Here is a 187874-nt window from a genome sequence, read left to right on the forward strand (position 1 = left end):
TTACCTCTAATAACTACATCTTCTTCAACTTTAGTGATTTTAATATTATTATCTTTAATTTTTAGTAACTTTAATATATCATTACACATAGGCGCAATATGTCTCCTTTATTTTTGGTTTAGTCACTTAAAATTATAGAGGCATTTGCGCTATTTTTGTACAAAAAAGCAGGATGACTTATGTCATCCCACCATAAAAAATGAAGAACCTTAAAATAACGAAAAATGCTCGAAATATGCATCGGTCTATATTCCGCTGTGCACAATTCGAGCGAGTCTATATGAGGCGGGGCAGAAATCAATTTCTGCCCCGCTAAATTTATGAACAGATGTTTTATTGTGAGTGGTTTCATATCGAGCACATATCATTATACCGCACTAAGAAATACGAGATTGACGATAACAACGAGCAGGTGCGCTTGCTTGGCAAATATCAATATGACGCGTTGCTAACGTAGCAATGAGTTGACAAAGCACTTCTGGCGTTGTTGTGACTTTCAGTTTGTCTTTTGCAAAGCTATAGTGAATACGTTTGTTTTGAAAGACATTTAAAATATCAATGACTTTATCTTTAATAAAAGGATCATTCAATCCATCAATGTGTAATTCAAATCGATTTTCTTCACGAGGTCGGAGTTGAAGGGGCTCCATTAATTCGAGTAATGATAGAGGCACGATTTGATAGATACGATAATGGTGAAAGCTGATAAAACTGATGACATAAGGAAGCGCACGCTTAGGAATTTGAATCTTAAGCATGTGCTTTTGTTGATGCTTAATCCATTCAGTATGAATGACGACTTGGAGGTTAGCTTGACGTAGTAACTTCAACAATTTACGTCGCGCCATACGATGGTGCATTTGATCTATATTTAAAATAAAAGTTTCTAGTTTATCAATAATCATTGCAATTCCTCATTTAAATTTTTCTCATATCTATTGTAGCATGATAAATTTTTGAAATCAGTAAGACTATAGATGTAAAAATAAAATGTATTGGACGATATTGATTCGTTATTTTAGTTGGATAAGTGTAAAAAAGAGGTTGTGAGCTATCTATAATTATGCTAATATTCAGATTATTATAACAATTAAGGAGTGAAGCCCATGTTACAACGTATTGGCCAATTTGCATCTCGAACATTTTTATTTTGGATGTTACTGGCAAGTCTACTCGCATTTTTTGTTCCCAGCATTTTTATAGGTTTTGGAGGCATCATTCCTTATTTATTAGGTGTTGTTATGTTAGGGATGGGATTGACCGTTAGTTTGGATGATTTTAAGCTCATTTTAAAAGAACCCATACCCGTGATTATCGGCGTATTTTTGCAATATACGATTATGCCATTTGCTGCATACGCCGTTGTAAAATGGTTTCATCTACCCGCTGATATCGCCATCGGTGTCTTACTCGTCGGCTGTTGTCCAGGCGGAACATCGAGCAATGTTGTCAGTTATCTCGCTAAAGGGAATGTGTCGTTATCCGTTACGATTACTTCAATCTCAACAATTTTAGCGGCTATTTTGACACCTGTTCTGATGTTTCTACTTGCTCGGGAATGGATGAATGTTTCATTACTTGCAATGTTTCTTTCAGTTGTAAAAGTTGTCTTATTTCCATTGCTTTTAGGTATTCTTATTCAAAAATATATGAAGCGTGTTGCACATGTAGGGACGGACATTTTACCTCTCATTTCTGTTGTTGCGATTTCTATTATTTTAGGTGCGGTGGTCGCTTCTAGTAAAGCTTTGATTGTGGAAACAGGGATACTCATCTTTGTTGTCGTCATCTTACATAATGTGCTCGGTTATACAATTGGTTATGCTTTAGCACATCTTTTTAAACTTAATTATAAAGATAAAAAGACAGTAGCAATCGAAGTCGGAATGCAAAATTCTGGATTAGCTGCCTCACTGGCAACGGTTCATTTTAATCCATTAGCTGCAGTACCAGGAGCGGTATTTAGTTTTATTCATTTAGTGACAGGCCCATTACTTGCACGTTATTGGGCGGCTAGAGCAAAGGAAGATTTGGAGTTATAAATCAAGGAGAAGCACTTGTCTCAACCATAAGAAAGATGTCCAACAATTGAACGAATCAGAACAAAACTTTTTTAGCTTAGCAATAACTTTAGTAAAGCATATTTTACTTTTTTGTTAGGTTGTGCGAAAATATGATTTGAATATATCGAAAAGTAGGCTAGGAAAGGTTGTGAAACGATGGTCAAAGTCCTTCAAAATTATTTTATAACGCTCACTGTATTATTAATGATGTTGTTATTATCTGTTGGGTTTATTGCTCAGTTTCAAAATGGCTTCGTGTTGGTCTTATCAATGACAGTGACATTAACAGTGATCAATTTTGCGATTGAGTCATGGTTACTGAGAGCAGCTTTGCCACCAGCAAAAGTCCATTTGATTCAGTCTCTTGTGTTTCCTTTGTCCATCGTTATCATGGGAATCATTTCTTTTATCATTTTACCTGCCGTCTCTTAAGAAAATAAGGGCGGCTCGTTTTTTTAGTTAAACGGTATAGGCTAAGATACAATGGCATGGTAAGATAAAAACGCACATGGATATCGTGCTAAAACGATAGCGATACAGGAGTGTAAATTATGAGTTTAGAGGCAATCTTGTTCTTTATAGTTGGACCACTCATTATTTTAGTAGGTAACTTGGTGCTTGCACCACGTTTTCAAAAACATATTCCGATACGTGTTCATGTACTTTCGGGCATTGTTGGTCTTATGATTTATGCGGTATTTGCCACTGTAATCTACTATTTCTTTTTACAAGGGAAAATTTAATAATGATTTTATAACAATCTGAGTCAAATGGCTCAGTTATAAGTGAACCCGAGTCTTTCGTGATTTGACGAAAAGCTCGGGTTTAATAATATACGATGATATTAAAAGCATTGTTGTTATCATTTTTTCTGTTTTGACGCGTTTCAAACAGTGTCCAACTGATGCATTAAGTCAACAAAATGGTAGCTGTAATAATTAATACTAATAGTATAGCGTCCACACCAACCATTAATTGGTAACGTATATTTTGATTACCTTCTTTAGATGTTTTGTAAAGCATGTAAACATTTGGTACAAAGCTCAATAGCAAAATGCCAATAATAATAAATCCAATCGTTTGTGTCGACATCTCAATCTCTCCTTTTCATACGATAACGAATCCATCCAACCGCAATACCCAGTACAATACCTATCAAACAGCCAATGAGCGGCTGATTAAAAAGCATGCCTGCTAAGAGTCCAATAATGAGACCAATCAGTAAAGGAGGGCCAAAAAGTTGTTTTCGTTCATCTGAACTTAAAATACTGAATGTCAAAATATATAAGACTGCAAATACGACAGCAACCATGATAGATTTAGTTGCTAATGCTACGGGCGAAATGCCATGTTGATTGACATTGATGACAAAGAAAAAAACACCTAAAAGTAAAGCGATAATCAGTCCTTTGATGATGCGTGCTTTGTCCATAATCTAACTCCTTGTGCAATGAATTGATACCATTATAACACGAAAAGTTTTGAACGTCGGCTCGCTTGAAAGACATTCAGTTTTGTTCGAGTCAAGGTGAACGGCTCGCTTTTTAAGAGATGAAACCAATATTAGTTTTGTGCTATACGACACGACTGAATCAAAATATTGAAATAAGTTTTGAGACTGAGTTTATAGCTGCCATTATTCGATATTGTCATTCACTTGTTGATTTTTAATCACTTTAAATTGACCATGATCATTTAAATAGGCATAGAAGAGTCCAATAATTAAACCACCGCCGATATAATTACCGATAAAGGCAGCAACTAAGTTTTTTAATACATGGAAAATATGAAATGCCTCTGTTTGATAAATAAAGCTAGCAACGAATAGACATGCATTATAAACAACGTGTTCGTAACCCATAAAAGCGAAAATCGTTACACCAAACATCATGACAAACATTTTAGCCATAACGTCTTCAATTTGCATTGCAATGACAAGTGAGATATTAATAAAAAAGTTGGCGAAAATAGCACGAACCAGTATGTTTTGAAAACTGTATTGAATGGATTTTACTTGAACCGTATGATTAAGCATTTCAAGCATTTCTACTGTCATGACATCTGTCAGTGAAATTAAGCCAAATAACACAATCGCTCCTAAAATATTTCCTAGGAAACAAAGGAAAAAGATTTTTAACACACGCGAAGGTCGAATAAGATGGTAATAGAGTCCAACTGTAAAATACATAAAATTACTCGTTAATAATTCTGAATTTGTAAATAGAATTAAAACAAGGGCGAAGCTAAAGGTAATGGCACCTGCCATATTGACCACACCAGGTGCGACATCAGGTGTAAAAGTTGTTTTTACCATTAAAACGAATACTGCAATAATGCTAATAATAAATCCTGCCATCATGGCTCTTAATAAATAGCGCCTCAGATAAAAGCTTTGTAAAATATCTTTCTTTTGAATCGTGTCAATGATGTTTGATACCCACTTGCGACCGTAGAAGATTGTATCCCATTTTATGTTTGTTTCTTTCATGTGTTAGAAATTCCTTTCTTCAATTTTCTACCATAGTATAAACATTTCATAACAAAATGCGAATACATTCACAATAAGGGGTTGTGTCAATATTTCAACAACTTTTGGCAATCCAAAAAGATGTGAACATATATGTTTAGAAATTGAGTTATATTTCAAACTTCAATTTGTTGCAATTTTTTTAAAGTATTATATTTCTTTAAAACAAAGATAAATAGGGTGATAATTTTTTCTCCACAGCAATCTCAATTGTAGTATAATAGCGACATGCACGGTGCAACATCATTTTATAAGTAGGGGTTAAAAGGAGATGGAAGCAATGGAAGAAAACCAGTTACACAGAGGTCTGAGTTCACGACAGATTCAAATGATTGCGCTAGGTGGTACAATTGGCGTCGGATTATTTATGGGCGCTTCGAGCACAATTGCTTGGACGGGGCCATCTGTTATTTTTGCATATTTACTTGCGGGATTATTTTTGTTTTTAATTATGCGTGCAATGGGTGAGATGGTCTATTTAGATCCATCTACCGGATCATTTGCGAATTATGCAACAGATTACATCCATCCAGTTGCAGGTTATGTCACTGCATGGGCGAATATCTTTCAATGGATAGTAGTAGGTATGTCTGAAGTAATTGCAGTCGGTGAATATATGAAGTTTTGGTGGCCAGAATTGCCATCATGGATTCCAGGTATTATTGTAATTGTTATTTTAACTGTAGCGAATGCCGTATCTGTAAAAGCATTTGGTGAGTTTGAATTTTGGTTTGCGATGATTAAAATCGTCACAATTATATTAATGATTATTGCCGGATTTGGATTGATTTTCTTCGGATTAGGGAACGGAGGACATCCAATCGGTTTAAGTAATTTAACTGCACACGGTGGCTTTATGCCAAATGGTTGGTTAGGTTTCTTCTTTGCTTTATCAATTGTTATCGGTTCTTATCAAGGGGTTGAATTAATCGGTATTACAGCAGGAGAAACGAAAGATCCACAAAAGAATATTAAAAAGGCTGTCAACGGCGTCATTTGGCGTATTTTAATTTTCTATATCGGTGCTATTTTTGTGATTGTCACTGTGTATCCTTGGGACGAGTTACATGATATTGGTAGTCCATTTGTCGCAACATTTGCAAAAGTTGGGATTACCATTGCAGCAGGGTTAATCAACTTTGTCGTTATTACAGCTGCGATGTCAGGATGTAATTCAGGTATTTTTAGCTCAAGCCGAATGATTTTTACACTTGCACAACATCGACAACTACCAGCGATTTTTACAAAAGTTATGAGAAATGGTGTGCCTTTCTATACGGTATTAGCCGTGTCTACAGGGATACTCATTGGTGTCATTTTAAATGTTGTATTACCTATGATTATTAAAGGATCAGAGGGTATTTTTGTATATGTTTACAGTGCTTCAATTTTACCAGGTATGATTCCATGGTTTATGATTTTATTGAGTCATATACAATTTAGAAAGAAATATCCGGAAAAAATCGAAAATCATCCTTTTAAAATGCCATTTGCGCCTGTAAGTAACTATTTAACAATCGCATTCTTATTAATGGTATTAGTAGGTATGGTAATTAATGATGAAACACGTGTATCTGTGATTATCGGTTTCTTATTCTTAGGATTTATGGCTGTATTTTTCTTTTTACGCGGTTATCATAAACGTGATAAAGAAGAATTGAAATTGTAAGAGTGAGACAAAATCGGTATAAAAAATCAAATATTCAACTCGGTATCAATACTGAGTTCTTGTTTAGAAGTGAGGTCCTTTGAAGAGGTCTCGCTTCTTTTTGTAATGGGGTTAGTAATCACAATGTGAAATATTAAAATGGGCTGCAGCTTGATTAATCACGTGAAGGTACCCGTTATTTACGCGTCTTTGACTGCCAAAATCGATGAGAACGAGTGGATTATGGTAGAGATTGTGTAAACATGCATAATATATCTCATAACTATATGTTGTCGGTAAGATAATATCATCAGGATGAGGGAGGCTTTCAAATAAGCGTGTCACTTTATTTTGAAGTGTTGTTAACAAGACGTTGGCTTCGTCTGGATCTTTTTGATAGATAAGATCAAAATTTAAAACTATTTTTTGCAAGGCTACAAGATTTTTGAACGCTTGCATACTATTGGGTATATCCCTTTGAATCATAGTTGCCTTCCTTTCATTAAATATTATATAGTATAACATGATGCTAATAATTTTATATGGCTTTTATAAAAATGTAATTTTAAAAATGGAATTGTCATATGAGTAAAGCAAAAATTTAAATGATTGCGGTAGAAAGGATTCAAAATGTCAAAATATAGTTGGAAAGCCATCGCATGGCGAGACTTATGGTTAATCCCTATTTTATTTGTGACAACACTCTTTTTTGGGTTTACAGTTTCATTGGCGATAATGTTGCTTTTTGGAATAAATAAAGATGAATTTTTCAATGATATTTATATAGATGTATCGGAAGTAATTTCTTCAATACTTGCATATCTTACAGTGATAATGAGTTTTTATTTATTACATCGAAAAGAGATGAAACAGCGATTCAGAAGAAGTGTTCAAGGCGTCAAACAGTACGGATTATGGATAGTGGGGACATATATTGTAACTTTGATATTATTATACGGCTACAATTATGTATTTCATTTTATACCCGAACGTTATCAATATGATACGACACAAAATGAACTAGCATTAGATGCATTAATGGATATTCCAGCACTTCTGCCCTTTAACTTTTTATTGATTGTAATAATAGGCCCTATTCTTGAAGAAATATTCTTTAGACATCTTTTAATTGGTGAGTTAGGTAAGAAGCTTAATTTTAATGTGATGGCGGTTGTTTCAGTAATTCTATTTGCAGCAATTCACGTGACTGGTGCAGCTTCTCCTTTTGAAATCGTGGATTACCTTATTATTTCAATCCCGCTTGTCTTTTTATATATGAAGAGTGGTCGTAATTTAGGTGTCTCTATTGCATTTCACATGTTAAACAATTTGATTAGCTTTTTCTAATAGAGACAGCTTCATTGTACATTGTTATTCGTAAATGAAGGGTATACATTGAGTCATGTTATGTCTCAATGTATACCAGTTATCGCCGACACACAAAAGTGAAATTCTAATATGACGACATCTTGTAAATTTATAAAAAACCAATGCTTCCAGTTAAGAAACATTGGTTTTTATTGTACGTTGTTTTTATTTAAATATTGATCATAATTTTTGAGTGTAATATCGTTTGTTTTAATCGATTTATGGAATGAATAAGAAATATCTTCAATCGTTGATAAATCAATATAACGTGTGTAGCCACCACCAATTTGATACACTACAGCTTGCCAGCGATGGCGTTGTGCGATTAAACCAATAAAGATGACATTTTCAAAATGATGTTGGCCATTTGTGTCGACTTTATAATCGACTCCCATCACTTTACGCTCTTGACAATAAATTAAAATGTCATCAAAGTGGGGCGGATTTTTATCTATTGGAGGGGCTTCATATAAAATATATTCATCAAGTTGGCGTAATGAACGTCGAATTGTTGTATTAGGTTGACGTAAAATCTTTTGGATGAGTGCTGATGTTTCTTTTGAATAAGGTAACATAGATTGTGACTGGCTTTCTCTTAAAATCATATAAAGCGCATGAAGTTCATGATCATTAATTTCTAACTGATGCTGTTGTTGTTTAGATTGTAATTGGTAGCCGCCGTGTTTACCTGCACGTGCTAAAATTTGAACTCCATTTTTTTCAAGTTCATGCATATCACGTAGAATCGTACGTTTCGAAACATTTAATGCTTGTGCGAGTTCTTGTGCAGTCATGTGTTGCTGTTGTTGTATTAATGCTATTAGTTTATTTTGTCGTGTTTCTTTATTCATAAAAAATCACTCCAATCAACTCACCATAGTTATTAATATTATATCATAATTATAAGATAAATATAGCGCAACGTATATTTTGTGCAATACGACTACAAAAGTGATATTTGTAAATAAAAATAATAAAAAACTTGTAGAAAACGCTTACATTTTATTGGTGGATATGTTATATTGTAATTAGCTACAGGGGGATGGTACACAGCATATTCAAAAAGGGGTAGCTATCGTGATTGATAGTAAAGTTTGAAAATGATAGGTTGTACTTATTCTAGTTTAACATCTTCAATATTTATTACTTACTTTCCTTTCTATGCCGGTTGGTTAAATCCAACCGGTTTTCTTTTCGTATTTAACTGTTTCATTAAAGCGACTTTATGTATAATGAAGATGACTTTGAAAAGGAGTGATTCATCATGTCGACGATAAAGACATTGCGAGAAATAGATCAGCAAGTACAGAGATGGATTTCTGAAATGCGGCGTGAACTTCCACAACTGATACAACATATGAAAACGGATACGAAATCCAACCGTTTTGATTTAGTGACGAATGTAGATCGCACAATCGAATCACGTTTCGAACAGTTTTTGAAATCTCAATTTCCGAATCATCAATTATATGGCGAAGAAGCCCACCATCAAACTGAACAATTAAAAGAAGGGCATACGTGGTTGATTGACCCTATTGATGGAACGGCCAACTTAGTCAAGCAACAAGATGATTTTTGTATGATTATAGGTTATTTTGTCGACGGTATACCACAATTATCTTATATATATGATTACCCTAGGGAAAAGCTGTATCGCGCTATCAAAGGGGAGGGTGCCTATTTAAATGAAGAAAAAATTGAGCCACCTACGTCAATGGCTATCGAAGACACAATCCTTTCATTTAATAACAAAGTTTTAAATGAACCCACGATTCAGCGACTATTAAATGAATCATTTGGCTATCGTCTTATTGGTTCTTGTGGTTTAGATTCAGCCCGAGTCATAATGGGACAATTCGGTGCTCACATACATACGAATGCCAAACCTTGGGATATTGGTGCACAGTTTTTATTTGCTGAAGTGTTAGGACTGAAAATGACAGATTTTAATCGTCAGCCGATTGATTTTACAACAGGTGGTCAATATATTATTAGTAATCCTGGATGCTACGATGCGGTTTTAAATATTTTGAATAGTGACGGCGGTTACAAAAAATCATAGTTGCGTCTAAAGCCCGATTGATAGTCACTCGATTTGAGATACAATGCTATATGATATTACTAAATTGAAAGCAGAATTGACCATTATAAACGAGAAAGAAGTGATTATTTGGAATATAGACGAGCTAAAAAACGCATGAACCCAATTATGAAGGGGGTGCTGTGGTTTGTTGGAATTCTCTTAGTATTAGCCATCATAGCCATTGCCTATCTTGCGTTTAAAATATTTGCAGTAGGTGGCGCCATTCACAATCCATTAGATAGAAATCATTCAGAGCTACGTTCAGGTAAAGTAGACTTAAGTAAGGGTGAGCCTTTCTCTATCGCATTATTTGGTGTAGACTCAGATGCTAAACGTGAAACCGAGGGAATTGGTAAAAGAAGCGATACGATTATGTTACTTTCCGTAAATCCGAGTAAGAAAACAACGCAATTGATTAGTATTCCTCGTGATACGCAAGCTGAAATTGTAGGAAGAGGAACCACTGAAAAGATTAATCACGCATACGCTTATGGTGGTCCCAATATGGCGGTTAAGTCTTTAGAAAAACTTATGAATGTGCCGATTGACCATTATGCGACAATTGATATGGACGGCTTGAAAGATATGATAGATACACTTGATGGTATTAATGTCGTTAGCAATGCCACTTTCAAAGCAGAAGGCCATTCTTTTACAAAAGGTCAGAAAGTTCATTTAGATGGAGAAACTGCGATGGCTTTCATACGTAGCCGTAAAGAAGAAGGTGCGGGTGGAGATTTCGGTCGACAAGAGCGCCAACAACTTGTTTTACAAGGTATTGCAGATAAACTGACAAGTGTTTCATCTATCACTAATTTTAATTCATTGATGGATCAAATAAGTAAAAATGTTAAAACAGATTTAACGATTGGAGAATTAAATCAAATTCGAAGTCAATATAGCGATGCCAATGACCATGTGAAACGTCATCAACTCGATGGTTCAGGTGGTATCCAAAGTGATGGACTTTATTACTTCGTGCCTGATGATGGTCAAAAACAATCATTAGCACAAATGTACAAAGAAAATCTAGGTTTATAGTTAAATATGAAAAGGTGGGAAAACGATTTAATATCGTTCTCCCGCCTTTTTATTGTGCATTTGACCTAATGGGCTATGAAAAAAGATGATGAGGAAAAATTGAAACGTGTAGATGACGCTCATGAATCGAAATGGAGATTTGTTCACTGTTGACAAGGTGTGTAGTTGGTTTCGCTAATTACATATCTATGTCAATTTTTAGCTGAAACAATAAAATCGACAATTTTAAGGAAAGTAGCGTTTCTAACAGAACGTTCATTGAAATAAAAAGGGGGCACGGAGTAAAATAAAAGACATATGCAAGAAAAATTTGATTTGAAGCCATGCGCTTCTTTCTTTATTCGGTTGACTGTGATTTAAAAGTAAACAGTGAACGACCTGTGTTACAACAACGAAAGAAATGTGCATCAGTGGCTTTATTGAAGGAGGTTTATTATGGAATGGCTTAAACTTATTGGTATTGTCATTATCGTATTAGGATTTTATTTTAAGTGGGATACAATCGGAACGGTGCTGATTGCTGCTGTTGCGACAGGTCTCGTCTCGAATATGGGCTTGATTGAAATCCTTGATACATTAGGAAAAGCATTCGTAGATAATCGTATGGTGTCGCTATTTATCCTTACTTTACCGATGGTGGGGATGGTAGAACGATTTGGTTTAAAGACACAAGCGACAAGACTTATTAATAAAGTACAAGGGGTGACCTCTGGCAGAATTATGTCCATCTATTTATTAATTCGAGAAATAGCGGGTCTCGCATCTATTCGTATTGGGGGGCATCCTCAATTTGTACGGCCACTGATGAATCCGATGGTACAAGCTGCAGCAAAAACGAAATATCAGCGAGATTTAGAGCCAGAAGATGAGGAAAAATTGAAAGCTCATATTTCTGCAATGGAAAATTATGGTAACTTTTTCGGTCAAAACCTATTCGTTGGTGCATCGGGTGTACTATTAATTGTAGCGACGTTTAAGTCTCTTGATATGCATGTGACCGCAATTCAAATTGCTTTATATTCCGCACCAATTGCGATAGCCACTTTAATTATAGGTGTCATTCAAAATAAGTTGTTTGATCGTAAATTAGAGCGTAAATATGGTGTGAAAGGGGAGACGCGTCATGAGTCAACACACGATTAACCAAATTTTAGAAATCTTTTATATTTTAATTGGACTACAGTTTATTTACACAGCGTGGCGTGTATATCGCAATCCACACAATCAAAAACGTATAGGGACAGCTTTATTTTGGTGTCTATTAGGTGCATTGTTTATGGTAGGGCCATACATACCCAACTGGTTAAATGGGAGTCTCGTTTTATTCATGGGATTGTTGACGATAACGAAAAATGTGCGTGTCGGTCAAGTTGTAGAAGTCGAACATCGAGAAGAAACAGAAGGTGCGACGCGCTTTGGTAATCGCTTATTTATCCCTGCACTTGTATTGGCAGTCGTAGCGATTGTGATATCTACTTGGACGCCGTTGGGTGGTGCTATTGGCATTGGGGCTTCTTCAGTGATTGCGATTATTGTTGCTTATCTGGTATTGCGGCCAAAAGCTAAAATTGGTTTATATGACAGTGATCGACTCGTGCAACAAATTGGAACTGTTGGGATTTTACCACAATTTCTTGCAGCACTAGGGATACTATTTACTGTCAGTGGTGTAGGTACGACGATTTCTAAAGGGATTTCTAGCTTTTTACCTGAAGGGAATCCATTGATTGGTGTGACAGCTTATATATTAGGAATGGTGTTATTTACTATGTTAATGGGGAATGCATTTGCGGCATTCACAGTCATTACTGCAAGTATTGGTGTGCCTTTCGTCATGGCAATTGGTGGAGATCCTGTAGTCGCGGGTGCGCTGGCAATGACAGGCGGTTTTTGTGGTACTTTAATTACACCGATGGCGGCGAACTTCAATACATTACCCGTCGCATTATTAGAAATGAAAGATGAGCTTGCGGTCATCAAAGCTCAAATACCGATGGCACTCATCTTAATTTTAGTTCATATCATTTTTATGTATACATTCGCATTTTAAAAGAGGAGGTTTTATCAATGAACGTTTTAGTTACTGCATTCGATCCATTTGGCGGAGAATCGATCAATCCGGCATTACAAGCGGTTCAAAAATTACCTGATACAATAGAAGGCCATCAAGTTGATAAGCTGGAAATTCCGACTGTTTTTCATAAAAGTATGGCTGTTATCAAAGAAAAGTTAGAACAAACACACTATGATGTTGTGATTGCAGTCGGTCAAGCAGGAGGACGTTTTGAAATTACGCCTGAACGTGTTGCGATTAACGTAGATGATGCGCGAATCGCGGATAATGAAGGGCAGCAACCGATTGATCAGCCGATTCAAGAAGATGGGGCACCTGCTTATTTTGCGACACTTCCTGTCAAACGCATAGTGGAAGCAATTCGCGCTGAAGGAATTCCGTCAAGTTTATCAAACAGTGCAGGTACATTTGTTTGTAACCACATTATGTATCAATTAGCTTATGCGGCAGAGCGTGATTATCCAGGCTTAAAAACAGGTTTTATTCATGTTCCTTTCACACCTAAGCAAGTCATTAATAAGCCAGGACAACCGTCTATGTCTGTTGATATGATGGTTCAAGGGTTAGAAGCGGCAATCAAAGTGTGTCTTAACTATGATTCAGATATTCAAACTGTACACGGGACAACACATTAAAATACAACGTTAAAGATAGGTTATGCGACGACAAGTGAGGATTATTTCAAAATTGTCAGTCGTTTTACCTATCTTTTTTATTTGTTGTAAAAAATGATGATAAAGATACATATTTAAGCACATAAATATTTTTTAGTGGCATTTTCATAAATAGTTAACATTTTCTTATGAAGGGTATAAAATAAAAGTAACTAAGTATGTGGGGGCATCTTAGGAAAGATAAAAATATAATGGAGGGGATATCATGCAAGAGCATCTGGTAGTCACTTTAGATGGTAAAGATTATCTTGTAGAACCGGGCAAAAACTTACTTGAGCTGATTAAAGAACAAGACACGTTTGTACCTTCGATTTGTTATAATCCATCGTTAGGCCCTATACAAACGTGTGACACATGTACTGTTGAAATTGATGGTGAAATTGCACGTGCATGTGGCACAACGATTAATCGCTCAATGGTCGTTAATACAACGAATCAATGTGTTCAAGACAGCCAAAAAGAAGCATTAGATCGTATTTTAGAGAAACACCAATTATACTGTACGGTATGTGATTATAATAATGGAAATTGTGAAATCCATAATACAATGGACGAATGGGGATTGGAACATCAATCTTACGAATATAAGCCGAAACCGTATGAAGTCGATTTCGGTCCTTTTTATAGATATGACCCAAACCAATGTATACTATGTGGTCGATGCGTAGAAGTCTGTCAAGACGTACAAGTAAATGAAACCCTTTCTATTGATTGGGAACGTGAACAACCTCGTGTTATTTGGGATAATGATGTTTCTATTAATGATTCATCATGTGTCGGTTGTGGTCAATGTGCCACTGTTTGTCCTTGTAATGCGATGATGGAAAATAACATGGTAGGCAATGCCGGTTATATGACGGACATTGAGCCAGGCACATTGGCATCCATGATTGATTTAACTAAAAAAGCTGAAACTGGGTACGGTCCATTATTCGCTGTATCCGACTCGGAAGCGGCAATGCGTGAAGAACGGATTAAAAAGACTAAAACCGTTTGTACATATTGTGGCGTAGGATGTAGTTTTGAAGTATGGACAAAAGACCGCGAAATCTTAAAAGTACAACCGTCTCACGATTCACCTGCGAATAAAATATCGTCATGTGTGAAAGGGAAGTTCGGTTGGGATTATGTGAATTCTGAAGAACGATTAACGAAACCGTTGATTCGTCGGAATAATCAATTTGAAGAAGTAGAGTGGGATGAAGCCATTGCTTATGTTGCTAAACGTATGCAAGAAGTTAAAGATAACTATGGTCCAGATGCACTCACATTTATTTCTTCTTCAAAAGCTACTAATGAAGAATCTTATTTAATGCAAAAATTAGCGCGCCAAGTCATTGGCACGAATAATATTGATAACTGTTCAAGATACTGCCAAGCACCTGCAACGAAAGGTTTATTCCGTACAGTAGGGCACGGTGGTGACTCTGGTTCAATAGAAGATATCGGTAATGCAGAAATGGTAATCACTGTTGGTACAAATACAGCTGAGGCCCACCCTGTCATTGCGTCACGCATTAAGCGTTCGCATAAACTGTTTGGTCAAAAATTGCACGTTTTCGATATTCGTAAGCATGAAATGGCCCAACGTGCGGATGAATTTTACCAACCTCATCCGGGTACAGATTTAGTTTGGCTTTCTGCGGTAACGAAATATATTATTGACCAAGGTTGGCATGATAAAGCCTTCATTACGCAATGGGTAGATCATTTTGATGATTATTATCAATCACTTGAGCCTTATACAATGGAATTTGCTGAAGAGACGACAGGTATTGCGAAAGAACGCTTAATTCAGCTTGCAAAAGAGATTGTCAGTGTCAATACTGTAGCGATTTGTTGGGCTATGGGTGTTACACAACAGGAAACAGGTTCTGATACAAGTACTGCGATTTCTAACTTGTTACTTGCAACAGGTAATTATATGAAACCAGGCGCAGGTTCTTATCCTTTAAGAGGACACAATAACGTCCAAGGTTGTTCTGACTTTGGTAGTATGCCGGATAAACTACCAGGCTATGAAGGTGTAAAAGACGATGCAGCACGACGCCGTTATGAAGCGCGATGGGGTGTCACTTTGCCAAGTGAACCAGGTTATGACAACCACCAAATGATGGATCATATTCATGCAGGTGACGTGCATAGCATGTTTATTTTAGGTGAAGATACAGGAATTGTAGATTCCAACATTAACTATGTTCAAGCTGCATTAGAAAAAGTAGATTTCTTAGTTGTACAGGATGAGTTTTTAACATTCACAGCTGAATATGCAGATGTTGTTTTACCGGCGAGTCCATCTTTAGAAAAAGAAGGTACCTTTACTAATACAGAGCGTCGTTTCCAACGTTTATACCAAGTACTTGAACCATTAGGTGATTCGAAACCAGACTGGCAAATTACGCAACTAATTGCGAAAGAAATGGGATTTGATTGGGGTTACCAACATCCTTCAGAAATTATGGATGAGGCGTCTGATTTAGCACCTATGTTTGCAGGTGTGAAATACCATCGCTTAGAAGGCTATAACAGTTTACAATGGCCAGTTGAAGCAGATGGTACAGATTCACCGTTATTATTTACGGAACGTTTTAATTTTGATAATGGTAAAGCTAAATTTTATCCACTTGATTTCAATAATTTCTATAAAACAAATGAACTTTATGATTTACATGTCAATAATGGTCGTTTATTAGAACACTTCCATGAAGGAAATATGACTTATAAAGTTCCGGGCTTACAATACAAAATGCCAACAACATTTGTTGAAATATCACCTCAATTAGCCGAAGAAAGAGACATTCATGAAGGCGCTGCGGTTAAATTGATTTCTGAAACAGGTGAAGCAACAGTTCACGTCCATGTGACAAATCGCGTGAAAGGTAAGCAAATTTATCTACCATTAAACGATAATAGTCGAGGTGCAATTAATTACTTAACAAGTAGTGTCACGGATCCTGAAACGCATACTCCTGCATATAAATCAACATGTTGTCGCATGGAAGTATTAAGTCAGCGCGGTAAATCACCACTTAATCCAACGAACTTCCGAAACCAAACACGACATCCACAATACAGTGTACGTGTCGATAAAAAATGGGCAAGACCTGACTATGTCTTCCCAGGGGATCAGGTGATGAAGTAATGGCTGAAAGAATATCTAAGATTAAACGTATACAAAAAAGTGAAGCAGAAATCAAAGCAGAGCGACTCACTGAAGTGACGGATGCCATTGCAGAAAATAAAGACAGCATTTTAAAAGCGATTGAGTTAGTCCGTGCATTAGATGAGGCGAAGATTTTAGATGCGGCAAAAGGTGCGGTTAAACAACGAGGTGTCATTGCTGAAAAATTGACAAATGAGTTAAACAAAGATCAATACAGCGGTGTCATTCATAATATGGGACAAATGGTACTCATGTTAGGCGCGTTAGATCCTGAAGCATTGCGTGTCTTATTAAACAAAGTGAACAAAGGCTTACACGTTGCCAATCAAGCAAGCCCGAATGCTCGAACTTCGATTGCAGGGTTTATGCGCGTGTTAAAAGACGATGAAATGAATCAAAGTTTAACGTATTTTTTAAATATGCTTAAAGGAATGTCACGCTAAGTCGCGTATCTCGTATTGCATGCATTGAAAAAGTGTCTATTCTATGTAGACTTAAGTCAATAGCATTACGTATTATGCGTCAAAGATGATATATTGGGGTCATATGGGTTGAGATGTGATGATGTCTCAACCCATTTTCTCTATTATCGTCAATATCGCATAATAGAATTTGAGTTTGTCTTAAAGTGATGAGTCGCGATGAAGGAGGTTTCATGATAAAATAAAGCGGTGCGAAGAGGTGAAGAGATGGATACAAGAAATATAAAAATACTAGGCATTATTTCAAATGTTTTACTCGTGCTTGGCGTTTTAATGTTGTTATTTGTAAGTGCTTGGCTTGCTTTAATTTGTTTTATTGTTTCTTTAGGGTTAAGCCTTGTATTATTTAATATGCTATTTCATGGAAATCGAACACTTAAAATTGTCGTCAATGCCTCCTATTTTATCGTGCTCGTTATCGTGATATGCGTTATTTTTGTGACGAGATAGTGTTAAAACAAAAAGGAGTCTTTCAAAAATATGAAGCGGTTCATTAAAGAAAAACCATCACGTGCATTGCTGATTTTAATATTAACCATTTTTGCGATTTTATTACTGATGAATGAGACCTCACTATTTAAAAATGACAAAACACATACATTTTCAGAAGCCTATGACAAGCAAGTAAAAGGTGAGGCGTTACATACAAAATCAGAAGGCCATCAATTTGTTAAAGCGTCTCATCAAGACGTTAAAAACGCAATGGAAATTAAACGGAAAGACTCAGATTTGATGTATATGGATTTATCAGAAGCTGTTCAAATGTCTGAAAAAGAAGTCAATCAAATGCTAAAAGGAAAGGGTATTCTTGAAGGACAAGGAAAAGCGTTTCTAGATGCGCAAAATAAGTATGATGTGAATGTGATTTATTTGATTAGTCATGCGCAACTAGAGACTGGAGAAGGCAAATCTGAACTCGCGCAAGGTATTAAATCTGGAAAGAAAAAATATTTTAATTTCTTTGGTATTGGCGCTTTTGATAGCAACGCAGTTAAAACAGGTTCGAGTTACGCGCAAAAAGCAAATTGGACAACACCCCGTCAGGCGATTATGGGTGGCGCCAAGTTTGTGAGGCAAAACTATTTTGAGAACGGCCAATTGAATTTGTATCAAATGCGTTGGAATCCCAAACAACCCGCAACCCATCAATATGCAAGTGATATTGACTGGGCGCGAAAAATTGCAGACCGCATGTCTTTTTATTATGAACATTATGGGATTAAAAAGGATGATATCCGAAAAGACTTTTACCAAAAAGGATAAAATAGAGTTGAACAAATACAAGCGTTTCTTTATCAATTAAGCATGAGATGTGCGATTTGATAGAAACATCAATGTATTTGTTCTTTTTTATTCCATCTATGCTATACATTGAGATACAGTATCGACATATAAGCTTTGGAGAAAAGTGAACAGAGGCGCAAATATTAAAAATTAAACAAAGTGAGATAGGTGTCTGAGGCATTTTATGATACACTGATATTTGACTGTAAAGAACGAGGTGAATCATTATGAAGATTGGGATTATAGGTGCAGGCATTGGAGGTTTAACGGCAGCTGTATTGTTAAAAGAACAAGGCCATGACGTTCACCTATTTGAAAAAGAAGATGCATTAAGAGAAATAGGCGCAGGCATTGGTATCGGCGACAACGTCCTTGCCAAATTAGGCCATCATGATTTAGCGAAGGGCCTGAAAAATGCCGGACAAGTACTCCAACAAATGCGCGTTTTAGATACAAAAGGGACAGTTTTAAGTCAAGTGACTTTGTCTCAAAAATCAACGAATATCACATTATTACGACAAGATTTAATGGATTTAATCGCATCCTATGTCGATAAAAAAATACTGCATCTTAATCATGATGTCACTGCGGTTGAACGTGTAGCGGAAGGTGTGCGTATTCAATTCGACAATCATGAAGCAGTGACGGTCGATTTATGTATAGGTGCAGATGGCATCCACTCAAAAGTGAGAGACGCAGTACAGCCTAATGTGAAAGTCAATTATCAAGGTTATACGTGTTTCCGTGGTGTTGTAGAGGATATGAGTCAATTCGATCATATTGCGGAAGAATACTGGGATAAAAAAGGACGTTTCGGTATCGTACCATTATTAAATGGGCGTGCGTATTGGTTTGCGACTATTAACGCCAAAGAAAATGATGTAGCATACAAACATTTTAATAAGCCTTATTTACAAGCTTATTTTAATCACTTTCCAAACGCTGTTCGTCAAGTGCTCGATCATCAACCAGAGACGGAGATATTACACCACGATATTTATGATTTGAAACCACTCTCAACTTTCGTTTATCAAGAACGTGTTGTATTACTTGGAGATGCTGCACATGCGACGACGCCGAATATGGGACAAGGTGCAGGTCAAGCGATGGAAGATGCGATTGTCTTGGCTAATGTATTAAAACGTTTTTCAACATTAAGTGAGGCGCTTAAGCGTTATGACCGTTTGCGTGTTAAACATACGAAAAAAGTAATTAAGCGTTCGCGTCGAATCGGGCGTATCGCACAATATCAAAATAGTGGACTTATAGTATTGAGAAATCGCTGTATGAAAATGACTCCGGATCGATTTGTCACTGCACAAACACGATTTTTATATAAAGCAAAAAGTGAATAACAAAATAAAAGTGCAACCTTAAGTCACATTTTAAGTGAGACTTGCGGTAGTTTTTATAAAAAGCGGGGCAGAAAACGTATTGATTTCTGTCCCGCTCAGTTATCTTTTACAATTGTCGTTTTAATGATATACGTGTCAATTTGTTTGAGACACATCCCTTTTATATCAACATGTCTAATATCATATAAAAGGGTAAAAGAATCGTAGGATGTTAGTTATTCGTTAACGATGTAATCAGGTTTTTCACCTTTTGCTTTCTTTATCAAGTTATTCGCAACAATTTCAGCCATCATATCTCTTGCTTCGTATGTGGCATTACCAATATGAGGCGTAATTACGATATTATCTAACGATTTGAGACCTTCCGTAATTTCAGGTTCAAATTCATAGACGTCTAAAGCAGCCCCTTCGATTGTTTTATTTTGTAAAGCTTCAAGTAAAGCTTGCTCATGTACAATTGGACCTCGTGACGCATTAATTAAATAACTTGTTGGCTTCATCAGTTCTAGCTGTGCTTTATCGATCATATGGCGCATTGAAGGATTGTAGGCCGCATTGATAGTGACAAAGTCAGCCGTTTTGAGTAACGTTTCTAAGTCCACATATTGTGCGCCTAATTCTTTCTCTTTTTCAGGTTTTTGATGTGGTCCTGTATATAGAATTTCCATATCAAATCCTTTTGCACGTTGCGCTACGGCTGAACCAATTTCACCTAAGCCGATGATACCGATTTTTTTACCACTCACTTCGCGACCACGGAAAAAGAGGGGTGCCCAGCCGTCAAATCCTTCATGGCGCATTAATTGGTCGCCTTCTGGAATACGACGCGCGACAGCAAGTAAAATACCAAATGTCAATTCAGCAGTTGAACGTGTAGAAGCTTTAGGTGTATTTGAAACCCCAATGTTTTTAGAACGTGCATAATCGACATCCACATTATTAAAACCTGCACCGTAGTTGGCAATAAATTCTAATTCTGAGCCACTATCGATGACCTCTTGATCCACTTCTGTAGAAAGCAGACTCACAAGACCAAAGGCATCTTTAACGCCTGCTTTAAGTGTTTCTTTATCTATGATACCTTCACCTTCATACATCTCTACGTCAAAATGTGATTTGAGTAATTTTAGTCCTTCTTCTGGGATCGGACCCGCAATAAATACTTTTTTCATGAAATACTCCCACCTTTCACTTCTAGTATATGAAACCCCTTTCTATAATACAAGGATAGCTGTTTAGGTCAGCATACGTAAGCCAATTGCAGAAACAATAATTAGAGTAATAAAACATATTCTTAAGGCGTCTTTCGATTCATGATAAATCCACATGCCTAAAATTGTGCCCCCTGCAGTGCCTATGCCAGTCCATATCGCATAAGCAGTGCCCATCGGTATCGATGTCATCGCTAAAGATAAGCTAAATAAACTTAATGCAAATGTAACGGCAAGTAGTAGAACAAAGCGTTTTTGATGTGTTTGGGCGAATTGGTTCAACCAAAGCACACCTAACACTTCAAGTAATCCTGCAATTATTAAAGCAATCCAACTCATGTTTGTTCGTTCTCCTTATCTGAAGTTAACTTTAGACCAATGACGCCAGTTAAAAGCAATGCTATCAATAAGATTTTAACAAAGCTGACGGTCTCATCGAAAAAGAGCATCCCTACAGTGACTGTTCCCATTGTACCGAGTCCTACAAACACGGCATAAACCGTGCCCACTGGAAGGTGGTTTGAAGCAGAAACCATCATCCAAAAACTTAAGCCTATTAAAGCAATCGTCAAGATCCATTGATAAAAGTGGTGAGAATGGTTTAATCCAATAACCCAAACCACTTCCATCAGGACGGCAATAACAACTTTTGCCCATTGCATTTCAAACAACCTCCCTTTTTGCATATAGCCCTATGATATAAGAAGAGCAAACAAACGACAACCTCAAAAATTAGCATGATGTTTTTTTGAGGTGTGAGTAGATGTTCTTCTATGATTTAAGTGCCAATGAATAGGATTTAAAGAGGTTACTGCATGTTAAAGTTTTGACATCAGTTTAAATATTCGAGTCATTAACACGATGTATTCGTGCTTTAATAAAATAACTTTATTTCTATAACACAGCTGACATATGTAAAAAGGTCTAAAAAACATAAAAACCATAAAAACCATTGTGGACGTTTGAAGTCTACAATGGTTTTTATCAATTTTATTATTAGATGTGGATATAGTTGTAAGATGCCGCTTCTGAAGCTGAGATTGTACGTGAGCTGACACTGAATGGCCCACCGTTATAGTTCATTTCAGAAACAGTTACTGAACCGTCGTTATTCACAGATTCAACGTAAGCAACATGACCAAAAGGTCCATCGTTAGATTGTAAAATAGCGCCTTTTTCTGGGTTATGATCTACTTTGAATCCTGCAGCTGATGCTGAGCTTGCCCAGTTATTTGCATTGCCCCAAGTTGAACCAATTTTTCCGCCAACTTTGTCATATACATACCAAGTACATTGACCTGCTGTATAAAGATTGCCTGCACTTGTTACACCAGTAGCGTGTGTTGAAGTAGAAGTTGTTGTTGTATTTTGTCCATTAGATGAAGTTTGATTACTACTAGATTGATAATCGTAATTTGTACCGTTTGTATTGTAATTATAATTGTAAGAATAACTGTAGCTGTTTTCTGCAGCATCTGCTTGGTTGTGTTGTATTCCGACTAAAGCAGCACCCAAGCCTGCCGTTAATGTAGTTGTCGTAGCGATTTTTTTTAACATAATAAAAAGTCCTCCTCAATATTTCTCGTCTATTTGAATTGGTAAAGTTAATTAAGTTTTAAGGTGTTATAAAGAATGAATCGTTCGTTCAACGACAATGAACACTTTATCAGAAAATGTAGGGTCTGTGTGGAATGTTACAGTTTTGTAATTGAATTAAAAAGGCTTTGGGAAAATATGTAATCTTGTCATTTTAAATGAAATATCTTATAAAAACTGTCACTGTCAGTGATGCAGTCCTCCAAATATAAATATCAAGCGTAGGACTATTACAGACCTTGTAATATTAAAAACGGTTTTGTGAAAATCATCTATCCATAATCCAACTAGAGAAGCAAAATGATGTTAGCCCCCTCATTAGAAGTTATCGATTTACATGGGATGTTACTTAAATAAAGAAGTTTAATCTATTGTAAATATTAACGATTCATTAAAGGTAAGTCGATTTTTATTGGGATAATGTACGATGAAGCCTTGATAATAAAGGGATTACAACCAATGAAGTGGAGAAGCGGTTTGAAATTTCAAACATAATCATGGGGAAGATAGGGTATGAAGAATAAAGTAGATAGAAAATAAGTGAAATCATTGATAAAACTGTTTTCTTTTTAGCGTTGTTCTGTTACGATGCTTGATGAGTCACAAATATGTTGCTCAATGCTATGGAATTAAAAAAACAGTCGAGAAAGAAGGGTAAACATATGAAAATAGCGGTAGTAGGTTCAGGAAATGGTGCAGTTACAGCAGCTGTAGACATGGTTGATCAAGGACACGATGTCAAACTTTATTGTCGGAACCAATCTATTAATAAATTTGATAAAGCGATAGAGCAAGGCGGCTTTAATTTTTACAATGAAGGTAAAGAAAGTTTTGTAAACTTTACAAATATCAGTGATGACATGGCGTATGTTTTAGAGGACGCTGAAATTGTAATGTTATGTATTCCGTCTTCATTTATTGAGTATTATGCTGAATTGATGGCGTCGTATACTAAAGATGATCAAATTATCTTCTTTAATATGGCTGCTGCAATGGGATCAGCGCGCTTTATGAAAGTATTAGAAGAATATCATTTAGATGTATCGCCAGTATTTGCAGAAGCGAATACGTTAACGTATGGGACACGTGTTGACTTTTCAACAGCCAGTGTCGATTTATCTTTAAATGTGCGTAAAGTTTATTTCTCTACTTTTGATAAAGATGACTTAGCTGAGACATTTAAAAAAGTGGAACAAATTTATCCATATATTGTTAAAGAAGAGAGCTTGTGGCGTACAAACTTAGAAAATGGGAATCCAGAAGTACACCCAGGTCCTACGTTATTAAATGTCGGACGTATTGACTACAGCGGTGATTTTGCCCTTTATAAAGAAGGAATCACAAATCATACTGTACGCTTGCTGCATGCGGTTGAAGTTGAAAGATTAACACTCGGTCGTAAACTGGGCTTTGAATTAGAAACAGCTAAAGAAGCACGTATAGAACGGGGTTATTTAGAGCGAGAAATGGAAGATGAGCCACTTAACAAGCTCTTTAACCACAGTCCTGTTTTTTCACGAATCCCAGGACCGAATAAAGTCAATAACCGTTATTTAACAGAAGATATCGCATATGGATTGGTGCTTTGGTCAAGTTTAGGTCGCGAAATCGGTGTCCCAACGCCAAACATAGACGCCATTATTGTGATTGCTTCTACTATTTTAGAACGTGATTTCTTTAATGAAGGGTTAACAATTGAATATTTAGGGAGAGAGAAAGTCGGTCTGATTTCTTACTAAGCGAACAAAGGGGAGCGTGTTGTGTATGAAAAGGAAACCAACTTTAATTGAGTCACTATCAACCATCGTCGTAATGATGATTGTCGTCTGTGTCGGTTTTATTGTGTTTAAAATACCGGTACAGCCTTTACTGATTATTTCAGCTGCGTATGCCTCATGGATTGCATGGCGTGTTGGTTTACGTTGGAAAGACCTTGAAGAAGGCATTACAGATCGTTTATCGACAGCAATGCCCGCAATTTTTATCATCCTATCTGTAGGGATTATTGTAGGGACGTGGATGTATTCTGGAACGGTACCTGCACTAATATACTATGGTTTGAAATTTTTAAGTCCGAGTTACTTTTTAGTCTCAGCATTTTTAATTTCAGCGATTTGTTCAGTTGCAACAGGAACAGCATGGGGTTCTGCATCTACGGCCGGTATTGCATTAATGGCAATTGCTTTAAACATGGATATTCCAGCTGGTATGGCAGCAGGTGCAATTATTTCAGGTGCTGTGTTCGGAGATAAAATGTCACCACTCTCAGACACAACAAATCTGGCTGCTTTAGTTACACGTGTTAACATATTCAGTCATATCAAACATATGATTTGGACGACAGTACCTGCTTCAATTATCGGGTTAATTGTTTGGCATTTTGCGTCGAGTGGCTTTGCTGCTCAAGCTAAGGAAAGTCAAGTCAATGGTCTACTTAAAGATATCGAAGCGATGTACCATATTAATTTCTTCGTCTGGTTACCTTTAATCGCAATTGTCATTTGTTTAGTGGCTAAAATTTCAACTGTACCATCGATGCTCATTTCAAGTGTTGTTGCGATATTGGTCGGTTGGCTCGATCATGGTTTTAAATTGCAAAATGGTTTTATCGCAACTTTTAAAGGTTTTAGTAAAGATATGTTAGTCACGCAATCTGATTTATCTAAAAAGGCGATTACCTTAATTGAACAAGGTGGCATGATGAGTATGACGCAAATCATCGTCACGATATTTTGTGGTTATGCCTTTGCGGGTATTGTTGAAAAAGCAGGTTGTTTAGATGTCTTATTACATCGTATTTCAAAAAATGTCAATACAGTGGGTCAGTTGATTCTTGTCACGGTCATCGGTGGATTAATGATGGTATTAGCAGCCGGTGTTGCATCAGTTGTTATTATTATGGTTGGCGTACTGATGATGCAACTTTATGACAAGATGGGATTAGATCGTGTTAACTTGTCTCGAACACTGGAAGATTCAGGTACAATGATTATTCCGCTTATCCCTTGGGGCACATCAGGTATTTATTATACACAGCAGTTAGGTGTTGGTGTCGGTGAGTTCTTTATTTGGGCAGTCCCTTGTTATTTATGTGTCATGATTGCTGTATTTTATGGCTTTACAGGGATTGGCATTAAAAAGAAAGCACAAGCTTAACGGCCTTGATTACAATGAAACGTTGCCATGATATAACATAAAAATAAAATATAACAGTTAGAATTTATTCGAGGAGTGAAACAATGAAATCAGAACGATGACATTGTCGCTCCTTTTTTTGTAAATATATGGAAAGGGGACGTTAAAAAGAATGTGTTGCCTTTTTATAAAATGCAGTGTATATGTTATAAAAAATGAGCATGAAATATGTTTTAACTCTTGCAAAAAAGGAAATATATTAAATATAAATGAGGTGATTCCATGTTTTACTTAATAGTTCTTGTAGCGATGTTACTATTATGGTTTGGGATTCACCGATACATCAACCATGATGAACAACAATTAAAAAGTCCTTCAGTATTATTTTGGGTTATCAGCCTTATATTGTATTTTGTAGCGATTGTACTTTATAAGGCAGGTACCCTTAATTTGTATGAACGTCTCCATGAAGCCATTTTAATCACGCTATTTGGCTTGATTGTGGCATGGACGTATTCACATTTGTATCGGTCGATTGACACAATCGTATATACCATTATGATCGTCGTTTTGACGCTACTAATGGCATTTTCACGTATCCCAAGCCTTTTTGTCACTGGCTCCATATCATTAATGCTCATTGTTCGATTGTTATTAACAGCGGTGTTTGTAGGCATTGGTATTCACGTTGTTTACAAACAAATCAAAGCTAAAAACATGGAAAACTTTCCGCTGTTATATTTGTTTGCATTTGGATATTGGATTACGATTGCATATTGGTTATAAAAAAAGGTTTGGGCGATTGCACCCAAACCTTTTTTATAAATAATATTGTAATTAGTGAATGAAGTTGTAACCAGCAGCTTGGCTAGCTGAAATTGTACGTGAAGTTACAACACCAGGTCCGTGACCGTAGTTCATTTCAGAAACTGTAACTGAACCGTTGCTGTTTACTGATTCAACGTATGCAACGTGACCAAATGCACCTGAAGTTGATTGCATGATAGCACCAGCTGATGGACGGTTATTTACAGTGTAACCAGCGGCAGCAGCAGCGCTTGCCCAGTTATTTGCATTACCCCATGTAGAACCGATTTTACCACCTACACGATCAAATACGTAGTAAGTACATTGACCAGCAGTGTATAAGTTTGTACCAGCTGAACCGTTTGAGATTGAACGTGTTGATGTGCTTGTAGTTTGGTAAGAACGTGAAGCATTGTTTGATGTTTGGTAAGAACGTGATGTTGATTCTGAGTAGTTGTATGATGCTCTAGGTGCACTGTATGTTTGACGTGGCACAGCATAAGTTGCACCAGTGTAGTGATGGTTTGTAGTATCTTCTGCTGTGTAGTACTCTGCAGATGCATTTCCACCGTTGAATTGATCTGGTGACCAGTTACCTTCCCATTGGAAGTGGTAGTTACCTTGTTGGTCGATTGTGTAGCTGTAGCTATATGAAGTTGGGTCGTTCGGGTTGTACCCACCATTATATTCTGCAGCGTCTGCATCTTGACCGTGTGCTAAAGTGAAAGCAGCAACACCTGCTGTAGCGATTGTAGTTGTAGCGATTAATTTTTTCATGTTAAAAAATCCTCCTGAAAAATGTTTAAGATATAAGTTAAATTCACTAAGTTGTGAAGTGTAAGTTTAATAATTTGTAAATTCCATTGGCGTTTGCTTATCAACGATATTTACTGTAACAGAAAATAAAACGCTTGTGTAGCGCTTATTTAATTTGTAATGTTTAAGAAAACAGGCGAATCTGCTTGTAATAAATCCGAACGTTGAGAACCTTGTCACTAAAGGGTTTTAGACATGCTTAACAAATCCTTAACAAATTTCATAAAGGTTCTGTCATAAAACTGTAATATGATTACAAAAATATTGCGATATAAACGTTTTTTAAGTAGTGAACAAGGATAATATTTAGTAAAAATCTACACATTTGAAATTTGAACCTATTTTTAGAAAGATGAATTAAAAAAACGAGCGCTAAAAATAGCGGAGATGTCATTTTAAAAAGTGGGCACATAAAAATTGAAGATAAGCAGTTGGAAAAACGACATGAAAAAAATTTGAATTTAAAAATTTAACAAAATATCCAAAAACTTCCTATTATATTGTTTGTATTAAAATGAATTGCTAACTTATTACGCGATTATCTCATTATCACGTTAGCGAGGTATACACCAACCGAAGTGGTTGAATCTGTTATTTTAATAAAAAATCCTATACAGATAGAGAGGGAAACAGTCAGCATACAGTATTTAACTTTCGTGCTTATTTTGAAGCTTTTGATAAGGATTAAAGGAATAGAAAATCATTGTTGTTGACAATAATGAAAGACTAAGCTATGATACAAGTATAAATTTTATACTTGAAAGGTGGTGCCTGTATTGAAAATAGAATTAGGATTAACGTCATTTGCTGATAACCAAGAAATGCATACAGAAAATGGTGTCATTCCGGCAATTTCAAATGCAGAGCGTATACGAAATATTGTCGAAGAAATCAAATTAGCAGATGAGGTAGGCTTAGATGTATATGGTCTAGGCGAACATCATCGACCTGATTATGCGGTATCAAGTCCAACAACAGTTTTGGCTGCCGCTGCACCGCTTACGAAAAAAATCAAATTAGCTTCAGCTGTGACCGTCTTATCGTCAGATGATCCTGTAAGAGTATATCAACAATTTGCGACGCTTGATGGATTATCAAATGGACGTGCTGAAATCATGGCCGGTCGTGGTTCATTTATTGAATCTTTCCCATTATTTGGTTACGATCTTAAAGATTATGAAGCATTGTTTGATGAAAAGCTAGATTTATTGCTTAACATTAATCGTAATGAAATTGTGCATTGGAAAGGCCATCTAAGACCAAGTATTGAAGTTTTAGGCGTCTATCCACGTGCAGTCCAAAAAGAATTACCGATTTGGTTAGCAACAGGAGGCACACCAGAATCATCACTCAAAGCGGGTGCCTTAAGTTTACCTATCACGTATGCGATTATTGGTGGTAGTCCAAGACGATTCAGACGTAATATTGCGATGTATAAAGCCATCGCTGAATCAAAAGGTTTTCAAGCAGATCAACTTCAAATTTCAACACACTCATGGGGTTATGTTGCTGATACGGATGAACAGGCACAACGCGAATTTTATCCTGCTGTAGAAGCACATCATAATGTGTTAGCGAAAGAGCGGGGTTGGCCGGCATTTTCAAATGAACACTTTTTATCTGAAATTGGTCCGGATGGTGCAATGTATGTGGGCAGCCCAGAAACTGTCGCACAAAAAATTATTGATACTGTAGAATCATTAGAATTAACAAGATTCATGTTGCATTTGCCTATAGGTTCTATGCCACATGAAAGAACGATGCATGCAATTCGACTTTTTGGGGAAAAGGTAAAACCTATCGTCGATGCATATTTTGAAAACAAATAAGGAGAATTTAAAATGATCTTAAGATATGTTACAAATTTAAAAACTGCAAAATCTTTATTCGATGCGGCACAACCTAAATTAAAAGGTGACGAAGGAATGAAAGAAGCGTTCAAAACATTCAAATTACCTGAAGGAATGGTAAAAGTAATCGGAACTGTAGAACTATTAGCTTCTGGTTTATTCGTCGCAAGCCTTTTCCATAAACGTATTTCACAAGCTGCGTCATTATTATCAATTGGTGTTTTAATCGGTGCTATTTACAAACACTTTGAAGCAGGTCAAGGAAAAGAAGGCGCGCAACATGCGATTGATGTAGCGACATTAGCTGGCTTAAGCCTTGTTGATACATTGACTTCTAAAAAGTAAGCATTCATGCATCCGATAGTAAAGCATTATTAAAAAAATAATGTTATAAATCATTTCTGATTGGTTAATAACATATTGCCTCAAATATTTATTTGCTATTTATTTAACCTACAAAGTATTTTACTTTGTAGGTTATTATTTTTCTTATATTTACGTTTATTTATTTTTGATGAGTAATAAGACATTTGCACAAAACTCAAATGTTAATTATTTAAACTAGAACATCAAAAATAATTTTTTGGCAATCTATAAATCGGTCGCAATAGGCTTTTTATATCTACTTTTATTTGGTAAAGAAAATATATCAAAATTTTTTTCAGAAAGCTAACTCATAAAGTAATTGAAAAATGTACTGATTCAGTTTAAAATATAAATGTTAAAATATTAAATTTCCAAGTTAATATAGTTGTGAGTAGAATTAGACATTGTACCTATACATCTTGGATTGCATCTATAGGGGGTAAGCGAATGGAAAAATATCGTATCAAAAATATGAAAGAACTTATGGCAATTAGTTTTACGACAAAAGGAATCTATGCACAAATTAAAAAGAAGTATGCGCTGACATACGAAGAATTATTTATTCTGACGTTTATATTAGAAAATAAGCATTCTGTTTATAATGTAAAAGACATCATTAAAGCTTCAAAGTTCAAACCATACTACATTACAAAGGCTATGCAAAAATTGAAAGATTATGGTTTTCTAACTAAGAAACGTAATGAGCATGATGAACGTACTGTAATCATTGAAGTGTCTGATGAACAGTATACAAAAATTGAAGCGTTATTTAATGAGATTGAAGCATTGTTGTAAATGTAAGTTCTTTATAAACGAATCATTTTGAATGGAAGCAATAACTTGTGGAAATGAAAGAGAGATATTAACTTGAGAATTTGAATATTTTAAACCATTTAAAATACGAAATTTCAGAGCAATTTTCATGGCATCTTACTTTTAAAAGATGACGTTTGAGATGGGCGCATCCAACTTTTCAGTATTATGTATGATTTGTGTGGTATGAGATGAAAGGGACTAGAAACATAGTCAACGACATGAAGCAAATTTAACGATTTGTTTCATGTCGTTTTTTATTTATATGATGTGCCATACAGGGGGATAGGCAACGAACGGGATTTGTACTATAATGTTGAGTAAGTAGCTAAGAAATAAAAAGATTGAGAGGTTTTGGTTATGAAATCTGTGTTAATTCAGTCTGAAATTCAAAAAGAATGGGTAGCTAAATTAGAAGCACATCGAGAGCAATTAGAAAAGAATGCACATCGCAATGATATCGAAAGCCGTTTTCCATACGAAAATATTCAATGGCTCGTGGATGAAGGTTACAGTCAATTGACTTTACCAGTTGCTTATGGCGGAAGAGGAGCAACATTAGAAGACATGGTCGTCATTCAAACTGTTTTGGGTTCAATTGATGGTGCTACAGCTTTATCAATCGGATGGCATGTCGGCTTAGTCGGTGAGCTATATGAAGGACGTCTATGGGATGATGCGATACTCGATCTTTTTGCAGAAGCGGTCAAACAAGGGGCGCTCGTTAACCGTGCAGTCAGCGAAGCAGAAACAGGGAGCCCTGCAAGAGGAGGTCGGCCTGCGACATTTGCACAATTTGATGGGACCCATTATGTTTTAAATGGTGTAAAGACATTTACATCTATGAGTCGAGCGCTCACTCATGTCGTCGTTGCAGCTTACATACCTGACCGAGAAAAAGTTGGATTTTTCTTAATAGAAAAAGATGTAGAAGGACTAGAAGTTGCAGATAATTGGAATATGGTCGGCATGCGTGCAACTGAAAGCCATGATCTAATCTTAAACGATGTAAAAGTAGAACCTAAATATTTAGTTGAAATTAAAGGTGAAGGTCCAAAATTTCAAAACGGATGGTTGCTCCATATTCCAGCGACATACCTTGGGATTGCGCAAGCAGCGCGAGATGAAGCATTAAAATTTGCTTTAACACACCAGCCTAATAGTATTGAAACGCCAATTTCTGAATTGCCTGTCGTACAACAAAATATTGGGAAAATGGAAACAAAATTATTGAGTGCGAGACACTTGTTATGGAGTACAGCAAAAGCATACACAGGATTAAGTGAAGAAGATGAAATCAGTAACGAAACCGCTGCGAGCAAAGTTGTAGTGATGAATGAAGGTTTAGAGGTCGTTGATCTTGCTATGCGGATTATAGGTGCTAAAAGTTTAGAGATGGATCGCCCGATTCAACGTTATTATCGCGATATGCGTGCAGGGCTACACAACCCGCCAATGGAAGATCTCGCATACACCCAAATTGCTAAAAAAGCGTTAAGTTTATTTCAAAGCGAATGACACTTCATATTGAATTCTAAAATATATGAACGTCTTGTTTGATCTCGATATGCCTAATAGAGTAATAGCTAAAAAAAGAAATTGCAGTGTGCAGACAGCGTGATACAGAGGTTCAATACGTAGATGTGCGTTGATTGAACACTCAAAGTCATAGATGCAATTTTGACTAAATTTTAAAAAAATTATGCTATAATTTATGTTGTAATTTATTCAATCAACTACAACGGAGGTTTACAAAATGGTAGACGAAAGTAAATTTGATCAAGCAAAAGGAAACATCAAAGAAACAGTAGGAAATATCTCTGGTAATAAAGAATTAGAACAAGAAGGTAAAGAAGATAAAGCGGCTGGAAAAATTAAAGAAGTCGCTGAAAATGCGAAAGATAAAGTGAACGATCTTGTAGATAAATTTAAAAAATAAGCCACTTAGTGATAAGCCAATTGAGCCTTTTCAATGAAGTTGGCTAAAATATAAATGAGAAATATATTTTTTTGAGAGTAAGACGGATCATCTATCGATTTAGATGACGTCTTACTCTTTTTAAATAGTTTTAAAAGGATACGTGATATTTGAAAGTAGCGTCAAAATTTAAAAGTTAGCGTATCACACTTTAATTGTCTATTGATACTTTTGTGAATACTTTATATAATATGAGGACATCAAATGGACAGAGGAGAATGCTAATATGCGATATCTTTTAGTGGGCATAGGGGGTATCTTTACATTACTTGGGTTTGCAGGGGCCGTGTTACCATTGTTACCTACAACACCTTTTTTATTAGTGGCTGTACTCTGTTTCGCAAAGAGCTCGGACCGTTTTCATGATTGGCTCATCCAAACGACCATTTATAAAGCGTATATTGAGGATTTTCGTCGCTATCGTGGCTACACGATGAAAAAGAAAATTCAATTGCTCGTGAGTTTATATATTGTCGTTGGTTTTTCAATATGGATGATTGACATGCCAATGATTCGGTTGGGGTTAATGGTGATGGTCATTCTTCAAACGATTGTACTTTTTACTTTTGTTAAGACATTGCCAAAGCAGCATTAAGTAGAGCGTAATCGTACGCTTAACGTAAATGAGATAGATTAATATGAATATGTCAAAAATAGAGTAAGTGAGAAATCTGGTGAGGTCAACTGAGATTTTTAGCTTACTTTTTTTGATGGTGTCATTGTATAGTGCACACGCTTTTTGGAAACTTTACATTTTAAAATCGGTAATTTTTATTAAGTTACAAAATTTTATTAAAAAAAGATTGCCTTAAAAATGTATCCACTATATAATAATGATAATCGTTATCAATTGGAGGGTAAATAAATGAAAAAATTATGGTTACCATTATTGGCAATCTTGCTTGTTTTATCTGCTTGTGGCCAAAATGGAGGGCAAAGCAGTAAAAATGATACAAAATCTTTTGCATTAAAAACAGCAAAAGGTGAAGATAAAGTGGATATTCCTAAAGATCCAAAACGCATCGTTGTACTTGCACCGACTTATGCAGGCGGTTTGAAGTACTTGGGAGGAAAGATTGTAGGGGTCTCTGATCAAATCAAACAAAGTCCTGTGCTGTCAAAAGAATTCAAAGATGTAGATAAAGTTGGCGCGGAAGATGTGGAAAAAGTTGCGACTTTGAAACCGGATTTAATCATCACATATAACACAGATAAAAATACAGACAAGTTGAAAAAGATTGCACCGACACTTGCTTTTGATTACGGACAATACGATTATTTAGAACAACAAAAAGCAATGGGTGAAATTTTAGGTAAATCAGATGAAGCAGAAAAATGGATTAAAGATTGGAAAGCGCAAACTGAAAAAGATGGTAAAGAAATTAAAAAACAATTAGGTGACGACACATCAGTTTCTATTTTCGAAGATTTTGATAAAAAACTTTATGCATATGGTAAAAACTGGGGAAGAGGCAGTGAAGTAATTTATCAAGCATTTGGTTTGAAAATGCCTGAAGCTTTAGAAAAAGCAACTGAAAAAGAAGGTTGGAAAGAGATTTCTAAAGAAGAAATTGACAAATACGCTGGTGACTATGTCATTACTGCAAAAGTAAAAGATGCTGCAAAACCAGAATTCCAAAACACGTCAATTTGGAATAACTTGCCAGCAGTTAAGCAACAACATGCATTCGATGTAGATTCACAAGTTTATTGGTATAACGATCCTTATTCATTAGATGTAATTCGAAAAGACTTAAAGAAACAATTATTAGCACATCAATAGAGCGAAGTTAAACTTAGAGCGTTAAAAGACAGGGAAATTCATCATAAAATAATAAGCACTAAGATGATTTGAAGGACAATAATCATCTTAGTGCTTTTTCATAGTGCGCCCGGCATGGGTAACAACTTGACGGTAAAAGTCCGTTACAGGCTTGGTAGTAGGAACTGTTAGCGAAAGACAAGGGTGTCCATTGTGAAGTGGAATCTGAAGGAAGTCGGACGCAAACACTCGCACTGACGAACAGAAATATCATACTGAGGCTATGTAGAATGGATGAATCTGCTATACAAGATAAAGTCCGACACTACCCGAGTTCTATATAGTAAATGATGCGGTGACATGAGTGGAAAGTGGTTACGCCTTACCCGGGGAGGTCTCATCAGCGGTAGTCCTACCGTAGTAACAACAAATGATGAGAAGTCAGCAAAAGTCATAGTAGGGAAAATGTACCGAAGGACTGAACAATATTCAATACAAAGTAAAGATTGGAGGTTACAGGTTTACGACGTGCAGAATACGGTTTTCAACCGGCAGCTTATGGAAGGATAAGTAGTGGAACGAAAAAGAATACATAAGTGTGTACAGTAAATCTTATACGAAGCATGATAATAAAAAAGGAAGCTCGAAGACGATTTTTATCAAAATCATCTTCGAGCTATTTATTTTGGTATTTATGTCCCAGGCTCATTCTCCTACTCGATTTTTGGATATTTATGACTGTATTAAATCATTATTTTACTTTTCTTTCATATGTGATTGCGCCGTGTTTATCGAAAATCGTGAGACCAGAGATGTCTTTGTTTGGCGCAGGAATAATGAGACTAGCGATATAAGCTGTCACAAAGGCTGTAATAAAAGCAATAATCGATACATAAAATGGGGAACCTGCACCGCCAACACCTTGTAAGAAGTAGCTGACAATGACAGCGACGATGATGCCAATAATGACACCAATGCCATGTGTACGTTTAGTGAAAATACCCACTGCAAAAATTCCAGCAATTGGTACCCCAAAAAGACCAGTAATTAATAAGAATAAATCCCATACATCATTAGAATTTGCGGCAATAAGGTATAAAGAAATCAACATGCCAAGCAGACCGACGACAATAGTGGCAAGACGTGCAAAACGTACTTCAGCTTCCTCGCTTTTTTTACCAAAGAAGCGTTGTTTAATATCAACAGATAAACAAGCCGCCATAGAATTTAAGCTCGATGAAATCGTTGATTGTGCAGCAGCGAAAATCGCAGCAATCATTAATCCAGCTACAAAAGGTGGCATTTCAGTTAAGATAAAATAAGGCACAATGGAAGAGGTATTAAAATCTTTTGGGAGTGTCGTATGATGCGTATAAAAAACAAATAAGACAGTCCCCATGCCATAGAATAACGGTGCTGAGATCATTGCTAGAAGACCATTTGTCCATAAAGAATGTGAAGTTTCTTTAAGTGACTCAGAGGCCTGATAACGTTGTACAACGTCTTGACTTGCTGTATATTGTTGTAAATTATTAAAAATACTTCCTAAAAAGATGATTGGAATGGCTGCTGATGCGGCGGTGAATTTCCAATTGTCTGCGCTAATGAGTTTTTGCTTGTCAACAGCTTCATTGACTACAGTGCCTAAACCACCATCAATATGAACGATACCGATAATAATAATAACCAGTGCGCCACCTAGTAAAATCACACCTTGAATAAAATCACTCCAGACGACGCCTTCAAAACCGCCTAAAAATGTATAGACAATACAAAGCACACCGACTAAACTCGCAACGAGATATGGATTAATATCGGATACAGCTGTAATGGCGAGTGTAGGTAAATAGATAACGATTGCGACACGTCCTAAATGGAAAAGTACAAATAATAAAGAACCTAAAACACGAACCGCTGGATTAAACCGTGCTTCTAAATATTCATAAGCAGACGTAATCTTTAACTTTTTGAAAAAAGGAATGTAGAAATAGATTAACAATGGAATAATTGCAACGATAGCCACATTACCTGCAATATAAGACCAATCAGTTAAATAAGATTTTTCCGGTGTAGACATAAAAGTAATGGCACTCAGTGTTGTCGCATAAATAGAGAATCCTACGACCCAAGAAGGCAGTCGACCACTTGCGGTGAAAAAGCTATTTGTATCTTTACCCGCTCGCTTAGTAAAGAAAGCGCCAATACCTAACATTAACAATAAATAGCAAAGTAATGCCGCCCAGTTCCAAAATCCAAATCCAATTGTATGCATATAAATGACACCTATCATTTTGTTTTAAAATTAATTAAATAATTAGTAAGCGCTTACATATAACGGTAAAAAAGAGAGTGAGTATGTAACATACATAGAGAAACGACATGACTCACTCCGTTTTTTCTACATAGGTGTATTACCTATGAATTAAAGTTGATAACGTTGAATCAATTGTTGAAGTGTTTCACGATTGGCTTCATTAAATGGATGGAAAGGTGCTTTTGGTACACCTGTATCCAAGCCTTTCTCAGCTAAAATGGCTTTAAGCGTTGGATAAAGACCTAATTTTAAGACAGTTTCGATAATGTCATTCGTTTCATGCTGAATTTGATAGGCGCTTTCGATCTGTCCTTGTTGTGCATGTTCAAAAATTTGACGTGCACGTATGCCATTGACATTGAAAGTCGAACCAATTGCCCCATCTACGCCTGAAATGGCTGCTTGGACAAGCATTTCATCAAAGCCAGAATAAATCAATTTATCAGGAAATGCTTTTCTTAAACGTTCAAGTAAGAAAAAGTCAGGTGCAGTATATTTCACGCCAATGATATGGTCGTTTTGGAATAATTCTTCAAATTGTTGTATTGAGATATTGACCCCTGTAAGTCCTGGAATAGAGTAAACAATCATTTTGTTGCCTGTTGCTTCAATAATTTTGAAGTAATAATCTCGAATTTCTTCGAATGTAAAAGGGTAGTAAAAAGGCGTAACTGCGGATAATGCGTCATAACCAAGTTCTGTCGCATATTGCCCTAATTCAATGGCTTCGTTTAAATCAAGTGCACCGATTTGAGCGATTAGCCGAATGGCATCTTTGGCTTCGTCTTTAGCGATGCGAAAAACTTCTTTCTTTTGAGCTGTGTTCATCAAGAAATTTTCCCCTGAGCTACCATTGACATACAAACCATCAAGTTTTTGCGTATCAATCGCATTTCGTACAATCTGACGTAAACCCGCTTCTTTGATTTCGCCTTTTTCATTAAATGGAACAAGTAAAGCTGCGTATAAGCCTTTGAGATGATCCTCCATCTTTTAAAACCTCCCAAAACAGATTTGTAATATTGGTCAGACCAATTTATAATTTAATTGTAAGCGTTATTATAAATGGGGTCAATATTAATTTTCATTTGAGAATGTTCAGATTGTGGTAAAATATAACAAATTAATAACAAGGAGATTGCTGTTGGATGGGCAAAGAAGTAGGACAATCAGGCACTAATTTAAAACAAATTGTGGTGAAAAAAATAAAAGATTATATTTTAGCCGAATCGCTTCAAGCGGGAGATAAACTTCCGACAGAACGCAAGCTCGCTGAAACGTATCAAGTGAGTCGCTCTGTCGTACGTGAAGCCTTGAGTTATTTGGAAAATACAGGGGTGACTGAAAGTGTTCAAGGTCGGGGGACTTTAGTGAAAGACCAAGATATTACCCCATTAATAGAGGGGTTTTTATTTAGTTTTCAAGTCTCGCAAGGGAATTTAAAAGACTTGATGATGTTGAGACTGACATTTGAACTTGCCGCTATTGATATTATTGAACGAAAAAATGTACCGCTCACGGCGATCAAAGAAGCGTTAGTGGATAACGTAGAAGATTTCAATGTTGAGGCAGATCAAGCTTTTCATGAAAGTTTATTAGCTGCTGTCGACTCATCATTATTTAAGCAAATGAGTGCTGTCGTACAGGCGTATTTTTATCAAATGGCAATCGAAACAACACAAACTGAAAATGAAAGGAGTTTGACGGAACACCGAAAAATATACGAAGATTTAATGAATGAAAATTATGTATTGGCTAAAGAACTATTGACACAACATCTGATGAGAGGGGCAGAGTTTTATGAATAAATTTGCTTTTGATATTGGGGGGACTTATATTAAATCAGCAGTTATCACTGAGGAGAATCAATTGTTAGATTATGATAAAGTTAAAACACCCATCAATGAAAATGAAGCGATTCTAAATGTTGTGGAGCAACGCTTAAAACAATATATTGAGCGTTATCGTACTTCAAAAGTATTAGTAGGGATATCTACAGCAGGAGCGGTCAATCGTGAAACAGCGTCTATTGCTTATGCAAATCCAAATATTAAAGATTACACGGGCACCCAATTTGGTAAAAGGCTAGCGCCGTTTGTAGATGATTTGCGTATTTATAACGACGTCGATGCCGCTATGTTAGGTGAGCTGAGTTTTAGAAATGAAACTTATCACAGCGCATTTTGTTTAACGTTAGGGACAGGCATAGGCGGTAGTTATTATCATCATGATATGGGATTACTGACTGGACAACGGCATCGGCCAAACCAAATCGGTGACTTACTTTATGATCCAGTAACACAAACCAATTATGAACAGCGCGGTTCAACACAAGCACTAAAAAAACAAATTCAAGCCACATACCCTGATTGTAATGTCCGACAATTATTTGAAGATGCGCAAGGTGGCAATATTACAGCAAGGCAATATCTTCAAAAATGGGCTTATGAAATCGCACGCGGGATAGCTGAAATCCAAGTGATTTATGATCCAGAAATCATCATTATTGGGGGTGGGGTGTCAGCACAAGGTGAACAACTGTTACAATATATCCAACCGCAGCTCACGAAATTTCTTCCTGATGGCTATGGACATGCACGAATTGAGGTCGCCATGTTACAAAATAATGCCGCACTGATTGGGGCAGTTTCTGAATTGTAAACTGATATAGAATTTTTATTTACATTAATGCTATAATACTGTAATGAAGTGGTCATATTCGTGTGACTTCAGTATTGAGGAGGAAATGAAGTGAATACAAAATTTCTAGTTTATACAGCATTAATGACAGCGATTATCGCGATTATGGGATTTGTTCCTGCGATTCCATTACCGTTTTTTCCGGTACCCATTGTTTTACAAAATGTAGGTATCTTTTTAGCGGGAATCTTGTTAGGACGTAAATATGGTGCATTAAGTGTCATCGTATTTTTATTACTCGTATTACTAGGTGCGCCATTATTATCAGGCGGACGTGGGGGATATGGTGTTTTCTTTGGACCGAGCGCAGGCTTTCTTATTATGTATCCGGTAGTTGCCTTTTTAATCGGTTGGGCAAGAGACCGTCAGTTTGATCAACTCGACTTTAAACGTATTTTTCTTATTTTATTGTTGGTTGGTGTTATTTTATTAGATGTTGTCGGTGCAATTGTAATGGGCTTGATTATACATATGCCAATTCCTAAAGCATTATGGCTGTCGCTATCATTTGTACCGGGTGATTTGATAAAGGCGATTGTTGCTACACTCATTGCGGTGGCATTGTTAAAAAATCCAATCGTATCCCGTGTGATGCGCCAAATGGCACGTTAAAAATTTGTCCAAGAGGGTGAGGAAGATGATGGAAATTCAAATGAATAGCATTTATACAGAAGGTGAAATCGTTGAATCCAACGAGCGATATACAATTTACGCTAAGCCTTCACGTCCACTCGCCTATGACGCAAATAAATGGATCTATCATCAAATGCCTGATCCACTTACATTGAAAGCGGATATGTTGCAACAGCAAGTGATGCATCAAAATATAGGTGCCGCTCACTTACAGTTTGAATTTCCTGAAAATGTAAAACCCAAACCTTCAATGATGCAGTTTCTGCGTGCGCAAGGGTTTCAATTGGGATGCTTAGAGCTCTATGTAATTGAAGCGAATATGTTGCGACAATTAAAAGGAAAGCCGATTCGAATGACACGTGTGACAACGAATCATGTGGAAGATTTTCTGCAAGTGGCTAGCCCGCTAAACCTTCCTTATGGAGAAGATTATGATGCAGAGTTTAGAGATGCTGTAAGAAAGTATATTGAATTAGGAGAGCGCCCTTTAAACTATTACGTTGCTTATTTGGATGACCAACCCGTTGGTATTTTGAACCTAATTGAGAAAGAAGGTACAGTTGAAATTGATGGGTTTGCTGTTGCAGAGCAATATCGCGGTCAAGGGATAGGTTCGAGTATGCAAGCTAAAGTAGGAGAAATTGCAGGAAAGCGACCCGTTATTTTAGTTGCGGACGCAGAGGATACGGCGAAAGAGATGTATATCAAACAAGGTTATACTTATGTAAGTTTTCAATATAGTGCGCTCAAAGAACACATTGACGCGCATCCATCAGGATCTGCCGATCTACATATTTAGTTTAAAGATAATGTTAAATTACGTGATTAAGCTATTTTGGGAAACTGAAGTAAAGATTGAAGGCTGTACATCTATAAAAAAGCAATTGCATATCAAATGAATCGAGCGCTAAGCTGATAGTTATTTAACGTCAACTTAGCGCTTTTTTTATTAGCGCTTTTCATTTAAAGGTTTTGAACGCGTTCTGGATGACTGTAAATGTTAAAGTGACCGTCTCGAACAAAGCCAATGGCCGTAATATTCAAGTCTTCAGCGAGTTGAACTGCAAGTGTCGTAGGAGCAGATTTAGAAATAATCATACCTACACCGATTTTAGCTGCTTTAATTAAGATTTCGGACGAGATACGACCGCTAAAAATGAGGATTTTATCTCGCACAATAATATGGCGTTCGATACAATAACCATAAAGTTTATCCAACGCATTATGCCGTCCGATATCTTGACGGTGAATGTAAAATTGAGCGCCATCACTAATAGCAGCATTATGAAGCCCACCAGTAGCGTGGAAGACTTCGCTTTGTTCTTGTAGCTCAGCCATCATCGTTAAGACTTGCTCGGGTGTGACTTGGATGGTGGTCATTGCTGTTTTAGCAATAGCGGCATCGTTTTGAAAATAAAATTCGCGACTTTTACCACAACATGAAGCGACTAAACGTTTGGTTGATAGTTGGATTCGGTCATGAAGCGGGACTGTCGTTTCGACATGTGCATAACCCCTTTGATCATCAATGTCTATAGATTTAAGTTCATCTCTTTTAAGTATCACACCTTCAGATGCAAGAAAGCCTAATACCAATTCTTCGATATAGTTTGGACTACATATGACGGTCGCAAACTCTTCTTGATTCACCATTATCGTGAGTGGGAATTCGGTGACGTAATCATCTGTCGTTGCATATAATTTTCCATTCTCATAACGTATAATGGACTGATTTAAACGAATATCTGAGTCCAATCGTCTATCGCCCCTTTCAATGTGAAAATTGTTAAATGTGTTTGACACAAAACTGACAGACTATATAGCTTTTATTTTAAGTGTTAATGCTGTCTATTAAAAGAAATATTACGAGTATGGTCATTGAAAACAGTCATTTAAGTTAGTAAAATGTAGTAAACAAACTAAGGAAGTGTAAATTACGATGGCAAGTATAAGAGAAATAGCGAAAGAGGCAGGCGTTAGTCCAGGTACAGTTTCTCGTGTTTTGAACGAAGACCCTTCATTATCCGTTGCAACCGCAACGAGAGAACGCATTATTGAAATTGCAAATAGATTACGTTATACAAAGCAAAAACGATTGACCCGTCAAATCCAAATTGTGACACATGCATCGAAGGAAAAGGAAATGATCGATCCTTATTATAGAGAGCTTCGTTTGGCAATTGAAAAGGAAGTTCAACATTTAAACCTTACTTTAAAAAAGACGATACGCACGCATGAAATCAAACACTATAACATGTTGGAGCGTATTCAAAAGGCAGGTTCAGTCATCGTCATTGGACCTTTTAAGCAGTCATTTATCGAACAGCTTTATCAATATAACGAGCGGCTTATTTTAATCAATCAGTTAGATGCACCGAGTGGTATTGATGCCGTTTCTTCTGATTTGTATCAAAGTATGACAGCATTATTGAGTTGTATTCAAAAGCGGCAAATAGAATCGATTGTCTATGTGGGTGGTGAAACTAAAATACGAGGCATAGGTTCAGATTATAGCCTTCAGTTGGATGCGAGACAACGTGCCTATATGGATTGGTGCGACTTAAATCAGAAAACACCTGTTGTTTACCCGTCTGGCTGGGATCGGGAAAGTGGCTTAGAAGTAGGACAGAAAATAGCGCAACAGTCGACCTTGCCTGAATTGGTTATTGCTGGTAATGATATGCTTGCGGTAGGTGTCATCCAAGGATTACAACAGTATGGCGTTCATATTCCAGAGGATACACAAATTGTGAGCTTTAATGATTCTGAAATGAGCCAATATACCGTACCTATGATATCAAGTGTTCGTATTCCGATAGAGGAGTTTGGGCGCCAAGCTGTGCGTTTGGCCCAAGATTTAATGAAAGGACAACGCGAAGTCGCCATTCATATGCAGCTTAATACAGCATTGCAATACCGAAGTAGTTTTCCTAAGCGCTAGCCTCTATTGACAGCCCTTTCACTAAACAGTAAAATGTAATTGATGTTTACTATAAATTTAACTTTGAGGTGTGACCTATGCAAAATCTAACGCAAAAATTTACTGACATTTTCCATGAAGCACCCACATTGACAGCTTTTGCACCTGGACGGATTAATTTAATTGGTGAGCATACGGATTATAATGGAGGATTTGTTTTCCCAGCTGCAATTGAATTAGGCACGTATGGTGCGATTTCTAAGAGATCCGACAGACTGATTCAACTATACTCTACAAATTTTGAAGAAGTCGGTGTGATTTCGTTTGATTTAGACCATTTGTATTATGAGAGTTCAGATCAATGGGGCAATTATCCTAAAGGTATTATTCGCTTTCTTGTTGAACGATATCCTCAGATTGAAACAGGCTTCAATATCATTTATGAAGGTAACATTCCGAATGGCGCCAGTTTATCTTCATCTGCTTCAATCGAGTTGCTTACTGGCCATTTAATTACGACTTTATTTCACATTAACATGAATCGATTAGAGCTTGTTAAAATGGGGCAGCGTGTTGAAAATGACTTTATTGGTGTGAATTCTGGAATTATGGACCAATTTATTATTGGGTTTGGTAAAAAGGATCATGCAATATTGTTAGATACAAACACTTTGGAATATCATTATGTCCCTACGGAATTTGGCACGTATAAAATTTCAATTATGAATACGAATAAGCGTCGTGAATTGGCAGAGTCTAAATATAATGAGCGTCGCGCTGAATGTGAACAAGCGCTAGCACAATTGCAACAACATCTTGATGTGCAGTCGCTTGGAGAAATAACGATGGCGCAATTTGAAGCTTATGCACATGTCATTAATGATGAAAAATTACGTCGTCGCGCCAAACATGCTATTTCTGAAAATGCACGTACGAAGCAAGCCTATGAAGCACTAAAGGCACATGACTTTGATACGTTTGGCCAGTTATTAAATGCTTCTCATGCTTCATTGAAAGATGATTACGAAGTGACAGGGATTGAACTAGACACTTTAGCAGAATCCGCACAAAAAGTAGAGGGTGTGTTAGGTGCGCGAATGACGGGGGCTGGCTTTGCAGGTTGTGCCATTGCCCTTGTGCACCAAGATAAGATTAAAGATTTAGAGCGTATTGTGACAGAAGAATATACACGCACGGTCGGTTATGCACCTTCGTTTTATCATGTTGATATTGCCAATGGCGTACGTACTTTAGAAGAAGTTTAAAGGAGTGGATCAAACATGTCATTACTTGTCTTAGGAGGCGCCGGTTATATAGGAAGTCACTGTGTTGATCAGTTAGTGGAAGCGGGCCATGAAGTTGTCGTTGTTGATAATTTAGTGAAGGGGCATCGCCAAGCTGTACATGAAGCAGCAAAATTTTATGAAGGAGACATACGTGACGCAAGTTTTCTCAATCAAGTATTTGAGCAAGAACAAATAGAGGGTGTTTTTCACTTTTGTGCCTTTTCGTTAGTTGGAGAATCTGTAACCATGCCGCTCGAATACTTTAATAACAACGTGTACGGCTTACAAGTGTTACTCGAAGTGATGCGTGCACATGATGTACAATATATTATCTTTAGTTCGACAGCAGCAGTATACGGTGAACCAGAAGTGATTCCAATCGAAGAGACTGCTAAAAAAGCGCCTACGAGTCCTTACGGTGAAAGTAAGTTAATGATGGAGAAAATGATGCGATGGTGTCACGAGGCATACGGTATCCGTTATGCTGCTTTACGTTACTTTAATGTAGTAGGTGCAAAAGCGGATGGTTCCATTGGTGAAGATCATCATCCGGAAACGCATTTAATCCCTGTCGTGCTTCAAGTGGCTTTAGGTCAACGAGATAAATTAAACGTGTTTGGCGATGATTATGATACACCAGATGGAACACCGATTAGAGACTATTTACATGTGACGGATTTGATCACTGCGCACATACTTGCTTTCAATTATTTAAAAGAAGGTGGAGAGAGTGGTGCGTTTAACTTGGGAACAAACCACGGTTACTCCGTTAAAGAAATTTTAAATGCTGCTCGTGAAGTGACGGGTTGTGAAATTCCAGCAGTTGTTGCACCACGACGTGCAGGCGATCCAAGCAAACTGGTTGCTTCTAGTGAGAAAGCAACGCAACGATTAGGTTGGACACCCCAGCATGACGACATTCATGAAATTATCGCAACGGCATGGCAGTGGCATCAAAGTCATCCGAATGGCTATGAGAACGTATAGAGGAGGCGCATTATGGCAAATGCATCACATGTCTATCAATTTGCAGATGCTGTTATTGAACAAGGTGATTTTGAAATAGAAGACCGAATTTATGTTGTGAACCAAATTTTAGCGCGCTTGAAAGCAAATGATGTTGCGTTACTGGATAATCAATTTGATGTACAACCCCAGTCGCCGATAGAAATGGTAAATGTTCTTATTGAAGATGCGATTCAACGCGGTGTATACGATGATATTTTGGCTGAACGCGAACAGTTGGAAGCGAGTTTAATGGATTTGCTCACGCCAAAACCCTCTACTGTGAATCGAATGTTTTACCTAAAATACCAACAATCACCCCAAGCGGCTACAGATTACTTTTATGAATTAAGTCATCTCAATCATTACATTAAGCAAGAGGCAGTTGCCAAAAACATTATGTATGATGTATCGACAGAATATGGTAACTTCGAGATTACAATTAATTTATCGAAACCTGAAAAAGATGCACGTCAGATTGAGCGAGAAAAGCTCGCGCCTGCTTCAAAATATCCGCAATGCGCAATTTGTATGGAGAACGAAGGGTTCTATGGCAGTATGACCCAAGCCGCACGTTCAAATCACAGAATTGTCCGGATGAACATTAATGGGGAAACATGGGGGTTTCAATATTCACCTTATGTTTATTTTAATGAGCATAGCATTTTACTATCTGAAGAACATACGCCGATGAAGATTAATCAACGGACGTTTGAAAATTTGCTTGATTTTGTAAGACAGTTTCCACATTACACAATCGGCTCTAATGCAGATATTCCGGTCGTAGGGGGTTCCATATTATCCCATAACCATTATCAAGCAGGACGCCATGAATTTCCAATGGCGCTCGCTCAGTTAGAACGTGACTTTACTTTAAAGTCCTATCCTGAAGTTACGGCAGGTATCGTTCAATGGCCAATGAGTGTGATTCGTCTCATTTCGAAAGATACGGAACAACTGATTGCAGCAAGTGAATGGATTAGACAAAAATGGGAAGATTATAGTGACCCTACAGTGCAAATTAAAGCTAGAAGTAGTTCAGGAGAGCGACACCATACAATAACACCGATCGCAAGGTATCGAAATCATTGTTACGAAATGGACTTAGTCTTACGTGATAACCAACGGACTGAAGCTCATCCAGATGGTCTATTTCATCCACATCAAGATGTCCAACATATCAAAAAAGAAAATATAGGTTTAATCGAAGTTATGGGCACTGCCATTTTACCCGGACGGTTAAAAGACGAGCTCCAAAATGTGATTGCCTATTTAGAAGGCGACAAAAATGTTTCATTAGGTGTACACGAAAAGTGGGCACATGAGATGAAACGTCAATATGACTTTAATAAACTAGATGCTTATGAAATTGTCCGAAAAGAAGTGGGTTATAAATTTGAAAGAGTGCTACATGATGCAGGGGTTTTTAAAAGAAACACAACAGGTCAAGCTGCTTTTAATCGCTTTATCACCACATTAAATGAAACATGACACATCAAAACGTTCGAAATTTGATATACTGATTTCGAACGTTTTTATTTGAGATAGCATTGATAAAAAGGAGCGGTTTAGGTGAAAAAGTTATTCGGATTACTAGTGTTAAGTTGTTTATTGTTAATGACAGCCTGCGGACAATCCTCATCCAATTCAAAAGAAGAACAGTCGAAAACGTTGACTGTGTCAGCGGCTGCAAGTTTGACAGATGTGACAAAAGATTTGGAGGAAGCCTTTCATAAAGACCATCCTAATGTTAAGGTAAACTTCAATTACGGAGGCTCCGGCGCTTTACGTCAACAAATTGATAAAGGGGCACCCGTAGATGTATTGATGTCGGCAAATACGAAAGATGTAGATTTACTAAAACAAAAAGGAAAAGTGAAAGAGACGTATGATTATGCACGCAATACACTCGTATTAATTCACAAAAAAGGAAGTCCTATCAAAAGTGTAAATCAATTAGGCGATGAAGATCACCTTGCAATGGGTGAAGTTGAATCTGTACCAGCTGGAAAATATGCGAAAACGTATCTCGAAAGCCAAAAATTATGGTCAAAAGTAGAACCAAAAGTCGTTTATGCAAAAGATGTGCGTGAAGTATTAAATTACGTGGATAAAGGGAACGCACAATTAGGATTTGTTTATAACACAGATTTATACGTCGGAAAACAACAACATAAAGGTGTCGAAAAAGTAGCTGAAGCGCCACTTAAAAAGCCTATTGTTTATCGTATGGGTAGAGTTACAGATACAAAAGAAGCAAAAGCTTGGTATAACTTTATGAAGAGTCACAAAGCACAACAAATTATGAAAGATTATCATTTTAAGAATTAGGTGAGTCGATATGCACGATTTAACGCCGCTTTGGATTTCAATACGTGTAGCAGTGGTAAGTACCATCATCGTTTTTATTTTGAGTATTTTACTCGCAAAATCGATGTATCATCGGAAACAAAAGTGGACGCATATGATTGAAAGCATTGTATTACTTCCTATCGTTTTACCACCGACAGTTCTCGGGTTTTTGTTACTGATGCTCTTTTCAGTGAACGGAGGTTTTGGTCATTTTTTGACGGATGTACTCGGTGTTAAAGTGGTCTTTACATGGATAGGGGCAACGGTTGCTTCAGTCATTGTGAGTTTTCCATTAATGTATCAACATGTCGTGCAAGGATTTAGAAATATCAATCCTAAAATGTTAAATACCGCACGTACGATGGGGGCATCTGAGCTGAAAATCTTTTTTAAAATTATTTTGCCATTATCTAAGCGGGCGTTAATCACTGGAACGATGTTAGCTTTTGCGCGTGCCATTGGTGAATTTGGCGCAACATTGATGGTGGCAGGCTATATTCCGGGTAAAACGAATACATTGCCTTTAGAGATTTACTTTCTCGTTCAACAAGGACGAGAGAACCAAGCTTGGCTATGGGTACTCGTGCTCGTCGCTTTTGCCATATCGGTCATCGGTACAATGAACATGTTGAACCGTGATCGTTATCGGGAGGTGGATTAATTGATTGAGATAAATATTCAAACAGCGATTAACCAACGTATGATTCATATTCATATTCGAAGTGATCGGCCACGTATTTATGCGATACAAGGTTTTTCTGGGATTGGTAAAACGACGTTACTAAATATGATTGCGGGCATTCGTATACCTGATAAAGGGTATATTCGTATGCATCATCGGACATTGACTGATACATCACAAGGCGTACATATCCCCATTCAACAAAGACGTATAGGCTATCTGTTTCAAGATTATCAGTTATTTCCACACATGACAGTATTTAAAAATATTACCTTTATGGCACAAAATAATGCGCACATTGAACGTTTAATTGACCAATTAAACATAAAGCACTTATTAGCTTCATATCCAGAGCGTTGTTCTGGTGGAGAAAAACAGCGGATTGCATTAGCGCGGGCATTAAGTATGAAACCTGATTTACTGCTGCTAGATGAACCCTTTTCAAGTTTAGATGATGAGGCAAAACAGCAAGGGATTGATTTAATCAAAGAAATATATCAACAATGGCAAATTCCTATTATTTTTGTCACGCACTCAAAATGGGAAGCCAATGCATTAGCGGATGAAACTATCGTGATTCAATAAAGACTTCTGTGCGCGTTCAAGTGCCGATTTACCTTAATAGTATGATGCGCGATGAGTGAAATCATCATTGAACTTCAGTCGTGTCATTAAAATGTAGGGAATCTACTGAGAGATTAATACGGTTTTACCTAATTGTGAAAAAATTAGAATTAAGTTTTAATCAATTGAGTAGATAAAATAGAGGCCGTATAATTAATAAAAAGAATCAATGGAAAGGCGTTTTAATATGGCAAAGGATCGCTATTCTAGACAAATACGATATAAAGGCATCGGTGAAAGTGGCCAACAAAAAATCAGTCAAAAGGCAGTGTTGATTGTAGGGATGGGTGCGCTTGGGACACACCTTGCTGAAGGGTTAGTGCGTGCAGGTATCCGAAAATTAATGATTGTCGACCGAGATTATATTGAGCATTCTAATTTGCAAAGACAAACACTCTTTACAGAACAAGATGCTGATGAAAGTGTACCTAAAGTGATTGCAGCCCAACAAATGCTACATGCGATACGACGGGATGTAGAAATCGAAACGTTTATCGAACATGTTGACAGTGCTTTTTTAGAACGAATTGTACCAGAAGTAGACTTAATTATGGATGCAACAGATAACTTTGAAACACGTCTGCTGATTAACGATGCCGCTTATTTATATCACACACCATGGATTTATGGGGGTGTGGTACAAAGTACTTATGTGGAAGCGCCATTTATTCCGGGTGAAACACCTTGCTTTCAATGTCTCGTGCCACAAATCCCATCGATGAATTTGACATGTGACACAGTAGGGGTGATTCAGCCTGCTGTAACAATGACAACAAGTCTTCAATTAGCTGATGCTTTGAAAATTTTAACTGAAACGCCAATAGAAGCAAAACTCACATATGGTGACATTTGGGAAGGGACACATTATCGATTTGGCATGCAACGCCTATATCGTTCAGATTGTCCAACATGTGGGACAACACCGACTTATCCTTATATGAATGCACAAGAGACACACTTTGCTGCATTGTGCGGAAGGGATACTGTACAATATCAACATCCTTCGTTGACACATGACGCACTCATTACATTTTTACAAGAACGTCAAATCTCTTATCAATCGAATGGATATTTAATTCGCTTCCACTTTGAAGCTTATCGTATTGTGGCATTTCAAGATGGTCGCTTACTCATCCATGGGTTAAAAGATTTACATCAAGCGCAAGTTTTAGTACATAAATTGTTTGGTTAGTCATAAAAGGAGGTTATTCGATGCATACAAATGTAAAGCTCGACCGTGATATACGTTGTGCTGTACTTACAGTTTCTGATACAAGAACTGTTGATACAGATAAAGGGGGGCAACTCGTCCAAACGTTGTTACAAACAACGAATTGTGTGGTTCAGCCCGAACACTATCAAATTGTTAAAGATGACCGCTCTGCGATTGAATCACAACTTAAGCAATGGTTAACAGAGTCGCTCGATGTCATTATAACGACAGGTGGGACAGGGATTGCACCTAGGGATGTGACTATTGAAGCGGTACGACCGTTATTGTCGAAAGAAATCGAAGGCTTTGGAGAACTATTTCGTTATTTAAGCTTTGTAGAAGACGTCGGAACACGGGCTTTATTATCAAGAGCTGTAGGTGGTTCGGCAGGTCAAACATTAATTTTTAGTTTGCCGGGTTCGACAGGCGCCGTTAAGTTGGGGATGAATCGATTGATCTTACCTGAAATCAATCATCTCGTTCATGAAATGAATCGTTAGCATTTTTGCAGAGTAAAAAGAAGAATGTTTTGAAGAGAAAATGTGGTTTTCAGACAGTTTTGTGATTTGCAGTGCACATATTGTAATTCAATCAAGCGGGCAACGCATAAATTAAGAAATGGGGATGACTTGAGTGACCCACTTGATTGAATAAGACCATTATCTACATTTGGAAATAGAGCTAGTGACGACTAAAATCTGATTTTCCGCCTGTTTTTTTGATTAAGTAAGTTTCGCCGATAATCATTCCTTTGTCGACAGCTTTACACATGTCGTAAATCGTAAGTGCTGTGACAGAAGCGGCAGTCAGTGCTTCCATTTCAACACCTGTTTTTCCAGTTGTTGAAACAGTAGCATCGATATGAAGTCGGTACGCATCATCCCTCATTTCCCAGTCAAAAACAATATCAATACCAGTCAGTGCGAGTGGATGACACATAGGAATAATGTTTGACGTGTTTTTAGCTGCCATTATTCCCGCAATTTGTGCAGTATTCAAGACATTCCCTTTTTTATTAGAATTATGAATGATTTGTTCATAAATTGTCGCATTTACTTGGATGCTTGCGTGGGCAATGGCAGTACGTTGGGTCGTATTTTTATCAGAAACATCGACCATTTTGGCGTTACCTTGTTCGTTTAGATGTGTAAATTCAGACATGCTATTCCTCCTTAATGATGCAAGGTTAGTATAGCATGAATCTTTTAATTTGTTAGGAGTGTATGCGGAATGCCAGTAGAAAAGAGACACCCCATTCCAGTGATGGGGGCTATTGAACGTGTTGTGAAACAAAATATTTTGATGTCTGCCACAAAGGTCAACATATATGAAAGTGAAGGCTTTATTTTAGCAGAAGATATTGTTGCCACTTATGCAATTCCACGCTTTGATAAATCGCCCTATGATGGATTTGCATTGCGCAGTGAAGATACGCAAGGAGCGAGTCATGACCATCGCATTGCATTTAAAGTGGTTGATCATATCGGTGCAGGTGCAGTCTCAACTCAAAAATTACAACAAGGTGAAGCTGTTCGTATTATGACCGGCGCAGAAATTCCTCAAGGTGCCGATGCAGTCGTTATGCTAGAACAAACTGTTGAAACCGAATCAGGTTTTACTATTCGTAAACCTTTCAATAAAAATGAGAATATCTCATTGATGGGTGAAGAGACGCGTGAAGGGGATGTTGTACTAACTAAAGGGCAACGTATTAATGCCGGTGTGGAAGCCGTATTAGCCACATTCGGTTATGTCGACGTTCCTGTCTTTCAAAAGCCAAGTGTTGCTATCATCGCCACTGGCAGTGAGCTACTTGATATTGATGCACCGTTAGAGCCTGGAAAGATTAGAAATTCTAATGGACCTATGATTCATGCGCTGTTACGCAAAGAGGGAATTGAAGGCACGTTATATCGGATTCAAGAAGACGATTTTGACAGCAGTTTAGCTGTTGTTAAAGAAGCGCATCAGAAACATGACATCGTAATTACTACTGGGGGTGTCTCAGTCGGTGATTATGATTATTTACCTGACATTTATCGTTCTTTAAACGCAGAGGTCCTGTTTAATAAGGTTGCAATGAGACCTGGGAGTGTAACAACTGTTGCTGTTGCAAATGAAAAATATTTATTCGGCTTATCAGGGAATCCATCTGCATGTTACTCAGGATTTGAGCTTTTCGTTAAACCAGCCATTTATCATATGATGCATGCACAACGCTATTATCCAGCAGTCATCCGTGCCACATTAATGGAAGACTTTAAAAAGGCCAATCCATTTACAAGATTTGTACGTGCCAACGCTGTGTTGACAGGGCGTGAAGCCACCGTTACACCATCAGGATTTAACAAATCTGGTGCTGTTGTCTCTATTGCACACAGTAATGCCATGATGGTATTGCCTGGCGGGACAAGAGGGTTCCAGAAAGGGCATCAAGTAAGTGTCGTGCTCACATCATCTGAAGCCTACCAACAGGAACTGTTTTTATGATTTTACAAGTAGTCGGCTATAAAGATGTTGGTAAAACAACTGTTGTGTCTCGAATCGTAGAACATTTTAAAAGATTAGGCTATCCTGTTGTTACGATTAAGCATCATGGCCATGCGCATGAAGAGATTACATTGCCACATGAGCATGTAGATCATATGCGTCATTTTAATGCGGGTGCAGATCAAAGTATTGTACAAGGGCATCAATATATAGAATCGATACAACGTTATGATGAAATGAGTTTACAGACTTTGATCCGTGAATGTGTTACCATTGATGACAGTATTATTCTAGTTGAAGGTTATAAAAATGCTGATTATGATAAAGTGATTTTATATCGTAATCAAGCGGAGTTCAAACAGTTAAATAGATTGAAAAATGTAAAATATGCACTGCATAGAGATAAAGTTGTCGATGAATTTGATCAATTTGAAAGATGGCTTGATACGTGGGTGCAAAATAATAAAGGATGAAGAGATTGAAACAGTTTGAAGTTACAACGGAACCACTCAATCCTGAACAATATCGCATGTATACTTTGAATGAAAAGCAAGGGGCGATTGTTGTCTTTACAGGGCATGTACGTGAGTGGACCAAAGGCATACGGACACAATATCTTGAATACGAAGCTTATGTTCCGATGGCTGAAAATAAATTGAAGCAAATTGGTGATGAGATTGCTGAGCGTTGGCCAGGCACAATCACTGCGATTGGTCACCGTATTGGTGCGTTAGAAATCTCGGACATTGCGGTTTGTATTAGTGTGTCATCGCCACATCGAAAAGACGCATACCAAGCAAATGAGTACGCGATAGAACGTATTAAAGAAATGGTTCCGATATGGAAAAAAGAAATATGGGAAGATGGTGCCGAATGGCAAGGACATCAAAAAGGGTACCATGAAGATGCCATTCAAAAGGGAGGACAGCAGTCGTGAAAGTATTGTACTTTGCCGAAATCAAAGAATTATTAGGTCAATCTGAAGAAACATTCCACTTTGATCATCCGATTGCGGTCACAGCTTTGAAACAACATTTATATCAAAATTATCCTGCCATTCAAGGAAAAAAATTCCAAGTGGCAATCAACGAAGATTTTGCTCAAGCGGATGATGTGATACAACCAAACGATGTGGTTGCGCTCATCCCGCCAGTCAGTGGAGGTTAAAAACAAATCATGAAAGCTATCATCTTAGCAGGTGGTCACTCTGAAAGGTTTGGTTCACCCAAAGCATTTGCAGAAATTCAAGGCACACCTTTTTATCATAAGTTAATCGATACGCTACAAGAAACAAATATGTTTAGCGATATTATTATTAGTACGAATGAACATTTGGCTATGCAATTCGAAGCGCAAAAAGCACAAGTGGTCATTGATGATGCGAACCATCGCGGTAAGGGACCTCTTGCAGGTATTTATAGTGCGATGGTCCAAGATGAAATGGAAGATGTATACTTCGTTATTTCGGTGGACACCCCTATGGTCACTAAAAAAGCGATTAGCCAGCTTTATCAATTTATGGTCTCTAATCTTATAGAAGAGCAATTAGATATTGCCGGGTTTGCAAGTGAAGGGAAACCGATACCTACGATTGCCTTTTATCATAAACGTGTATTTCCAATTATTGAACAAGTGCTTCAATCGGGTGATTTAAGTATGAAACATGTTTATGAACAAGTTTCTACCGATTGGTTGGATGCAGATTCAATTAACGGTCCAAGTTATTGGTTTAAAAATATTAACTACCAAGATGATTTGGCAACATTAGAAGCAGAAATGATAGAGTAATGGAAAAAAAGGGGGGCGCAAAATGGCTGAACAAATATTAGATAAGTTGGGAAGACCCATTCGTGATTTGCGCATTTCCGTCACAGATCGATGTAATTTTCGATGCGATTACTGTATGCCAAAAGAAATTTTCGGGGATGATTATGTCTTTTTACCTAAAGATCAATTATTGAGTTTTGAAGAGATTACGAGAATTACACGACTTTATGCACAATTAGGTGTGAAAAAGGTAAGGATTACCGGTGGGGAACCTTTACTGCGCCGTGATTTGCATCGATTAATCGCTCAAATTAATGCGATAGAAGGCATAGAAGATATCGGTGTGACAACGAATGGCTTGTTGCTCAAAAAGCACGGACAAAAGTTGTATGATGCAGGATTAAGAAGAATCAATGTCAGTTTAGATGCTATTGAAGATCCGGTTTTTCAGTCGATTAACAATCGTGGTATTAAAGCTTCAACAATACTTGAACAAATTGATTATGCAGTCGCTATTGGTTTACAAGTTAAAGTCAATGTCGTTATCCAAAAAGGCATCAATGATGATCAAATTATTCCAATGCTCCATTATTTTAAAGATAAAGATGTTACAATACGTTTCATTGAATTTATGGATGTAGGTAACGACAATGGATGGGATTTTAGTAAAGTTGTGACTAAAGATGAAATGTTAGAAATGATTCATAAAGAATTTGAGGTTGAAGCAGTGCCGCCTAAATACTTTGGAGAAGTAGCAAAGTATTATCGATACGTAGGGGCTCAGTCCAAATTCGGCTTAATTACAAGCGTTTCTGACTCATTTTGTTCAACGTGTACGCGCGCACGACTCTCATCCGATGGTAAATTTTATGGCTGTTTATTTAGCAGTGTCAATGGATTCGATGTACGACAACTTTTAAGAAGCCAGATGACAGATGAAGAAATCATAGCACAACTTAAACAGTTATGGCGTGTCCGTGATGACCGTTATTCTGATGAACGAACAGCACAAACCGTGGCGCGTCGCCGTAAAAATAAAATAAATATGAACTATATCGGAGGCTAATCGACAGCGCTAATAGAGTAAGATGTCAAGATTACCTCATAATCAAATAAAACCCTTCACAGTCGCATTTTTCATGTGACTGTGAAGGGTTTTTAGAGTTGTAGCATTATTTTGACTGTACACTTTATATGGTGGTTATGTGTCTATAATAATTAAGTCGCAAACTTCCGATTGCTTCTTCGAGTCTCGCTTTCCCAGGCGCCTTACCTCAACTAATTTTGGCTTTTATTGTAGCTCATAAGAAGCCAAAATGGATTTTCGGTTTCGGCTCTATGCCTCGGGAGTCTCGACTCGGTACGCAATCTATTTAAGCAATTTCACTATTGAAAAGTGGCATTGCTTACTTTATGAATCACACGTTTTACAGAAGATGCAGAAACGTTACAATCACTTGCGATATCAGTTTCTGAGCGAACTTGTGTTGCTTTATCTATAATGGCTTTCTGAACATGGTTTGAGATAAAACAGTTATCCTCAACAACATTTGTTTTAGAAGTAAAAGTCCGACCACAAACCATACATTTAAAACGTTGTTTTAACAGATTTAAATACACTGCTATCTCTTGGAATCTTAAAAAAGTAATTCGCGATAAACGTTTTCCGTGTTTGTGTATTCGGTTTGGATTCGTATGATAACAGTGAGGACAAGTCATAGGCTTGTATGAAAGGGTACCAAAGATGACGTTAGATTTCTTACCTCTAATAACTACATCTTCTTCAACTTTAGTGATTTTAATATTATTATCTTTAATTTTTAGTAACTTTAATATATCATTACACATAGGCGCAATATGTCTCCTTTATTTTTGGTTTAGTCACTTAAAATGATAGAGGCATTTGCGCTATTTTTGTACAAAAAAGCAGGATGACTTATGTCATCCCACCATAAAAAATGAAGAACCATTATTTTTTATGTTGTTTCTTTATATATTTTGAAAAGTCGATTTGCGCAAGTAATGGATCATGATCACTCGCACGGCCAGCCATTTCAGTGAAATCACTATTAACATGAATCATATCAAGACGTGTTTGTGGTGCCAAATGTTTAGACACTAAAACATGGTCTAATGTTTGTGTATTCCCTTGGTAAACGTAAGAATATCTTGTTTTCTTAGGCACTGTGTTGACCATATTTTTAAGGCCATAACTTTCAAATGTTTTCAATGAAGGTGTCCATTGAAAATCGTTATAATCTCCAACCGAAATCACATGCGCTTGAGGATTTTGTTGTTGAACTTGTGAGACGAATGCACCTACACGTTTCGCAATTTCAACACGTTGAGGTTCAGTGCGAACGTTGACAGGTTGTTGACGTCCGAATAAGCCGTCATCACCGCGTTTAGATTTCCAATGGTTCGCGATAGCAATAACTTGTTGACCTTTGAATTCAAATTGTGCAGCTAAAGATTTTCGCACTTCTTTGAAGGCTGGATCCTGTGGTGAAATACGTCCAGGGTTATGTGTTAATTGATTGTTTCGATATGCGACGGCTGTATCTGCATCACCCGGTTTAATTTGATTATCAAATTTAACACGATCTGGATTGTATAGGAAGCCGACGCGAATATTGGCATCCGGTTGACCCCCGTCTGCATTCATTTTAGGATCAATGTTCACATAGCGATAAGTTAGACCACCAGCCGCTTCTATTGCTTTAATGAGACGTTCATATGAAGCTTGGGCTTCGGGACCACCTTTGCCAGGACCATCGTTATCTTGCACTTCAGTAACACCGATAATATCAGGTTTTTTCATATCAGTAACAATGCCTTTAGCTAATTTTTGTGCCTTATCTTGACTTGACGTTTTCACATCATTTGAAAAGTTTTCAAGATTGTATGATGCAACAGTCAATTTATTTTCAGAAGGTTTAAGATAAGTACCTTGTTGTTGTGCTTTACCTTTTCGGTATGCGGCTTCCATGTCTTTTGAGTCAATATTGATTTTATAGTTTTGGAAACTGTAGTTAACATAACCGATGAGAGGTCCATTGAAGTGATCTCCAGTATTAACATTAAATTGATGAGCGCGATTTTCGCTATCATTCATTTTGAAAGCGATACGTTGCCCATTTTGATTGTCTTCTTTTAATAATACGCCACCATTTTTAGTTTCTTGGCGATTACGATTTAAAACAGTAAACACTTCTCCGTGAGATTGAGGGCCTACACTTCGAACATTTCCTATTTGCACACGCATACCTTCTAACGATTCCCAATAATCTATGGCGTATTTTTTAGGATTATATACTGAGAAATGTTGATCAGACGCGATAGTTTTAGGTATTTTTTTAATTTTAATCGGTTCTGGTAAAGGTTGATTATGTTTTAATGTCATGATATTTCCATTTTTAGAAGTACGTGCATCAATTTCTGTAAGAGGCAGATCCGTTTGTTGCTTCGTATCATAACCTTCGATCGCATACTCATCAACCATACCTGAAACTTGCACTAGATCACCGACTTTGACGGATGGTGCAGCGTGGCCTGCATAAACTATAATCCCCTCTGACGTATTAGGGTCTTTGTCTTTATATTTGTCTGGTGTTTGTAAATGGAAATAATGATTCCCTTTTACTTGATATTGATATGTAACGATGCCTTCAACATTGTGAACATGTTGACCCTTCAAAGGGGAGAAGTGTCCTGCACCTTGAATATCATGAATTTGAATAGAGTGTGTGGATTGTGCTTGTCCTTGTGCATTTGCGAATGAATTTTGCGCGTGAAAAACAGGGGGTGCCAGCAGTAAGCTTAAAACAACAGTTTTACCAATTAACTTCTTTTTCAATAGATTGCCTCCTAAAATATATATTTCATATTTAGTATATCAAAAGAGGAATATAAAGAATGTAAAAATTGAGTAAAATATAGAGTTGAAGTGGGGGCAATTTCTCACTACAAATAAGTTGATGATGCTAAAAGCGTTAAATTGCTATATTTGGGAAGAGCTATCGCCTATATAGGTTATTTTTGTAACTCGTATGCCTTCAAGTAATCATTTTTTATTTTCTTCATTGTGTTCTAAATGTTTAAGGAGTGTATGGTAAATTTCATCAATCAGTTTGGTTGCTGCTAAAACTTCTTGATCTGATAAATGAAGTTCGTTTAAAAGTGACATTTGCAGCTCAGTTATGCGCTGTGCTAGAGTATCGTGTAATTGTCGACCCGATGAAGAGAGATTTAACAATTTTTCTCTTTTGTCTTCGCCAGTATGGATAGTCAACCAGTTCTTTTCATTGAGTACTTTCAATATTTTTCGTGTCGTCGGTTTTTCAATCGAACGACGCTTTGAAATTTGGACAAGTGTTGTGTTGGGATGCGCAGCGATATCTTTTAATACAAGCCATTGTGCAGAGTGTAAATCATATTCGTCCAATAAAGGTTGGACATATTTAATATATGGGCGATGAAGTTTCATCAAATCATCAAACAATACTGAAGGTTTCATAATGACTCCCTTTCTGTTGTGTAATAGCTTGATTATATCACGTCATCTAAATAGACAAAAAGCAGAGCGTTTATGATAGCTTTAAATATCTGAATCATATCTATTTGATTTAATATAGAGGGTTCAAGCATCATTTAAAAGATTTTAAATAGATGCGTGATGAATGGGGTGACACAATATAAAAGGTATCAAACGTATCGCGCTAAATTAAGTGTATATCGAGATTTCATGAATGATATTTGTTAAAATGAAGCCAAGGCTTACGAAGTGGGAGGTAAGTAAATGTTAGATATAGAATTAGATCATATCATTCATTATATACATGGCTTAAATCGTTTTGAATTTCCTGGGAAATATTTAGAAATTCAAAATGGAGGCCAACATGAATCGCTAGGGACATTCAATCGCTTAGTTCAGATTGATTTATCCTATATTGAGTTGTTAGACATTTATAATCAAGGGAAAATGAAACAACAATCAAAAACGCAAAATGGTAAATATTCATTTGCCAAGACCATTGTGGAAAGTGATTATAAGCAAGGTTTTAAAAAGCTCTGCTTTAGAACGCATGATATTGTCAAACTTAAGAAAGCGTTCGAAGCACGTGGACTGGAAACAGTGGGTCCTATCACAATGACACGTGAAAATAAAAAGGGACATACCGTTCAATGGCAACTTTTATACGTCAACAACCATCATTTTGATATGATGATGCCGTTTTTTATCCAGTGGCAAAAAACAGATGAAGAACGTGAAGCGGAATTGGAAGAAAACTTTCAAACAAACTTTAAAATCGACATGGTGACGTTCCAGTCTCATCATCGTCAAACAATGGTAGAAAACTGGAAGCAATGGTTTGATATGGACACGGTAGAAACTGCTGATCGCTATACGATATTACATAGCCCTGCAAAAAAGGTGAAATTTAAAATTGTAGAGGGTAAAGATGATGCAATCGATACGGTACAGTTTGTCGATCAAACCATTGATTCTCCAGTCTTAATTCGGACACGGGGTGCAAATTATCAATTCGTACCACCTCAAGAATAAATCGCCTGAAACACGATACGTATGATAAGCAATATATGAATAAGTGAGATGAAAACGGCTATTAGTGCAATGATAAGTTGTTTCGTTGTTCGATAAAGTAAAATCATATAGACACTTGTAACTAATGTAAAAGCAACAAAAATAACGCGCAAACTTAAGTAATCTATTCCAGTATTAAAACTAAGTGTAATTTCTATAATAATTAAGTTTATAATAGATAAAAAAATAAGTATGGTATTGCGCATTTAAGTACCTCCAGTGATTGTATTAGGTGATTGCTTGTTACTTGCAATTCCTTTTAAATGAGAGAAAGTGTGTCATGACAATTTTGAACTTGAATCGGCTCCGTTTGGATGACAAGTTGGCTTCCTCATTTTAAAATTAAAATGTCTATCTCATTGATTATTCAATGATACGTATGATTGATTATACTAAAAAATAAATAAAGACCATAATTTAAAGGAGTATTAACGTCAAAATGAAATTAATGAATATTACTGATCAAGCACATGACGCCTTTGTTAAAAGTCATCCGAATGGCGATTTATTACAATTGACAAAATGGGGAGAAACTAAAAAACTGACAGGCTGGTATGCGAAGCGAATTGCAGTCGGAGAAAATGGCGAAATTAAAGGGGTTGCCCAATTGCTATTTAAAAAAATACCGAAACTTCCCTACACGCTATGCTACGCTTCACGAGGCTTTGTCGTTGATTATTCAGATCAACGGGCGGTCAAAACTTTACTGGTCGAGGCCATCAAAGTCGCGAAAGATGAAAAAGCATATACAATTAAAATCGATCCCGACGTTGAAGTCGAGCAAGGGATGACAGTAGTGCAAGATTTATTAGATTTAGGATTTAAGCATAAAGGATTTAAAGAAGGCCTCGCAAAAGACTATATTCAACCGCGTATGACGATGGTGACACCTATTGATAAAAGTGATGATGCACTTATCCAAAGCTTTGAGAACCGTAATCGTTCAAAAGTAAGACTTGCACTTAAACGCGGAACGAAAGTAGAACGCAAAGGACGCGAAGATTTAAAAATATTTGCCAATTTAATGAAAGAAACGGGCGAAAGAGATGGCTTCTTAACGCGTGATGTTTCATATTTTGAAACGATTTATGATGCGTTACATCCTGATGGTGACGCAGAACTTTTCTTAGTTAAACTTGAGCCTAAGCCTGTATTAAAAGATTTGCGTGAGGAGCAAGAAAAATTAGAACAAGAGATTCAGGGGCTGTCAGAAAAAGATCAAGCCAATAAAAAAGTACGTAATAAATTAAAAGATGCACAACAAAAGCGTGATAAGAATCTTGCATTGATTAAAGATATGGAATCGCTAGAACGTACGCATCCAGATGGAATATACCTTTCAGGTGCGCTATTGATGTTTGCCGGTCAGAAATCTTATTACTTATATGGGGCGTCTTCTAATCATTATCGTGACTTTTTACCAAATCATCATATGCAGTTTAGAATGATGCAATATGCACGTGAAAAAGGTGCAACGACTTATGACTTTGGTGGTACAGACAATCAACCCGATAAAGATTCAAGTCACTATGGCTTATGGGCATTTAAAAAAGCATGGGGCACACACTTGAGTGAAAAAATAGGGGAGTTTGATTATGTGTTGAACCCAATCGTTTATAAAGCAGTTGAGCAGTTCAAACCACAACTCACACATTTAAAAATCAAACTGGTTCGTCGTATTAAAGCACTCCGAAATAAAGAAAACTAAATTAAAGCAAGGCACTGCTCACTTTAACAATGATAAGACGCTATACGGTTATCATTGCTTATGTTTGAGCAGTATTTTTGCGTTACATAAGGCAATTGTGAAATGAAATTTTAAAAAATGATGAATCAACGCTACTTAAGAATGAATGCGGGAGAAAGGGCGCGTTAAACTTGGTCAAAAAATTGATAGATTTTTCATTGTCAAATAAGTTTGCAATCATGTTAATGGTGATACTCATCGTATTGGGTGGGGCTTATGCGAGTTTTAAAATGAAGTTAGAACTTTTACCAGATACTGAACCACCAACAATGACGTTAACTACAACAATGCCAGGTGCAACACCAGAAACGGTGATGAAAGAAGTCAGTAACCCTATTGACGAAGAAATACGAGGCATGGCAGGTGTGACAAGTGTAAAAACAGAATCACTCTCCAATGCTTCAATGGTAACTGTAAATTTTGATGAAAAAACGAATCTCGATAAAGCAGAACAAGATATCGAAAAAGCTTTGAAAAAAATCGATTTCCCAGATGGTGTGCAAGAACCAGAAATCCGAAGAAGTACAGTGAACGCTTTTCCGGTTGTCGCATACTCTATTTTGCATGATCATGATGTTAAAGTGAGCACGAAAGAAGTGGAATCGCAATTAATTCCAAAGCTTCAAACAATTGATGGCGTGCAACGTGCAACTGTCAACGGACAAACGGAACGAAAAGTGACTGTTAAATTTGATGAACAAAAGTTACAAAAGGCAGGTCTTAACGCCCAACAAGTTTCAGATTATATTGAAGGAGCGACCAAAAAATCACCTTTAGGATTGTTTCAATTTGGTGATACAGAAAAATCGATTGTCATTGATGGTCAATATGCCTCAGTCGATGCACTGAAAAATATGGAGATTCCTTTAGCCATCGCTTCTCAATCATCAAGTCGTCCTCAACAGCAAGGGGATGATAAAAAAGAGAGTCAGGCATTGCAGTCAACACCATCGTCATCAGCACAGCCTACATCAGGACAATCTGCAAATGCAGCGGAAGCAACGCAATCTGTGCCATTAAAAAAACTTGCAGATATAAAACTTGCAGATGAAAGAGAATCCATTTCAAGAACGAATGGTAAAGATGCTGTCGATGTACAAATTATTAAAGCACAAGATGCAAACACTGTGGCTGTCGCAAATGAAGTCGATAAAACGGTGAAGGATTTTATTAAACAACACAAAGATTTAAAATCCGTACAAATTATGGATACCGCAAAACCGATTAAAGACGCTTTAAATACTATGATTGAAAAAGCATTACTCGGCGCAATTGTGGCTATTATCGTTATTTTACTGTTCCTTAGAAATGTAAGAATGACGGCTATCTCCGTAGTTTCGATTCCATTGTCAATACTCATTGCTATGGTGGCATTAAAACTGACTGACGTCTCATTAAATATTTTGACGCTAGGTGCTTTAACTGTTGCTGTCGGTCGTGTCATTGATGACTCCATTGTTGTTATTGAAAATATTTATCGGAGACTTACAAGAAAAGAGGAGTCGCTTTCCGGTGATCATTTAATTATTTCTGCAACGAAAGAAGTCTTTATTCCGATTATGTCTTCAACACTTGTAACGATTGTCGTTTTTGCACCTTTAGCTTTCGTTACGGGCTCTGTTGGACAAATGTTTAGACCGTTTGCCTATGCTGTCACATTTAGTTTACTTGCGTCACTATTAGTTTCTATTACGATTGTTCCAGTACTAGGGTCTGTATTCTTTAAAAATGGGATTAAACGTCAACCGAAGTCAGAGCTCGGTGTCATCAGTCGTTACTACAAAAAGGTATTAAGCTGGAGCTTAGATCATAAATGGATTGTTATTATTTTAAGCACACTACTACTAGTGGGAAGCGTTGTCTTAGGTACGATGAAAGTAGGAACAAGTTTCATATCTACTGGTGAAGATAAATTTATGGCGCTGACATATTCACCGAAACCAGGTGAAACGGAGCAAGGTGTTTTACATCATGCCGAACAAGTCGAAAAATATTTATCTAAGCAGAAACATGTTCAACATGTACAATATTCAGTTGGAGGCGCGTCGCCTATCGATCCAACAGGTTCAACGAATAGTATGGCGATGATGGTAAAATATGATACACATACGCCTAATTTTAAAGAGGAGCCAGACCGTGTCTTGAATCATATTAAGACCTATCATCATCCGGGCGACTGGAAAAACCTTGATATGGGCACAGGAGGCAAATCCAATACTTTAGAAGTCCAAGTTACAGGTCCTTCTACGGAAGAAATTGAAGGCACTGTCAAAGCGGTTCAAAAGAAAATGGCCAAAGTATCTGGTTTAACGAATGTCAAATCAGATTTAACAGAAACATATGATCAATATGAAGTTCAAGTCGATCCAAATAAAGCAGGTAAAACAGGTATCACATCAGCACAACTCGCAATGATGCTCAATCAAAATATTCCTGACATGACCATTTCAAAAGTGAAAGAGAAAAATCATACGTACAATGTTGTTGTTAAACGTGATAAACAAACGAATTGGACAAAAGAAAAATTAGAACAAACCTCATTACCATCTCCAACAGGTGAGAAATTGAAATTGAGTGATATCGCAACGTTAAAAACATCCTCAATGCCGAATAAACTCGTTAAAGAAGGCGGTGATTACACTAGCACCGTATCGGCTACGATTTCTGGAAAAGATGTCGGTTCTATTGCGCAAGAGGTAAGCAAACAAGTCAACCAAGTTAAAACTCCAAGTGATGTGCATACTTCTGTAGGAGGAACAAATAAAGACATCGAAGACGCATTTTCACAACTCATGTTTGCGATGCTTGCTGCTATTATTATTGTTTATTTAGTGCTTGTCCTTACATTTAAAGGCGGTCTCGCACCATTTACAATTTTATTTGCACTGCCATATACCGTGATTGGTGTTGTTCTTGCACTTATCTTAACAGGAGAAACGCTTTCGGTACCAAGTATGATTGGTTTACTGATGTTAATCGGTATTGTCGTGACAAATGCGATTGTATTAATTGATAGAGTGATTAATAATGAAAAATCAGGTATGTCGATGAAAGAAGCATTGCTTGAAGCGGGAGGCACGCGGATTCGTCCGATTTTGATGACTGCAATCGCAACGATTGGTGCACTGATTCCATTATTGTTTGGTCAAGACAATTCAATTTTAATTTCGAAAGGACTTGCTGCTACGGTAATCGGTGGGCTATTGTCATCAACGATATTGACACTTGTCGTAGTCCCTGTTATTTATGAAATCTTATTCACTCTTAGAAATAAATTAACGAGACGTCAGCATCGTTCATAAGTCGTTGACGTTCAGTGAGAGCTTTTGTAAGATAGAATCATTATCAATTTTCTAAACATTTGATAGGGCCATCACGATGAAGCTTGAAATGATGATGGCGAGAGATAAAGAGCATTCCGAATTGAAGGTCGCTACAAGTATTGAGCGCTTCAATTCGGTTATCTTTACTTAGATGTTTAAAAAGAACGAAGCGTAATTTCGATCAGCCATAATAATAAGGGGGACGATAAGATGGCGTACACAACAATACTCAGTGAGATTCCAGATAGTTATTTTGGTAAAACGATGGGGAAGAAGGTTGAACACGGCCCTTTACCCTTAATTAATTTAGCAGTAGGAATACCTGATGCTGATACACCAGATGTGATTATTAAAGCTTTACAAGAGGCTATTGTGAAGCCGGAAAATCAGAAATATTGAGCGTTTCAAGGTAAAGCGACCTTTAAACAAGCTATTGTTGATTTTTATGAACGTCAGTTTAATGTCATTTTAGATCCAGAAAAGGAAGTTTGTCTGTTTTATGGTACGAAGAACGGTTTAGTAGCCTTGCCTACATGTGTCATTGAACCAGGAGATGAAGTGCTATTGCCAGATCCGGGGTATACGGATTACCTTGCAGGTGTGTTATTAGCAAAAGGACAGCCTAAACCATTGAAACTGTCTAGAGCACGCCATTACTTACCCGATTGGAATGCGGTAGACACGACAAATACACGCCTTATTTATTTGACGTATCCGAATAATCCAACAGGTTCGGTAGCTACAAAAGCCTTTTTCCAAGACACAATTGACCGTTTTAAACAAACGAAGACGAAAATTGTTCATGATTTTGCGTATCAAGCCTTTGGATTTGACCAACCCAATCCGAGTATTCTACAGGCTGAAGGTGCAAAGTCTTGTGCTGTTGAAGTATTTTCTTTTTCTAAAGGTTATAATATGTCTGGCTATCGCGTTGGGTTCGCCGTCGGAAACGCTGAAATGATTGAAAATTTACAAAAATATCATACCCATACACAAGCCGGTATGTATGGTGCATTGCAAGATGCTTGTACAGTGGCATTAAACGAATGTGATGATGTATTATATGAACAGAGTCGTGTGTTTGGCCATCGTCGTGATTTAATCGAAAAAACACTAAATGAAGCAGAGATTCCGCATGAACCTATCAAAGGGGCATTTTCCTCTGGTTGCAATGTCCAAATGGGTTTACTAGCGATGCGTTCATTGACTATTTGTTACAAGAAAAGTCAATACTTGCGGCGCCGGGTCATCCTTTTGGTGAAGAAGGGGAAGGTTACGTTCGAATTTCTTTTGCTATTGACGAAGCGCAATTAAATACCGCATTAGAAAGGTTAGTTTCTTTGAAAGCTTTATATCAAAACGATTCTACAAACTAAGAGGTTAAATTGATCGTTTTTTGACATATAAAAAGAGATGCGCGTTACAGAAACCGGAACTTGCGGAAAAGTTTGAAATAAATAAAACGTTTTATCATAAAAAAGAAGCGCTAAGACGATTTTCTATTAAAGATCATCTTAGCGCTATTTATTTTGGGATTGAAGTCCCAGCCTCTTTTTTGAATACTTTTAATAAAAGCTAAAATAGGTTGAGATGTGGTCATATCTCAACATGGACCTGCTTATTGGTTTAATGGTTAGACTTTACAGGTTCTTCATTTTTTATGGTGGGATGACATAAGTCATCCTGCTTTTTTTGTACAAAAATAGCGCAAATGCCTCTATAATTTTAAGTGACTAAACCAAAAATAAAGGAGACATATTGCGCCTATGTGTAATGATATATTAAAGTTACTAAAAATTAAAGATAATAATATTAAAATCACTAAAGTTGAAGAAGATGTAGTTATTAGAGGTAAGAAATCTAACGTCATCTTTGGTACCCTTTCATACAAGCCTATGACTTGTCCTCACTGTTATCATTCGAATCCAAACCGAATACACAAACACGGAAAACGTTTATCGCGAATTACTTTTTTAAGATTCCAAGAGATAGCAGTGTATTTAAATCTGTTAAAACAACGTTTTAAATGTAGGGTTTGTGATCGGACTTTTACTTCTAAAACAAATGTTGTTGAGGATAACTGTTTTATCTCAAACCATGTTCAGAAAGCCATTATAGATAAAACAACACAAGTTCGCTCAGAAACTGATATCGCAAGTGATTGTAACGTTTTTGCATCTTCTGTAAAACGTGTGATTCATAAAGTAAGCAATGCCACTTTTCAATAGTGAAATTGCTTAAATAGATTGCGTACCGAGTCGAGACTCCCGAGGCATAGAGCCGAAACCGAAAATCCATTTTGGCTTCTTATGAGCTACAATAAAAGCCAAAATTAGTTGAGGTAAGGCGCCTGGGAAAGCGAGACTCGAAGAAGCAATCGGAAGTTTGCGACTTAATTATTATAGACACATAACCACCATATAAAGTGTACAGCCACTTTACATCATCAAATGATAAGTATGCATGGATTTATACAAAAATAAAAGCGATGATAATATAAATAACGAGTATAAAAAGGGTCATCATATTTAAAATTTGAACCCCTTTTTCATCTCCTTTAGAATGTTTGAAGGCTGTTATTTCAACATTACCAATCAGTAGTAAGAGTACGACAAATAACCACCAAGTTTGTGCGGGGTAGTAAATGAGAGAAGTCGCAACAACGATAATTAATAAAATTCCCATAATCGCGCGTAATATTTTAGGCATCGCGATTTGTAATTTAAAGATACTGATATATCCTACGATTAAGTACATCAGTGGAAGTAAGATAAGATAAGCTAACATGAAGTACATCCTTTCTGTATCGTCCTATTAAGGCATTGTGGGACATTACTGCTGTTGTAGTTCAGCGCGAATGTCAGCAATTTGATGTTCGATGTGCTCAAGTTGTCTAACGAGTGGATCTACTTGCTGTGAAGTTGATTCGCGTTTCTCTATATCTCCTTGTATACGAATGTAATCCAGCTTAAGTTCTTGTAACTGATTTTCTAAATCCATAAGTTTCCTCCTTGAATGAATCTCTACTATTATAGCATGTTCACATTGCTTTATTAAAACGTTTTACAGTAACATAGAATTAAGTAATTTTTGAAAGGTATTTTCTAGGGGGTGTAGCATGACAGAGAATTTCTTGATGATTTTACTTCTCATTGCTGTAGGCTACGTACTTAAGCGAATCGGGTTTATTCAGGGACATGAGAGTCACGTTCTTTCTGTACTAGTTTTAAATGTGACACTTCCGGCAGTGGTCATTGTAAACTTAAATCATGTGACTTTAAATCCGTCACTCACCATACTTCCAATCATGATGTTGATATACGGGATTATCACTAAAATACTTATCGTTATTCTCTTTATTAAATATAATAACGAAATCAGAGGTACGGTAGCGATGATGATGGCGGCTTTAAATATTGGAATTTTTGCCTATCCACTCGTTCAACAAATTTGGCCAGAAAAGGGCTTGCTTTATTTTGGTATGGCAGATATTGGGGGAGCCATTGTCATGTTTGGTTTGACCTATTTTGCAGCGAGTTATTTTAAGCAAGTGGGTGGCGGCTTTAATCCTAAACAAGTCGGACTCAATATGCTCAAGTCAGTCCCATTAATGACGTATATTGTGATGTTGACACTTAATCTTTTGCAATTACACTTACCGAGTTTTGCAATTCACTTTTTCGAGATTTTAGGACACGCAAATTTACCATTGTCGATGATTTTATTAGGTGTTCTAATGGACTTTAAAATCGAACGTCAATTTTTACCATTGACTCTAAAATATCTCGTTATACACTATGGTTTCGGTATTTTGTTTGGTACGCTTGTGTATTATTTTCTACCTGTCCAAGATGAGATGGTTAAAACGACATTACAATTGACTTGGTTATTGCCTGTAGGTGTTGCAGCACTTTCGTATGCGGTTCAATTTAAATATAAAACGTTACCTGTCATTGCTATGGCCAGTAATGTGACCATTGTAATAAGTATTGTTATTTTTTACGTCTATCAATATCTGTTTGTCTGATTGGGGAAGGATAAGTTAAGCTCGAACATTAATTAAATATGCGAGATTGAATAGGTATATAAAAGAAGCGTTGGCAAATCATGTTGCCTACGCTTCTTTTGTAAATGCTTGCAAGTCGATTGAATCGTCTAAGATGGGCTGTTTACACTTTTATTGATATATCTTGAACTTTTGATATTCTGAAGTAATATTAAAACCGAGTTCATGAAAACGGGTAACTAAACGATGATTTTTACTGCGTATTTTAAAATAAACACGGTCTATTTGAGGACGAGATAAAGCACGATGTATTGCATGTTGGATCAAATCAAAAGCGATGCCTTTTAAACGATAGTCTGAATGACTAGAAAAATATTTAATTTCAGCATGGTGTTGTGCTTCGTCATAGATTAAATATAAGTAACCTTTTAAAAGACCCTCTGCCATATACAGGACGAGTTCATGCTGATCATCTAGTGATGCGATAATTTCTTTTGCTGTCATTGCATGATGTGTAAACGTATCTTCATGTAATTTTTGGAAATAACGATGATACGCTTTAGCATATGGAACAATGTGACGTAAGTTGTCGGTTTCGCCCAAATCTTGACTCGTTTCTAAATGATAATCTGTAAACGTGTAAGATGCGCCAATGTTTTTCATATAGTCTTTGATTAATTCATGATGAACTGAAAATGCAAAATAATAGGTAGATGGTTGCGTATGTTGTGCTGTCATTTGATCAAATAACTGCTTAAATACCTCTCCAGAAGATGTGTAATCTTTCTGTTTAATAGGACCGATTACTTTATAACGGTTTTCCGCGTAGCTCATACACAGTAAAACCAGTTTAATGTCTTGGGCTTCTTCAACGACAAATATGCCAGTTTCGCGATCAACTGTTTCTAAAAAGTTTTCTAAAGCATCAATATGGTCAAGTGGCAGTTTATTTGTATATGATTGTTTTTCAGTGGCATAAGTTTGTATAAATGACGCAATTTCTCGACTGGGAGTGACTTGACTAATCTTCATCGTGCGCCTCCTTAGTATGATACTTTACTTCATTATAAGTATTTTCGATTTGAAATGAAAGGCGTATGTCGACTGAAATAAACGTCTAAAAAGAATAGACTTCGATATGTTTGTAGGTGATGAGCTCAGCGATTCAGCGCTTATCATTTTGAGTATCGAGGTCTAATAGTTATGAAGGATGAGTGTGAGTCATTTGAAATGATTTCAACCTTTTCTATTAATTTTGATGGGGCGTGTTACAATAAAAATGAAGAAGTGTTATTTGATGGAGGAATGAACAATTAATGAAGTCACTCATTTTAGCAGAAAAACCCTCAGTAGGGCGTGATATTGCACAAGCGCTAAGTGTTAACTCAAAGAAAGAAGTCTACTTTGAGAACCAACGTTATATTGTGACTTGGGCATTAGGTCACTTGGTAACAAATGCAACACCAGAACAATATGATAAAAAATATGAACGCTGGCAATTGAATGATTTACCGATTATCCCGAAGCATATGAAAACAGTTGTCATTGGTAAAACGAGAAAACAGTTCAACACGGTTCAACATTTGATGAAAAGAAATGATGTCAATGAAATAATTATTGCCACAGATGCAGGACGCGAAGGGGAGCTAGTTGCACGCTTAATTATTGAAAAAGCACATGTTAAAAAACCCATCAAGCGTTTATGGATTAGTTCAGTAACAACAAAAGCCATCAAAGAGGGCTTTAAAAAATTGAAAGATGGTCGAGCATACAACGACCTTTATCAAGCCGCATTAGCAAGAAGTGAAGCCGACTGGATTGTCGGAATTAATGCGACACGTGCATTAACAACGAAGTATGATTCCCAACTCTCTCTAGGCCGTGTTCAGACGCCTACTATTCAGTTAGTAGCAATGAGACAAGAAGAGATTAAGCATTTTAAGCCGCAACATTATTATACGCTTGAAATCAATGTGAAAGGGTCAACGTTTGTCTATCAGCATGAGAAGCGGATATATGAACGTGCACAATTAGAAAAACTAGCTCAAAAAGTGAATCACGCGCAAGCGCTCGTGAAAAAAGTCGTGACGAAAGAAAAGAAAACATATCCTGCGCCGTTGTTTAATTTAACAGATTTACAACAAGCCGCTTATCAACGCTATCGTTTAGGCGCAAAGCAGACTTTGAACACACTACAACAACTTTATGAACGGCATAAACTTGTTACGTATCCGCGTACAGATTCTAGTTACTTAACAACAGACATGGTAGATACTTTGAAAGAGCGTATACAGGCGACAATGGGAACGGAATATCAGCCGCATGCACGTGGACTGATGAATCAACGTTTCACGAAACAGTTGCCTTTTGTAAATAATCAAAAAGTATCTGATCACCATGCCATTATCCCTACAGAAGTCCGCGCAAACATGGCAGATTTATCAATACAAGAAAAGAAAATTTATCTATTGATTGTTCAGCGCTTTTTGGAAGCTTTATCTGCCCCTTATCGCTATAGAGAAACACAAGTCGAAGTAGAGCTCTTGGGCAAAACGTTTGTGTATAAATCTAAAGAAACGATAGACATGGGCTTTAAGGCTTTACAAGAAAATGTAGATACGATCCATCCGACCATTCAGTTTCAGCAAGGTGAACGGTTATCCGTGAATGAATATGATATTAAAACGCATGAAACATCAGCGCCCCCTTATTTTAATGAAGGTTCTCTATTAAAAGCGATGGAACGACCAGAAAAATTTTTTGATTTAAAAGATAAAAAATCAGCACAAACACTTAAAGTGACTGGTGGTATCGGTACAGTGGCGACACGTGCAGATATTATAGATAAACTTTTTCATATGAACGCAATTGAAAGTCAGGACGGTAAAATTAAGGTTACGTCTAAAGGAAAGCAAATATTAGATTTAGCACCTGAATCACTTACATCGCCACTCTTAACGGCGCAATGGGAAGATAAACTGCTTCAAATTGAAAAGGGCCAGTATCAACGCAAACAGTTTATTCAAGAAATGAAAGATTTTACAAATGAAATCATTCATACGATTAAATCGAGTGAACAAAAATATAAACATGATAATTTAACATCTGCAGAATGTCCAACTTGTGGAAAGTTTATGTTAAAAGTAAAAACGAAAAACGGCTCAATGCTCGTCTGCCAAGATCCATCATGTAAAACTAAAAAAGATGTTAAAACCCAAACCAAAGCGCGTTGTCCACAATGTAAAAAACGTTTGACTAAATTTGGTACAGGTAAACAAGCGACGTATCGTTGTTCGTGTGGCTATACTGAAACACAAGTGCAAATGGATAAAAGATTTAAAAATAAAGGCAAAGATAAAGTAAATAGAAAAGATATGAAAAAGTATATGAAAGAGGATACGTTGGAAAACAATCCATTCAAAGATGCATTGAAAGGTTTAAACTTATAAGTAAGATGAAAATCGAACAAAAATCTATTTTTATCAATTAAAGTTCGTATCTCATATTGAAATTCGTGAGTAATCGTATTAAAATGTTAAAGTATTTCATTAAAAGGAGAAATTTAAAGTGAGAAATTATTTCCGTTTTGACGAGAATCAAACGAATTATAAACGAGAGATTCTAGGTGGCTTGACGACTTTCTTATCAATGGCATACATCTTAGCTGTTAACCCACAAGTTTTAAGTTTAGCAGGGGTGGATGGTGTTCCAGCTGATCAAAAAATGGATCAAGGTGCGGTATTCGTTGCGACTGCATTAGCAGCATTTGTAGGCTGTTTATTTATGGGACTCATCGCAAAATATCCGATCGCACTTGCACCGGGCATGGGATTGAACGCCTTTTTTGCCTTTACTGTCGTGTTAACAATGGGGATTCCATGGCAAACAGGTTTAACAGGGGTGTTCTTCTCTGGATTTATTTTTGCGATTTTAACAGCAACTGGATTGCGAGAAACCATTATTAATGCCATCCCATATGAAATGAAGATGGCAGTGTCGGCAGGGATTGGTCTTTTTATTACCTTTGTAGGATTACAAAGTTCAGGAATTATTAAAAATCAAGATGCGACACTTGTAACACTAGGAAAAATCACTGACCCTAACGTTTTACTTGCTATCGTGGGGATTATCGTTACCGTTGTACTTTATGCAAAGAAAGTGCCAGGCGCAATATTTATTGGTATGGTGGTCACAGCGATTGCTGGTTTAGTGACACAACAAATCGCACCACCGCATGCGATTTTAGGTAAGGTACCTAGCATTGCACCTACATTTGGTGCTGCTTTTGAATCGTTTCAAGATCCATCACAATTATTTACAATCCAGTTTTTAATTGTCATCCTGACATTTTTATTTATTGATTTCTTTGATACTGCGGGAACGATTGTTGCCGTCGCTTCACAAGCAGGTATCATGAAAGATAACAAGTTACCTCGTGCAGGGAGAGCACTATTTTCAGACTCACTTGCGACGATGACAGGTGCTATTTTTGGTACAACAACGACGACTTCTTATATTGAATCGACATCAGGCGTAGCAGTAGGGGCTCGAACAGGTTTTGCAAGTATTGTAACAGGTTTTTGTTTCCTTCTTGCATTATTCTTTAACCCGCTAATGGCTGTAGTCACACCAGCAGTAACGACACCTGCACTCGTTGTTGTAGGGGTATTGATGGCATCAAGTCTAGCGGAAATTAGTTGGAAACGATTTGAAGTTGCAGTGCCAGCTTTCGTCACAATTATTATGATGCCTTTATCTTATTCTATTGCGACAGGGATTGCGTGTGGCTTCATTTTCTATCCTATTACAATGTTATTAACAAAACGTCATAAAGAAGTCCATCCTATTATGTATGGTTTGTTGGTTATCTTCATTCTATATTTCGTATTTGTTCATGGATAAACTTATATATAAACATATAAAAAAGAAGTTAGAACGAACAGGCGTTGACTTGTTCATGTATCTAACTTCTTTTTTTAGGTTTTATTTTTAAAGTATGCAACTAATCATTGAACAGTTATAAATATGCTTACATACTTCAAATAATGACTTAGCTTACTTATTGTGTTGTGTTTTATTTTGATCTTCATCTGTGTAAATCACAGTAGCTTTAGCGTTACGAATATACACTGGAGAGACTAATACTATCATAAGAAAAAAGATAAGCAAAATTAACATAATCCAGTGTAAAACCATGCCGATGACAGGGATAATAGCGATACCATTCGCTACGATACCAAATGCTGGAATTAAAAGCATAGGACGTATCGTATTTTGTTGACCAAAGATAAAGATTAAAATCATCACCAAATAAATAAAAGCATTAAAAGCTAATGGCTGCCAGCCTAAAGCTAATACATACCAGCCTCCAAAAAATGGGAAACCAGCAATGAATTCAGAAACTAAAGCAATCAGCGCAAGAATAATTAAGGCTGTTTTAGAATTTTTAGTCACTCGATTCACCTCCTATCTTCAAAAAGAAGTGACAAATCTGGCTCACTCATCAAATAAAAAAATTTAAGCTTAAGCATTTTACATACACTGCACGAGTGATTCACCAGAAATAATAACTACATTTAAAAATGATGATCTATCAGCGACAATCATTTTCTTCTATTATAAACTGTAATCCAAAGACTCACAAAAACTATCTCTATGATAACGAAAAAAATTCTTTGAAACTATTGAACTTAAGCCGTATTTCAAGTAAAATAACATGGTATGTGAATTAGACATAAAAAACTTTAGGGAAATGGTTGCCAAGTCAATGGTTTTCATGTATCATGTCTAATGTTGGACTTTAAATGCGATGAAGCGAAAGGTTACTGACACACCCGGCCGCTTTGCCATGGCGTTGTGTGAGATAGTTTTCGTGGAGAAGTCTATCACTTTAATGAAGACGTATAAGGAGGGTAAATTATGGCAAAACAAAAAATCAGAATTAGATTAAAAGCTTATGATCACCGTGTGATTGATCAATCAGCTGAGAAAATTGTTGAAACTGCAAAACGTTCTGGAGCGGATGTTTCTGGTCCAATTCCATTACCAACAGAAAAATCAGTTTACACAATTATTCGTGCGGTTCATAAGTATAAAGATTCTCGTGAACAATTCGAACAACGTACACACAAACGTTTAATCGACATTGTTAACCCTACGCCAAAAACAGTTGACGCGCTTATGGGCTTAAACTTACCATCAGGTGTAGACATCGAAATTAAATTATAATAGAAAATTTTAGGAGGTGGACTTTCGATGACCAAAGGAATCTTAGGAAGAAAAATTGGGATGACTCAAGTATTCGGTGAAAACGGCGACTTAATCCCAGTAACTGTAGTAGAAGCAAAAGAAAACGTAGTATTACAAAAGAAAACCGTTGAGGTTGACGGTTATAACGCAATCCAAATCGGTTTTGAAAACAAAGAAGCATACAAAAAAGATAGAAAAACAAACAAATATGCGAATAAACCAGCTGAGGGTCACGCTAAAAAAGCTGACACAGCACCTAAGCGCTTCATTCGTGAATTCAGAAACGTTAATGTTGACGAATACGAAGTAGGTCAAGAAGTCTCAGTAGATACATTTGAAGTTGGAGACATCATTGATGTAACAGGAACTTCAAAAGGTAAAGGTTTCCAAGGTGCAATCAAACGTCATAATCAAGCACGCGGACCAATGTCACACGGTTCACACTTCCATAGAGCACCAGGTTCTATCGGTATGGCTTCAGATGCATCACGTGTATTTAAAGGGCAAAAATTACCAGGCCGCATGGGTGGTAATACAGTAACTGTTCAAAACTTAGAAGTTGTTCAAGTCGATACGGAAAACAACGTAATTTTAGTTAAAGGTAACGTACCTGGTCCTAAAAAAGGTTTTGTTCAAATCCAATCAGCAATTAAAGCTAATAAATAAATCGTAGCGAAAGGAGGAAATGCATAATGGCAAATTATGATGTATTCAAAGTTGATGGTTCAAAAGCAGGTTCAGTAGAACTTAGCGATGCAGTATTTGCAATCGAACCTAATAATGAAGTTTTATTTGAAGCAATTAACTTACAACGTGCTTCATTACGTCAAGGTACACATGCGGTAAAAAACCGCTCAGCAGTACGTGGCGGTGGACGTAAACCATGGAGACAAAAAGGTACAGGACGTGCGCGTCAAGGTACAATTCGTGCTCCTCAATGGCGTGGTGGTGGTGTCGTATTCGGTCCAACACCGAGAAGCTACGCATACAAAATGCCTAAGAAAATGCGTCGTTTAGCATTACGTTCTGCAATTTCTTACAAAGTTAAAGAAAATGAATTCAAAATTGTGGACAGCTTTAACTTAGAAGCACCGAAAACAAAAGAATTCAAAACAACTTTAACAAATTTAGAGCTACCTAAAAAAGTGTTGGTTGTAACAGTTGGAGAAGATGTGAATGTTGAATTATCAGCACGTAACATTCCTGGCGTACAAATCACAACACCAGAAGGTTTAAATGTTTTAGATTTAACACACGCTGATAGCGTATTAATCACTCAAGAAGCAGCTAAAAAAGTTGAGGAGGTGCTCGGATAATGGAAGCTAGAGATATTCTAAAGCGCCCCGTAATCACTGAGAAATCATCTGCAGCAATGGCTGAAGATAAATATACTTTTGATGTAGATGTTCGTGCGAACAAAACTCAAGTTAAAAAAGCAGTAGAAGAAATCTTTGAAGTTAAAGTTGCAAATGTTAACATCATCAACTATAAACCAAAGAAAAAACGTATGGGCCGTTACCAAGGCTATACAAACAAACGCCGTAAAGCGATTGTGACACTTAAAGAAGGTCAAATCGACTTATTCAACTAAAAACATACCAATAAGGAGGTAAGCGACAATGGCACTTAAACATTATAAGCCAATTACTAATGGTCGTCGTAATATGACTACATTAGATTTTGCTGAGATCACAAAATCTGAACCCGAAAAGTCATTATTACAACCGCTACCGAAAAAAGCGGGTCGTAACAACCAAGGTAAATTGACAGTACGTCACCATGGTGGCGGTCACAAACGTCAATACCGTGTTATTGATTTCAAACGTAACAAAGATGGAATTCCAGGTAAAGTGGATTCAATCCAATATGATCCAAACAGATCAGCAAACATTGCTTTAATCGTCTATGCAGATGGTGAAAAACGCTACATTATCGCACCTAAAGGCTTAGAAGTAGGTCAAGTCATTGAAAGTGGTTCAGAAGCTGACATCAAAGTTGGTAACGCACTTCAATTAAAAGACATTCCAGTCGGTACAGTTATTCACAATATCGAATTAAAACCAGGACGTGGCGGTCAACTTGCTCGTTCAGCAGGTGCAAGCGCACAAGTACTTGGTAAAGAAGGTAAATATGTACTTGTAAGACTTCGCTCTGGTGAAGTACGTATGATTCTTTCAACTTGCCGTGCTACAATCGGACAAGTTGGTAACTTACAACACGAACTTGTTAACGTTGGTAAAGCTGGTAAATCTAGATGGTTAGGTAAACGCCCAACAGTTCGTGGTTCTGTAATGAACCCTAACGATCACCCACACGGTGGTGGTGAAGGTCGCGCACCAATCGGTCGTCCATCACCAATGTCACCATGGGGTAAACCTACGCTTGGTAAGAAAACACGTCGTGGTAAAAAACGTTCTGATAAACTTATCGTACGTGGACGTAAGAGAAAATAAAAATAGCTTATTTGGGTGTGCGGCGTAATCGCTGCACGCACATAATAAGAAAGGAGGCGCCACTATGGCTCGTAGTATTAAAAAGGGACCTTTCGTCGATGATCACTTAATGAAAAAAGTGGAAGCTCAAGGCGATAGCGAGAAAAAGCAAGTAATTAAAACATGGTCACGTCGTTCAACAATTTTCCCAAACTTTATTGGGCACACATTTGCTGTATACGATGGACGTAAACATGTACCTGTATATGTAACTGAAGATATGGTTGGACACAAATTAGGTGAATTTGCTCCAACACGTACATTCAAAGGACATGCTGCAGACGATAAGAAAACAAGAAGATAAGCGATCTTTAATGAGTAGAGGAGGAAAAACGAATGGAAGCAAAAGCGGTTGCTAGAACGATCAGAATCGCACCTCGTAAAGTAAGATTAGTATTAGACCTAATCCGAGGAAAAGATGTTAGAGAAGCAGTAGCGATTTTAAAATTAACAAACAAAGCTTCTTCTCCAGTAGTAGAAAAATTATTAATGTCCGCTTTAGCTAATGCAGAGCACAACTATGGCATGAACACAGATGAATTAGTTGTTAAAGAAGCATATGCTAACGAAGGACCAACATTAAAACGTTTCCGTCCACGTGCGCAAGGACGTGCAAGCGCAATTAACAAAAGAACAAGCCACATCACAATCGTAGTGAGTGATGGTAAAGAGGAAGCTCAAGAAGCTTAATCAAATATTAAGGAGGGAATACCGTGGGTCAAAAAATTAATCCAATCGGTCTTCGTGTTGGTATTATCCGTGACTGGGAAGCGAAATGGTTCGCAGAGAAAGATTTCGCATCACTTTTACATGAAGATTTAAAAATTCGTAAATTTATTGATAACGCATTAAAAGACGCTTCAGTATCTCACGTTGAGATTGAGCGTGCTGCTAACCGCATTAACATCGCAATTCATACTGGTAAACCAGGTATGGTTATCGGTAAAGGCGGTTCTGAAATCGAAAAACTTCGTAACAAATTAAATCAATTAACTGATAAAAAAGTTCACATCAACGTTATTGAAATCAAGAAAGTTGATCTTGATGCACGTTTAGTTGCTGAAAACATTGCACGTCAATTAGAAAACCGTGCTTCATTCCGTCGTGTTCAAAAACAAGCTATCGGAAGAGCAATGAAATTAGGTGCTAAAGGTATCAAAACTCAAGTTTCAGGTCGTTTAGGCGGTGCAGACATCGCACGTGCTGAACAATACTCAGAAGGAACTGTACCACTTCATACTTTACGTGCAGACATCGATTATGCACATGCAGAAGCTGACACAACATATGGTAAGTTAGGTGTTAAAGTATGGATTTATCGTGGTGAAGTTCTTCCTACTAAGAAAAATAGTGAAGGAGGAAAATAATTATGTTACTACCAAAGCGTGTAAAATATCGTCGTCAACATCGTCCTGACACTAAAGGTCGTTCAAAAGGCGGTAACTTTGTAACATTCGGTGAGTTTGGTCTTCAAGCAACAACAACTTCATGGATCACATCTCGTCAAATCGAATCAGCTCGTATTGCTATGACACGTTACATGAAACGTGGCGGGAAAGTTTGGATTAAAATCTTCCCTCACACTCCATATACACAAAAACCTTTAGAAGTACGTATGGGTGCTGGTAAAGGTGCGGTTGAAGGCTGGATCGCAGTAGTAAAACCAGGTAGAATTTTATTTGAAGTTGCAGGCGTATCTGAAGAAGTTGCGCGTGAAGCATTACGTTTAGCGAGTCACAAACTTCCAGTTAAAACGAAGTTTGTAAAACGTGAAGAATTGGGTGGTGAAACAAATGAAAGCTAAGGAAATTAGAGACTTAACCACTTCAGAAATCGAAGAGCAAATCAAATCTTCAAAAGAAGAGCTTTTTAACCTACGCTTTCAATTAGCTACAGGTCAATTAGAAGAGACGGCACGCATTAAAACAGTAAGAAAAACAATTGCACGTCTAAAAACTGTTGCACGTGAAAGAGAATTAGAACAAGGTAAAGCAAACCAATAATGATTGAAAGAGGAGGTTACTAAAGTGAGCGAAAGAAATGATCGTAAAGTTTACGTTGGTAAAGTTGTTTCAGATAAAATGGACAAAACAATCACTGTTTTAGTTGAAACATATAAAACACACAAACTATATGGTAAACGTGTAAAATACTCTAAAAAATATAAAACACATGACGAAAACAATACAGCTAAAATCGGAGATATCGTTAGAATCCAAGAAACTCGTCCTTTATCAGCGACAAAACGTTTCCGTTTAGTAGAAATCGTCGAAGAATCAGTAATTATTTAATGACTATTTAAAAGATAAGGGAGGTTTAATCATGATACAACAAGAAACACGCTTAAAAGTAGCAGACAACTCTGGTGCTCGTGAAGTACTTACAATCAAAGTATTAGGTGGATCTGGCCGTAAAACTGCTAACATCGGTGACGTTATTGTAGCTACTGTTAAAAATGCTACACCTGGAGGCGTTGTTAAGAAAGGCGATGTTGTTAAAGCTGTTGTCGTACGTACTAAATCAGGTGTACGTCGTAAAGACGGTTCATACATCAAATTTGATGAAAATGCATGTGTTGTAATTCGTGATGACAAAGGACCACGTGGTACACGTATCTTTGGTCCAGTAGCACGTGAATTACGTGAAGGAAACTTTATGAAAATCGTTTCCCTTGCACCAGAAGTACTATAATTAATCGTAAATAATAATCATAAATCTTAAGGAGGTGCCCACATGCATATCAAAAAAGGTGACAACGTAATCGTTATCGCAGGTAAAGACAAAGGTAAAACTGGTAAAGTTGTAGCAACTGAACCTAAAAAAGACCGTGTCGTTGTGGAAGGTGTAAACATCGTTAAAAAACACCAAAAACCAACTCAATTTAATCCTGAAGGTGGAATCTTAGAAACTGAAGCAGCAATTCACGTTTCTAATGTACAAATATTAGACCCTAAAACAAACGAACCAACTCGTGTTGGATACAAATTTGTTGATGGTAAAAAAGTAAGAATCGCTAAAAAATCTGGCGAAGAAATCAAGTCTAATTCATAATAGTTGAAAGGAGGATCCACTTTGAACCGTTTAAAAGAAAAATTTAACTCAGAAGTTACTGAAAACTTAGTTAAGAAATTTAACTACAGTTCAGTAATGGAAGTACCAAAAATCGAAAAGATCGTTGTGAACATGGGTGTTGGTGACGCAGTACAAAACTCAAAAGTTTTAGATAACGCTGTTGAGGAATTAACTGCAATCACTGGTCAAAAACCATTAATCACTAAAGCGAAAAAATCAGTTGCAACATTCCGTTTACGTGAAGGTATGCCAATCGGTGCAAAAGTAACTTTACGTGGCGAAAGAATGTATGAATTCCTAGATAAATTAATCTCAGTATCACTTCCACGTGTACGTGACTTCCGTGGTGTTTCTAAAAACGCATTTGACGGTCGCGGTAACTACACTCTAGGTGTTAAAGAACAATTAATCTTCCCTGAGATTGACTACGATAAAGTATCAAAAGTACGTGGTATGGATATCGTTATCGTTACAACTGCTAATACAGACGAAGAAGCGCGCGAATTATTAACGCAATTCGGTATGCCGTTTCAAAAATAATTTCTGAAGGAGGCGAATTAAATGGCTAAAAAATCAATGGTTGCTAAACAACAACGTGAACAAAAGTTCCAAGTTCGTGAATATACACGTTGTGAACAATGTGGTCGTCCACATTCTGTATTTCGTAAATTTAAACTTTGCCGTATTTGTTTCCGTGAATTAGCTTACAAAGGTCAAATTCCTGGCGTACGTAAAGCTAGCTGGTAAAAATTTAACTCTTGAAAGGAGGCAACAAACTATGACATTGTCAGATCCAATTGCAGATATGCTTACTCGTGTAAGAAACGCAAACATGGTGCGTCACGAAAAATTAGAATTACCTGCATCAAATATTAAAAAAGAAATTGCTGAAATCCTTAAAAACGAAGGTTTCATCAAAAATGTAGAATATATCGAAGATGATAAACAAGGTGTTATCCGTTTATTCTTAAAATATGGTTCAAACAACGAGCGTGTTATTACAGGCTTAAAACGTATTTCTAAACCTGGTTTACGTGTATATGCGAAAGCAAACGAAGTACCTAAAGTATTAAACGGTTTAGGTATCGCATTAGTTTCTACTTCTGAAGGTGTAATCACTGATAAAGAAGCAAGAAAACGTAATGTTGGTGGAGAAGTATTAGCATACATTTGGTAAGATATAATAAATAAGGAGGTGCCATAGCATGAGCCGTGTTGGTAAAAAAATTATCGAAATCCCTAGCGACGTTACTGTAACTATCGAAGGTAATACAGTTTCAGTTAAAGGGCCTAAAGGTGAATTATCACGAACTTTAAATGAAGAAATGACTTACAAACAAGAAGAAAACACACTTGAAGTTGTTAGACCATCAGATTCTAAAGAACACAGAACTGTTCATGGTACAACTCGTGCGTTAATCAATAACATGGTACAAGGTGTATCTAAAGGATACGAAAAATCACTTGAACTTATCGGTGTAGGTTACCGTGCTCAAGTACAAGGTAAAAATCTTGTATTAAACGTTGGTTACTCTCACCCAGTTGAAATCGAAGCTGCTGAAGGCATTACTTTCTCAGTAGATAAAAACACAACTGTTAAGGTTGAAGGTATCGATAAAGAATTAGTAGGTGCAACAGCATCTAAAATTCGTGACGTTCGTCCACCAGAACCTTATAAAGGTAAAGGTATTCGTTACCAAGGCGAATATGTTCGTCGTAAAGAAGGTAAAACTGGTAAATAATAAATAAACTCTACAGAAAGGAGTATTGACATGATCAGCAAAATTGATAAAAACAAAGTACGTTTAAAAAGACATGCACGCGTTCGTACGAAATTGTCAGGTACTAGCGAAAAGCCACGTCTAAACGTATATCGTTCAAACAAACACATCTATGCACAAATCATTGATGATACTAAAGGCGTAACTTTAACACAAGCTTCTACTAAAGACGTTGATGCAGACGCTTCAGCTACAAAAGTTGAATTAGCATCTAAAGTCGGTGAAGCAATTGCTAAAAAAGCAAGCGAAAAAGGAATCGAAGCAGTTGTATTTGATCGTGGAGGATACTTATTCCACGGCCGTGTGAAAGCATTAGCAGATGCAGCTCGTGAAAATGGACTTCAATTTTAATTTAAAAGGAGGGACAATATATAATGGCTCGTAGAGAAGAAGAAGTTAAAGAATTTGAAGAACGCGTAGTTACGATTAACCGTGTTGCTAAAGTAGTAAAAGGTGGTCGTCGTTTCCGTTTTACTGCACTTGTAGTAGTAGGTGACAAAAATGGCCGCGTTGGATTCGGTACTGGTAAAGCACAAGAGGTACCTGAAGCAATCAAAAAAGCAGTTGAAGCAGCGAAGAAAAATCTTATCACTGTAACTCGTGTTGATGGTACAACACCACACACAATTACTGGACGTTTTGGTTCAGGAAGTGTTTTAATGAAACCAGCAGCACCTGGTACTGGTGTTATCGCAGGTGGCCCAGTTCGTGCCGTATTAGAACTTGCAGGTATTACTGACATTTTAAGTAAATCTTTAGGTTCAAACACACCAATCAACATGGTGCGCGCAACAATTGATGGTTTACAAAACTTAAAAAATGCTGAAGATGTTGCCCGTTTACGTGGTAAATCAGTAGAAGAATTATATAATTAAGGAGGGAAACATTTAAATGGCTAAAATACAAATCACCCTCACTCGAAGCGTTATCGGGCGTCCAGAAACACAACGTAAAACAGTTAAAGCTTTAGGTCTTAACAAGATCCATTCTTCTCTTATCGTTGAGGACAACCCAGCAATTCGTGGACAAATCAACAAAGTAAGTCACTTAGTATCAGTAGAAGAAAAATAATTAAGGAGGTGCCAAAATGAAATTACATGAATTAAAACCATCAGAAGGCTCACGTAAAGTACGTAACCGTGTAGGTCGTGGTGCGGCTACAGGTAACGGTAAAACGAGTGGTCGTGGTCAAAAAGGTCAAAAAGCACGTTCAGGTGGTGGCGTAAGACCAGGTTTCGAAGGTGGTCAATTACCATTATTCCGTCGTATTCCTAAACGTGGTTTCACAAACATTAATCGTAAAGAATATGCTATCGTTAACTTAGACCAACTTAACAAATTTGAAGATGGTACTGAGGTAACACCTGAATTATTAATCGAAACAGGCGTAGTTAAAAGTGAAAAATCTGGCATTAAAGTTTTAGGTAATGGTTCATTAGAAAAGAAATTATCTGTCAAAGCGCATAAATTCTCAGCATCAGCTAAGGACGCTATTGAAGCGAAAGGCGGAGCACACGAGGTGATCTAATGTTTCACACGCTTGTGAACTTTTTCAAAACAAAAGAAGTTCGTAACAAGATACTTTTTACTCTTGCAATGTTAGTCATTTTCAAAATAGGTACGTACATCCCAGCACCTGGTGTTAATCCAGAAGCTTTTGATAATCGACAAGGTTCTCAAGGCGTCACTGACTTGTTAAACACGTTTGGTGGCGGAGCCTTGAAGAACTTTTCCATTTTCGCAATGGGAATCATGCCCTACATCACTGCTTCTATCGTAGTACAATTGTTGCAGATGGACATTGTACCGAAATTTACTGAATGGGCAAAACAAGGTGAAACAGGACGTAAGAAGTTAACTAACTTTACGCGTTATTTTACAATTGTTTTAGCATTTATTCAGTCCATTGGTATGGCGTTTCAGTTCAATAACTATTTGAACGGAACTCTTATTAAAGAGCAAAGTGTAATGTCTTATTTGCTTATTGCAGTAGTGCTTACAGCAGGAACTGCGTTTTTAATGTGGTTGGGTGAACAAATCACACAATATGGTGTGGGTAACGGTATTTCTATCATTATCTTTGCAGGTATTTTATCTACACTTCCATCTGCCTTGATCCAATTCTATCAACAAGAATTTATCGGTCAAGACGATGTGACACTTGCTTGGTTAAAAGTAGGCGGTCTCGTATTAGGTATGATTTTACTTACTGTTGGGGCTGTATATGTTTTACAAGCCATTCGTAAAATACCGATTCAATATGCAAAAAAACAATCCAACATGCGACTTGGTTCACAAGCAACGTACTTACCATTAAAAGTGAACTCTGCAGGGGTTATTCCAGTTATCTTTTCTATGGCATTCTTCTTATTGCCAAGAACGTTAACATTGATTTTCCCAAAAGCAGATTGGGCACAAAAAGTGGGGAACTATGCAGACCCATCTAATAATATGGGTATGGTTGTCTATGTGATCTTGATCATTGCATTTACTTATTTTTATGCATTTGTCCAAGTTAACCCAGAAAAAATGGCAGAAAATCTTAAGAAGCAAGGCAGTTATGTTCCAGGAATTCGTCCTGGTGAACAAACTAAAAAATATATTACGAAAGTCCTTTATCGCTTAACTTTTGTAGGTTCAATTTTCTTAGCGGTCATTGCAATCTTGCCAATTATTGCGACTAAAGTAATGAACTTACCTCAAGCCATTCAGTTAGGTGGAACAAGCTTACTCATCGTTATCGGTGTAGCGATTGAGACAATGAAAAGCTTAGAAGCACAAGTGAATGAAAAAGAATATAAAGGCTTTGGTAGACGATAATATGTAGGAGGGCACTCATGAACATTATCTTAATGGGATTACCTGGTGCTGGTAAAGGAACTCAAGCGACTGAGATTACCAAAAAGTACCCTATTCCTCATATTTCAACGGGGGATATGTTTAGAAAAGCGATTAAAGATGAAACTGAGCTTGGTAAAGAGGCAAAATCATTTATGGATCGTGGGGAACTCGTACCAGATGAAGTAACAGTAGGTATTGTCAAAGAACGTATCTCTGAAGACGATGCAAAAAAAGGTTTCTTATTAGATGGATTTCCTCGTACGATTGAGCAAGCAGAAGCTTTAAATTCTATTCTAGAAGAACTTGGTAGAACAATTGATGCAGTTGTGAATATCGAAGTGCCAGAAGAGGAATTAATGAATCGTCTTACAGGTCGTCGTATTTGCGAGATTTGTGGCACAACGTATCATCTTGTTTTCAACCCTCCAAAAGTTGAAGGTGTTTGTGATCTTGATGGTGGTAAGCTTTATCAACGTGAAGATGACAACCCAGAAACTGTTGCAAATCGTTTGAAAGTAAACGTAAAACAATCTAAACCTATATTAGATTTTTACAGCAAACAAGGTGTTCTGAAAAATATTGACGGTTCTAGAAATATTGATGAAGTTACAGCAGACGTCATAAATATTTTAGAATCATTAAAATAATAGCGACTTGGTTATCACTTCTTAAGTCGTTATCTTTAGTATCATAAATGTATTTGATTGTGATAAGGCTTTATAACGATATTTTGAAAGTGAAACGAGCCAAGCGATTATTGAGTTAATATTCAACATCCTTAGAACAAAAAGGAGGCGTTATTCCAATGGCAAAACAAGACGTTATCGAACTTGAAGGTACAGTATTAGATACTTTACCAAACGCAATGTTTAAAGTAGAATTAGAAAATGGTCATGAAATTCTAGCACATGTGAGTGGTAAAATTCGAATGAACTATATTCGTATTCTACCTGGCGATAAAGTAACAGTAGAAATGTCTCCGTATGATTTAACACGCGGAAGAATCACATATCGTTATAAATAATTGTCACTCCAACATTGAAGGAGGTTTAAAAATGAAAGTAAGACCATCAGTAAAACCAATTTGCGAAAAATGTAAAGTCATTAAACGTAAAGGTAAAGTAATGGTAATTTGTGAAAATCCTAAGCATAAACAAAAACAAGGTTAATTAAAAGAGAGGTGTAAAATATAATGGCACGTATTGCAGGAATTGATATCCCACGTGATAAACGCGTAGTAATCTCATTAACTTATATCTACGGTATCGGTAAAACTTCAGCACAAAAGATCCTTTCAGAAGCAAACGTTTCAGAAGATACACGTGTTAAAGACTTAACTGATGATGAATTAGGTCGTATCCGTGAAGTTGTTGACGGCTATAAAGTTGAAGGTGACTTACGTCGTGAAACAAACTTAAACATCAAACGTTTGATGGAAATCTCATCATACCGTGGTATCCGCCACCGTCGTGGTTTACCAGTAAATGGTCAAAAAACTAAAAACAATGCGCGTACGCGTAAAGGCCCAGTTAAAACTGTAGCTAACAAGAAAAAATAATAGGTAAAGGAGGCAAATTATACTATGGCACGTAAACAAGTATCACGTAAACGTAGAGTGAAAAAGAATATTGAAAACGGTGTGGCACACATCCGCTCAACATTCAACAATACAATTGTAACTATTACAGATGAATTCGGTAATGCTTTATCATGGTCATCTGCAGGTGCGCTTGGTTTCAAAGGTTCTAAAAAATCTACTCCATTCGCAGCCCAAATGGCATCTGAAACAGCTTCAAAAGCAGCAATGGAACATGGTTTAAAATCAGTAGAAGTAACTGTAAAAGGCCCTGGTCCAGGTCGTGAATCAGCGATCCGTGCATTACAATCAGCAGGTTTAGAAGTAACAGCGATTAAAGACGTTACTCCAGTACCACATAATGGTTGCCGTCCACCAAAACGTCGTCGCGTATAATTAAATTTTTGTTTTGTCACAAATCACTTGAATTTAAAGTTTATGCAAGTCGACGTACTTAAGGAGGATATGTAAATGATTGAAATTGAGAAACCTAGAATTGAGACAATTGAAGTTAGTGATGATGCTAAATTCGGTAAGTTCGTTGTTGAACCACTAGAACGTGGTTATGGTACTACACTAGGAAACTCCTTACGTCGTATCCTACTATCATCATTACCAGGTGCGGCTGTTAAATATATCGAAATTGAAGGTGTTTTACACGAATTCTCAGCAATTGATCATGTCGTTGAAGACGTATCAACAATTGTTATGAATATTAAAAAGTTAGCACTTAAAATATATTCAGAAGAAGATAAAACACTTGAAATCGATGTTAAAGAAGAAGGCGAAGTCACTGCAAAAGATATCACACATGACAGTGATGTTGAAATCTTAAACCCAGATCTTAAAATTGCAACAGTAGCGCAAGGTGGTCACCTTAAATTACGTTTAGTTGCAAGTACAGGGCGCGGGTATGCATTAGCTGATCAAAACAACTCAAGTGATCTACCAATCGGTGTTATTCCAGTTGATTCATTGTACTCACCAGTAGAACGTGTGAATTACACAGTGGAAAATACGCGTGTGGGTCAAAGTTCTGACTTTGATAAATTAACATTAGACGTATGGACTGATGGTTCAATCACACCACAAGAGTCTGTTTCATTAGCAGCAAAAATCATGACTGAGCATTTAAATATCTTTGTTGGTTTAACTGATGAAGCACAAAATGCTGAAATTATGATTGAAAAAGAAGAAGATCAAAAAGAAAAAGTATTAGAAATGTCTATCGAAGAATTAGACTTATCTGTACGTTCTTACAACTGTCTTAAACGTGCAGGTATCAACTCTGTACAAGAACTCGCTGATAAATCAGAGGCTGATATGATGAAAGTTCGTAACTTAGGTCGCAAGTCTCTTGAAGAAGTAAAATATAAATTAGAAGACTTAGGTTTAGGTCTAAGAAAAGAAGATTGATAAAGGAGGTTAACTCATGGGTTACAGAAAATTAGGTCGTACTTCAGATCAACGTAAAGCAATGTTACGTGATTTAGCTACATCATTAATCGTAAGTGAGCGCATCGAAACGACTGAAGCACGTGCGAAAGAACTTCGTAGCGTAGTTGAAAAACTGATCACTTTAGGTAAAAAAGGTGACTTGGCTTCTCGTCGTCAAGCAGCAAAAACTTTACGTAATGTTGAAATCTTAAACGAAGATGAAACAACACAAACAGCACTTCAAAAATTATTCGGTGAAATCGCTGAACGTTATGAAGAACGTCAAGGTGGTTACACTCGTATTCTTAAAGTTGCTCCACGTCACGGCGATGGCGCATTAAAAGTAATTATCGAATTAGTTTAATTAATACACTACTACTACATTAAAGCAAATGAGTGCAACGATAATGTTTGCCACATACAAATATTGTCTAGCTCAGAGTACCCCATCCAACTAAATATTGACGACAAAGCGTGAACTCAATGAGGATGGGGTGCGCGCTTTTTTAGTGTAATCGGTCATAAATCAAGATGACATCGCCAAATCTTATTGAATCACATTCAGCTTTTTTACACGTATGTGTCGCTGAATGATGCACTCATAATACTTGGTGATTCATTTTAACATCGAATATACCAAGTAGAGGTAGTACATACAGGGTTTATAACTGTGCCATGTACTATCAAAGATAAAAGATGAGTAAACGATGCTTTATGCATGTGAACTCTATTTTGTATAAAAACGCATCATCTCTGTTAAGGGCGGAACAACGAAATCCATTCGATTTCTGTTCCGCTCTTTTATTTATATGGCTTGATACATATACAAATCATGTCTTTTTTTGTAAAATAAGCGTATTAGTACAAATGGAGGGACGCTAAATGAAAGACGAAAACCTGATTGAATTTGAACATGTATCATTTCAATACGACGAACAACAACCGCGTGTTTTGAATGATGTTCAATTTAAAATTAAAAAAGGTGATTGGGTTTCGATTGTCGGTCACAATGGCTCGGGAAAATCAACTTTAGCGAAACTTCTAACAGGCATCGAGCAAGATTTCACTGGTGATATAAAGGTCAATGGTAACTCTATTAAAGGAAAAGATCGGCCCGCTTTTCACCATCATATTGGTATTGTATTTCAAAATCCTGAAAATCAGTTTGTGGGTTCAACTGTGAAATATGATGTTGCTTTCGGCTTAGAAAATAAAAATGTTTCTTATGATAAGATGCATCAAATTGTGCCAGCTGTTTTGAAAGACGTCGATATGTATGACAAGCAAAATCATGAGCCAACCGCATTGTCAGGGGGACAAAAACAACGTGTTGCGATTGCGGGTGTCCTTGCATTAGAGCCACAATTGATTATTTTAGATGAGGCGACAGCCATGTTGGATCCAGAGGGAAAGCGTGACATACTAGCCATGGTCAAACACTTGAACGAAACGAAAGGTATTACAGTTATCGCGATTACGCATGACCTTTCTGAAGTCGTCAGCTCAGATCAAGTAATCGTGATGAACCAAGGTGAAGTTTATTTAAATGGTTCAGTAGAATCGATATTTAAACACGGGCAGTCATTAATGACACTTGGCTTAGACTTGCCATTTGAAATGCGTGTCGCGAATCTATTAAATATGGAACCAGGTTTTATGACTTATGAAGGATTATTGGAGCGTTTAATATGATTAAATTTGAAGAAGTTTCATACACGTATCAGAAAAAGACGCCGTATGAATATCAAGCACTCAATCAAATATCAACTGAATTTTTACCTGGGCGTTATTATGCCATTATTGGAAAAACAGGTTCAGGGAAGTCAACTTTAATTCAGCATTTCAATGGGCTCTTAAAACCTACACAAGGCCATATGCAAGTATTAGACGTCGCTATCAATCCAAAGACAAAAGATAAAAAATTAAAGTCAATTAGAAAGCGAATTGGGATGGTGTTTCAATTTCCTGAGTCACAACTTTTTGAGGAGACAGTCGAAAAGGAAGTGCTATTTGGTCCTCAAAACTATGGACTGGATATTGAAGCAGCACGTGCCAAAGCGATGCGCTTATTAACAGAGCTAGGTTTTGATGCAGAAACAACAATGAAGCAATCTCCTTTCTTACTGTCAGGCGGTCAAATGAGAAAAGTCGCACTCACTGCAATTCTCACGATGGACCCTGATATTTTAATTTTAGATGAACCTACAGCAGGATTAGATCCACGCAGTCGAGAACAGGTTATGCAGTTATTTAAAAAATTACAACTGGAACAGCATAAAACGGTCATTTTAGTGACACATGATATGAATGATGTGGCACGATTTGCTGAAGAAGTTAAAATAATGCAAAAAGGGAGCCTTATTGAATCGACTACACCACAACAATTTTTTTCACGTACTGAAGATGTTCAAGCTTTGCACCTTTGTTTGCCCGATATCGTGCGTTTACAAAGAGATATTGAAGCGCGCTTAGGGATTCAATTTGAAAAGCTTGCAATGACAGAAGAGGCGTTTGCTACGATGTTCAAAGAATGGAGGCAACGTCATGAAAGATAAATTGATTATTGGGCGTTACTTACCATTAGACACTTTCGTTCATCGTTTAGACCCACGTGGTAAATTCATCTTTGTATTTATATTTATTATTGTTATTTTTTTGAGTCACCATCCGTATAGTTATTTGTGGCTTGCTTTCATATTGTTAATTATTTTAAAAGTCGCACGTATTCCACTGGGGTTTCTTTTAAAAGGCTTACTTCCAATTTTTATCTTTTTACTATTAACATTAGTGATGCATTTGTTTTTAACGAAAGGTGGAACACGATTATTTGAATGGGGTATTCTGTCCATTGATTCTAATGGAATTAGAGAAGGGATTTTAATTGTACTGCGCCTTGCTTACATTATGATTATTTCAACACTACTTACTTTGACGACAAGTCCTTTGAACCTTACAGAAGCCTTTGATCGTTTATTTAAACCGTTGAAATATATCAAAGTCCCTGTAGCTGCGTTAAGTATGATGATGTCTATTGCACTACGATTTATTCCTACTTTGATGGAAGAATTAGATAAAATCGTATTATCACAAAAATCACGGGGTTCAGATATTAGTTCTGGCTCTATTGTGGCACGTATTAAGGCGTTTATCCCTTTAATGATTCCATTGTTTATTTCTGCCTTTCAACGTGCAGAAGAATTGGCTATCGCTATGGAAGTGAGAGGCTATGATGCAAATCAGCAGAGAACAAGTTATCGTGTACTAGAATGGCACGTTAAAGATACGCTCGCCTTGCTGAGTATCATTCCAATTGCAGTCATTTCGATATGGTTAGGCCATCATTTTTAGATTGAGAAAAGGAGAATTTTATGCAACGTGTGTTAGTGAAAATCAGTTATAATGGGGCGCAATTTTTAGGCTTTCAAATTCAAAACCAAGGGCGTACAGTGCAAGGTTATTTTGAAAAAATATTGAAACGTATGCATCAAAAGCCTGTTCGAATTCACCCTACAAGTCGCACAGATCGTGGTGTGCACGCAAAAGAACAGTATTTCCATTTCGATACGGATTTGAATATTGCGCCTAATAAGTGGCAACATGCCATGAATAGTGCGTTACCAGATGATATTTATGTTCATGAAGTCTCTTTAATCGATTCAGATTTTCACTGTCGTTATGATTGTGTAGGTAAACGCTATCGATACGCTATTTATCAAGATGCGCATCGCAATCCATTTCTCGCGCATTTGAAAACACTCGAGGCCCATGCACTTAATATTGAAGCGATGCAAGTAGCTGCACGTCATTTTATTGGAACACATGATTTTACTAGTTTCTGTTCTCAAAAAACTGAAGTTGAGAGTAAAACACGCACGATTTATGAAAGTCGCATCGAAGTCACTGAAGATGGCTTAGATTTTATTATTACAGGGTCAGGTTTTTTATATAACATGGTACGTGTCATTATTGCTTACTTACTTGAAGTCGGAAAAGGCAAGCGACAAGGTGAGGATATTCCACATATTCTTAAAATGAAAGATCGAACGCTTGTACCACATACTGCACCAGCAGAAGGTCTCTATTTAGAAAAGGTATATTTATCGCCCGAACAGCTCAAAAAAGACTTCGGTGAAACAATTAAAATTCATACGAAAAAATCGTCACAAATTTAATGAAATACATTGACATTAAGGCGTAAAACTTATAAGATAGTTAACGGTATTGTTTTATATCACCCCACGATAAGCCCCGGAAACTTATTGTGTTACAAAGATATATAAGCAGGAAAGAACAACAGTTAACGGAATAAATATCTCGCTCTAGGTTGTGCTGTCACAACCAGCTGAAAGACAAATAGGAAAGATTTATTCACTAGGAGGACAATATTATGCGTCAAACATTTATGGCAAATGAATCAAACATTGAGCGCAAATGGTATGTTGTTGATGCTGAAGGACAAACTTTAGGACGTTTAGCTTCAGAAGTCGCAGCTATCTTACGCGGTAAAAATAAAGTCACTTACACACCACACGTTGACAGTGGTGATTACGTTATCATCATTAACGCTTCAAAAATCGAATTTACTGGTAAAAAAGAAAGCGATAAAATCTACTACCGTCACTCAAATCATCCAGGTGGTTTAAAATCAATCACTGCTGGTGAATTAAGACGTACAAACCCAGAACGTTTATTAGAAAACGCAATTAAAGGGATGTTACCAAGTTCACGTTTAGGTGAAAAACAAGGTAAAAAATTATTCGTTTATGGTGGCGCTGAACATCCACACGCTGCACAACAACCAGAAAACTACGAGTTACGTGGTTAATTAGAAGGAGGAAATTACATTGGCACAAGTTGAATATAAAGGCACAGGCCGTCGTAAAAACTCAGTAGCACGTGTACGTTTAGTACCAGGTGAAGGTAACATCAAAGTGAACGATCGCGATGTACGCGACTACTTACCATTCGAATCATTAATCTTAGACTTAAACCAACCATTCGATGTAACAGAAACTAAAGGTAACTATGACGTTTTAGTTAATGTACACGGTGGCGGTTTCACTGGTCAAGCACAAGCAATCCGTCACGGTATTGCACGTGCATTATTAGAAGCAGATCCTGAATACAGAGGTTCTTTAAAACGCGCTGGATTACTTACTCGTGACCCACGTATGAAAGAACGTAAAAAACCAGGTCTTAAAAAAGCACGTCGTTCACCACAATTCTCAAAACGTTAATATCGTTGTTATATCAACTTTTACAGCACTTTCCAACTTTTGTTGGAGAGTGCTTTTTGTGTTTTTTATGGTTGTATATTTGGTTGTATATTTTTAACGGTTGGCGAAATATTCACTGACCGTTATTTTAATTTTTGATATTAAAAAAGCACAAATATCTCTATAATTGTAAGTGACTAAACAAACCATTAAGGAGATATTGTGCCTATGTATAATGATATATCAGTCATACAGACTTTTTAAGTCTTGCCAGAGTCAATACAGTTTAGTTCATTATTTATTGGGCCTTGATGAGAGGCTCAAAGAGACATATGAAACGGCGCACCGTCTTTTAAGTGCTCTGAAATCAAACGATATCCAGCAATTACGGTTCATCTTACAGGATTCAAAGACAAAAGATATTTCACAAGGACTCAAGCGTGTCATTCAAACATTCATCAAATACTTGCCCTATATCTCAAATACGATGCGTTATCCACATTTAACGAATGGGCCAATTGAGGGCATTAATAATAAAATAAAACTGATTAAACGGGTTTCTTATGGTTATAGAAATTTCTGGAATTTTAGGAATAGAATCTTAATCATTTCCAAGTTATTTGTAAGTGAATATAAAAAACGCATTAAACAACAAAAAAACGTTGCTTAATGCGCTATCGTCTCGCCAACCGACACCCATTTTTATTAGGGGCAGGACAGAAAATCTAAATGGTTTCTGTTCTGCTCTTTTTTGATGGAGAACGTCGCAATAATTTTTCTTCCAAGAACAGAACTAAACCTTATTCAGTCAGTTAAATATAAAAAATAACGTTGAAAGTCTTGCGCGTCACGCTACGTTATCCATTATATTGAGGTTAAGGAGGGATAACAATGCCACCCATTCATATCATAAGATCTGATAAAATTTATTTGAAATTATTGGAATTAGACGTTGCACAGAGAGACGCTTATTTTCGAGAAAATTTATTAAAGCATTTTCGAGAAAAATTTGAAATTCAACAGATACCCTTTGAACCAACAGCAGCAGGTTTTGATGCCTTAATGATGTTGAATCAAACGCACGTTTCGCCTGCAGAATTTAATTCGAGCAATAAAAAACAAATGGATATGCTTGATGATGATTTTTGGGATAATTGTAAAAGTGCGATTGAAGATGTACTGAAGCGTTTTGAAAAGAAGGGGATGCGTTCAAAGGTAAGTCAGTATACATTTACGGTTTTATTAGGAGATGAACAAAAGCCGACTATGTTCCTTAATCAAAATTATGGAGGAGAAGGCGGTATACCTGGATATGTGTGGCTTTCATTAGTTCCAAATGCCTATACTTTGAAGCGAACAAAAAGTGCCATTGCACATGAGTTCAATCATAACTTGAGATACCAATATGTTCAATGGGACGGTGGCTCTCTAGCAGAATTAATTGTTTCTGAAGGTTTAGCTGAAAATTTTGTTGAGGCCATGTATGGGAAGTCATATTTAGGACCTTGGGTAACGGCGATAGATTGGAATCAATCACAAGCATTAATTAAAAATATCATAGGAAAACATCTAGACATTGATAACATGTTTGAAGCAATGCCTTATTTATACGGGGATGAGATTGCTCAATTATATAGCGGTAATCAAGTAGTGTTACCTCACTCAGCAGGTTATACTTGCGGGTATTATCTTGTTAAAACTTATTTAGAAAAGACAAATTGTGGGATTGAAGAAGCCACTATGAAGTCTGCACAAGAAATTTTAAACGAGGTGGAATCATTTTGGAATACGAATATCGTATAAAAGACATCATCAAAATCACTGGCGTAACGAAGCGGACTTTACATTATTATGATGAAATTGGTTTATTATCACCCGAAAAAAATGAAAATCATCATAGAGTCTATACACAACATCATTTAATGCAATTACAAAAAATTTTATTACTGAGATCGATGGATGTAAGCATTAAAAGAATTATTAAAATAATGGCAATGGACGAAACAAATTTAATGGCATCATTGAAAGCTGAAATGGTCATTTTGAATGAAAAAATTGAACGATTAGAAAAAACGAAAAAAGCAGTGGCCAAATGGATAGAGGGCGTGCCGGTTTTAGAAATTGATGAATTGAACAACAACTTACAAGCTCAATATCAAGAAGAAGCTAAAATAAAATATGGTAATACATCTGCTTATCGTAGTTTTATTGAACGTAATGGGGATTATCAATTAAATAGTGTTGAGTCTAAAAATAAAATGGTGACAATATTTAAAGCTTTTAATCATTTAATAGAGCGGAACGTAAGCGATAGTGAAGTGTATGAAGTAGTGAAAGCATGGAAGGATTTGATGAATAGCTATGCTGAATTTGATGATGAAACACTATGTTGCATTGCAATGACTTATAATGAAGATGAAAGATTTAAAGATTATTTTAAACAATTCGGTCATCCGCAGTTAACTGAGTTTATTGATAAAGCTGTTCATTATCATTTAGCTTAATAATATATGAAATAATAAACACAGTATTTAGAAGAGATAGTCTACAAAAACTTTAAAAGATTAAAAATGAAAACACTGACCCACTCTAGGCAACTTTGCGGAGGTAAATAAACGACGAGTCGTACATGATAGCATTGAATAGCTTTCAAAGTCTAATGTGGTTTCATTGAATCTAAACTTCAATGAAGCCACATTTAGGTGAGTCTTCAGCGTTATACGTACGAGGCAAAGTTTCTAAATAGGGTAAGACAATCAAAAATTTTATTTTCTTTCATGCTTCTAAATAGAACTTTACCATATTACTGTTGTTTACTTAAAAATTGATTAGTTGATTGAATTTCTGCGAAGTTACTTAAACTGGAGATAAAGGCATTTTGGACATCTTCTGGTGCGACAGTTTGATTATTTAGCGATAATCCACGTGTTGTCGTTGCATCATGAATTAAAGTGGATTGATAACCCAATTCTTTTGCAGCGCGTGTTGTTGAATCGACACATAAGTGGGTCATCATCCCAGTAATGACTAGATCCGTGACATCATTCTCATCAAGTAGAGTCGCAAGTTCTGTTTGAAAGAAACTATTTGGAGTTTGCTTTGTGATCACAGGATCTTGTTCATAACGTTTGAGCTGAGGGTTTAATTGAACGCCTTCAGTGTCATGTACGAAAAAAGCGGCATCATCGTTAGGAAAGATGTGTTGAATGTAAAACACCGGTAGGTCTTCTTCATGGAACCATCTTTCAAGTAAGTTAATGTGTGCTAATGCTTCGTCAGGATTATGGAGAGGCATTTTGCCGTTTTCAAAATAATCATTTTGAACGTCTATAATGAGTAAACCTTGTTTTGTCATTTCCGTATACGCTCCTTTTAAAAAGAATAATAAATAACTTTCATCGTGTGCCGAGACATCAAACATTAGTTTGAAAGTATAATACGAAGTTCAACTTAAGTATGGAAATGATGTCTCATCGCCGCTTATTCATCATGATAGCAATAAAATAAGGTTGGGGCTAAAATTCTGTTTGAGTTAAAATAGGTATAAGCGATTTGAAGCAAGAGAGTAACTAGACTATAATTAGATTTATCATTATATGAACGGAGGTGTCAGTATGTTTTTAGAAGATGTGAAGCGTGTAAGATTTGTCCTTATTATACGTGGAAAATTTGCGTTTTTTGCTAAAAATTGGTGGAGTCTGTCTAATTTTAAACAAATACATCTTCTAGAGGAATACTGACACAAATTCCTCTAGCGATATGGAGGAATAAAAAATGAATATCGTCAATGTGAGTCAACTCACGAAATCATATGCCGGAGATAAAGTTTTTGATCATATTAAATTTGAAGTGAATAAAAATGATCGAATTGGTTTAATAGGTCGAAATGGTGAAGGGAAAACGACTTTATTTAAATTATTAGCTAAAAAAGAGCAAGCAGATGAAGGCTTTATTAGTATTGCTAAGGGTGTCAAAGTAGGACTCCTAGCACAAATTCCAAATCTACCGCACGATGCTATTGTAATCAATCAGCTTTATCAAGCTTTCGACACTTTGAATGGTATCGAACAACGAATGAGACAGCTGGAAGTTAAGATGGTTGAAGAGTCGGATGACATCGATCAGATTTTAAAGCAATATGACCGATTACAAAATGAATTTGAGTCTTTAGGGGGTTACGACAGAGATTACAAAATTGATTTTGTGCTCAACGGTTTAAAAATTGCATATCTTAAAACGCAACAATGGTCCGATTTATCTGGAGGGGAGCAGACAAAAGTAGGTTTAGCGATGTTGTTACTCCAATCACCAGAATTGTTACTGCTTGATGAACCTACGAATCATTTAGACATAGAAAGTATTGAATGGCTAACAAAGTTTATCCAACAATATAACGGTGCCGTGATGGTAATTTCACATGATCGTTACTTTCTAGATGAAACGGTCACTCAAATATTAGAAGTTGATCAACATCAGTTATATGTATATCCCGGTCAGTATTCAAATTTCGTCATTGAAAAAGAGAAGCGTATTTTAAGCGAATTTAAAACATATCAAACTCAGCAGAAGAAAATTCAAAAAATGAAAGCCCAAATTAAGCAATTAAAAATATGGGCGAACCAAGCGAAGCCACCCAATGCGTCGATGCATCGTCGTGCAAAAAGCATGGAAAAAGCTCTAGCGCGGATTGAAGTCAAACCTAAGCCTCGATTAGAGCATAACAAAATGAAATTAGATATCGCCCAAACAGAAAGTGCTTCAAAAGATATCTTTGTCTTAAAAGATGTTGCTAAAATGTATGATGATATCTTATTTGAAGGGGTAAATATGAAAATTAGACACCATGATAGAGTGGCCATTGTAGGTGCAAATGGAACAGGTAAAAGCACGCTATTAAAATTGTTGTTAAAAGAGATTGTGCCTGACGAAGGTCATGTTCAAATTGCTGAAACAAACCGCATTGGTTATTTGGCCCAACATCAATTTAATACTGGAGAGATGTCAGTACTTGAAGCTTTTAGACAATATGCGCATGTGTCAGAAGGAGAAGCGAGAAACCATCTGGCAAAATATCTTTTTTATGGGTACGATGTCTATAAAAAAGTAAAAGATTTAAGTGGTGGCGAAAAGATGCGTTTAAGATGGGCGCAAATGATTTCTCAACAATTCAATGTGCTCATACTTGATGAGCCGACAAATCACTTAGATATTGATGCCAAAGAAGCATTGGAAGAAGCTTTAGAGGAGTTTGATGGCACGGTTATTGCAGTTTCACACGATCGATATTTTCTGGATAAGCATTTTTCAAAAACATACTGGATTGACAATAAACAGCTTCATTATTATCCGGGGCATTACAGTTATGCGAAACAAAAAAGAAATTAAGATGTGAGACAAAAATCTAATTGATGACACAGTTCTGACTCAATTTTCCAAGGTTAGAACGTATTTGATCATTAAAATAGATAACAACGGAAATCAACAAATCACTAAGAAATGAAAAAAGGTAATGTATTCATAAGCGATAAAAGCTTATCGCTATGAGCAGCATTACCTTTTTATTGATGTGTTAGACATGTTTTGCAATAAGTGCTAAAGAGTGTTTTCTATTCTCCTCACCATAGAGTTGGGGAAATAATAAAAGTTCATCAGCATCAAATGTACGTTGCAATTCGTGGAGTTTATGCGCTACGGTTTCTCCATCCCCACTGATGATACGAGGTTCGTTTTCGGCGCGTTTCTCAAGTTCACGTTCACTCCAATTTTTCTGTTGTATCGTTTCTGGACTTAATAGTGTTTTCGGTTGTTTTAAATAATGAATGCGTTGCAACCAGTAATGTAGACTGTCTTCTAATTGTGCACGGATCTGACTATCCTCATGTGCTAAGACGAAAGTAGAGACAATGACATAAGGTTGCTCTTCAGGGTGATAGTGTTGAAATTGTTTTCGATAATGTTGAACAATACGTTGTTTTTCTAAAGTTTTTTGTCCGAAAGCCCCAAATACAAAAACAGCCCCTAATTGTGCGGCGCGTTCTGCACTGTTTTCACTCGTACCTAAGATACAAAATTGCGGTTGGGTTTCAATGATAGGCATTGCTTTTAAATGCTGAAAACGATGTGGGGTCGAGGTGTCATTGTTAAAATACTTTGTTAAATCTATCAATTGTTGATCAAAGTCTGTTAAAGTTTGTTTGCCTTCATTCAATGCTTGAGACACATTTTGAAAACTAGGCGATTTTCCAAGTGCAATATCGACACGTCCAGGATGGCGTGCTTCTAGCATTTTAAAAGTTTCTGCTACTTTATATGGACTGTAATGTGGCAACATAATGCCCCCGGCGCCAACATGGATGCGTGACGTTTGTTCTAAAATCATCGTTGCTAAAATTTCAGGTGCTGTTGATGCGACGGAATGAACTTGATGGTGCTCAGCTAGCCAATAGCGGTGAAAGTTCAATTTTTCAGCATAACGCGCGAGATCAATACTATGATTGAGTGCTTCTTGCGGTGTGCGTCCTTCAAAAATAGGACTATAATCGAGAATGCTGAGTTGCATATAAGACTTCCTTTCCAAGCGTGTTATACTACAATTATCAAGCAAAATAAGCATAAACACGAGTACAATGCTTAAAAATAAAAAGAAAGTAGGGAATGAAATGGAAGCCATTATCGCAAAGAAAGCTTTTTCTATATCAGAAGGAAATTGTTTTGAAAAGGTAACACGTGAACGCCCCGAACCGACAGAACATGATATTTTAATCAAAGTGTATGCCACAGGAGTCAATCCTGTTGATACGAAAATGCTCAAACGCCGTTGAATCAGTCAGAGCGTGTATTAGGTTTTGATGCAGCAGGTGTGGTGGAACAAGTAGGCTCAGCGGTTAAAGGTTTTAAACCAGGAGATCAAGTTTTCTATTCGGGTTCAAATCAACGTGATGGCTCAAATCAGACCTATCAATTAATGGATGAACAATATGTTGCACATATGCCTAAAAATCTCTCTTACGAGGCATCAGCGGCACTACCTCTAACAGCGATTACCGCATATGAAACGTTATTTGATGTATTTGGAATTTCCACAGACGCTGAAAAAAACAAAGATCAAACGTTGTTAATTATTAATGGCGCAGGGGGTGTGGGGAGTATTGCAACACAAATTGCAAAAGCATACGGCCTAAACGTGATTACAACAGCTTCACGCGAAGAAACAATCGAATGGTCTCAAAAAATGGGTGCCGATGCTGTTTTAAATCATAAAAGTGATTTGAAAGCTCAGTTTAAGGAACAACAACTTAAGCAGCCGAATTATATTTTCTGCACATATGATACAGATGGTTACTACGATACGATGATTGACCTTATTCAACCTAGAGGGCATATTGCGACGATAGTTGCTTTTCAAAATAAGCAAGATTTAAATGCGTTAAAAGCTAAAAGTATTACTTTGACACATGAATTTATGTTTACAAGAGCAGTACACGGTGTGGAAGAACAGATGTATCAAACTTATCTAAAAGATGTCGCAGAAAAGATTGAACAGGGCGTCTATCAGTCTACACTGAATAATGTTTTAGAAGGTTTAACAGTCGATAATTTATTTAAAGCGCATCAACAGATGGAATCACAAGCACATATCGGTAAGTTAGTTATAAAAATAGCTGATTAAATTCATTGAAAGAGGGAATGTGACTGTAAATCGTTAGTTTAAGGGGAAAGTATATATGTTAAAGCAACAAAATCAAAAGGTTAGTTTAGTTTTTTGGATTGCTGTTGTGCTGTGTAGTTTATTTGTTCTGATTGGGGCGATATTCCCGGAACAAATGGAACAACAAACGCAAGCCATCACGCAATGGATTGGTTACCATTTTAGTTGGTACTATTTATTACTTGTACTTGCACTTTTTTTAGTTTGCATTTATTTACTCTTTTCGAGATACAGTCAGATTACACTTGGCAAAGAAGGTGAGGAACCAGAGTTCTCTTTAAAATCTTGGTTCGCAATGTTATTTAGTGCTGGTATGGGAATCGGGTTAGTTTTCTGGACAACAGCTGAACCGATTTCTCATGCATTTAAAGCCTCACCGATACATAAAACTGGGACCCAGGCAGCAATTGATGACAGTTTGCAGTTTTCGTTTTTCCATTGGGGTATTCATGCTTGGGCAGTTTATGCCATTGTCGCATTAGCTTTTGCGTATTTTAATTTCCATAAAGGGTATCCCGGTTTGGTCAGTGCAACGTTAACACCTTTATTTGGTGCGAAACGTATGCAAGGACCTCTAGGACAGATGTTGGATGTGCTTGCGATTATTGCGACAGTCACGGGTGTTGCGGCCACTTTAGGCTTTGGCGCACTACAAATTAGCGAAGGCTTAAAGTTTTTATTTGGTATTCCCGCTACGTTTACAACACAAATCATTATTGTCATAATCGCAACGGTCTTGTTTACATGGTCGACATGGTCAGGTATTAGTAAAGGGATAAAAATGTTAAGCAATATTAATATGTCTTTAGCTTTTGCTGTCGTCCTCATCGTTTTTCTTATTGGACCGACACTTTATATTTTAAATATGTTTACAAATAGCCTCGGCAATTACATCGCTCACTTTTTTGATATGAGTTTACGTTTATCAATTGATAATCCGTCAAAAACGAAATGGATTCAAAATTGGACTATCTTTTATTGGGCATGGTGGATATCATGGGCGCCTTTCGTTGGTATCTTTATTGCACGTGTTTCAAGAGGACGCACAATTAAAGAATTTATCATTGGTGTTCTTTTCGTTCCGTCATTTGTCTGTTTTATTTTCTTTGCTGTCTTTGGTGCTTCTGCGATTTATTTACAGAATCATGGGATAGCAGATATTGCATCAGAAGCTATGGAAACTGCGACTTTTGCGACGCTTGAACATTTTCCATTCGGTTATGTGATTAGTATTGTCACACTCGTAGTCATTATGATATTTTTTGTCACTTCTGCAGACTCTGCAACCTATGTTTTAGGTATGTTAAGTACAAAAGGTGATAATCATCCGAAAAATTGGGTAAAAGTCACTTGGGGCATTATGTTAGCTCTGTTTGCGCTCATCATGCTATTCACTGGGGGCACACAAGCGATTCAAAACATACTCATTATTGCCGCTTTACCTTTCTCATTTGTCATCATTTTAATGGTATGGGCGTTATTTAAAGCATTATCGGCTGAACGTCCACGTTTAAAGAAAAATATAACAAAATATCAAAAGAGATAATTACAAAAATATTAATTTTTTTGAACAATATGACATGATTTTAGTTTTTATTACAAAATTAAGGGTAAAGAGTTGGTGTAACAAATTGAATAGGAGGTGGCATTCGTAATGACACGGATCAAAAATTTTATTCTTGGCCTATTGATTGTCATAATTGTAGGTTTTCTATTATTTATGTATATCGATTATAAACCGATCAAAAGTTACCAAGACTATTTTTATCAGTTTAACTGGTTCTACCCATTACTGATAGGTTTAGCAGCATTCTTAATATTAATCGGTTTAATTCTATTCTTCAGAGCATTTAAACCTACATATCGTAAACCAGGATTGTATAAAGACTATAAAGATGGTCATATTTACATTTCTCGAAAATCAATCGAAAATACTGTTTACGATACAATTGCGAAATATGATGCCATTCGTCAACCTAATGTTGTATCAAAACTATACAATAAGAAAAATAATAGTTTCATTGATATCACAGCGGATTTTCTGGTGCCATCAGAAGCGACGAATGTCCAATCGTTAGTTGAACAATTACGCTTAGATATTAAAGAAAGCGTTGAACGTTTTTCTGAATTACAAGTTAAAACAGTAAAAGTCAATGTGCGTGACCAAAAACGAGACAATGGTCCACGCGTTGTGTAAAGGAGGGGTCCTATGTCTAACCAAAACCAAAATGGTCAAGGTGAACGAGATGCAGTTGAGCAATTTGCAACACTTTTGCAAAATTATAAATGGCGAATTATTGGGTTCTTCTTTTTCCTCATCATTGCTATCTTGTTTTTAACACTTGGCTTCTGGAAGACTGTTCTAATCGTCGTGTTATGTTTAATCGGTGTTGGTGTAGGGTATATTAAAGACCGTACGCAAGATTTTTTGAATTTCCTCAATCGATTAAGTTAATACATGCAAACGGAAAAAATTTAAAACATTTCGATTAAAATAAACAATAAAGGAGTTTTTAATTATGGCTGTAGAAAATAACAAAGCAAAAGAAACTTACAATAAAGAAACTGGTGTAAACGAAAGAGAAAGACAACAATCACAAGAAAATCAAGGACCACAATTTTCTAATAGCTTAACATTCTCTGATGAAGTTGTTGAAAAAATTGCAGGTATTGCTGCACGTGAAGTTCGCGGAATCTTAGACATGAAAGGCGGCTTTGTAGATAGCATTAGTGGTTCATTCAGCGGTGGCAACAATGTAACACAAGGTGTATCTGCTGAAGTAGGCGAAAAACAAGCAGCTATCGATCTTAAAGTTATCTTAGAATACGGTGAATCAGCACCTAAAATTTTCCGTAAAGTAACTGAATTAATCAAAGAACAAGTGAAACACATCACTGGCTTAGATGTTGTAGAAGTGAACATGCAAGTTGATGATGTGATGACACGTAAAGAATGGCAACAAAAAAATGAAAAAAATAGAGACCAAAACGAAAACAAAGGTTTACAATAAGATTTAACCTTTGAAGCAATGGGTTTCAATATAATTAAAATCAGATAAACTGACGTAAAGAAGCGGCTGGGATAACGATATTGTCCCAGCCGCTTCTTAATTATTGCATTGTTGCTTGCTTTCCTTTGAGCGATAAAATAATGATAAAACCTATCAATCCAATGCCAGCTGCAAAATAGATTGTTGCGTGGAGATGAATATGTGAAACGATTAAACCTCCAAGCATGGCGCCAAATCCAATGCCTGCATTTAAAGCTGACATATTCCAACTCATCACTTGACTATGATCACCCTCAACTTGATCAATCAAGCCCGATTGTACAGCAGGGTTTGTACTCCATTGAATGATATGCCAAACAAACAATCCAATCAGCAGTAAAATCGTCGTTTGCCATAAAGCGTTTAATAACAGCATAACGACTACAAAAGCTGAACCGCTCACTGTGAGCCATGTCTTGAATGAGAATTTATCTGTAAAAAATCCGCCTAACGATGTGCCACACATTCCCGCAACACCGATAATTAGTAATGCTAAAGAAACGAATTTAATGTCATGACCGCCAGATAAAATCAATGGGTTAATGTAAATATAAGCTACAGAATTTGCTGTTAAAATAATAAAAGTGACTGATAATAATTTGCTCACTTCTAATTTGCTTCGAATTCGAGTCGAATAGGTGTTTTCCGTCGCGTAGGTCATTTTTAAATGCGTGGGTAAGTAAAGCGTAAGCAATAGTCCGGCAAGTAGCCCCGCGACAATAATTAATCCAAAAGTATAGCGCCATCCTATCCAATCACCAATTAATGTTCCAATAGGGACCCCGAAAACATTTGCCGCACTAAAACCTGTATAAACGAGACCTAGCATTTTACCCCGGTTTTCAGGCTTTGCGAGCACAACAGTTATCGCTAATATTTTAACAACGATGAGTGCTGCAGCGGCAGACGAAAGGATGCGTTCAATAATTAATATCGTAAAATTAGGAGATAGTGCAATCATCAAATTACCTAATACGAAGAAAGCAATTGAATATAACAATACATACTTTGGTGAATATTTTTCAGTAAGTTTGACTAAAATCGGTCCTGTAATCGCAAAAGTAAAAGCATAAATCGTAACAAGCTGACCGATCCATGCTTCAGAAATATTTAAATCAGTGCTCATAAGATTCATAATGCCAGCGACGACCATTTCAACCATACCTACAATGAAAATACTTAACATAAAAGTTAAGGTTCTCATGATAGTCATAGCAATACTCCTTGATAGTATATTCAGTTCTGTTTTTCATTTTAATACAATTGGTTACAATAAGAAATACTTACGCCTTTATCTGTATTAGATAGAAGTAGACCGATTATATTTTAGCCATAAAAATTTATCATTGAGAAGTGTCATTGTACGCATAAACGAAGTCATAGTATACGAAGTTTTACAATAAATAGCGCTAAGATGTTTTCTATATAAAATCATCCTAGCGCTATTTATTTATGGAATTAATGTCTCAGTCTGATCCTAATCCTAGAGCTATGGTGAGGAGCATATAGGCCTTATTATAATGACATACATTTCCAAAAGCGCAATTGTCATTTAAATGTGCCTCTATTTCCCAGTTTCTTGAAATTCCATATATTTATTCTGATGTCATGTGAAGCGGATTATCTACTTTAATATAGGTGTAATGATGGGCTTCATCTATGAGGCGCATCGTTGTCACACATTTATAGTCAATAACGGGGTTAAAAAATGTTTGATAAATAGTGTTGATTCGTTCTTGATTCATTTCTGTTTGTTTTATTCGATCAAAGCATTGTTGGATTTGTGTTTGTACAATTTGCCACAACTTGTTTTCTAACTGTTCATCTTTGTAGTAATATGCAATGGCTGCGACGATTTCACCTAGATGGTTTTGAATCGTAGAATAAAAAGCTTTATTAAAAACTGAAGTCTGGCTCTCAGTTAATATTCTAGATTTTTCGTGAAAATCAGATGTGTCATAGCCCATAGATGAAAGTTGTTGCTGGTCAATTCTCAAACCTTCGAAATCACGTATAAGCATTTGTTGGAACGCACCTGTTCTATCATCGAACACTGCAATCGTATTCTGTAGATGTGCTTCTAATGCAATCCCATACTTCACAAGCAAAGGTACAACATAATCAATCAGTGCACGTGCATAAGGTGCAAACCAGTCTTGACACAGTTGTGACATGTCGACAGAACGTCCTTGATGCGCAGCAAAACGTTCGATAAGTTCGATGACTAATGTACGATATTCGCCAGGTTTATTGACAACAAAGCTTGATGGGATGAGCGCAAGTGCATTATCATCGAGTAAATCATAAATATTTTCTCGATAAAGTGTGCCCAATTGCTCACTTCGCTGCTCTTGATATGCAGAATCTTCATCATTTGGATGATAAAAATGCGCACCTGCAAGTTCCGGAACCGCTTGTGTGGCGACATCTTTAAATAATGGGTCATTGTGCGCGATATGCGTTAAAATATTTGTCATTAAAGGCCCATTGTGTGTTGTTTGCTCGGACAATGTACGAATTTCCCCTGTAATATGGACATTCGTCGAAAGTTTTATATGAGGTGTCTGCTCAGGTTTTTCAGGCATTAACGTACGGAATGACAGACCGGCGTAATAGTTTTGTTGATACGTCAAAGGAACAATGATTTGTTGACTTATAGCATCTTGATATTCTTCAGTGATGATATGTGCGTACTGCCAAGGGTGTACAATTAAAGGCACATAGTTATTCAATGACTGCGATGATGCTTCCAATTGATTTTGAGCTATTTCTTTTAATCCTTCAAATGCACCATAAACGACCTCAGCATAATTTGAATGCGCAGACATCGTTCTTGCGTAATCTCGATGTATTAAAATAAATTGCATTGGAATGCCATGCTGATACTCTGAGGAGTAACATATCGTTTCTTTGGCAGTCATCCCTTTTCGAAGTTTTGCGCCGGGATGAACGGGATGCCCCTCAATGACGAGTTGCTCTGAAGTTAGATAACGATCATTTTGAGCTTCGATGTACTCAAGAAGCGTCGGAAAATCATTTAATGGGTGCTGCGCTTGATAACTCAACGCTAAAGCCATATGAGCAGCACTGTTTTCTAAATCATCTCGAAATTGTTTCGCCGCTTCACCATCATATTGTGTATCTTCTTGAATGATAACATCCAAAATCTCATTTGGATGTAAAACGCGTTTATCTTCGCCACTTTCATGATACCAATAAAAAGGACCTTCTAAGTCGATACGGTTGAATGCATGTTGTCCTTTGATTTTTGCGAATAATATTCGTCCAGTATATGTAAAATGAATGCATAATAATTGGCCTGCAGGAATGGCACAATTTTGAAAATGTTGTGCTTCTTTTATTTCACAATGATCAAAGCCGCCAACTAAGTTTTCACGATAAATCGATGCCATTAAACGAGCAGTGATTTTATCGCGGCTGGATAATATGTTTTCTTTAAATAATTGCGCCCAGTTCGAATCGATTTCGACGAGCGTTTGAAAGCATTCTTGTTCATCTTTTGTCAAAAGAATGTCAGTTTTTTGCTGATTTCTCTCTTTATTCATGAGTACACCTCATTCATTTTATTTTACAAATAGTAAGATGATTCGTATAATCCATAATATCGGAAATGAGAACCGTTATCAATTAAAGAAGGTGAAGATTTTGGCAAAATGGTTTTTTTCGAGTACCTTTTTACTATTTCTGGGTAACTGGATTGGGCAAATTGCACTTAACTGGTACGCTTATCAATTAAATCATAATGCGATGGATCTTGCATTAATCAACTTTTTTCGATTAGCCCCTATATTCTTATTAAGCTTATGGGCGGGCGCCATAGCAGATCGTTATCGACGAAGTACTTTGATTAAATTGACAGTAACGAGTTCATTCCTTATTACAGGTACGCTCACGATTTTTGTCTTAACAATGGGTGAATTACCAATGACATTTTTATACATTTATTCATGTTTACGTGGATGTATGAGTGCCATTGAAACACCGGTCAGACAAGCAGTCCTACCTGATATCTCTGAACGGCTATCCATCTCAAAAGTCGTTTCTTACCATTCTTTTATATTAAATGTATGTCGCTCCATCGGCCCAGCAATATCGGGCTTTATTATTGCAATTTGGGATATTTCTATTGCATTTGTCATCCAAACGGCTTGTTACCTTTTAGCATTATCTCTAAGTTTACCACTACAATTGATGGTGAAAAAACAAAACAAGGCACCCAATTTTTCTTTACCTATCGCATGGAACTACTTTAAATTAAACGTTGTGAGTCGAAGAATATTTACGACATCGTTTTTAATTATGGCGATGGGGTATTCCTATACTACTATGTTACCCATTTTGACCAATGAGTTATTTCCTAAAAAAGCATCCATCTTCGGCACGGCAATGACTTTTAGTGCAATAGGTGGAATACTCGCTACTTTGATTATTCCATATATTTTAAAAACAGTGTCGACAGATAAATTTTATTTCTTGAGTTCAGTCTTATTCGGTCTCGCTTTAATGTTACTCTACCCATTTGGAACGACAGGCTTATTTATCGCTATATTCTGTGTGGGGTTATTTGGTCAGTTTGCGCGTACAACAAATCGAATATATTTTCAAAATGATGTAGAAGAAGAAAACAGGGGAAAAATTTTAAGTATCGTCATGATGGACAGAGGTATGATTCCATTAGGCGCAGTAGTATTGAGTTATTTTACGGAACGCATTGGGATTACAACTACTTTTTTAGTAATGGGAGTGGCAACGACACTTATCGCAATATTGGGGTATGCAATGAATCTTAAAATAAACGGAGGAAAGACAATCCATGACAACCATTCATCATCTAAATGCTGATCAAAATATACAATATCGTATTCTCGTTGCATGTATCAAAGAGCGGCTATTCCCTGAACAAACAGCAGTTCAATACGAAAAAGATAAACTTGTGATTCAGTTGCACCAACACATTTTACATGTTGCGTGTGTCGCGAAAAGTATGCTTTTTCAATTTGAATTAGAGGGACCGATTTATGAGAAAGTGAATCATGAAGACGTAGAGATTCAAACGGTTGAAGAATTGTTAGCAATACTTGAAGGCAAATTTGGTATTGAATTTCATGAACAGTTAGTAAAGGAATTATTACATAGTCGTCTTGGACTTGAATTGAGTTACCAACAGCTAAGACAACGCCAAAGTATGATGCGTCATTCTTTGAAATTTTCACGAATGCCAGAATCACTTAATTTTATTGCATGGCTAAACCATATTAATGATGACTCTGATTTTTCAGCTTTAGGTTATACAGAGGGGATGGTTTGGAACGGCCATCCTTCACATCCTTTAACGAAAACAAAATTACCACTTACTGTTGATGAAATTCAAAAGTATGCGCCTGAGTTTATGAAAGTCATTCCTTTAAAAATTGTACTTGTCCATCAAAGTATTTTAAAATTTACGTCAATGACAGATCAAGAAGATTTTGTACTCAGAGAAATTATTCCAGATATGGAAAGTCAATTGAGACAATGGATGCAAATGTATCAGTCATCTTTAGATGAATATCGGGTGATGTTTGTACATCCGTGGCAATATGAGAATGTGATTACTGAAAAGTTTGGTCGATGGATTGCTGAACATCTCGTTATCCCAACTCCTTTTACTGTAGATTCAAAAGCGACGTTGTCATTTCGAACAATGAGATTGCTCAAATATCCGTTTCATATTAAATTGCCTATGAATGTTCAAGCGACAAGTGCTGTCCGTACAGTATCAACAGTGACAACAGTAGATGGTCCAAAATTAAGTTATCAACTTCAAGATATGTTGGACATTTATCCAACATTAACGATTGCTGCTGAACCTTATGGTGCGTATATAGATGTTGAAGCGGATCTTGCACGCCAATTTGCGATGATTGTGAGATACGCAATAGAGGATAAAAAACAAAATCATACACAGATTGTTACAGCGGCTTTGACACAAATCAATCCCGTTGATGGTCAAATCGTGATCGATAGTTTGATTGAATACTTATACGGTGAAATCAGCGAAGATACAATCATACAGTTTATGACACAATATATGCGTGCATTCATCCCACCACTTATCGGCTATATTCAAAAATACGGCATTGCTTTAGAAGCGCATCAACAAAATACGGTTTTACAAATCGATAAGGATACACATGCATTGTCATTTATTGTGCGTGACTTAGGAGGTTCTCGTATTGAACCTCAAACATTAAAACAGACGGTCCCAGAGTTGACTGTAACAAACCAAAGTTTAATCACAGAAAATATAGATGAAGTCATCGCTAAATTTCAGCATGCAGTTATTCAAAATCAACTCGGTACAGTAATCCATCACTTCCATCATCGACATGGAATCAATGAGAAGGTACTTTACAACGTTGCCGGTGAAATCATTGAAAATGCGATAACACCGAATTTAAATCATGCGCAAGCGCTAAAAAGATTATTATTTGGTAAGAAAATGACGGTTAAAGCGTTACTAAATATGAGAATGGAACAAAAAGTGAAGCAATATGTGCAAATAGATATTGATAATCCGCTAGAAAGAGAGATGTAGCCTATGCCACAACTTCATGTTAATTTAAGTAAAATCAAATATAATGCAATGGCATTACAACACATGCTTTCAGAACAAGGTGTTCGAATGATTCCTGTAACGAAATGTGTAGGTGGAGATATCAAGGTTCGAGAAATGTTACGTGACATGGGCTTTAGCACACTTGCTGAGTCTCGACTCTCCAAAATGACACATCATCAAAAACAACCGACGCAACAAGATATGATGATTAAAGGCGCTTTGCCACATGAGATTGAAGATGTGGTCGTGAAAAGTCAAGTGAGTATTCAAACAGAATTTTCAACGATTCAAGCATTGAATGATATGGCCGTCCAAAAAGGGGTTAAGCATGCGATTTATTTAATGGTTGATTGGAAAGACGGCAGAGAAGGTGCATTGACATATGAAGTCGTGCATCTTGTTAAAAAAATTGTCAAACTCAAAGGTATATATCTGAAAGGCTTGGCATTTAATTTTATGTGTTTTCGACCCATCCAACCGACAGAAGAAGATATCGTTTATATGAATTATTTTATAGAATCGGTTGAACGTGATACAGGCGTTCGTTTTAACTCTATTTCAGGAGGCAATTCTAGTCTGTTGACTTTAGCGATGTACACGGACTTGGGCAGAATTAATGAACTTAGAATCGGTGAGGCGTTATTTAGAGGATACGAGACTTCCTACAACATGCGTTTACCTTACTTGTATGACGATGCAATTTTATTGAGTGGAAGGATTTTAGAAATTAAACCGCGCTTAGATATTGAAAAGCGACAAGCTTATATGCAGGCTATCGTCGACGTTGGACAACTTGATACAGTCATTGATGGTATCCAACCTATCGAATCCCATTTGAAAATTGTTGGAAGCTCAAGTGATGCTCTAATGATTGATCTAGGTCACTCGGATTATTATCAATTAGGTAATGAAATTACTTTCCAATTAAACTATTCAGCTTTAGCTCAAAGTATGCATATGCCACATATACCGAAAAATTATATTGAAGATAAAGGCATTGAACAACTCATTAATGGATTTGTAGAAATAAAAAAGAATAATTTTATAAAACAGAGTTGACAATGAGAATCGTTATCAACTATTATATAATTATGTAAATAAAACAACATCATTAAAGGAGTGGCAATGCAGTGAAGATGAAGAAATGGATGGGATTTTTAGCAATCGTGGCAATCATGCTTCTTGTTGCAGCATGTGGGAATGTCAGTGATTCTGGCAAGTCAGATTCTAAAAATGACACACAATCAAATGGGAAAAGTGTAGAAATTAAACATGCGGGTGGCACAACTAAAATTGATAAAAAACCTAAAAAAGTGGTTGCTTTAGAATATTCTTTTGTTGATGCGCTTGTTGCATTAGGTGTTAAACCTGTAGGTATTGCGGACGATGGTAAGAAGAAAAATATCATCGAACCTATTCGTGATAAAGTAGGCGACTATAAATCAGTAGGTTCACGTAAACAACCGAACTTAGAAGTGATTAGTGAGTTGAAACCGGACTTAATTATTGCAGATAGTAACAGACATAAAAACAACTACGAACAATTAAGCAAAATTGCACCGACAATTTTATTACCAAGTTTAGACTCAGACTATAAAGATAACATCGAAGCGTTTAAAACAATCGGTAAAGCTTTATCAGAAAAAGACAAAGCAGATCAACGTTTAAAAGAGCATGAAGAAAAAATTGATAAATACAAAAAAGAAATTACAATGGATAAAAGTAAGAAAGTTTTACCAGCTGTAATTTCTCAATCAGGTTTCTTAGCACATTCTGACCAATCTTACGTAGGTCAATTCTTACATGATTTAGGTTTTAAAGAAGCTTTAACAAAAGAAGTAGCTGATCAATTACCTGAATACTTAAATGCACCATACTTAAATATGAACTCAGAACAACTTTCTGATGTTAACCCACAACGTATGTTTATCATGGTTAACGGTGAAAACGATCCACACTTAGCGAAAATGAAAAAAGATCCAGTATGGAATGAAATCGATGCTGTTAAAAACGATCGCGTTCACGTTGTAGATCGTCAAACATGGGCTAAGTTTAGAGGTCTCATTTCTTCTGAAGAAATTGCTAAAGAATTAGTAGAAATTTCGAAAAAAGAGAAAAAATAAGTTGCTTTTGAATGAAAAGGAAGGGATGACACATCATCATGTGTCGAAGTGAGCGACTTTTTCCTTTCCCTTACAATGCAATATAAAAGGTGATTTCATATGTCAAAATTCAATCAAAAAATTTATGATGGACATCACCAGAGAAGACGCACTACGCTTACTTTTATTGTAAGCGTGTGCTTTCTTATTTTTGCAATTTATTTAAATCTTGCAATTGGTTCATCAAAAATTTCATTTCAATCACTTATCGATTATTTCTTTCATCTAAAGTCAACGAAAGAAACATTTTTAATACATAGTGTTCGTATGCCGCGATTAATTGCAGGTATTTTAATTGGAGCTGCGCTCGGTGTAGCCGGTGTTTTAATGCAAGCGATTACTAGAAACCCATTGGCATCACCTCAAATTTTTGGTGTAAATGCGGGTGCATCATTTACTGTTGTATTAATTACAGTTTTAGTCCCAAGTTTAGCAAGCAACACGATAGTATTTGCATTTGTAGGAGCTTTTATTGGTGGTTTAGCGGTATATACCTTAGCGGATACAACTAAAGGGATGACACCGATAAAACTGGCACTTGCGGGGATGACCATTCATTTATTTTTCACAAGTCTGACGCAAGGTATTATTTTATTAAATGAAGATGCGACTACGACGGTAATGTTTTGGCTTGTTGGTGCACTGCATACGATTAAATGGCCACAAATATTTCAAAGCTTACCTTGGATTGTAAGTGGTTTAATTGCTGCATTACTGCTCGCACGTCAGTTGGCGATTTTAGATTTAGGAGACCAGTTGGCGACAGGCCTTGGGCAAAATACGAAATTAATTCGTGCTTTATCTGGATTGATTGTCATTGTTCTTGCAGGGGCTAGTGTATCCATTGCTGGACCTATTGGTTTTGTGGGCTTAATTGTTCCTCACATCGTGAAGCACTATCTCAATCGCAATTACTTTTTGATCATTACGTTATCAATGATTATGGGAGCGAACTTGCTTCTGATTTCAGATGTAATCAGTCGACTTATCACTTTTCCATTTGAATCTCCAGTCGGTATTGTGACATCATTTGTTGGTGCATTGTACTTCTTATGGATCACAATGAGAGGAGTGAAAGCGCGATGAAGATTAACTTTACAAAACGTTACGTTATTGTCACGCTACTTCTGATTGTGTGTGCGATTTTAAGTTTGAGCGCTGGGGCAGTTTGGATTTCACCAATCACAGTGCTTAAAGAGGTTTGGACGGGCAAGCAATTTATTTTGACAGAATATCGCGTTCCAAGAATGTTGCTCGGTATTTTAGTCGGTTTTGCTCTAGCTGTTTCAGGTGCAGTCATTCAAGGCGTGATTCGAAATCCACTTGCATCTCCAGACGTCATTGGGATCACTAAAGGGGCAAGTTTGGCTGCGGTTATTGTTATTATCGTTTTTCCAACAGCACCTTTATTTGTCTTACCACTCGCTTCGTTTGTAGGCGCACTTGTTATTAGTTTGATTTTATCGCTTTTAATTAGTTTAAAAGGCATTAAAGGTTCGCAACTAGCGCTTATAGGGATGGCCATCGGTGCTGTCGCAATGGCGTTAGTCCAATACTTATTGATTCGAAGTCCGATGGAAGCGAATATTGCATTAGTGTGGTTAACGGGAAGTCTTTTTGGGCGTTCAATGGATCATGTATTAACCATTTTACCTTGGATGATCGTCTCCTTACCGGTAATTTTCTTTTACGCTAAAAAGTTAGACATTCTTCATTTAGGAGAAGAAGTTGCGACAGCCTTAGGTACACCTGTAAAAAGAACGAAAATGATTTTGTTATTTGCAGCTGTTATGTTAGCAGGTTCTGCGATTTCAGTTGTAGGTGGTTTGAGCTTTCTTGGGTTGATCGCCCCCCACATAGCAAGAAGTATTGTAGGGCATAGACACGGTCATATTATAGCAATGTCAGGTTTAGTTGGTGCTTTATTAATGGTGATTGCAGATGGATTGGCACGCGTCATTGCACCACCTATTGATATTCCTGTCGGAGTTTTAATCGCTGTGATTGGTGCACCATACTTCTTATATGTCTTACGTAAAATGTAATGCCAAAATATGCATTTAAACGTATTAATATTCAAATAAACATTGCATAACGTCTTCAATATCGGTATAATAAATACCAACTATTGGAGACGTTTTTATTTTAATGGGGGACATATTTGAAAAAGAGAAAGGCGTTAATTATGGAAAAATATACAAAGAAACAGTGGACAATTGGAAAATTAAAATTCATCTTACTTTCGATTATCGGTGTGATTTTATTTTTAATTCCTATACCTGTAGTAGAAGATGGTAAGCATACTTCAACCTTACCGATTGCTTATTTAGCCAAGCAATTTCAAGCACTTTTTGGTGGTTTAATGCCATGGATTATCGTTGCGATTATTACGATTTCTGGCATTTTAACGTTATTATATAGTACCGTGTTAAAATCAAAAGTAAAAAAAGATAGTTTTAGAGCAAACGCATTTATCGTGACATGGCCTTGGTTGGTGATTCGACTCTTATCAATCATTTTTGTATGGATTACATTTTTAAAAATCGGATTGCCATGGGTCTATTCAGAAGATACAGGTGGGCTTATTTTTACTGGATTGTTGCCTACATTAGTTGCGGTATTTTTCTTTGCGGCAATCTTTTTGCCATTACTGCTCGAATACGGACTCCTTGAATTTTTAGGTCCGATTTTTAGACCTGTCATGCGTCCATTGTTTACGTTGCCAGGGCGTTCTACAATTGATAACTTAGCGTCTTTCATTGGAGACGGTACTGTAGGTGTCATGATTACAAGTAAGCAATATGAGCAAGGATTTTATACACGCCGTGAAGCAACTGTTATTGCAACAACGTTTAGTGTTGTTTCATTAACATTTGCTATTGTTATCGCTGAAACGATTGGTCTTATTGATCATTTTGCGTTATTTTATAGTACGGTGATCATAGCGTGTTTAGTAGCAGCGTTCATTATGCCAAGAATATGGCCGTTACGTTCAGTAGAGGACCATTATGTTGATGGCGTTTCAGCAAAAGAACGACCTGAAAAACAGTATGATTATAAAGAAGCGCTTAAAAAAGGTTACGAAGATGCTGTCATCACAGGCTATAAAGCACCTGGATTAAAATTATATATGGTGACTGCCTTTAAAACGGTAATGGATATGTGGCTTGTCGTTATTCCGGTTGTTATGACGATTGGGACATTAGCTACAATTCTTGCGACATATACGCCTATATTCACTTGGATAGGCATTCCTTTTGTTCCGATATTAGAATTTCTTCATGTTCCAGAAGCACATGCTGCATCTGAAACAATGATTATTGGGTTTGCGGACATGTTCTTACCTTCAATATTAATCGAGGGCGTTCACAGTGACCTTACACGTTTTGTTGTCGGTGTGTTAAGTGTATGTCAATTGATTTATTTATCTGAAGTTGGTGGCGTTATTTTAGGATCTAAAATACCGGTAAGTATTGGAAAACTATTTATAATCTTTTTGATTCGTACAATCATTACGTTACCAATTATTGTGCTTATCGCGCATTTATTTTTCTAATTGTTTATACATTGAATTTTAAGAAACTGTACTTCGTATCTATTGCAGCTGAATATCAATTTTTTATAAGTAAAATCGTGAATGATGATATGCATAAACGAAGTTATATCATATGGAGTTTTATAATAAAAGGAAGCGCTAAGATGATTTTCAATTAAGAATCATCTTAGCGCTTTTTATTTTGGGATTAATGTCCCAGAATGCTTATATTGTGAATTAGTTAACTGGGAATCATCAATAATCTCAGTTTACTTCGTGACTTCGTTATATACTTTTTTATCATTAAATGTATAAATAATGTATTGTTGGTCGTCAGTGTCGATGATGACACGATTTGTTTTACCAAATGTAGAGCCAATGCGCGATACTCTTTTAGAATCTGTTTCAGGAACTGCGTGAATATCTTGATCCTCTGTTACATTACGGATTTGATCATTCGGAATTCGAATATCTGCAACTCTCCATTGAATATGCACTTCATTTTCATTTTTTTTAACTGTCATAGCCATTTCACTGACACATCCTTTTTCAAATTTTGTACAGTTATTGTATCTTATTGAAAACGTTTTTGCAACAATTATGTGATACTTTTTGATTTAATATGTCATACTAATTAAAAAGGCGATAAAAGAGCGAAAATATGTTCGTATGACAGAACAGATTATGTTATAATCCTTTCATAATAGTGAGGTGATGAACATGACTGGTAAAACACACTCTGCTGCTGGTGTTTTAGTGGGTGCAGCAGTTGCCACACATTATCAACTTGATATTTTTGAAATGACAACAAGTATTGTTTTATCAGCTTTAGCGAGCATCTTTCCCGATATTTGCCATACAAAGAGCAAAATCGGTCAAAAACTCCCTTTGCTTAGCTTTATTATCAAACATTTGTTTGGTCATCGGACATTGACCCATTCATTGGTTTTTGTTTTAAGTATTTATTTTGTCTTACATATGATAGAAACACCGATTTACTATATGATTAGCATCATTTGTGGTATGCTTTCACATATAATATTAGATATGTTAACACCTAGAGGCGTACATTTATTTTTTCCAATACCGGTTCGAGTACGTTTCCCAATTCATTTCAAAACTGGTGGTTTGATGGATTTATCTTTGGCAACAACTTTTAGTCTTGTGACGATATATGTCTTATTTGAATCGAGTGTAAAGCATCTTCTTTTAAATGGATTTTAACTGTTGTTGTATTGATTTTAGGCACTGAATACAAACAAACTTAGCGTCAAATCACAGCTTTATTAAAGGAGCGTATAATTGATATGTTAGATAAGAATAAACTTGAAAAGTATGGACAGGGTCATCTGAATGAGTATGAAAAACTAATGAGCACGAATGAAAAAGAACGACTTAACCAAAAAATTGATACTTTAGATTTAGAGGCAATTCATTCACTATATGAACAGGTTTACGTTAACCGTCAAACCATCAAAGACGTTTCTTCTGTTCAAGAGATAAACTATGAAGTCAAAGCTCAATTGCAAGAAGAGACAATTGAACTGTACAAATCAAAAGGTATCGATGCGATTCGCGAAGGACAATTTGCGGTCTTGCTTTTAGCGGGGGGACAAGGAACACGTCTAGGTTATCAAGGACCCAAAGGTTCATTTCAAATAGAAGGAGTCAGCCTGTTTGAATTACAAGCGAGACAGTTATTGCAATTAAAAAATGAAACTGGGCGTTTTGTAGATTGGTATATTATGACGAGTGATGTCAACGATAAAGAGACGAGAGCGTTCTTTCTTGAACATGATTATTTTGGCTATCATCCAGAGCATGTATACTTTTTCAAACAAGATAATATCGTCGCCTTAACAAAAAATGGTCAATTAGTTCTTGATAAAGATGCTTTAATTATGGAAACACCGAATGGAAATGGAGGCGTTTTTAAATCTCTTAAAGCATCTGGTTTATTAGATCAAATGGCTGAACGCGGCAATGAGTATATTTTTATGAATAATATCGATAATGTACTTGTTAAAGTTTTAGATCCTCTATTTGCAGGCTTTACCGTACATCATCATAAAGATGTAACATCTAAGTCCATTGAACCTAAGTTAGGTGAAAGTGTCGGTCGATTAGTTGTTAAAGACGGAAAAGATACTGTTTTAGAGTATTCTGAATTTGATAGAGATGAAATTGCTGACCAATTTAAAAATGCGAATATAGGGATTCATGCTTTTAGACGTTCCTTTATCGAAGCGGCTGTGGATAAAGCATTACCTTATCATTTAGCAATTAAAAATTTAGAGCAATTAGATGAAGATTTTGGGGTTGTAAAAAAAGAAACGCTAAAATTTGAACTTTTTTATTTTGATATTTTTCAATATGCAACTTCATTTATGACGCTACAAGTGCCAAGAGCGGAAGAATTTAGTCCGCTCAAAAACAAGGAAGGTCGAGATAGTGTAGAAACTGCGTCAGCGGACCTTAAACGTATGAATATTATTGAATAGGGGTGGCCATATGCCAACTGTGACGAGTGCCACAAAGAAAAAGAAGAAAACAACTTTAGAAACATTTAAAGAAATGAATCCCTTATCTTTCGGCGAAGAAATAGGGAATGCAGTTTCACATGGTGTTGCTGCGTTTTTGATGTTAATTGCACTACCATATGCAGCTGTACATAGTTATGCACATTCTGGCGTGTTAATGTCGGTAAGTGTATCTGTTTTTGTAATCAGTTTATTTTTGATGTTTATATCGTCTACTGTATATCATTCAATGCAACAAGCTTCACCTCATAAATATGTCATGCGTATCATTGATCATAGTATGATTTACGTAGCGATTACTGGGACATATACGCCTGTATCCTTAGTACTTGTAGGTGGGTGGCTCGGTTGGATCATCATGATTTTGTTATGGGGAACGACGCTTTGGGGCATTTTATACAAAGCGATTGCCACTCAGGTCAATGCTAAATTAAGTCTCATCATCTATCTCATTATGGGATGGGTAGGTGTCATTTATTTGCCTATTATTATAAGTAAAGGCGCGTGGCTCTTCTTTATTTTTATTTTGTTAGGTGGATTAGCTTATACAATTGGTGCTTGGTTTTACGCACAAAAAAATAGACCCTATTTTCATATGATATGGCATATTTTTATCTTTATTGCATCTATCTTTCACTTTATAGGTATTTTATACTTTATGTAGGCAGGTGTTAGCATGCAATCAAATTATAAATTGTTAATGTTTGCACTAAGTGTATTAATCCTCTTTCAAATGTTTTTTGGCTATTATTATTTGTTAGGGGACGGTGCAGTTACATCTTCTCCGTACCTTGGTGTCGTGTCATTAATTTTAGGTGTCATCCTAATGATGGTTATGGCTTCTATTTATCGTTATCATCAAAAAAATAAATAATACAGATAAAAAAGACTGTTATAGGCGCTCTTTATCATCATTAAATGATAACTGAGGGGACTTTGGCAGTCTTTTCTAACATGCTTGCCTATATTTTGAAACCATTGTTCATTTTAATCATAAGAATATCGTGTCTGATTAAAACGTTTTATTTAAAATTGAAAATGGACGCATGGGTCAGATATCGTGATATTTGAGCAGAATCGAATACGTATCCGTTTTGTAACGTGTATAATGTACACGTTTTAATAGAAGGTTTGAAAAAGAAAAACAACGAAGTAGAAATCGATTTGAAATTATTCGTTTAACAATTAAACACCTATAGATAGGGGTAAAGTTCAATTCAAAACGAATTTTCATTTTTGCAATTTACTTTGATAATTGTTTGCATTTTTAAGACAAACCGAATGAGATGTATCTTAATTTATTAAATCACTTAAAATAAATAATGGCACAGTAGATGTCTGGGACGGTCAAAGGTTTTGCAAGCTTTTCGCACCCGTCGATATTGTCATTAAAGAAAGGTCGATAACTATGAAATTAAAACAAGTTAGTATTATTTGCTCGCTTGTCCTGATTATGTTTATGGCAGCTATAGAAACATCCATTGTGTCTTTAGCATTGCCAACCATGCGTGATGATCTTCACGCGACACAACCGATTTCTTTAGTATTTACAGTTTACTTTATAGGTATTGTATTAGCCATACCGATTTTAAGTGAATTGATGTCACGCATTAAAATTATTTATGTGACGATGATTGGCTTATTATTATTTATTATTGGGAGCCTTATGTCTGGGATGAGCACACACTTTGAGATGCTTATTTTTGCAAGATTGCTACAAGGCATAGGTGCTGGTGTAAATATGTCTTTAGCCCAAATCGTACCTAAGTTAGCTTTTGAAATTCCATTTCGATATAAAGTAATGGGAATAGTCGGAAGTGTCTGGGGCATTTCGAGTATACTCGGTCCTTTTTTAGGGGGCTTTATTTTAGAAGTTTCATCTTGGCATTGGCTATTTTATATCAATATTCCAATTGGGATTCTTGTCATGGGAATTGTGCTTACTTCTTATCATTTTGAAGCGGAAACGACATCCAATCATCAAGTTGATGTGGCAGGTATGGCTTTATTCTATATTTTATTAGCGCTTTTAATGGTAACGGTCTTAGTTTCAGGACATTTATGGATTAACATTTTAGTGTTTTGTGCATTTCTCTTTGTATTTTGGTACATCATTCGCAGAGGCAAAACAGCTAAAATTTCATTTTTACCAATCAAGGAATTTAAGTCTACCGTGCGTTTAGCCTTTTTTACAGATTTTTTCATTGCAATGGCACTAATTGGATTTAATGTTTTTATTCCATCGTATTTACAAGATCATCTTCACTTAAGTCCGTTACAAAGTGGTTTGGTCATTTTTCCGCTTTCAATGGGTTGGCTACTTGTGAACTTTACACTTGAAAAAATCGAAGCAAATCGAACTATTAGAGGTTTATATTTAATCGCAATAGGTATTTTAGTTGTAGGAAGTATTCTTATTATTATCAGTGCATATCATCCGATTATTATTGCGATTGCTTTAATTTTCATAGGAATGAGTTTTGGTACAGCATATACAAAAGATAGCGTAATGGTTCAAGAAAAAACCTCACCTGAGAGTATGAAAAAAATGATGTCGCTCTTTACATTGACACGTAATATGGGGAATTCAGTAGGATCAGCAGTGATTGGTTATATTTATGCGATGCAACATACGCTATTTCATAATTCAATACAAAATGTAATGATATTTTGTATGATTGTATTGATAGGACTAGGTTTTGTATGGTTCGTGCAAAAAGATAAAACTTTACGTTCAGTTTCTGAAGCGTGATATAGTATAAAAAAAGGAGGGTTTGAGCATGAAAGGTAAGTTTAATTTATTTAACTTAGTCACTTTAATGATCATACTCTCCATTTTTATTATTTCAGGGGCTATCTTTTTAACGCTATTAGGTTTTGGTTTGTTTGGATTGAGTCGTTTGTTGATTTATTTTCACCTAGGGTCTTTTACTTACAACAAAGGTTTTTATGATAATTTGGTTTATTACGGTAGCTATATCATCTTAGGATATTTTGTGATTTACTGTATTGAATATTTAATGGATTGGCTCAGAAAAAAATTATATCCTAATCCTTATTTAGAAGGCTTTACATTTCATTTAATATCATACTCGATAATTACGACAATGTTTTTCTTTTTAATTCATATTCATTATCAGTATATTCGCATTGATTATTGGGTACTTATGTTGATTATTGCGTTTTTATATATTTGTAAAGAGATATTTTATCCTGATTCAGAAGATTTAAATCAGAATAAGCGTCATTAACAAAGAACGAAAACGTAATGAAAGCAAATACTTTGCTAAGCTAACGGATTAGACATAAAATAAGTCAATGCTAAAGATTTATGAAGGAGGAATGTGTATGCACGAGGGTGTTCAAATTGATAAAAAACAACGTAACTTTATCGTCGCCGTCATTTTGGCCAGTGCATTCATAGCAATACTGAATCAAACGCTATTGAATACCGCACTTCCTAGTATTATGAGAGGACTAAACATTGATGAAAGTACATCACAATGGTTAGTCACTGGTTTTATGCTTGTTAACGGGATTATGATTCCATTAACTGCTTATTTAATGGATAGAGTCCCTACGCGTTACTTGTATCTTGCAGCGATGGGGACTTTTTTATTAGGTTCTGTGATTGCTGTTTCTGCACCTACCTTTCTAGTACTGATGTTGGCACGTGTCATTCAAGCCATGGGGGCTGGCGTTATTATGCCACTGAGTCAATTCACGCTCTTTACGCTATTCCCTAAAAGCCAGCGTGGATTTGCGATGGGGTTATCAGGCCTAGTGATACAATTTGCCCCAGCTATAGGGCCTACACTTTCAGGACTTCTAGTTGACCATTATACTTGGCGTGCGCCATTAATGGTGGTGGTCGTTGTCGCAACGATTGGCTTTATTTTTGGTTGGATGTCAATGCGAAACTTTAGTGATACAAAAGAAGTTGTACTGGATAAAACATCAGTCTTACTCTCTACATTCGGTTTTGGTCTGATGTTATATGGCTTTAGTATCGCTGGTACACAAGGTTTTCATAATCCACTTGTTATCATCAGCTTGATTGCAGGACTGGTGATTGTAGGTATCTTTATTCACAGACAATTAAAAATTGATAATCCTATCCTTAATCTACATGTCTTTCAATCGAGAACCTTCACACTAACGTCAATCGCATCTATGATTGCATTTACCTCTATGGTTGGCCCGGCATTATTAATTCCTGTGTATATCCAAAATGCATTAGGTTTATCCGCATTGTTATCTGGTTTAGTTGTTCTTCCAGGTGCTGTAATCAACGGTGTGATGTCTGTTGTCAATGGTCGCCTTTACGATAAAGTGGGGGCAAGGGTTTTAGTCATCCCTGGTTTTATCTTATTGCTGATTACTACTTTAATGATGGCACAACTGACAGCACATACTTCTTATTTATATGTTATTAGTATTTTTACAATCCGACTCTTTTCTATATCATTATTGACGATGCCTTTAAATACAGCAGGTATCAATTCATTAACAAATGATATGGTTTCCCACGGGACAGCGATTATGAATACTTTACGGACAATTTCTGGTTCTATGGGGACAGCGTTGATGGTAACCCTCATGAGTTTAGGTGCGCGCTGGTATCATCCGGATCATTCTGTAGCACAAGGAATGATTCATAGAGAAGCTATTGCTTTTGGTGTGGATTTAGCTTTTTATGTAACTTCTGGATTTTTATTAATTGGCCTCATCATTAGCTTTTTTATTTATGATCGTGGTAAAGAGAAAAAGACAAGAAAGCAAAATTATGTGCGCCAACCTAATCGGTAAGTGAAGCGCATAAGGATGACAAAATAAAACGAGATGGCAAGCTGAGTAGGAGTGCTGAGTGAGCTATCTTGTTTTTTATGTATGAAAATAAAGTATTTATAGTTTTTTACCTTATGAAAGTTGACAGAGTTTTGTTAAACTAAAATTAAAGCGTATTCAAAAGGAGATGTCGGAAGTGTTAACAGAAGAAAAGGTAAGCGCACTTGTAGGAGAAATTAAAGACCCAATTATTAATGTACCTTTAAAAGAAACAAAGGGTATCATTGATATTTCTATAAAAGAAGAAAAAGCACATGTCAGTGTCAAAGTTGCGATGGCACAGTTAGGGGGACAGCCACAACTTGAATTGCAAATGGCTATCGTTGAGAAATTGAAAGAAAATGGTGCTAAAACAGTCGGTATTCGTTTTGAGAGCTTGCCAGAAGAAACGGTTGCCAAATATAAAGGGAATCAACAAGCGAAAAAACAGACAATAGAAGAATTTTTATCTAAAGACAATCCGCTAGAGTTTATTGCGATTGCGTCTGGTAAAGGGGGCGTTGGTAAATCAACCGTAGCAGTCAATCTGGCTGTATCACTAGCACGAGAAGGAAAACGTGTTGGTCTAATTGATGCTGATATTTATGGTTTTAGTGTACCTGATATGATGGGTATCGATGAAAAGCCAGGCATAGAAGGTAAAACGATTATTCCAGTAGAACGCCACGGTGTTAAAGTGATTTCGATGGCTTTCTTTGTAGAAGAAAATGCACCAGTAATATGGCGTGGGCCTATGTTGGGTAAAATGCTTACGAACTTTTTCACAGAAGTGAAGTGGGGAGATTTAGATTATTTAATCCTTGATTTACCGCCGGGTACTGGAGATGTCGCATTAGATGTACATACGATGCTACCTTCTAGTAAAGAAATAATTGTCACAACACCGCATCCGACTGCGGCATTTGTTGCAGCAAGAGCAGGTGCTATGGCTAAACATACAGAACATTCTATTCTCGGTATTATTGAAAACATGTCTTATTTTGAGAGTAAGGAAACGGGTAATAAAGAATATGTCTTTGGACAAGGCGGTGGCCAGAAGTTGGCTGATGAATTGAGTACCGAGTTGCTTGGTCAATTGCCATTAGAACAACCTTCATGGAAGCCAGTGGATTTCTCACCTTCGATTTATCAACCAGAAGATCGCTTAGGACAAATTTATCAAGACATTGCACGTAAAATTATTGATAAAACAAAATAAGTGGAGTTATTTCATAGATGTTATGAAGCGGGATTGAAGTTAAACAGATGATATGGTCTGTAATGGCATAGATGATTGGGATTGCATAAAGTAATAGATGATTACTTTTGTGATCCAAACATCTAATGCCATTTTTCAAATTTTGATTGCTTTAATGTATGGATTAATGATTTTTGTATGACCTGTTTTAGAGCAATTTAGAATGGGAAAATAGCACCAGAATCAATGTTTTTAGGCCTATTAAAATAAATTTTAAAAAATTGAAATTTAGACTTGCTTTTTTATATCAATCTGTATAGAATATATTCTTGTGAGCGAAACAAATCACTAATTCAACAATAAAATAAATTATTAATTTATTGTTGACACATCGTTAAGACGATGGTAAGATATAAAAGTCGCCAAAAGCGACAAAAAAGAATTTTATTCAAAAATATTTGAATGGTGTAAAATTTACTATTGCAAATATGTGAGAATAAATATAAAATGTTAAAAGTGTTGTTAATTAAGTTGATTTATAGTAAACTTAGTTAATGATGTTAACAACAGAATGAAATGAACATTGAAAACTGAATGACAATATGTCAACGTTAATTCCGATAATTTGAGTACTTTAACGTACTTTGAAGAGTGATTGACTAAATCAATCAATGAGCTATATCAAGCTTACTTCTTTTATGGAGAGTTTGATCCTGGCTCAGGATGAACGCTGGCGGCGTGCCTAATACATGCAAGTCGAGCGAACGGACGAGGAGCTTGCTCCTTTGAAGTTAGCGGCGGACGGGTGAGTAACACGTGGGTAACCTACCTATAAGACTGGAATAACTCCGGGAAACCGGGGCTAATGCCGGATAACATGTTGAACCGCATGGTTCAACAGTGAAAGACGGTCTTGCTGTCACTTATAGATGGACCCGCGCCGTATTAGCTAGTTGGTGGGGTAACGGCCTACCAAGGCGACGATACGTAGCCGACCTGAGAGGGTGATCGGCCACACTGGAACTGAGACACGGTCCAGACTCCTACGGGAGGCAGCAGTAGGGAATCTTCCGCAATGGGCGAAAGCCTGACGGAGCAACGCCGCGTGAGTGATGAAGGTCTTCGGATCGTAAAGCTCTGTTGTTAGGGAAGAACAAATGTGTAAGTAACTGTGCACGTCTTGACGGTACCTAACCAGAAAGCCACGGCTAACTACGTGCCAGCAGCCGCGGTAATACGTAGGTGGCAAGCGTTATCCGGAATTATTGGGCGTAAAGCGCGCGTAGGCGGTTTTTTAAGTCTGATGTGAAAGCCCACGGCTCAACCGTGGAGGGTCATTGGAAACTGGAAAACTTGAGTGCAGAAGAGGAAAGTGGAATTCCATGTGTAGCGGTGAAATGCGCAGAGATATGGAGGAACACCAGTGGCGAAGGCGGCTTTCTGGTCTGCAACTGACGCTGATGTGCGAAAGCGTGGGGATCAAACAGGATTAGATACCCTGGTAGTCCACGCCGTAAACGATGAGTGCTAAGTGTTAGGGGGTTTCCGCCCCTTAGTGCTGCAGCTAACGCATTAAGCACTCCGCCTGGGGAGTACGGTCGCAAGACTGAAACTCAAAGGAATTGACGGGGACCCGCACAAGCGGTGGAGCATGTGGTTTAATTCGAAGCAACGCGAAGAACCTTACCAAATCTTGACATCCTTTGACCGGTCTAGAGATAGAGTTTTCCTCTTCGGAGGACAAAGTGACAGGTGGTGCATGGTTGTCGTCAGCTCGTGTCGTGAGATGTTGGGTTAAGTCCCGCAACGAGCGCAACCCTTGAGCTTAGTTGCCATCATTAAGTTGGGCACTCTAAGTTGACTGCCGGTGACAAACCGGAGGAAGGTGGGGATGACGTCAAATCATCATGCCCCTTATGATTTGGGCTACACACGTGCTACAATGGACAATACAAAGGGCAGCGAAACCGCGAGGTCAAGCAAATCCCATAAAGTTGTTCTCAGTTCGGATTGTAGTCTGCAACTCGACTACATGAAGCTGGAATCGCTAGTAATCGTAGATCAGCATGCTACGGTGAATACGTTCCCGGGTCTTGTACACACCGCCCGTCACACCACGAGAGTTTGTAACACCCGAAGCCGGTGGAGTAACCATTTTGGAGCTAGCCGTCGAAGGTGGGACAAATGATTGGGGTGAAGTCGTAACAAGGTAGCCGTATCGGAAGGTGCGGCTGGATCACCTCCTTTCTAAGGATAATATACGGAAATATCACCAACAGGTGATAGACGGAATTAACATGACATATTGTATTCAGTTTTGAATGCTCATTCATTTGAGGATTCAACGATTGTACATTGAAAACTAGATAAGTAAGTATAGATTTTACCAAGCAAAACCGAGTGACAAGCGAAAGCTTGAAACAAAATTATCGCTAGTCGTCGACAGATGACTCACATAATTAATAACTGGTGAATTGAGTAAAAGCTCAATCATAAAAGATTAAGTTATTAAGGGCGCACGGTGGATGCCTTGGCACTAGAAGCCGATGAAGGACGTTACTAACGACGATATGCTTTGGGGAGCTGTAAGTAAGCTTTGATCCAGAGATTTCCGAATGGGGGAACCCAGCACGAGTTATGTCGTGTTATCCGCATATGAATTCATAGTATGTGAGAAGGTAGACCCGGAGAACTGAAACATCTTAGTACCCGGAGGAAGAGAAAGAAAAATCGATTCCCTGAGTAGCGGCGAGCGAAACGGGAAGAGCCCAAACCAACAAGCTTGCTTGTTGGGGTTGTAGGACACTCTGTACGGAGTTACAAAAGTATTTGTTAGACGAATAACCTGGAAAGGTTAATCAGAGAAGGTAATAATCCTGTAGTCGAAAACGAATACCCTCTTGAGTGGATCCTGAGTACGACGGAGCACGTGAAATTCCGTCGGAATCTAGGAGGACCATCTCCTAAGGCTAAATACTCTCTAGTGACCGATAGTGAACCAGTACCGTGAGGGAAAGGTGAAAAGTACCCCGGAAGGGGAGTGAAAGAGAACTTGAAACCGTGTGCTTACAAGTAGTCAGAGCCCGTTAATGGGTGATGGCGTGCCTTTTGTAGAATGAACCGGCGAGTTACGATCTGATGCAAGGTTAAGCAGAAAATGTGGAGCCGTAGCGAAAGCGAGTCTGAATAGGGCGAATGAGTATTTGGTCGTAGACCCGAAACCAGGTGATCTACCCTTGGTCAGGTTGAAGTTCAGGTAACACTGAATGGAGGACCGAACCGACTTACGTTGAAAAGTGAGCGGATGAACTGAGGGTAGCGGAGAAATTCCAATCGAACTTGGAGATAGCTGGTTCTCTCCGAAATAGCTTTAGGGCTAGCCTCAAGTGATGATTATTGGAGGTAGAGCACTGTTTGGACGAGGGGCCCCTCTCGGGTTACCGAATTCAGACAAACTCCGAATGCCAAATAATTTAACTTGGGAGTCAGAACGTGGGTGATAAGGTCCATGTTCGAAAGGGAAACAGCCCAGACCACCAGCTAAGGTCCCAAAATATATGTTAAGTGGAAAAGGATGTGGCGTTGCCCAGACAACTAGGATGTTGGCTTAGAAGCAGCCATCATTTAAAGAGTGCGTAATAGCTCACTAGTCGAGTGACACTGCGCCGAAAATGTACCGGGGCTAAACATATTACCGAAGCTGTGGATTGTCCGTAGGACAATGGTAGGAGAGCGTTCTAAGGGCGTTGAAGCATGATCGCAAGGACATGTGGAGCGCTTAGAAGTGAGAATGCCGGTGTGAGTAGCGAAAGACGGGTGAGAATCCCGTCCACCGATTGACTAAGGTTTCCAGAGGAAGGCTCGTCCGCTCTGGGTTAGTCGGGTCCTAAGCTGAGGCCGACAGGCGTAGGCGATGGATAACAGGTTGATATTCCTGTACCACCAATATTCGTTTTAAGCGATGGGGGGACGCAGTAGGATAGGCGAAGCGTGCTGTTGGAGTGCACGTCCAAGCAGTAAGATTGAGTGTTAGGCAAATCCGGCACTCATTAAGATTGAGCTGTGATGGGGAGAGGAAATTGTTTCCTCGAGTCGTTGATTTCACACTGCCGAGAAAAGCCTCTAGCTAGAATATCGGTGCCCGTACCGCAAACCGACACAGGTAGTCAAGATGAGAATTCTAAGGTGAGCGAGCGAACTCTCGTTAAGGAACTCGGCAAAATGACCCCGTAACTTCGGGAGAAGGGGTGCTCTTTGGGGTTCACGCTCTGAAGAGCCGCAGTGAATAGGCCCAAGCGACTGTTTATCAAAAACACAGGTCTCTGCTAAACCGTAAGGTGACGTATAGGGGCTGACGCCTGCCCGGTGCTGGAAGGTTAAGAGGAGTGGTTAGCGCAAGCGAAGCTACGAATCGAAGCCCCAGTAAACGGCGGCCGTAACTATAACGGTCCTAAGGTAGCGAAATTCCTTGTCGGGTAAGTTCCGACCCGCACGAAAGGCGTAACGATTTGGGCACTGTCTCAACGAGAGACTCGGTGAAATCATAGTACCGGTGAAGATGCCGGTTACCCGCGACAGGACGGAAAGACTCCGTGGAGCTTTACTGTAGCCTGATATTGAAATTCGGTACAGTTTGTACAGGATAGGTAGGAGCCTTAGAAGCGTGAGCGCTAGCTTACGTGGAGGCACTGGTGGGATACTACCCTAATTGTATTGGATTTCTAACCCGCAGCACTTATCGTGCTGGGAGACAGTGTCAGGCAGGCAGTTTGACTGGGGCGGTCGCCTCCTAAAGTGTAACGGAGGCGCTCAAAGGTTCCCTCAGAATGGTTGGAAATCATTCATAGAGTGTAAAGGCATAAGGGAGCTTGACTGCGAGACCTACAAGTCGAGCAGGGTCGAAAGACGGACTTAGTGATCCGGTGGTTCCGCATGGAAGGGCCATCGCTCAACGGATAAAAGCTACCCCGGGGATAACAGGCTTATCTCCCCCAAGAGTTCACATCGACGGGGAGGTTTGGCACCTCGATGTCGGCTCATCGCATCCTGGGGCTGTAGTCGGTCCCAAGGGTTGGGCTGTTCGCCCATTAAAGCGGTACGCGAGCTGGGTTCAGAACGTCGTGAGACAGTTCGGTCCCTATCCGTCGTGGGCGTAGGAAATTTGAGAGGAGCTGTCCTTAGTACGAGAGGACCGGGATGGATATACCTCTGGTGTACCAGTTGTCGTGCCAACGGCATAGCTGGGTAGCTATGTATGGACGGGATAAGTGCTGAAAGCATCTAAGCATGAAGCCCCCCTCGAGATGAGATTTCCCAACTTCGGTTATAAGATCCCTCGAAGATGACGAGGTAAATAGGTTCGAGGTGGAAGCGTAGTGATACGTGGAGCTGACGAATACTAATCGATCGAAGACTTAATCAAATTTGTTCATAAGGTTTTACTTGTGAATGTATACTTACGATCTAGTTTTGAATGTATAACATTCAATTTAATCTGGTGCCAATGGCAAAGAGGTCACACCTGTTCCCATGCCGAACACAGAAGTTAAGCTCTTTAGCGCCGATGGTAGTCGGACTGACGTTACGCGAGAGTAGGACGGTGCCAGGTTATTTTATTATTCCACAGTAGCTCAGTGGTAGAGCTATCGGCTGTTAACCGATCGGTCGTAGGTTCGAGTCCTACCTGTGGAGCCATGGCCCCTTGGTCAAGCGGTTAAGACACCGCCCTTTCACGGCGGTAACACGGGTTCGAGTCCCGTAGGGGTCATTTAAATTTTGGAGAATTAGCTCAGCTGGGAGAGCATCTGCCTTACAAGCAGAGGGTCGGCGGTTCGAACCCGTCATTCTCCACCATTTTTTCTTCATTACATATGGAGGGGTAGCGAAGTGGCTAAACGCGGCGGACTGTAAATCCGCTCCTTCGGGTTCGGCAGTTCGAATCTGCCCCCCTCCACCATTAATGGGCTATAGCCAAGCGGTAAGGCAACGGACTTTGACTCCGTCACGCGCTGGTTCGAATCCAGCTAGCCCAGCCATTAGAGCCATTAGCTCAGTTGGTAGAGCATCTGACTTTTAATCAGAGGGTCAGAGGTTCGAATCCTCTATGGCTCACTACAGACCTTATCTCAATAGAGATAAGGTTTTTTTATGGTTTTAGGAATGTTTGATGCTATTCCACAATGCGTTCGGGACATATAGTATTTGGCTCTATACTAAAAAGGTCTGGTGATTCTTTGGATCATCAGTCCTTTTTAGGTTCTTCATTTTTTATGGTGGGATGACATAAGTCATCCTGCTTTTTTGTACAAAAATAGCGCAAATGCCTCTATAATTTTAAGTGACTAAACCAAAAATAAAGGAGACATATTGCGCCTATGTGCAATGATATATTAAAGTTACTAAAAATTAAAGATAAAAATGTTACTTTTAAAAATAAGTTTAAAAATAAAATAGAAGTATAATTTATTTATGAATGAAAGCTTGTATTCAGAATAAGAAACAATTATTCTGTTTATGTATGCGGGCGAAATTAAAATAAGGGGATATAAGTTGATTTAATCATCAAGATAAGAAAAGGGGAGTTATCATATGACAAAGACAATTGAATTAATAGGTGCACCTACAACTTTTGGACAAAAGAAGCTCGGTGTTGATCTAGGGCCAGATGCGATACGTTATGCGGGTGTGTTACCACGCTTAAAAGCGATTGGCCATCATGTTATTGACAGTGGGAATGTAGAAGCACCAAAGCTAGATATTGAAAAATTTAAGGCGCCGCAACGAGGTCTTCAAAATTATGATGAGATTCTTACTTTTTCGAAAGCGTTACATGACCGTGTAGCTACAAGTATTAAAAATAATCATTTTCCAGTTATTTTAGGAGGTGACCACTCGTTAGCGATAGGCTCTATTTCAGGTGTCGCACAGCATTATTCTCGTCTGGGTGTCATCTGGTATGATGCACATGGTGATTTGAATATTCCAGAGGAGTCTCCTTCAGGCAATGTACATGGGATGCCATTACGTATACTTGCTGGCGAAGGAGATCAGCAATTAGTCGAACTCGGTGGTTTTGCGCCAAAAGTGAAGCCTGAAAATATTGTGTTGATCGGAATGAGAGATTTAGATTATGGTGAACGGGCGTATATCAAAAAGCACCAAATCAGAACTTATACAATGGCAGATATCGATGAGAGAGGGATTCAAGCTATTGTAAAAGAAAGTATTACATATTTACAATCCAAAACAAATGGTATCCATCTGTCGCTCGACGTTGATGCTTTAGATCCAAGTGAAGTGCCTGGGACGGGTACGAAAGTTCCAGGAGGATTGACCTATCGAGAAAGTCATTTCGCTTTAGAATTACTCTATCAATCTGGTTTAATTACTTCTCTTGATATTTTAGAGGTGAATCCATTATTAGATATAGAAAATCGTACAGCTGAACAAGCAGTTGCGTTGTTAGGCTCTTTTTTTGGAGAGACACTGTTGTAAGTTGTTAAAACAGTCAATGGGAACTAAAATTTGTATATGGTTTGTCCATAATATTTGAATACAAGGTTTGAGTGGGGCTCACTCAAGCCTTGTTTCATTTTATGAGAAATGATACAGTGATAAGACACTTCACGCATGGATTCATGATAGAATGTTTTAGACACGATATGACAAATAAGCATAAACATTGGTATAATATTTGTTATGGGAATAGATTACCGGAGGAGATACTATGCAGATTTCTAACCTCTTAGAAAATTTAAGCACACTTGAGGTCATAACAGGTATTCTAGATTTATTAATTGTATGGTATGTCATTTATCTACTGATTACAGTCTTTAAAGGGACGAAAGCAATTCAATTATTAAAAGGAATATTATTTATACTTGTTGGTAAAGCAATCAGTGAATATTTACAGTTAACGACGACTTCAAGATTGTTTGATTTAGTGATGCAATGGGGATTTTTAGCCATCATTGTTATTTTTCAGCCGGAGATTAGACGCGCGCTTGAACAACTTGGGAGAGGGAGTTTATTTAAGCGCTATTCGACGACATCTTCGGTAGAAGTACCCAAACTTGTTGATTCTGTGTCTAAAGCTGTACAGTACATGGCAAAACGTCGTATTGGTGCATTAATTGTGTTTGAAAAAGAAACAGGTTTACAAGATTACATAGAGACGGGTATTCCAATGCACTCAGAGATTTCTCAAGAGCTATTGACCAATGTTTTTATTCCTAATACACCATTGCATGATGGTGCAATGATTATACAAGGTGATAAAATCGCTACAGCTGCCAGCTACCTACCTTTGTCGGATAGTCCGAAGATCTCAAAAAGTTTAGGTACACGACACCGTGCAGCGGTGGGCATTTCTGAAGTGTCAGATGCGTTTACTGTTGTTGTTTCAGAAGAGACTGGATCTATTTCTGTGACATTTGATGGCAAATTGCGTAAAGATATTTCAGTAGAAGTTTTTGAAGAGTTACTCTCTGAACATTGGTTTGGTGTACACTTTGCAAAGAAAGGTGTGAATTAAATGTTTGAATCTAAATGGGGTTTACGTTTCTTTGCATTTATACTCGCTTTATTATTGTTTTTATCGGTGAATAATGTTTTTGGAACATCTTTCAGTACTGATAATATTTCGAATAACGGGAACAAAACAATTAAAAACGCACACGTAGAAGTCATCAATAATGATAAAAATTTATACGTCTCTGGGGCACCTGATACGGTTGATGTTGAGTTAACAGGTCCACAATCTAAAGTTCTGCAAGCTCAAAAAACTGGAGATATTAAAGTCGTTCTGGATGCGTCAGATATTCAACCGGGTGAGCACACGTTAGAATTCCAAGTGCGTGGACTAGATAAAGATATTAACTATCACGTTTATCCGAAAGAGGCGACATTGTCTGTTGAAAAGAAAGAAACACGAACGTATGCGGTTGAACCGAATGTGAGTCCTTATGCGATAGATTCAAATTTCAAACTTAAGGATGCTTCTGTATCACCACACACCGTCAAAGTGATTGGTGGTAAAGAACAATTAGACCGTATTGCTTTCGTTAAGGCAAGTTTCCGCAATGAAAATGATATTAAAGAAAAAACGACAGGCGATGCTAATGTAGCCGTATTTGATAAAAATATGAATAAGCTCGATGTTCAAATTGAGCCATCAACGGTTGAACTTACGGCAGATGTCGAACCTTATTCAAAAAAAGTGAAACTTGATGTATCGACAAAAGGAAATCCAACCGATGGATTAAAAGTTGCTGACGTTTCATTAGATACAAAAGAAATTGAGATATTTGGTAATCGAGAAGCTTTACAAGATATATCTGAAGTTTCTGGTGAAATTGATGTTAATGGCATCTCAAGTGACACAGAAAAAGAAGTTAAATTAACACTACCTGAAAATGTGACAAAGCTAGAACCAGATAAGGTTAAAGCAAAAATTAAAGTACAGTGATGAATGAGAGTAAAAGGAGATATGATTTATGGGTAAATACTTTGGCACTGATGGTGTAAGGGGTATAGCAAACCAAGAATTAACACCAGAGTTGGCATTTAAATTAGGACGTTATGGTGGCTATGTTTTAGCGCACAATGAGCACACGGAACATCCACGCGTACTTGTTGGAAAAGACACGCGTGTATCTGGAGAAATGTTAGAGCATGCGTTAATCGCCGGTTTAGTTTCTATCGGTGCAGAAGTGATGCGCTTAGGTGTGATTTCCACACCAGGTGTCGCATACTTAACGAGAGATATGGGCGCAGAATTAGGTGTAATGATTTCTGCTTCACATAATCCTGTGGAAGATAATGGGATTAAGTTTTTTGGTTCAGATGGATTCAAACTTTCTGATGAACAAGAGCTTGAAATTGAAGCATTGTTAGATGAATCTAACCCTGATTTACCACGTCCAACAGGTACGGCGATCGTGCATACATCCGACTACTTTGAAGGTGCACAAAAATATTTAAGTTATTTAAAATCAACGGTTGAAGTCAATTTAGAAGGTCTTAAAATTGTATTAGACGGTGCACACGGATCAACTGCTGGATTGGCGCCATTCCTATTTGTCGATCTCGAAGCGGACACCGTGACAATTGGCTGTAACCCTGATGGTTATAATATTAACGATCAAGTTGGTTCAACACATCCTGAAACATTGGCAAAAACCGTTGTTGAAACAGGCAGTGATTTTGGACTTGCATTTGATGGTGATGGTGACCGTTTAATTGCAGTTGATGAACAAGGTCAAGTCGTGGATGGCGACCAAATTATGTTTATTCTTGGACAAGAAATGTCTAAAAACCAAGAGTTAAATGAGAATATGATTGTTTCTACTGTCATGAGTAATTTAGGCTTTTATAAAGCATTAGAAGCAGAAGGAATCCAATCCAATAAAACAAAAGTAGGCGATCGCTACGTTGTCGAAGAGATGCGTCGTGGTCACTACAATTTAGGTGGAGAACAATCAGGCCATATCGTTTTAATGGACTACAATACAACAGGTGACGGACTCTTAACAGGTGTTCAACTTGCTGCAGTTGTTAAACGTTCTGGTAAAAAGTTGAGTCAACTTGCAAATCAAATGACAAAATACCCGCAACGCCTCGTAAACGTGCGTGTGACAGATAAACATGCTGTCGAACAAAATGAAGATGTAAAAGCCATTATTGAACAAGTTAAAACTGAAATGAACGGTGAAGGCCGTATATTAGTTCGTCCATCAGGTACTGAATCACTTGTGCGTGTGATGGTCGAAGCTAAAACAGATGAAGATGCGTATAACTATGCACAACGTATCGCTGATGTTGTAGAAGAGAAAATGGGATTATCGTAATTGCACTGTGAATTAACATGTATGAATCTCATGAGTGTGGTTGTGACAATTAGGCCGAATCACAAATATATTGATAAAATCCAAAGAGCCTGAGACAAAATTGTCTCAATAATCGATGAAATCCGAGGTTTTCGTAAAAAACGAAAAATCTCGGATTTTTTTCCTTTTATCATCAGTTTAGCCGCACTAGATGCGACTAATTTCCTTAGGCACCTCGTTAGTTTAGTTTTTGTTGTGATGAATTAAATTATACGAAAGTGCCTTATATTTTTAGGATAATGGTGAATGATTACATATATAAGCGAAGTATTTATAGCGAGACTCCTGAGGGAACAGGACGAGCCGAAGACTACAGGCTGAGGCTGTCCCCTCGGAAAGCGAGCCTATATAATACGAAGCATGATAATAAAAAGGAAGCTCGAAGACGATTTTTATCAAAATCATCATCGAGCTATTTATTTTGGTATTTATGTCCCAGACTCATTTTCCTACGATTAGTCAAGTCTTTATGTTTAAAATAAGCATTACTAAATTAGCCCGTTCAATTTAATTTTTTTGAATAAGGTGTTATGATGTATATGATTATATGGTTACATTAGTGTGGTGCTTTTTGATAATCATATAATTGATTGTTAGTAATAAGATAATGAATGGTTTTTAACAAACGATTCACACTAGCTATGACTGCAGTCTTATGAGGTTTCTCATTTGGCTGCTTTCTTAATTTGTAGTAATAGTCTGCAACATGATTTTTATAACGATTTCGTCCTCTAATGATATTCATGATGATTAGAAACAATAAACGTCTAGCTTTCTTATTACCTCTTTTATTAATTGTATCTCTGCTCATAGAATTACCTGATTGATAACGTTTTATATCAATTCCGACATACGCATTGAGTTGTTTGTTTGTTTCAAAATGTGTTATATCTCCAAGCTCTCCAATCAGTAAAGCAGTGGTTAATTCTCCTAACCCAGGAATAGAAACTATATTTTCAAACGCATCAGTTGTCTTAGCTAATTTAATCATCTCTTTATCAAACAAATCTTTTTCATGCATAGATTTAAGTAATTTATCACATAGATGTCTTAATTTCTCTACGAGAAATGAAGATTGTTTAACTGTAGGGAAGCTATTTTGTGCTATTGAAATCAAATCATTCGTATACTTTTGAGCTTTTTTAATGGACATGCCTTTAGCTGTTGAATTAAGTATGGTATGAGTTAATTCGTCATGTGTTAATGCGAAAACACAATTGGGATGAGGAAATACTTTAGCTATATTTAAAGCAATCTTAGAGTACCTATTTTTAAATAACTTTTCTAAGCCTGGAAATGTTTGATGAAGCACTTCAACTAATTCTACCTTTAGTTTATTTTGATCATTTTCCATTTCTAAATGAAATCTTGCACGTTCTCTAAGCTCAAAATATATTTCTTCAGTATGACGTTGAATTTTAGCGTCCTTCATATTGAATGCCAAAAGCGCAAGTTTATGTGCATCAGCTTGATCGGTTTTCCATGATCTTAAAGAACTTGTTCTGAATTTAGCTTCTAACGGGTTCATCTCAATATAATTAATTTGATTTACGCGACAAAATCGAGTCATACCTCTTGAATAAATACCAGTAGATTCAAAAATGATTTGTAGGTGGTCTAAATCATTCAAATACTTTAATAAATAATTATAACCATTTTTATTATTTTGAATGGTAAATTCTCTTTGAAATTGATCGTTATGATAATGAGCTACGACACTACTTCTTTTACTAATATCAACACCTAAGTAATTGATAAATATAGCCTCCTTTAAAGAATTGAGAAGCTTTGAACTTTACTTAGCCTTTTTCATCTCATTTTCCTATACACGGTTTCAAGAACCCAACATACTTCAAACGAATTTCAAAAGGAGAGTAAAGCTGATCAGTTTAAATTGCGGATTCAAAGATCCAAGAGTCTACTCGATCTACTTCTCTCTACAACTATAAAAAATAGCTGTGAAGAAATCTATCGTCATAAATTTCTTCACAGCTAATCTTAGTATGTTTTATATTTTGTAATTGTATCATCAAACAATACACAAAAATACCATCGAGGAGGCTGGCCAATTTAAGTGAAAATCGACATCATTTTAGCTAATGAATACTTTAAGCTTAGGATATTGGGTTCACAAAAAGGATTGTTATTTTAATATAGCAATACAACAGATTATAATTAAAATAACTTATAAATATTTTAGGTATAAACGTTAAAAGTATAGACAAAATCTAGACATTATTGCTTTTATAGCATTTATACTTTTATTTGCAATAAAAGTTTCACTCATTGTACAATAGATTATATTGCAAGAAGGAGGATAGAGGTTGAAATAGTTTATAAAGCGCCAGCGCAAATTGAAAGCATGTATTGTCGACCGATATGCTAAAGCAGAGCATCTCATAGATACATGTAGGAGATTTGTGGACGAGGAGGATAGTGATCGAATATGATCGGCGGATGCTATCCCGGATGTGGCTCATTCGTTAGCTTATTAATTAAATCATTAGGGTAACCTATTGGACAAAGTTAGTAAGATCGCCAAACTAATTCAATAAAAAAAGAATGCGATGCTGGAGTTATTTGTTCACATTTTGTTGCATTATAGCAGAATGCCAAAAGTGTAAAAAAATGACATGCAGCACCGTTATTTCAGTGTGGAGGAATTTATTTATGTGTGGAATTGTTGGCTATATTGGCTATCAAAATGCGAAAGAAATTTTATTAAAAGGGTTAGAGAAACTCGAATACCGTGGATATGACTCAGCAGGTATTGCGATTCGTGATGAAAACGAAGTGACTGTTACAAAGGCACAAGGCCGAATTGCTGAGTTACGTAAAGAAGCAGACAATGAACATGATGGATCTACGGGAATCGGTCATACAAGATGGGCAACACATGGTGTGCCAAGTTATGAAAATTCTCACCCACATCAATCTACAAGTGGTAGATACACACTCGTACACAATGGTGTGATTGAAAATTATGAAGAGCTTAGAGAAGAATATGTTCCTAATGTTCAATTTGTTTCAGAAACAGACACTGAAGTTATCGTGCAATTGATTGAACATTTTGCTGAAACAGGTTTATCTACTGAAGACGCATTTACAAAAGTGGTTTCTCTATTACACGGTTCATATGCACTCGGTTTATTAGATTCTGAAGATAGTGAGACAATCTATGTCGCTAAAAACAAATCACCATTACTTGTTGGAATCGGCGACGATTTTAACGTGATTGCTTCTGATTCACTTGCAATGATTCAAGTGACAAGTGAATATAAAGAATTAAAAGACCAAGAGATTGTAATCGTTAAACGTGATGAAGTTGTCATTAAAAATTTAGAAGGCCAAGTAATCGATCGTGAAAGTTACATTGCTGAAATCGATGCATCTGATGCTGAAAAAGGTGTTTACGATCACTATATGTTGAAAGAAATTCATGATCAACCTGCTGTAATGCGTCGTATTATTCAAGAATATCAAGATGAACAAGGTAATTTAAAAATTGATCCTGAAATTGTTAAAGATTTTAAAGCAGCAGACCGTATTTACATTATTGCTGCAGGTACAAGTTATCATGCAGGATTAGTAGGTAAAGTATTTATTGAAAAATGGGCAGGTATTCCAACTGAAGTTCATGTTGCTTCAGAATTTGTTTACAATATTCCATTACTATCTGAAAATCCATTATTCATCTATATTTCTCAATCAGGTGAAACGGCTGATAGTCGTGCCGTGTTAGTTGAAACAACAAAACTTGGTCATCGTTCATTAACAATTACAAACGTAGCTGGTTCTACACTTTCTCGTGAAGCAGATCATACATTATTACTTCATGCGGGGCCTGAGATTGCTGTTGCTTCAACTAAAGCATATACAGCACAAATTGCAGTTTTATCAATTATGTCACACGTTGTTGCACAAGCACGTGGTATTGATCCGAATATTGATTTATTGCGTGAATTAGCGAAAGTCACTGCTGCAATTGAAACAGTGGTCGATGATGCACCACAAATGGAACAAATCGCAAAAGATTTCTTAGAAACAACACGTAATGCATTCTTTATTGGACGTACAATTGATTACAATGTAAGTTTAGAAGGTGCTTTAAAACTAAAAGAAATCTCATATATTCAAGCAGAAGGTTTTGCTGGCGGAGAGTTGAAACATGGTACAATCGCACTCATCGAAGACGGTACACCTGTCTTTGCACTTGCTACACAAGAAGGTGTAAATCTCTCTATTCGTGGTAACGTGAAAGAAGTTGTTGCTCGTGGTGCTCATCCATGTATTATTTCTATGGAAGGACTAGAAAAAGATGGAGACACATATGTGATTCCTCATGTTCATGAGTTGTTAACACCACTTGTTTCAGTTGTTTCACTACAATTGATTTCTTATTATGCTGCATTACATCGTGATTTAGATGTTGATAAACCACGTAATTTAGCGAAATCTGTAACTGTGGAATAACATTCTCTGTTTTTCATCAATAGCGTAAGGTACAAGCAAATAGGCTTCGTATCTTACGCATTTTTTAGTTTAACTTCATTTTGTTATGAAAGGTTACAGTTTGTAAGAAAATAAGCGCGCGTCGTGTTGCGTAAGTATCTATTTGATGACACAATAAAGGAGTAATCAATGAATGAAAGGAAATGCGATCATGCAAAATATAAAAGCAATATTTTTAGATATGGATGGTACAATTCTTCATCAAAATAATAGAGCGTCTGAAAAGACAGCTTCAGTCATCGCTCGCCTTAGATCAGAGGGGTATAAGGTGTTTTTAGCAACAGGACGTGCTTACGAAGAGATTCATTTACTTATACCAGAAGATCTTCAGTTTGATGGTATCATTTCATCGAATGGAACATTAGGACATATTGATGAACACGTATTATTTGAACACGATCTTAGTCTTGAAGCGGTACGTCAAATTGTGATGGAAGCGCAACAAGATGGAATTTATTATGAGGTCTTTCCATTTGATGAACCGCGATTTGCCCTAAATGAAGATCAAAGTTGGATGTTAAGCTTAGTCAAAGGTGACAAGCCTGATACTGTAAATGAAAGTGAATGGTTATCAAGACACGAAGCAGTAAGAGAAAAATTAACTTGGCGTGATACGATACCGACGCAACTTGGTTTTTCAAAAATATATTTATTCCATTCTGATCTAAACAAAATTAAAAGTTTTAGAGAAAAAATGGTCGCACAGCAGTCAGAATTAAACATTGAAGTTTCTAATTCAACACCTAACAACGTAGAAACAATGGCGTATCATATTAATAAAGGGACAGGAATAGAAGAGATGTGTCGTCATTTTAATATTCAACTTTCTGAAACACTCGTTATTGGAGATAGTGACAATGATCGCGCGATGTTTAAAGTGGGTGGTGTAACGGTTGCGATGAAAAATGCCAGTGCGGAGATTAAAGCATTGACGCAATATGAAACTGAAGTCGACCATAATCATGATGGGGCGGCACAATTTTTAGAAGCACAACTATTAAAATAATTAAAAGCCAGTCTGCGATGGAAGTTTTTCCTGACAGACTGGCTTTCAGCTTATTTCACTTCTTTTTGTCCTCTACGCACAAAATATTGAATGATTGTACCGATAATGAGTAAGTAAATGAGATATCGAATAATTAAAAAGATAATATTGAATATAATCATTAAATAATAAGCGACATCTTGTGAAATATGTGCGAGATTTTGTTGAATTAAGTAATTAATAGGTTGATTAAGAATAATAAAGATCAAATTAAGTAATAAAATGCCAATAAAGAAACGTAAAAATGTTTTATGACCATTTTTAATACCATGCCATGCTTCTTTTAGATGTACTTTAACACTTCTTGAAGCATCTTCAGTTAAGGAAGTAGCAAGGTTTGTAACGTATACAACCGTGAACCAAACGAAGATACTTAAAATAAATGAAGATAATACAATTAAGATACTAATGATGAATTGTAACCAGCCTTGACTGATGTCATTAGCACTAATGGCATTAAAGAGTTTTTGTACGAGATAAGAAACACCTGCATTAACGAGACCATAGACGATGACTGTTAGTATAATGAATAAAATACTCATCAGACCTAGAATCACACTTTTGCCCCAAATGCCTTTTTTAAATGAGCGCACTAAATCTTTCCATTGCATTTGCGCTGAATCTAAAACAGAGTGGCGAATGACACGTACAAGTCCTGTATAGATTGGGAAGAGGACCATCGAGAAAATACAGATGGTTAGAATGATGGCACCAATCATCATGAAAATTAATTTTGTCATACTTTGTTGACCCGTTAAAATAGAGATCTGCCAAGCTTGAAGTAATAAATTAAACGGTGACATTACGAGAATAGCCAACAATAACAATATTGCAAAACCAATAAATGATGTGGCAAATAGTTTTAATTTTTGATTTTTTGTATTATGCCAAAATAACTTTGTGAATTTTACCAATAGTGAGCACTCCTTTCACATATAATCCACATTATCAAAATCTTTCTTATTTGAAAATAAATATGGTCTTAATTTAAACGATTTTATCAGTAAATAAAAATAAACATGAAAATAGTTTGTTTTTAATACAGAGATGATAGCTAAAGTTTGATAAGATATGAAGTGAGGGTGAGGGGAAAAGCTATGAAAATCACGAATCAAAAGAAATATGAGCAAATTGCGGATGTATTGATTCAGCAAATTGAAGAAGGAACTTTAGAAGTTGGGCAACGCTTGCCTTCAATTCAAAAGCTTGCTGAAGCGTATGGTGTGAGTAACGCTTCAATGCGTGAGGCACTGAATGCGCTCAGAGTGATAGGACTCGTAGATATTAAGCATGGTTATGGGACGTTTGTAAAACAAAAACAGCCACAGTTATTTGATTTTCTATCTCATACACTTACGAAAGAGCGTGTACGCGACATATTAGAATTGCGTGAATCGGTAGAAGTGGCGACAGCACAATATGCTGCATTACGACACACAGATGAAGATATACGAGCAATGGAAACTGCTTTAGAAGAAATGGTCAATGCGATCCAATGTCAACAATCGGGTGAGGAAGCAGATTTAAAATTTCATCTTGCTATTGCTAAAGCCTCTCATAATGCATTGTTATATGAGTTGCTAAATAATATTTCGGACCTCATTCAACAGACGATGAAAGGTACGCGTCATATTTATATTTATAGCCGACAAAAAACGATGGAGAAATTATTGGAAGAACACAGTGTCATCTTAGAAGCAATTAAAAAGCGACAAGAAAAAAAGGCAGCAACATTAATGACCCATCACTTAGTCGAAATCCGTCAAACACTAGTCAAAAATTATATAGTAGAAACAAATTAGGTCGTTAAAGCGCTTTGAATGATACGAAGTGGTTCAGGAATCCAGGAAGTGAGATCGTTTGATTTTCTAATTACTAAAGCACATTTATAGGAGATATGATACAATTATGTAAGATTATTGTGCCATTTCATTGAGTTTCGGTGGTACAGAGGAAATCTAACATACATATAAAAAGAGCATAATATGAAAGATTGAGAGGTGGTTCCCAATGCCATTATTACTTGAACCTGTTTTTCAGGAAAGAATTTGGGGTGGAACAAATCTCGCACAATTTGGTTATGATTTACCGAGTGACCATACTGGTGAGGTATGGGGAATCTCAGCTCATCCACATGGTGCGAATCGGATATTAAACGGTCCATTTAAAGGACAAACATTAGATGAAGTTTGGGAAAATCAACCTAAACTGTTTGGGGAATTTCCTACAAAAAAGTTTCCACTATTAACTAAGATTTTGGATGCTGAACAAAAATTATCAGTTCAAGTTCATCCTGATGATACGTATGCTTATGAGCATGAAAACGGAGAATACGGCAAAACAGAATGTTGGTATATATTAGATGCAAAACCAGGTGCAGAAATTATATATGGCACAAATGCGCAATCTCATGAAGAACTCAATGAAATGATAGATCAACGTGATTTTGAGCATCTGTTTAGACGCGTCCCTGTCCACAAAGGTGACTTTTTCTTTGTGCCGGCTGGTACAGTCCATGGCATAGGTGCAGGTATTATGATTTTAGAAACACAACAGTCTTCAGATACGACTTATCGGATCTATGATTATGATAGACAAGATAAAAATGGTAATAAAAGACCGTTACATCTTGAAAAAAGTAAAGATGTCATTCAAATTAGTGAAGAAAGTCCTAATGTAGTACCACAAACTGAAGTGATTGAAAATCATAAGTGTACGACGTTTGTTCAAAATTCATTTTTTACAGTGACACATTGGGATATACAAGGCACATTGAACTATATGAAGCCGCGAGAATTTGTTTTGGTCTCTGTACTGGATGGACAAGGGCAGCTCGTTACAGATGGTGAAATTTACGATATAAAAAAAGGGAACCATTTTATATTGACTGCAGAAGATTTGGATAACGTATTTGAAGGTGAATTTTCACTGATTATTAGTTATGTATAAGAAGAGGAGAATGACATGAAATGGGGTTTATATATCGCTTTAGTTTGCGGTATTTTATCTGGAGCGACTATATTTTTTCAAGTGCCTATCTTTCCTTCCATTGTATTTCCAGTGTTAATCGGAATGATTGGTATCATCGCCACACTTTGGACTTTGCCTAATCGTACCATCAGCCCAATGTTAAAGGTGGGCGGGGTACTCATTAACTTCCTTCCAGTTGCAGTCGGTCTAATGCAATGGATGAACACTCAATGAAAAGTAATATAATAAATAAAAAAACATTGCTGGATTAAAGGATAAGATATAATTATTTTAAAAGGAGATACAATGATAACATGGCTGCAGAGATTAATTATTTTTGGCTGAATTGCGGATACAATAGATGGAATCATAATGAGCCATTAGTTGGGCAAAAAACAGTATTTGAGTCAGGGGCACAATTTAATCCAACACAAGGGTTTCGTGCATTTAAACAAGCACAAGTCGGTGACCGTGTGATTTTTTACCAAGTACAAACAGATGCAGGATTACTTGGATGGGGTGAAATTACGCGCGTTAAGACAGGTGCACAAAACAAAACACATGTAGAGTTCAAATTTAATGAACCGTTCAAGCGACTCACATCAGATTATCTTAAAAGAAGTGAATCATTAGAATTCCGAATGAATAATATGAAAGAAATTCTTTTTAATAAGATTTCATTCGATGAATTTGAATTAATCAAAAGACTAGGGACTGGCGAGATTTCTATTCCTAGATATTTCTTTATGTCTGAAACAGAAGCGTTTGAACCAGATGAAACCTATACGATTTATACGCATACACGAAACGGTATAAAACGAAACGGTTATCATCATTACACACAATTAGAAATCGGCGATCAAATCATCATTTACAATCGCAATTCTAACCAGTCTGTCATTGGACGTGCTGAAGTGGCACATCATATTCATACACGTCCCCCGGAACAAGGTCGGACGAATAGTACAGCGATTGAAATTCGATATATTGAAGATATCAATCCAGTTAGTTTAATGACGTTGAATAAACACCAAAAGCTTAAGAACTTGTACTTTTTACAAGAAAATTCTAAGCAAGCGATAGCAAGTTTAACGCCGACACAATTCAATGCCATTATGGAGATGAGTGAAAATGATGGCTTAAAAGGGCAATTCGAAGCGGTTTCTGGACATCAAGATACTGAAAATCAAGAATTAAAGCCATTTATTTTATTACTTGCAGAACAAAAAGAAGAAGGCTTAAATGCTGCAAAATCACTTGTTGAGAAAGCCAATGCAACGTCAGTCATTACAGTTGGCCATCCTGATTTTTCTGAAGAAATGTTGTATGGGCGCTACTTACCAAATGAAGCGGGTGCGCTATACTACAGAGAAGGGTTTATTACGGAATTGATGCCTAAGACGGATCGTCAATTTTTAGTGATTGACCAATTTGAACGTATTGACCCTGATGTTTTCCAAACCTATATCAATGTGTTAGAAGGTCATGAAGTTACGCTTCCACGCTATAATAAAAGCGGTAATATGGTGAAATGGAGTACTGAAAATACATCATTCTATCGTTTTAATCCGAATTGGCATATCATAGCAGTGACTTATATGACACCACAAGAAGTTAAAAAGAAATATACTTCACAATTTTTGAAGTATGCACGTATTATTCAAGTTAAACAATAAATGCATAATAGAGTATCGCGTAATGGTGCGTCTCTATATGGTAGATAATGGAGAGAAAAGGTGATTGAAATTGACAGTACGGTCAATGACATCGCCTTTTACTGGTTCAAATGGAAAAATATTTATAACTTTGAATATGAGCTATTTTTAATGTTTGATATGAAAATATAAAAGCGGGTATATTTAAGACAAGAGGTGATAATATGCCAATTATTTATTACGATGATCATTGTGTTTATTGTTACAATTATGCAATTTGGCTCATTCGAAATGGTTTGCCTAGAAACTATCAGTTCGTGCCTTTAAAAAGTAAGGCAGGGGAAGCATTACAAAAATCACGTCCTGAAGTGCTTGAATATAACAGTGTTGTTTTACAAGAGGGGGACGATTTGACATTTCAATCGACAGCGATAGCCAAACTCATTTATACACTTGATCGTTATAAGTGGTTAGCTATTCTATTATGGCTTGTCCCCAAACCTTTACGCAACCTAGGTTATCAATTGTTTGCGAACAACCGTGATAAAATGTGGAAAACACATTGGGCAAAACCAACTGAATATGAACAATCATTTTTTATAGCTAAAAATAAATCAATATGAGACGTATTAAATGATGCCCTGTTAAAATAAAAGAGCATGGGACATAAATACCAAAATAAATAGCTCGAAGATGATTTTGATAAAAATCGTCTTCGAGCTTCCTTTATATTATCATGCTTCGTATTATATAGGCTCGCTTTCCGAGGGGACAGCCTCAGCCTGTAGTCTTCGGCTCGTCCTGTTCCCTCAGGAGTCTCGCTATAAATACTTCGCTTATATATATGTAATCATTCACCATTATACTTTAAAAAATAAGGCAATTTCGTATAATTTAATTCATCACAACAAAAACTAAATTAACGAGATGCCTAAGGAAATTAGTCGCATCTAGTGCGGCTAAACTGATGATAAAAGGAAAAAATCCGAGATTTTTCGTTTTTTACGAAAACCTCGGATTTCATCGATTATTGAGACAATTTTGTCTCAGGCTCTTAATTTATTTAAAGCAAGTTATTCAGCGATTTCTAACGCAACTTCCATCATTTGTGTAAATGAATTTTGACGTTCTTCGGCAGTTGTTGCTTCGTCACGTAATAAATGATCGCTAACAGTGAATACACCTAGCGCTTTTTTACCCGCCTTTATAGCATTTAAATAGAGTCCCGCTGATTCCATTTCTACTCCTAGAATGCCCATTTCGATCCATTTTTGATTGAAATCTGGGTTTGCGTTATAAAAAGTATCTGAAGAAAGAATATTACCAACGTGTGCGCGTGCACCTAGGGCATCAGCTTTTTCTTTAGCTTTTACAACGAGATCAAAGTCAGCTAGAGGGGCAAAATGACCCGGTATTTGGAATTGATCAACGTAATTAGAGTTTGTTGAAGCGCCCTGTGCGATAATAATGTCGTATAAGTGAATGTCTTCTTGCATTGCGCCACAAGAACCAATGCGAATAATCGTGTCTACGTCGAAGAAATTGTATAGCTCATAAGAATAAATACCGATACTTGGGATACCCATTCCTGAGCCCATTACAGAAACTTCTTTGCCTTTATATGTACCTGTATAGCCGAACATATTACGTACTTCATTGAATTGTTCTACATTTTCTAAGTAATTTTCTGCAATGAATTTAGCACGTAATGGATCACCAGGCATAAGTACAGTTTTAGCAATTTTAGTACCATTAGGTTGAATGTGTGGTGTTCCTTGTTGTGTCATTTAAAACATCTCCTTAATATCTTATATCATTTTAAAGATAACAGAACTATAATGAAAAGTCGATAAAACTTATTAACAAAGCAGAGGTGTAATAGGTTCATCAACGATTAGACCGCATGTTGTCGCTTCTTTGATAAGCTTATTTAAGTCCGTATCTCGATAATGATTTGGTTTTACCAATAGATAGATTTTGGTTTATAATAAAGGTAAATTCAAACATATTGTAAAAAATAAAAATCCATATAGAAATGAGGAATGACCATGAGAATGGTAGATATTATTGCAAAGAAACGCGATGGACATACGCTTACAAAGGAAGAAATACAATTCTTTGTAAACGGTTACACAAATGGGGAGATTCCTGATTATCAAATGTCTAGTTTAGCGATGGCAATTTTCTTTCAAGATATGTCAGATGAAGAGCGTGCAGATTTAACGATGGCAATGGTCGCTTCTGGAGATCAAATTGATCTTTCAAATATAGAAGGCATCAAAGTCGACAAGCATTCAACTGGAGGCGTGGGTGATACAACGACGCTTGTATTGGCACCGTTAGTTGCTGCGTTAGATGTTCCTGTAGCTAAAATGAGTGGACGTGGTTTAGGTCATACAGGCGGTACGATAGATAAATTGGAATCAGTTAAAGGATTCCATGTTGAAATATCTGAAGATGAATTTGTACGACTTGTGAATGAAGATCATGTGGCTGTAATAGGTCAAACAGGTAATCTGACACCAGCTGATAAAAAAATCTATGCTTTGCGCGATGTTACAGGTACAGTGAATTCAATTCCTTTAATTGCATCTTCAATTATGAGTAAGAAGATTGCTGCAGGTGCGGATGCGATTGTACTTGATGTTAAAACAGGTAATGGTGCCTTTATGAAAACAGTGGAAGATGCAGAAGCTTTAGCACATGCGATGGTTAAAATTGGAAATCAAGTGGGACGTCAAACAATGGCAATCATTTCTGACATGAGTCAACCTCTCGGCTTTGCAATCGGGAATGCTTTAGAATTAAAAGAAGCGATTGACACGTTAAAAGGAGAAGGACCAGAAGATTTAACCGAACTTGTTTTGACACTCGGTTCACAAATGGTGGTATTAGCTCAAAAAGCGAGCAATTTAGAAGAAGCACGCGAAATGTTAAAAGAAGTCATTGAAAATGGTAAAGCCTTAGAGAAATTCAAAACATTTTTAAGTAATCAAGGTGGCGACGCAACTATCGTTGATGATCCATCACAATTGCCAACAGCACAATATCAATTCGAATTACCTGCAAAACAATCTGGTGTTGTTGCAGAAATGATTGCAAATGAAATTGGTATTGCATCTATGATGTTAGGGGCAGGACGCCAAACGAAAGAAGATGAGATTGATCTTGCTGTAGGACTCGTTTTGAATAAAAAAATAGGTGACCGTGTCGAAGAAGGAGAATCTCTATTAACGATTCATGCGAATACACAGGATGTTGAAGCAGTAAAAGAAAAATTGTATGATAATATTACAATCTTAGAACAAGCATCACAGCCGAAATTAATTCATACTATCATTACTGAATAAAGGGTGTTGAGATGAAAAAAGTAGGTCGCATTTTAATAGGTATTGGATTTTTGATTATTGGTGTTTTACATTTTACGAGAGAACGTCGATTCAGAAATATTGTACCTCATTATTTACCATTCAAAAAGGCTGCTGTGCTAGTTACAGGCGTATGTGAAATATGGATAGGCATAAAGCTACTTTTGGCGCGTCCATCTGATGCATTGAAACGTTGGATTAACTATTTCTTATTATCTGTTTTTCCAGCAAATATTTATATGGCACGACGTCGATTGCCGCTTGGTGATAAAGAATTATCAGACACGGCAAGATACGGTAGACTACCGCTTCAATTCCTTTTCATGTATCTCATTAAAAAATTATAATTGTAAACTTTAAAAAGGCATTTCAAGTTGTGTATCACACACAATTTGGAATGCCTTTTGTTCAGTCAAAGCGATTTATCATTATTTTCATATCGTCATTCTATTTTAAAACGTGACTTTATATTTATACGTGTGCACCTGTTCCAAAAACATCATGCCATTGGTCACGTTTATCTAAAAATGATTGTGCAATTGCTTGAGCGCCCTCTAAAGAATGTGAAGCAGCCCAACCACATTGTAATTCATTGCAAGCAGGAACTTCTTTTGCCTCAAGTACATCTTGTATTGTTTTTTCAATAATATTTAATACATCGTCATAATCATCATGATTGATAAAAGAAACATAAAAACCAGTTTGGCAACCCATCGGACTTAAATCAACCACTTTATCTGTATGGTTTCTAATATTCTCAGCCATCAAATGCTCTAGAGAATGCAATCCAGGCATGTCCATGTGCGCTTTATTTGGCTGCTTGAAACGAATGTCATATTTATAAATTTCATCTCCGTTAATTCCTTTCATTTTACCAGCCAAGCGAATATAAGGCGCAACCACTTTAGTGTGATCCAAGTTAAAACTTTCAACGTTCATTTTTGGCATTTGTACAAACCTCCTTCATGTGTAATTTCATTTTAACACAAATTAGGATGATTGAAAGTAAAAAAACTGAGCTAATTACTCAGTTATACAAAAAATAAGATAGAAATTTTTGATTTATCTGTAAAAAATACATGACAAATTGTCCTAAATCCGATAAAATAAGTACAAATTTAATAAATATTTATCAAGAGTGGTGGAGGGAATTGGCCCTACGAAGCCCTGCAACCTCATCGTAAAGCGATAAAGGTGCTAAATCCAACAGTCTATAATGGGCTGAAAGATAAAAACGACAAAGATGTTATCACCGGCGTACATCAACCACACTTGAAAACATATGTGTTGATAGTATAGGATGATAACTTTTTTGTTTGGAAGGAGTTTTAATTTGGTATCAGTGAGACAACGGATTTTAGATTATATAGATAACAACAGATTGAAATACATTGATATGAGTCATCAAATTCATGAAAGACCTGAGATTGGAAATGAAGAGTTATTTGCTTCGAGATTGCTCATTGATCATTTAATTGAGTGTGGTTTCGAAGTTGAGCGCGACATTGCAGGTCATTCAACTGGATTTATAGCCACTTATGAATCGGCAAAGGAAGGGCCTACAATCAGCTATCTTGCTGAATATGATGCACTTCCAGGATTAGGTCATGCCTGTGGTCATAACATTATCGGTACAGCGAGTGTCTTAGCAGGTACAGCACTTAAGCAGGTCGTCGAAGAAATCGGTGGGAAAGTCGTCATCTTCGGTTGCCCAGCTGAAGAAGGCGGAGAAAATGGAAGTGCCAAAGCGAGTTATGTTAAAGAAGGCATATTTGACGATGTAGATGTTGCGTTAATGGTACATCCAGGTAATGAAACATATCCAACCAATCACACACTTGCGGTAGATGTACTAGATATTAAATTTTATGGTAAAAGTGCGCATGCTTCAGAGAATGCTTATGAAGCACGTAACGCTTTAGATGCGATGATTAGTTTTTTTAATGGTGTTGCACAAATTCGTCAGCATATTAAAAAGACTGAGCGCGTACATGGCGTAATTTTAGATGGTGGCAAGGCCGCGAATATCATTCCAGATTTCACACATGCACGTTTTTATACGCGTGCGACGACACGAAAGGAATTGGATGTTCTCACTGGACGTGTTCATGATATCGCTAAGGGGGCAGCGATACAAATGAGTTGTGATTTTGAGTTTGAGCCTATTCAAAATGGCGTCAATGAGTTTGTGAAATCACCAGAACTCGATTTGTTATTTGAACAATATGCAACAGAACTAGGGGAAGAGGTAAGTCATGATGATTTTGGGTATGGTTCAACGGACACGGGGAATGTCAGCCATGTTGTACCAACGATACACCCACATGTCAAAATTGGGCCAAGAAGCTTGGTGGGGCATACCCATCGATTTAGAGAAGCTGCTGCAAGTCCAATGGGGGATAAAGCACTGATAAGAGGTGCAAAGATCATTGCATTAATGGGGGCTACATTAATTCAAGATAGAGATCTCTTAGCTACAATTCAAAAGGAGCATCAAATTAAAAGGGAGAAGTTATAAATGACGGTACAAAATAATCACGCACCCCGCTTAACAATGGGTGATATTTATGAAACAAACGTGGTCTATACTTCTAGACCTTCTTATGTTTCCAATCCTTGGTTAGAACCAGATGAACATCAATCCAACTTTTTAACTGGGAGAGAGTTGTTGATTGCCAATTTACCAGTCATCGTTCATGAAGCGAGTGTGACACATAAATTAGCACAGCTTTTTCAAATGATTGGACGATCCATACCGGATAATGTCATCACATTTAGAGACCAAGAGAGTTATGAAGGTGCACTGAAACATTTGGCAACTGTCGAAGAACGTCAGATTTATTTTCAATATGTTCATGACGACTCGATTGTTGATGCAGCACACTATGCTATGGATAAAAAATTATTTGTTGAGTTGAATAATAAGTCATTAATTCCAAAATGGACTCAGAATCAGTTTTTACCAAAACGCGAAATCGTAACATATGAAAATTTTAAGTCAGCCATTCAATCTTGGTCACTTCCAGTTGTAATAAAGCCTGGGGATGATTTACCTACTGCTGGAGGCTATGGCGTGATGATATGTTATAACGAGCAAGAATTAAACGAAGCGATTGCCCGTGTAGAAAAAGCACAAGAAGCGACGAAAACGTTGATCATTGAGCAATGTATCGAAGCGGTGGATAACTATTGTGTGCAGTACGCTTGGCATCCTGATGAAGGTATTATATACCTCGGTGCAGCGAAACAATTAACAAATGAATATGGTTTTTATAATGGCAATGTGAATGCTTTAGAGGTACCTGAAAAAGTAATCGAAGCAGGCCGGAAAATAATGGAAAATGGTGTTTCTCAAGGATTTATCGGTATTGCTGGATTCGATATTCTTGTGGATGCTGAAGGCGACGTATATGCGATAGATTTAAATTTCCGGCAAAATGGTTCGACGAGTATGCTCTTGCTAGAACCACAATTAACCGGCAAGCATCACAAGTTTTATAGTTACTTTGCAAATGGAGATAATGAACGGTTCTTTAATGCCATTTCTTCCTTTGTAGAGCAAGGTGTTTTATATCCTTTATCCTATTACGATGGAGATTGGTATGAAGATCAACATGTCAATTCAAGATTTGCATGTATTTGGCATGCTGATAGTGAAGCAGACATTCGAGCATATGAGCAACAATTTATAGAAATGGCGGGGCTATAAACAATTCTACTTTGATGTATGATATATTGGTTATATAGAGAAATCAAATCAAGTTTGATGACCGGATAGAAGTGAGAGACTTGTATTCGAGATACATTTTGAGTTGAGAAAAAGGAGCAGAGTCATGTCTTACAAAAACGAACGCTTTTATAAAGATATATTAACCAATGAACAGTTTTTCATCGCTGTTAAAGATAAAAAGATTATTAAGCATAGTCATAATGGGAAGCCATTATTTTGTTTTTGGACACGTGAATCTTTAGCGAAAACCTACTTAGAAACATCCGGTGTGGCCTATGACAAAATTAAAGCGATGGATATTGATCAGTTTGCGACTTATGAACTTGATGATATGTTTGACGAAGAAGATGAAGCACTCGTCAATGTGACAGATCGCGCGCAAGGCCATGAGATTCGAATTATCGAAGTGGTTAGTGACTTGATGACTGATTTAGATAACATTCGTATCCGTGAATTTGTACAAGATGTTGCTAAAAGTGACACTGTATACGGTTTGAGCCAAAAGGACAACAAACAGTTTATGATTGTATATGATGAGAACGATAATTTTGATCAATCGTACTTTATGCCAGTATGGAGTTTAAATAAACGTGCAGAAAAAGTGGCAGAAGAAGATTTTGAGACCTTTGAATTGATTGATGTAGAAGGGGAAGTTTTTGCGGAATGGTTAGATGAGCTACGTGATGATAATCGATATGTAGCTATTGATGTCAAGCCGGGAGTCGTAGGTACGATTGTTTCGGCGCAGAAACTTGCGAATGAACTAACTTTTTAATAACGTATATCGTTATCAATTTTGACCTATTCATAAATAAACGCAGATTAGAAGCCATGTTTCTAATCTGCGTTTTTTTAAATGAATTAATGGGATAAGTATAACGTGCCTAATGCGCCAGAAAAGGCACCATTTTTTAAATAGTGAGGGTTGAAACCTCTCAATACTGTATAATCAGTGACCACTTGTTGTAAAAGTGGATTATCATGAAATGATGAACCAATATAGACCACATCTTTCACTTGATGTTCTCTTGCGACATGAATGGCTACAGTTGTAATGCTTTCACCAACGACACCGATAACGGAAGCAAGTTTATCAGCATCCGTGAAGTTTTGATCGATATTTAACAAGACATGACCAAAATTAGCAGCAGTAAGTTCTCCAGATATAGGCGGGGTATCATTTTTATAAATATGCTTCACTTTCAAGTCGATGATGTCACGATTCCCTTTTAATGCGAGATTCGTTAATGTGGCATATTCAGTAATACCAGTGAGGAGATAACCCAATCCTTGAATCATGCCGCCCCCTGTACCTATACCACCTACGCGTTCTTGTTCTAAGCCGTCTGTTAAATGAAGTGATGTGCCAGTCCCTACATTTGTGAAAATGTATCGATCAATATGAATACCTTGTTCTTCTAAAAAGAGCTGAACGCCTCGAGCCGCAGCGTCAAATTCGATATATGTTTGCGCATTACATGTTAAATGCTCACTTAAAGTTTTCGCGTTTCCTCCTGTAATATGTATATCCTGGCAAGGCTGTTGATTCAACCATTCAGCAACGGTTTCTAGTTCTGTTGTCTGATAGACCTTAAATGATCGTTCGCCCTCATTTTCTATTGCAATTTTTATCAAAGTACCGCCAGCATCTATGCCAATACGCATGATTAGTCACCTCGAATTTTTGTTTATCACCAATATATACTATACGATAATGACAAAATTACAAGCGTTAATTCAAAGTTTAATTTTAAAATAAATGAGAGTGTAAGCAATAAAAGGACGAAGTTGGGCGTGTGTTCCCAACCTCGTCCATTATTGAGGTATGCACAAATGAGATTGGCTTCATTAAAGAAAGCTTTGATTACATTTCATGATCTCGTTCCCGATCTTCTATTGTTCTTGAAAAATCTTTATCATCATCAATGTGCGTCATTTTGAAATATTTAGTTGGTTCACGACGCAATGCATTCATCAATGAAAAAATCATAAGAAACAGAATAATCGAAAAAGGTAATCCTGTTACAACGGATGCAGTTTGTAAACTTGTTAAGCCTCCCGCAACAGTGAGAGAAACAGAGATTGCACCAATTAAAATACCCCAGACCAATTTATGCTTCCGTTTAGGATTTTCTACACCGCCTGTTGCCATTCCTGATACGATATGTGTTGTCGAGTCGGCACTGGTAACAATAAATGTAAAAATAAGAATGATGGCCAATGCACTTGTCACCTCATGTAGAGGAAACTTGCTTAATAATTCAAATAACGCGACTGTATAATCTTTATCCACTATTTTTTCGATACCGTCATTGTGGTGGAGTGCCCAGTTAATTGCAGTGCCTCCGAATCCTGAAATCCATGCGAATGAAATACATGGTGGAATGATAAGCACACCAATAACAAACTCTCGAATGGTACGTCCTCTTGACACACGGGCAACGAAGCCACCAATAAAAGGAGACCAAGAAATAACCCATGCCCAATAGAAAACTGTCCATTTCTGAATCCAAGAATTATCTCCAGAATACGGATCCATTCTTAAGCTATATTGCACAAAGTGAGAAATATAATCCCCAATTGAAACCGTAAAAGTTTCGACAATAAAGCGTAAATCACCAAAAATAAAAATAAACAAGAGTAAGATGGCACCAACGATAATATTTAGATTACTTAGCCACTTCACACCTCGATTGATGCCTGTTAAAGCTGAACCCAGAAAAATAATCGTCATCAATAATGTAATTAAAATTAAAGTTAATGATGTGTTAGGTACTTTGAAAACGTGATTAAGGCCACCTGCAATTTGTAGTATTCCCAGTCCAATCGATGTTGCGATTCCCATTACAGTCGCAATAATCGCTAAAATATCGATAATATTTCGGAAAGGACGTCGGTAAGTCTCACCGAAAACGGGTTCCATTGCAGTAGAAATTAAGCCGTCTCGACTTTTTCGAAATTGGAAATAAGCAACAATTAAACCACTCATTGCAAAGATAGACCATTGTGAGATGCCCCAATGGAAGAAGGTATAACCCATCGCGAGTCGAGCTGATTCAACAGTCTGCCCTTTAACAGCTTTTGGAAATGGAGAATGCAAATAATGTGTTAAGGGTTCTGCTACACCCCAAAAGACGATACCTACACCTAAACCTGCTGAGAACAACATACCAATCCATGAAATAAATGAAAATTCAGGTTCTTCATAATCGCGACCTAATTTAAATCGGCCATATCTTGAAATAGCTAAAAAGATTAAAAACACATCTAAAACAAACACAATAATTAGAAATAACCAACCAAAATTAAGTGCCAATATGTCATATGTATGCTGTGCATATGCACCAAATGTCTTTGGAAAGATGGCTGCAAGTAATGTGAGAATCAAAATAATTGTGAAAGAAACAATATACACAATATTCCGATTTTTTTCTTTAGTACTCTTATGATTTCCCATAATATCCCCTTTCAAATTTTACGCGCATAAAACTGAGTGCTGACAGATTGTTTCACCTTTTACAAAGATAATCTTTATTGAGAGAAGTTAGATTTAAACTCAATGTAACTACAAATATCTTTGCGAGTCATTATTTTAATGCCTTATCAATATATAAATGAAATAACATTCCAGCAGCGATAATCCATTCATCATAACGCGCTGGCTTTTGTTATTTTTATACTACATTTCCTCTAAAAACTTGTTTGAACGTTACCAAATGTGTCAACATAAGTATTAGGAAAATGTAAAGGGATGGTAAAAAATGACCCAAAAAAGTAAGCGCTTTGATGATATTACTATACAATTATTTGAAGAGCAATACCGAGATGCACTCTATCATTTTAAATTAAGTGAACGTCAACGAATCTATTCTTCTTTACCCAAAGAAGTTTTAGATGATGCATTAGAAGATAAAAATAGAGAAGCAAATATCGTTTTAAATGATCAAAATGAAGTGATTGGTTTCTTTGTATTACATCAACATTATCAACATGAAGGCTACGATACACCTAAAGAAGTCATTTATGTGCGTTCATTATCCATCAATGAAGCATATCAAGGCCATGGTTACGGTACTAAAATGATGATGACTTTGCCAGAATATGTCCAAACTATTTTTCCAGATTTCAACCATTTATATTTGGTTGTTGATGCAGAGAATGAGGCGGCTTGGAATGTTTATGAACGTGCAGGTTCTATCCATACGGCTACGAAAGAAGAAGGGCCCATTGGGAAAGAACGTCTGTACTATTTAGATTTAGATTCTAAATATGTATCATCGTTAAAATTAAAACAGAGCGCATCATCCGAAGAAGGCACAATTGAGGTAGTTGATCTTGTTCTTGATCATCAAAAAGTAGGTTTTATTGCGATTGAACAGTTTGATCAAAGATTAATCATACGAGCACTTTACGTAAATGATGCATATCGAGACACAGGTATTGCGCAAAGTGCATTACGTCAATTAGCGACATATGTTCGTAAACAAAATCAAAAGATTAAGGTTATCGAAATCACATTATTTGGTCCAAATCATCAATTAAAAACATTGTTTGAAAAAAGTAATTTTGTTGAAACGCTATCAACAGAAGATTATACTACGTTAGAAAAGTATATTAACTATTAGGATTAAAACGTCACGGACGAATGCTATGTTCATGAATGAAGCATATGCAAATCGATGTTGAAAATTCACACTTTAAATTTTATTGATGACTGCATTCTAGTTGCGTAAAATGACAAAAAGAAGATATAAGACCGAAGTCATGGAAAATGTGATTGAACATATTGCGAAATGACGTTGAGTGATTTATAATTTACTTTTGTTAATGTCAGTGTTAAAACACCAATGTTGCAACGCATGCACAACGGTTTTGACACGAAAGAGTTAAAAGGGAGAACGGCAACGATACGCGATTTCCTTTAAAGATGAAAGAAAGTGTTTGAGTCATTGAATAAATAGAAATGCGAACCTTTGAAAGGAAGATATGCTGATGAAATTACAAGATTATACACAAGAGATGGTGGATGAAAAATCATTTATTGATATGGCCTATACGTTATTGAGTGAACAAAATCAAACAATGAATTTGTATGATATTATTGATGAATTTAAACGTATCGGACATTACGAAGACGATCAAATTGAAGATCGTATCGTTCAATTTTATACTGATTTGAATACAGACGGTCGTTTTTTAAGCGTCGGTGATAATATTTGGGGCTTACGTGACTGGTATTCAGTAGATGACATTGAAGAAAAAATAGCGCCAACAATTCAAAAATTCGATATTCTTGATGAAGATGATGAAGAAGATAAAAACCTTACATTATTAGGTGAAGACGATCCTGAAGGTGATATCAATATTCCAAATCATACAGATGATCAAGAAGGCCTTGCTGACCCTGAAGATGAACGTGTAGAAGATGAAATTGAAGATTCTGATTTAGTTGTTGAAGATGATGAAGAAGAAATCGATGAAACATACGATGATGAGGATGAAGAAGAAGAGGACGAAGAAGAATTTTAATTCACTCATTTATGCAAGAAAGATGATTGACTTTTCATGTCAAAGTGATAAAATTTTATTCGGGCTCCTTTAATTAGGACAGATAAATAAACGAGACGTTAATGTCTTAAACTTAAGTATTAAGTTGGACATTTAATATAAGTAAACGTTGAGGTTCCCCTTACAATAATACCATTGTGAGCGGGAACTTTTTTTAATTTCATAAGAATGATTAGGGTTAAAATGTTTTTAATCAAGCTAAACATTTTATATTCAGATCCACCCCCTAATATTTGGAAAGCATTTCTGATGATCAATGAGGAGGAAATAAAAAAATGACAAAATTTATATTTGTGACTGGCGGTGTAGTTTCTTCGTTAGGTAAAGGGATTACAGCAGCTTCACTGGGTCGATTACTTAAAGATAGAGGATTAAAAGTAACGATACAAAAATTTGACCCTTATTTAAACGTGGATCCGGGTACAATGAGCCCTTATCAGCATGGTGAAGTATTCGTAACAGATGATGGGGCTGAAACGGATTTAGATTTAGGCCATTATGAACGTTTTATTGATATTAATTTAAATCAATATTCTAACGTAACAGCAGGAAAGGTATACTCACATGTCTTGCAAAAAGAGCGCCGCGGTGATTATCTTGGTGGAACCGTGCAAGTAATTCCACATATTACAAATGAAATTAAGTCACGTTTATTACTTGCTGGTGAAAGTACAAATGCAGACGTTGTTATTACAGAAATTGGTGGGACAACAGGGGACATTGAGTCACTGCCTTTCATTGAAGCAATTCGTCAAATCAAAAGTGATTTAGGGCGCGAAAATGTGATGTATGTACACTGTACATTACTTCCTTACATTAAAGCGGCTGGTGAAATGAAAACGAAGCCGACACAACATAGTGTTAAAGAATTACGTGGATTGGGTATCCAACCTGATCTTATTGTAGTACGTACTGAGTATGAAATGGGACAAGAGTTAAAAGATAAAATTGCTTTGTTCTGTGATATAAATAAAGAAAGTGTCATTGAATGTCGAGATGCTGAATCTCTTTATGAAATTCCATTGCAGTTAAGCCATCAAAACATGGATGATCTTGTAATTGAACGTTTAGGATTAGAGGCGCAACGAGATACACAATTAGATGAATGGAATCATCTTATTCAAGTTGTTAATCATTTAGAAGGAAAAGTAAAAATTGCTTTAGTAGGTAAATATGTAGCATTACAAGATGCTTATTTATCTGTTGTTGAATCTCTCAAACATGCAGGTTATCCGTTTATGAAAGATATAGACATTCGCTGGATTGACTCGAGTGAAGTCACTGATGAAAATGCAGCTGACTACTTAAGTGATGTTGACGGTATTCTTGTACCTGGTGGCTTTGGTTTCCGTGCAAGCGAAGGTAAAATTTCAGCGATTAAATACGCACGTGAACAACAAATTCCATTCTTCGGCATTTGTTTAGGAATGCAACTCGCAACAGTTGAGTATGCACGTCACGTTGTCGGCTTAAAAGATGCCCATTCAACTGAACTTGACCCGAACACACCTTATCCGGTAATTGACTTATTACCTGAACAAAAAGATATTGAGGATTTAGGTGGGACATTGCGCTTAGGTTTATACCCTTGTAGCATCAAAGAAGGGTCATTAGCGAATGAGATTTACGGACAAACATCTGTAGAAGAACGCCATCGTCATCGCTATGAATTTAATAATGAATTTAGAGCACAACTTGAAGAAGCGGGTATGATTTTTTCTGGAACAAGCCCAGATGGTCGCTTAGTTGAAATGGTAGAACTTGAAAATCATCCATTTTTTATTGCTTGCCAATTCCATCCAGAATTTTTATCAAGACCTAATCGTCCGCAACCGATCTTCAAATCATTTATTGAAGCGGCAATTCAACAACAAAATCGTGTGCAATAAAGACATTGACTGCGGATAGCGCTTAACGGTAACGATTTATAAATAATAAGAGCCATAGGTTAGAAATAAAACTTGCAATAGGTGTGGGACAGAAATCGATTTGATTTCAAGGTCCTACACCTTTTTTAATAGGTTTTAAAGCAAAAGTAGAGAAAGCGATTACAATATTGTCACATCAAGCAAAAATAGGTTTGACAAAAGATGTGTTTGTTAATAAAATTTACATAAAATTAACAAAATATTAATAAAAATCAAGGGGGTTCGCTTATGTTTCAATTTTTAAAGCCACCTGCACACGTCAAACCAATTGCTAGTGAACTGCAAGATGATACATATCGTAAAATGAGACGGCAAGTATTTTTAGGGATATTCATTGGTTATGCAGGTTATTACTTATTACGTAAAAACTTTTCCATTGCGATGCCTTATCTATCTGAAATGGGGTTTACTAAAGCGGAGTTAGGATTTGCTTTGTCTGCGATTTCTATCGCATATGGCATCAGTAAATTTGTTATGGGAACTGTCAGTGATCGTAGTAACGCACGCACATTTTTAACATTGGGATTATTATTGACTGCTATTGTTAACTTATTGATGGGATTCATTCCTGCTTTGACCTCTAGTGTCACTATGATGTTTTTGATGTTATTTTTAAATGGTTGGTTTCAAGGTATGGGTTGGCCACCATCAGGGCGTGTACTTGTCCATTGGTTTAGTGTGAGTGAAAGGGGAAGTAAGACTGCCATATGGAATGTCGCGCACAATGTGGGTGGCGGATTGATGGCGCCAATCGCTTTGCTAGGTATATATTTAACCGGTACGTTGAGTTTTGGTTATTTAAAAGGGTTTGAAGGCGCCTTTATTTATCCAGCTATATTAGCCATTATCATTGCCTTGATAGCTTATTTACTTATTCGAGATACACCACAATCTGTAGGTTTGCCACCAATAGAAGCGTATCGAGATGACTATCCGACTCATCAAAAAGAAACTTTTGAAACAGAACTCACGACAAAAGAAATTTTGTTTAAATATGTCTTAAATAATAAGTGGGTTTGGATTATTGCAGTGGCTAATATCTTTGTCTACTTTGTGCGTTATGGTGTGTTAGACTGGGCGCCTTTATATTTAAGTGAAGTGAAACACTTCGATATGAAAGGCTCAGGATGGGCTTATTTCTTATATGAATGGGCAGGTATTCCTGGAACCTTAATTTGTGGATGGCTTTCAGATAAAGTCTTTAAAGGGCGTCGAGGCCCAGCAGGTTTTATCTTTATGATTGGTGTGACGATCGCTGTGGTTGTATATTGGTTAAACCCACCTGGAAATCCACTTGTTGACAACTTAGCGCTTGTCACGATTGGTTTTCTTATTTACGGTCCTGTCATGTTAATTGGTTTACAAGCGTTAGATTATGTACCGAAAAAGGCTGCTGGAACTGCAGCAGGTTTGACAGGCTTATTTGGTTATTTAGGTGGTGCGGTAATGGCTAATATTGTGATGGGGGCTGTTGTTGACCATCTTGGTTGGAGTGCGGGCTTTATTTTACTCACAATCATCAGCATTCTAGCGATGATTAGCTTTATATTTACATGGAATAAGCGTGGTCAAGAAGTCGTACATTAATCGAATTTATTAAAAAATGAGATGTACAGTTTTTGGACAAAGGAATTATCATATAACTTTGTTCAATCGCTGTCATCTCATTTTTATTTAAGCTAAGTCTAAATCACGAATCATCTCAATCATTTGTGTGTATATTTCATAATATACATAGTTAAGTGCCATAAGATGAGGTGTCACGACTTTATCATAATCTTCCGTATATACAATCGGACGTGGCGTAGAAAGATTGATAAAGTGCATCATTTGATCTGGTAAATCTTGATTTTTAGGTTTATTAGTGATGACAACGACGTCTCGGTCATTTTTCAATAAGCGAGCTAAGTCACTTGCCATTTCTTCACTAAATTCTGCACCAAAGAGTAAGACGCGATCTGTTGAATCAAGCTGTTCAAAAGTGGCATCGTCTTTTAATGGTAAACTTGATTGTAACTTTTCAAAGCTGTTTAATATGTATGGCTCGAAACATTTCAAATCGCCATACCCTTTAATATAAACATGTCCTTCACCACCAATAGCTTGAATAAGACTTTGAGCCGCCATTTGAATATCAAGCGCTTGGTCATCTAAGCGGTTAAAGACAACTGTTAATTGTGTTGTCAGCATTTTTGACATTATGAAAGTCCTCCTTAGTTGATGAATCATGTACGTATATTTTAGAACAAATATCTATTATGCGCATTTGTACCTCGTTCATCTGCCTTCTTATTTTATAATAATCCGTTGTTTTCATTCAAATATCTTTGATGCGCATATGAGGTGATGATTGATGTTGAAATTTGATGTTTGAAAGGCGTCTCAAATCAAGTGATGCCAATGGATGCGTTTACATTTGAAATTACGATTTTTTTCACAAATTTAGCTTGATTTGACGATGCATTCAAGGGTGGGTTTTGCTATACTGTAGTTATAAATAAACGTGCGCATTGCACGCAAGGAGGAACTTTCATGCCTTTAGTTTCAATGAAAGAAATGTTAATCGATGCAAAAGAAAATGGTTATGCAGTTGGGCAATATAACCTAAACAACTTGGAATTTACACAAGCTATCTTACAAGCTTCACAAGAAGAAAATGCACCTGTTATTCTTGGTGTTTCAGAAGGTGCAGCTAGATATATGGGTGGTTTTTACACAGTTGTCAAAATGGTTGAGGGACTATTACATGACTACCAAATCACAATTCCAGTGGCTATTCACTTAGACCATGGTTCAAGTTTTGACAAATGTAAAGAAGCAATTGATGCTGGTTTTACTTCAGTTATGATTGATGCTTCACATGAATCATTTGAAGATAACGTAGCAATTACTTCTAAAGTAGTTGAATATGCACATGAACGTGGTGTTTCTGTTGAAGCTGAATTAGGTACTGTAGGTGGCCAGGAAGATGACGTTGTAGCTGATGGCGTGATTTATGCAGATCCAATCGAATGTCAAAACTTAGTTAAAGCGACAGGTATTGACACATTAGCGCCTGCATTAGGCTCAGTACACGGACCTTACAAAGGCGAACCTAACTTAGGCTTTAAAGAAATGGAAGAAATTGGAGTTTCTACTGGTTTACCATTAGTTTTACATGGTGGTACAGGTATTCCTACACATGATATTAAAAAGGCGATTTCTTTTGGAACAGCTAAAATTAATGTGAATACTGAAAACCAAATTGCTTCAGCGAAACGTGTTCGCGAAGTATTAGATCAAGACAAAGAAGTGTACGATCCACGTAAATACTTAGGACCTGCACGTGAAGCAATTAAAGAAACAGTTATTGGTAAAATTAGAGAATTTGGTACTTCAAACAAAGCCGACAACATCAAAGGGTAATTTATTGCGAACGTCCTTTGATGAGTAGAATTAGAGTGACTAGTTGAGGCAAGGCTGAGACTGTCCCTCGTAAAGCGAAGTTATACTATACGAAGTTTTATCATAAAAACGAAGCGCTAAGGTGATTTTCATGAAATGTCATCTTAGCGCTATTTATTTCGAGATTTATCTTCCAAAAGCGTCTTTTTATTTCGTATTTTATCAATTATATTTTCAACGTTCGAAAAAGGTAAAAAATTGATACTTCATTTTGCAAATTGAAAAAATTTACATTATAATGCTTTTGATGCAATTTTTATCGATAAATAGAGTAAGGGAAAAGGAGTTCAATGACATGGCACAAGAGGTAATTAAAATAAGAGGCGGTCAAACTTTAAAGGGGCGTGTAGAAATTAATGGTGCAAAAAATAGCGCAGTAGCGATTATTCCCGCAACAATTATGGCGGAAGCACCTGTAACGCTAGAAGGTTTGCCAAAAATCTCTGACGTAGAAACTTTAGTGAGTTTATTGGAAGATTTGAATATTAAAACAGAACTTAATGGTACAACGTTGTCAGTCGATTCTACTCAAATTCAAAATGCACCTTTGCCAAATAACAAAGTGGAATCATTACGCGCATCCTACTATATGATGGGCGCATTGTTAGGACGCTTTAAAAAGTGTGTCATTGGCTTACCGGGTGGCTGTCCATTAGGGCCTAGACCTATCGATCAACATATTAAAGGTTTTAAAGCATTGGGTGCGACAATTGATGAGTCGAGTCTGACGTCTATGAAAATCGAAGCAGATCGTCTTGTAGGTGCCAATATATATCTAGATATTGTCAGTGTAGGCGCAACGATTAATATCATGCTCGCTGCAACACGTGCTGAAGGGCAAACAATCATTGAAAATGCAGCCAAAGAACCAGAAGTTGTTGATGTGGCTAATTTCTTAAACAGTTTAGGTGCTAAAATTTCAGGTGCTGGCACAAGTACCATTAAAATTTTAGGTGTTCCACATTTGCATGGAAGTCGACATTCTATCATCCCTGATCGAATCGAAGCTGGCACGTATATGTGTATTGCCGCTGCTTGTGGCGAAGAGGTCATGATTGATAATATCATTCCAAAACATATGGAGCCTTTAACTGTTAAGTTAAAAGGATTAGGTGTTAAAATAGAAACAGGAGATGATTATGTAATTGTAAAATCGTCTCAACCTTACCAAAGTGTCGACATTAAAACGCTGGTATACCCAGGGTTTGCCACTGATTTACAACAACCAATTACACCGCTTCTGTTTTTAGCAAACGGACCAAGTTTTGTAACGGAAACGATATACCCAGAACGTTTTAGACATGTAAAAGAACTACAAAAAATGAATGGATTGATAACAGCTGATCAAGGTACAGCAACGGTAAAACCTTCGCAATTAACAGGTGCAGAAGTCTATGCAAGTGACTTACGTGCAGGTGCATGTCTTATTGTGGCCGGTTTATTTGCAAATGATGTAACAACGATTTATAATGTTACTCACATTTACCGCGGATATACAGATATTGTCAAAACACTTAAAAATTTAGGTGCCGATATTTGGACTGAGCAAATAGAAGCTTAACTGAGCGTGAAATGTTATCACAAATTCAAAGATTCGAGGTGATAGCTATGGAAGTATGTCCATATTTAGAAGAGACGTTTAAAATATTGGGGCGTAGTTGGAATGGATTAATTTTACATTACCTATCTACCTGCGATGAGCAAAAAGCACACTTTTCCGAAATGAAGCGAGATTTAAGCCCGATTACGAATAGGGCATTATCTTTGAAAATGGCTGAGTTGTGTCAGGCACAACTTATATATAAAGATGTGATTTCAGAAACACCACCATCAGTTTGTTACCATTTAACTGAAAAAGGTGCAGCACTGGCTCAAGCGTTAGAGCCCCTTGAAACGTGGGCACATGACTATATAGAACTGAATGAAAGTGCACAATAAAACAACTTAAATGATATAAAAGAATGAGACAAAAATGGAAGCAATTCTATAATGTCTTGTTCTTTTGTGTTTTTTAAGTATGTTTAAATATTGTAATTCGTGGAAATACAACAGATATGATAATGATAAGGAGTGTTTGTTCATGAGAGATCAAACGAAACAATATATAAACGGTGAATGGGTTGAAAGTCACAGTGGTGAAACGATAGATGTGATTAACCCGGCAACTGAAGAAGTATTTGGACGTATTGCGAAAGGTGACAAAGAAGATGTTGATCGCGCTGTCCAAGCTGCACATGATGTATATTTATCATTCCGTCATACTTCAGTAAAAGAACGTCAAGAATTATTAGCGCGTATCGTGGAAGAATATAAAAATAGAAAAGAAGATATTATTGAAGCCATTACTTTAGAATTGGGTTCACCAGTATCAAAATCTGATAAAGTGCACTACGAAGCGGGATTAAACCACTTCCAGGCTGCACATGACGCATTAAACGATTTCCAATTTGAAGAACGCCGTGGCGATGATTTAGTTGTTAAAGAAGCCATTGGTGTTGCAGGATTAGTCACACCTTGGAACTTCCCAACAAACCAAACATCACTTAAACTTGCTGCTGCTTTTGCTGCAGGTAGCCCAGTGGTGTTAAAACCTTCTGAATTAACACCATTCGCTGCTATTATTTTAGCGGAAATTTTTGATAAAGCTGGCGTACCTAAAGGTGTATTCAACCTTGTTAACGGTGACGGAGAAGGGGTAGGAACACCGTTGAGTCAGCACCCTGATGTACGTATGATGTCATTTACAGGGTCTGGTGGTACAGGTTCTAAAATTATGGAACAAGCAAGTAAAGACTTTAAAAAAGTTTCACTTGAGCTTGGAGGTAAATCACCTTATATTATTTTAGATGATGCAGATATTAAAGAAGCTGCACAAGCTGCTGTGAAAAAAGTAGTTAACAATACAGGGCAAGTATGTACTGCAGGTACACGTACAATTATACCTGAAAGCATTAAAGATCAATTTTTAGCACAAGTTAAAGAAGAAATTGCAAAAGTTAAAGTCGGTGATCCACAAAATGCTGACACTGAAGTGGGTCCAATTGTAAGTGAAAAGCAATACAATCAAGTTCAAGACTATATTCAAAAAGGGATCGATGAAGGTGCCGAACTATTATATGGTGGCACTGGCAAACCTGAAGGATTAGATCAAGGTTATTTTGCAAAACCAACTCTATTTGCAAATGTTGATAACAAAATGACAATTGCCCAAGAAGAAATTTTTGGTCCAGTTATGTCTGTCATCACTTATAAAGATTTAGACGATGCGATTAAAATTGCAAATGACACAAAATATGGTCTTGCAGGCTATGTTTTCGGTAAAGATAAAGAAAAATTACAACAAGTTGCACGTTCTATTGAAGCGGGTACTGTTGAAATTAATGAATCTGGACGTAAACCAAACCTACCATTTGGTGGCTATAAACAATCAGGTTTAGGCCGTGAATGGGGAGACTATGGTATTGAAGAATTTTTAGAAGTTAAAGCAATTGCAGGTTATTATAAAGGCGAATAAGCCACCTAAATGTAGTTTGTCACTGATCTGTGGAAAACAGATCAGTGACAAACTACTTTTTCTTATTAAGATAATCAGTGAAACCCTTTTGAATAGTCGAAAATTGAAATTTTGTATTAGGTTTTTGTTGATATTTTGTCATAATGATTAATATTTGATATAGTATTTCTTGATCGCATACACATGCGGTTAAAGAATTTAATATGAAATGAGTGTTTAACATGTCAAGGGAAAGAACATCTCCACAATATGAATCTTTTCATGAATTATATAAGAATAATACAACGAAAGCCCTCACAGAAAAGGCGAAATCTCTTAAACTTGTTAACTATAGTAAATTAAACAAAAAAGAACTTGTACTTGCTATAATGGAAGTCCAAATGGAGCAAGATGGCAATTATTATATGGAGGGAATCCTTGACGATATACAGCAGGATGGCTATGGATTCTTAAGAACAGTCAACTTTTCGAAAGGCGAAAAGGATATCTATATATCTGCTAGTCAAATTAGGCGCTTCGAAATCAAGTTAGGCGATAAAGTAACAGGAAAAGTTCGAAAGCCGAAAGAAAATGAAAAATATTATGGATTACTTCAAGTAGACTTCGTTAATGACCACAATGCAGAAGAAGTCAAAAAACGTCCTCACTTCCAAGCACTTACACCTTTATACCCAGATGAACGAATTCGATTAGAAACTGAACCTCAAAATTATTCAACACGCGTGATGGATTTAATCACACCTATTGGTTTAGGGCAACGCGGCTTGATTGTTGCGCCACCGAAAGCCGGGAAAACCTCTTTACTCAAAGAAATCGCAAACGCGATTGTTACTAATAAACCCAACGCTAAATTATTTATTTTACTTATAGGGGAACGTCCTGAAGAAGTGACAGATATAGAACGCTCTGTTGATGAAGCAGAAGTTGTTCATTCTACTTTTGATGAACACCCAAAACATCACGTCAAAGTAGCAGAACTTTTATTAGAACGTGCTAAACGTCTCGTAGAAATTGGAGAAGACGTTATTATATTAATGGATTCTATTACAAGATTAGCGCGTGCTTATAACCTTGTTGTGCCTCCGAGTGGCAGAACTTTATCTGGTGGTTTAGATCCTGCTTCCTTACATGGTCCAAAAACGTTTTTTGGTGCAGCGAGAAATATTGAAGCTGGGGGTAGCTTAACAATTTTAGCGACTGCATTGATTGATACAGGCTCACGTATGGATGACATGATTTACGAAGAGTTCAAAGGAACAGGTAATATGGAATTACATTTAGACAGAAAACTATCTGAGCGCCGTATTTTTCCTGCGATTGATATTTCAAGAAGCTCTACGCGAAAAGAAGAATTACTACTTCCTAAAAGCGAATTAGATAGCTTATGGCAATTGAGAAATATGTTCTCAAGTGCACCTGACTTTACAGAGCGCTTTATTCGAAAATTGAAGCGGACGAAAACGAACGAAGAATTTTTTGAAGTCCTACAAAAAAGCGCAGCCGAAAGTACAAAAACAGGTAAGCCTATTATTTAAGTCGAATAATTAAAAAGTAGGGTTGCATTTTCGTGATACGCCATTTATAATGTTTAAGTATTGGGTAAAAACTCACAAATAACTCTGTTCCAGATGGTTCAGGGCAAAGGAGCTGAAAATTATGAAACAAGGCATTCATCCAGAATACCGTAAAGTCATCTTTTTAGATACAACAACTGATTACAAGTTTTTAAGCGGTTCTACTAAATTTTCAAATGAAACAATGAAATGGGAAGATGGAAATGAATACCCAGTTATTCGTTTAGATATTTCTTCTGATTCACATCCTTTCTACACAGGACGCCAAAAGTTTGCTGCTGCAGACGGTCGTGTGGAACGTTTCAACAAAAAATTTGGTCTCAAATCAAACAACTAATGCAATATTCAAGCATTCTCTTAGACGAGAATGCTTTTTTATTCGTTAAGGTCTCTTTGTGTCGCCATTTTGATACATCATGATAAACATGTGCGAACGATTGTAGCAATGATACATAAAAATTTTAAAGTTCGAGTCTTAGGGTATGAAAGGGTCTCCTATTCTATTTTTAGGTTTTAAATATAGAATACATAGCAGCAGCACTTGTGATTTAACGTGTTCAGTCGCTAAAATTTAAGTGCAGAATCGATTACAATTTAAGCAAACGAATATTTCATTTTATGATATAATGAAGTGATTTTGTTTTGGAAAAGGTGGAAAGAACGATGTATGAAGCGTACCATTCAGGTTGGATAGAATGTATTACCGGAAGTATGTTCAGTGGTAAGTCGGAAGAACTGATAAGACGATTACGCAGAGGTGTTTACGCCAAGCAAAAGGTTATCGTTTTTAAACCGGCCATTGACGACCGCTATCATAAAGAAAAAGTGGTATCACACAATGGTAATGAAATAGAAGCGATTAATATTTCTAAAGCAAATGAAATATGGCAATATAATTTAAAAGATGTAGACATCATCGGTATTGATGAAATTCAATTTTTTGATCAAGAAATTGTAGAGATTGCAGAAACACTTGCAGAAAAAGGTTATAGAGTAATTACAGCAGGACTTGATATGGATTTTAGAGGTGAGCCTTTTCATCCTGTTCCTGAAATGCTTGCTGTAAGTGAACATATTACAAAATTACAAGCAGTATGTGCTGTATGTGGTGCTTCATCAAGTCGGACACAGCGATTAATTGATGGTAAGCCTGCAAAAGTGGATGATCCGATTATTTTGGTTGGCGCAGACGAACGTTACGAACCGCGTTGTCGTGCGCATCATGTTGTATTACCGAGTGAAGATACTGAGGAGGGACAAGAATAATGTTTGATCAATTAGATATCATTGAAGAACGTTATGAGCAATTGAACGAATTGCTAAGTGACCCAGAAGTGGTTAGTGATTCAGATTTATTGCGCAAATATTCAAAGGAACAATCAGAACTACATAAAACTGTAGAAGTTTATCGTCATTACAAACAAGTGAAAGAAGATATTCAAGAAATTGAATTAATGCTTTCAGAAACAGATGATAGTGATGAAGTGGCAATGTTAAAAGAAGAAGCTGCAGACTTAAAAGCAGAAGTCCCAGAACTTGAAGAAAAACTCAAATTTTTATTAATTCCGAAAGATCCTAATGACGAGAAAGATGTTATTGTCGAAGTACGTGCGGCGGCTGGTGGCGATGAAGCTGCCATCTTTGCAGGTGACTTATTCCGGATGTACTCTAAATTTGCTGAAGCTCACAATTTTAAAACAGAGATTGTGGAAGCAACTGAAAGTGATCACGGTGGATACAAAGAGATTAGTTTCTCCGTTTCTGGTGATGGTGCCTACAGTAAATTGAAATATGAAAATGGTGCACACCGTGTTCAACGTGTTCCTGAAACAGAATCAGGCGGACGAATTCATACATCAACAGCAACTGTTGCTGTACTACCAGAAGTAGAAGATGTAGAAATAGAAATTCGCAATGAAGATTTGAAAATCGATACGTATCGTTCAAGTGGTGCAGGTGGGCAACACGTCAATACTACTGACTCAGCTGTACGTATTACACACTTGCCAACAGGTGTAATTGCGACATCTTCTGAAAAATCACAAATTCAAAACCGTGAAAAAGCGATGAAAGTTTTAAAAGCGCGTCTTTATGATATGAAAGTTCAAGAGGAACAACAGAAATACGCAGCACAAAGAAAGTCAGCTGTTGGGACAGGGGACCGTTCTGAGCGTATTCGAACATATAATTATCCTCAAAGTCGTGTGACGGACCATCGAATTGGTTTAACGTTACAAAAGTTAGATCAAATCATGGAAGGAAAATTAGACGAAGTCGTCGATGCATTAACAATGCATGAACAAACAGAAAAGTTGAAAGAGCTTAATTCTGGTGAACTATAATCAGTGGATAAAAGACGCTAAACAGAAAATGGCGGCACAAGGCTATGAAGAAAATGCTGTCGAATGGCTTGTGATGGACTTATGTCAATGGTCTCGGACTCAGATGATTTTGAATGAAAAAGACGTTTTATCGCAAGATAGATTGAAGCAACTTGAGCAAGGTTTGTCATTATTGTTAAAAGGAATGCCTGTTCAATATGTGGTGGAACAAGCGCATTTTTATGGACGTATTTTTAAAGTCAATCCTAATGTATTAATTCCAAGACCTGAAACAGAAGAAGTAGTGCATTACTTTTTGAATCAAATTAAACCGAACATGACCGTTGCTGATGTGGGTGTAGGTAGTGGTATTATTGCAGTGACTTTAAAAGCAGAAATGAATGAATTAATTGTCTATGGTAGCGATATTTCAAAGCCTGCCTTATCTGTTGCTCAAAAGAATGCAAAAAAGCATAACTGTGAGATTCATTTTATGGAAGGCGATGCACTTAAACCGTACATTGAACGAGGTATTCAATTGGAAGGTTTAATTTCAAATCCGCCTTATATTAGTAAAGATGAAGTGAATGTGATGGGAAAAGATGTACTAGAATTTGAACCTCATTTAGCACTTTTTGCTGAGGAACAAGGCTATCAAGTTTATAAAGCACTGATCCGCGATTTACCTTCTGTTATGTGTGACGGTGCACCTGTTGTGTTTGAAATCGGATATCAACAAGGGGAATTTTTAACCCAACTGATGCAATCGTGGTTTCCTCATATTAAAACGCAAGTGATTAACGACATTAACGGTCAACCACGTATCTTCACATTTAACTGGCACAAGATTTAAAATTTTATATTTCATCTAAATAAAAGGGGTGAGGCATAGAGATCCGTCATCGAGGTATGGATTTCAGTCTTACACCTTTTTTATTTTGTAGTAAAATATGAGGAAAGGAGAGGTGGCTTTCAATGAAGGAAACCAAAATATGGGATGTCCGTAACTATACAACGTGTTTAAACACATATCCCGAGTTAGATGCAATTATTGAGACTTATCGACGAGGAGGGCTTGTCGTTTTACCAACTGAAACGGTATACGGTTTAGGCGGAAACGCGAGAGACGATGAAGCTGTTCGTAAAATATATGAAGCAAAGGGGCGCCCATCTGATAATCCATTAATCGTGCATATCTATGATACGGATCAACTTGATGATTTTGTATCGTCCATATCTGATGCTACAAAAAGGTTAATGGAAGCATTTTGGCCAGGTCCCATTACTTTTATTTTGCCTTTGAAAAAAGGTTATTTATGTGAACGTGTGACGGGCGGATTGGATTCTGTAGCTGTTCGCATGCCAAGTCATCCAGTAGCAAGGGCGCTGTTGGAAGCCGTTGACTTACCTATCGCTGCGCCAAGCGCAAATCTTAGTGGTCGTCCGTCACCGACAACGTTTGAACATGCATATGAAGACTTGAATCACCGGGTTGATGGTATCATTCAATCCACTCAGAGTGACGCGGGATTAGAAAGTACAGTACTGGATTGTACTTCCTTCCCATTTCGTATTGCGCGTCCTGGAACGATTACGAGAAGCATGTTGAATGAAGTCATGCCTTTAGCGATTGATGAACATCAAATAGCAGCAACAGAGAAACCAATTGCGCCGGGGATGAAATACAAGCATTACGCGCCGAATACACCGCTAAAGATTATCCAGCAAATTAATGCACCGATTAGAAAAGAAGCGCACGAAGATTGGTCAAAAATTGCTTTTATAGTACCTAAAAATAAAATTCCTTTTTTACCAAAAGAAGCAAAAGTTTTAGTTATCAGTGAAGATGAAAATGATATAAAAGGTGCGAACCACCATCTTTATAGTATTTTACATCAATTGGATCAAATGCCATCCATTGAACTGGCTTATATTTTTGGTTATGAAGATAATTTTGAAACGGAAGCTTTAAGAAATCGTATGTTAAAAGCAGCAAATCAACAAGTGATAAAGGATGAAACACTATGAAAATTGTTTTTGTTTGTACAGGTAATACGTGCAGAAGTCCAATGGCAGAAGGAATTGCTAAAAAGCTAATGCCAGAAGTAGAAGTTGTTTCTAGAGGATTAATGGCGCAACAAGGTGCGCCGATTGCTCAGCATAGTCAACAACTCATAGAACGTCATGGTTTTGATGTTCATGGTGAAGCGGAGCGCTTTACGGATGAAGATACAAAAGCAGATTTAATATTAACGATGACATCAGAACATGAAAGCATGATTCGCTCAATGTACGGGAATCAGGTTAACGTGGCGACATTGAGTGAATATGTAGGCGAAAATCAAGTCGTTAATGATCCTTTTAGTTCAGGCTATGAAACTTATGAAAAAACCTTTGATCAACTTTGGGATCTCATACAAAAGTTAAAAGATAAATTAATGGCAGAATAATTAAGTAATCAGTATAAGTTGAAGAAAAAATAAGTTATAATAAGGGGCGTATAGCATGTTTTTACAGTTCTTTAATTATTGTTTTTTCGCTCATACGTATACTTTAAGGGGGTTACAATATGAAGGCATTAAATCAATTATTAGAAGAACTTCAGGCCCAATCGTTTTTTAAAAAAGGTGAAGTTTGTGTCATCGGTTGTTCAACATCAGAGGTTCAAGGTGATCGGATTGGGACGACAGGTTCTTTAGAAGTTGCTGAGACCATTTTTAAATCGCTTGTTAAAGTTCAACAAGAAACAGGTGTCGCTTTTGCATTTCAGGGTTGTGAACACATTAATCGTGCAATCACAATTGAAAAAAAGGACTTTGATCCTTACCTGATGACTGAAGTTTCTGTCGTACCGGACACGCATGCAGGAGGCTCATTGTCCACATATGCTTATCGTCATATGGATGAACCGATTGTCGTTGAATATATTAAAGCAGATTCAGGCATTGATATTGGTCAAACTTTAATCGGAATGCATCTTAAACACGTAGCAGTCCCTGTTCGTACATCAGTGAAGCAAATTGGTGAAGCTATCGTGACCGTGGCTAAAACAAGACCTAAAAAAATCGGAGGCGAACGTGCTAAATATCAACTATAAAAGAAAAGAGGGAATTGTCTATGTCATTTATTGCAAAACAAGATAAGTCTGTATTTGAGATTATTCAAAAAGAGTTTGATCGTCAAAACAGTAACATTGAATTAATTGCATCAGAAAACTTCGTATCTGAAGCAGTAATGGAAGCTCAAGGTTCAGTCATGACGAACAAATATGCTGAGGGGTATCCTGGACGTCGTTATTATGGTGGCTGTGTTTTTGTTGACCAAACTGAACAACTTGCTATTGATAGAGCGAAAGCGCTTTTCAATGCTGAACATGTTAACGTACAACCGCATTCAGGTTCACAAGCGAACATGGCAGTCTATCTTGTAGCACTAGAGCACGGAGATACAGTGCTAGGTATGAATTTAAGTCATGGTGGACATTTAACACATGGCGCACCTGTTAACTTTAGTGGTAAATTTTACAATTTCGTAGAGTACGGTGTCACTAAAGATGAAGAGCATATCGATTATGAAGAAGTGCGCAAATTGGCAAAAGAACATCAACCTAAGCTGATTCTAGCAGGTGCTTCAGCATATTCACGTGCAATTGATTTCAAAAAGTTTAAAGAAATTGCGGATGAAGTCGGTGCCAAACTAATGGTCGATATGGCGCATATCGCAGGACTTGTAGCTGCTGGCTTACACCAAAACCCTGTTGAATATGCAGATTTCGTAACGACAACAACACATAAAACATTACGCGGCCCTCGTGGTGGTATGATTTTATGTAAAGAAGAATATAAAAAAGATATTGATAAAACAATTTTCCCTGGTATCCAAGGTGGACCGTTAGAGCACGTTATTGCTGGTAAAGCTGTCGCATTTGGTGAAGCGTTACAACCAGAATTTAAAACGTACCAACAACAAGTCATTAAAAATGCACAAACACTTGCAAAAACATTACAAGATAACGGCTTTAGAATTGTATCTGGTGGCACTGACAACCATTTAATCTCTGTAGACGTTAAAGGTTCAGTTGGTATCACAGGTAAAGTTGCAGAAGAAGCACTTGATGAAATCGGTATTACTTGTAATAAAAACACAATTCCGTTTGATCAAGAAAAACCATTTGTTACTAGCGGTATCCGCTTAGGTACACCTGCAGCAACAACACGTGGTTTTGATGAAAAAGCATTTGAAGAAGTTGGACATATTATAAGTGATGTACTTAAAAATCACGAAGATCAAAAAGTTTTAGAAGAAGCAAAAAAACGCGTAAAAACTTTGACAGAGCAATTCCCTTTATATCAATAAACAGATTAATTTATAACAAACGGAGGCAATAAAATGGGTAAAGTACATGTTTTTGATCACCCTTTAATTCAACATAAACTGAGCTATATCCGCGATGTGAATACAGGTACCAAAGCATTTCGAGAATTAGTTGATGAAGTAGGTATGCTGATGGCATATGAGGTGACACGAGATTTGGAACTTCAAGAAGTTGAAATCGAAACGCCTGTAACTACTGCAGTTGCGAAGCGTTTATCAGGAAAAAAACTTGCATTTGTTCCTATTTTGCGCGCAGGTTTAGGCATGACGACAGGTATTTTAAATTTGGTTCCAGCTGCTCGAATTGGGCACGTGGGGCTTTATAGAGATCCTGAAACACTCAAAGCTGTCGAATACTTTGTAAAATTGCCACAAGATATTGAAGAGCGTGAAATTATCGTTGTTGACCCAATGCTTGCAACAGGTGCTTCAGCAATCGAAGCGATTAATTCATTGAAAAAGCGTGGTGCAAAGCACATTCGTTTCATGTGTCTTATTGCTGCCCCTGAAGGCGTTGAAAAACTCCAAGCAGCACATGAAGATGTGGATATCTTTATTGCCGCACTCGATGAAAAATTAGATGAAAATGCATATATCATTCCAGGTCTCGGTGATGCAGGAGACCGCCTATTCGGTACAAAATAATTCATAATAAGGAGCTTTTGTAATGAAAAGGATTATGACGATTTTTGGTACTAGGCCAGAAGCCATCAAAATGGCACCTCTTGTTTTGCAGCTTAAAAAAGATGAACAACTCGAACCGATAGTCGTTGTCACAGCCCAACATCGTGAAATGTTAGACTCTGTGTTGGATACTTTTGGCATCGAACCGGATTACGATTTAAATGTCATGAAGCAAGGACAAACGTTATCAGAAGTGACGTCACGCGTACTTACAGGTTTAGAAAGTGTCATTAAGCAAGCCAAACCGGATATGATTTTGGTTCATGGAGATACAACAACAACGTTTGCGGGCAGTCTCGCTGCTTTTTATAACGAAATCAGTATTGGCCATGTTGAAGCGGGATTACGAACTTGGAATAAGTACTCTCCGTTTCCTGAAGAGATGAATCGTCAAATGACAGGTGTCATGGCAGATATTCATTTTGCACCTACTGAACAAGCAGCGCAAAATCTTTTGAATGAAAAGAAAGATCCCAATACAGTTGTTGTTACTGGGAATACGGCAATCGATGCTATGCATACAACAGTTGACGATCAATATCAATCTGAAATCATTCAACGGCACCAAGGTAAACGCATCATACTGCTAACAGCACATCGTCGAGAAAACATAGGGGCACCTATGGAAAATATCTTTAAGGCAGTTAGACGAATCGTGGAAGAAGTAGAAGATGCAGTTATCGTCTATCCAATGCATAAAAATCCAAGAGTTCGTGAAATCGCGTATCGTCATTTAAATGATCACGAACGTATTGAATTAATTGAGCCGCTTGAAGTGGTAGATTTTCATAATTTCGCGCATCAAGCACATTTTATTTTAACGGATTCCGGCGGTGTTCAAGAGGAAGCGCCGTCATTAGGAAAACCTGTACTCGTTTTAAGAGACACGACTGAACGACCTGAAGGGGTTGAAGCGGGGACACTTAAACTTGTAGGTACCGAAGAAAATGATGTGTATGAAGCAACAAAAGCATTATTAACAGATGAATCACTTTATCAAGAAATGAGTATCGCTCAAAATCCATATGGTGACGGTCAAGCCTCAAAACGTATTTGTGAGAACATTAAATATATGTATGGCTTAATCGAAGAAAAACCAGAAGGCTTTAAAGTGAAGTAATCAAATATGGGGGTCAAATGTGTCAAAATTGTGACAATTTAGAGTACAAAATCAAAGCCTTTTCACTGTGCAATTGACACGCTTTTCCCCCTATATTATCATGAAAGTTGTATGTGTGGAACGGTTTTCAAAATTGTGTCTTTAGGCAGAAATGAGGCTCAATATGAATCGTTTTTCTAAAATGTTTCAGCCGTTTTTAACATATTACTCTACGATTTTAGTAGGGCTTTTAATCCTATATGTTTTCAAGATCCAACCACCAATTGTACTTGGGCTCATCGTAGGAATAATTGCATCCATTGCGAATACATGTATTTTTGAATACTATTTAAAGCGATCAAAGAAAACCAATGTTGGTCACATTTCAACTGGAAGTGGTTGGCGATTTTTAATCGCAATTTTAGCATGTATTGGATGGGTATTCTTTCAAGCACAAATACATATTCTTGGCGTCTTGATAGGGTTGATGGTTTCATATGTGTTAATGGTTTTTCGTCCTTTTATTAAGAACGAAAAAGACGAATTATAATTTGAAAAGAGGTGAAATCAAGAATGGATCATAAACAACCCGTGGTGACATGGAATTTTCTTGGAGTGGACATTAATTTCAACTTATCTACAATTATGATGTTGATTATCACAGCAGTCATAGTGTTTATTATTGCAGTCTTATGTACACGCAATCTCCAGAAGAGACCTAAAGGTGCGCAAAACTTCATTGAATGGGTTTTTGATTTTGTTCGAGGAATTATCGAAAGTAATATGGCTTGGTCGAAAGGTGGACAATTTCACTTCTTAGCAGTCACTTTAATACTCTTTATTTTTGTGGCGAACATGCTAGGGCTTCCATTGCAATTTATAAATAACCATTATTTATGGTGGAAGTCACCTACAGCAGATCCGCATGTCACTTTAACACTCGCAACGATGATGGTTCTGTTAACGCATTACTATGGTGTTAAAATGCGTGGTACAAAAAACTATCTAAAAGGTTATGGTCAACCATACCTTGCATTGTTGCCAATCAATGTGTTCGAAGAGTTTGCATCAACACTAACACTCGGTCTTCGTTTATACGGTAACATATATGCGGGTGAAATATTATTAGGTTTGCTTGCAAAAGCGACAACAGGCGTTGCTTTTGGCTTCTTAATAGGTATTCCTGGTTTAATTGTTTGGCAAGGTTTCTCAATCTTTGTAGGCTCAATCCAAGCCTATATCTTTTTAATGTTAGCAATGGTTTATATGTCACACAAAGTGCTTGACGACCATTAAAATAAAATCAATTTAAATTTAAAAACACTTTTAGGAGGATTTATATAATGAATTTAATCGCAGCAGCAATCGCAATTGGTTTATCAGCATTAGGTGCAGGTATCGGTAACGGTTTAATCGTTTCTAGAACAGTCGAAGGTGTAGCACGTCAACCAGAAGCACGTACACAATTAATGTCAATCATGTTCATTGGTATTGGTTTAGTTGAGGCACTTCCTATCATCGGGGTTGTTATTACATTCATCGTTTTATTCATTTAATAACAGCGCAAATTAGACGCACGACATTCTCAAGACATGTGTGTTGCCCTACAATACATGCGTAACATGTGTCATAGGCGAGGTCTAGTATTGATTAGACTTTCGCCGTTCGTTTTTATTGTTTAATAGATGAAATGGTTGAAAGGAGTGTACATCATAGTGACTGCTAATTTATTTACCTTTGCAGCTGCAACTGGCGTAAATATTGGTGATATTATCGTTACAGTGTTAACGTTTATTATCTTGCTTGCGCTATTGAAAAAGTTTGCTTGGGGACCACTTAAAAAAGTCATGGACGATCGTGAGCGTTCGATTAATCAAGATATTGATGATGCAGAACGTGCAAAAATGAATGCTCAACGTTTAGAAGAAGAAAATAGACAAAAATTAAAAGAAACACAAGACGAAGTGCATAAAATTCTTGAAGATGCTAAAGTTCAAGCTCAACGTCAGCAAGAAGAGATTATTCACGAGGCGAACCAACGTGCTAACGGTATGATTGAAACAGCCCAAAGTGAAATTAAGAGTGAAAAAGAACGTGCATTGGCAGAAATTAACAATCAAGTTTCTGAACTTTCAGTACTGATTGCATCAAAAGTATTGCGTAAAGAAATCTCTGAACAAGATCAAAAAGCTTTAATAGAGAAGTATGTTAAAGAGGTAGGGGATAAGTAATGGCTGACGTTGCTCAAAAATATGCCCAAGCACTTTTTGATGTTGCGATCGATCAAAATGCGTTAACAGAAGTTTACGACGAATTTACGGAAATCAATACGGCGATTCAAAGTCAAATTGATTATTTAAAAGGTATCGACCATGAGCCAAAAATTACAATTGCAGATCGATATCAAATCGTAGAGAACGTGTTTAAAGGTGTACATCCATACTTATTGAATACATTAAAAATTATCGGATCACACCGGAATTTACATTTGCTTATTGCAATATTTAAAGCATTTGAAGCGCAGTATTATAACTTCCATGGTTTAGCAGATGCATACGTAGAATCAGCAACATCTTTAACAGATGATGAATTGATGCAAGTTAAAAATGCATTGTTAAATCGTACAGGACTTAAAGATTTAATCATTCATGCTGATATCAATGAATCCCTCATTGGTGGCGTGCGCGTTAAAATTGGGACTAAGGTCTACGATGGCAGTGTACAAAATGATTTAAATCAACTTATTAAAAAGTTTAACAGAGCACATTAATTAGATTAAATGGAGGAGTGACATAGATGGCCATAAAAGCTGAAGAAATTAGTGCATTACTTCGCTCACAAATTGAAAACTATGAGTCAGAAATGTCTGTAACAGATGTAGGTACAGTTATTCAAATTGGTGACGGTATTGCATTAGTTCACGGATTAAACGACGTTATGGCTGGTGAATTATTAGAATTCCATAACGGCGTACTTGGACTGGCACAAAACTTAGAAGAAACAAACGTGGGTGTCGTAATTTTAGGTCCTTATGATGAAATTAAAGAAGGCGACGAAGTAAAACGTACTGGACGTATTATGGAGGTTCCAGTAGGTGAAGAATTGATCGGTCGTGTCGTAAACTCATTAGGACAACCTATTGATGGACAAGGTCCAATTAATTCGACGAAAACACGCCCTATCGAGAAAAAAGCAACAGGTGTTATGGCACGTAAATCTGTTGACGAACCTTTACAAACAGGTATCAAAGCAATTGACGCGCTTGTTCCAATTGGTCGTGGTCAACGTGAATTGATTATTGGTGACCGTCAAACGGGTAAAACTACAGTTGCCATTGATACGATTTTGAACCAAAAAGATCAAGACATGATTTGTGTCTATGTTGCGATTGGTCAAAAAGAATCAACAGTACGTGCAGCCGTTGAAAAATTACGTCAAGCTGGAGCATTAGATTACACAATTGTTGTTTCTGCTTCTGCAGCTCAACCAGCTCCAATGTTATACATCGCACCATATGCAGGTGTATCTATGGCTGAAGAATTCATGTTTAACGGTAAACATGTCTTAATCGTTTATGATGATTTAACAAAACAAGCAGCTGCATACCGTGAGTTATCATTATTATTACGTCGTCCACCAGGTCGTGAAGCTTATCCAGGTGATGTGTTCTACTTACACAGTCGTTTATTAGAACGTGCGGCGAAGTTAAATGATGATTTAGGTGGCGGTTCAATCACTGCCTTACCATTCGTTGAAACACAAGCAGGTGACATTTCTGCTTATGTCCCAACAAACGTTATCTCGATTACAGATGGTCAAATCTTCTTACAATCAGACTTGTTCTTCTCAGGTATTCGACCAGCGATTAACGCAGGTCTTTCAGTATCACGTGTAGGGGGTTCTGCACAAATTAAAGCAATGAAAAAAGTTGCGGGTACATTACGTTTAGACTTAGCCTCTTATCGTGAATTAGAATCATTCGCTCAGTTTGGTTCTGACCTTGATGAAGCAACAGCCCGCAAATTAGAGCGTGGTAAACGTACAGTTGAAGTACTTAAACAAGATCAAAACAAGCCATTACCAGTTGAACATCAAGTGTTAATCATTTACGCATTAACACGTGGCTATTTAGACGATATTCCAGTGGTTGATATTACACGCTTTGAAAGTGAAATTATTGAATGGACAAAATCAAATGCCAACGATATCTTCACTGAAATTCGTGAAACTGGCGGATTGCCTGCAGATGATAAATTTGAAGCAGCAATTACGGAATTCAAAAAAGGATTCAAAGTTTCAGAAGAATAATCGATCATTAAAATAGATAAGGTGGTGAGATAGTGGCTTCATTAAAAGAAATTGATTCTCGTATAAAATCAACGAAAAAGACGAAGCAAATTACAAACGCGATGAACATGGTTTCAAGTTCGAAATTGCGTAAGGCTGAAAAAAACGCAAAGACATTTCGACCATATATGGAAAAAATGGAAGATGCGATTACAGCGATTGCGGGTGCGAATACGAATAACACCCATCCTATGCTTGTTGAACGCGAAGTGAAACGTGTCGGTTATATGGTGATTACAAGTGACCGAGGCCTTGCAGGTGCATACAGTGCCAACGTTTTAAAACATATGATTCGTGATATCGAAAAACGACATCAAAGTTCTGACGAATACAGTATTATTGTGCTAGGACAAATCGGTGCTTCATTTTTAAAAAATAGAGGATACGAGATTGAAAATACATTAACTGATATTCCAGATCAGCCTTCATTTAAAGCCATTCAAGCTATAGCTAAACGCGCTGTTGACTTATACTCAGAAGAACGTATTGATGAATTACATGTCTACTATAGCCATTACATGAGTGTCATTGAAAATAAACCAAGAAGTAAAAAATTATTACCATTATCTCCTGAGGATTCAAGCTTAGGGCACGGCGCGTTATCGTCATATGAATTCGAACCAGATAAAGAAGCAATATTAAAAGTCTTATTACCACAATATATTGAGAGCTTAATTTATGGTACGATTCTTGATGCTAAAGCGAGTGAACATGCATCTCGTATGAATGCGATGAAGAATGCTTCTGATAATGCAGGAGAAATGATTGATGATTTATCATTACAATTTAACCGTGCGCGACAAGCAGCCATTACACAACAAATCACTGAAATTGTTGGTGGTTCAGCAGCGTTAGAATAATTTGATTATAAGGAGGAAGAAACATGGGATTAGGCCGTGTAACTCAGGTCATGGGGCCAGTTATTGACGTGCGTTTTGAACATAATGAAATTCCAAATATTAACAACGCACTTATCATTGAAGTGGCAAGAGATGGTGAAACTGAGAGTTTAACTTTAGAGGTCGCACTTCATTTAGGTGACGATGTTGTACGTACAATCGCAATGGACTCTACAGATGGTGTTCAACGTGGTTCGGAAGTAAAAGATACTGGCGCACCAATTAGTGTACCAGTAGGAGATGCTACACTTGGACGTGTCTTCAATGTTTTAGGTGAACATATTGACTTAGAAAATGAAATTGACGCTTCAGTACGTCGTGATCCGATTCACCGTTCAGCACCTCAATTTGATGAACTTTCTACAGAAGTAGAAATTTTAGAAACTGGAATTAAAGTTGTAGACTTATTAGCACCTTACATTAAAGGTGGTAAGATTGGATTATTTGGTGGTGCCGGTGTAGGTAAAACTGTATTAATTCAAGAATTAATTAACAATATCGCGCAAGAGCACGGTGGTATTTCAGTATTCGCTGGTGTAGGTGAACGTACACGTGAAGGTAATGACTTATACTATGAAATGAAAGATAGTGGTGTTATTGCTAAAACAGCGATGGTATTCGGACAAATGAACGAGCCACCTGGTGCACGTATGCGTGTTGCGTTATCCGGTTTAACTATGGCTGAATATTTCCGTGATGAACAAGGACAAGACGTATTATTGTTTATCGACAATATTTTCCGTTTCACACAAGCAGGTTCAGAAGTATCAGCATTATTAGGCCGTATGCCTTCAGCAGTAGGTTACCAACCAACGTTAGCGACTGAAATGGGTCAATTACAAGAGCGTATTACATCTACAAACAAAGGGTCTGTTACATCAATTCAAGCGGTATTCGTACCAGCCGATGACTATACTGACCCAGCGCCAGCAACAGCTTTCGCGCACTTAGATGCAACAACAAACTTGGAACGTAAACTTAGTGAAATGGGTATCTACCCAGCTGTGGACCCATTAGCTTCAACGTCACGTGCACTTGAACCTACTGTAGTTGGACAAGAACACTATGATGTTGCACGACAAGTTCAATCTACTTTACAAAAATACCGTGAATTACAAGATATCATTGCTATTTTAGGTATGGATGAATTGTCAGATGAAGATAAGAAAACTGTTGAACGTGCGCGTCGTATCCAATTCTTCTTATCACAAAACTTCCATGTTGCTGAACAATTTACAGGTCAAAAAGGATCTTACGTCCCTGTTAAACAAACTGTACAAGACTTCAAAGCAATTTTAGATGGTAAGTATGACCATATCCCTGAAGATGCATTCCGCTTAGTGGGTGGCATTGATGACGTGATTGCGAAAACAAAAGATATGGGTGTAGAAGTTTAATACAAATTAGGAGGCTTGGATAATGAATACATTAACCTTAGATATCGTCACTCCTAATGGTTCTGTTTATAAAGAAGAGAACGTAGAAATCGTTGTCTTACAAACAACAGCAGGCGAGATGGGTGTGATGTACGGTCACATTCCGACGGTTACACCATTAAGAATCGGTCATATCAAAGTGACTAAAGATGGCAAAGCAGATTATATCGCTGTAACAGAAGGGTTTGCTGAGATTAGACATGAAAAAGTAAATATTTTAGCACAAGCTGCTGAATCAGCAGAAGATATTGACTTAGAGCGTGCAAAATCAGCAAAACAACGTGCAACTTTTTATCTTGAAGGAGATCAATCAGATACGGATTTAAAACGTGCAGAACGTGCATTGCAACGTGCTGATAACCGTATCGAAGTTGCTAAATACAAGTAGTTGGCTTTGACGAGCTAACAATCAAAAGCTCGATGTGTATCTATCCACACATCGAGCTTTTTATAATGGTATCAATGCTGCAATCTAGCAATCATAAGTCTCTAAAACTATTATTGCCCATTATATTTCATTTCAATGCTATTATAGAAAAATTGTGTTTATAAAAGGCGCTAATAGTATGAATTGTACTATAAATCATGTAGAATTAATGAAGAGAATGAAATTGTGAAGGAGCAAAATAACAATATGGATTATATGGGTCAATTTGCTATCGCACATATTATAACGCACGTGTTCTGTATTTGTATTGCTTATTGGGGCTTAAATGCAATTAGGCTAGATCAGTTTTTTAAAAAAGGATTTCCTATGCAAGTACAAGTCATTATGATTTTTGCAGCAATTTTATTAGGCACAAGCGTGAGTAATTTTATTATTGATTTACTACATTTTTCTACGCAAATCAGATATTTATTTTAAAAATTCAACTCATGATGTTTAAAATAAAATAAATAAGTTAAATAGCTAATAACCGGTGTATTTGCTCAAGTAGTGACCAATTAAAAAAATAGAACAGAGTTGTAAACTAGTGGAGGATTAATGAAGATGGATAGAATTATTGTTAAAGGCGGTCAAACGCTTAAAGGTGAAGTAACGGTAGAGGGGGCAAAAAATGCAGTCCTACCGATTATTACAGCTTCATTATTAGCAAGTAAAGGGAAAAGTGAATTACTTAACGTACCTGCTTTAAGTGATGTCGAAACAATTAACAACGTGCTTAGCGTTTTAAATGCTAAAGTGAAATATCATGAAAAAAAGCAATCGGTAACAGTCGATGCTTCTAAAGATTTAAATGAAGAAGCCCCTTATGAATATGTGAGTAAAATGAGAGCTAGCATCCTTGTTATGGGACCTTTATTAGCTAGATTAGGACGTGCAAAAGTAGCATTACCTGGAGGGTGTGCAATCGGTTCCCGTCCGATAGAGCAGCACTTAAAAGGTCTTGAAGCATTAGGTGCCAAAATATATCAAGAAGCAGGTTATATCTATGCTGAAGCACCTCAAGGTTTAGTTGGAAATGAGATCCATTTTGATTTTCCAAGTGTAGGCGCAACACAAAATGTGATTATGGCAGCAACCTTGGCAAAAGGACGTACCGTCATTGAAAATGTTGCAAGAGAACCTGAAATTGTCGACCTCGCAAATTACATTAATGAAATGGGTGGCGACGTTAAAGGTGCAGGCACAGATACCATCATTATTAAGGGTGTTGAATCATTGAAAGGGGTCCAACACGTAATTATTCCTGACCGTATCGAAGCAGGAACACTGATGATTGCTGCTGCCATTACGAGAGGCGACGTATTGGTTAAAGGTGCAATTAAAGAGCACATGACAAGTTTAGTCTATAAATTGGAAGAAATGGGTGTAAACCTCGAATATCAAGAGGATGGTATACGTGTAACTGCTCCGGAACAACTACAGCCAGTAGATGTTAAAACGCTTCCTCACCCAGGTTTCCCGACAGATATGCAGTCACAAATGATGGCACTGCTTTTAACAGCTGAAGGCCATAAAGTCATCACGGAAACGGTGTTTGAAAACCGATTTATGCATGTAGGTGAATTCAAACGTATGAATGCTAAAATATCAGTTGAAGGCCGTAGCGCAAAAATAGAAGGCAAAAGTGAGTTGCAAGGTGCGCAAGTCAAAGCAACCGATTTACGTGCAGCAGCAGCTTTAATTTTAGCTGGCCTTGTGGCAGATGGAGAAACAACAGTAACTGAACTGAAACACCTTGATCGTGGTTATGTGAATTTTCATGGAAAGCTTAAATCATTAGGTGCTCAAATTGAAAGAGTTAATGACTAAGCGAAATAACTGGTTACAAGTCCTGACGCATTCACTCAGTGCAAAATTGATTCTTTTTGTAATCGTCGCAGTAATTTTGTTTTTTGTCGGAATCATGACAGGCTTTATTATTAACCATGACAACGTCATTAAAATGTTTGATTTGAGTTTTTGGCATCATATATTTGAAACAATTGGAGGAGAAGATTAATGGAAACCATCTTTGATTATAATGAAATAAAAAATATTATACCGCACCGTCAACCTTTTTTGTTGATAGATAAAGTTGTTGAATATGAGCCGGGTCAACGTTGCGTGGGTATTAAACAAGTTTCAGGTAATGAGCCGTTTTTCCAAGGCCATTTTCCAGAATATGCAGTTATGCCAGGCGTCTTGATTACAGAAGCTTTAGCACAAACAGGTGCTGTCGCTATGCTGAATAGTGAGGAGAATAAAGGGAAGTTAGCCTTATTTGCTGGTATAGATAAATGTCGTTTTAAAAAGCAAGTGGTTCCAGGAGATACACTACGTTTAGAAGTAGAAATCACAAAAATTAAAGGGCCGATAGGAAAAGGGACTGCTAAAGCAACAGTTGATGGTCAAATTGCATGTAGTTGTGAATTAACTTTCGCATTGCAAGATCCTAATGCCTAATTAAAAATTAAGGTTCTTTGTCAACGTCGGTTGGCGAGACGATAACGCATTAAGCAACGTTATTTTGTTGTTTAATGCGTTTTTTATATTCACTTACAAATACCTTGGAAATGATTAAGATTCGATTCCTAAAATTCCAGAAATTTCTATAACCATAAGAAACCCGTTTAATCAGTTTTATTTTATTATTAATGCCCTCAATTGGCCCATTCGTTAAATGTGGATAACGCATCGTATTTGAGATATAGGGCAAATATTTGATGAATGTTTGAATGACGCGCTTGAGTCCTTGTGAAATATCTTTTGTTTTTGAATCCTGTAAGATGAAGCGTAATTGCTGGATATCGTTTACTTTCAGAGCACTTAAAAGACGATGCCCCGTTTCATATGTCTCTTTGAGCCTCTCATCAAGCTCCAATAAATACTGAACTAAACTGTATTGACTCTGCCAAGACTTAAAAAGTCCGTATGACTGATATATCATTCGATCTAAATCTAAGGGCGCTTTTAATAGTAACTTCCAATAACGCTTTAATTTATTATATTGAGGTCTATCTTTTGCCC

Annotated in this window: 192 protein-coding genes, 6 tRNA genes, 3 rRNA genes, 3 pseudogenes and 1 riboswitch; of the genes and pseudogenes, 168 read left to right on the forward strand and 36 right to left on the reverse strand. The window is 36.9% G+C overall.

Annotated features, from left to right (window positions below; translation table 11 throughout):
• Positions 1 to 377 precede the first annotated feature (377 nt).
• The gene (locus tag HMPREF1208_RS10025; RefSeq protein ID WP_016426274.1) at positions 378 to 905 is read right to left on the reverse strand and encodes a hypothetical protein; all 528 of its coding nucleotides are present in this window, start codon (positions 903 to 905) and stop codon (positions 378 to 380) included.
• A 201-nt stretch (positions 906 to 1106) separates the two neighbouring features.
• Here HMPREF1208_RS10025 and HMPREF1208_RS10030 point away from each other — a divergent pair, with 201 nt between their 5' ends.
• From HMPREF1208_RS10030 to HMPREF1208_RS10040, 3 genes are all read left to right on the forward strand, one after another.
• Positions 1107 to 2042, forward strand: a complete 936-nt coding sequence (locus HMPREF1208_RS10030) for a bile acid:sodium symporter family protein (protein WP_016426275.1) — start codon at positions 1107 to 1109, stop codon at positions 2040 to 2042.
• Positions 2043 to 2219: 177 nt separating this feature from the next.
• Complete coding sequence (locus HMPREF1208_RS10035; protein ID WP_016426276.1) at positions 2220 to 2495, forward strand: hypothetical protein; 276 nt, start codon at positions 2220 to 2222, stop codon at positions 2493 to 2495.
• 119 nt (positions 2496 to 2614) lie between these two features.
• Positions 2615 to 2806 (forward strand): hypothetical protein, encoded by a 192-nt coding sequence (locus tag HMPREF1208_RS10040; protein WP_016426277.1) that lies wholly within the window; start codon positions 2615 to 2617, stop codon positions 2804 to 2806.
• Between the two features lie 166 nt (positions 2807 to 2972).
• On the opposite strand, the gene HMPREF1208_RS10045 is transcribed toward HMPREF1208_RS10040, so the two are convergent.
• The 3 genes from HMPREF1208_RS10045 to HMPREF1208_RS10055 form a co-directional block, all read right to left on the reverse strand.
• Positions 2973 to 3155 (reverse strand): hypothetical protein, encoded by a 183-nt coding sequence (locus HMPREF1208_RS10045; RefSeq protein WP_016426278.1) that lies wholly within the window; start codon positions 3153 to 3155, stop codon positions 2973 to 2975.
• Position 3156: 1 nt separating this feature from the next.
• On the reverse strand, positions 3157 to 3495 hold the full coding sequence (locus HMPREF1208_RS10050) for a hypothetical protein (RefSeq protein ID WP_016426279.1): 339 nt from the start codon (positions 3493 to 3495) through the stop codon (positions 3157 to 3159).
• A gap of 204 nt (positions 3496 to 3699) precedes the next feature.
• Positions 3700 to 4551 (reverse strand): formate/nitrite transporter family protein, encoded by an 852-nt coding sequence (locus tag HMPREF1208_RS10055; protein WP_016426280.1) that lies wholly within the window; start codon positions 4549 to 4551, stop codon positions 3700 to 3702.
• Positions 4552 to 4870: 319 nt separating this feature from the next.
• Between HMPREF1208_RS10055 and HMPREF1208_RS10060 the strand changes: the two genes are divergently transcribed.
• Positions 4871 to 6259 carry an amino acid permease gene (locus tag HMPREF1208_RS10060; protein ID WP_016426281.1) on the forward strand — a complete coding sequence of 463 codons (1389 nt, stop codon included), beginning with the start codon at positions 4871 to 4873 and terminating at the stop codon, positions 6257 to 6259.
• A 111-nt stretch (positions 6260 to 6370) separates the two neighbouring features.
• Here HMPREF1208_RS10060 and HMPREF1208_RS10065 read toward each other — a convergent pair whose 3' ends face one another.
• Complete coding sequence (locus tag HMPREF1208_RS10065) at positions 6371 to 6724, reverse strand: hypothetical protein (protein WP_016426282.1); 354 nt, start codon at positions 6722 to 6724, stop codon at positions 6371 to 6373.
• 144 nt (positions 6725 to 6868) lie between these two features.
• On the opposite strand from HMPREF1208_RS10065, the gene HMPREF1208_RS10070 reads away from it, so the two are divergent.
• Positions 6869 to 7585 carry a CPBP family intramembrane glutamic endopeptidase gene (locus HMPREF1208_RS10070; RefSeq protein ID WP_016426283.1) on the forward strand — a complete coding sequence of 239 codons (717 nt, stop codon included), beginning with the start codon at positions 6869 to 6871 and terminating at the stop codon, positions 7583 to 7585.
• 170 nt (positions 7586 to 7755) lie between these two features.
• Here the strand turns inward: HMPREF1208_RS10070 and HMPREF1208_RS10075 are convergent, their stop codons facing one another.
• Positions 7756 to 8457, reverse strand: a complete 702-nt coding sequence (locus HMPREF1208_RS10075) for a helix-turn-helix transcriptional regulator (RefSeq protein WP_016426284.1) — start codon at positions 8455 to 8457, stop codon at positions 7756 to 7758.
• Between the two features lie 413 nt (positions 8458 to 8870).
• On the opposite strand from HMPREF1208_RS10075, the gene HMPREF1208_RS10080 reads away from it, so the two are divergent.
• From HMPREF1208_RS10080 to HMPREF1208_RS10125, 10 genes are all read left to right on the forward strand, one after another.
• Complete coding sequence (locus HMPREF1208_RS10080; RefSeq protein ID WP_016426285.1) at positions 8871 to 9668, forward strand: inositol monophosphatase family protein; 798 nt, start codon at positions 8871 to 8873, stop codon at positions 9666 to 9668.
• A gap of 135 nt (positions 9669 to 9803) precedes the next feature.
• The gene (locus HMPREF1208_RS10085) at positions 9804 to 10730 is read left to right on the forward strand and encodes an LCP family glycopolymer transferase (protein WP_016426286.1); all 927 of its coding nucleotides are present in this window, start codon (positions 9804 to 9806) and stop codon (positions 10728 to 10730) included.
• Positions 10731 to 11165: 435 nt separating this feature from the next.
• On the forward strand, positions 11166 to 11873 hold the full coding sequence (locus HMPREF1208_RS10090) for a DUF969 domain-containing protein (protein ID WP_016426287.1): 708 nt from the start codon (positions 11166 to 11168) through the stop codon (positions 11871 to 11873).
• Positions 11854 to 12780, forward strand: a complete 927-nt coding sequence (locus HMPREF1208_RS10095; protein WP_016426288.1) for a DUF979 domain-containing protein — start codon at positions 11854 to 11856, stop codon at positions 12778 to 12780. The genes HMPREF1208_RS10090 and HMPREF1208_RS10095 overlap by 20 nt, the downstream gene beginning before the upstream one ends.
• A gap of 17 nt (positions 12781 to 12797) precedes the next feature.
• Positions 12798 to 13439, forward strand: a complete 642-nt coding sequence (gene pcp, locus HMPREF1208_RS10100) for a pyroglutamyl-peptidase I (protein WP_016426289.1) — start codon at positions 12798 to 12800, stop codon at positions 13437 to 13439.
• Between the two features lie 244 nt (positions 13440 to 13683).
• Positions 13684 to 16620 carry a formate dehydrogenase subunit alpha gene (fdhF, locus tag HMPREF1208_RS10105; RefSeq protein ID WP_016426290.1) on the forward strand — a complete coding sequence of 979 codons (2937 nt, stop codon included), beginning with the start codon at positions 13684 to 13686 and terminating at the stop codon, positions 16618 to 16620.
• Positions 16620 to 17084, forward strand: coding sequence for a DUF1641 domain-containing protein (locus HMPREF1208_RS10110; RefSeq protein WP_016426291.1), 465 nt, complete (start codon positions 16620 to 16622; stop codon positions 17082 to 17084). Before fdhF ends, HMPREF1208_RS10110 begins: the two co-directional genes overlap by 1 nt.
• A gap of 246 nt (positions 17085 to 17330) precedes the next feature.
• On the forward strand, positions 17331 to 17573 hold the full coding sequence (locus tag HMPREF1208_RS10115) for a hypothetical protein (protein ID WP_016426292.1): 243 nt from the start codon (positions 17331 to 17333) through the stop codon (positions 17571 to 17573).
• Positions 17574 to 17603: 30 nt separating this feature from the next.
• Positions 17604 to 18386 (forward strand): N-acetylglucosaminidase, encoded by a 783-nt coding sequence (locus HMPREF1208_RS10120; protein WP_016426293.1) that lies wholly within the window; start codon positions 17604 to 17606, stop codon positions 18384 to 18386.
• Between the two features lie 248 nt (positions 18387 to 18634).
• Positions 18635 to 19762 carry an FAD-dependent monooxygenase gene (locus HMPREF1208_RS10125; RefSeq protein WP_016426294.1) on the forward strand — a complete coding sequence of 376 codons (1128 nt, stop codon included), beginning with the start codon at positions 18635 to 18637 and terminating at the stop codon, positions 19760 to 19762.
• A 215-nt stretch (positions 19763 to 19977) separates the two neighbouring features.
• Here the strand turns inward: HMPREF1208_RS10125 and HMPREF1208_RS10130 are convergent, their stop codons facing one another.
• The 4 genes from HMPREF1208_RS10130 to HMPREF1208_RS10145 all read right to left on the reverse strand — a co-directional run bounded on the left by HMPREF1208_RS10130 (position 19978) and on the right by HMPREF1208_RS10145 (position 22530).
• Positions 19978 to 20934 carry a 2-hydroxyacid dehydrogenase family protein gene (locus tag HMPREF1208_RS10130; protein ID WP_016426295.1) on the reverse strand — a complete coding sequence of 319 codons (957 nt, stop codon included), beginning with the start codon at positions 20932 to 20934 and terminating at the stop codon, positions 19978 to 19980.
• A gap of 63 nt (positions 20935 to 20997) precedes the next feature.
• The gene (locus HMPREF1208_RS10135; RefSeq protein WP_016426296.1) at positions 20998 to 21312 is read right to left on the reverse strand and encodes a DMT family transporter; all 315 of its coding nucleotides are present in this window, start codon (positions 21310 to 21312) and stop codon (positions 20998 to 21000) included.
• Positions 21309 to 21635, reverse strand: coding sequence for a DMT family transporter (locus HMPREF1208_RS10140; RefSeq protein ID WP_016426297.1), 327 nt, complete (start codon positions 21633 to 21635; stop codon positions 21309 to 21311). The genes HMPREF1208_RS10135 and HMPREF1208_RS10140 overlap by 4 nt, the downstream gene beginning before the upstream one ends.
• 334 nt (positions 21636 to 21969) lie before the next feature.
• On the reverse strand, positions 21970 to 22530 hold the full coding sequence (locus tag HMPREF1208_RS10145; RefSeq protein WP_016426298.1) for a CHAP domain-containing protein: 561 nt from the start codon (positions 22528 to 22530) through the stop codon (positions 21970 to 21972).
• A 701-nt stretch (positions 22531 to 23231) separates the two neighbouring features.
• On the opposite strand from HMPREF1208_RS10145, the gene HMPREF1208_RS10150 reads away from it, so the two are divergent.
• The 3 genes from HMPREF1208_RS10150 to HMPREF1208_RS10160 all read left to right on the forward strand — a co-directional run bounded on the left by HMPREF1208_RS10150 (position 23232) and on the right by HMPREF1208_RS10160 (position 26490).
• Positions 23232 to 24308, forward strand: a complete 1077-nt coding sequence (locus HMPREF1208_RS10150; protein ID WP_016426299.1) for an NAD/NADP-dependent octopine/nopaline dehydrogenase family protein — start codon at positions 23232 to 23234, stop codon at positions 24306 to 24308.
• A gap of 25 nt (positions 24309 to 24333) precedes the next feature.
• Positions 24334 to 25725 carry a Na+/H+ antiporter NhaC gene (gene nhaC / locus HMPREF1208_RS10155; RefSeq protein ID WP_016426300.1) on the forward strand — a complete coding sequence of 464 codons (1392 nt, stop codon included), beginning with the start codon at positions 24334 to 24336 and terminating at the stop codon, positions 25723 to 25725.
• 261 nt (positions 25726 to 25986) lie between these two features.
• Entirely contained in the window at positions 25987 to 26490 is a 504-nt protein-coding gene (locus HMPREF1208_RS10160; protein WP_016426301.1) for a hypothetical protein, read from the forward strand.
• 51 nt (positions 26491 to 26541) lie between these two features.
• Here HMPREF1208_RS10160 and HMPREF1208_RS10165 read toward each other — a convergent pair whose 3' ends face one another.
• Positions 26542 to 27288 carry a CHAP domain-containing protein gene (locus HMPREF1208_RS10165; protein WP_016426302.1) on the reverse strand — a complete coding sequence of 249 codons (747 nt, stop codon included), beginning with the start codon at positions 27286 to 27288 and terminating at the stop codon, positions 26542 to 26544.
• An 815-nt stretch (positions 27289 to 28103) separates the two neighbouring features.
• On the opposite strand from HMPREF1208_RS10165, the gene HMPREF1208_RS10170 reads away from it, so the two are divergent.
• From HMPREF1208_RS10170 to HMPREF1208_RS10200, 7 genes are all read left to right on the forward strand, one after another.
• A complete protein-coding gene (locus HMPREF1208_RS10170) occupies positions 28104 to 29156 on the forward strand; it encodes an LLM class flavin-dependent oxidoreductase (protein WP_016426303.1) in 1053 nt (350 codons plus the stop codon).
• Positions 29157 to 29168: 12 nt separating this feature from the next.
• Positions 29169 to 29522 carry a DoxX family protein gene (locus HMPREF1208_RS10175; RefSeq protein WP_016426304.1) on the forward strand — a complete coding sequence of 118 codons (354 nt, stop codon included), beginning with the start codon at positions 29169 to 29171 and terminating at the stop codon, positions 29520 to 29522.
• A gap of 468 nt (positions 29523 to 29990) precedes the next feature.
• Positions 29991 to 30338, forward strand: coding sequence for a transcriptional regulator, SarA/Rot family (locus HMPREF1208_RS10180; RefSeq protein ID WP_016426305.1), 348 nt, complete (start codon positions 29991 to 29993; stop codon positions 30336 to 30338).
• A 378-nt stretch (positions 30339 to 30716) separates the two neighbouring features.
• Positions 30717 to 31874 carry an acyl-CoA dehydrogenase family protein gene (locus tag HMPREF1208_RS10185; protein ID WP_016426306.1) on the forward strand — a complete coding sequence of 386 codons (1158 nt, stop codon included), beginning with the start codon at positions 30717 to 30719 and terminating at the stop codon, positions 31872 to 31874.
• 238 nt (positions 31875 to 32112) lie between these two features.
• Positions 32113 to 32295 (forward strand): CsbD family protein, encoded by a 183-nt coding sequence (locus HMPREF1208_RS10190; RefSeq protein ID WP_016426307.1) that lies wholly within the window; start codon positions 32113 to 32115, stop codon positions 32293 to 32295.
• Positions 32296 to 32560: 265 nt separating this feature from the next.
• Entirely contained in the window at positions 32561 to 32929 is a 369-nt protein-coding gene (locus tag HMPREF1208_RS10195) for a YbaN family protein (protein WP_016426308.1), read from the forward strand.
• Between the two features lie 270 nt (positions 32930 to 33199).
• On the forward strand, positions 33200 to 34117 hold the full coding sequence (locus tag HMPREF1208_RS10200; RefSeq protein ID WP_016426309.1) for an ABC transporter substrate-binding protein: 918 nt from the start codon (positions 33200 to 33202) through the stop codon (positions 34115 to 34117).
• 730 nt (positions 34118 to 34847) lie between these two features.
• On the opposite strand, the gene HMPREF1208_RS10210 is transcribed toward HMPREF1208_RS10200, so the two are convergent.
• Positions 34848 to 36368, reverse strand: coding sequence for a sodium:solute symporter (locus HMPREF1208_RS10210; protein ID WP_016426310.1), 1521 nt, complete (start codon positions 36366 to 36368; stop codon positions 34848 to 34850).
• A gap of 150 nt (positions 36369 to 36518) precedes the next feature.
• The gene (locus HMPREF1208_RS10215; RefSeq protein WP_016426311.1) at positions 36519 to 37400 is read right to left on the reverse strand and encodes an N-acetylneuraminate lyase; all 882 of its coding nucleotides are present in this window, start codon (positions 37398 to 37400) and stop codon (positions 36519 to 36521) included.
• Positions 37401 to 37558: 158 nt separating this feature from the next.
• On the opposite strand from HMPREF1208_RS10215, the gene HMPREF1208_RS10220 reads away from it, so the two are divergent.
• The 4 genes from HMPREF1208_RS10220 (at position 37559) to HMPREF1208_RS10235 (ending at position 40542) form a co-directional block, all read left to right on the forward strand.
• Entirely contained in the window at positions 37559 to 38218 is a 660-nt protein-coding gene (locus HMPREF1208_RS10220; RefSeq protein ID WP_016426312.1) for a FadR/GntR family transcriptional regulator, read from the forward strand.
• Complete coding sequence (locus tag HMPREF1208_RS10225) at positions 38211 to 39071, forward strand: ROK family protein (protein WP_016426313.1); 861 nt, start codon at positions 38211 to 38213, stop codon at positions 39069 to 39071. The genes HMPREF1208_RS10220 and HMPREF1208_RS10225 overlap by 8 nt, the downstream gene beginning before the upstream one ends.
• 90 nt (positions 39072 to 39161) lie before the next feature.
• Positions 39162 to 39722, forward strand: a complete 561-nt coding sequence (locus HMPREF1208_RS10230) for a biotin transporter BioY (RefSeq protein WP_016426314.1) — start codon at positions 39162 to 39164, stop codon at positions 39720 to 39722.
• Positions 39723 to 39747: 25 nt separating this feature from the next.
• A complete protein-coding gene (locus HMPREF1208_RS10235; RefSeq protein ID WP_231371818.1) occupies positions 39748 to 40542 on the forward strand; it encodes a GNAT family N-acetyltransferase in 795 nt (264 codons plus the stop codon).
• Between the two features lie 164 nt (positions 40543 to 40706).
• Here HMPREF1208_RS10235 and fdhD read toward each other — a convergent pair whose 3' ends face one another.
• Complete coding sequence (gene fdhD, locus HMPREF1208_RS10240; RefSeq protein WP_016426316.1) at positions 40707 to 41498, reverse strand: formate dehydrogenase accessory sulfurtransferase FdhD; 792 nt, start codon at positions 41496 to 41498, stop codon at positions 40707 to 40709.
• Positions 41499 to 41682: 184 nt separating this feature from the next.
• Here fdhD and HMPREF1208_RS10245 point away from each other — a divergent pair, with 184 nt between their 5' ends.
• The 9 genes from HMPREF1208_RS10245 to HMPREF1208_RS10285 all read left to right on the forward strand — a co-directional run bounded on the left by HMPREF1208_RS10245 (position 41683) and on the right by HMPREF1208_RS10285 (position 50325).
• Complete coding sequence (locus tag HMPREF1208_RS10245; protein ID WP_016426317.1) at positions 41683 to 42684, forward strand: LacI family DNA-binding transcriptional regulator; 1002 nt, start codon at positions 41683 to 41685, stop codon at positions 42682 to 42684.
• Positions 42685 to 42761: 77 nt separating this feature from the next.
• Positions 42762 to 43928 carry a galactokinase gene (locus HMPREF1208_RS10250; protein WP_016426318.1) on the forward strand — a complete coding sequence of 389 codons (1167 nt, stop codon included), beginning with the start codon at positions 42762 to 42764 and terminating at the stop codon, positions 43926 to 43928.
• A gap of 15 nt (positions 43929 to 43943) precedes the next feature.
• Positions 43944 to 44936: a UDP-glucose 4-epimerase GalE gene (gene galE / locus HMPREF1208_RS10255; RefSeq protein WP_016426319.1), complete on the forward strand. Its 993-nt coding sequence runs from the start codon at positions 43944 to 43946 to the stop codon at positions 44934 to 44936.
• 9 nt (positions 44937 to 44945) lie between these two features.
• Positions 44946 to 46445, forward strand: a complete 1500-nt coding sequence (gene galT / locus HMPREF1208_RS10260) for a UDP-glucose--hexose-1-phosphate uridylyltransferase (RefSeq protein WP_371665255.1) — start codon at positions 44946 to 44948, stop codon at positions 46443 to 46445.
• 126 nt (positions 46446 to 46571) lie between these two features.
• A complete protein-coding gene (gene modA, locus HMPREF1208_RS10265) occupies positions 46572 to 47285 on the forward strand; it encodes a molybdate ABC transporter substrate-binding protein (protein WP_187364105.1) in 714 nt (237 codons plus the stop codon).
• A 10-nt stretch (positions 47286 to 47295) separates the two neighbouring features.
• A complete protein-coding gene (gene modB / locus HMPREF1208_RS10270; RefSeq protein WP_016426322.1) occupies positions 47296 to 47967 on the forward strand; it encodes a molybdate ABC transporter permease subunit in 672 nt (223 codons plus the stop codon).
• Positions 47968 to 48573, forward strand: a complete 606-nt coding sequence (locus HMPREF1208_RS10275; protein ID WP_016426323.1) for an ATP-binding cassette domain-containing protein — start codon at positions 47968 to 47970, stop codon at positions 48571 to 48573.
• A gap of 226 nt (positions 48574 to 48799) precedes the next feature.
• Positions 48800 to 49804: a ThiF family adenylyltransferase gene (locus HMPREF1208_RS10280; protein ID WP_016426324.1), complete on the forward strand. Its 1005-nt coding sequence runs from the start codon at positions 48800 to 48802 to the stop codon at positions 49802 to 49804.
• A gap of 20 nt (positions 49805 to 49824) precedes the next feature.
• A complete protein-coding gene (locus HMPREF1208_RS10285) occupies positions 49825 to 50325 on the forward strand; it encodes a MogA/MoaB family molybdenum cofactor biosynthesis protein (RefSeq protein WP_016426325.1) in 501 nt (166 codons plus the stop codon).
• A 181-nt stretch (positions 50326 to 50506) separates the two neighbouring features.
• Here HMPREF1208_RS10285 and moaC read toward each other — a convergent pair whose 3' ends face one another.
• Positions 50507 to 50986, reverse strand: coding sequence for a cyclic pyranopterin monophosphate synthase MoaC (moaC, locus tag HMPREF1208_RS10290; protein WP_016426326.1), 480 nt, complete (start codon positions 50984 to 50986; stop codon positions 50507 to 50509).
• A gap of 69 nt (positions 50987 to 51055) precedes the next feature.
• Between moaC and HMPREF1208_RS10295 the strand changes: the two genes are divergently transcribed.
• From HMPREF1208_RS10295 to moaA, 6 genes are read left to right on the forward strand one after another with little or no spacing between them, the layout of a single operon-like run.
• Complete coding sequence (locus HMPREF1208_RS10295; RefSeq protein ID WP_016426327.1) at positions 51056 to 52315, forward strand: molybdopterin molybdotransferase MoeA; 1260 nt, start codon at positions 51056 to 51058, stop codon at positions 52313 to 52315.
• Entirely contained in the window at positions 52312 to 52788 is a 477-nt protein-coding gene (mobB, locus tag HMPREF1208_RS10300; RefSeq protein ID WP_016426328.1) for a molybdopterin-guanine dinucleotide biosynthesis protein B, read from the forward strand. Before HMPREF1208_RS10295 ends, mobB begins: the two co-directional genes overlap by 4 nt.
• A gap of 5 nt (positions 52789 to 52793) precedes the next feature.
• Positions 52794 to 53252, forward strand: a complete 459-nt coding sequence (locus HMPREF1208_RS10305; protein ID WP_037559482.1) for a molybdenum cofactor biosynthesis protein MoaE — start codon at positions 52794 to 52796, stop codon at positions 53250 to 53252.
• On the forward strand, positions 53249 to 53482 hold the full coding sequence (gene moaD, locus HMPREF1208_RS10310; RefSeq protein WP_016426330.1) for a molybdopterin converting factor subunit 1: 234 nt from the start codon (positions 53249 to 53251) through the stop codon (positions 53480 to 53482). The genes HMPREF1208_RS10305 and moaD overlap by 4 nt, the downstream gene beginning before the upstream one ends.
• 9 nt (positions 53483 to 53491) lie before the next feature.
• On the forward strand, positions 53492 to 54103 hold the full coding sequence (mobA, locus tag HMPREF1208_RS10315; protein WP_016426331.1) for a molybdenum cofactor guanylyltransferase MobA: 612 nt from the start codon (positions 53492 to 53494) through the stop codon (positions 54101 to 54103).
• A gap of 22 nt (positions 54104 to 54125) precedes the next feature.
• Positions 54126 to 55148, forward strand: coding sequence for a GTP 3',8-cyclase MoaA (moaA, locus tag HMPREF1208_RS10320; RefSeq protein WP_016426332.1), 1023 nt, complete (start codon positions 54126 to 54128; stop codon positions 55146 to 55148).
• A 320-nt stretch (positions 55149 to 55468) separates the two neighbouring features.
• On the opposite strand, the gene HMPREF1208_RS10325 is transcribed toward moaA, so the two are convergent.
• The 3 genes from HMPREF1208_RS10325 to HMPREF1208_RS10335 form a co-directional block, all read right to left on the reverse strand.
• A complete protein-coding gene (locus HMPREF1208_RS10325; protein ID WP_016426333.1) occupies positions 55469 to 55930 on the reverse strand; it encodes an ISL3 family transposase in 462 nt (153 codons plus the stop codon).
• Between the two features lie 121 nt (positions 55931 to 56051).
• A complete protein-coding gene (locus HMPREF1208_RS10330; RefSeq protein WP_016426334.1) occupies positions 56052 to 57938 on the reverse strand; it encodes an endonuclease/exonuclease/phosphatase family protein in 1887 nt (628 codons plus the stop codon).
• 207 nt (positions 57939 to 58145) lie between these two features.
• Positions 58146 to 58598, reverse strand: a complete 453-nt coding sequence (locus HMPREF1208_RS10335) for a MarR family winged helix-turn-helix transcriptional regulator (protein WP_016426335.1) — start codon at positions 58596 to 58598, stop codon at positions 58146 to 58148.
• Positions 58599 to 58880: 282 nt separating this feature from the next.
• Between HMPREF1208_RS10335 and HMPREF1208_RS10340 the strand changes: the two genes are divergently transcribed.
• Positions 58881 to 59648, forward strand: coding sequence for a VOC family protein (locus HMPREF1208_RS10340; RefSeq protein WP_016426336.1), 768 nt, complete (start codon positions 58881 to 58883; stop codon positions 59646 to 59648).
• Here the strand turns inward: HMPREF1208_RS10340 and HMPREF1208_RS10345 are convergent.
• The gene (locus tag HMPREF1208_RS10345) at positions 59639 to 59893 is read right to left on the reverse strand and encodes a hypothetical protein (protein ID WP_016426337.1); all 255 of its coding nucleotides are present in this window, start codon (positions 59891 to 59893) and stop codon (positions 59639 to 59641) included. The two genes, HMPREF1208_RS10340 and HMPREF1208_RS10345, sit on opposite strands and share 10 nt — an antisense overlap.
• Before the next feature lie 233 nt (positions 59894 to 60126).
• On the opposite strand from HMPREF1208_RS10345, the gene HMPREF1208_RS10350 reads away from it, so the two are divergent.
• From HMPREF1208_RS10350 to HMPREF1208_RS12145, 4 genes and pseudogenes are all read left to right on the forward strand, one after another.
• Positions 60127 to 61395, forward strand: coding sequence for a lipid II:glycine glycyltransferase FemX (locus HMPREF1208_RS10350; RefSeq protein WP_016426338.1), 1269 nt, complete (start codon positions 60127 to 60129; stop codon positions 61393 to 61395).
• A 170-nt stretch (positions 61396 to 61565) separates the two neighbouring features.
• Entirely contained in the window at positions 61566 to 64736 is a 3171-nt protein-coding gene (locus HMPREF1208_RS10355; RefSeq protein WP_016426339.1) for an efflux RND transporter permease subunit, read from the forward strand.
• 231 nt (positions 64737 to 64967) lie between these two features.
• A pseudogene (locus tag HMPREF1208_RS10360) lies at positions 64968 to 66133 on the forward strand (aminotransferase class I/II-fold pyridoxal phosphate-dependent enzyme).
• A gap of 390 nt (positions 66134 to 66523) precedes the next feature.
• The gene (locus HMPREF1208_RS12145) at positions 66524 to 66985 is read left to right on the forward strand and encodes an ISL3 family transposase (RefSeq protein WP_016426342.1); all 462 of its coding nucleotides are present in this window, start codon (positions 66524 to 66526) and stop codon (positions 66983 to 66985) included.
• 241 nt (positions 66986 to 67226) lie between these two features.
• On the opposite strand, the gene mspA is transcribed toward HMPREF1208_RS12145, so the two are convergent.
• Entirely contained in the window at positions 67227 to 67544 is a 318-nt protein-coding gene (gene mspA, locus HMPREF1208_RS10375) for a membrane stabilizing protein MspA (RefSeq protein WP_016426343.1), read from the reverse strand.
• 45 nt (positions 67545 to 67589) lie between these two features.
• Complete coding sequence (locus HMPREF1208_RS12255) at positions 67590 to 67757, reverse strand: SE1832 family protein (RefSeq protein ID WP_016426344.1); 168 nt, start codon at positions 67755 to 67757, stop codon at positions 67590 to 67592.
• 118 nt (positions 67758 to 67875) lie between these two features.
• Here HMPREF1208_RS12255 and HMPREF1208_RS10380 point away from each other — a divergent pair, with 118 nt between their 5' ends.
• A complete protein-coding gene (locus HMPREF1208_RS10380) occupies positions 67876 to 68784 on the forward strand; it encodes an AEC family transporter (protein WP_016426345.1) in 909 nt (302 codons plus the stop codon).
• A gap of 150 nt (positions 68785 to 68934) precedes the next feature.
• On the opposite strand, the gene HMPREF1208_RS10385 is transcribed toward HMPREF1208_RS10380, so the two are convergent.
• Positions 68935 to 69795 carry a GNAT family N-acetyltransferase gene (locus HMPREF1208_RS10385; RefSeq protein WP_016426346.1) on the reverse strand — a complete coding sequence of 287 codons (861 nt, stop codon included), beginning with the start codon at positions 69793 to 69795 and terminating at the stop codon, positions 68935 to 68937.
• Between the two features lie 284 nt (positions 69796 to 70079).
• On the opposite strand from HMPREF1208_RS10385, the gene HMPREF1208_RS10390 reads away from it, so the two are divergent.
• A complete protein-coding gene (locus tag HMPREF1208_RS10390) occupies positions 70080 to 72212 on the forward strand; it encodes a DNA topoisomerase III (RefSeq protein WP_016426347.1) in 2133 nt (710 codons plus the stop codon).
• A gap of 118 nt (positions 72213 to 72330) precedes the next feature.
• Complete coding sequence (locus tag HMPREF1208_RS10395) at positions 72331 to 73665, forward strand: NCS2 family permease (RefSeq protein WP_016426348.1); 1335 nt, start codon at positions 72331 to 72333, stop codon at positions 73663 to 73665.
• Between the two features lie 153 nt (positions 73666 to 73818).
• Here the strand turns inward: HMPREF1208_RS10395 and HMPREF1208_RS10400 are convergent, their stop codons facing one another.
• Positions 73819 to 74217 (reverse strand): hypothetical protein, encoded by a 399-nt coding sequence (locus tag HMPREF1208_RS10400; protein WP_016426349.1) that lies wholly within the window; start codon positions 74215 to 74217, stop codon positions 73819 to 73821.
• Positions 74218 to 74682: 465 nt separating this feature from the next.
• On the opposite strand from HMPREF1208_RS10400, the gene rpsJ reads away from it, so the two are divergent.
• From rpsJ to HMPREF1208_RS10590, 38 genes and pseudogenes are all read left to right on the forward strand, one after another.
• Positions 74683 to 74991, forward strand: coding sequence for a 30S ribosomal protein S10 (rpsJ, locus tag HMPREF1208_RS10405; RefSeq protein ID WP_001118667.1), 309 nt, complete (start codon positions 74683 to 74685; stop codon positions 74989 to 74991).
• A gap of 27 nt (positions 74992 to 75018) precedes the next feature.
• Positions 75019 to 75678: a 50S ribosomal protein L3 gene (rplC, locus tag HMPREF1208_RS10410; protein ID WP_016426350.1), complete on the forward strand. Its 660-nt coding sequence runs from the start codon at positions 75019 to 75021 to the stop codon at positions 75676 to 75678.
• A gap of 26 nt (positions 75679 to 75704) precedes the next feature.
• Positions 75705 to 76328, forward strand: coding sequence for a 50S ribosomal protein L4 (gene rplD / locus HMPREF1208_RS10415; protein ID WP_016426351.1), 624 nt, complete (start codon positions 75705 to 75707; stop codon positions 76326 to 76328).
• Positions 76328 to 76603 carry a 50S ribosomal protein L23 gene (rplW, locus tag HMPREF1208_RS10420; protein WP_016426352.1) on the forward strand — a complete coding sequence of 92 codons (276 nt, stop codon included), beginning with the start codon at positions 76328 to 76330 and terminating at the stop codon, positions 76601 to 76603. Before rplD ends, rplW begins: the two co-directional genes overlap by 1 nt.
• A 28-nt stretch (positions 76604 to 76631) precedes the next feature.
• Positions 76632 to 77465 (forward strand): 50S ribosomal protein L2, encoded by an 834-nt coding sequence (gene rplB, locus HMPREF1208_RS10425; RefSeq protein ID WP_016426353.1) that lies wholly within the window; start codon positions 76632 to 76634, stop codon positions 77463 to 77465.
• Between the two features lie 64 nt (positions 77466 to 77529).
• Positions 77530 to 77808, forward strand: a complete 279-nt coding sequence (rpsS, locus tag HMPREF1208_RS10430) for a 30S ribosomal protein S19 (protein WP_014613216.1) — start codon at positions 77530 to 77532, stop codon at positions 77806 to 77808.
• A 32-nt stretch (positions 77809 to 77840) separates the two neighbouring features.
• Positions 77841 to 78194: a 50S ribosomal protein L22 gene (gene rplV / locus HMPREF1208_RS10435; protein ID WP_016426354.1), complete on the forward strand. Its 354-nt coding sequence runs from the start codon at positions 77841 to 77843 to the stop codon at positions 78192 to 78194.
• 23 nt (positions 78195 to 78217) lie between these two features.
• Positions 78218 to 78871 carry a 30S ribosomal protein S3 gene (gene rpsC, locus HMPREF1208_RS10440; protein ID WP_016426355.1) on the forward strand — a complete coding sequence of 218 codons (654 nt, stop codon included), beginning with the start codon at positions 78218 to 78220 and terminating at the stop codon, positions 78869 to 78871.
• A 2-nt stretch (positions 78872 to 78873) separates the two neighbouring features.
• Positions 78874 to 79308 carry a 50S ribosomal protein L16 gene (gene rplP, locus HMPREF1208_RS10445; protein ID WP_016426356.1) on the forward strand — a complete coding sequence of 145 codons (435 nt, stop codon included), beginning with the start codon at positions 78874 to 78876 and terminating at the stop codon, positions 79306 to 79308.
• Complete coding sequence (gene rpmC, locus HMPREF1208_RS10450) at positions 79298 to 79507, forward strand: 50S ribosomal protein L29 (protein ID WP_014613220.1); 210 nt, start codon at positions 79298 to 79300, stop codon at positions 79505 to 79507. The genes rplP and rpmC overlap by 11 nt, the downstream gene beginning before the upstream one ends.
• Before the next feature lie 24 nt (positions 79508 to 79531).
• Positions 79532 to 79795: a 30S ribosomal protein S17 gene (rpsQ, locus tag HMPREF1208_RS10455; protein WP_016426357.1), complete on the forward strand. Its 264-nt coding sequence runs from the start codon at positions 79532 to 79534 to the stop codon at positions 79793 to 79795.
• A gap of 31 nt (positions 79796 to 79826) precedes the next feature.
• Positions 79827 to 80195 carry a 50S ribosomal protein L14 gene (rplN, locus tag HMPREF1208_RS10460; RefSeq protein ID WP_016426358.1) on the forward strand — a complete coding sequence of 123 codons (369 nt, stop codon included), beginning with the start codon at positions 79827 to 79829 and terminating at the stop codon, positions 80193 to 80195.
• A 42-nt stretch (positions 80196 to 80237) separates the two neighbouring features.
• Positions 80238 to 80555 (forward strand): 50S ribosomal protein L24, encoded by a 318-nt coding sequence (gene rplX, locus HMPREF1208_RS10465; protein WP_016426359.1) that lies wholly within the window; start codon positions 80238 to 80240, stop codon positions 80553 to 80555.
• Positions 80556 to 80576: 21 nt separating this feature from the next.
• Positions 80577 to 81116: a 50S ribosomal protein L5 gene (rplE, locus tag HMPREF1208_RS10470; RefSeq protein ID WP_016426360.1), complete on the forward strand. Its 540-nt coding sequence runs from the start codon at positions 80577 to 80579 to the stop codon at positions 81114 to 81116.
• Positions 81117 to 81137: 21 nt separating this feature from the next.
• Positions 81138 to 81323 carry a type Z 30S ribosomal protein S14 gene (locus HMPREF1208_RS10475; protein WP_016426361.1) on the forward strand — a complete coding sequence of 62 codons (186 nt, stop codon included), beginning with the start codon at positions 81138 to 81140 and terminating at the stop codon, positions 81321 to 81323.
• Between the two features lie 31 nt (positions 81324 to 81354).
• Positions 81355 to 81753: a 30S ribosomal protein S8 gene (gene rpsH, locus HMPREF1208_RS10480; protein ID WP_014613226.1), complete on the forward strand. Its 399-nt coding sequence runs from the start codon at positions 81355 to 81357 to the stop codon at positions 81751 to 81753.
• Positions 81754 to 81781: 28 nt separating this feature from the next.
• Positions 81782 to 82318, forward strand: coding sequence for a 50S ribosomal protein L6 (rplF, locus tag HMPREF1208_RS10485; protein WP_016426362.1), 537 nt, complete (start codon positions 81782 to 81784; stop codon positions 82316 to 82318).
• 30 nt (positions 82319 to 82348) lie between these two features.
• Positions 82349 to 82708, forward strand: coding sequence for a 50S ribosomal protein L18 (rplR, locus tag HMPREF1208_RS10490; RefSeq protein WP_016426363.1), 360 nt, complete (start codon positions 82349 to 82351; stop codon positions 82706 to 82708).
• Between the two features lie 23 nt (positions 82709 to 82731).
• On the forward strand, positions 82732 to 83232 hold the full coding sequence (gene rpsE / locus HMPREF1208_RS10495) for a 30S ribosomal protein S5 (RefSeq protein WP_016426364.1): 501 nt from the start codon (positions 82732 to 82734) through the stop codon (positions 83230 to 83232).
• A gap of 16 nt (positions 83233 to 83248) precedes the next feature.
• Positions 83249 to 83428 (forward strand): 50S ribosomal protein L30, encoded by a 180-nt coding sequence (rpmD, locus tag HMPREF1208_RS10500; RefSeq protein WP_016426365.1) that lies wholly within the window; start codon positions 83249 to 83251, stop codon positions 83426 to 83428.
• Positions 83429 to 83444: 16 nt separating this feature from the next.
• A complete protein-coding gene (gene rplO, locus HMPREF1208_RS10505; RefSeq protein WP_016426366.1) occupies positions 83445 to 83885 on the forward strand; it encodes a 50S ribosomal protein L15 in 441 nt (146 codons plus the stop codon).
• On the forward strand, positions 83885 to 85177 hold the full coding sequence (gene secY, locus HMPREF1208_RS10510) for a preprotein translocase subunit SecY (protein WP_016426367.1): 1293 nt from the start codon (positions 83885 to 83887) through the stop codon (positions 85175 to 85177). The genes rplO and secY overlap by 1 nt, the downstream gene beginning before the upstream one ends.
• A gap of 17 nt (positions 85178 to 85194) precedes the next feature.
• Positions 85195 to 85845, forward strand: coding sequence for an adenylate kinase (locus tag HMPREF1208_RS10515; protein ID WP_016426368.1), 651 nt, complete (start codon positions 85195 to 85197; stop codon positions 85843 to 85845).
• A 158-nt stretch (positions 85846 to 86003) separates the two neighbouring features.
• Entirely contained in the window at positions 86004 to 86222 is a 219-nt protein-coding gene (infA, locus tag HMPREF1208_RS10520) for a translation initiation factor IF-1 (RefSeq protein ID WP_001118443.1), read from the forward strand.
• 31 nt (positions 86223 to 86253) lie between these two features.
• Positions 86254 to 86367 (forward strand): 50S ribosomal protein L36, encoded by a 114-nt coding sequence (rpmJ, locus tag HMPREF1208_RS10525; protein WP_002509257.1) that lies wholly within the window; start codon positions 86254 to 86256, stop codon positions 86365 to 86367.
• Positions 86368 to 86390: 23 nt separating this feature from the next.
• Positions 86391 to 86756: a 30S ribosomal protein S13 gene (gene rpsM, locus HMPREF1208_RS10530; RefSeq protein ID WP_014613234.1), complete on the forward strand. Its 366-nt coding sequence runs from the start codon at positions 86391 to 86393 to the stop codon at positions 86754 to 86756.
• Positions 86757 to 86780: 24 nt separating this feature from the next.
• The gene (gene rpsK / locus HMPREF1208_RS10535; protein WP_014613235.1) at positions 86781 to 87170 is read left to right on the forward strand and encodes a 30S ribosomal protein S11; all 390 of its coding nucleotides are present in this window, start codon (positions 86781 to 86783) and stop codon (positions 87168 to 87170) included.
• Between the two features lie 75 nt (positions 87171 to 87245).
• Entirely contained in the window at positions 87246 to 88190 is a 945-nt protein-coding gene (locus HMPREF1208_RS10540) for a DNA-directed RNA polymerase subunit alpha (protein WP_016426369.1), read from the forward strand.
• Between the two features lie 16 nt (positions 88191 to 88206).
• Positions 88207 to 88575 (forward strand): 50S ribosomal protein L17, encoded by a 369-nt coding sequence (rplQ, locus tag HMPREF1208_RS10545; protein WP_016426370.1) that lies wholly within the window; start codon positions 88207 to 88209, stop codon positions 88573 to 88575.
• A 518-nt stretch (positions 88576 to 89093) separates the two neighbouring features.
• A complete protein-coding gene (locus tag HMPREF1208_RS10550) occupies positions 89094 to 89903 on the forward strand; it encodes an energy-coupling factor transporter ATPase (protein WP_016426371.1) in 810 nt (269 codons plus the stop codon).
• The gene (locus tag HMPREF1208_RS10555) at positions 89900 to 90766 is read left to right on the forward strand and encodes an energy-coupling factor transporter ATPase (RefSeq protein WP_016426372.1); all 867 of its coding nucleotides are present in this window, start codon (positions 89900 to 89902) and stop codon (positions 90764 to 90766) included. Before HMPREF1208_RS10550 ends, HMPREF1208_RS10555 begins: the two co-directional genes overlap by 4 nt.
• Positions 90756 to 91559 (forward strand): energy-coupling factor transporter transmembrane component T family protein, encoded by an 804-nt coding sequence (locus HMPREF1208_RS10560; RefSeq protein WP_016426373.1) that lies wholly within the window; start codon positions 90756 to 90758, stop codon positions 91557 to 91559. Before HMPREF1208_RS10555 ends, HMPREF1208_RS10560 begins: the two co-directional genes overlap by 11 nt.
• 20 nt (positions 91560 to 91579) lie before the next feature.
• A complete protein-coding gene (gene truA / locus HMPREF1208_RS10565; protein ID WP_016426374.1) occupies positions 91580 to 92383 on the forward strand; it encodes a tRNA pseudouridine(38-40) synthase TruA in 804 nt (267 codons plus the stop codon).
• 215 nt (positions 92384 to 92598) lie between these two features.
• Complete coding sequence (gene rplM, locus HMPREF1208_RS10570) at positions 92599 to 93036, forward strand: 50S ribosomal protein L13 (protein ID WP_016426375.1); 438 nt, start codon at positions 92599 to 92601, stop codon at positions 93034 to 93036.
• A 19-nt stretch (positions 93037 to 93055) separates the two neighbouring features.
• Positions 93056 to 93448: a 30S ribosomal protein S9 gene (gene rpsI / locus HMPREF1208_RS10575; protein ID WP_016426376.1), complete on the forward strand. Its 393-nt coding sequence runs from the start codon at positions 93056 to 93058 to the stop codon at positions 93446 to 93448.
• A gap of 205 nt (positions 93449 to 93653) precedes the next feature.
• Positions 93654 to 94097: pseudogene (locus tag HMPREF1208_RS10580) on the forward strand (transposase); the annotation flags it as partial.
• Between the two features lie 221 nt (positions 94098 to 94318).
• The gene (locus HMPREF1208_RS10585; protein WP_016426378.1) at positions 94319 to 95230 is read left to right on the forward strand and encodes a DUF2268 domain-containing protein; all 912 of its coding nucleotides are present in this window, start codon (positions 94319 to 94321) and stop codon (positions 95228 to 95230) included.
• Positions 95209 to 95931 (forward strand): MerR family transcriptional regulator, encoded by a 723-nt coding sequence (locus HMPREF1208_RS10590; protein ID WP_016426379.1) that lies wholly within the window; start codon positions 95209 to 95211, stop codon positions 95929 to 95931. Before HMPREF1208_RS10585 ends, HMPREF1208_RS10590 begins: the two co-directional genes overlap by 22 nt.
• Positions 95932 to 96230: 299 nt before the next feature.
• On the opposite strand, the gene HMPREF1208_RS10595 is transcribed toward HMPREF1208_RS10590, so the two are convergent.
• Entirely contained in the window at positions 96231 to 96782 is a 552-nt protein-coding gene (locus tag HMPREF1208_RS10595) for a cysteine hydrolase family protein (RefSeq protein WP_016426380.1), read from the reverse strand.
• A 419-nt stretch (positions 96783 to 97201) separates the two neighbouring features.
• On the opposite strand from HMPREF1208_RS10595, the gene abc-f reads away from it, so the two are divergent.
• Positions 97202 to 98812: a ribosomal protection-like ABC-F family protein gene (abc-f, locus tag HMPREF1208_RS10600; RefSeq protein WP_016426382.1), complete on the forward strand. Its 1611-nt coding sequence runs from the start codon at positions 97202 to 97204 to the stop codon at positions 98810 to 98812.
• 184 nt (positions 98813 to 98996) lie between these two features.
• Here abc-f and HMPREF1208_RS10605 read toward each other — a convergent pair whose 3' ends face one another.
• Complete coding sequence (locus HMPREF1208_RS10605; RefSeq protein ID WP_016426383.1) at positions 98997 to 99986, reverse strand: LLM class flavin-dependent oxidoreductase; 990 nt, start codon at positions 99984 to 99986, stop codon at positions 98997 to 98999.
• A gap of 100 nt (positions 99987 to 100086) precedes the next feature.
• Here HMPREF1208_RS10605 and HMPREF1208_RS10610 point away from each other — a divergent pair.
• From HMPREF1208_RS10610 to HMPREF1208_RS10630, 5 genes and pseudogenes are all read left to right on the forward strand, one after another.
• A pseudogene (locus HMPREF1208_RS10610) lies at positions 100087 to 101096 on the forward strand (zinc-binding alcohol dehydrogenase family protein).
• Positions 101097 to 101151: 55 nt separating this feature from the next.
• Complete coding sequence (locus tag HMPREF1208_RS10615) at positions 101152 to 102681, forward strand: BCCT family transporter (protein ID WP_016426386.1); 1530 nt, start codon at positions 101152 to 101154, stop codon at positions 102679 to 102681.
• Between the two features lie 108 nt (positions 102682 to 102789).
• Positions 102790 to 103332 carry an alkaline shock response membrane anchor protein AmaP gene (gene amaP / locus HMPREF1208_RS10620; RefSeq protein WP_016426387.1) on the forward strand — a complete coding sequence of 181 codons (543 nt, stop codon included), beginning with the start codon at positions 102790 to 102792 and terminating at the stop codon, positions 103330 to 103332.
• Between the two features lie 12 nt (positions 103333 to 103344).
• Positions 103345 to 103590, forward strand: a complete 246-nt coding sequence (locus HMPREF1208_RS10625; RefSeq protein WP_016426388.1) for a DUF2273 domain-containing protein — start codon at positions 103345 to 103347, stop codon at positions 103588 to 103590.
• A 64-nt stretch (positions 103591 to 103654) separates the two neighbouring features.
• On the forward strand, positions 103655 to 104146 hold the full coding sequence (locus HMPREF1208_RS10630) for an Asp23/Gls24 family envelope stress response protein (protein ID WP_016426389.1): 492 nt from the start codon (positions 103655 to 103657) through the stop codon (positions 104144 to 104146).
• Between the two features lie 100 nt (positions 104147 to 104246).
• Here the strand turns inward: HMPREF1208_RS10630 and HMPREF1208_RS10635 are convergent, their stop codons facing one another.
• Positions 104247 to 105398, reverse strand: a complete 1152-nt coding sequence (locus tag HMPREF1208_RS10635; protein WP_016426390.1) for an MFS transporter — start codon at positions 105396 to 105398, stop codon at positions 104247 to 104249.
• Between the two features lie 382 nt (positions 105399 to 105780).
• Positions 105781 to 107751 carry an IucA/IucC family protein gene (locus HMPREF1208_RS10640; protein WP_016426391.1) on the reverse strand — a complete coding sequence of 657 codons (1971 nt, stop codon included), beginning with the start codon at positions 107749 to 107751 and terminating at the stop codon, positions 105781 to 105783.
• Between the two features lie 100 nt (positions 107752 to 107851).
• On the opposite strand from HMPREF1208_RS10640, the gene HMPREF1208_RS10645 reads away from it, so the two are divergent.
• The 7 genes from HMPREF1208_RS10645 to HMPREF1208_RS10675 all read left to right on the forward strand — a co-directional run bounded on the left by HMPREF1208_RS10645 (position 107852) and on the right by HMPREF1208_RS10675 (position 116522).
• Positions 107852 to 109048, forward strand: a complete 1197-nt coding sequence (locus HMPREF1208_RS10645; protein WP_016426392.1) for an MFS transporter — start codon at positions 107852 to 107854, stop codon at positions 109046 to 109048.
• Positions 109020 to 110783: an IucA/IucC family protein gene (locus HMPREF1208_RS10650; RefSeq protein WP_016426393.1), complete on the forward strand. Its 1764-nt coding sequence runs from the start codon at positions 109020 to 109022 to the stop codon at positions 110781 to 110783. The genes HMPREF1208_RS10645 and HMPREF1208_RS10650 overlap by 29 nt, the downstream gene beginning before the upstream one ends.
• 3 nt (positions 110784 to 110786) lie before the next feature.
• The gene (locus HMPREF1208_RS10655) at positions 110787 to 111863 is read left to right on the forward strand and encodes an alanine racemase (RefSeq protein WP_016426394.1); all 1077 of its coding nucleotides are present in this window, start codon (positions 110787 to 110789) and stop codon (positions 111861 to 111863) included.
• A 71-nt stretch (positions 111864 to 111934) separates the two neighbouring features.
• Complete coding sequence (locus tag HMPREF1208_RS10660; RefSeq protein WP_016426395.1) at positions 111935 to 112927, forward strand: ABC transporter substrate-binding protein; 993 nt, start codon at positions 111935 to 111937, stop codon at positions 112925 to 112927.
• 99 nt (positions 112928 to 113026) lie between these two features.
• A complete protein-coding gene (locus HMPREF1208_RS10665; RefSeq protein WP_016426396.1) occupies positions 113027 to 114052 on the forward strand; it encodes a FecCD family ABC transporter permease in 1026 nt (341 codons plus the stop codon).
• Positions 114049 to 115011, forward strand: coding sequence for a FecCD family ABC transporter permease (locus HMPREF1208_RS10670; RefSeq protein ID WP_016426397.1), 963 nt, complete (start codon positions 114049 to 114051; stop codon positions 115009 to 115011). Before HMPREF1208_RS10665 ends, HMPREF1208_RS10670 begins: the two co-directional genes overlap by 4 nt.
• Positions 115012 to 115151: 140 nt before the next feature.
• Positions 115152 to 116522 (forward strand): YjiH family protein, encoded by a 1371-nt coding sequence (locus tag HMPREF1208_RS10675; RefSeq protein ID WP_016426398.1) that lies wholly within the window; start codon positions 115152 to 115154, stop codon positions 116520 to 116522.
• A gap of 248 nt (positions 116523 to 116770) precedes the next feature.
• Here the strand turns inward: HMPREF1208_RS10675 and HMPREF1208_RS10680 are convergent, their stop codons facing one another.
• Complete coding sequence (locus HMPREF1208_RS10680) at positions 116771 to 117031, reverse strand: SunI/YnzG family protein (protein ID WP_016426399.1); 261 nt, start codon at positions 117029 to 117031, stop codon at positions 116771 to 116773.
• 190 nt (positions 117032 to 117221) lie between these two features.
• Between HMPREF1208_RS10680 and HMPREF1208_RS10685 the strand changes: the two genes are divergently transcribed.
• From HMPREF1208_RS10685 to glmM, 21 genes are all read left to right on the forward strand, one after another.
• Positions 117222 to 117725 (forward strand): metal-dependent hydrolase, encoded by a 504-nt coding sequence (locus HMPREF1208_RS10685; RefSeq protein WP_016426400.1) that lies wholly within the window; start codon positions 117222 to 117224, stop codon positions 117723 to 117725.
• A gap of 83 nt (positions 117726 to 117808) precedes the next feature.
• Positions 117809 to 119002, forward strand: a complete 1194-nt coding sequence (locus HMPREF1208_RS10690; protein ID WP_016426401.1) for a UTP--glucose-1-phosphate uridylyltransferase — start codon at positions 117809 to 117811, stop codon at positions 119000 to 119002.
• 19 nt (positions 119003 to 119021) lie between these two features.
• Complete coding sequence (gene trhA / locus HMPREF1208_RS10695; protein ID WP_037559596.1) at positions 119022 to 119705, forward strand: PAQR family membrane homeostasis protein TrhA; 684 nt, start codon at positions 119022 to 119024, stop codon at positions 119703 to 119705.
• A 12-nt stretch (positions 119706 to 119717) separates the two neighbouring features.
• A complete protein-coding gene (locus HMPREF1208_RS10700) occupies positions 119718 to 119915 on the forward strand; it encodes a hypothetical protein (protein WP_016426403.1) in 198 nt (65 codons plus the stop codon).
• A gap of 534 nt (positions 119916 to 120449) precedes the next feature.
• Positions 120450 to 121793 (forward strand): multidrug efflux MFS transporter SdrM, encoded by a 1344-nt coding sequence (sdrM, locus tag HMPREF1208_RS10705; protein ID WP_016426404.1) that lies wholly within the window; start codon positions 120450 to 120452, stop codon positions 121791 to 121793.
• Positions 121794 to 121821: 28 nt separating this feature from the next.
• Positions 121822 to 122292: a SepA family multidrug efflux transporter gene (locus HMPREF1208_RS10710; RefSeq protein WP_016426405.1), complete on the forward strand. Its 471-nt coding sequence runs from the start codon at positions 121822 to 121824 to the stop codon at positions 122290 to 122292.
• A gap of 97 nt (positions 122293 to 122389) precedes the next feature.
• The gene (locus HMPREF1208_RS10715) at positions 122390 to 123850 is read left to right on the forward strand and encodes an MDR family MFS transporter (protein ID WP_016426406.1); all 1461 of its coding nucleotides are present in this window, start codon (positions 122390 to 122392) and stop codon (positions 123848 to 123850) included.
• Between the two features lie 166 nt (positions 123851 to 124016).
• Positions 124017 to 125087 (forward strand): Mrp/NBP35 family ATP-binding protein, encoded by a 1071-nt coding sequence (locus HMPREF1208_RS10720; RefSeq protein WP_207554727.1) that lies wholly within the window; start codon positions 124017 to 124019, stop codon positions 125085 to 125087.
• Between the two features lie 674 nt (positions 125088 to 125761).
• Positions 125762 to 127313: ribosomal RNA gene (locus tag HMPREF1208_RS10725) — 16S ribosomal RNA — on the forward strand.
• Between the two features lie 251 nt (positions 127314 to 127564).
• Positions 127565 to 130488: ribosomal RNA gene (locus tag HMPREF1208_RS10730) — 23S ribosomal RNA — on the forward strand.
• Between the two features lie 71 nt (positions 130489 to 130559).
• Positions 130560 to 130674: ribosomal RNA gene (rrf, locus tag HMPREF1208_RS10735) — 5S ribosomal RNA — on the forward strand.
• The 16S, 23S and 5S rRNA genes sit together here with 6 tRNA genes alongside, the layout of an rRNA operon.
• An 11-nt stretch (positions 130675 to 130685) precedes the next feature.
• Positions 130686 to 130760: transfer RNA gene (locus HMPREF1208_RS10740), tRNA-Asn, on the forward strand.
• A 1-nt stretch (position 130761) separates the two neighbouring features.
• Positions 130762 to 130833, forward strand: a tRNA-Glu gene (locus HMPREF1208_RS10745).
• Between the two features lie 10 nt (positions 130834 to 130843).
• Positions 130844 to 130919 (forward strand) — tRNA-Val (locus HMPREF1208_RS10750).
• Between the two features lie 19 nt (positions 130920 to 130938).
• Positions 130939 to 131022, forward strand: a tRNA-Tyr gene (locus tag HMPREF1208_RS10755).
• Between the two features lie 4 nt (positions 131023 to 131026).
• Positions 131027 to 131101 (forward strand) — tRNA-Gln (locus HMPREF1208_RS10760).
• Positions 131102 to 131104: 3 nt separating this feature from the next.
• Positions 131105 to 131177, forward strand: a tRNA-Lys gene (locus HMPREF1208_RS10765).
• 477 nt (positions 131178 to 131654) lie between these two features.
• The gene (gene rocF / locus HMPREF1208_RS10770) at positions 131655 to 132560 is read left to right on the forward strand and encodes an arginase (RefSeq protein WP_016426408.1); all 906 of its coding nucleotides are present in this window, start codon (positions 131655 to 131657) and stop codon (positions 132558 to 132560) included.
• Positions 132561 to 132792: 232 nt separating this feature from the next.
• Positions 132793 to 133599 carry a diadenylate cyclase CdaA gene (cdaA, locus tag HMPREF1208_RS10775; protein ID WP_016426409.1) on the forward strand — a complete coding sequence of 269 codons (807 nt, stop codon included), beginning with the start codon at positions 132793 to 132795 and terminating at the stop codon, positions 133597 to 133599.
• Positions 133600 to 134532 (forward strand): CdaR family protein, encoded by a 933-nt coding sequence (locus tag HMPREF1208_RS10780; protein WP_016426410.1) that lies wholly within the window; start codon positions 133600 to 133602, stop codon positions 134530 to 134532.
• A gap of 28 nt (positions 134533 to 134560) precedes the next feature.
• Entirely contained in the window at positions 134561 to 135913 is a 1353-nt protein-coding gene (gene glmM / locus HMPREF1208_RS10785) for a phosphoglucosamine mutase (protein ID WP_016426411.1), read from the forward strand.
• 595 nt (positions 135914 to 136508) lie between these two features.
• On the opposite strand, the gene HMPREF1208_RS10790 is transcribed toward glmM, so the two are convergent.
• Positions 136509 to 137708 carry an IS110 family transposase gene (locus tag HMPREF1208_RS10790; RefSeq protein ID WP_281182775.1) on the reverse strand — a complete coding sequence of 400 codons (1200 nt, stop codon included), beginning with the start codon at positions 137706 to 137708 and terminating at the stop codon, positions 136509 to 136511.
• 914 nt (positions 137709 to 138622) lie between these two features.
• On the opposite strand from HMPREF1208_RS10790, the gene glmS reads away from it, so the two are divergent.
• Both glmS and HMPREF1208_RS10800 read left to right on the forward strand, forming a co-directional pair.
• Positions 138623 to 140425, forward strand: coding sequence for a glutamine--fructose-6-phosphate transaminase (isomerizing) (glmS, locus tag HMPREF1208_RS10795; RefSeq protein WP_016426412.1), 1803 nt, complete (start codon positions 138623 to 138625; stop codon positions 140423 to 140425).
• Positions 140426 to 140615: 190 nt separating this feature from the next.
• A complete protein-coding gene (locus HMPREF1208_RS10800; RefSeq protein ID WP_037559598.1) occupies positions 140616 to 141470 on the forward strand; it encodes a Cof-type HAD-IIB family hydrolase in 855 nt (284 codons plus the stop codon).
• 50 nt (positions 141471 to 141520) lie between these two features.
• On the opposite strand, the gene HMPREF1208_RS10805 is transcribed toward HMPREF1208_RS10800, so the two are convergent.
• Complete coding sequence (locus HMPREF1208_RS10805; RefSeq protein ID WP_016426414.1) at positions 141521 to 142423, reverse strand: hypothetical protein; 903 nt, start codon at positions 142421 to 142423, stop codon at positions 141521 to 141523.
• Between the two features lie 183 nt (positions 142424 to 142606).
• Here HMPREF1208_RS10805 and HMPREF1208_RS10810 point away from each other — a divergent pair, with 183 nt between their 5' ends.
• The 5 genes from HMPREF1208_RS10810 (at position 142607) to HMPREF1208_RS10830 (ending at position 146757) form a co-directional block, all read left to right on the forward strand.
• Positions 142607 to 143311 carry a FadR/GntR family transcriptional regulator gene (locus tag HMPREF1208_RS10810; RefSeq protein ID WP_016426415.1) on the forward strand — a complete coding sequence of 235 codons (705 nt, stop codon included), beginning with the start codon at positions 142607 to 142609 and terminating at the stop codon, positions 143309 to 143311.
• A 208-nt stretch (positions 143312 to 143519) separates the two neighbouring features.
• The gene (manA, locus tag HMPREF1208_RS10815; protein ID WP_016426416.1) at positions 143520 to 144458 is read left to right on the forward strand and encodes a mannose-6-phosphate isomerase, class I; all 939 of its coding nucleotides are present in this window, start codon (positions 143520 to 143522) and stop codon (positions 144456 to 144458) included.
• A gap of 15 nt (positions 144459 to 144473) precedes the next feature.
• A complete protein-coding gene (locus HMPREF1208_RS10820) occupies positions 144474 to 144713 on the forward strand; it encodes a hypothetical protein (RefSeq protein WP_016426417.1) in 240 nt (79 codons plus the stop codon).
• A gap of 80 nt (positions 144714 to 144793) precedes the next feature.
• Positions 144794 to 146155, forward strand: a complete 1362-nt coding sequence (locus tag HMPREF1208_RS10825; protein ID WP_016426418.1) for an EVE domain-containing protein — start codon at positions 144794 to 144796, stop codon at positions 146153 to 146155.
• Positions 146156 to 146358: 203 nt separating this feature from the next.
• Entirely contained in the window at positions 146359 to 146757 is a 399-nt protein-coding gene (locus HMPREF1208_RS10830; protein WP_016426419.1) for a thiol-disulfide oxidoreductase DCC family protein, read from the forward strand.
• Between the two features lie 450 nt (positions 146758 to 147207).
• Here the strand turns inward: HMPREF1208_RS10830 and deoD are convergent, their stop codons facing one another.
• Complete coding sequence (deoD, locus tag HMPREF1208_RS10835) at positions 147208 to 147921, reverse strand: purine-nucleoside phosphorylase (RefSeq protein ID WP_016426420.1); 714 nt, start codon at positions 147919 to 147921, stop codon at positions 147208 to 147210.
• Between the two features lie 261 nt (positions 147922 to 148182).
• Here deoD and HMPREF1208_RS10840 point away from each other — a divergent pair, with 261 nt between their 5' ends.
• Positions 148183 to 149484 (forward strand): pyrimidine-nucleoside phosphorylase, encoded by a 1302-nt coding sequence (locus HMPREF1208_RS10840; protein WP_016426421.1) that lies wholly within the window; start codon positions 148183 to 148185, stop codon positions 149482 to 149484.
• Positions 149485 to 149495: 11 nt separating this feature from the next.
• Complete coding sequence (locus tag HMPREF1208_RS10845; RefSeq protein WP_016426422.1) at positions 149496 to 149849, forward strand: DoxX family protein; 354 nt, start codon at positions 149496 to 149498, stop codon at positions 149847 to 149849.
• Positions 149850 to 149973: 124 nt separating this feature from the next.
• Here HMPREF1208_RS10845 and HMPREF1208_RS10850 read toward each other — a convergent pair whose 3' ends face one another.
• The gene (locus HMPREF1208_RS10850; RefSeq protein ID WP_016426423.1) at positions 149974 to 150450 is read right to left on the reverse strand and encodes an S-ribosylhomocysteine lyase; all 477 of its coding nucleotides are present in this window, start codon (positions 150448 to 150450) and stop codon (positions 149974 to 149976) included.
• 178 nt (positions 150451 to 150628) lie between these two features.
• A riboswitch (SAM riboswitch) is annotated at positions 150629 to 150737 on the forward strand.
• Positions 150738 to 150802: 65 nt separating this feature from the next.
• On the opposite strand from HMPREF1208_RS10850, the gene HMPREF1208_RS10855 reads away from it, so the two are divergent.
• The 3 genes from HMPREF1208_RS10855 to HMPREF1208_RS10865 all read left to right on the forward strand — a co-directional run bounded on the left by HMPREF1208_RS10855 (position 150803) and on the right by HMPREF1208_RS10865 (position 154007).
• Entirely contained in the window at positions 150803 to 152020 is a 1218-nt protein-coding gene (locus HMPREF1208_RS10855) for a M20 family metallopeptidase (RefSeq protein WP_051116774.1), read from the forward strand.
• Entirely contained in the window at positions 152021 to 153211 is a 1191-nt protein-coding gene (ldmS, locus tag HMPREF1208_RS10860; RefSeq protein ID WP_016426425.1) for an L-aspartate--L-methionine ligase LdmS, read from the forward strand.
• A 124-nt stretch (positions 153212 to 153335) separates the two neighbouring features.
• Positions 153336 to 154007, forward strand: coding sequence for a DUF2750 domain-containing protein (locus tag HMPREF1208_RS10865; RefSeq protein WP_016426426.1), 672 nt, complete (start codon positions 153336 to 153338; stop codon positions 154005 to 154007).
• A gap of 86 nt (positions 154008 to 154093) precedes the next feature.
• Here the strand turns inward: HMPREF1208_RS10865 and coaW are convergent, their stop codons facing one another.
• On the reverse strand, positions 154094 to 154897 hold the full coding sequence (coaW, locus tag HMPREF1208_RS10870) for a type II pantothenate kinase (protein ID WP_016426427.1): 804 nt from the start codon (positions 154895 to 154897) through the stop codon (positions 154094 to 154096).
• A 199-nt stretch (positions 154898 to 155096) separates the two neighbouring features.
• On the reverse strand, positions 155097 to 156689 hold the full coding sequence (locus tag HMPREF1208_RS10875) for a BCCT family transporter (RefSeq protein WP_016426428.1): 1593 nt from the start codon (positions 156687 to 156689) through the stop codon (positions 155097 to 155099).
• A 304-nt stretch (positions 156690 to 156993) separates the two neighbouring features.
• Here HMPREF1208_RS10875 and HMPREF1208_RS10880 point away from each other — a divergent pair, with 304 nt between their 5' ends.
• The 4 genes from HMPREF1208_RS10880 (at position 156994) to glpT (ending at position 162315) form a co-directional block, all read left to right on the forward strand.
• Entirely contained in the window at positions 156994 to 157857 is an 864-nt protein-coding gene (locus HMPREF1208_RS10880; protein WP_016426429.1) for a GNAT family N-acetyltransferase, read from the forward strand.
• A 367-nt stretch (positions 157858 to 158224) separates the two neighbouring features.
• The gene (rpoE, locus tag HMPREF1208_RS10885; RefSeq protein WP_016426430.1) at positions 158225 to 158761 is read left to right on the forward strand and encodes a DNA-directed RNA polymerase subunit delta; all 537 of its coding nucleotides are present in this window, start codon (positions 158225 to 158227) and stop codon (positions 158759 to 158761) included.
• A 314-nt stretch (positions 158762 to 159075) separates the two neighbouring features.
• Positions 159076 to 160689, forward strand: a complete 1614-nt coding sequence (locus HMPREF1208_RS10890) for a CTP synthase (RefSeq protein WP_016426431.1) — start codon at positions 159076 to 159078, stop codon at positions 160687 to 160689.
• A gap of 267 nt (positions 160690 to 160956) precedes the next feature.
• Positions 160957 to 162315: a glycerol-3-phosphate transporter gene (glpT, locus tag HMPREF1208_RS10895; RefSeq protein ID WP_016426432.1), complete on the forward strand. Its 1359-nt coding sequence runs from the start codon at positions 160957 to 160959 to the stop codon at positions 162313 to 162315.
• 87 nt (positions 162316 to 162402) lie between these two features.
• On the opposite strand, the gene HMPREF1208_RS10900 is transcribed toward glpT, so the two are convergent.
• Positions 162403 to 162927: a DUF2529 family protein gene (locus HMPREF1208_RS10900; RefSeq protein ID WP_016426433.1), complete on the reverse strand. Its 525-nt coding sequence runs from the start codon at positions 162925 to 162927 to the stop codon at positions 162403 to 162405.
• 333 nt (positions 162928 to 163260) lie between these two features.
• Here HMPREF1208_RS10900 and fdaB point away from each other — a divergent pair, with 333 nt between their 5' ends.
• The 28 genes from fdaB to fabZ all read left to right on the forward strand — a co-directional run bounded on the left by fdaB (position 163261) and on the right by fabZ (position 187310).
• The gene (gene fdaB, locus HMPREF1208_RS10905; RefSeq protein WP_016426434.1) at positions 163261 to 164133 is read left to right on the forward strand and encodes a class IIb fructose-bisphosphate aldolase FdaB; all 873 of its coding nucleotides are present in this window, start codon (positions 163261 to 163263) and stop codon (positions 164131 to 164133) included.
• A 334-nt stretch (positions 164134 to 164467) separates the two neighbouring features.
• Complete coding sequence (locus tag HMPREF1208_RS10910; RefSeq protein WP_016426435.1) at positions 164468 to 165733, forward strand: UDP-N-acetylglucosamine 1-carboxyvinyltransferase; 1266 nt, start codon at positions 164468 to 164470, stop codon at positions 165731 to 165733.
• Between the two features lie 47 nt (positions 165734 to 165780).
• Positions 165781 to 166110 carry a winged helix-turn-helix transcriptional regulator gene (locus HMPREF1208_RS10915; RefSeq protein WP_016426436.1) on the forward strand — a complete coding sequence of 110 codons (330 nt, stop codon included), beginning with the start codon at positions 165781 to 165783 and terminating at the stop codon, positions 166108 to 166110.
• Between the two features lie 142 nt (positions 166111 to 166252).
• Positions 166253 to 167686 carry an aldehyde dehydrogenase family protein gene (locus HMPREF1208_RS10920; protein WP_016426437.1) on the forward strand — a complete coding sequence of 478 codons (1434 nt, stop codon included), beginning with the start codon at positions 166253 to 166255 and terminating at the stop codon, positions 167684 to 167686.
• Between the two features lie 221 nt (positions 167687 to 167907).
• On the forward strand, positions 167908 to 169221 hold the full coding sequence (rho, locus tag HMPREF1208_RS10925; RefSeq protein ID WP_016426438.1) for a transcription termination factor Rho: 1314 nt from the start codon (positions 167908 to 167910) through the stop codon (positions 169219 to 169221).
• A gap of 121 nt (positions 169222 to 169342) precedes the next feature.
• A complete protein-coding gene (locus HMPREF1208_RS10930; protein ID WP_016426439.1) occupies positions 169343 to 169597 on the forward strand; it encodes a type B 50S ribosomal protein L31 in 255 nt (84 codons plus the stop codon).
• Between the two features lie 326 nt (positions 169598 to 169923).
• Complete coding sequence (locus HMPREF1208_RS10935; protein ID WP_016426440.1) at positions 169924 to 170526, forward strand: thymidine kinase; 603 nt, start codon at positions 169924 to 169926, stop codon at positions 170524 to 170526.
• Positions 170526 to 171602 (forward strand): peptide chain release factor 1, encoded by a 1077-nt coding sequence (gene prfA, locus HMPREF1208_RS10940; RefSeq protein ID WP_016426441.1) that lies wholly within the window; start codon positions 170526 to 170528, stop codon positions 171600 to 171602. Before HMPREF1208_RS10935 ends, prfA begins: the two co-directional genes overlap by 1 nt.
• On the forward strand, positions 171592 to 172434 hold the full coding sequence (prmC, locus tag HMPREF1208_RS10945) for a peptide chain release factor N(5)-glutamine methyltransferase (protein ID WP_016426442.1): 843 nt from the start codon (positions 171592 to 171594) through the stop codon (positions 172432 to 172434). Before prfA ends, prmC begins: the two co-directional genes overlap by 11 nt.
• Positions 172435 to 172556: 122 nt before the next feature.
• Positions 172557 to 173609, forward strand: a complete 1053-nt coding sequence (locus HMPREF1208_RS10950) for an L-threonylcarbamoyladenylate synthase (protein WP_016426443.1) — start codon at positions 172557 to 172559, stop codon at positions 173607 to 173609.
• Positions 173606 to 174031, forward strand: coding sequence for a low molecular weight protein arginine phosphatase (locus HMPREF1208_RS10955; protein ID WP_016426444.1), 426 nt, complete (start codon positions 173606 to 173608; stop codon positions 174029 to 174031). The genes HMPREF1208_RS10950 and HMPREF1208_RS10955 overlap by 4 nt, the downstream gene beginning before the upstream one ends.
• 119 nt (positions 174032 to 174150) lie before the next feature.
• Positions 174151 to 174678 carry a TIGR01440 family protein gene (locus tag HMPREF1208_RS10960; RefSeq protein WP_016426445.1) on the forward strand — a complete coding sequence of 176 codons (528 nt, stop codon included), beginning with the start codon at positions 174151 to 174153 and terminating at the stop codon, positions 174676 to 174678.
• A gap of 20 nt (positions 174679 to 174698) precedes the next feature.
• Complete coding sequence (gene glyA, locus HMPREF1208_RS10965) at positions 174699 to 175937, forward strand: serine hydroxymethyltransferase (RefSeq protein ID WP_016426446.1); 1239 nt, start codon at positions 174699 to 174701, stop codon at positions 175935 to 175937.
• 33 nt (positions 175938 to 175970) lie between these two features.
• Positions 175971 to 176600, forward strand: a complete 630-nt coding sequence (gene upp, locus HMPREF1208_RS10970; protein WP_016426447.1) for a uracil phosphoribosyltransferase — start codon at positions 175971 to 175973, stop codon at positions 176598 to 176600.
• 22 nt (positions 176601 to 176622) lie between these two features.
• Positions 176623 to 177759, forward strand: a complete 1137-nt coding sequence (gene wecB / locus HMPREF1208_RS10975; protein WP_016426448.1) for a non-hydrolyzing UDP-N-acetylglucosamine 2-epimerase — start codon at positions 176623 to 176625, stop codon at positions 177757 to 177759.
• A 163-nt stretch (positions 177760 to 177922) separates the two neighbouring features.
• On the forward strand, positions 177923 to 178288 hold the full coding sequence (locus HMPREF1208_RS10980; RefSeq protein WP_016426449.1) for an ATP synthase subunit I: 366 nt from the start codon (positions 177923 to 177925) through the stop codon (positions 178286 to 178288).
• 23 nt (positions 178289 to 178311) lie between these two features.
• Positions 178312 to 179034: a F0F1 ATP synthase subunit A gene (gene atpB, locus HMPREF1208_RS10985; RefSeq protein ID WP_016426450.1), complete on the forward strand. Its 723-nt coding sequence runs from the start codon at positions 178312 to 178314 to the stop codon at positions 179032 to 179034.
• Positions 179035 to 179081: 47 nt separating this feature from the next.
• Positions 179082 to 179294: a F0F1 ATP synthase subunit C gene (gene atpE / locus HMPREF1208_RS10990; RefSeq protein ID WP_014613343.1), complete on the forward strand. Its 213-nt coding sequence runs from the start codon at positions 179082 to 179084 to the stop codon at positions 179292 to 179294.
• A 153-nt stretch (positions 179295 to 179447) separates the two neighbouring features.
• Positions 179448 to 179969 (forward strand): F0F1 ATP synthase subunit B, encoded by a 522-nt coding sequence (locus tag HMPREF1208_RS10995; RefSeq protein WP_126496025.1) that lies wholly within the window; start codon positions 179448 to 179450, stop codon positions 179967 to 179969.
• Positions 179969 to 180508 carry a F0F1 ATP synthase subunit delta gene (locus HMPREF1208_RS11000; protein ID WP_016426452.1) on the forward strand — a complete coding sequence of 180 codons (540 nt, stop codon included), beginning with the start codon at positions 179969 to 179971 and terminating at the stop codon, positions 180506 to 180508. Before HMPREF1208_RS10995 ends, HMPREF1208_RS11000 begins: the two co-directional genes overlap by 1 nt.
• A 26-nt stretch (positions 180509 to 180534) precedes the next feature.
• Positions 180535 to 182046, forward strand: coding sequence for a F0F1 ATP synthase subunit alpha (gene atpA, locus HMPREF1208_RS11005; RefSeq protein WP_016426453.1), 1512 nt, complete (start codon positions 180535 to 180537; stop codon positions 182044 to 182046).
• A 32-nt stretch (positions 182047 to 182078) separates the two neighbouring features.
• Complete coding sequence (atpG, locus tag HMPREF1208_RS11010; RefSeq protein WP_016426454.1) at positions 182079 to 182945, forward strand: ATP synthase F1 subunit gamma; 867 nt, start codon at positions 182079 to 182081, stop codon at positions 182943 to 182945.
• A 23-nt stretch (positions 182946 to 182968) separates the two neighbouring features.
• A complete protein-coding gene (gene atpD / locus HMPREF1208_RS11015; protein ID WP_016426455.1) occupies positions 182969 to 184381 on the forward strand; it encodes a F0F1 ATP synthase subunit beta in 1413 nt (470 codons plus the stop codon).
• 22 nt (positions 184382 to 184403) lie between these two features.
• Positions 184404 to 184808 carry a F0F1 ATP synthase subunit epsilon gene (locus HMPREF1208_RS11020; RefSeq protein WP_016426456.1) on the forward strand — a complete coding sequence of 135 codons (405 nt, stop codon included), beginning with the start codon at positions 184404 to 184406 and terminating at the stop codon, positions 184806 to 184808.
• A gap of 246 nt (positions 184809 to 185054) precedes the next feature.
• Entirely contained in the window at positions 185055 to 185285 is a 231-nt protein-coding gene (locus HMPREF1208_RS11025; protein ID WP_016426457.1) for a DUF1146 family protein, read from the forward strand.
• 126 nt (positions 185286 to 185411) lie between these two features.
• A complete protein-coding gene (gene murA, locus HMPREF1208_RS11030; protein ID WP_016426458.1) occupies positions 185412 to 186677 on the forward strand; it encodes a UDP-N-acetylglucosamine 1-carboxyvinyltransferase in 1266 nt (421 codons plus the stop codon).
• The gene (locus HMPREF1208_RS11035; protein ID WP_394372129.1) at positions 186649 to 186867 is read left to right on the forward strand and encodes a hypothetical protein; all 219 of its coding nucleotides are present in this window, start codon (positions 186649 to 186651) and stop codon (positions 186865 to 186867) included. Before murA ends, HMPREF1208_RS11035 begins: the two co-directional genes overlap by 29 nt.
• Positions 186867 to 187310: a 3-hydroxyacyl-ACP dehydratase FabZ gene (fabZ, locus tag HMPREF1208_RS11040; protein ID WP_016426460.1), complete on the forward strand. Its 444-nt coding sequence runs from the start codon at positions 186867 to 186869 to the stop codon at positions 187308 to 187310. Before HMPREF1208_RS11035 ends, fabZ begins: the two co-directional genes overlap by 1 nt.
• 49 nt (positions 187311 to 187359) lie before the next feature.
• Here fabZ and HMPREF1208_RS12475 read toward each other — a convergent pair.
• Positions 187360 to 187874: ISL3 family transposase (locus HMPREF1208_RS12475; RefSeq protein WP_016425448.1), on the reverse strand; the 515-nt coding region annotated here is incomplete at its 5' end.

It is taken from the genome of Staphylococcus sp. HGB0015, from assembly GCF_000411275.1.
Lineage (GTDB): Bacteria > Bacillota > Bacilli > Staphylococcales > Staphylococcaceae > Staphylococcus > Staphylococcus schleiferi.

Bases quoted from the DNA above. Each gene is read 5' to 3' on its own strand.
- rplB (WP_016426353.1), top strand. From the start codon at position 76,632: ATGGCACTTAAACATTATAAGCCAATTACTAATGGTCGTCGTAATATG.
- HMPREF1208_RS10625 (WP_016426388.1), top strand. From the start codon at position 103,345: ATGTCTAACCAAAACCAAAATGGTCAAGGTGAACGAGATGCAGTTGAG.
- galE (WP_016426319.1), top strand. From the start codon at position 43,944: ATGTCATTACTTGTCTTAGGAGGCGCCGGTTATATAGGAAGTCACTGT.
- HMPREF1208_RS10110 (WP_016426291.1), top strand. From the start codon at position 16,620: ATGGCTGAAAGAATATCTAAGATTAAACGTATACAAAAAAGTGAAGCA.
- upp (WP_016426447.1), top strand. From the start codon at position 175,971: ATGGGTAAAGTACATGTTTTTGATCACCCTTTAATTCAACATAAACTG.
- HMPREF1208_RS10635 (WP_016426390.1), bottom strand. From the start codon at position 105,398: ATGACTATCATGAGAACCTTAACTTTTATGTTAAGTATTTTCATTGTA.
- rpmJ (WP_002509257.1), top strand. From the start codon at position 86,254: ATGAAAGTAAGACCATCAGTAAAACCAATTTGCGAAAAATGTAAAGTC.
- HMPREF1208_RS10680 (WP_016426399.1), bottom strand. From the start codon at position 117,031: ATGGCTATGACAGTTAAAAAAAATGAAAATGAAGTGCATATTCAATGG.
- glmM (WP_016426411.1), top strand. From the start codon at position 134,561: ATGGGTAAATACTTTGGCACTGATGGTGTAAGGGGTATAGCAAACCAA.
- HMPREF1208_RS10115 (WP_016426292.1), top strand. From the start codon at position 17,331: ATGGATACAAGAAATATAAAAATACTAGGCATTATTTCAAATGTTTTA.
- HMPREF1208_RS10910 (WP_016426435.1), top strand. From the start codon at position 164,468: ATGGCACAAGAGGTAATTAAAATAAGAGGCGGTCAAACTTTAAAGGGG.
- rpsJ (WP_001118667.1), top strand. From the start codon at position 74,683: ATGGCAAAACAAAAAATCAGAATTAGATTAAAAGCTTATGATCACCGT.
- HMPREF1208_RS10070 (WP_016426283.1), top strand. From the start codon at position 6,869: ATGTCAAAATATAGTTGGAAAGCCATCGCATGGCGAGACTTATGGTTA.
- HMPREF1208_RS10095 (WP_016426288.1), top strand. From the start codon at position 11,854: ATGAGTCAACACACGATTAACCAAATTTTAGAAATCTTTTATATTTTA.
- HMPREF1208_RS10045 (WP_016426278.1), bottom strand. From the start codon at position 3,155: ATGTCGACACAAACGATTGGATTTATTATTATTGGCATTTTGCTATTG.
- HMPREF1208_RS10050 (WP_016426279.1), bottom strand. From the start codon at position 3,495: ATGGACAAAGCACGCATCATCAAAGGACTGATTATCGCTTTACTTTTA.
- HMPREF1208_RS12255 (WP_016426344.1), bottom strand. From the start codon at position 67,757: ATGGATTTAGAAAATCAGTTACAAGAACTTAAGCTGGATTACATTCGT.
- HMPREF1208_RS10865 (WP_016426426.1), top strand. From the start codon at position 153,336: ATGTCTTACAAAAACGAACGCTTTTATAAAGATATATTAACCAATGAA.
- HMPREF1208_RS10390 (WP_016426347.1), top strand. From the start codon at position 70,080: ATGAAGTCACTCATTTTAGCAGAAAAACCCTCAGTAGGGCGTGATATT.
- HMPREF1208_RS10690 (WP_016426401.1), top strand. From the start codon at position 117,809: ATGTTAGATAAGAATAAACTTGAAAAGTATGGACAGGGTCATCTGAAT.
- glyA (WP_016426446.1), top strand. From the start codon at position 174,699: ATGTCATTTATTGCAAAACAAGATAAGTCTGTATTTGAGATTATTCAA.
- HMPREF1208_RS10200 (WP_016426309.1), top strand. From the start codon at position 33,200: ATGAAAAAATTATGGTTACCATTATTGGCAATCTTGCTTGTTTTATCT.
- rplN (WP_016426358.1), top strand. From the start codon at position 79,827: ATGATACAACAAGAAACACGCTTAAAAGTAGCAGACAACTCTGGTGCT.
- glpT (WP_016426432.1), top strand. From the start codon at position 160,957: ATGTTTCAATTTTTAAAGCCACCTGCACACGTCAAACCAATTGCTAGT.
- rplF (WP_016426362.1), top strand. From the start codon at position 81,782: ATGAGCCGTGTTGGTAAAAAAATTATCGAAATCCCTAGCGACGTTACT.
- glmS (WP_016426412.1), top strand. From the start codon at position 138,623: ATGTGTGGAATTGTTGGCTATATTGGCTATCAAAATGCGAAAGAAATT.
- rplD (WP_016426351.1), top strand. From the start codon at position 75,705: ATGGCAAATTATGATGTATTCAAAGTTGATGGTTCAAAAGCAGGTTCA.
- nhaC (WP_016426300.1), top strand. From the start codon at position 24,334: ATGAAAAGGAAACCAACTTTAATTGAGTCACTATCAACCATCGTCGTA.
- atpB (WP_016426450.1), top strand. From the start codon at position 178,312: ATGGATCATAAACAACCCGTGGTGACATGGAATTTTCTTGGAGTGGAC.
- HMPREF1208_RS10935 (WP_016426440.1), top strand. From the start codon at position 169,924: ATGTATGAAGCGTACCATTCAGGTTGGATAGAATGTATTACCGGAAGT.
- HMPREF1208_RS10340 (WP_016426336.1), top strand. From the start codon at position 58,881: ATGTTAGATATAGAATTAGATCATATCATTCATTATATACATGGCTTA.
- rplR (WP_016426363.1), top strand. From the start codon at position 82,349: ATGATCAGCAAAATTGATAAAAACAAAGTACGTTTAAAAAGACATGCA.
- rplO (WP_016426366.1), top strand. From the start codon at position 83,445: ATGAAATTACATGAATTAAAACCATCAGAAGGCTCACGTAAAGTACGT.
- modA (WP_187364105.1), top strand. From the start codon at position 46,572: ATGACAGCCTGCGGACAATCCTCATCCAATTCAAAAGAAGAACAGTCG.
- HMPREF1208_RS10810 (WP_016426415.1), top strand. From the start codon at position 142,607: ATGAAAATCACGAATCAAAAGAAATATGAGCAAATTGCGGATGTATTG.
- HMPREF1208_RS10825 (WP_016426418.1), top strand. From the start codon at position 144,794: ATGGCTGCAGAGATTAATTATTTTTGGCTGAATTGCGGATACAATAGA.
- HMPREF1208_RS11025 (WP_016426457.1), top strand. From the start codon at position 185,055: ATGGATTATATGGGTCAATTTGCTATCGCACATATTATAACGCACGTG.
- HMPREF1208_RS10210 (WP_016426310.1), bottom strand. From the start codon at position 36,368: ATGCATACAATTGGATTTGGATTTTGGAACTGGGCGGCATTACTTTGC.
- HMPREF1208_RS10335 (WP_016426335.1), bottom strand. From the start codon at position 58,598: ATGAAACCTTCAGTATTGTTTGATGATTTGATGAAACTTCATCGCCCA.
- atpA (WP_016426453.1), top strand. From the start codon at position 180,535: ATGGCCATAAAAGCTGAAGAAATTAGTGCATTACTTCGCTCACAAATT.
- HMPREF1208_RS10890 (WP_016426431.1), top strand. From the start codon at position 159,076: ATGACAAAATTTATATTTGTGACTGGCGGTGTAGTTTCTTCGTTAGGT.
- HMPREF1208_RS10675 (WP_016426398.1), top strand. From the start codon at position 115,152: ATGGAAAAATATACAAAGAAACAGTGGACAATTGGAAAATTAAAATTC.
- HMPREF1208_RS10055 (WP_016426280.1), bottom strand. From the start codon at position 4,551: ATGAAAGAAACAAACATAAAATGGGATACAATCTTCTACGGTCGCAAG.
- HMPREF1208_RS10145 (WP_016426298.1), bottom strand. From the start codon at position 22,530: ATGTTAAAAAAAATCGCTACGACAACTACATTAACGGCAGGCTTGGGT.
- atpD (WP_016426455.1), top strand. From the start codon at position 182,969: ATGGGATTAGGCCGTGTAACTCAGGTCATGGGGCCAGTTATTGACGTG.
- rpsK (WP_014613235.1), top strand. From the start codon at position 86,781: ATGGCACGTAAACAAGTATCACGTAAACGTAGAGTGAAAAAGAATATT.
- atpE (WP_014613343.1), top strand. From the start codon at position 179,082: ATGAATTTAATCGCAGCAGCAATCGCAATTGGTTTATCAGCATTAGGT.
- HMPREF1208_RS10130 (WP_016426295.1), bottom strand. From the start codon at position 20,934: ATGAAAAAAGTATTTATTGCGGGTCCGATCCCAGAAGAAGGACTAAAA.
- mspA (WP_016426343.1), bottom strand. From the start codon at position 67,544: ATGTTAGCTTATCTTATCTTACTTCCACTGATGTACTTAATCGTAGGA.
- HMPREF1208_RS10550 (WP_016426371.1), top strand. From the start codon at position 89,094: ATGAAAGACGAAAACCTGATTGAATTTGAACATGTATCATTTCAATAC.
- HMPREF1208_RS10350 (WP_016426338.1), top strand. From the start codon at position 60,127: ATGAAATTAATGAATATTACTGATCAAGCACATGACGCCTTTGTTAAA.
- HMPREF1208_RS10915 (WP_016426436.1), top strand. From the start codon at position 165,781: ATGGAAGTATGTCCATATTTAGAAGAGACGTTTAAAATATTGGGGCGT.
- HMPREF1208_RS10345 (WP_016426337.1), bottom strand. From the start codon at position 59,893: ATGCGCAATACCATACTTATTTTTTTATCTATTATAAACTTAATTATT.
- HMPREF1208_RS10605 (WP_016426383.1), bottom strand. From the start codon at position 99,986: ATGCAACTCAGCATTCTCGATTATAGTCCTATTTTTGAAGGACGCACA.
- wecB (WP_016426448.1), top strand. From the start codon at position 176,623: ATGAAAAGGATTATGACGATTTTTGGTACTAGGCCAGAAGCCATCAAA.
- ldmS (WP_016426425.1), top strand. From the start codon at position 152,021: ATGACGGTACAAAATAATCACGCACCCCGCTTAACAATGGGTGATATT.
- HMPREF1208_RS10285 (WP_016426325.1), top strand. From the start codon at position 49,825: ATGCATACAAATGTAAAGCTCGACCGTGATATACGTTGTGCTGTACTT.
- HMPREF1208_RS10085 (WP_016426286.1), top strand. From the start codon at position 9,804: ATGAACCCAATTATGAAGGGGGTGCTGTGGTTTGTTGGAATTCTCTTA.
- manA (WP_016426416.1), top strand. From the start codon at position 143,520: ATGCCATTATTACTTGAACCTGTTTTTCAGGAAAGAATTTGGGGTGGA.
- rocF (WP_016426408.1), top strand. From the start codon at position 131,655: ATGACAAAGACAATTGAATTAATAGGTGCACCTACAACTTTTGGACAA.
- HMPREF1208_RS10035 (WP_016426276.1), top strand. From the start codon at position 2,220: ATGGTCAAAGTCCTTCAAAATTATTTTATAACGCTCACTGTATTATTA.
- HMPREF1208_RS10960 (WP_016426445.1), top strand. From the start codon at position 174,151: ATGAAGGCATTAAATCAATTATTAGAAGAACTTCAGGCCCAATCGTTT.
- secY (WP_016426367.1), top strand. From the start codon at position 83,885: ATGTTTCACACGCTTGTGAACTTTTTCAAAACAAAAGAAGTTCGTAAC.
- HMPREF1208_RS10380 (WP_016426345.1), top strand. From the start codon at position 67,876: ATGACAGAGAATTTCTTGATGATTTTACTTCTCATTGCTGTAGGCTAC.
- HMPREF1208_RS10515 (WP_016426368.1), top strand. From the start codon at position 85,195: ATGAACATTATCTTAATGGGATTACCTGGTGCTGGTAAAGGAACTCAA.
- HMPREF1208_RS10850 (WP_016426423.1), bottom strand. From the start codon at position 150,450: ATGCCAAAAATGAACGTTGAAAGTTTTAACTTGGATCACACTAAAGTG.
- HMPREF1208_RS11020 (WP_016426456.1), top strand. From the start codon at position 184,404: ATGAATACATTAACCTTAGATATCGTCACTCCTAATGGTTCTGTTTAT.
- sdrM (WP_016426404.1), top strand. From the start codon at position 120,450: ATGAAATTAAAACAAGTTAGTATTATTTGCTCGCTTGTCCTGATTATG.
- HMPREF1208_RS10715 (WP_016426406.1), top strand. From the start codon at position 122,390: ATGCACGAGGGTGTTCAAATTGATAAAAAACAACGTAACTTTATCGTC.
- modB (WP_016426322.1), top strand. From the start codon at position 47,296: ATGCACGATTTAACGCCGCTTTGGATTTCAATACGTGTAGCAGTGGTA.
- HMPREF1208_RS10540 (WP_016426369.1), top strand. From the start codon at position 87,246: ATGATTGAAATTGAGAAACCTAGAATTGAGACAATTGAAGTTAGTGAT.
- HMPREF1208_RS10830 (WP_016426419.1), top strand. From the start codon at position 146,359: ATGCCAATTATTTATTACGATGATCATTGTGTTTATTGTTACAATTAT.
- moaC (WP_016426326.1), bottom strand. From the start codon at position 50,986: ATGTCTGAATTTACACATCTAAACGAACAAGGTAACGCCAAAATGGTC.
- HMPREF1208_RS10190 (WP_016426307.1), top strand. From the start codon at position 32,113: ATGGTAGACGAAAGTAAATTTGATCAAGCAAAAGGAAACATCAAAGAA.
- rho (WP_016426438.1), top strand. From the start codon at position 167,908: ATGTCAAGGGAAAGAACATCTCCACAATATGAATCTTTTCATGAATTA.
- rplM (WP_016426375.1), top strand. From the start codon at position 92,599: ATGCGTCAAACATTTATGGCAAATGAATCAAACATTGAGCGCAAATGG.
- prfA (WP_016426441.1), top strand. From the start codon at position 170,526: ATGTTTGATCAATTAGATATCATTGAAGAACGTTATGAGCAATTGAAC.
- HMPREF1208_RS10245 (WP_016426317.1), top strand. From the start codon at position 41,683: ATGGCAAGTATAAGAGAAATAGCGAAAGAGGCAGGCGTTAGTCCAGGT.
- HMPREF1208_RS10475 (WP_016426361.1), top strand. From the start codon at position 81,138: ATGGCTAAAAAATCAATGGTTGCTAAACAACAACGTGAACAAAAGTTC.
- murA (WP_016426458.1), top strand. From the start codon at position 185,412: ATGGATAGAATTATTGTTAAAGGCGGTCAAACGCTTAAAGGTGAAGTA.
- HMPREF1208_RS10875 (WP_016426428.1), bottom strand. From the start codon at position 156,689: ATGGGAAATCATAAGAGTACTAAAGAAAAAAATCGGAATATTGTGTAT.
- HMPREF1208_RS10235 (WP_231371818.1), top strand. From the start codon at position 39,748: ATGATGGAAATTCAAATGAATAGCATTTATACAGAAGGTGAAATCGTT.
- HMPREF1208_RS10710 (WP_016426405.1), top strand. From the start codon at position 121,822: ATGAAAGGTAAGTTTAATTTATTTAACTTAGTCACTTTAATGATCATA.
- HMPREF1208_RS10640 (WP_016426391.1), bottom strand. From the start codon at position 107,751: ATGAATAAAGAGAGAAATCAGCAAAAAACTGACATTCTTTTGACAAAA.
- HMPREF1208_RS10665 (WP_016426396.1), top strand. From the start codon at position 113,027: ATGTCAAAATTCAATCAAAAAATTTATGATGGACATCACCAGAGAAGA.
- HMPREF1208_RS10175 (WP_016426304.1), top strand. From the start codon at position 29,169: ATGATCTTAAGATATGTTACAAATTTAAAAACTGCAAAATCTTTATTC.
- rpmC (WP_014613220.1), top strand. From the start codon at position 79,298: ATGAAAGCTAAGGAAATTAGAGACTTAACCACTTCAGAAATCGAAGAG.
- HMPREF1208_RS10685 (WP_016426400.1), top strand. From the start codon at position 117,222: ATGACTGGTAAAACACACTCTGCTGCTGGTGTTTTAGTGGGTGCAGCA.
- coaW (WP_016426427.1), bottom strand. From the start codon at position 154,897: ATGCGTATTGGCATAGATGCTGGCGGTACTTTGATAAAAATTGCAATA.
- HMPREF1208_RS10855 (WP_051116774.1), top strand. From the start codon at position 150,803: ATGATAACTTTTTTGTTTGGAAGGAGTTTTAATTTGGTATCAGTGAGA.
- HMPREF1208_RS10655 (WP_016426394.1), top strand. From the start codon at position 110,787: ATGCCACAACTTCATGTTAATTTAAGTAAAATCAAATATAATGCAATG.
- HMPREF1208_RS10560 (WP_016426373.1), top strand. From the start codon at position 90,756: ATGAAAGATAAATTGATTATTGGGCGTTACTTACCATTAGACACTTTC.
- HMPREF1208_RS10125 (WP_016426294.1), top strand. From the start codon at position 18,635: ATGAAGATTGGGATTATAGGTGCAGGCATTGGAGGTTTAACGGCAGCT.
- HMPREF1208_RS10820 (WP_016426417.1), top strand. From the start codon at position 144,474: ATGAAATGGGGTTTATATATCGCTTTAGTTTGCGGTATTTTATCTGGA.
- truA (WP_016426374.1), top strand. From the start codon at position 91,580: ATGCAACGTGTGTTAGTGAAAATCAGTTATAATGGGGCGCAATTTTTA.
- mobB (WP_016426328.1), top strand. From the start codon at position 52,312: ATGATTTTACAAGTAGTCGGCTATAAAGATGTTGGTAAAACAACTGTT.
- HMPREF1208_RS10920 (WP_016426437.1), top strand. From the start codon at position 166,253: ATGAGAGATCAAACGAAACAATATATAAACGGTGAATGGGTTGAAAGT.
- HMPREF1208_RS10700 (WP_016426403.1), top strand. From the start codon at position 119,718: ATGCAATCAAATTATAAATTGTTAATGTTTGCACTAAGTGTATTAATC.
- HMPREF1208_RS10955 (WP_016426444.1), top strand. From the start codon at position 173,606: ATGAAAATTGTTTTTGTTTGTACAGGTAATACGTGCAGAAGTCCAATG.
- rplW (WP_016426352.1), top strand. From the start codon at position 76,328: ATGGAAGCTAGAGATATTCTAAAGCGCCCCGTAATCACTGAGAAATCA.
- HMPREF1208_RS10165 (WP_016426302.1), bottom strand. From the start codon at position 27,288: ATGAAAAAATTAATCGCTACAACTACAATCGCTACAGCAGGTGTTGCT.
- rplQ (WP_016426370.1), top strand. From the start codon at position 88,207: ATGGGTTACAGAAAATTAGGTCGTACTTCAGATCAACGTAAAGCAATG.
- HMPREF1208_RS10040 (WP_016426277.1), top strand. From the start codon at position 2,615: ATGAGTTTAGAGGCAATCTTGTTCTTTATAGTTGGACCACTCATTATT.
- HMPREF1208_RS10030 (WP_016426275.1), top strand. From the start codon at position 1,107: ATGTTACAACGTATTGGCCAATTTGCATCTCGAACATTTTTATTTTGG.
- HMPREF1208_RS10720 (WP_207554727.1), top strand. From the start codon at position 124,017: ATGTCGGAAGTGTTAACAGAAGAAAAGGTAAGCGCACTTGTAGGAGAA.
- HMPREF1208_RS10800 (WP_037559598.1), top strand. From the start codon at position 140,616: ATGCAAAATATAAAAGCAATATTTTTAGATATGGATGGTACAATTCTT.
- HMPREF1208_RS10180 (WP_016426305.1), top strand. From the start codon at position 29,991: ATGGAAAAATATCGTATCAAAAATATGAAAGAACTTATGGCAATTAGT.
- HMPREF1208_RS10615 (WP_016426386.1), top strand. From the start codon at position 101,152: ATGTTAAAGCAACAAAATCAAAAGGTTAGTTTAGTTTTTTGGATTGCT.
- HMPREF1208_RS10595 (WP_016426380.1), bottom strand. From the start codon at position 96,782: ATGACAAAACAAGGTTTACTCATTATAGACGTTCAAAATGATTATTTT.
- HMPREF1208_RS10215 (WP_016426311.1), bottom strand. From the start codon at position 37,400: ATGGAGGATCATCTCAAAGGCTTATACGCAGCTTTACTTGTTCCATTT.
- HMPREF1208_RS10295 (WP_016426327.1), top strand. From the start codon at position 51,056: ATGCCAGTAGAAAAGAGACACCCCATTCCAGTGATGGGGGCTATTGAA.
- HMPREF1208_RS10140 (WP_016426297.1), bottom strand. From the start codon at position 21,635: ATGCAATGGGCAAAAGTTGTTATTGCCGTCCTGATGGAAGTGGTTTGG.
- HMPREF1208_RS10160 (WP_016426301.1), top strand. From the start codon at position 25,987: ATGTTTTACTTAATAGTTCTTGTAGCGATGTTACTATTATGGTTTGGG.
- HMPREF1208_RS12145 (WP_016426342.1), top strand. From the start codon at position 66,524: ATGTGTAATGATATATTAAAGTTACTAAAAATTAAAGATAATAATATT.
- moaA (WP_016426332.1), top strand. From the start codon at position 54,126: ATGGCTGAACAAATATTAGATAAGTTGGGAAGACCCATTCGTGATTTG.
- HMPREF1208_RS10025 (WP_016426274.1), bottom strand. From the start codon at position 905: ATGATTATTGATAAACTAGAAACTTTTATTTTAAATATAGATCAAATG.
- HMPREF1208_RS10250 (WP_016426318.1), top strand. From the start codon at position 42,762: ATGCAAAATCTAACGCAAAAATTTACTGACATTTTCCATGAAGCACCC.
- HMPREF1208_RS10150 (WP_016426299.1), top strand. From the start codon at position 23,232: ATGAAAATAGCGGTAGTAGGTTCAGGAAATGGTGCAGTTACAGCAGCT.
- HMPREF1208_RS10280 (WP_016426324.1), top strand. From the start codon at position 48,800: ATGGCAAAGGATCGCTATTCTAGACAAATACGATATAAAGGCATCGGT.
- pcp (WP_016426289.1), top strand. From the start codon at position 12,798: ATGAACGTTTTAGTTACTGCATTCGATCCATTTGGCGGAGAATCGATC.
- HMPREF1208_RS10225 (WP_016426313.1), top strand. From the start codon at position 38,211: ATGAATAAATTTGCTTTTGATATTGGGGGGACTTATATTAAATCAGCA.
- amaP (WP_016426387.1), top strand. From the start codon at position 102,790: ATGACACGGATCAAAAATTTTATTCTTGGCCTATTGATTGTCATAATT.
- rplC (WP_016426350.1), top strand. From the start codon at position 75,019: ATGACCAAAGGAATCTTAGGAAGAAAAATTGGGATGACTCAAGTATTC.
- cdaA (WP_016426409.1), top strand. From the start codon at position 132,793: ATGCAGATTTCTAACCTCTTAGAAAATTTAAGCACACTTGAGGTCATA.
- HMPREF1208_RS10840 (WP_016426421.1), top strand. From the start codon at position 148,183: ATGAGAATGGTAGATATTATTGCAAAGAAACGCGATGGACATACGCTT.
- HMPREF1208_RS10195 (WP_016426308.1), top strand. From the start codon at position 32,561: ATGCGATATCTTTTAGTGGGCATAGGGGGTATCTTTACATTACTTGGG.
- rpoE (WP_016426430.1), top strand. From the start codon at position 158,225: ATGAAATTACAAGATTATACACAAGAGATGGTGGATGAAAAATCATTT.
- infA (WP_001118443.1), top strand. From the start codon at position 86,004: ATGGCAAAACAAGACGTTATCGAACTTGAAGGTACAGTATTAGATACT.
- HMPREF1208_RS10060 (WP_016426281.1), top strand. From the start codon at position 4,871: ATGGAAGAAAACCAGTTACACAGAGGTCTGAGTTCACGACAGATTCAA.
- HMPREF1208_RS10185 (WP_016426306.1), top strand. From the start codon at position 30,717: ATGAAATCTGTGTTAATTCAGTCTGAAATTCAAAAAGAATGGGTAGCT.
- HMPREF1208_RS10090 (WP_016426287.1), top strand. From the start codon at position 11,166: ATGGAATGGCTTAAACTTATTGGTATTGTCATTATCGTATTAGGATTT.
- HMPREF1208_RS10670 (WP_016426397.1), top strand. From the start codon at position 114,049: ATGAAGATTAACTTTACAAAACGTTACGTTATTGTCACGCTACTTCTG.
- HMPREF1208_RS10555 (WP_016426372.1), top strand. From the start codon at position 89,900: ATGATTAAATTTGAAGAAGTTTCATACACGTATCAGAAAAAGACGCCG.
- deoD (WP_016426420.1), bottom strand. From the start codon at position 147,921: ATGACACAACAAGGAACACCACACATTCAACCTAATGGTACTAAAATT.
- HMPREF1208_RS10630 (WP_016426389.1), top strand. From the start codon at position 103,655: ATGGCTGTAGAAAATAACAAAGCAAAAGAAACTTACAATAAAGAAACT.
- HMPREF1208_RS10930 (WP_016426439.1), top strand. From the start codon at position 169,343: ATGAAACAAGGCATTCATCCAGAATACCGTAAAGTCATCTTTTTAGAT.
- abc-f (WP_016426382.1), top strand. From the start codon at position 97,202: ATGAATATCGTCAATGTGAGTCAACTCACGAAATCATATGCCGGAGAT.
- HMPREF1208_RS10325 (WP_016426333.1), bottom strand. From the start codon at position 55,930: ATGTGTAATGATATATTAAAGTTACTAAAAATTAAAGATAATAATATT.
- fabZ (WP_016426460.1), top strand. From the start codon at position 186,867: ATGGAAACCATCTTTGATTATAATGAAATAAAAAATATTATACCGCAC.
- HMPREF1208_RS10120 (WP_016426293.1), top strand. From the start codon at position 17,604: ATGAAGCGGTTCATTAAAGAAAAACCATCACGTGCATTGCTGATTTTA.
- HMPREF1208_RS11000 (WP_016426452.1), top strand. From the start codon at position 179,969: ATGGCTGACGTTGCTCAAAAATATGCCCAAGCACTTTTTGATGTTGCG.
- HMPREF1208_RS10650 (WP_016426393.1), top strand. From the start codon at position 109,020: ATGACAACCATTCATCATCTAAATGCTGATCAAAATATACAATATCGT.
- HMPREF1208_RS10080 (WP_016426285.1), top strand. From the start codon at position 8,871: ATGTCGACGATAAAGACATTGCGAGAAATAGATCAGCAAGTACAGAGA.
- fdhF (WP_016426290.1), top strand. From the start codon at position 13,684: ATGCAAGAGCATCTGGTAGTCACTTTAGATGGTAAAGATTATCTTGTA.
- rplX (WP_016426359.1), top strand. From the start codon at position 80,238: ATGCATATCAAAAAAGGTGACAACGTAATCGTTATCGCAGGTAAAGAC.
- HMPREF1208_RS10220 (WP_016426312.1), top strand. From the start codon at position 37,559: ATGGGCAAAGAAGTAGGACAATCAGGCACTAATTTAAAACAAATTGTG.
- rpsM (WP_014613234.1), top strand. From the start codon at position 86,391: ATGGCACGTATTGCAGGAATTGATATCCCACGTGATAAACGCGTAGTA.
- rplV (WP_016426354.1), top strand. From the start codon at position 77,841: ATGGAAGCAAAAGCGGTTGCTAGAACGATCAGAATCGCACCTCGTAAA.
- fdaB (WP_016426434.1), top strand. From the start codon at position 163,261: ATGCCTTTAGTTTCAATGAAAGAAATGTTAATCGATGCAAAAGAAAAT.
- HMPREF1208_RS10845 (WP_016426422.1), top strand. From the start codon at position 149,496: ATGAAAAAAGTAGGTCGCATTTTAATAGGTATTGGATTTTTGATTATT.
- mobA (WP_016426331.1), top strand. From the start codon at position 53,492: ATGAAAGCTATCATCTTAGCAGGTGGTCACTCTGAAAGGTTTGGTTCA.
- HMPREF1208_RS10065 (WP_016426282.1), bottom strand. From the start codon at position 6,724: ATGATTCAAAGGGATATACCCAATAGTATGCAAGCGTTCAAAAATCTT.
- HMPREF1208_RS10135 (WP_016426296.1), bottom strand. From the start codon at position 21,312: ATGAGTTGGATTGCTTTAATAATTGCAGGATTACTTGAAGTGTTAGGT.
- rpsH (WP_014613226.1), top strand. From the start codon at position 81,355: ATGACATTGTCAGATCCAATTGCAGATATGCTTACTCGTGTAAGAAAC.
- HMPREF1208_RS10980 (WP_016426449.1), top strand. From the start codon at position 177,923: ATGAATCGTTTTTCTAAAATGTTTCAGCCGTTTTTAACATATTACTCT.
- HMPREF1208_RS10585 (WP_016426378.1), top strand. From the start codon at position 94,319: ATGCCACCCATTCATATCATAAGATCTGATAAAATTTATTTGAAATTA.
- HMPREF1208_RS10950 (WP_016426443.1), top strand. From the start codon at position 172,557: ATGAAGGAAACCAAAATATGGGATGTCCGTAACTATACAACGTGTTTA.
- rpsS (WP_014613216.1), top strand. From the start codon at position 77,530: ATGGCTCGTAGTATTAAAAAGGGACCTTTCGTCGATGATCACTTAATG.
- rpsE (WP_016426364.1), top strand. From the start codon at position 82,732: ATGGCTCGTAGAGAAGAAGAAGTTAAAGAATTTGAAGAACGCGTAGTT.
- HMPREF1208_RS10880 (WP_016426429.1), top strand. From the start codon at position 156,994: ATGACCCAAAAAAGTAAGCGCTTTGATGATATTACTATACAATTATTT.
- HMPREF1208_RS10385 (WP_016426346.1), bottom strand. From the start codon at position 69,795: ATGAAGATTAGTCAAGTCACTCCCAGTCGAGAAATTGCGTCATTTATA.
- rpmD (WP_016426365.1), top strand. From the start codon at position 83,249: ATGGCTAAAATACAAATCACCCTCACTCGAAGCGTTATCGGGCGTCCA.
- HMPREF1208_RS10075 (WP_016426284.1), bottom strand. From the start codon at position 8,457: ATGAATAAAGAAACACGACAAAATAAACTAATAGCATTAATACAACAA.
- rplP (WP_016426356.1), top strand. From the start codon at position 78,874: ATGTTACTACCAAAGCGTGTAAAATATCGTCGTCAACATCGTCCTGAC.
- HMPREF1208_RS10900 (WP_016426433.1), bottom strand. From the start codon at position 162,927: ATGTCAAAAATGCTGACAACACAATTAACAGTTGTCTTTAACCGCTTA.
- HMPREF1208_RS10780 (WP_016426410.1), top strand. From the start codon at position 133,600: ATGTTTGAATCTAAATGGGGTTTACGTTTCTTTGCATTTATACTCGCT.